Genomic DNA, 164,856 nt, shown 5'->3' with positions numbered 1-164,856 from the left:
AAGTGTTAAATCGGTTATTTTATCTCTTGACAGGTTAAACGTTTCAATTTAAGCTAATAGAGGATGTTAAACGTTTAACAAAACGGAGTTGAAACAAGTATGAGCAAGCCCAAACAAGTCACAATTGTAGAAGTGGCAGCAGCAGCAGGAGTATCCATTGCCACAGTCTCCAATGTGCTGAATCGAGGTGGTATTCGTTCGTCCAAAGAGACGATACGCAAGGTCGAATTGGCTGCTGAGCAATTAGGTTATCGACGGAATACGATGGCAGCGGGGTTAAGCCGCAGCAAAACGTATGAGATCGGTCTCATCTTACCAGGGTTAACGAATTACTATGGACAGCTTGCCGAACATTTGCAGATTGAAGCACATAATGCGGGGTATCACTTATCCGTATTTTCATCAGGGGGATTCGATCCGGATATTGAGCGGAGAAACCTGGAAGTTTTGCTGCAGCGTAGAGTAGACGGATTGATATGTCATGGTTTAGCAATGGGCTTCGAATCTACAAGGTCGATCGTAAACAGCGGTACGCCATTAGTTCTTATCAATGGTTGGAACTGGCCGGAGGATATTGCGTTAGGTGCAGTGAATTTAGGATTTGCCGAGGCTTGCAAACAATCCACTAAATTGTTGGTGGAACGTGGCTGTAGAGCACTTTGCTACGTAGGCAGTAAAGGTTCGAAAGTCATCGACGAACAGCGACGCATGGGTTTCAATGCCGGGACCCAGCAATATGCAAGCGATGTTATTCATGAGATCGTGGACACTACGAAGGATTTGGATATTGAAGCTTTTCTCAAAAGCTTACTGCAGCGCCATGTGGCACCCGTAGGCATCGTTGCTTTTGATGACCATGTAGCCTTACGAATCTTATCGGCAGCAAATAAGCTGCGGATTGAGATTCCAAATCAGCTTCAGATTATTGGAATTAATAACGATTATATAGCTAAACACAGTTATCCGGGTATATCAAGCTGGGACATTCCTTATAGCTATCAAGCCCAAACGGCCATTAACAAGCTGCTACATAAATTTGGCAATAAGGCTGAGTCTGGTGAGGAGCGAGAAATCGAGGTCCCCCTTACTTTTATAGAACGAGAATCAACCAAATCATAGAAAACGGAGTGAATTGATCATGTGGAAACAAGCCATTGAAGATGCTTTGCAAAAAACGAGATTGAATATTGAACGTTTTGGGGATTTATTTCCTCACGTTAGCGAGAATGATGAGTATCACCTGAATCCCAATACAGACTGGACAGACGGCTTTTGGTCGGGTATTTTGTGGCTAGGCTACCAATATAGCGGTGACAAAGCGTTCCAGCAAGCTGCTCAGAAAACAGTTGCAAGTTTTAAACAAAGACTGGAAAACAAAGTAGCACTAGATCACCACGATATTGGCTTCTTATATTCTTTATCTTCTAAAGCGCAATGGATCATTGAGAAAGATGAAGCTGCGAAACAACTTACGCTGCAAGCAGCCGACGTGATGATGAAGCGTTGGAGACCGAAGGGTCAATATATTCAAGCTTGGGGTCCTGAAGGTGACGTAAACAACGGCGGACGCATCATTATCGACTGCATGTTGAATCTGCCACTTCTTTATTGGGCATATGAACAAACAGGCGATGCCAAATACAAAGAAGTTGCCATAATCCACGCCGACTTAAGCCGTCGTTATTTAGTTCGCGGTGATGATTCCTCTTATCATACGTTTTATTTCGATCAAGAAACTGGTGAGCCACTACGTGGTGGAACGCATCAAGGGTATCAAGATGGTTCAACTTGGACTCGCGGCCAAGCCTGGGGGATTTATGGTTTCGCGCTTTCCTATCACTACACGAAAAACCCGCTTTACTTAGAAACAGCCAAACGCTTAGCGCGTTATTTCTTTGAACGTTTGCCGCAGGACGATGTTGTTTACTGGGATTTCAATGCGCCTGTGAATGAAGAAACGAAGCGCGATAGCTCAGCTTCAGCGATTGCCTCAGCGGGTGCTCTGGAAATCTTGGAGCATTTAGCAGAGGATGATCCAGATCGTGCATTCTTGAAAGAGGGTATTCAGCGCTCCATGACAGGTTTAGTTAAATCCTACGCAACCATTGGCAAGCCTGATGCTCAAGGTTTCATTGAGCGAGGTTCATATAGTGTTCGCGGCGGAAATGCGCCTGATGACTTCATGATATGGGGCGATTATTACTACTTGGAAGCGCTGGTTCGTATGGAGAAAGGAATTAAAGGATACTGGTATGAATAATCGCTCGGTAGTAGGCAATGACCGATCTTATTGGATAAATACGATGATTCGTATTGCCGATCCAGTGATTAAGGCATTGGCATCCAAAACGCTGCGCGCAACCATGCCAGTTGAGAATAAAAAAGAAGAACAGCTCCAGTTCTCGCATCTTGAAGCTTTTGCGCGGACACTGATAGGAATGGCTCCATGGTTAGAAAACCCTGCACAGGATCCCGAGGAAGAGAAGCTTCGTCTTCATTATGGCGAGCTAGTCCGAGCTGGTCTGGACGCGGCGACAGATCCGGAGTCGCCTGATTTTTTGAACTTTTCCAAAGGCATGCAGCCGATTGTAGACACGGCATTTCTGGCTAATGCGATCCTAAGAGCCCCTAACACGCTTTGGGATCGTTTGGACAGCCGTGTTCAGGGCAATTTGGTGAAAGCCATGAAGGCAACAAGAACACGCAAACCGGGTTTCAACAACTGGCTCTTGTTCGCAGCTATGACCGAAACGGCGTTAGGTGTAATGGGTGAGGATTGGGATACCATGCGCGTGGACTTTGCCCTTAAGCAGCACGAGCAATGGTACCTTGGTGATGGGATGTACGGTGATGGTCCGCACTATCATGCCGATTATTACAACAGCTTTGTGATTCAGCCCATGTTGGTTGATATCATTGAGCAGGTACATGTGTATTACGAAGACTGGGCGAGAATGCGCGAGAATATTTTGATTAGAGCACAGCGTTATGCGGCCGTGCAGGAACGATCGATTTCACCGGAGGGGACGTTTCCTGTTACTGGTCGGTCGCTTGCTTATCGCTTTGGCGCTTTTCAATCGCTTGCACACAATTCGCTGCGACGTGAACTACCCGATGGTGTTGCGCCAGCTCAAGTAAGATGCGCACTAAGTGCGGTTATTCGCAGGCTGATTGAAGCCCCAGGCACTTTCGATGAGGCCGGTTGGCTTAAGATTGGATTATGCGGACACCAGCCTGAACTTGGCGAAACGTATATTTCCACAGGAAGCCTGTACTTATGTTCAGCCGTTTTCCTTCCTTTAGGATTGCCAGCAGATGACGAATTTTGGCGGGGGGCAGATACCCCTTGGACGTCTCAGAAGGTATGGTCAGGGCAAACGGTTGCCATTGATAAAGCGTTGTAATAGATTGCTTAATAAAAAGCGTACTGTTTCTTAATGAAACAGGCGCTTTTTTCGTGTAAACTTAGAAGGGAAACTAGCATGATCGGATGTCGATTAGCTGTAGGTTTATATTTATCCACAAGCAGCCTGATAGGACGGTTGTGGATAACTTTTAGATATGAGTGGAAAGAAAGTGGAGTGACTCTTTTGAATCAAGATTATCAGTTAACGTTACAGGAAGTGCTGGGACGACCCACTTTCGAGCAAGCCTATATTGCGGCAGGTAAACAGGGATTACAGCGTCTAGTCCGCTGGGTACATATCATTGAGGTGATACAGTTTGAACAACTGCTTCAAGGTGGTGAAATGATCCTTACGACAGGGGCTGCCTTCAAGAGCGATACGGAATTGTTCATGACATATCTGGAGCAGTTGATCAATAAAAACGTGACATGCCTCTGTATCGAAATGGGACACTACTTGAGTTCAGTTCCACAAGAATGGATACATGCGGCGGAATCTTATAATTTCCCGCTCATTATTTTTCCGCAAGCTGTGCGGTTCATTGACATTACGCAGGATATTCATGCGCATATTATCAATCAACACCATAAAGCACTTCAGGATTTGGAGAAAATATCGCGTGAATTCCATCGAATGACGCTTTCTTCACAAGGTGTCTCCCATGTACTGGGGCTTCTGCAAAGCAGTACCAAAGCCCAAGTTATTTATGTACCATTGAATGGACAGCCGAAGTTTATCCCGCATTTGGGAAGCCGGGAGTCTGGACAGTGGCTGGATTTTCTAGAAAGTCGACTGGTCGAAAGCCCGAGCAACGGAAATATAGCGGCTCCTTCCGTGATGGAAGATGAGGGTCAAACCGTTATCGTACAACCCGTTGGGGCTATGGGCAAAACATGGGCGCATATCATCCTGGTGTTCAGCCGAAAGCCGCAGGAATACGAGTATTTAATTCTTGACTCCGCTTCATTGTCTATCGCACAGGATTTGCTGCGCAAACGCTATATCGAGGAGCGTAAATTGTATTCACAGACGCTATGGGTAGATGATCTGCTGCACTTGCGGATACGTGACGAAGAGCAAATAAAAGTATTGATTGGAACTGAATTTAAGCGGCTTAACGAACTACCCTATCACGTCATCTTGATCGAATTTGTGCATGAACAAGCGGAAGGGTATAGCACAGAGGAGGAGGGAGTGGAGTCTTCGGGTATTCATCTTTCACTTGCTGTAAGATCTGTTTTTGAGCAGCATTCCTTTCATCCACTAATTACGTTGAAAAATAATAGACTCGTCGTTGTAGCCTTCGATAAAGCGACGAAAAAACGATCGTCTAAAGAACGCCTTCAGCAGGTTTTCCAATCCATTCAATACCTGAAGGCCGAGGATGAGATCAGGTTAACTATTGGCGTTGGACAAAGCAATCGAAGCTTTATGCAAGCTCACTTAAGCTACCAGGAGGCGCTTCAAGCGATTTCGCTAGCTCCAACACTGCAAGGGAAGGTACAGTTTTTTGATGAGCTTGGCGTATTCCAATTATTATTTCACATTCCAGATAAACAGATTTTACAATCCTTCGTACGTACGTATCTGGGACCGATCATCGATCATGATCAGATGAAAGGCAGCGAGCTCCTGCGCACACTCAAGGTGTACCTCGACACGGATGGCTCTAAACAAATCGCTGCCCAGCAGCTTTTTATCGTCCGACAATCACTTTATTACCGCTTGGAAAAAATAGAAGAACTGCTCGGAGCCGACTACATGCTGCCGGAAAAGCGCTTGGCGCTGCAGGTAGGGATACGGGCTTACCAGCTGTTGAATCCGGAAATGAAAATGTGAAAAGAATTTGTAAACATTTTTTACAATTTGTCTAATGGAACGTCCATGGATCGGTCTTATACTTGGAGACAAGTAAAGATTGATCCATTTTTTATGGGATCGTTAAGAGAGGCTGATGCTAAATGATTATTGGGGTTCCTAAGGAAATAAAAAATAATGAGTTTCGTGTTGGTATGACGCCTAGTTCCGTCCTTTCTTACAAAAAAGCAGGGCATGACATTATAGTCGAAACCTCAGCAGGTCAAAGCATTGGATTCACGGATGAAGATTACACAGGGGCAGGTGCAACCATCGTTGCCTCAGCAGCTGAAGTATGGTCAGCAGATATGGTCGTTAAAGTGAAAGAACCACTCCCTGAAGAGTATGGTTATTTCCACGAGGGTTTGATTTTATACACGTATCTACACCTTGCACCTGAGGCCGAATTGACGCATGCTTTAGCTCACAATAAAGTGACAGCAATCGCTTATGAAACCATTCAATTGGACAATGGCAGCCTTCCACTGCTGACGCCAATGAGTGAAGTGGCTGGACGTATGTCCGTTCAGATCGGTGCACACTTTCTAGAGAAAGCACATGGCGGCAAAGGCATTCTGCTTGGCGGTGTACCCGGAGTTGAACCGGGGAAGGTAGCTGTCATCGGTGGGGGGATAGTGGGTGCGAATGCGGCGAAAATGGCCATCGGGCTTGGTGCGGATGTCAGCATCGTTGATTTGAATCCGGATCGACTACGTCAATTGGATGATCAGTTCCAAGGTCGCGTGAAGACGATTATGTCCAATCCTTACAACATAGCCGAGGTTGTTCGTCGCGCTGATTTGGTCATTGGGGCTGTCCTTATTCCAGGAGCTCGAGCACCGCGTCTAGTTACGGAAGACATGGTCAAAATGATGAGCCCTGGCAGCGTTATCGTTGACGTTGCGATTGATCAAGGCGGATCCATCGAGACGATAGACCGCATTACCACGCATGATCAACCGACTTATGTGAAGCATGGGGTCATTCATTACGCGGTGGCGAACATGCCAGGAGCTGTTGCACGTACGTCCACGCTGGCTCTGACGAATGTGACGACACCTTACGGCTTGCAAATTGCAAGCAAAGGCTATGTGCGTGCTGCTTTGGACAACAAAGCAATTGCAAAGGGCATCAACGTGGTTGCAGGTCATGTTACTTACCAAGCCGTTGCAGAGGCACATGGCTACACTTATACGGATATTTACTCACTTTTGCAATAAATTTTACTAACAAGGAGGACTTTCGCTGCTTTGCGGAGGTCCTTTTTTAGTTATTGGTGAGAGGGACAAGAAGTTCGAGTCAAGTTTAGTTTGGGAACTACAAGCAAACGAATGTGGTGGTTTCATTGTTTAGAGGAACTACGATAAACTACGATCCGCTATTCGTGGAAAAATGCGCTAAAAGTTGAATTCGCGGAACGTGAATGCGGTATTTAATGGGAATTTGAGGTTCCGGAGGAAAACTGGAGAATAGCAGCTCCTCGTTCCGCGAAATCGGGAAATGAGCAGTTTAGAGCAAAATAAGGTCTCTGCGTTCCGCGAGCGCAATGGTAAGAGCGAATACGGACATATAAGCTGCTAATCTATGCTGGCGGGGAACAAGGAGCCGCTATTTAGACGATTATGCTGATACGGGGCTGGTACGCGGAACGGAGGAGTGTTATTTTGGTGTTTTACGGCTTTTAGACTTCGAAAACGGGAGAATAGAGGCTCCTCGTTCCGCGAAATCAGGAAATGATCACTTTCGAGCCAAATAAGGTCCCTACGTTCCGCGAACGCAATGCTAGGAGCAAGTTCGGACATATAAGCTGCTAATCTATGCTAGCGGGGAACAAGGAGCCGCTATTTCGGCGATTATGCCGATACGGGGCTGATACGCGGAACGTAGGAGCGTCATTTTGGTGTTTTATGGCATGTACACCTCAATGAAATAGCGAATCGTTGTCGCTTCTACGTTCCTCTGTGAGGATGACAATCCACTAAATTAGCTAAAGAACCTTCTTTTAGCGAGGATATGGATCAAAAACTTAGCCAATGGTTTTTCACAAAATGTATGAGTGGGTTCATTTTATGGGTAAATAAGGGGATAATAGACGATTAATGTCGTTATTGAGGAGAATTAGTATGAATAGAATCAAATGGATCAATATAGCTGCCATTATTGGAGGCTCTGCCATTATTGCTTTTGGTATCAATTATTTCAATCTTGCAAATGGGCTGGCAGAAGGGGGAATAACCGGCTTGCTCAAATATGTGCTTGGTTGGAATCCGGCATGGACGAATCTACTCATTAATATTCCGCTTATTCTTATTGGTTGGAAAATGCTTGGCCGCATTAGTTTCATTTACACTGTGGTAGGGATGTTATCGGTTTCGCTGTTTTTGTGGTTGTTCGAGAGCTTCTCCATGCCAATGCCGGACCCTCTGTTAGCTTCGTTATACGCGGGAGGGATTGTTGGACTAGGTTTTGGCATTGTGTTCCGTTTCGAAGGGATGACAGAGGGAACAGATATCATTGCACGTCTGATGCAGAAGCATTATGGGATAGGGATCGCGAAGACCATACTAGCGCTAGATTTTGTCATACTGCTGTTATCGTTGATTTATTTGGATCTCACGCGTGCAATGTATACGTTAGTTGCGATTATTGTTGGTGCTAGAGTCATTGATTTTGTGCTGGAGGGTGCCTCCGGCGCACGAGCGGCTTTTATAATAACAGTCAAACCGGATCTAATAGCAAATACGATTATGACGGAATTAAATAGAGGGATTACTTTTCTTGAAGGAAGAGGCGGCTATACGGGTAAACACAGTGAAGTGATTTATTGTATCGTAAGCCGCAAAGAAATCATCAAGCTGAAAACAATTGTACATCGCGCTGATTCATCCGCTTTCGTTACTTTCAGTGATGTGAGGGAAGTGGTTGGGAAAGGGTTCGCTACGCATGATTAATAAACTTCCGACGGAAGTTCATGGGAGAAATGCCTTCCTTGTTGGAGAAACAGAACGAGAAGTACGAGCCATGCTGAAAGCCAACCTCTTCAGCAATTCGAGTCATCGACCATCTGGTTTGGATGAGAAGCTTTTTTGCTTGCTCAATTCGGTATTGAAACAAGTAATCCATCGGCGTAACCCCATACACTTTGAGCATACACTTGGCTAAATAGTTAGGGTGGTAATTCAGCATCTGCTGTAAAAGCGAATTTGTCACTTTTTGCGTATAGTTTTGGCGGATGAAAAGCTCCACTTTCTCCGCGAGATGGAATGCCGTCACATCGGAGGTTGCCGCGAGGTCGCGATCGACTAATTGCATGAATTGTTGGAACACGCTTTGCCGTTTCCAATTGCGCAGCGATCTCGGTTCCTCATCCAATTGGAAAAATTGCTCCAAAATATCCAGTGCTTTTTGGGACAACTTCATAAACTTCGGGATAAATACAGAACACACCTCGCTGTGATTCAAATAAGCCAATTGCTTATGATTATCAATTAGCGAGGCTTGGTTATCCAAGCAATCGCTCATATTGCTGCACTCTTCCCACGCGCCAAATGTTTGGAAATGAATCCAAATAATCTCCGTCTCGGTCTCGCAAGGAATAGTTCCATAATGACTCGCATCTGGCCTTAATATGAAGGCTTCTCCTTTCTGAATCGTCCACTCCGATGTTCCTTCACCCACGTGCAAGGTTCCTTTTGTCACGACCATTAGGTCAAAAACACCGATCTGACTTCTGCTAACATGCTGTTCACCCTCCTGATATTGAAAGCGCCCACAATCAATAAAATAAGGAATGGGAGGGGAGATAAAGTGTAAAATCGGTGAGTTCATCATCGTAATTTGCTCCAATCAAAAGGTTGATATTTTTAAAAATGTGGTTGTAAAACACTATATAAATACTATGGTACACCATGTAGTATATTAATTAAAGCGCTTACGAAAAAGATCATATTTATAAAATAAAGGGGACCCCTACATGGCGAATTTATCAATCTCCAGACCATTCCCATTGAAGAATGTACGCATCACGGATGACTTTTGGTCTGCTTATATTCGATTGGTTCGGAATGTTGTCGTTCCTTATCAGTGGGAAGCGTTAAACGATCGAATTGAAGGAGCAGAACCCAGCCATGCGATGAAAAATTTTAAAATTTCCGCAGGTTTGGAGCAAGGCGAGTTTTACGGAATGGTTTTTCAAGACAGTGATGTAGCGAAATGGTTGGAAGCAGTAAGTTATTTGTTGGAAACAGGTCAAGATCCGGAATTAGAGCGATTGGCCGATGAAGTTATCACGATTATTGCAAAAGCTCAGCATAAGGATGGGTATCTGAATACGTATTTTACACTGAAGGAACCGAATGGCAGATGGACGAATTTGGCCGAATGTCATGAATTGTATTGCGCAGGTCATTTGATTGAAGCTGCCGTTGCTTATTATAAGGCGACAGGAAAGCGGACCATCTTAGATGTGGCTTGTCGATTGGCGGATTGCGTTAATGAAGTGTTCGGACCAGGTGAGGGTCAAATTCATGGTTATGATGGTCATCAAGAAATCGAGCTAGCGCTTGTAAAACTGTATCAAACGACGAACAATGACAACTACCTTCGATTAAGTCTGTATTTTCTGGATGAGCGAGGGAAGGAGCCCAGCTTCTTTGAACAGGAGCTTCATCGTCGGAATGGTCAGGTTCATTTTCCTGATTTGGATATGGTACATGACCGTACCTATAATCAAGCACATTTGCCGGTAAGGCTGCAGCAAACAGCTGAAGGGCACGCCGTTCGAGTCGTGTATATGTGTTCAGGAATGGCAGATGTCGCCGCAGAGACAGGGGATCAAGAGCTGCTTGAAGCGTGTCGAAGGCTGTGGACGAATATTGTAAGCAAAAGGATGTACATCACAGGAGCTATTGGTTCCATGGCACAAGGGGAGTCCTTCACGCTCGACTACGATTTGCCTAATGACACAGCCTATGCTGAAACCTGCGCGTCCATTGGATTAATCTTCTTCGCACAGCGAATGTTGCAAATGGAAGCCAAAAGCGAGTATGCAGATATCATGGAGCAGGCGCTTTATAATACCGTTATCAGTGGAATGTCTCAGGATGGTAAACGCTTCTTTTATGTGAATCCACTTGAAGTATGGCCGGATGCGATACTCAAAAACCATCATATGAGCCATGTAAAGCCTGTTAGACAAGGATGGTTCGGGTGTGCTTGCTGTCCTCCTAACATTGCTCGGCTGCTTGCTTCTTTAGGACAATATATTTATACATCGCAAGGGAACACCGTTTACACCAACTTATACATAGGCAGTCAGATTACGCTGGATATCGAAGGACAACAAGTAAGCATTGATCAACATTCCGAGTTTCCATGGAACGGGAATGTGCGATTCATCATCCAAGTGACTGAAAAAACAACGTTCACGTTAGCTCTGCGAATTCCAAAATGGTGCACAGAGACTAAGCTGACTGTACAAGGAATCCCTGTCCAACTGGATGAACAGGTCCGAGATGGTTATGTCTATATCACCAGAGAATGGCAATCCAATGATAGCGTGGAGTTGAACTTACACATGCAGGTTAGCCGAATGAAAGGCCACCCGCATGTTCGTGAAACGATAGGTAAGGTCGCCTTACAATGTGGTCCGTTGGTTTATTGTTTAGAGGAAACCGATAATGGAGCAGGCTTGCACCAGATTGTGCTGGAACCCCAGGATGAGCATCGGAAGCAATTCGACCATGAGCTGTTGGGCGGGATACAAACGATCTCCGTTCCGGCCAAACGAATCCGTTCTGACGATTGGGAACAAAAGTGGGGCGAACATTTGTATATCGCCAACGCTTCTCATGAATGGGAGACGATAAACGCAACTTTCATCCCTTATTATGCATGGGCGAATCGCGGGCAAGGTGAAATGTCGGTTTGGGTCAAAGAAAAGTAAAAATGGCTTTAACCTGCAAAGGTTTATGGTATATATAGGTAAAGCGAAAATGATAAACGATCATTTGGAGGGGTTAATTTGAAGTCTTTGAGAAAAGGATTAAAAGTGAGCACGGTTACTACATTAGCGTTAGGTTTAATGGTCGGTTGTAGTTCAACGAATACCCCAGCATCCACAGGTACCACTTCACCGGCAGCGAACACTCCGGCAAGTTCGACAGCTGCAGCAGCAACGAAAGCACCGGATGGTGGGGAGAAAGTGACGATTCGATTCACGGATTGGGCGAACAATGAAGAAGCGAAGTCAACACGAGTTAGCTTGGACGCCTTCGAGAAAGCGCATCCTAACATCAAGGTGGATTATCAGAACGTGGCACTCGCAGAATTCGGTGCAAAGCTTAGCGCCATGGCCGCCTCTAAAACACTGCCGGATATCAGTACCATGTTGGAAGCACAAGCGCTCAAATATGCAGAATCTGACATCCTGATGGATTTATCTCCGTACTACAAAGATGGCTCGATAACACCGAAGCTGGAAAGCAACAAGTTCGTTACCCCTGACGGTAAATTGCTAGGATACAGTGTTGCTAACGAAATCATCCTTCTTCACTATAACAAAGCTATGTTCGACGAGGCGAAGCTTCCTTATCCGCCGGCTGAAACGGAAAAAGCTTGGACTTGGGATCAGATGCTGGACGTTGCTAAAAAACTAACAAAAGATAAGGGCGGTAAACACCCTGGCGAAGCAGGCTTTGATGCCAAAAACATTGTGCAATACGGAATCAACGTGTCTCATGGTCAAGACTTCTTCTGGACACCTTTCGCGATTTCCAATGGCGGTGGAGAAGTGAGTCAGGATGGTAAGCAGCTTTTGCTCGATAAACCGGAAACAATAGAAGCGATTCAGAAAATTGCGGATCTCTCTAATGTTGAGCACGTGTCACCGACGGCTGCCCAATCTTCCGGCCTGCCAGGCGATGTTGGTCAATTGCTTCTTTCCAAAAAAGTAGCTATGGTCACTTCCGGACAATGGGAACTGGTCAATATTAATCCGCAGCTAAAAAATGGACTTAAAAATGGTATTGGCGTGCTTCCAATCTTCAAAAAGCCTGCAACAACCAATACAGGAACGCCAATGGTCGTGTATAAGAGCACGAAGCATCCAAAAGAAACGATTGAGCTGTATAAATGGCTCATGGATACGGAGAAAAACATAGCTAACATTGACAGTGGGGTTTGGATGCCGACGGAGATGAGCTGGTACACAGATCCTGAGAAAATCAAAAGATGGACGCAATCACCCGTTCACCCGCCAGAGTATAAAACGGCTGTTATTGATTACGCTTTAAAAGCAACCTATCCTACACCTTGGTTTTTCCTCCCTACTTACAGCCGGATTGGTGATGTATTGAATCCAGGATTGGATCAGGTCTGGTTAGGAACTAAATCAGCGAAGGATGCCATTACAGAAATGATGCCGAAAATTAAGCCAATCTTTGAAAGTGGCAAGGCCAATTAAAGGCTACGCACATAAGCGTTAACAGATAGGCAAACAGCACGCAGGAATAAGGTGTATGAAAAGCACTTGTTCCTGACGTTCTACGATGTAAGTTTTGCCACACATAGGAGGTACAGGTTCATGTCCACAGGTCAGCAGTCCAGTTACAGAAGCCTCAAACGGCAGCAGGTGATTGTCGGATACTTGTGCATACTGCCAGCTATTCTGGGATTATTCATCTTTACGCTCGGTCCTTTGCTCTATAGCTTATATTTAAGCTTTACGGATTGGACCATTCTGAAACCGAAACAATGGGTTGGGCTTGATAACTACCGCCATATTTTCACACAGGACCTCTTTTTCTTCGACTCTCTCAAAGCCACGGCCTATTATGCCATCGGCTCCGTTGTAGCCTCGATCTTGTTTTGCTTTGTAGTCGCGTTGTTTCTCAATCAGAAAATAAGAGGTCGAGCAGCTTTTCGTGCTATTTTCTACTTACCATCGATCATTCCGGTGCTCGCGAGCAGTATCATTTGGTTGTGGCTCTATAATCCCGATTTCGGTATTATCAATCATCTCTTAAGTTTTATTGGTATTGATAAGCTGATGTGGGTCAATAGCCCAGATACGTCTGTACTTTCGATGATTATCATTGCGGTATGGGGATCCGGCAACGTTATTGTGATCTTTCTTGCAGGCCTGCAAGATGTGCCTGCACACTTACTCGAAGCTGTGGAAATCGATGGTGGAGGCTGGTGGCATAAATTACGTTCCGTAACCATTCCACTCATGTCGCCCATCATTTTCTATAACGTCATTCTCGGATTTGTGAATTCGATTACGGCTTTTACACAAGCTTATGCCATGACTCAAGGCGGTCCGGGTAACTCAACTTTATTTTACGCCTTTTACATTTATCGAGAAGCATTCCAACGTCAAAATATGGGCTACGCCTGCGCACTAGCTTGGGTACTATTCATCATTGTTGCATTCTTCACGTACTTGTTATTCCGTTCTTCAGCTGGGTGGGTACATTACGAAGGAGGGAATAAATAATGACCTATCGTTTCAGAGGGAAAATCGTTACGTATGCTGTGCTTTTCCTGCTTTCTCTCATCGTGTTTTTCCCCATGTATTGGATTGTTCGTTCGTCGTTACTCAACCTGCAAGAAATTTTGGAGTTTCCGCCAATCTGGTTTCCAAATGCGTTCCGCATCGATAATTACACCGAGGTCATGGAACGTGTTAATTTCGGTAAGTATTTTGTGAATACGTTCATAGTCATCATACCGGTGTTAGTTGGCGTGGGTCTGACAGCAAGCTTAACGGCTTTTGGATTTGCACGACTTGAATTTCCGCTCAAAAACCTCTGGTTCTCTCTCATCATCATGACGATTTTACTTCCTAGCATTGTCACTTTAGTCCCCACATACATTGGTTGGTCCAAATTGCAGTTAACGAATACCTATTGGCCGTTAATCATTCCTGCTTTTTTCGGCGGCGGTGCTTTTAATATCTTCTTACTGCGACAGTTTCTAATGACGATTCCCAAAGAGCTTGACGAATCAGCCGTTATCGATGGTGCCGGGTATTTTACCATTTACCGCAAAATTATTCTTCCTCTCATTAAACCTGCCATTGTCGTTGTTCTCTTATTCACATTCGTAGGCGTATGGAATGATTTTCTGGGTCAGCTTGTGTATCTGAATGATGCCAATAAATATACGGTGTCACTGGGATTATCCACACTTCGTGGAGCCAACAATACACCGATGAATCTGCTTATGGCGGGAACAGCGATCATGGTCATACCAGCCGTAATTGTCTTCTTGTTTGGACAGCGGTATTTCATTGAGGGAATAGCAACAACAGGCATTAAAGGATAATCGAAGAATAGCCAAATAGAGTGACAGACAACGTAAGGGTCGTTCTGTCTATTCTCTATTGTCTTTATTGTGTGCGCTTTCATTAGCTGGAAAAAAGGGAGGATGAAAGGTCAGGAATTGAATCGTGGAAGGTTTACGGGTCTTAAGTGTGAAAAAAAGCTGTTCCTTTAGGTCAATTAAGACCTAAAGGAACAGCTTTTTGTTTGAATCGAAAGTTTGCTTAGAACGCAGGCACGATAGCGCCTTTATATTTATCTTCAATGAACTTTTTCGTGTCAGCGGAGTTCAGTTCCTTAGCAAGCTTTTGCATCGCTTCGGAATCCTTGTTGTCCGGACGGGAAACGATGATGTTCACATAAGGTGAATTTTTGTCCTCGATGAACAAAGCATCTTTCGTTGGATTTAGATTCGCTTGAAGAGCGTAGTTCGTATTAATAAGAGCCAAATCAAACTCACCGATCGTACGTGGCAGCATAGCAGGGTCTAATTCTTTGATTTGAAGTTTCTTTTTGTTTTCAATGATATCTTTAACCGTACCTTTGATGCCAACGCCGTCTTTCATTTTAATCAAACCGTTTTTCTCCATCAGTGCAAGCGCACGGCCGGCATTAGAAGGGTCGTTAGGAATAGCGACCGAAGCGCCATCTTTCAATTCTGTTGCGGACTTTACCTTTTGGGAATAAGCGCCGAACGGTTCGATGTGAACGCCAACTACTTTAACGAGGTTTTGCTTTTTATCTAGGTTATATTGATCTAGGTAAGGCTGATGTTGGAAAAAGTTAGCGTCCAATTGTTTTTCAAACACTTGTACGTTCGGTTGAACATAATCGTTAAACTCAATAACTTCAAGCTTAACACCTTGTGTTTTCAATTTGTCTTTCAAACTATTCAAAATTTCGGCATGAGGGACTGAAGATGCACCGACTTTAAGTGTAACTTCTTTTGCAGCTGCTGGAGAAGCAGATGCAGCAGGTGCCGAGCTTGCAGGCGTTTCAGTGGGTTTCTGTCCGCATGCTGCAAGAGCAAGCACAACGAATAGAGCCATTAAAGATAGTGTAAGTTTCTTCATGATGAGATACCTCCAAAATAATGTGTTTTATTTGCGGTTAAATTTGGCGACCAAACGGTCTCCTAGCATTTGTAAGAGTTGAACGAATAGAACGAGAATGACGACGGTCACGATCATGATATCAGTACGGAACCGCATGTAGCCGTAGCGAAGCGATAGATCGCCAAGCCCGCCGCCGCCAACTACCCCTGACATGGCGGAGTAGGAGAGCAGGGCAACAGCCGTCACGGTGACAGCTGAGATCAGACCCGGGCGCGCTTCCGGCATCAGGACGCGCCAGACGATTTGCCACGGCGTAGCACCCATTGACTGCGCGGCTTCAATGACGCCGCTGTCGATCTCGCGCAGCGCGGTTTCAACCAGCCGCGCGAGAAACGGCGCGGCTGCGATAACGAGCGGCGGGATCGCGCCCTGTACGCCGATGGTTGTATGCACGATTGCCTTCGTGATCGGAAAAACCGAGATCATCAAAATCACGAAAGGCACAGAGCGCAGGATGTTCACGATCAGCGAGAGCACTCCGTAAAGCGGCAGATTTTGCAGCAGCTGCCCCTTGGAAGTAAGAAATAAAATGATGCCCAATGCCATGCCGATGATGACAGTGAATAAGAGCGACCATCCCAGCATGACGAGTGTATCGCCTGTTGCTTTCGTAATTTCGGACCAGTTAATGTCCCAGGTCATATTCATTGGTTGAGCACCTCCACGTCGATTCCTTCTTGCTCAAGTTTGGCAATCACAGAATCGATTTCTTCTTGGTGTCCGCCTGTTAGTTCAACTATTAATTGACCGTAAGGTACACTTTTCATGGAAGAAATAGTACCCTGAAGGATGGCAAAGGACACATTCGTCGACTTGACGGTTTCGAACAAGATCGGCTCATATGTTTTGGCACCGATGTAGGTAATTCGGATCACCGTTCCTTCCTTTTCTCCCTGTTTCAACATCGGATCCCGATCTGAACTTAGTGCGAAATCCGAAACTTGTCCAACAAATTCCTTCGTAACCGCATGCTGAGGCTTTAGAAATACATCAAGAACTTTCCCGGTTTCAACAATCAAGCCTTTCTCCATAACGGCAACGCGATCACAGATCGCACGAATGACCTGCATTTCATGTGTGATGAGCAGGATCGTTATGCCAAGCTTTCTATTAATATCGAGCAGCAGCGCAAGAATGGCATTTGTTGTCTGAGGATCGAGAGCTGAAGTCGCTTCATCGCAGAGTAGAATATCCGGATGATTGGCCAAAGCTCTTGCAATACCGACACGCTGCTTCTGTCCGCCAGAAAGCTGGTTTGGATACTTATGCGCGTGTTCCTGCAGACCAACTAAATCGAGCAGCTCCTTAATTCGTGCTTGAATCGCCACTTGCCCCATCCCGACTAATTTCAGCGGAAAGGCAATATTTTCGGCAACGGTAGAGGAAGAGAGAAGATTGAAATGTTGGAAAATCATCCCGATTTTGCGGCGTTTCGTTTGCAGCTGGCGAGAATCCAACTTTGTCATTTCTTCACCATCAATGTGAATGCTGCCAGAGGATGGTCGCTCCAGTAGATTTACACAACGCAGTAATGTACTCTTCCCTGCACCGGAGTGTCCGATGATGCCGAATATTTCTCCGCGATCGATATGTAAATGGATCTGCTGGATGGCCGGTACACGTCCCGGTATATCCTCATATACTTTTTGTAAATTTTCGATATGAATCAGGATGAATACCCCCTATTCCATGCAAATATTGGTGATTTTATATTTTGACCAACGGTAGATCATTTTATAAGAAATTGCAAGAGGATGCAACGTCTAAAATATGGAAAACGAATGTTCACTTTGCATTGACGCTCCATTTAATTACATATAAACTGAGGTTAACCGTTTCAATTCATTAAAATAGCGCTTAAATAACGTGAAAACCGTATTTTTTAAGTTTTAAGTTAAGGAGAATGACAAAATTGACAAATTTGCAACAACGCCAAAATGAAATCAAGTCCAGAATTGCCGCAGAGGCATTCAAACAGCCTCTTCAAATCAGCGGATTATTATTTCATCACGATATCCGAGATAATTTCTACTATGCTTCTTATTTATTTGCAGCTTCTCAGGAAGAAACTATCCCATTTGATGGGGATCGTCTACATGCAAAGATCAAGGCGGAGGGCATCCTTCTTCATGTACTGGAACTCCAGGACCAGAACGAAGAGAGTGGAACCTATGGTCATTGGCCCTTACATTTAAGACCTACTCCTCAAGAAGCACCGAAAAATACACTTCCTGTTGAATTGATGGGGAGTCTGATGGTTTATTTCTATCAACGTTATTCAGATAATTTGAGTGAATCCTTGCGAAACTTATTTGCTTTAGCGCTGCTGCATATTTATAGAAGTAACTTTTATCGTAAACCATCTGAGCATTACAACCATCATGAAGCGAAATACACAGCAGCTAAGCTTATTTTCGGACAACTTTATGAGGATACGGTATTGCTTGAGGATGGCTGCCAAAGCTTGCGCAGTACGCTGAATCGGATTACTTCGATAGGCATGTCGGAGTATGGAGGGCTACCTTGGTTCTGGCACTGGATGCAGGCTTTTACGTGCGCTTGGGAGCTTATGAAGGATTCAGAAATCAAAGCCGAGTTAGCTCGTTTATTGGACTACCTCTGGGAGGTTCGCTCGACGTATTATCTGGGAGGGGCATGGGTGGGCCCGCATTCACGGATATGGCCGCATGACATACCAAGGGGCACCAATGTGCTGCATGATTATGTCCAGTTTGGCGATTTCATATTACCGGATCAGATGCCTCGAACCGAATATGCAGGTTTTATTGCCTATGAAGCTTCATCTGAAGTTCAGCGTACAGCCTTACATCGTGAAGCTCCGGTAGAAGTTACTCGCAGAGTTCCCAAACAAGCAGCTCTAGCTGCTAGCGATAACGATGTGCTGCATAGTTATGTATATATCTCAGAAAACTTTGCGCTAGGCGGTATGTGGGAACGCGTACAGGAGTTTGATAATGAACAACATCGCTGGGATGTAGCCCTTCCGTTAGATGCGCTCCAAGGTGTGAATCATTTATATTTTTTTCACCCGGGTCAAGGCTATGCAGAAGGAGATTTACGTCATCAAAGTGAATTTTCAGAAGTACTTTTTCACCAAAATGCATTGATCGCTTCCTATCAAATTCCAGATGGTCAGCCTGAATTCATTAAGGGATGTGTGCCTGTAGGAGAATGGATAGAGGAACCGATAGGATTGTTTGGATTATGTGGTCATGTTTACATGGCTGTTTATGTGCAGCAGTCCTTTGAAAGGGAAGTACGCGAAGATCGATCCGTTGTCACAAGCAAAGGAAGAACGAATTCGGTAGTTATCGAGTGTATCGACCAGAAAATAGCTGAAACCTTTCAAATAAAGGATATACAGCAATTTGCTAATGTGATGAAGCAGAAACAACCGGTTTATAAGCTGTCTAGCGAGGACGATTTGCAAATCACCTATACGACTTTGAAGGATGAAACGATGGTTTTATGCAGTGGCTTACATAGTGACAGGAAGATCATCAGACTTGTGAATGGCGAAGCTGTTGATTTCACTACCTATACGGTCGCTTGAAAATAATAGAAAAGAGGATATGACATGCCATTATTTGATTTTCCATTAGACAAGCTAGTTACTTATGAAGGACGTAATCCCCGCCCTGAAGATTTCGATTCTTATTGGGAGCGGGCAATTGCTGAGATGAAGGCTGTCGATCCCCAAATCGAACTTCGTCCGAGTGAATTTCAAGTGCCTTACGCAGAATGTTTTGATCTCTATTTTACAGGTGTCAAAGGGGCACGTATTTATGCCAAATATGTTCGTCCTAAACACGCAGATAAGCCGCATCCAGCTATCGTTGAATTCCATGGTTACTCTGGAAGCTCCGGCGATTGGTCAGGTAAATTAGCGTATGCCGCTCTAGGCTACTCGTTCTTTTCCATGGATTGCCGTGGTCAAGGCGGTTTATCGGAAGATACGGGTGGCGTAAAGGGAACGACGCTTCGCGGACATATCGTTCGCGGTTTAGATGATCATCCTGATCAATTGCTGTACAGGGATATTTTCTTAGATACGGCTCAACTCGCCGGCATCGCGATGAGCATGCCAGAGGTTGATCCCGAGCGTGTAGGCGCATTGGGTGGCTCTCAAGGGGGCGCCTTGACGATCGCATGTGCTGCACTCGAGCCTCGCATTAAGCGATTAGCGCCAGTTTATCCATTCCTTAGCGATTATAAGCGTGTATGGGAAATGGATTTGGCGAAGGATGCCTATCAAGAACTGAAGGACTTCTTCCGCCGTCATGATCCACAGCACAAACGCGAAGATGAGATATTCACTAAGCTGGGCTATATTGACATTCAGAATCTAGCAAATCGCATCAAAGGTGAAGTACTGATGGCCGTTGGTCTTAGCGACACCGTATGCCCGCCTTCCACGCAGTTTGCTGCTTATAACAAAATCAAGTCGAAAAAGCAGTTTGAGTTGTACCCGGATTATGGTCATGAAGGTTTACCTGGATTCAGCGATAAAACCTTGCAATTTATGTTGGGCCTTTAAAATGAAATGCCTCTCACATCTTCGTGATGGAGGGGCATTTTTTGTTTATTTATTCTGCTGTCGGTACTGGCTGGGAGTGACACCGGTCATTTTTTTAAAAAGCTGGTTAAAAAATTTCATATCCTGATAACCGACACTTGCAGCGACATCGCTGATCTTGTGATTGTTCGCTCGTAATTGCTGACAACAGGCTTCAATTCGCGCGTGCTGCACGTACTCCATGAAGGACATTCCCGTATGCTTTTTAAGCTGGCGATGAAGCTGACGCTCGCTGATCGTCAATCTGGCGGCAGCTTCGGTGAGCGAGATTGGGCTGCTGCAATGCCCGCGAATATGGGCGAGTAGACTATCTAAGTCCTGAAGGCTCGCTTTGGACGCTTCCGGTGTGAAATCCATTTTGGAGCGATACATGTAAACAAGAAGCTGTGCCACACAAGTTTGTAAAATCGTCATAAAGCCGCTGCGATGGGCGTTATATTCGAAATGTAAACGTTCAAAAAGAGGCTGGAATTCCCCATTGCGTTCTTTAAAAGAAAGCCAAGTCGATTGCTCGGTTGCCTGCGTGAATAGGACGTTGAATTCCTCCTTACTTCCATTCAATTGCGAGTGAAATAATTGGTTCAACCATTCCTGGGTGAAAATGCAATTGTAAACCACAAGGTTTTTTTTCTGAGCAATAGATGATGGACGAAACACATGGGAGACGCCAACCGGTATGAAGAAGAGATCTCCTTTGGAAACGGGTAATGAGGTATTGTCAATGTAATGTGCACCGCTGCCCTCAGCTACATAGCTAATTTCAATAAAATCGTGCGTATGCTGCAGCATTTCAAACGATTCGTGAACGCGGTTTACGTAAAGCGGAAGTTCCGGAAGGAAAAATTGATCCCCTGGCGTTTCGATAATGCTTCGTTTAATGGTCATTTCGTTTTACTCCTGTTATGTCAATTAAGACCCTGATGAATGTCGGAATTAACCCTAAAAATGAGTACGCTCTCATCATAAAATAAAGGCATCGAAGTAACAATCATTATTTTAGGTGGAGGCAGCTGAAATGAGACAATTAGAAATCGACTGGCAAGCACAATGGGTTTGGGGTAATGGTGAAGTAAGTCCACGGAATGAGTGGCGGTGTTTTAGAAAGACATTCGATGTGGGTTCTGAAGGCTGGGGAGCAGCAAAAATATCTATAACGGCTGATTCGCGATACGCTTTATATGTAAATGGAACCAAAGTGGGACGAGGTCCTGTTCGCTCATGGCCATTCGAGCAGTCCTATGATACATACGAAATTGGACACTTGCTGCACAAAGGACGACCTAATGTGATTGGGGTCATGGTGCTCCATTTCGGCGTGTCCAATTTCTACTATTTGCGCGGACGCGGCGGTTTGTTAGTGCAAGTGGAGAGTGAGCATGAGGGTCATTCTGTCGTAGAGCTGGTGACGGATGAAAGCTGGAAAGCCTCGCTGCATCTTGGGTATGATAGCCGCTCTGGGCGCATGTCTTGTCAACAAGGCTATGCTGAGCGGATGGATGCGAGCGCTTGGCCAATGGATTGGTATTTGCCAGATTACGATGATTCTGCGTGGGATCAAGCCACTATCGTTGGAGCTGTTGGTATAGAGCCTTGGAGCCGTCTTGTGCCGAGAGATATTCCATTCCTTACGGAGGAACTCGTGTGGCCGGTTCGTATCGAATCCCTCCATCAGGTAAAGCCCGTTGCATGGACTGCCTCGATAGATGTCCGTAATCAAATGGTGCCAGAGAGTGTGAATCATGCGAATCCAGTGGGTTTTGCTGGGTATATGGCAACGGTAGTGAGAACCGAGAAGGTAGTAAAAGCTGTGTTAGGAATCGTACAGCCGAGCACTGTGAAGGGATGCAGCGTGAATGGAGAGTGGCTGGAACCGGAGCGTTATACGGGTGTATTGCCGGAAAGGTATGCCGAGATAGAACTGAAGGCAGGAGACAATCTTATCTTGTTGGAGACGACTGGCGTTGATCATGGCCGAACGCTGCAGTTGGGCATTGATTGCGATGCTTATTTTGAGGTCGTTTCTCCTTTAGGGGAGGCAGGCATCGATACGTCACCATTTATTTCAATTGGTCCATTTACATCTTTTGAATGCATTGATCACCAGGAAAGCAGTGATACTTTGCACCCATATGAAGGATTAGGGTCTTCTTCAGCGGGTGATGATCGAAAGGATGAATTGGATGCGGATGTCTTGCCAGCTTTTAACACGTATGTAGAGATTCGGAGTCTTTCTACTGCTAAGGACCTGAGTCGCTATACGGATTGGATTCGGCCTTTCCCACTGGAATTGGTGAGCAGGGATTCTATCTTTGCACTCAGTGTCTGGAAAAAAGAAGCGCTGGCGCAAGCTGTGCCGTACCCTTTGCAGCAGGCAGTTATCCCAAGTGTGAATCCAGCAATATTGCCGAGATATGAGGGGGCAGATACGGAGTTTATCCTTGATTTTGGCCGTGAGTTATCTGGCTTTATACAATTTGAAGTAGATGCCGCTGAAGGAACCATTCTTGATTTCTATGGCTATGAATATATGCGCGATGGGTGGCGTCAAGACACATTCGATTTAGATAATACACTTCGTTATACGTGTTCGGAAGGGCGTCAATCGTATACCTCTTATGTGCGGAGAGGGTTCCGATATTTGATGGTTACGGTAAGGAATGATGCAAGAGCAGTCAAAATGTATGGCGTACAGGTGCAGCAAAGTAATTATCCCATAGCCGAGATAGGCAAGTTCCAGAGTTCTGATGCGCTTTTGAACGATATATGGCAGATTAGTAAGCACACAACTCGACTTTGTATGGAAGATACGTTCGTTGATTGTCCGGCTTATGAACAGGTTTTCTGGGTTGGGGACAGCCGCAACGAGGCTTTAGTCAATTATTACGTGTTCGGAGCTACGGAAATTGTAGAGCGTTGTTTGCGGTTAGTGCCTGGTTCCAGAACACAAACACCTTTATACGTGGATCAGGTTCCTAGTGCTTGGAGCAGCGTTATTCCGAACTGGACGTTTTTTTGGGCGCTGGCCAGCTGTGAATATTATGAGCATACAGGGGATGAGGTTTTTGCGAGAGACTTATGGCTGCATATTCGTTTTACCCTTGAGCATTATGAACAAAAACTCGATGATCGTGGATTGTTGTTCATAAAAGGCTGGAACTTGCTGGACTGGGCACCGATTGATCAGCCGAATAATGGGGTGGTCACCCACCAGAATATGATTCTGGTCAAAACGCTGCGAAGCGCGGCAGAGTTGGCGAAAGCCGTTGGCGATGTGGGAGAAGCAGCTGAATATGAGGGGAAAGCACTTCGTCTGAGCCAAGCTATTAACAAGCATTTATGGAGTAAGGAACGCAGTGCATACTTGGATTGTATCCATGCGAATGGCCGTGCTTCGACTGTTTTCAGTATGCAGACGCAGGTTATTGCCTACTTGTGTGGTGTCGCTGAGGGCGAACGCGCAGATCAGATGAAGACATATTTGTTTGCTCCGCCAACGGATTTTGTTCAAATCGGCAGTCCGTTTATGTCCTTCTTTTATTATGAGGCTCTCGCGAAAATGGGCCGCATTGGGATTGATCGTATGATCACAGATATGAGGCAGCATTTTGGGCAAATGATTGAATATGATGCCACGACCTGCTGGGAAATGTACCCGAATTTCGCGGAAAATAGAGCGAACCCTGACATGCTTACACGCAGTCACTGTCATGCGTGGTCGGCAGCGCCAGGCTATTTCTTAGGCGCGCATGTGCTTGGTGTCACTCCCGCCGACAAAGGCTGGCGGAAGGTCGTTGTCGCTCCGCAGCCTGCGGATTTGCAGTGGGCGAGGGGGACTGTTCCGCTGCCGCAGGAGGGACGGATCGATGTCGCTTGGCGACTCGAGGAGGACGGACGCGTGATGCGGCTGCAGGTTTGGGCGCCGCGCAGCGTGGATGTGGAGATCTGCATCCCGGAGGGCATGGACGGGATCGTGGAGCGTCACGAGGTGTGAATTGAGAGACGCCGGCTGGTTTGGCCGGCGTCTTTGTTTATGGATTTTATTCTATAGCTACTTAGGGCACTCATGTGGTTTCCAAGATTATTAGGATTTCTTATATGTTTTGGGTTTGTGGGATGAGAACGCGAAGCTAACCCGCTATTTAGCCTGGCTAGTTTTGGATTCTGTCTGAGTAAGGAGGATACATGTATAATCACGTGGTATGAGATTATGTTTTCCGGGTTTGTGACCTCTGGTTTCTGGGAGAATGGTGAAGTTGGAAGTTGTAAGTGATTAAGTTTCCCAGTTTTTTGTCTTCTGGATTATGGAGAAGTGTGTTATTTAGAAGGTAAGTTGTACAACGTGCAACAATTTCCTTGATTTCTTCTGGGAAAGCTGAAGATGTTGTATATTGTGCAACAATTTAGCCTTCTTTCCTGCTATTTAGCTATTTTAGGCTGGAATTGTTGTATGTTTTACAACATTCGCGAGGATATCGTGGATTAACTTGCCTATTGTTGTACAACGTACTACAATTTCCGGATGAGCAAGCGAATGACTATTATAAACAGCTGGGGGGGATAACCTACTTTGCATCAACCCTGACAAACACTCCATTCAAGGACGGTTTAAGCCAGTTTTCTTCTATTGATCATAGTTTTTGATATACATCACTGAAAGGGCCAAAAAAGTCTTCTCAGAGGAGAAAAAACAGCTAAATCCAGCCGAGAAGGCCGAAAAGTACGTGTCAGATCCCAGTGAGAGGTTTAATGGACCAGAATTTGGGCTGAAAGGACCAAAAAAGTCCTCTCATAAGTGAAGAAGTAGCTAAGTCCAGCTGAGAAGGCCGAAAAAGACGTTTCAGATCCTAGTGAGAGGAGTAATGGACCAGAATTTGGGCTGAAAGGACCAAAAAAGTCCTCTCATAAGTGAAGAAGTAACTAAGTCCAGCTGAGAAGGCCGAAAAAGACGTTTCAGATCGCAATGAGAGGTGTAATGAACCAGAATTTGGGATGAAAGACCAAAAAAGTCCTCTCATAAGTGAAGAAGTAGCTAAATCCAGCCGAGAAGGCCGAAAAAGACGTTTCAGATCCCAGTGAGAGGTGTAATGGACCAGAATTTGGGCTGAAAGGACCAAAAAAGTCCTCTCAAACGTGAAGAAGTAGCTAAATCCAACCGAGAAGGCCGAAAAAGACGTTTCAGATCCCAGTGAGAGGTGTAATGGACCAGAATTTGGGATGAAAGGACCAAAAAACTCCTCTCATACGTGAAGAAGTAACTAAATCCAGCCGAGAAGGCCGAAAAAGACATTTCAGATCCGAGTGAGAGGTATAATGGACCAGAATTTGGGATGAAAGGACCAAAAAAGTCCTCTCATAAGTGAAGAAGTAGCTAAATCCAGCCAAGAAGGCCGAAAAAGACGGTTCAGATCATGGATGAGGTGTGTTAACATGCAATTTACGGATGGTAACGCTAGTTTTCAGCGTTACAGCGGTCTAGAGAGAATAATACCTACAATCAAGCTTTTTTCCTCCGGTACACTCGCTCCGGCCGGCCGACAACACCGTAAGACAGGTCGGCGTATAAATCGCCCGAGCTGACTAAGTGCTCGAGGTAGCGGCGGCCGGTGGAGCGGCTGACACCGATTTCTTTGGCGATTTGATCAGCGGTCAAGCCGCCGGATGCGCTAGAAATCGCTTGTACGATTTTTACCAATGTGAGCTTATCAATCCCTTTGGGCAGGAACGAGGTGTCCAAGTTGGTTTCTTTCTTGGAAGTTCCAGACATAAGGCGATCAACATCGCTCTGATTGATCATACCGCTTTGGTTCATCCGACTCAGTTCACGATGGAAATTCAGATAGCGCACTAGCGTTTCTTGAAGCCGATTAAAGACGAGAGGTTTGATAATATAATCAAACGCACCGCTCCGTATAGCGTCACGAATGGCGTCTATTTCTTTGGCAGCAGTGATCATAATGACGTCTGTTTCCCGGTAATGCTGTCGAATAAAGGAAAGCATCTCTAAGCCGTTAGCGCCCGGTAAATAGACATCCAGTAGGACGAGGTTCGGAGTCAGAATTTCCAACTGTTCCTTGGCTTGACCCAGATCCGTGGCGATACCGACAACGTGGAATCCATCTACTTTTTCTATGAATCGTCTGTTAATCTCGGCTATTTTCACATCATCTTCTACAATTAATACTTCAACGGTTTGATTCTGGTGTTCCATGGGGCAGACTCCTTTCCTTGAGATCAGGGATCTTGGGAACCGCAACAGTAAAAATTGTACCGCCTGCGGGGTTTTTATGAAATGTAATATACCCACTCAACTTTCCGACGGCATGCTGGACCAAAGATAGTCCAATGCCGCGGTGTTCACCTTCTTTGGTCGAAAAGCCTTTTTCAAATACGGCCATACTCGTTTCCTCAGGAATTCCAACGCCTCGATCCTCGCATTCGATAATAAGATCCTCACCAAGGTCGGTTAGAAATAATTTCACATACGGCTCCGTCTGATCGCCACCAGCAAGCACTGCTTCCATGGCATTGTCAACTAAGTTACCGATGATGGTGACGAGCATATTTCGATCAATCTTAGCCGGGATGTCGCTGAATGAGCTTTCGTGATCAATTTCGAAAGTAATCTTTAGTTCCTGCGCATGATTAAATTTGCCAATGAGCAGTCCGCCAATCATGGGATCTGGGATTTCTCGCATAATGAACTGTACCCAATTCTGATGTACATCGGCCTCCCGGGAGATAAGTTCAACAGCTTCTTGATAGGATTCGAGTTGGATTAGCCCCGAGATGACGTACAGCTTGTTCGAAAATTCATGCGTTTGTGCGCGTAGCGCTTCTGCAAAGCGTTTGACCTGAGACAGTTCTTCAGCCAACCGATACAGCTCGGATTTACTGCGAAAGCTCGAAACTGCACCGGTTACGCCTAATTTCCGCTCAATAATCGGTACCCGATTCACTATCACTTCATGGTCGCCGATGAGCATTTCATGGTCAAATTCGGCTTTCCCCGAACGAACGACTTCATACAATCTCGTATTCGGTATAACGTCTTCAATTTGTCTTCCAGTAATTTTTGCCGTGACAGGCAGCTGCAGCAGCTGAAGCGCATAGCGGTTCGCCATCGTAATAACTCCCTCACGATTAACCGCGATAATACCTTCTCGTATGGATTCTAGAATCGCCTTTTTTTCGGTATATAATGCGCCGATTTCCTTTGGCTCCAAGCCATGAATGGAACGCCGGACGTTATGGGCGATGAGGACAGAGCCGACAAGTCCGATGACGAGAACGATCAAAGAGATCATTTCGATTCGTGTTTGATACACAGTGGTAATAAGTGCAATGTCCTCTGTCAAGAACCCAACAGATACGATACCGATCACTTGGCCATTGGCGCCAAATACCGGAGCTTTACCGCGAAGTGAGGGCCCTAGAGATCCAATAGCCTTGGAAATAATAGATTGCCCCTCAAGAACGGGACCATTATCTCCACCAACCATTTCTTTGCCTATTCGATCAGGCAGGGGATGTGAATAACGGATACCTTCGCGGTTCCCAACAACGATGTATTCCGCATCTATTTTCTCACGTACCGTCTCCGCAATGGGTTGAATGACGGCTGAGGGGTCATTTAATTGAAAGGCATGCCTTATTTCTGGCATACTAGCCACTGTTTCGGCTACCTTCAAGGCGCGTGTACCAATTTGATCCTCAAGGGCGGAGGTCATCAAGTAATAGAATATGCCGCCTAGACTTAGGATGATGAAGACAAGCAGTGAACAAATAATCAAGATTAACTTGGTTTGCAGCCTCATTCCGAGTTAAAGCCCCCCGTTTTTGCTAGTATTGTATCATAAAGCGCTCTCATTTTGAGGGAAAACGCGTTCAAGCCGTCGTGAACAATATGAACAAAATGCCCAAAACGATGTTATTATAATTAATCTTGTTAAACTTCTCAATTTTCTATTCAGGTGATATTCTGAAAGCGCTTCAAAGAAAGCGGATTCACGCATAACACCAAAAAGTTGGAGGGGTTTCATTTGATAAAAAATGTCTTAGCAGCATCTTTGAAAGTAACATCGATTAGTTTATTAGCAATCTCCTTGGCAGCATGCGGTAATGGGGCAGCTAAACCAACAGACGCAACGGGTGACAAGGCCAAAGAAACAACAGCACCAGCACAAGCAGCATCCAAATATCCAGAAAAAGCGCTGAGTATCATCGCACCATCCGGCGCAGGCGGCGGTTGGGATATGACGGCTCGTACGATTGCCAAAGTATTGTCGGAAACGAAAGCGCTTGATAAACCGATTTCGGTTGAAAATAAACCGGGTGGAGGCGGCGCCGTTTTCATGGCGGAATATGCCACGAAAGATGTGAAAGACAATTACAAATTGTTCGTTAGCTCACCACCGATTCTTATTAACCATCTGAAAAAAGAAGGTAACACGCCATATGGTTATGCGGATACAACACCGCTTGCTCAATTGACAAAGGATTATGGCGCAGTTGCGGTTGCGGCAAACTCGAAATATAAAGATTTAAAATCACTATTGGATGATATGAAAGCGGATCCTACGAAACTGACGGTTGCTGGCGGTTCTGCACCTGGCTCCATGGATCATCTGGTTTCCATTCTTCCTGCCTTTAAATACGGTATCGACCCGAAAAAGGTGAAATACGTATCCTATGATGGCGGCGGGGAAGCGGTAACAGCTTTGCTCGGCGGTAATGCGGATGTGCTTGGTACCGATGCATCTTCCTTGGACCAATATGTGAAAGCTGGCAAGATCAGAGTACTGGCGGTAGCATCTCCACAACGTCTTGGTGGCAGCATGAAAGATGTTCCAACGATGAAAGAGCAAGGTGTTGACGCTGAGTTCTTAATCTGGCGCGGCTTCTTCGGACCTAAGAATATGGATGCGGGTGCGAAAAAGTTCTGGGAAGATACGATCAAGAAAATGGTTGATTCCGATACATGGAAAAAAGAAATGACTGCGAACAACTGGGAAACTGACTATAAAAAAGCGGATGATTTCAAAGCTTTCCTAGGTCAGCAAGAAACGCAATTGAAAGATATGTTGACAGCTTTGGGTATGCAGAAATAAGAGGGCCTTGGGATGCTGGGAAGAAGCGAATATGCCTTCTTCCCATGCACGAAGGGCGGGAGGTTGAGAACAGATGAACACCATGTTTGACCGTTATGCAGGTATCGTTTTTTTCGCTATCGGCACCACATTTGTGATCGGCAGCAGGAGTATTTCAACAAGTGCTTACGGCAGTAATGTAGGCGCTAATATATTCCCAATGATGCTGGGGGCTTTCTTAGCATTAATGAGCATTCGTCTCATTTATGATACGTTCCGCAAGCAGCAAACGAAAAAACATAAAGAAAATTTGGATTACAAAAGATTTGGTATCATCTTCGTTTCAGCAGTTCTTTATGCGTTATTTCTCGAAGATATCGGATTCGTCATCTCCACGTTTCTCTTTTTAATGATTGGGTTCCAAACGATGCAAAAAGGTAGAGTTTGGGTTTCGCTTTTGATCTCAGCTGCATTTTCCTATGGGGTGTATACGCTGTATGTGAATGGATTGGATGGATCTCTTCCTGGATTCCCAACTTGGTTAGGCTTCTAAGAATCGCTTACGCAGTGGGTTTGCTAAAAAGCAAGCTCTAAGGAGGTTATTGAAATGAGCACGATTGATTATGTGCTTCATGGCTTGGGTACTGCAATGCAGTGGCACAATGTCGTGTTTGTTTTTCTAGGCGTATTAATTGGTACAGTGGTAGGTGTCCTACCCGGGATTGGACCCATGAGCGGTGTAGCTCTGTTAATCCCGATTACAGCGACAATGACCGCAGGATTAGGTCCTGAAGAAGCCGCGACGAGCTCCATTATTCTGCTTGCTGGTGTCTATTATGGAGCGATGTACGGAGGTTCGACGACTTCCATCCTGCTGAATACACCGGGGGAATCTTCTTCCGTAGTAACGACCCTAGATGGTTATCAGATGGCAAAACAAGGCAGAGCCGGGGCGGCGCTTGCGATATCGGCGATTGGTTCCTTTGCTGCCGGCATTATTTCTCTAATAGGCCTTATCTTCCTTGCTAGGCCCTTGTCGGCAGTTGCCATCAAGTTTGGTCCTGCTGAATATTTCTCTCTCATGGTTCTCGGCTTACTCGCAATCAGCGGTCTAGCTGGAAAATCCATGGTCAAAGCCTTAATGATGACAGCTTTCGGACTGCTGCTTGCAACGATCGGGATTGATAATGTTTCCGGCGTTGAACGGTTCACATTTAATATTCCGGAGCTCTACCAGGGCTTGGAATTCCTTACTGTGGCTGTAGGTACATTCGCTGTCGGTGAAGTATTCAAGACCATTCTACAGCGTGAAGGAAACGATGGTGAATTGGCTAAAATCAATCGAATCCTACCGACGAAGCAGGATTTGAAAGATAGCGCGGCACCTATCGCTCGAGGCTCAGTTCTTGGATTCTTCATCGGGCTTCTGCCTGGAGCCGGTGCTATTCTTGCCTCATTTTTCGCTTACATTGTAGAAAAGAAAATCAGTAAAAATCCCGAGAAATTCGGGAAGGGTGCCATTGAAGGTGTAGCTTCTCCGGAAGCTGCGAATAATGCGGCGTCAGGCGGTGCCATGATTCCACTTTTGACACTTGGCATTCCTTCATCCGGGACAACTGCTATTCTGATGGGTGCTTTCATTATGTACAATGTGCAACCGGGTCCTTTGTTATTCCAAGATCACCCGCAGCTCGCATGGGGCGTTATTGCCAGTATGTTCGTGGGTAACTTGATGCTGCTTATTCTGAATATGCCGCTCGTCAAAGTGTTTGCCAAAGTCATTGAAACACCAACGAAATATTTGATTCCATTAATTATCGTGTTTTCCGTATTCGGTGTGTACGCAGTTCAATATTCAACGTTTGATTTGCTCCTAATTATGGGCTGCGGTCTTGTCGGGTACTTCTTATCGAAAAACGATTACCCGCTAGCGCCATTAGTACTTGGTCTTATTCTTGGACCGATGCTGGAAAATAACATGCGCAGAGCATTAACCATTTCGAATGGAGATTTCATGATTTTCTTGCAAAAACCTGTTTCCCTCATCTTTTTGATCATTGGTTTCTTATGGTTGACAATTCCATTAATCCTGAAGATGAGAGGTAAAAATGTTCTTGTAAACGAAGAAGCATAAGTTGGACGAAAACCCCTATGATGCTGGGTGGAGCTCTGATACCAATCAGCCTCTACTTTGTGGACTAGGGGTTTCATTTCATGGAGTGAATTCAGTTGGACATACTTTTTCTTATCGTGCTCAATGTCATTGTACCTGTATTTTTATTAATTGGAGCAGGGGCTTTTATGCATCGTGTATTTCATTTTGATATGCATACACTGTCTAAGCTCAATGTGTATTTCTTACTTCCAGCTGTCTCTTTTACGAATATTTATCAAAGTAAGCTGGAGTGGAGTACGCTGCTGCAAATCGTTAGCTTTTTGCTTCTGCAAAGTATCGCTCTTATCGTGCTGAGCAAAGGAACAACAAAACTGGCTAAATTTGATAAAAGCTTGTCTTCTAGCTTCTCAAATAGTGTAGTACTTAGCAATTCGGGTAATTTCGGCTTGCCAGTGTCACAGCTTGTGTTTCAGGGGAACCCGGTCGGTTTATCTGTTCAAATTATTGTTACTATTTATCAAAATCTTCTAACGAATACCTTTGGCTTGGTTAATGCGGTTTCTGCACAAAGCCAAGGGCAGAAGATGCTGCGGGAGCTTTTGAAAAATCCCATGATACATGCATTTGGACTGGGGTTGCTGATGCATATTCTGGCGATTCCAATTCCGGCTTTCATTTGGCATCCTCTCCAGAATGTATCTAACGCCTTCCTTGCGATAGCACTAGTTACGCTAGGTGCACAGAGTGCTTACTTGCAGTTTAAGCGGCTAAGCAGCGCACTTATCTTCAGTCTGCTTGGAAGACTAATTGTCTCCCCGATCCTAGCATTAATTTTCATTTTACTGCTTCATTTAGAAGGTACAACCGCACAAGCACTGTTTATCGCCAGCTCGTTTCCCACGTCAAGGAACAGCGCGGTATTTGCATTAGAATACGGGAATCACCCGGAATACGCAGCTCAAGTGGTACTGCTCTCTACTTTGTTCAGCAGCTTGACTGTTACCTTAGTCGTGTACGTATCGAAACTATTATTTTAGGCATGATGCCCGTAGAAACGAGGAGTTCACTTTGAAAGACACGATTGGTGGCAAAAGCATTATTCTGCGTGTGGAGCTGCAAACAGAAGCGGTTCATTTTGGACAATTAATCACCGTCATTACGGAAAATGGTGGGGATGTTATTGCCATTGACGTTATCCAAACAGGTCCAAATTGGACGGTTCGTGATATTACTGTCACAGCATCCGAACAGGTTCAACTTGAGGCCGTCACAGGCGCCATCAAATTGCTACAGGGTGTAAAGCTTGTTCATGTATCCGATCGCACCTTCCTGCTTCACCTAGGTGGCAAGATCGAGATGAAACCTAAGGTGCCGATTCAGAATAGGGACGATCTGTCTCGCGTTTATACACCCGATGTTGCGCGAGTTTGTATGGCGATTCATGAGAAGCAGGAGAATGCGTACAAGCTTACGATTAAGCGAAATACGGTTGCTGTTGTTTCGGATGGCAGTGCGGTGCTAGGTTTGGGTAATATTGGACCCTACGCAGCTATGCCGGTCATGGAAGGTAAGGCGATGCTGTTCAAGCAGCTCGCGGATGTCGATGCCTTTCCAATCTGCCTAGACACGCAAAATACGGAAGAAATCATTACCACGATTAAGAATTTAGCCCCTGCTTTTGGCGGGATCAATTTAGAGGATATTTCTTCGCCGCGTTGTTTTGAAATTGAGGAAAGGCTGCGCGAAGAGCTTGATATTCCTGTATTCCATGACGACCAGCATGGGACGGCAGTCGTTCTGTATGCGGGGCTCATTAATGCACTGAAAGTCGTTGGGAAATCGATTAACGAAGCAAAGGTTGTCATTTGTGGAATTGGGGCAGCTGGCATAGCTTGTTCCAACATACTACTCGCAGCAGGTGTCAAGGAATTGATCGGAGTTGATCGAGAAGGGGCTTTGGTGAGCAGTACTTCGTATAGCAACCCCATGTGGAACTGGTATGCGGAACGAACCAACCCAAATCGACTTACGGGTTCCTTGCACGAAATCATTGAAGGTGCCGATGTATTTATCGGCTTATCCTCAGGTGGTGTGCTGAAGCGGGTCGATGTTGAACGGATGTCGCCGCATCCAATTGTATTCGTGATGGCGAATCCGACACCGGAGATTCATCCCGATGAAATTGAAGATATTGCAGGCGTAATAGCGACGGGAAGGTCTGATTTCCCAAATCAGATTAATAATGTCCTATGCTTCCCAGGTATATTTCCAGCCGCATTAGATTGCCAGGCTACAACAATTAATGAGGAAATGAAGCTAGCTGCTTCCGCGGCCATCGCCTCAGTTGTAGCTCCGCAAGAATTGAACAAATTGTACATTATTCCAAGTGTTTTCAATCAAGAGGTAGTTAGACGTATTCGAACAGGAGTCATTGAAGCAGCAATAAGAACCGGAGTGGCTCGGAGAATGCCGCGCGAATTCAGGTCAGGGGGAACTATATGAGTGGACTGGACACAAGAGCGATTGTAGAAATCAATCAGTTGGCTAATCAATTTCAATCGAGCATTGTTATCAAAGTGGGCAAACGTTTCATCGATGTCAAAAGTATTCTTGGTCTTAGCATTACGCTTTTCAGCAACGAGGTGTATCACTTAGAAATTCATGGCCCCGACGAAGCTAAGGCTAAGCTTGCCATGGAGCAACTATTTATCAAACATGGGCTTCCGCTAAGCGAAGTTTAATAGGAATATGGGTTGTCATTGAGGGAAACACCTAGTTCAACACCAAGCGAACCACCAATGCACCACCAAATCCAACACTTGGTGAAAACATCAAACGCAACACCAAATGAGGCAATCCAGAACTTGGAGCAAAAAACCTTCAACACCACTTTCTTTTAAAGTGGAGTTGAAGGTTTTTTTTAGTAGATAAGAAAGTAAAAGTTTTATACTTTTGCTTCGCATCTACTTTGACAAACGCGCTCGTCCCTGAAGGACGATGGAGTCGTTTATCCTTGTCCCAATACTTCTGTTCATGACAAGGGATTAGGAAAGCAAGTTGTACAGCGTACAACAATTTCCTGGATTTCTTCATGTTAAACGGATATGTTCAAAATTTACTTTACCTTAAAATGCACAACTGCGCTGTACAGCATTTTACCCGCGTTCGGGTCGAACACAATGTGATGCTGAATCGCGAAGACGTCCAGCAGTAAAGCTTTGTTGTTATCGATTTGCTCGTTGATTTGCCGTTCCAGCGTTTTCATATCATAAGCTTGAAAAAATTCGATTTTATTATCTATGCGATCCAAAATAAAGTCCATGATCTTAATCCTCCCTAAGCTAAATTGTAAAGTTTAGACAACTTCTCTTATTATAACGTCAATATCTGATATAGGAAGTACATAAGAATAGGCGTATACTGTAAGGGGATACATGACCGCATGTTCAGATGGATCGGGAATACCTCATTTGCTAGACAAACTTGTAGTAGGAAGTGATGTCGTTTTGAAGTCTACACGGTTATTGGTTGATTTCTTCAAAGAGAAATGGCCGTTGTACGTTGTAGCCGCATTGTCCATTTCTTTAGGCAACATTGTTCACTCGTATTACCCCAAGCTGCTCGGCATGTTTACAGACCAGCTGCAGCAAGGACTTTTGAACAAAACTCTAATTGTTGACTACAGTCTAAAGCTGCTGATGATTGGCGTTACATTCGGTGTTTTAGCAGCCATTGGTCAGTACATGATCATGCGTAACGGAAGACGCTTCGAGTTTGTTTCAAGAAACCGCTTGTTTAACCATTTCACACAGTTGGGCGCAACATTTTACTCAAAGAACGGCGTTGGTAAGCTGCTTAGTTATGTGATGAATGACGTAACTGTCATTCGAGAATCGATTTCCATGGGGATTAACCACGTGGTAAACTCCGCGATTTTGATCACGGCTGTCATTCTTATGATGCTGTTCAGTTCGATCCCGCTTTATCTAATTCTCATCTGTATATTGCCCTTATTGCTTATTCCTGTTCTAACGGTTCGATTTCAGCCAATTATTAAAAAACATTCTTTACAGGTACAAGAAGCATTAGGCAAAATGACGGAGTCGGCCGAGGAGCAATTCGGAGGCATACGGGTAGCCAAGAAATTTGCGGTGGAACCGATCATGGTTCGCAGGTTCAGCGATACGGTAGATCGGATTCGCGACAACCAATTGAGATTGGTTCGGCTATCTTCCTTATTTGAAGCACTTATTCCGTTTCTGGGCGCAATATCGCTGATCATCGCGATTGCTTTTGGGGGCTATTTGACCATTCAAGGGCGGATTACGATTGGCCATTTCGTTGAATTAACGCTATACATACGGATGATGGTAAACCCTTTACAGCAAATTGGCCGCGTCATTAATGCCATGCAGCGCTCTCGAGCTTCGCTTGAACGAATGAATGAGCTGCTCGATTTGAAATCCGAAATTGTGCAAAAGGAGCTTGCTCAAATATCCGATCTCGATCACGAGGGAATTCGGATTGAACACTTGTCTTTTGCCTATCCAGATGACGAAGACGAAGTGCTTCATGATATAACGTTAACGATTGAACCTGGTAAATCCATTGGCATTATCGGAAAAACAGGCAGTGGTAAATCGACGTTGGTGAAGCTAATGCTTAGAATATACGACCCACCGGAGGGAACGGTATGGATTGGGGATACGGATATTCGCGATGTGACATTAGAAAGCTTGCGAAATCAAATCGCTTATGTTCCGCAAGAGGGGTTCTTGTTTAGTACGACCATCCGCGATAACATCGCCTTTTATAAAAGAGAATCACCCTTAGAACAGGTTGAGCGTGCTGCCAAGAAAGCACAAATCCTCTCCAGCATTACGTCATTTCCGGAAAAGTTTGAGACGAAGCTGGGTGAGCGCGGTGTCACCTTATCAGGAGGGCAGCGTCAACGAACAAGCTTGGCCAGAGGGATCATTAAGGATTCTCCTTTAATGATTCTAGACGATAGTGTAAGCGCTGTAGACTCTGTGACGGAAAGGCACATCATCGATACAATCCGCAAAGAGCGATTGAACAAAACGACCATTTGGATCGCTCATCGGATCTCCGCTCTGAAGCATACGGATGAGATTATCGTGCTTCATGAGGGCAGGATTGTGCAGCGCGGTACGCATGAAGAGCTAATTGCGCAAGAAGGCTTGTACGCCGAGCTTCATGCGATACAAGAGGGAGGTAGCGACGATGCCCAAACAGAGTAACAAAAGCAATGAGGAGCGGCAGAAGACGCGATCTTCCTTTCGTTTTTTATTCGTTTATGCCAAACCCCATAGGTTTACTTTTGCAGCTGTTTTATTTTGCGCGTTACTTGGGATAGCAGCCGATTTGTTTCAGCCTTATCTGGTTAAGATCGCGATTGATGATAATTTGATGATTGGGAAAAATGACTATCGCTCCCTGCTGCTCATTTGCTTGTTCTATGCTGGTCTATCCATCAGTAGTTTATTCTTCAGTTATCTACAGAACAATTTATTGCAGTTTGCCGGCCAAAGCATCGTCGCCAAAATACGCAAGGATTTGTTCGAGCACATTTTTAAACAGTCGATGTCTTATTATGACCGGACGCCAAGCGGCAGCCTGATTACACATGTCTCCAGTGACACAGAAACGCTGAATCAGTTTTTTACTCAGGTTCTTCTTAGTTTGGTACGCGATGGTATGACACTCGTATTCATCATTGTGCTGATGTATCATTTGGACCCACAGCTAACGATGTACAGCATGATCGTGATCCCTATCATTGTGATTATAGCGGTTAGCTTTCGCAGATATATGCGCAAAACCTATCAGCTCTCGAGGACGCAGCTGTCTCAAATGGTTGCTTTTGCCGCTGAGAATTTATCTGGGATGCATCTCATTCAAGCTTTTCATCAAGAGAAGGAACAGATGAATCGCTTCACTGAGCGGAATCTTGGGTATTTTCGTGCGAATTTGAGAGAAATTCGTACCAATGTTTTGTTCAATCGTTCCTTTGATATTTTGGGTAATTTATCGGTAGCCTTTATAACTTGGATTGGCGGTATTGCCGTCTTCGATAAAACGATTGAATTCGGTGTTTTGTATGCTTTTATAACGTATATCCGGCAGTTTTTTCAACCGATTAATAACATTACTCAGCAGTGGAATACCCTTCAATCTACGACGGTGTCTGTAAATCGAATTTGGAATATCTTCACCATTCAACCGGAAGTACAGGATAAGGGAGGCGTGTCCTCACCCTCGTTGTCCGACGTGAAGGGAGACATTCATTTCAACCATGTGCATTTTGGCTATTTGAAAGATACAGCTGTTATTGAGGATCTAGAGCTCCATATTGAACCCGGCGAAATGATCGGTATTGTGGGGACAACTGGCGCTGGTAAAAGCTCGCTGATTAGTCTGCTTTGCCGCTTTTATGATGTGCAGGAGGGAAGTATCCGCATTGATGGCACGGATCTTCGTGATATCCCGCAGGCCGTACTACATCGTATGGTTGGACTCGTACAGCAGGAACCGTACTTATACGCAGGCAGCATTTTGGAGAATGTCCGGATGTTCGATGAAACCATAACGCGTGAGGAAGTGATAGAGGCATGCCAGATGGTTGGGGCAGATATTCTCATTTCACGAATGAAGGATGGTTATGAAACACGCATATCCGAGAGAGGAAGCGGGCTTTCCGCAGGAGAAAGACAGTTGATCTCGTTTGCGCGAATTATCGTATTCCAGCCGAAAGTACTGATTCTAGATGAGGCTACAGCGAATTTGGATTCACAAACGGAGCAGTTGATTCAATCCGCGCTGCAGGTTGTAGCTGAGGGAAGAACGACACTTGTTATCGCGCATCGCATCTCGACCATTATGCATGCCAACCGCATCATTGTGATGAGCCAGGGGAAAATTGTTGAAGAAGGTAATCACGCTCAATTACTTGCGCTCCGTGGCTACTACGAGCAATTATATCTGCATTCACAGGGGAATATGGATGCTGCACAAACCATTTCGTAGCATGAATGCACCGCAACTGAGGGTGTGAAAATAAGCTTTGTCCGACTCCTTATTTGGAAGTCGTGATGAAGCTTGTTTTATTTATATGTGTGATAAAAGTCCTAGAGGGATTCCGCAAGACTCTATCGTATATTGCATAAATAGATTGGTATAACTGTCTCGAAAAGAGACAAATGGGCCTATTTTACCAGTGGTCAGGGAATATGTTAAAAAAGCAATTTAGTTACAATATAATAAATTTACAAACAATAATGGAAAATTGTGTTGTTTTATTTAATTTACTATACTATACTAATGTATAAAATTGTAAAGTTTTGCTGTCGATTATTGTCGAAGATGGGATTTTTCACCTACAACTTTATAATGGCAAACCTATTGAAAAATAGGGACGCAAAGCTAGAGGGACTACATCCAACAAGGATATGTCAGCCAGTTGCATTGTAGCAATTGGTGGAATAGGGCATTTATGCCTGTGTTTCTCCTTTTTTTTGTGATCATTTTCTTCAAGCAATTCTATCGATAGGAGAGAAATTAATGAGAGAGAAAAGACTAACGAATGTACAACAATTATTCCCCAGTGAGGATGGAAACCAACAAACGCGACAAATGGTTTTGCGACTCATTGAACAATTAGTAACAGGAGTGGATGATCTCAAAAACCCGGACGGCGTCAATCTTAAGGGTGAGAAAAACCGAACAGGGACTTTTTATAACAATCTTATTCGAGATAGCTCCATCCCTAATGGCAGCGTCCCTTTAGAGGAAGTTAATACAGAGTTATTGAAATTGCTGCATGATCATCCTTATCATACGAAATATTTTTTGACGAATATTTTGCCGATGGCAAGCATCCCGGGAATTATGGGCATGATCGCGGCGTTTTTGGTGAACGGCAACAATTTATGGGATGTATACGGTCCAGCCGGAGCTGAAGCGGAAGTAAGGGTAATCAGCATGATGTCCAAATTAATAGGCTATGATGCGCTGAAAAGCGGCGGGTATACGACGTGGGGCGGGCAAGGAGCTGTATTCTCAGGACTCCGAATAGCGATCGCCAAATTCGTTCCGGATTCATTACAAAAAGGTGTTCCCGACAACTTGTATGCTTTTTGTTCCGAAGCCGCTCACTACAGCTTGTTTAAATCTATGGAGGCATCCGGCATTGGGAGCGATCGATTGATCAGAGTTCGCACGAATGCTGACAGCTCTATGGATGTGGATGATTTGCTTGTTAAAATGGAAGAAGTGATCGCTCGAGGCGGAATCCCGATTTACATTGTAGCTACGACAGGAACGACGGATGCCATGGGGATTGACGATTTGGAGCAAATCTATGCGGTGTCTGACAAGGTAGCCGTTCATCATGGGTTGCTTAGACCTCATATTCATGCAGACTCTGCTTTAGGTGCATTCTTTGCTTTCTTTAATGACTATGATTTCACCACCAATCCACTCGAATTAAAGAAAGATGTCGCTCAGGCTTTAATTTCTATCCAAAGCAAGATGAAGCATTTGCATTTGGCCGACTCGCTCTGCTTCGATTTTCAAAAGCTAGGGCAAACCCCTTACCTGACAAGCCTATTTCTGGTCAAGGATGCCGCCGATTTAAGGCTCATGGATCTGCATCCGGATGAAACCCCCTATGTCGGACATCGAGGATACGGACAGTATCATACTGGGTATACGTTGGAGTGCTCGCGCATGGCTAGCTCCATCAGTATATACAGCGCTCTGCTTGCATTCGGCATTCAAGGGTATCAGCAATTGCTGGCTCAGTTCGTTGAGGTTAATCTCGCTTTCCGGGAAGCGCTGCGCCAAGAAATTCCTCAAGCTGAAATCGTCAATAACGACAATCCTGGCATCATTACCCTATTTCGTATATACCCAGAAGGCAGTCCGCATTTTCACGATGAAATTTCTGGCAAGTGCACTCTTAAGGAAATTGAGCGGAATAATAAATTTAACGAACGTTTATTCGAAATGCTTGGGAATCATCGCGACCGCATATTCTTTGGCGACACCAAAAAGCATTTGCTTGTTCAAACGAAGGATGCTAATTCTATTGCTCTGTACGCGACAAAGATTTTTGTCATCTCCCCTTATACAGAGACAAAACATGTGCATGAAATCATTCAATATTTGAAGGAAACTGTAGCGCAAGTCTATGAGAAATATTCCGAAACATCGATATTAAGCAGGAGGTAATTGAAAAGTGGCAAAGCATGCTCCAAATAAAATAATAAACTGGTTCAGAGGACAAATCGCGGTGAAGATGACGAGCAGTATCTTACTGCTTCTGCTATTCGTATGCGCAGCCTTCACTGTCTCTTCCTATTTGGCAAGCAAAAGTTTAACAACGAAGCTTGAGGATCAATTCGTTCTAAGATTAACCACAAATATTGAAAATGTTTCGAAATATATGACTTCTATTCCCGAACATGCAGATGAAATTACAGGCAAAGATAAACCGGCCTATACCAAAATTAAACAGCAGTTTGAACAATTTAAAAAGCAAGACTCTCTTGAAAATGTTTATGTTTTACAGAAAGTTCAAAATAAAGATCAAATCGTCATTTTAACTGGCGTTGATGAAGATTTCGGCACCGAGTATCCTTTTACGCCAGAGATGAACAATGCGATCAAGGATGACAAACTAACGATCAGTGAGATTTACAAGGACGAATTTGGTATACATAAATCGGTCTTTGTCCCTCTCAAAAACGCTAAAGGCGAAAACGTCGGAATTGTCGGCATTGATTTAGATGCCTCGGTCGTTCCCAAAACGAAGCAAGAATTGTTATGGACAACCTTAACGATTACCTTAATCGTTATAGTCTTAGGCGGTCTGATAGGCTATTTCATAAGTCGAAGTGTGACGAGACCGGTCATTCAACTAATGCGAGTAACAGAGAAGGTTGCTGCTGGAGATTTGTCTGCACAAGTCTCTATCCAGCGAGTTGATGAGATCGGTAAATTGGCTAATGCTTTTAACGAGATGCGTCAGAGTTTAGATTCCCTGATCCGCCAAATATTTTCTTCATCCAACCTTATTACCAATACAAGCGCGCAATTGTATCAGTCTGCGGACGAATCCAGCTCTAGTGCTGGGCAGGTTGCCGTTTCTATGAACAGCATGAACGAAGGGGTTGCTGAAGTTGTTTCTTCCATTACAGAGAGTACTTCATCCATCGTTGAGATCAATACGGAATTATCAGAGGTAACATCTGAAGTCAAAGAGATGCAGGAAATGGCCCATAAGGTAGGTGCTCAATCTGCAGACGGCCAGCAGCTTGTAGAGAAGACATTACATCAGATGAATGTGATTCAGAAAGAGATGAAGCATTCCCAAGAAGCCGCACAGCAGCTAGGAAACCGCTCGAAGGAAATCGGGGAAATTATTCATATCATCACCGAAATTGCACAACAAACGAACCTACTGGCTCTGAATGCGTCCATTGAAGCGGCACGTGTTGGAGAACAGGGGAAAGGCTTTGCCGTTGTCGCTGGTGAAGTGAAGAAGCTGGCGGAGCAATCCACAAAAGCCGCAAGCTCGATCACCGAGCTCGTTTCCAGTACCCAAAATGACAGCCTACTTGTCATGGAGAGCATTGTTCAAGGAAATCAAGCAGTTGAACAAGGTCAGAGCTGGATTAATGAAACATATGAAAGTTTTAAAGTTATTTTTAACGGTATTTCTGTTTTCTCCAATCGGACAGACCACTTGATCAGTACTTTAGTGAGAGCAGAAAGATCCTTTGAGATCATTTCTAACGCCATGCAGAAAATCTCTGGGATTACAGAGGAACAATCTGCAGGCTACGAGGAAGTAGCGGCGGCGGCTCAAGAGCAAAGTGCTTCCATTCAAGAAATTACTTCAGCTATTCGCCAACTATCTGATATGGCTGTTGTTCTGCAAGGTTCCGTTCAAAATTTTAAGATTACAAATTGAAAATAACGGCTTTGTTCATTTGATTACTTGCCAGCCTAGTGCTGGCTTTTTGTTATTTTAAAGTCGTAGTCATCCATAGGCTAATGATCTGGTACTAGGAATAGATAGTACTTCTCAAACTGCATATCTCTAGTACAATTAGAAGTAAGCGAGAGGAGGAATATCATCATGAAATCCAAATTTGTTACGATTCAACTAGGCTATGTTTTGGGAGCTAGTGCGCTACTAACCGCCATTGTATATTTTTTCGCTACGAATTGGGAGAAATTAAACCGCTGGGAGAAATTCATTCCTGTCTTTGTGCTCATAATGGGCTTTTACGGCTTATCTCTATGGCTTTCTCGCCAAAATGGCAGGCAGTTTCTAAGTAAACTTAGCCTGTTCGCGAGCTGTATATCCTTCGGTGTAGGTGTTGGACTCATTGGGCAAACCTACAATTCTCATGCTGACAGTTACAGCTTGTTCGCCGTATGGTTCATTCCGGCATTTTTACTTGCCCTATTAACTAGATGGCAACCTTACTATGTACTGGCGTATATTTTAGGTCATCTCGCTTATGGGATTTATTTCTTCGGACGTTGGGGAGGGAGCTCAGATGCGGAAATCATCCAAATTATCATCTGGCTCGGAATCGCCATTGCGAATGGCATCTTGTATGTTCTGACCGAGCGGGGGCGATTGCACTCATCTTTTCTCAAATGGATCTCTTTTCAAGTTGGGATGGCAGTTTTGGTCGTGGCTTCAAACTCACAAGCGTACGAAAAGTACGGTGTCTTAATGAACTTACCTCTCGTTCTAGTACTTGCGGCAGCCGTTTACTATACACACAAGACGAGGAACAAAGCTTATCTATTGTTTGCTGGTTTGTGGGTATCCATCACGGTGACAGTCAAATATATCGAGCTTATTATCCAGCATTATAACGAGTTCTTTTTCATTGCTAGCTTGTTGTTTATTATCTTGTTCATCTTTGCGAATGTGAAGTTTATGAACTTTATTCGCTCTTGGAATCCTGCATCCAAGCAGTTGGATCCGGAAAATCGCTCAAATTTAGAAACTTCGGATCAAGCGAAGCCGGATGGAGATTTTACCAAATGGGTCGTTCGTGTCCTCACGGTTTCGGTCATCATTATTGGTTCGCTTCTGGGAAGCTTGACGATCATTGGGATCGTTACAGTTGTACTAGGATTTGATGAACCAGAGAATGTGCTTATAGGTTTTGGTATTGTCACTGTCATTGCGATGATCATAGCGAAAAAACTAAATTCATTAGTACGATACACAATTCTCATTAGTGGATTGCTGCTTGGCGCCGGAGCGGCTGTTTTTACAGAAAATGTTCCTATTCTCTTGGTTTTCCTAGCGCTTACGGTTGCAGCTTTCATCTACATTGCTGGGTTGGTACATCGTATATTCTTCTTTCTTACTGGTGTCATTATTGCTTCCTTCGTACTTTTCAATTGGATAGATAGCGGAATAATTGTGCTTACTGTGCTTACCGCTTTATTATTCGTTATCTTTGCCAGTGGTCAGGTCATAGCCAATGCGGGAGTCAGACAGCCTATTCTTTACAGCAGTTTTCCTTCATTTTTGTTAACTTTATTTGCCTTAACTTTTATGGCGGAGTCATCTTGGTATTATATAGCCAATGTGCTGTTCTTTATCGTCGTTTTTCTCGCTTTAGTCATTAGCAGACAACTGCATATCAAATGGATTTACGCATGGTCAATGGGCTTCTGGATTGCTTTCCTGGTATACAAATATTACGATCTCGCCTGGAAGCTTCTGCACAAATCGATTAGCTTTGCGGTCATCGGGATTTTGGTTCTTGCTTTTACGGTTTGGTATGAAAAAAGACATCGCTTGGAAGTAAGCGAGCAACCAGAGGCTAGCTCTAATTATGCAATGAATCGCTGGATTATTGCTCTGCTAGTTCTGCTGCAAGTCATGGCAATGTCCTTACAAATTGGCAAAAGTGAGTGGCTGCTTGCTCACGGACAGCTGATTAAGCTGCAGCTTGAACCTCTTGATCCACGTTCTCTCATTCAGGGTGATTATGTGCGTTTACGCTATACGATATCTGAGCCGCCTCTATATGCAGATGAAAATCAAGATGCAGATTCTAAGGGGAAAATTACAATCGTTCTCGCTCCGAACCAGGCGACAGGTGTTTACGAGTACCGCCGCGTGTACACCAAAGGTGAAACATTAGCACCGGGAGAGGTTCGCTTGAATGGAAAAAAACTCGGTTACGAGGGTATTGAGTTCGGCATTGAGACTTATTTCATTCCGGAAGGAACAGGCCGTATATATGAAAGGGACGCCAAATTTGCTGAAGTAAAAGTATCTGCTGGCGGAGATGCGATCCTTGTGCGTTTATTGTTACAACCAAGTGTTGTCCAATAAAGATTAATGTGGTAAAATTACCCGATCTTTGCTTAAAAGAAAGGGGTAACTGTTCTCATGTGGCTTATATTTTCAGTACTTGCGGCTGTCAGTTTCGGGCTGCGAGGCATTCTATATCATTGGACCAGCCAGCAATCGCTGAATCGAAATGTGCTGCTATGCGGCACATTTTTTATGGGGGCGCTCGTCAGCATTTGCTGCGCCCTTATTACTCAGCAAGAGTGGACGGTGTCTGCTCTGATTGGTGTTCAGATGGGGTTGTTCTCCTTTGGAGCCAATGCCAGTATGTTCAAAGGCTTTGCGGTAGGCAAAGCCTCGTTAGTTGCTATCCTCACCGGTTTGCCATCGGTCGTTGTGGTTTTTGTCGCATTTCTACTCTGGGATGAACGACTCAATTTATGGCAATTTTTTGCCTTCATTGTGATCGTTGTAGGAATTTTATTCGTTCGTTACTCGAATGATATCACTTTAAAGAACCTGCAAGGAGCCGGATGGGGTGTGCTTGCTTTGTTTCTTTTTGCCGGGAATGATTTGTCTAGCAAATGGACAACCATCGTTTCTGCGCCATTATTTCCAACGCTATTTTTTATGTTTGCGACGGGGACTTGCTGTTTTGGATTATGGTGGTTGAAGGACAGGGCCAAGGATAAAGGAAAGGAAGTTGCGCCAGCCAGTTGGACCGAACGTAGAACCTTCTTGATCGGAATGGTCATCGGGATCACAAATGTCATTGGTATGATCTTCATTATTCATGCGTTCGATCAGGGGAAAACGGGGTTAGTTTCCGCAGTTGTTGCACTTAATGTATTGATAGTTTTATTGTATACACGGTTTGTATTGAGGGATAAATTCTCGAAAATGGAGCAATCCGGCTTAGCTTTAGCGTTCATTGGCATTATGATGATGAAATTAGTTGCATCTTGACAACACATTATTATTGCTGTAATATTCAGTAAATTCTTAATTTCATAAGCAACATTGGTGAACAGGACAGTAATTCTTGTCGGACAGTCGCAGCGAGCCGGAGCAGGTGGGAACCGGTACGAATGTCAAGAGTGAAGCGGGCCTGGGAAATGGTCTTCCGAAGGTACGTTGTAGGAAGATCCGGCATAAGCCGTTATCGTTGGAGTGGTTAAACCAGTGGTTTAACACTTAGAGTGGTACCGCGGGAATGAACAGCTCTCGTCTCTTATTGTAGAGACGGGGGCTTTTTTGCGCTTTTCTGCCAAAAACATTCGCTGTTTCGCATTATCCTATTAGGAGGAATATTCCATGATTCAGCAGCTTCTAACGAATGAAATCAAGCTTCATGTAGATGTTTTATTTCAAGAGTACGGAATTGAACAGCCTGCGACTCTGAAAATCTTGACGGAGCACCCAGCTCATCCTGAGCACGGTGATTACAGCACGAATGTAGCTATGCTTTTAGCAAAAATAGTTCGTAAAGCTCCTTTGCAAATCGCGCAAGAGCTTCAACAGCGCATAGAAAAGAACGGGTGTGTTCAAGGCTTATTTGCCAAAGTGGCTGCGGTGCCGCCGGGGTTTCTGAACTTTTATATAGATTGGGACACCTGGTCTACTGGTCATTATGGTGCTGCACAAGGGCTTGATGACCAAAGAAACAAAACAAAAATATTGATCGAGCATACGTCAATCAACCCCAATAAAGCCGCTCATGTTGGCCATTTGAGAAATTCCTGTATCGGTGATTCGTTGTCACGCATGCTCTCGCAAGCAGGTTATCAGGTGGAGGTGCATAACTATATTGATGATCTGGGGAATCAATTAGCGGATACCGTGGTGGGCATTCTTCATACACAAACAGAAGAGACTTTTAATCGATTTGGCGACTTTTGTTGGGAGACCTACGCGAAGGTGAATCAGGCTTACAAAGTGCAGCCGGAGCTTGTAGAGCAGCGTTCTACCGTTCTTCATGCGCTAGAGAGCGGGCATTCCAATCTTGCATGGATGGGTGCTTTGGTGGCTGAAAGGATTGTTCGCGAGCAGTTGGAAGAAATGAAGCAATTCGGTATTAAATACGATGTGCTGGTTTGGGAAAGCAGTATTGTGAGAGCGGGATTTTGGGATACAACCTTCGAGCTGCTGTGCCAAACAGATATGTTTCATAAGGTGACGGATGGGAAATTAGCAGGCTGCTGGGTATTGAAGAATCTAGAAGAAGGAGCTGCTTCAGTTGGAGAAAGCACGGATTATCAAGGGGATAAAGTGCTCGTTCGTTCCAATGGTATTTTAACGTATACAGCGAAGGATATAGCCTATCATCTATGGAAATTCGGTGTGCTGTCGAATGATTTTGTATATCAAAAATGGGAGGAAGGACTATGGTCCACAGCTTCCCAGGGCAAGAAGAAATCGATAGGGCAAGCGGATGCTGTCATTAATGTCATTGATTATCGTCAGCAATACCCGCAGGAGATGGTAAAGCTAGCTCTAGAAGTGTTGGGCTATGAGCAGCAGGCGAGTCAGCTTAAACACGTGAGCTATGGAGTCGTTTCCTTAAGCCCGGGAACTGCTGCAGGACTGGGTATTGATATTTCGGAGGGCAAAAGCTCCTATGCGATGTCTGGGCGCCAAGGGATTGGAATTAAAGTCGCGGACCTACTAGATCGCATGGAGAGAGTCATTGACGCTAAACGCTCAAGAAAAGCGGGGATTTCCAGCAGATCGATAGCTGCGGCTGCGATCCGTTATTATTTGCTGAAATATCAGCTGCAAACGGAAGTTATTTTTGACCTGGAGCATGCGACGGAAATTACCGGGAACACGGGCGTCTACTTGCTTTATGCCTACACAAGAGCAAACAGTATTTTGGACAAAGCGAAGAAAGATACTCGTCTGTCACGAATGGAGGCAAAGTTCGATGGGACTCTGTTGGAAGAACAGGAATATCAACTTTTGAGGCACGCCGCCTATTGGCCCGAAACACTGGAAACTGCCACAAAACAATTGGCACCTAGCATACTCTGCCATTATGCTTTCGAGCTAGCTTCGCTTTTTAATCATTTCTACAGTGTTTGTCCGGTTTTAAAAGGCAGTGAAGAAAGCATCGCCCATCGCCTTTGGATCACGCAAACATATAAACAAACCATGCATCAGGTACTGGAAGTACTGGGTATGCCGACGCCAAAACGATTGTAACCGGAAAAACACTCGCATTCATCCCCGCTAGAGCAACGATCGGTCAAGGAGGCAATGCCATTTCGATTAATGCTTCGGAAGTCGGGGTTGTCCGCATTCGTCCTTAAAAATGCAACATAAGCTTTCTGATCTTGATCAAATGCGGTACAATAGGGATATTCGTGCCAATTTGAATGATTCAGGAGGCTTTAACCACAATGACAGAAAAAGATATCGACACACAAGCTCCAGTAGATAACGAACAAGACCAAGAACGCGAACAGGCCCAAATCATTATGACTTGGTTTCAGCACATTCAAGAAGTAATGAAAGAACAATTTCCCGAATATGAAGTAGATGGACAAATCGGCAATAATCCGACTTATGGTCCAATGTTTGCCTTCACACTTAAAAATGATGAAAAGTCCACATCATGCGGATTTTTCTTGAATGAAATTATGAGAAACTTCCAAACGAATCCGAATGCAGGGCTGTGGTTATCGTCCTTCTTCGTAGACTTGCTAAGAAGCCCAGAAAATCATCCACTGCCGAATCCTCCTCAATCGGAAGATGAAGCCAAAGAGCTGCTGGATAAACATATTGTTCCTTATTGCGCGGCTACCGTGCGAGAAGAATTCCCTGATCAAAAGATCTATGTTGACTTGGAGCTTCATGAGGAGCATGGTCCAGTCCTAGAGGCTGGCTTCGTAGCTGTTGAAGACGGCAATAATACGTGTGCGCTTCCGCTGCAATATTTAATGACGTTATATTTATTGAATCGTGACCCGGCAGAGCCTTTAATTCAAGCGATGTATCGGTTGTATGAAGAAAATAATTTAGGTCAATAAGGTTGAAAATGAACAGCCAGGAGGGTTTCCTCCTGGCTGTTCATTTTGGTTTGATTTGGTCTGGTTTGGTTTGTACGGGGTTAGGTTATATTTTGATTGATTTAATTTGTTTTTTGTTTAATATGGTTTGATTTAAGGATTTTATAGCGGAATAGTCTTCCTATGAATAGTCTTTTCTGTGTTTGCAACTTAGGAAGTTGTACAGCGTACAACATTCCTACAAACGGAGATAATCCTCATAGCTTCTAATAATCGGAAGTGCAGAGATGGAACCAAACTTCACATATTTCATCGCGTGCGACGTATTAAAAAGCACAATGGAATCGCTCGGACGCAGCCATCCGCTGTCGCAGAGGGCGAGCAGACCTGCCCAAGTTGCCGATCCTTCGGGGGACGAGGAGATGCCCTGCGAGCCTAAAGTGCGAGTGGCCTCGGCAATTTGGCTCTTGGACAGGGCGATGGCTGTGCCGCCGCTTTGTTCCACAATCGACAGGATGAACGCCAAGTCTGGCGGATTCGGTACGCGCATACCTGTCGGACTTGTTTCTACTCCGGCAGCTTGGGCACTTTCAGCTTGGTTGCATGTTATGCCGTCGACAATTGGCTGGCATCCCTCTTCCTGCACGCAAACGAATCTGGGCATGGGACCGTCAATCCAGCGGAGTGCTTTGAGCTCCTGGAAAGCTTTCCACATGCCAATAATACCGGAGCCGCCGCCAGTTGGATAGATGATGACGTCGGGGAATGTCCAACAAAGTTGTTCGGCGAGCTCAAGTCCCATTGTTTTCTTGCCCTCTACACGTCCGGGCTCCTTCAATGTGCCGACGTTTACCCAGCCCTGATCTTGTTTACCCGCTTCAATGATTGCTGCTGCATCATGAATGAAGCCGTCGACGAGGAAGGTAGCAGCTCCATATAACGGACATTCGTCCACGATTAATGGCGGGCAATCCATAGGGATAAAGACAGATGCCTCGATCCCTGCACGCCCTGCATAGGCGGCTAATGCGCCCGCGGCATTTCCATTGGATGGAACGGCCGCTTTCGTCGCTCCCGCTTCCTTGAGTAAGGAAACAGCGACGGAGAAGCCCCTCGACTTAAAGCTCCCCGTAGGGTTCTGCTCTTCTCTCTTGATCCATAGCCTTTTAATAGGCAGCTTCTGTTCCCATTCCTGCATGTGCAAGAGTGGCGTCCAGCCTTCGCCTAGGGTGACGATACAATCAGGGTTACTCACAGGAAGCAATTCTTTATATCTCCACATCGACGGGTAGCGTGTTTGTAAAGCTTCCTTCGTTAATGTTCTCGCTATGTGCTCCAAGTCGTAATCGACCAATAAAGTACCACCGCATTCGCATTTCATTTCTTGATAGCGGAAAGGGAGCCTTGCAGAACATCGTGAGCAATAAAGCCCCAATCGGTTCATCTCCGGGCCTCCTCAAAGTTTTCAAAAGGAAAACTATTATAGTTTTAATTTGAGTTTAGCTATTACAAACTCTTATTTAGACTATTACCAAGAGGCGAAGAAGGAAACGGCTTGTGTCTTTTGATTTATTTTATTTTTCGAACTTATTTTTACGATTCATTTATTGGTATGTTTTTGCGAAATGACTTCATCTTATGGAACATCGACTTATCCTTCAGTTTCAAAAATAGCCCAAGCATAGGAATAAAATTAACCTCAATAATCCAAACATTTCCCTCTTTGTCCAAAGCCATATCAATCCCCATCGTACGCACCCAAGGATAAAAAGGACCTAGTTTCTGAGCGGCTTGTAAAGCAACTTTATCGAGCTGTGAGAGGAGGTCGGCAGCCCGCATCGTTTTGAGCGCCGAATTTTTGAGAGCATGCTCCACGGATACGACCTTGCCGCTGCTCAGGCGAATATTCGTTACGACAAAGCCTTTCCCGGCCACTTTGGCCAGTTTTCCGGTCACTTCCCAAGGAGATTTGAGGCGGCGCTGCACCATCACTCTAAGATCAAAAGGGCGGTCGTTCACTGTGGCAAGCGGAATTCGCTGCTGAATGATGTTGTTCTTGCTTGCTTGCTTTTTGATATAGGCGTTTAATTGGCTTTGTTGTGTAAAAATTTTCTTCGTAGCGCCATCCTGTACCTCATATGTGGAAGGAGCCATCTTTTTGATCCGAATGACACCATTGCCCCCATAGCTCCCAGTCGGTTTAATGATGAGCTCACGGTATTTTTTTATCATGCGCCAGAAAGAGCTCTTTCGCAGCCATGCTGTTTCTGGAAGATTCACATTAAGTTTAGACGATTTCCGCAGCAGCTTATATTTGGTCCATTTGCTTGTGTTTAGTTTAGTCATTGGATTTCATTTCTTGTTTGAGAATAACTAGATCATGTTCTTCAACCCGGAGGAGTTGATTTCGTTCATCAACGAAAACCACTTGAGGTTTGAGGTTGTTAATTTCTGTTTCATTCATAAGTCCCATACTAAGAATAATAACAAGGTCGCCAGGAGCAAAGAGGTGGGCAGGGGGACCATTCAAACCGATCTTGCCGCAGCCTTCCGGCGCAGGTATCGCGTATGTTTTCCATCGGGTGGCGTTTCGCAGGCTTGTGACTTGAACCATTTCATAGGGTAAAATATTCGCTTTGCGCATCAATAAACCATCTATGGTAATGCTTCCCACGTAATCCAAATCGGCCTCCGTTACCGTCGCACGATGGATCTTCCCTTTACACATAAGTCGCTGCATATGCAGTAGCTCCTTTATCATCACATTGGGTATTCATCACAAAGTATGACTAAGGTCAGTCTCCTGGTGTAGGCTAAAGCCTATTTCCAACGAAAAATAGGTTAATGCCACGTTGAATTATGGCTGTGATATACTAATTAAACGGATATATGTAAAACTTGGGTAGTTGGGAGTGAAAAGTTCTGCAGCCTATTCTGGTTATTGAAAATCTACATAAGAAGCATCCAAACGAAGGCCTGACGCCTTTAATGGAGCAAATAAATACGAACGTCTTGCCCAAGGATCGTATTGCGATTCTAGGTCCTTCCGGCCAGGGGAAGAGTACACTGCTTCGGATATTGTCCACCTTAGAAAGCATGGATGGCGGAAGCATATCCTTGCATGGACGACTTGCTGCGAGCTGGGGACCAAGTGAATGGCGGAAGAAGGTCTGCTATGTCCCCCAGCAGCCGGTTATGCTTCCTACTACGGTCGCTGACAACCTAGCTTTGGCGAGTAAACTGCATCAGCGTAATTTCGATAAACCATTAGCGCTTAGCTTGATGGAGCAGGTTGGGCTCGGTGACCTAAATTGGTCTCAGAAGGCGGCAGATTTATCTGGAGGACAGAAGCAGCGGGTTCAACTAGTGCGGTCAATGCTGCTAGGAGCGGATATTCTCTTACTTGATGAAGTGACTTCTGCGCTTGATTCACAGAGCAAGCAGGCAGTAGAAGATACCCTGATGAATTGGCTTGAAGAGCGGGGAGGCGGGCTTATTTGGGTGACGCATGAAATGGAGCAAGCCAAAAGGGTAGGCAATCGATTCTGGTATTTGAATCGTGGATCATTAACTGAATCTGTACCAGAAGAAACAGTTGAATGGACGGATTCATTCTCAATCGATGGGGGGATGGATTCAACGTGTCTACCCTAGCGTTAGGCTTTACATTGACCTTTGTCATGATTACGGTGGCCTTATCTAAATGGCAGAAGCTTGGGCTTGAGAAGGACATTGCCGTGGGAACCATTCGTGGAGCCTTGCAGTTGTTATTCATTGGGTATGTGCTTCATTTTATATTTCAAACGGAGCATTGGGGACTCATCTTTATTATCATTGCGATTATGATTCTGATTGCTACACACAATGCGGGCAAACGCGGAGAAGGATTAAAGGGGATATATTGGAGAATAGCTGCTGCAATTGCTGTAACAGAAACGTTAACAATGTCACTCATGCTTGGTTTACATATTATCAAGCCAACGAGCCAATTCATTATCCCAATAAGCGGTATGACAATTGGTAGTTCGATGATTGTTTGTGGATTGTTTTTAAATCAAATGAATCGTGAGGTGCAATCGTCGCGCGGGGAAATTGAAGCGCTGCTAGCTCTCGGATCTTCGGTTAGACAGGCTATTCAGCAAGCACTGCAGCGCTCTGTGAAGGCCAGCATGATTCCGACAATTGACGGAATGAAAACTGTTGGACTCGTTCAGCTTCCTGGAATGATGACGGGGATGATTATCGCAGGCGCAAATCCTGTGGAGGCGGTTCGGTATCAAATGTTGATTTTGTTTGCCTTCACAGCAGCAGCGGCTATTACAAGTATCATATTGAGCATACTTAGCTATAAATTGTGGTTTACTCGGGAAATGACGTTGAAGTAAAGGGACGGATATTTCCCGGGGAACCGCACAAAACGACATGTTATGAGTACAACAAGAAGCATCCGAGTAAACTTAATCGGATGCTTCTTTGTATCGATTATCGGTTTTAGGGAAATAAAAACGGAGCCTTAGCTCCGTTTCATCCTATTAATTTAAGGCCGCTAATTAATACCAGACTGGCAATAATCGTGCGTAGAATATTGGTCGGTGCCTTGGCAGAGAGCATGCTGCCGATAACGACGCCGGGAATGGAACCGATGAGAAGATTGAGGACAAGTGTATAATTCACATTTCCCATACTTGCGTGCAGAATACCTGCAGTCGTCGCAAGAAAGAAAGCGTGAGCGATGTCAGTTCCTACGAGCTGAGCAGGGATCATACGGAAAAAGTAAAGCATCGCAATGGCATACAGGGAGCCGGATCCAATGGACGTAAGTCCGACAACAAAACCCAGTACAGCACCAATGGTGATGGTTAGTCCTCGTTTCTCCTCTAAAGATTTGAGCTGCCAGCGATTTTCTTTGATCTTATGACCGAAGAAAACTTTAAACAAGGTAGCAAACGCTACCAAAATCAAGACGTAACCAAGAGCATGCTTAATAATGATCTCTTGATTATGAAAGAACGAATTGAATAATTTCAAAAAGATTACGGCTATGATTACACCTGGAATACTACCCATAGCCAGCATTTTGACCAGCTTGAAATCAATCGTTTTCTGCCGCCAATGCTGAATCGTGCCAAAAAGCTTTGTAATCGAATTGTAAAGCAGGTCTGTTCCCACGGCAATTGAAGGATTAACACCAATCAGGATCAAAATGGGGGTGAGCAGCGAAGCTCCACCTACACCAGTCAATCCGACCATAAAACCAACAAATACACCCATAAATAAAACTGTTAAAGTCATGTTGTCATGTCCCCAATCGAATTACCCACTAACCATATTGGATTAATTTTATTACATAGAAAAGCATTATGTAAAGGGAAATTTTAATTTACTTTTAATTGACTTCATCATGCTCTGAACATGCTATTCATTCATTCTGGAATCAGTTACAATATATGGATGTGAAAAAAGTCAGCATTTAGGAAGGGGACATCCATGAAAAATCGAACAACGGTTATGGTGAGTATTGTTTTGGCGGTATTAGTGTCGTCTATCGATACCACGATTGCCAATACCACAATGCCGATTATTGTGAAAGAAATTGGTGGCAATGACCTGTACGCATGGGCATTTACCTCTTATATGGTCCTTTCTACTGTATTAGCTCCATTAGCAGGCAGATTATCTGACCTGTTTGGCCGGAAACGGATCTATGCAGCAGGTATACTTCTGTTTCTATTCGGATCTGTGCTTTGCGGTTTATCCCAGAGTATGCTGCAGCTGATTCTGTTCAGAGCGATTCAAGGGATTGGCGCAGGGGTAATGATGCCTTTTCCAGCCATCATTGCGGGAGATATTTATCCGGTGGAGCAGCGCGGTAAAGTTCAAGCGTATTTCACAGGGATGTGGGGGTTATCTGCGATATTAGCGCCTCTATTGGGTACGTTCTTCGTGACCTACCTGAGCTGGCGGTGGATTTTTTTCGTTAATATACCGGTATGTATCGTTGCACTTCTTGCCTTGCAGCCGTATAAGGAGGTGTATCAACCGAAGAAAGCAGTGGTCGACTATGGCGGAGCTATTTTGTTTGCCTGTGGTATATCCTTATTACTGCTTACAACTGCAGTTGAGCATTATAGCTACGTGTATGGCGCGCTAGGGGGCATATTTATGATGGCTTTCTTTTTATATGAGAGAAGACATCCTGCACCGATCGTTCCGCTAAACCTGCTGCGCAATCGTCCGGTGGCCATTATGATTGCAAGCTCTTTTCTCAGCTGCGCGGCTCTCTTTGGGACATCCAGCTTCATACCTCTCTTCTTACAAAATCAAGGCTACTCGTTGTTTGTCAGCGGTATTGCACTTCTGAGTACATCCATTGGGTGGATGGCCGTAGCTATACCTGGTGGAAAATGGGTACTTCGCTATGGATATAAACGGCTTCTAGTCATAGGTAATATGATACTCGTCATTACAGCTGCCTTATTTTATTTCATACACGAGGCTTCTCCATTTTGGTACACATTTACCGCACTAACGACGCTTGGTCTTGCTTATGGGATAATCTTCACCATTACTACAATCGGTTCACAGCAGCTTGTTGAAGCGCACCAGAAGGGGATTTCCACTTCGCTGCAGCTCTTTGCACGGAACATTGGAACAGCCGTCAGCGTAACTATTATGGGGGCAATCCTAACGAAATCCAGCGTCTTTTATACGGGTATTCACGGCATGTTCGTATTTGGACTTTTGGCAAGCTTACTTTCATTGGCCATGCCGTTTGCTATTCGTTCGGCGTCCAATCTGAAAAGCCAGAAGACGGAGTAACCTCCGCATTCTGGCTTTTCTCATAAAGCATTTGAACTAGCATTTGCATCATGGATAACATAATTCTTTTCAAATAGCTGGGCTGTAAGTGGAACTGAGAATAAGTATCCTTGTATATGTTCACAACCAAATCTTTCTAGAAGAATTAGCTGTTCATGAGTTTCTACACCTACGGCAACAACATTCAAATTTAAATTATGTGACATGGCCATAATAGCTTTAATGATAGAAGATGTAGATATGCTGGTGGAAATGTCTTGAACGATTGATTTATCAATTTTCAAAGTATCGACTGGCGATTTATGTAAATAACTTAAAGAAGAATAACCTGTTCCGAAATCATCTACAGAGATTTTTACTCCCTCTTTCTTTAAAGCAGTAAGCTTTTCCATACAGCTGAGGCTGTTATACATCGATACACTTTCGGTGATTTCGAGTTCTAAGTACTGTGCTTCCAGCTCATTTTGATGGAGAATCTCGAGAATCATGGTCACCAAATCTTCTTGATGAAGCTGGACAGCCGATATATTGACTGCAATTGGAACAGGCTCCATACCCGCATCTTGCCATTTTTTCATTTGTAAGCAGGCTGTTTGTAGTACCCATTTTCCAATTGAAATAATTAGTCTGGATTCTTCTGCAATAGGAATAAATTCCTTCGGCGAGACGCTTCCTAACTCGTGGCTATCCCATTTTAGTAAAGCTTCTACGCCGATTATTTTGCCGGTAGCAATATGACATTTGGGTTGGTACATCAGGTAGAGCTCATTATGTTCTAGGGCTGTCCGGAGGGATTGTTCACATGCGCTTCTCCTCGAATGAATGACACTCATTTCCTGTTCATAAAATTGATAATGGTTTCCACCACGTTCTTTGGCCAGATACATCGCATGATCGGCATTTTTCAGTAAAACCTCCGGATCTTCTCCATCGATAGGATACAAAGAGATGCCAATACTGGTGGAAACAAAAACATTTCGCCCGTCGATTTGGAAAGGATCTTCCAATTGTTGGATGATCTTTTCCGCTTGCTCAGCAGCTGACTGCCGATTTCCGAATGGGTACAAAATCACAAATTCATCGCCACTTAGTCTGGAGACAATGCTTTGTGCAAACAAGCTTTCAGAGAGCAATGCAGAGAACTTTTGCAATACGAGATCTCCTAAGGGATGACCTAAAGTATCATTGATGAGCTTAAACCGATTTACATCAAGGAAGAGTAGAGCTAAGCTCTGATTATGTTGTTTGGCTTTGTTTAACGCATCATGGAAAAGCTGATTGAACTGGTTGCGATTCGGCAAACCTGTCAGAAGATCAAAGTAGGCTAGCTGTTGTATCATATCATCGGACTTCTTTTTTTTAGTCAAATCGCGAAGATAAGCTGTATAGACAAGCTTTCCTTTATACGTAGTGCTCGTAATCGTTAGTTCCGCTGGAAATACACTGCCATCCGATCGAAATGCTTTCAATTGGATTCGCTTCCCGATAATCGTTTCGTCTTTGGCCGTAAACAGCAGATTTAAGAAGGTTGTCTCCTGGCCATCTTTTTCAAAAAGAAAATCGATTAATGTAAGCCCTAAAGCTTCTTTGCGTTCGTATCCAAAAAGGACTTCTGCCGCAGGATTAAACGCAATGATCCTCCCACTTGAATTAAACATCATGATACAATCAATAGCAGACTCTAAGAGGGAAGCTTTGAGTGCTGTTTTGTTAGTAAAGGATATGTAAAGAGCAATTATTGAAATAATGAACGTTAGCAATATGAGGTAAATAGGAAAACTATCCGTTAGGGTATGATGCATGAATCCACCTCATTTCGTATAAATAAAAAAGTCCATCCCGAATGAAAGGATGAACTCCTTGACTCGGTAACCTGTCGTCCATAGCATCCCAATTAGGGATGCCTTAGGTCATGGCTTTGCGTCCCATTGTTTCCAATGGTTTGCTTTTAACGATTCCATATATGTAGTTCAAAAGGCACTAGTTAATGATGTGAAAGGCTTATATACCAGTTAATACGCCTCATTATAAATAGTTAAAAATGACGTGTCTATAGCGGTATTTGCATATAATTAGCGAATTATGTCGAAATCAACTAAAAATAATTAATAATGCTAATTTCTTGATTTTTCTATAGTTCTAGAGATGGATAGGTGAGGTTCAATGAGTAAATTAGGCCAAGTTCGAGGCATTATTTTTGATATGGATAATACACTGCTGAGGTCTAGCATTAATTTCCAAATGATGAAAAAGCAAGTGGCGGACTACCTTACCGAGAATGATCTATTGCCGGTTGGTTTTCCGATTCAAGAGCATACCACATCAACCATGATTGAGTATGTAAAAGCGAATGGGATGCCTGAAGAGTCCTATATAGAAGTGATGAATATGGTTGTTCAACATGAACTAATAGGCATGGAGGGTGCAGGACTGGAATCCCAGGTTTCCGAGCTTCTAAATGTTTTAAAGACGGGCTATGTCCTGGTTATTGTGACTAATAATTCATACAAAGCCGCAGTACGTGCGCTGGAAACGACAGGAATTCATCCATACTTTGATTTGATTATCGGAAGAGAGCAGATGAATGCCATGAAACCATCTCCATCCGGATATTTAACCGCTAAGCAGCATTTTCCACAAATTCTTGAGAGCGAATGGATATCGATCGGTGACTCGTGGATAGACGGCAAAGCATCCATAGATGCAGGAGTTCCCTTTATCAGCTATGGGCCCAGCGGACATCTGATGGAGGAGAAGGGAATCACCCCTGTAGCGCATGTTGACAGCTTGCTTAAGTTGTTAGATTATGTGTAGATAACGAAAAACGAAAGTAGTGAAAAAAGATGTTAATAAATGTGAAATCCCGACTAAAAGAAAATGACATACAAGAACTGCTGAGTTACAGCGTTTTTCCCGATCCAGAGGCGTTGCAACCTGTCATTGAGCGTTATGAAAATGATGCTAATCTATGGTTGTTTGGGTATGAATCCGAAGGTATCTTAGTGGGCATCATTGGCTTTGAGCTCAGTGATAATCAGGAAATGACGATCACTCATCTGGCCGTTGAACCGGAGAGCAGAGGGGTAGGCTTTGGACGAGGGATTATTCTTGAAATTATTGAAGATATGCACCCCGTTCGAATCGTGGCAGAAACGGATGAAGAATCGGTCCAATTTTATCGGAATATTGGGTTCGTCATTCGCAGCCTTGGGGAGAAATATCCTGGTGTAGAGCGTTTTCTATGCACATATGAGGTAGAAGAAGCGGAAGTGGATTAAGAGATTGTTGGGTACGTTACATTAGCGGAACTACGATTTTTTATTTTTGGAAAAAGCCGTTAAAAATTGAAATCGCGGATCGTCGTTCCCCCAAACTATATTAATCTCTTTAAAAAAAGGATCTAGTCGCGATACGTGGCTCAGATCCTTTTTCGTGCTCCGGGCAGCATCGGTAAGATTACTTTTGAGCCTTAGATGAAAGTAAGTGTCATGTTAGGAAGCTTTTCGCATATATTGTGTTAGATTATTAACTTTAAAAAAAGAGTGAAAGCGATTTCGTTTCGTCATTTTAAGTGACAAAATTCACAATGCTGACAAGCTCAGATCCGTTTACTGTCGAATGAGCAAGCAAGTTTCCTAAGAAATAGGAGGGTGCAGAGATGCTGCATATTGTCGTTTGTATCAAGCAGGTACCTGACTCTAGAGAAATTCGCATTGATCCCAAAAATAATACGTTAATTCGCCAAGGTGTCCCAAGTATCGTGAACTTCTATGATATGCATGGGTTGGAAGAGGCGCTCCGTATTAAGGATGAACAGGGTGCGAGGATTACTGTAGTAACAATGGGACCTCCGCCTGCGGAGAAAGGTTTAAAGGAATGCATTTCCCTCGGGGCAGACGATGCTGTGTTGGTGACGGATCGCGGCTTCGCGGGAGCGGACACGCTGGCGACATCGTACGTTGTTGCCCGAACCATCCGTAAAATTGCTGAAACGTGGGGACCGGTGGATATCGTTTTTTGCGGCAAACAAACGCTGGACGGCGACACGGGGCAAGTTGGGCCTGGCGTCGCATGCCGATTGGATTTGGAACAGCTTACTTATGTAAACAAAGTCGCCAGTGTGGATGAAAAGCGGCGAAAAGTTCGTGTGCATCGGCTTTTGGAAGATGGCATTGAAGTCGTTGAGACAAGCATGCCGGTGTTGATCACGGCACTGAAGGAACTGAACAAGGTGAGACGAGCATCGCTGCCTGGTATGATTCGGGCTGCGCGTTATAAGCCGACTGTTTGGACGACAGCTGATTTTCCGGATCTTGAAAAAGCGAAAATCGGGCTAAAAGGCTCACCAACGATCGTAGCCAAAACATGGGTGCCCGAGATAAAAGCGGTTAAAACGCATATGATCGCGTTTGATTCGCCGGAAGCAGCGGCTGCTCAGCTAGCTGATCAGCTCATGTCGAAGGAGATGCAGACTTTGTTAGACTGGTCTTCGTGAAAGTAAAGCATGTGTACGACCTAAAAAACTCAGAATCACCGTTATGGGAATGGAGGAAGTCACAATGTCAAATGAACAATCACCGGACCAGCCTGAAGCGTCGATGCCCGATTGGTCGGCTTATCGGGGGGTATTGATCGTTGTAGAGCAGCGAGATGGAGCTGCGAAGAAGGTCTCCTGGCAGCTGCTAGGCGAAGGCAAGAAGCTGGCCGCGAAGCTTGACGCGCCGCTCATGGCGCTCGTCATCGGCGAGAATGTGGGCCACCTTGCCGATGAAGCCGTGCATTACGGCGCGGACAGGGTTTTCTTATGCGAAGCGCCAGAGCTTCGCACCTACAGGACTCGGCCATACAGCCGAGTCTGCTTGAAGCTGATCGAGGAAGCGAAGCCCGAGATCGTGCTGTTCGGCGCGACAGCGACGGGCCGCGATTTGGCAGGTGCGATAGCGACGCACCTGCCGACGGGGCTGACGGCCGACACGACGCAGCTCGACGTGGAGCCGCCGCCGTCAAGGCTGCTGCTGGCCAGCCGACCGGCTTTTTCCGAGAAGATGATGGCCACCATCCTCTGTAAGCAGTACCGGCCGCAGATGGCGACGGCGCGCGCCGGGGTGTTTCAGGCGCTGCCGAAGGACGCGACGCGCCAAGGTGAAATCATTCGCATCGAGGCGACGATGCGAGAGGAAGAGATTGCCGCGCAGGTGCTCGACTTCCTGCGCGAAACAGGCAAACTCAATCTCGAGGATGCCGAGATTATCGTGGCAGGGGGCCGCGGACTGGGCGGGCCCGATGCTTTCGGGATGCTCGCCGAGCTAGCGGATGCGCTCGGCGGTGTCGTTGGCGCATCGCGTGCCGCGGTCGATGCGGGTTGGATCGGGCATGAGCACCAGGTTGGTCAAACCGGAGCCACGGTCAGGCCGAAGCTATACTTCGCCATCGGCATTTCCGGTGCTGTTCAGCATACCGTAGGTATGAGCCATGCTGACGTCGTCGTTGCGATTAACAAAGACGATAAAGCGCCAATCTTCCAATTCGCTCATTATGGCATTGTTGGCGATATGTTCAAAATTGTTCCTGCCATTACGAATGAGATTAGGCAGCGCCGAACGTTATTTGGCCAACAACTAGCTGGCGCCGCAACCTCCTTGCCACAGGACGAAGCGAAGACAGGGGTTAACGCGGCCCTTGAGAGGAGTGAAGCCAAGTGAACGAGAAATTTGACGCGATTGTTGTTGGCGGTGGTCCGGCGGGCGCAGCAGCAGCTTTGACGATGGCACGTGCAGGATTATCCGTTGTTTTGTTGGAGAGGGGCGAGTTCCCTGGAGCCAAAAACATTTTCGGAGGTGTCCTATACCGTAAGCAAATCGAAGAGCTGGTTCCCGAATTTTGGAAAGAAAAAAACTTTCCCATGGAGCGTTACATTGTGGAGCAGCGCATCTGGATGATGGGCAAAGAATCTATGGTCACCTTCGGGCACCGCAATGAGGCTTACAAAGAGCCTTACAATTGCTTTACTGGACTGCGGGTTAAGTTCGATCAGTGGTTCGCGGACAAAGCCGTTGCTGCTGGGGCCATCCCTATTTACGAAACCGTTGCACTCGATGTGATTCGAGAAGGTAATAAGATCGTCGGTGTTCGTACCGATCGAGATGACGGCGATTTGTACGCCGATGTTGTTGTCATTGCCGATGGCGTGAACTCCTTGCTCGGTAAGGCGATGGGCATTCACAAAGAATGGATGCCGGACGAAGTTTCGTTGGCTGTGAAAGAAGTAATAGCACTACCTAGGGAGAAAATCGAAGACCGATTCGGACTCGAAGGTGACGAAGGCGTTACGATTGAGTTTATGGGCGAGACCTCGCTAGGTATGGCGGGCATGGGTTTTCTATACACGAATAAAGAAACCATTTCACTAGGCGTAGGCGTTATGGTTAATCATTTGCGGGACAAAAAGGTGAAGCCTTATGCGGTTCTCGATGCTGTTAAGCAGCACCCTATGATTCGGAAATTGATTCAAGGGGGAGAAACGAAGGAGTACTCTGGGCACTTGATTCCCGAGGGTGGCTTTCATTCCATACCGCCGTTGTCGGGAGATGGCTGGTGCGTTTGCGGGGATGCCGCGCAATTAATCAACTTTGTGCATCGTGAAGGTACTAACTTAGCGATGACCTCCGGTCGACTGGCCGGTGAGGCGATTGTGGAGGCCAAAGCACAAAGCGACTTTTCTGCTGCTTCACTCAAAGCCTACGACCAAAAGATTCGCGAATCCTTTGTCCATAAAGATTTACAGAAATACAAAGGCATGCATCAATTCCTGAAGGAGCAGGACCCTGAATTACTGTTCGACAAGCTGCCCAGAGCGCTGAATGAAGCGGCTTACAACATGTTCCTCGTGGATGGGATTACCAAAGCGGATAAGCAAAAAATGGCAATGAAGCTCATCAAAAATGCCGCAGGCGGTACGGTAAACCTGATGAAGTTAGGCTACAAAGGATGGAGGGCGATGAACGGATGAGCCAAAGTGACATTTCAGATAAGCTATTTACCATTCGTTATAAATGCGATGATAAGTCGCACCTCGTAATCAAGGATACGCAGACCTGTTTAAATTGTGTAACGAAGGATTGCAATTATTTCTGTCCCTCGGACGTCTATGAATGGGAAAAGAAACTCAAAATTACAACCGTTGCGTTTGAAAATTGTATCGAATGCGGGACCTGCCGAATTGCGTGTCCATCCTATAACATTGATTGGGTCTACCCCAAAGGCGGCTACGGTATGACTTATAAATTTGGCTAAAAATGATGAAAACGAAACGGAGCCAGGGCTATTTCGAGCCTTGGCTCCGTTTTCTATGCATCCCAAAACTACATTCCTCCATATGTAGGTGCTAATCCTCCATAGTTTTGTTCGCGAAGGGATACGATAATAGGAGGTAGGAGGGATATCATGCGAATTACATTTGAACCAACACAAGGACTATTTCATTTACAAAACAAGCAAATGAGCTATGTTATTCAACTAATTAAATCCGCTTACCCAGCCCATGTTTACTGGGGACGCCCCATCCGATCAGGTCAATTGGCTTCGATCCTACAATTTCAGGAGAGATGTTCGTTCTCACCAAATCCTGTTCCCGAAGATCGCAGCATTTCTTTCGATACATTGCCTCAGGAGTACCCGGCATACGGTACAAGCGATTATCGGGAGCCAGCTTATCAAGTTGCTCTTCCTGATGGATCTACAATTTCTGAGCTCATCTATGATAAGCATCGAATTTACCAAGGAAAACCGGTGCTCGAGGGACTTCCTGCGACCTATGTAGAGCAAGATGAAGAAGCGGAAACATTGGAGCTTGAACTTATTGATTCTGTCATTGGCCTTCGGGTCATTCTTACTTATACGATATTTGAGCAGCATTCAGCGATGACTAGATCGGTACGTTTCGTAAATGAAGGATCCGGAGATCTAAAGCTGCTTCGAGCGCTTAGTATGAGCCTTGATTATCAGCACAGCGAGTTTGATCTTCTTCAGCTTTCAGGTAGTTGGGTTAGAGAACGACACATCGAGAGAAGACCCTTAGCGCCTGGAAAATTGACCGTAGAAAGTCGCCGCGGATCGAGTAGTCATCAGCACAATCCTTTTATTGCACTGCTTTCAAAGGACGCCAATGAAGATCATGGGGATGTGTATGGTTTCAGCCTTGTGTATAGTGGTAATTTCGCTGCCCATGCAGAAGTTGAGCCGTATGGGTCAGCGCGTGTATCCATGGGTATTAATCCATTTGATTTTGGCTGGTTGCTTGAGCCGGGACAACATTTTCAAACGCCTGAAGCTGTAATGGTTTATTCAAACGCTGGCCTAGGGGATATGTCAAGAACCTATCACAAGCTTTACCGTACTCGGCTTTGCCGCGGTGAATTCCGTGACCGGACAAGACCTGTGCTCGTGAATAACTGGGAAGCAACCTATTTTCAATTTAATGCGGATAAAATAGAAAGTATCGCCAGCGCCGGCAAAGAGCTTGGCGTCGAGTTATTCGTTCTTGACGATGGCTGGTTCGGCAAAAGAGACAGCGATAACAGCTCTTTGGGAGACTGGGTCGTTGATAAAGCGAAACTGCCAGGTGGCCTGGAGGACCTCGTCTCCAGAGTCAATGGGATGGGACTAGAGTTTGGACTGTGGTTTGAACCAGAAATGGTTTCTCCAGACAGTGACTTATATCGCAAACACCCAGACTGGTGCCTTCATGTACCGAACCGTAGACGTACAGAAGGTCGTCAGCAATTAATATTGGACTTTTCACGTGCAGATGTTTGTGTTGCGATCACGAAAATGATCAGTGATATCCTAAGCAGCGCGCCGATCACGTACGTCAAATGGGACATGAACCGTAATATGACCGAAATTGGTTCCGCTGCACTGCCTCCGGAAAGACAACGAGAAACCGCTCATCGCTATATTCTTGGTCTGTACCGTGTTCTTGGAACATTGACGACCAAGTTCCCGCATATTTTATTCGAGAGCTGCTCCGGTGGAGGTGGCAGGTTTGATCCAGGCATGCTGTATTATATGCCGCAAACGTGGACAAGCGATAACACGGACGCTATCTCTCGTTTGAAAATTCAGTATGGGACGAGCATCGTTTATCCTGTGAGTTCAATGGGAGCGCACGTATCTGCTGTACCAAATCACCAAGTTCACCGTGAGACATCGTTGGAAATGCGCGGCGATGTTGCGATGTCCGGCAATTTTGGTTACGAACTCGACCTAACCAAGTTTAGCGACGAGGAAAAAGAAATCGTCAAAAAGCAAATTGCGGATTATAAACATATTCGGCCGCTCGTCCAATTCGGCGACATGTACCGCTTACTCAGTCCATTCGAAGGCAACGAAACGGCTTGGATGATCGTTTCTGAAGACAAGACTCAAGCTTTGGTCGCGTACTTCCGAGTGCTCGCCGACCCCAATGCGCCTCTCAAAACGCTGCGGCTCAAAGGACTCAACCCATCCTTCGATTACCAAATTGCAGGCTTGCAAGGTGAGTACCCCGGCGATCATCTTCTCTACGCCGGACTGCCAGTCTCTGGTCTCCGTGGAGACTTCCAAAGTAAAATCTGGCTGCTCGAATACAAGCCATTATAAACAGTTCAAAAAACACTGACTTCATCACTGAGGTCAGCGTTTTTTTGTTTCACGGACCGCTCTCAGCCGTTGATTCTTAGTTATTAAGCAGAATTGTAGATATCACAGAATGACTTAGTTGATAAAGTAGAAGAGGGTGAAACACCACATTGAGCTTTCTATTTTGAGAGTTTAGCTGGCTTCATATTTGTTTAGGTTTACGATATGATAAGGATATACATAGTTTCTATTTTTTTAACACGAAGGGAGATTCATTCGATATGCTGCAGCGACCTGATAGTGAGGAATACTCACCGTATTTTACTGGTTATATTAGTCAAGTTCCGGAAGGCGACTATCTATCCTTTTTACACAGCCAATTAGACGCTGTTGTCGCTTTGTTTTCGCCGATTAGTGATGAGCAAGGGCTTTATCGATATGAGCCGGGGAAGTGGAGCTTGAAGGAAGTTTTGGGGCATATGACGGATACGGAGCGGATTATGAGTTATCGGATGCTGCGTATTGCTCGTGGAGATACAACGAATTTACCAGGATTTGATCAGGATTTATTTATCGACAATGCTTCTTTCGACGAATTGTCGATGGAGGATTTGATAAACGACTTTCAAGCCGCACGTCAAGCCACGTTTTCTCTGCTGAAAACAATTTCAGAAGAAGCCTGGTCGCGTAAAGGGATTGCTAATACCAATGAAATCTCTGCACGCGCGCTTGCCTATGTGATAGCCGGTCATGCTCAGCATCATCTTGTCGTCATCCAACAAAAATACAATGACTAAAAAAAAACGAGAAGTCCTGAGGACTTCTCGTTTTTTTTAGTAAAGGGATAATGCAAGGGAGTCGCGCTCATTAAAGGAATGGAGAATCGCTTCACAACCTACGATCTCAATACTAATGATAGAGTCCAAGCATTTCTTAATCGTTGCTCTTCCTTTGGTCACTTTAGCTTCGAGTGCGGATTTCAATAAATTGAATTTCTTTTTATTTTTCTCATCTGAGTAGACTGGCACGGGTTTGTTGTGAATTGTAATAAACATTTTCATCATTTTTCACCATCCTAGGAATTGGATATAAGATTAGCATATATGAATATTATTAAATTAACCTTAAAATAGTTTTACAATTTTGAAACAAAACCAAATATTTCTATGTATTTCTACTTCTCATAAGAATATACGTATGAGAGAGAAGAATTGTTTCATTCTTAGATCGCATTTCTTGAAATATTTGTGAATTCGATGATTTTAATTTTGCTGAGCGTTTTGGCGAAAAAGCTTGGGGGATGTCCCAAATCTATGTTTAAATGCTCGATGAAAGTAGGGGTAGCTGCCAAACCCGCAGCTTAGAGCGATTTGCTCCAGGGACATTGAACTATCATGCATGCGTTCCACGGCACTGGCTAGGCGCACTTCAAGCGCATATTGGATCATGGTTTTGCCGAAGCATTCTTTGAACAAATGAACCGCGCGGGAAACGCTGAGCCCAACATGGTTGGCAACATCATCTACTTTAAAAGTAGCAGTAGCTTGTGCTTCAATGAACCTTTTCATACGTGTTCCGGTAAATGGACGCCCTTGTAAAGAGACGGTTTCCGTTGCTGCACGTTCAACATATAGGCAAAGGGCTTGCAGCAAATAGCCACTAAGCTCGTGGTTTTCTTCTTCCATTCTTCGCTTCTCGAGAATAAGCTGCCGCCATAGCGAAATTAAGCGAGCATCTAAGTCGATGCGCGTACAAGTCTGTTTTAGGCTGCGTTTCCACCACGCATCGATCCAAGCGCCTTTACAGAATACATAATAGTCGCCACTGGCGATTTTACTGCTAGGTTGATCCAACTGGTGTTCGATACGAAGTTCATAAGGCTCGCCTGGTTGAAAAAGGAGTAAATGACCAGCTTCCACTCGCTGCATACAGCCATCCACTAAAACCTCGGAAGTACCTTCTGTTTGTAAACGGAAAAGATAAGAATTGAGTCCTGATTTGGTACTCACATTAAACGGTTCCATATGAAAAGAATAGCCGCAGGTTAAGACCTCAGTTTCCATTGTATTCACCTTTCATAGCCAAATAAGAGATGTTTTGATTATATCGTGAATGGTCATATAAGGCTATGATCCATTATACTAATTCTATCGTGAATTATTTATCAAAATATGGATAATAAGAAAAGAGGAGAACAAATGGGACGTTTAGGAATTGGTCTGCAATTGTATACATTAAGAGATGATATGGAGAAAGATCTGGAAGGCACACTTCGTCATGTAGCGAAGTTAGGATATGAAGGTGTAGAATTTGCGGGTTATTATGGTAAGCCTGCTGCTGAACTCAAACAGCTGCTAGATGAGCTAGGTTTGAAAGCATTCGGCAGTCACGTGAGTTTAGAGAGATTTCGTAATGATCTGCAAGGGGAACTTGACTACCTGAAAACAATCGGTGCTAAGTATGCAATCTGCCCGTATGTGGGTGCTGAAGAACGCGATTCAGCAGAACAATGGAAAGCGCTGATTGCTGAATGCCAAGCGATTGCCGTAGAAACGAATAAACAAGGATTGCAATTCCTTTACCACAATCATGATTTCGAATTTCATCATAAAGTGGATAACGAGTTCGTCTTTGATGCCATGTTTGCCAAAACAGGTGAAGATGCAATTAACGTAGAGATGGACGTTTGTTGGGTTCAATTCGCTGGTCAAGACCCACTTGCCTACATAGCGAAATATGCGGGCCGACTACCGCTGCTTCATTTCAAAGATTTCACGAAAGATGCAGAAGGTAAATTAGTAACATTAGAGCTGGGCTTAGGCGATGTTCCTTTGGAAAAAGTGATCAAAGCGGCCGAGCAAGCAGGCGTGGAATGGCTTGTTGTTGAGCAGGATCACTGCCAGAAGCCACCACTTACAAGTGTTGAGAACAGCTTGAACTGGGTAAAAGAGCATTACACAAATGTTCATAACTAACAATTAAAAGGAGCATTAATAAACATGAGTAAAATTAAAGTAGCCGTAGTAGGTTGCGGTTCTATAGCTAAACATAGACATATCCCGGAATATTCTTGGAATTCGAATGTTGAACTCGTTGCTTTTGTCGATCCTGTTCTGGAGAGAGCGGAACACTATGCAAAGCTGCACGGTGGCAAGGCATACAGCAGCTATACCGAAATGTTGAAGCAGGAGAAAGTGGATGCAGTTAGTGTATGTACACCGAACTTTCTTCATGCTGAAGTATCCATTGCCGCTGCAAATGCAGGCGCTCATGTTCTGGTGGAGAAGCCAATGGCTTCAACAGCAGAAGAAGCTGAGGCAATGATTGAAGCAGCAAAGAAAAATGGCGTGTTTTTAATGGTCGGTCACAACCAACGCCTGATGCCTCCACATGTCAAAGCCAAAGAAATTTTGAATTCCGGCAAATTGGGTAAAGTTCTGACATTCCGTACATCTTTCGGACATCCAGGTCCGGAAGGATGGAGTGTGGACGGACGAGAAAGCTGGTTCTTCCGCAAAGAAGAAGCAACAATGGGCGCGATGGGCGATCTTGGCGTACACAAGTCAGATTTAATTCGCTGGTTGCTTGCTGATGAGGTTGCACAAGTAGCTGCTTTCGTCGGTACCCTTCATAAAGAAGGTACAGATGTTGACGATAACGCAACTTGTTTGATTCGCATGAAAAGCGGCGCGACTGGCTCACTAGTTGCTAGCTGGACTTATTATAAAGGTCAAGACAACTCAACCGTGTTATGGTGTGAGAATGGTGTTATCAAAATCGATACCGATCCGAACGACCAAGTCATCGTTGAGCTTCGTGATGGTACGGTTGAACGTTATAAAGTCGGACAAATCGCTACGAACGAGAAACAAACGCATAGTGGTGTCATTGACGAGTTCATTACGAGCATTCTGGAAGGCCAAAAGCCGCGTATTTCCGGCGAAGAGGGGCTTCGCTCCTTGCAAGTCATCCTTGCAGCCTTCGAATCCGAAGCAACTGGAAAAATCATCTCCCTGTAATAGGTCATTCTATATTGAAAAGCTCATCCATTCGTGGATTGAGCTTTTTTTATTAGAAAAGACCCCTTTTTCTCAAATTAGAGAAAAGGGGTCTAGTCGTCCAACTAAGCTTAACGCCCGCCTATTTCGATAGGCAAGGTGTTTGATTTACCAACGATGGTTTCCTTAGAATCTTTCACATTCACTTGAATGTCCCAGATTCCAGCTTTGAGTAAATGACCTTCGACCTTAGCAGTCAGTGTATGTTCATCTTGCCACGTGCTTGGAAGGGCTTTGCCATTTAAAGTAACGTAGCCAAGGGCAGGGATATTGCTTCCTCTCACCGTTAGGGTTACACTTGAACGTCCAGATAGATCCTGCGTATCTGATTCGACTTTATCAAGGGTGATCGGTCCAAATCCGAGCATATACTTGGAATCTATAATGGGAATTTTATAATCCTTGTAAGCATGTCGATCACCGAAAATGATATCATACTGCAAAGTCTCGTAATCCTTAAGGTCCTGTTCGTTAATATGCATTGCCTCATAATGATCCTTCGGTGGGATGACAGGGATCTTTTTTGAAAGTTGACTTAAATAATCGGTATAATAGCTGCCTTGCTGTTTGGATAATTCAATAAGATAAGGGCCTAAGAAAGAAGGGCTAATATTTAATGTATCTTTGCGCCCTTGGTCAAAATTGTTCCAAACGACGAGCGGAACGCTGTACATCTTTTTCAGGAAATCGGGATCGTCTTTGCCGCTAATATACTTAGTGTCAATGTAAGTGGCATAATCATCACCCAGGGCTGGTAAGTGGTCTCCCCAGAAAGCGATAATCGTTGGTTCACCCTTTTTCTCGTAGTACTCAACTAATTCCTTCAACATTTTATCTGAGGCATTAATGCCTTGGGCAAGCGTTTCAAGCATACCTTGAGAAGAAGGAGACATATTGCCAGTAACATCGATTGTATTTTTTGGGAACTTACCTGGGAAAAAGTGAAAATGGTTTTCCATCGTGTTAGCAAATACGAAATCGGGTCCATCGCTTTGGTCAGTCGCATGAATAATATTGGCAGCAACTTCGCTGTCTGCGATATAAGGACCAGAATAGTTAGGCTTAAAGTATTCGATTGGAATATACTTGGAGAACCCAAAGTACTTATATATTTTATTACTGTTGAAATACCAGTTGTAGAAAGGACTTATCGCCGTTGATGTGTAGCCTTGTCTGGCGTAAATACTTGCCAAAGAATCTACTTCATTCGTAAGGAATTGATTGTAGGCGATAGAGCCTTGCGGTAGGAAACGCATGGAGTTACCTGTCAAAACCTCAAACTCGACATTGGCTGTACCCCCGCCATATTGCGGTGAAAGCATCGTACCGCTTGTCCCCGTCTGCTGCAGCTTATGGAAGAATGGAATCGGATCACGGCTGAATTCCACACCTTTGATAACGGTTGGATCCCAGAAAGCCTCACTTAACACGACAATAACGTTTGGTTTTACAGGGTTGTTAGGATCCCCAGCTTTAATCGGCTTAGGTGTATTACTAACAATAGCTTCAACAGCTTTATCATCGTAGCCTTCACGTTTATCGGTAAACATCGACTTGGTATTTAGAAACGTTGCTAATGCATAGCCGTTCGTTTTGGTATTCTCAACTTGGTTCCATACGGATGCGTGGATACCGCACCATTTCTGAATCGGAAGGGGGAGATCCGTGTAAACCGCAGACAACATAACAACCGCAATTACGGCAAGGATCCCACGTTCTTTTAGTGCAACCTTTTTCGAGAATAAGGTCGTGCGGTATAACAAGAAATAACTGGCCACCAGGAACAAAAGAATGATTATCAAAATTTTGAAGCTTAAAATATTCGAGATATATTTCACCATATCCGAGGCTTCGCCGGCCAAAACGATATCCCAGGGTGTCAAAGGGACACCTAATATTTTCAGCTTTACACCACTGATGAGGGCCAAGGTAAGAAGTATACCTGAAATGACCCAATAAGCAATTCTAGTTCGGCCAATCATGGCGATGAACAATAATAGCAAGCTGATGACGATCCATTCATTGAATAGCAGTTCAAGCAGATGCTTATAACTCCAAGTAATCATTTCTATATAGTTCCCGCGGCTCAAAATTTCCATGATCAATACAGGAATTAAGGCAATTAATAATAGTGGCAATCGTTGCCTGGTCAGAAGCAATAAGCGGCTAATGTGCTGGTTCATATGTGTCTCCTATGACTTTCAAATTAAGAAATTGTAAATGGCAACAGCCATCATTATACCACGGCCGACGGTAATATTCGATGGTATTATATCTAACTTTTTTTATAATAAAGTATCAAAAGAAAGGCTTAATAGGCAGGAAAAAGATGGTTTTGTCGAGAAATGTAAGTATAGAAGATAGAGAAATGGAGGGGAAGGCATGGCGGAGGAACAAGTTCAATATGTGAAAAAAGCGACAATGCAAATGCAGCATCGAAGAATGACCAAAAGAGCTTTACTTCGACGCAGCGTGTTTTTATTTTTAGGTGCGGTGCTAATGTCAATTGGATTGGAAATTTTCTTAGTCCCTAACAGAATTATTGACGGGGGCATCACGGGGATATCCATCATTTTATCTTATCTAACCAATTTTCAAGTCGGGATATTTTTGACCTTATTAAATCTTCCATTCCTGTTTATCGGATATAAACTAATAGGAAAAACGTTTGCATTATCAACGCTTTTCGCAATCCTGGTAATGTCCACAGGAACGTATCTGCTGCACCCCGTGAAAGAGCTAACCAATGATCCTTTGCTTGCAGCTGTATTCGGCGGCATTATTCTCGGTATTGGGGTAGGAATGGTGATTCGTTTCGGGGGTTCACTCGATGGTACAGAAATTGTTGCGATTCTCGTTTCCAAAAAGATACCGTTCTCTGTAGGCGAGATTGTGATGTTTTTCAACCTATTCATTCTAGGCAGCGCAGGGTTTGTATACAGTTGGGATCGTGCGATGTATTCCCTAATAGCTTATTTTATTGCTTATAAAATGATTGACGTGACCATTGAAGGGTTTGATGAGTCGAAGTCCGTGTGGATCATCAGTGATAGCTTCAGACAAATCGGTGAAGCGATTCTCGACCGCTTAGGGCGCGGTGTCACTTATCTGGAAGGGGAAGGCGGCTTCACGGGAGATAACAAAAAGGTCATCTTCTGTGTAATTACGCGGCTGGAGGAAGCGAAGTTGAAATCCATCGTGGATGAGCTCGATCCTGCAGCGTTTCTCGCAGTTGGCAATATCCACGATGTCAAGGGAGGACGTTTCAAGAAGCGGGACATCCATTAGTCCCCTTTGCTGTCTCCGTCCGTTTTATTTCCTCGTTCAAACAAACCCAAGTCTCTGATTTTCTGTGCAGCATCTTTGCTGCTCGGACTACCTAGTTTCTTTAAGATATGACCCACATGGATTTTGACGGTTCGCAAGGATATGAAAAAGCGGTTTGCAATTTCCGTTTGCGTATGTCCTTGATCAATCATCTCAAGTACCTGAAGCTCTGTAGGCGTAATTAGATCGCTGACTTCTTTGACTTTGAATTGGTGTTCTAACCGTTTGAGCCTGCGGAATTCCTCCCTCATCTGTTCAGCTACTGCCGCGTTAATCGAAGATTGGCGTGCATGTACGGCTCGAATAATGGTGGGAAGCTCTTCGAATCGAGATTTGATCTGGTAGTCAATAGCGCCGGCTTGAAAGGAACGGAAGATGAAATCTTTTTCCTCCATCGAAGTAAGCATAATTACTTTTACTCCCCAAGATAAGAGCGCTTGTTCAGCAAGTCCAATGCCCGCTGGCTCGTCTTGCAGCATGATATCCATAAGAACGATTTCTGCTTCTGGTTCCGCATTAGCAAATAGTTCCCTTGCTTCTTCTGCAGTTGATACGGTGGCCACGACTTTCAAATCTGGCTGACGATTCAAATAGGCTTTAAGGCCGCGAAGCCAATCAAGGTCATCCTCAACAATCAAAATCCGAATTGGTTCCAAGTAAGAATCCCCCTTATTTCTTTAGTCGGTTGCCAGGGAAGGTTAGAAACACACTTGTTCCTTTCCCCAGCGAACTGCTTAATTCCAAGGCCCCTCCATGTTTCTTCATAACACTATAGCAGTAGGCGAGTCCGAGTCCAAAGTTGCTATGACTGCCGCTTTTGGTCGTATAAAACGGTTCTAATACTTGCTTTAGTACGGATTTCTCCATGCCTATTCCGCTATCTCTTATTTCCAAAATAATGTTCTTTTTAGCATGAAACGCTTTAATTGTAAGCTCGCCGCCTTTGGGCATAGCTTCTACCGCATTCATGAGTACATTAGTTAACGTTTCAGCAATTTGCATGGGATCTAATTCAAGAATTAGGTTCTCAGGGATGCTTTGGTTCACCTGAATTTTACTTAGGTAAGGTCCAAGAGGAAGAAAAACTTCATTAATAAGCTCCGACAAATCGACTGAAGATACTCGAAGAGGAAGCTCTTGTGTTTGTTCGTGTACTCGGCTAATCATGTCACGGATATGCATGGAAGCCCCCATAACGACATCGATGTCCTGCTTAAGTTCTGGTTGATTCGTTTCCTCGGCATGTTGCTTCATTTTTTCGAAGAACAAACGCATTTTCCCGACATCATTTTTAATCGAATGGTTTAAAATCGCGGTTCCCGATGTGATGGCGCGGAGCGTCGAGTCCAGCTTGCGACGTTCGATGAGCAGACGCATTCCGAGAAAACCGTATTTGAAAAAGGTGAACACGAAAAAAGGCACAACGAAAGCAAGAATCCATACGTGATAGACCCACATACGGTAAAAACCGAAGCTTGGCATAACGTAATTAAGTATGCCTACACAAAGGATAGGCGGAAGGAGGGCTAAGCAGGTGAACAAATGCGTTCGCTTCATAGCCGGGAGCCGTTCTGTTTTGATTACAATGAGTACAGCACCAATGAAAATATAAGGAACAGCCCAGAAGGCTACGATGGGAAAGGTAATGGGCATTTCCTCGGTATAACCGGGTGTGAACAGTATGCAGGCAATTGGAGGAATGAGTAGTCCTACTGGCAGCCACGTTTGAATAGCTGGTTTCTGCCAGTATGCGTTATATCTCAAAGAAAGCATGGCAAATGAATATGGCAAGCCATAGTAAGATATCAGTGAGCTAATGCCCATGACACGATAAAGTAGAGCACTAATGGATGGGTTGGGTACTGTTTGCTGGATATAGGGGATAAAGGTTTCAGACAAAACGGCAGCAAGGGCGCCGAAGCCACCGGTAAAAGCAATAGCGCTCATCCAGCGCATCGTACTGGATCGTGGATCAACCATGACAAGCCCCAACGCGATGATCCAGAGTGCAAATAGAACAAAAAGCATGTTTCCTCCGTCAAATGAATCAGATGTTTCTTCTATTGTGGCATGGAGCCAACATTTGCACAAGAGCATCCTTTCCTTCGTAAGTTGGCAGGAAATAGGCGATTTGTTCTCGAATAAGTGGTTTAGAAGGGAGTGGAACCTTATCGAGGTAAAGAAGCGAAAGTCTTTATCCATTCTGACGATTGTGGGTAAAGTACTATTAACCCTCGTTTTCATTGTTGTGATTACCGTGCTATTATCAGTTGCTGCTGCGGTTGTAGCGATTCTAAGGCATCCTGCTCATGATATTAGTATGGCAGGAGTTGCTGGGGATCCATTCTTTATAAAGTCAGCCTTGTGGGCGCAAATTATCGGTTTTATTAGCGGGGTTGTTCTTTCGTATGCCATTTTCGAAAGACGTAAAGGCTGGACACTTGGACTTCAAACTCACTTGCTTGGCAGAAGATTCGGTGAAGGCTTCGCTGCAGGCGCTTTACTTATTACAATCAGCAGTGCAGGGATATGGCTGCTGGGTGGGATTAAGATCGTGTCGTTTCAATGGACTGGAACGCTCGGGCTCGAGCTGACGTGGGGCTTTTTACTCTTCGTAGGAGTTGCTATTAATGAAGAGTTATTCGCACGCGGCTATTTACAAGGACTGGTGAAGGAAAGGTTCGGCACCATTTCTGGTATTACGGTTTCGACGGTTGTATTTGCCTTTTTGCATACATTTAATCCAGGTATGTGGAGTTCGCCGCTTCCAATCATGAATTTACTACTTGCAGGCCTATTATTTGCCTTAAGTCGAGAGTACTCGGGCGGGTTGTGGATGCCGATAGGAATGCACTTATCTTGGAATTTTTTTCAGGGCTGTATCCTCGGATTTGAAGTATCTGGTACACCGATGCCGTCGCTCATTAAGACCGAGATACAGGGAGCTTCGCTTATTTCTGGAGCGGATTTTGGGGCTGAAGGCAGCTTGGTCACCACCATTATCCTTGTACTAGGAATTGCGTTGATATCTACTTACTATCAAAAACGTGCTAGGCAAATGCAAATGAATTAAGCAACGCATAAGAAAACAAGAACGTTATGCTAATGCTTAAGAAGAGAGTATTTCTAATGCAAAACACTAAGGAGGATTCATCATGAGTCAGTACGAGATTATCAACAGCGAGTGGGACGGGGAGTCGACCCTTCGCCTAGTCGACCATCATGCCCAGGCCGAGGCCGAAATCATCCCGGCCGTCGGATTGCATCTGTTCCGCTTCGATGTGCGGAACCATGCCTACATTGCGAAGCCAGCCAGCTTGGCTGAGCTTCGCGTCAATTCTTCGCGCTACGGCGTACCCATTCTGTTCCCGCCGGGGCGTGTCAAGCTTGCGGCCTTCTTCTTCGAAGGCCGCGAGTACAGGCTCCCCGTGAATCGGGAGCCGGACCACGCCCACGGCGAGCTGCGCGAGCGGCCGTGGAAGGTCGTAGCCAGCGGCGCGGATGCCGCTGGCGGGGCGTATGTCTCCGCGGAGTTCGACTTCGCGGAGCATCCGGACATGCTGGCGTATTATCCACACGCCGCATGCTTTCGCTTCACGTACCGTCTGAAGGACGGTACGCTGTCGCTCAGCGGTGAAATCGCCAACCGTAGCGGCCAGACGATGCCGCTATCTCTTGGCTTTCACCCGTACTTCGCGTTCGCGAAAGGCGAAGCCAGCCGCGTGCGGGTCGTGATCCCTGCGGCGGCGGAGTGGCCGCTCAGCACGGATGGCTTCGCGGCGGCGGAGCCCGCGTCTTCGCCGCTCACTGCGGCGCTGCAGCAAGGCACGCTCGTTACGGAGCTGCCGAATTACCCAGGCGGCTCGCAGATGCTCAGCATCGAGCCGGGCACGCAAACTTGCGAGCTTCACTATGAAGCTCGGGGGACTAAGCTCGTGTACGACATGGGAGACAAGTTTCCCATTCATGTGCTATTCACAGCGCCGTGGGCGGAAGCTGTGTCGCTTGAACCATATACAAGTATCATGAACGTGTTCAACGAGCCCTTTTCACCAGAAATTTCAGGTGCCCAAGGCTTAGCAGCGGGAGAGTCATTCAAATTCAATTGGTCTATCCATATTGAACCATTGCAGTAACACTCAAAAAGAGTCAAGGGAAGGCGCATCAGCCTTCATACTTGACTCTTTTACTTTTCCATTTCATGATGCCTCACCAAGGTTCATAGCTCATACCAACAGATGAATAACCAGTGTAACTGTGCCGGTGTTGCTCCGTAATAAGTCCTTCAATTTGCTTAGATTTGACCAGCGCACCTCCACGCGAGGTGTTGTAAGCGTTCAGTTCAATAGTGCCATCAAGTAAATGAAAGTGAGTTCCATCCTGGAGTGCAATGGCAGGCCCTGTCGTACCATAATAGGCATGATAATGGCCATATCGGATGCCGGAAATGCCTGAGTATTGATGTACGTGATTGTCGTAAGCTGTACCGTTTACATTAAACGAATATAGTCGTAATAAATGATGATGGTTTAATTCTTCTGAAGTTATTATTTCAAAGAAATGAACATGAGCAGGCGGTATACGTGGGTGCATGAAAAACCCCCTCGGCTACAGGATATGCTTCATCCTATTCGAGGGGGGCTAGAGTCATGACTAGGGGAGCGGATAAAGGTTAGATTGGCCGATCTTCATCTTTTTATCATCATGAATACGCACTTCGACTTGATGAGATTTTCCTGCCTCTAAAGGTGGGTTATCCGACAGATCGACATAAAGCGTATCATCACCATCAAAATTGGATTTAAACGCTACGCCATCAATATAAACATTACAAGAAGAATAAAAGGGCTTACCAACAACCTGAAGTTTGTTTTCACTTCGATTCACTTTTGTTATAACGGGATCACCGTACCCCAAAGTATATCCAGGTTGTACAATCGAGTTTTTAATGCCCTTGGCTTCGTACCCATAACGGCCTCCGAATAAGTTGTCGTATTGAAGTTTCATGTAGCCAGAGAGATCACTTTCTTTGATTTGATACTTGTCCCACATCTCATTTGGAGGAATGACAGGAATTTTTTGCGACAATGTGTAGAGATAGTCTGTGTAGTAACTACCTTGAACACCAGCCATTTGAAGAACCTTAGGTCCTAAAAAGGAAGGGCTCATTTTAAGATCCGTTTTTTCTTGATCTGCAGCCAGGAAATTGTTCCAAATCAAGAAAGGCGTGTAATGTGTCTTCGTATACAAATCTGGATCATCAGGAAGGACATATTTAGCATCGCGGTAAACCTTATAGTTTTCCTCGAAAAAAGGTAAATGATCCCCGAAAAAGAGAATGATCGTTGGCTCGGATTTTTTTGAGTAATAGTCCACTAGGGACTGAAGCGCTTTGTCAGTACCCGAGATACCCTGTGCATATGTCTCCAAAATACCTTTGGATTCAGGTGTAATATCTCCTTTCACTTCAATCGTGTTTTTGATGAACTTACCTGGTTTGAAGGGATGATGATTCTCCATCGTGTTCGCGAAAATGAAATCAGGCCCCTTGCTTTTCTCCGTTTCCTCAATAATCTTCTTTACAACAGCTCGGTCCGCATAGTTCGGGCCTTCAAAATCATTCGGGAAAAACTCACTTGCTATGAAACGTGAAAACCCAAAATGCTTATACACCTTTCTGCTATCGAAGAAATAGCTGAAGAACGGATTAATTGAGGTGGCGGTATAACCCTGCCTCGTTGTTATACTTGCTAAAGAGTCAACACCATGATTCATATATTCAATGTAAGGCAATATTTTATCCGGTGATTTCCCAAAGAATCGCATGGAATTACCCGATAAGACTTCAAATTCAACATTTGCGGTGCTACCTCCGAATTGTGGAGATAACATCCAACCGCTGGTATACGATTTCTGAAGTTGATGTAAATTCGGGATAGGATCTCGACTAAACGAGATATTTTTCATAATCGTTGGATCCCAGAAAGATTCTCCAAGCACCACAATGATGTTTGGTTTTTTATCACTTGCTGGTTTTTTCTCTGGAATCTGCTCCAGAATGGATGTGATTGCTTTTTTACTGTATCCCTCTGGTTTTGCGACTTTCAGAAAACCTAACATCTGTACAGAGGAATATAAGTATCCATTCTCCTCGTAGGTGATCGTTTGATCCCAAGGCACCGTATAAATGCCATATAAATTCATGAAAGGAATCGGCTTGTCCGTATAAAGACTAGTCGCCATGATGATAGCAATAACAGCATAAATACTACGTTCAATCCATGTGAATTGGATTCGTCGATGCAGGAAAACCAAATGAAATAATAAAGCAATTATCACGAGGAAGATCACAACTGTACCCATTATTCTAAAATTAAGATACCCTTGCAAAAATGCCTTGTACTCAACAATTTGATTATTAAATACAAGATCCCATGGATAATAAGGCGCTCCAATGGCTTTTAATTTACTACCGCTAATTGCACCTAGAGGAAGCAATATTGCACAAAGCATCCAAAAGGATAATCGGCTTCGACCCGTTAATGCAATAAGGAACAAATATATAGTACCAACAACAAAGTATGCAAGAACCATCGAAAGTGGGTGAGACATGACCCATTTATGAAGTTCTTCATAGGAGCCTCTTTCTAAGTATTCAACCATGCCCATCAGTAGAAAAGGTAATACAATAATCAAAATGCGAGAGGGTACATGCTTAAGTGTTTGAAGTAAATTAGTCATTCGTTGAACTCCTGTTCTATATAAGCCATTTCCATTCGTCCATTATCTTATATTATCGGAAAAGATGAAAGATAGCCCTTGACAGTCCTAACTATAACATTTAATATTACAGTTAATTGTTATGAAAAATATTACAGTTAGTTGATTGTAATTGTTTTTTCCAGTCAATATAAGAAACTCTTATGATAAGATGGCTGGAGACATAGATTATGGAGGTGGAAACCATGCAGCATGTTGCTACAGCAACAGACATGACACAAGAGAAGGTTTTAGATGCCAAGAAGGCTGTGCCATGGATTATTTTTCTTATTTTTTTCGCGGTGTTGAATGAAACGGTTTTTAACGTTTCCACGCCAGCAATCGCCAAGCAATACGCGATTACCCCGACAGGTGTGAGTTGGGTACTCACCACATTTATTATTTTCTTTGGGATAGGATCGGTTATTTATGGCCGTTTATCCGATATTTTCAGCTTGAAAAAGCTAATTGTTGCAGGAATCGTCATCTATAGCGTAGGTTCCGCTCTGGGCTTTCTTCTTCAAGCTTGGTATCCAGCCGTCATTTTTGCCCGCGCGGTTCAAGGTGCAGGCGCATCGGCTATTCCGGCATTAATCATGGTCGTGGTGGCACGATACTTTTCTCCTTCGGATCGGGGGAAAATATTCGGAATTTTAACATCTACCGTATCATTTGCTATTGCAGTTGGCCCCGTTGTTGGCGGATTTGTCTCATCAACCTTGCATTGGACATATCTATTTATCATTCCACTATTTACACTGATTTCAATTCCTTTCTTCAGACAGATATTACCTGAGGAGAAGCGCAAAGAAGGCAGTGTCGACATTCTTGGTGCGGTCCTCGTTGCTTTTTCAGTGGCGGGTATCACGGTATATTTATCATTCCCTCATTGGTACTATTTGGCCGCGAGTGTGGTCTTATTCATTTGGTTCGTTGCTCATATTCGCCGAGCTAAAGAGCCTTTTATCGAGCCTGCCTTGTTCCGTAACAAGCTGCTGCGTGGCGGTTTGATCGTTGGTTTTCTCATTTTCTGTACAGTGATGGGTATTATGTTTGTAATTCCTTTGATGCTGGCGACAGTAAATGACTTGAGTACGAGTATGATCGGTCTCATCTTGTTCCCTGGTGCTATTTGTGCTGTTGTGTTCGGAACAATAGGCGGTAATTTGGCAGACAAGAAGGGAAATAACTTCGTTGTGTACATTGGAATGGGGCTTTTGTTTGTAAGTCTCGCGGCCATTGCTCTCACGGTAGGTCATTCCCCTTGGCTCATTTCAGCAGCATTGCTTCCTACCTATGTTGGTTTTTCCTTTATTCAGACTGCTTTAGCTAACCGCGTATCCTTGACGCTGGAAGTGCATGAGACGGGTGTAGGGATGGGATTGTTTAACCTCATTTCGTTTATCTCAGGCGCGGTAGGAACGGCACTTGTTGCCAAACTGTTAGATGGCGGCATGATGGAAGTTTACAAGAATCCGATTTTGAATACGATAAAAGCAGTACCGTATAGCAATCTTCTTCTTATTTTTGCAGCTGTAGTGATTATTAGTGCATTATTTTACAAGCAAATATTTGGGAAAAAACTATACACAGCTTAATCCATTCGTGTAATAAAATAAAAAACCGACTTTTTCTCAATAATGAGAGAGTCGGTTTTGTTTGCTTTAAGCCTCTTCTTCTTTCTGCTCCTCACTGATTTGCTGTAGGGCTTGCAGGAAGGTGGCTGAAGGCTGAGCGCCAGTAAGTGCATATTTACGATTGATTACGAAAAAGGGAACCCCCGAAACACCAGCTTGTCTGGCAAAATCAAGATCATCCTCGACCTGCTCTAACCCTTCCTTTGCACTTAAACGAGTGGAGGTCTGTTCACGATTCATGCCAATTTTCTCAGCAAAATCAAGCAAAACATCCACATTACCAATATCTTTTCCATCTTCAAAGTAAGCTTTAAACAAATCGTCAACAAGATCTTTTTTATGATCTTCCGGTGCGATAGCGATGAGCTGATGGGCCTTTAATGTATTTGGCATCTTCTCAACTTTGGAGAAATCGAAATGTAATCCCGATCCTTGACCAGCCTGCGTAACCTGCTGCAGCATGCCGCTCAGCTTCGCCTCGTCCGCTCGTACCTTTTGAAGCATAACATCACGGAAAGGTGATCCCTCAGTAGGTGTTGAAGGGTCGAGCTGGTAAGCACGATAGTGGACTTCAACAGGCTCCGATGTAAAATTGGCTAACGCATCAGTCAAATTCTTTTTGCCGATACGGCACCATGGACAAACAATATCTTGAAATATTTCAATAATCATAATTAGACTCCTTTGATAAAAAAATAGTAACTATATTTTTATTATAGCATACTAATTCATTTGTCTGAAACGCTCGGGTGTGAGTCCGACATGCTTGCGAAAACTCGCGACAAAGTGGCTTGTATCTCGAAAACCTACCTGCTCAGCCACATCCTTGACAGTCTGATGCTGCTGTTTCAATAGCATCTCTTTGGATTTGCGAAGACGCATCATAATTAAATAGGAATAAGGGGATAGCCCAAAGGCATGTTGAAACAGTGTATTCATGTGTCTAGGCGTAATTTCTAAGATGCCAGCCATTTCTTCAAGTCCTATATCAGGGTTATCGTAGTGACTTTCAAGCCAAATTATTAACGGTTGCAGCTGGACCATCTGATTGCGAATAGAGGCGCGGTTATTGATTTGTCCATGCTTTTTTAGCTGAATTAGAAAGTGATATAAATCCGCAGAGGCTTCGTACCCCGAATATTCGAGGGCTGCATCCATATTGGCTAAAATTCGTCCTATTTCCACTTGCAGCGGACCTTCCTCATCCCAACGAAAAATAGCAGACTCCATTAAATCAAATGAACGAAGAATGGCATCAGCACAAGTCCCTCCGAATGTGACATATTGCGTGCACCATTGTTCAGTTACTGCCCAATAAGAATGTGGTACACCCGGAAGCAGCAATACCCCAGAACCTTTTGTTAAGCGGAATTTTTTCCCGTCCATAGTGAATTCCCCTTCACCTGAATAAGTTTGCAGCCAATGATAACTAGGAAAACCCTCAGGTCTTAATAACTTTTCTTGATCCTCATGGTGACCAATGCTTTCAATAAATAATGGAAACGGTTGCGAAGTTGAAGGCATTAATTCATATCTTTTATGCATTTATCACGATCCTGTTCCATTTTATTATATAAAGGTGTAAGAATATTATATTTTAAGCCTGATAATAATCCAATACAATGTACTTATTCTTATACTAATAAAAATTAAAAGAGGTGCAAAACTTGATAAACCAGAAACTTCCTAAAATTTGGTATGGCGGAGACTACAACCCAGAACAATGGGACAAAGAGATAATGAATGAAGATCTACGGATGTTTAAACTTTCAGGGATTGATGTTGCGACCTTAAATGTTTTTTCGTGGGCGCTCTCACAGCCGAATGAAGGTACCTACGACTTTGCATGGCTGGATGAAATTATCGACCGTCTTTATGAGAATGGAACCTACGTATGTCTAGCAACAAGTACAGGTGCTCATCCTGCATGGATGGCACGTAAATATCCGGATGTTCTGCGAGTTGATTTTGAGGGGCGTAAACGTAAATTCGGAGGACGACATAATTCATGTCCAAACAGTCCGACCTATCGAAAATATTCGGAACGCATAGCAGAAAAGCTTGCTGAACGCTACAAAGATCACCCTGCCGTACTAATCTGGCATGTTTCTAATGAATACGGTGGCTATTGTTACTGCAATCATTGCGCGGACGGCTTCCGAAATTGGCTCCAAGAGCGTTATACAACACTCGAGACATTGAATAAAGTGTGGAATACAGGTTTCTGGGGTCATACCTTCTATGAATGGGAAGAAATCGTTCCACCAAATGCCCTTTCCGAAGAATGGGGAGTGGATAATACCAACTTCCAAGGAATCTCGCTCGATTACCGCCGTTTTATGTCGGATAGTTTACTTGACTGTTATAAACTAGAATATAACGCCATCAAAAAACATACACCTGACCTACCCGTAACAACGAATTTAATGGGACTTTATAAAGAATTAGACTATTTCAAATGGGCTAAGCATTTAGATGTTGTCTCATGGGATAATTATCCTTCCCTAAATACACCTATTAGTCTGACCGCCATGACACATGACCTGATGCGCGGTTTGAAGCAAGGACAGCCATTCATGCTTATGGAACAAACTCCTAGCCAACAGAACTGGCAGCCCTATAATTCACTTAAACGTCCCGGTGTTATGAAGCTTTGGAGCTATCAGGCAGTGGCTCATGGTGCGGATACTGTGTTGTTTTTCCAGCTTCGACGATCAGTAGGTGCATGCGAAAAATATCACGGAGCTGTCATCGAGCACGTTGGACATGAACATACACGAGTGTTCCGCGAATGCGCGGAGCTCGGGTCTGAACTGCAAAAACTCTCCGACAGCCTTCTGGATACTAGAATCAAAGCTCGGGTCGCTATCGTTTTCGATTGGGAGAATCGCTGGGCCATAGAACTGTCCAGTGGCCCAACCGTTGCCCTCAAATATGTGGATGAAGTCCACAAATATTATGACGCCCTATTTCAGCAAAATATTCAAGCCGATCTAATAGGTACAGACACAGATCTATCAGACTATGATATCGTTATTGCGCCTGTGCTTTACATGGTGAAAAAAGGCTACGCGAAGCGGGTGGAGGACTTCGTCCGTTCAGGAGGAACCTTCCTGACGACATTCTTTAGCGGAATAGTAAATGAGAACGATATCGTCTCACTTGGCGGCTACCCTGGTGAATTGCGTGAGGTACTCGGAATATGGGCAGAAGAAATCGATGCGCTTTTCCCTGACCAAAGCAACCAAATCGTGCTAACAGAACCATGGGGGGCACTCAGCGGTGAGTACAAATGTGGACTTCTATGTGACTTAATCCATTCAGAAGGAGCCGAGATAAAAGCGGTCTATGGCAGCGATTTCTATCAAGGAATGCCAGCACTAACCGTAAATAAATTCGGGGCAGGTCATGCTTGGTATGTAGCAACTAGTCCTGAGCCATCCTTTTTGCAGGGTTTTCTAGCGAATTTGTGCAAAGAAAAAGGCATAACAGCACCAATTCCTCCAGTCCCTGGTGTTGAAATTTCACAAAGAACCAATGAGAATGAAACATATCTGTTTATCCTAAATCACAATGATCAACCCGTTAACGTAGATTTAGGAACCTTAAATGGAACGGATTTAATAGCAGGTCAACCAGTAACCAATACCGTTACACTTTCAGCAAAAGGTACTCTCATTCTATCAATAAGTTGATGATATTCTTCTAAAAAGTTTCGGGAAATAACCTCAGTCTCAAGACAGAGGTTATTTTCATTTATGAAATTTTATTTATAGCTGCAATGCAACATCGATCTCGGCATAGATGCGACCAATTTTAGTAAAATCACCTTGAAAGGGCAGAATAGCCAAATGGCAATAAATTATATATGTAGCTTTGGTACTTTCAGCTACTGTGAGGAATAGTCAGCCCAGGCTACTCGTCAACAAAACGTAAATTCTGTGGTATCTACAATGAGTGAAAATGGAACAACTTAAACGAAAAACTAATAGCTAAGAACCAACAGGCAACAAGTAACAAGTAACAAGTAACAACCAAAAGCCAAGCCAAAAGCCAAAAGCCAAAAGCACCAGCCACCAACCAATAACACCCAATACCACCAAGCACCAAGCACAAAGCACAAAGCAGCACAAAGCACCAAGCACAAGCCAACAAGCACCAACAACAAACACCAAGCACAAGTACCAAGCACCAAGCACAAAGCACCAAGCACCAAGCACCAAGCACCAACAGCAAGCACCAACAGCAAGCACCAAGTACCAAGCACCAACCACCAACCAACAACCAACAACCAACAACCAACAACCAACAACCAACAACCAACAACCAACAACCAACCAATACCAATCAATAACTAATAATCATAACCAATAACCATAACCAATAACCATAACAAATAGCCAACAACCAATAATAACCAACCACCAACAATAACTGATAATCAGATCTGATATCTGATTACAATTTCAAATTTAAAGTAATTCCTCCAATATCTATCCAACTACACCAACTTCAGCCGAATCAACCAACTCAACAGTGGGGTTAACATTACTACCGTTACTATTAAAACAACCTGAATTAACAGATTGCCTGTGTTTTCAGAGCTGCCGGTGTTACCTCAGTTTCGAGTGCTGCCAGAGTACTAGTGTTAGCAAAGTTATCAAAGCTAGTAGAATTATTTGAGTTATCGGGGCTATGAGCTACCAGAATTACAGAGTTTATTAAATTGCATTTGTATATGTCTCAGAATTTCATTTCTACCAATTAATATTGCTAGCTCAAATAGCCAGAAAGCAACGTTTTGTAGATATAACAGAATTCAACTCTTTAAAATGTGAGTTCTTTTAATAAAAGAACTTCACAAAGGAACGTTTGTTTGGAATAATGAAAATAAGAACAAATGTTCGAAAATGGAGGAGAGGTGAGGATATGGAACTACAATTTACCGATGTCCAAACTCTTACGTTTCTAACAGAAGAGGAATGTGAGAATTTCTTAATGAAGATGCGCTGGTCTAATGGGTTTTGTTGTCCTCGCTGTGATTGTAATGAAGCTTTTAGAATCCGTACACGGAGATTATTAGAGTGCAAGGAATGCAGAATGCAGGTCTCTATAACTGCTGGGACGATTATGCATAAATCCAAGCTCTCATTACTCCATTGGTTCCGTGCCATCCAACTGCTATTGCAAGAAGACAAAGAGTATACGGCGAGTTCTTTATCACATATCCTTGAAATTAATTATAGAAGCGCTCAATTGATGCTTCAGAAAATTCATTATGCAAATTTGGTTAAAGAAAATAGGCTTAATTTGTTTCAGAAAGTAAGAGAATCAGCCTCTGATACTCCATCAGACAATGATCAGGATCAGGAATCTAATGAAGAAACGCTTCAAACCGATTTAAACCAAAACTCCACTAACGAGTGGAATCTGCGCTCATACTTAGAATCCAAAATTAATAGACTCAATTCCAAATTGACTATACGGAGTAGTTTGCCTAAGAATCACCAAAGATATTTGAATAACAAAAATAGATCGGGGTTTACGTTTATTAATTGGATCAAGACGTTTACATCGATCTATTTATATCCTACTTTTCTTAAGTGTTTTCAACTCTCAGCTTAGCACGAAGGCTTGAATTGACTCTGTCCTTTTTTTCAGGCATGATGGATGTGCAGCATATTTTGAAAAAACAATGGAGTAGGGAGAGAGGCTCAGTTGAAAAAGACTTTACAAGTACCTATTCATTTCTATCGGAAGTTTATTTCTCCGTTGAAGCCGCCTACTTGCCGATTCTATCCCACTTGTTCGCAATATGCATTAGAAGCAATTGAAGTTCACGGTGCGTTGAAGGGATCATGGTTAACGGTGAAACGAATTTGTAAATGCCATCCTTTTCATCCGGGTGGTGTTGATCATGTGCCGGCACGAGCGGAAAATTTATCTCATAACGATCAGTCTGCTTGACAGGCAGCTCATTTTTTCGATATATTTGCCTTAAGTTGTATATATATGGTTTCGATGAACGGATAAGTACAAACAGATACCTATAAACAGAGAGCCGGGTTAGGTGAAAGCCGGTATAGGAGTAGGTTTGGAATATGGTCCCGGAGAATAGGCCTTCGAGCTACCTAGTTTGCATTTGTGAAGCAAATGTCAAAATGGGAGTAAGCTAGCCTCGTGTCCCAGCGTTAATGGGCAAGTCGTAATCGACTTACTGAGCCCCGAGCTTGTGAAAGGCGGGGGAACCTGGGTGGTACCGCGTGAGTTCAACTCTCGTCCCAAGATGGATGAGGGTTTTTTGTGTTTTCTACTATTTGCTAGGAGGAACGAATGATGTCAACGCAAGCGAAAACATTTTACATTACAACACCAATTTATTACCCGAGTGATAAGCTGCATATTGGTCACGCTTATTCTACCGTAGCCGGTGACGCTATGGCACGTTACAAGCGACTGCGCGGCTTTGATGTCAGGTATTTAACGGGTACGGACGAACATGGTCAGAAGATTGAGCGTAAGGCCCAGGAGAAAGGGACGACGCCTCAGCAATTTGTGGATCATATTGTTTCAGGAATCAAAGAGCTTTGGGCGAAGCTGGATATTTCATATGATGATTTTATTCGAACAACCGAAGATCGTCATAAAGATGCTGTTGGTAAGATTTTTCAACGATTACTGGATCAAGGGGATATCTATTTAGGCGAGTATGAGGGCTGGTACTGTATTCCGGATGAATCTTTTTTCCCGGAAAGCAAGCTGGTAGATGGGAAATGTCCAGATTGTGGGCGACCTGTAGAGAAAATGAAGGAGCAAACTTATTTCTTCCGGATGAGTAAGTACGCCGATCGCTTGGTGCAGTATTACGAAGATAATCCAGATTTTATCCACCCAGAATCTCGTAAAAATGAAATGCTGAATAACTTCATTAAACCAGGTCTTGAGGATTTGGCTGTATCCAGAACGACGTTTGACTGGGGAATCAAAGTTCCAGGGGATCCGAAGCATGTCATTTATGTCTGGATCGATGCGCTTTCCAACTACATTACTGCACTTGGCTATGGTTCTGAAGATGAAAGTAACTTCAAGAAATATTGGCCTGCGGATGTTCATTTAATGAGTAAAGAGATTGTTCGATTCCATACGATTTATTGGCCGATTATGTTGATGGCGCTTGAATTACCTTTGCCGAAAAAGGTGTTTGCGCACGGCTGGCTGCTCATGAAGGACGGCAAAATGTCGAAGTCCAAAGGGAATGTTGTAGATCCGGTTACGTTGATCGACCGTTATGGATTAGATGCGCTGCGTTACTATCTCATGCGTGAAGTGCCTTTTGGGGCGGATGGAACATTTACGCCGGAAAGTTTTGTTGAGCGAGTCAATCATGACCTCGCCAATGATCTCGGGAATCTATTGAACCGTACGATCGTGATGATCGATAAGTACTTTGCAGGAAAGATTCCCGCATATGTTGCGGGGGCTACCGAATTTGACGAAAGTCTCTTGGAGACTGTTCGTTCTACGGTAGCGAAGTACGAGGAAGCAATGGAAAAGATGGAATTTTCCATTGCGCTTTCCGCTGTGTGGCAGCTTATCAGCCGCACGAATAAATATATCGACGAGACGCAGCCTTGGTCGATGGTGAAGGATGAAGCCAAGCGCGAGACACTTGGCTCCGTAATGTATGTGCTGGCAGAATCCCAGCGCATTTCATCTGTGTTATTGCGTCCGTTTTTGACCAAGACGCCGCAACTGATTTGGCAGCAGCTGGGCTTAGCTGCCGAGGACCTGCCACGTTTGACGGCGTGGGAGAGCGTGCAAACCTTCGGGCATCTCCCTGCTGGCACAAAGGTGCAGAAGGGAGAGCCTATGTTCCCTCGACTGGACGTGGAGGCAGAAGTCGCCTACATCGTCGAGGCCATGGGAGGCGGCGCTGCATCTAGCGCCGACGAAGCGACAGCGGCTGCACCTGCAGTTGCTGCCAGCACAGTGCCCGCGCCAGAGGCTAAGGAAGAAATCGCGATTGACGATTTCGCCAAGGTGGAGCTGCGCGTAGCTCAGGTGTTATCGGCGGAGCCTGTGAAAGGCGCCGATAAGCTTCTCAAGCTTCAGCTCGACCTCGGATACGAGCAGCGCCAGGTTGTATCAGGCATCGCGAAGTTTTACTCGCCCGAAGAGCTTGCTGGACGCAAAGTGATTTGCGTCACGAATTTAAAGCCCGTCAAGCTGCGCGGCGAGCTGTCACAAGGTATGATTCTCGCTGCTTCACATGGCGACCAGCTCACTCTTGCTACAGTCCCTGATTCGATGCCTAATGGAGCAATTGTGAAATAATAGGAGCCAAAACGAACAAACACCTCATCCCTTATTTATCCGGTATGGGGTGTTTGTGTTAGTATGGGTGTTTTTAATGTGAGTGGGGCATGATAAAGGAAACTAACCACGGAGTGAGGCATATGAATGTTCGGTTTCTTGTGAAATTAATGGGTATAACAGGAATGGTTATTCTTATATCGGCTTGTTCGATTTTCGGTGGCGACTCAAGTAAGAAAAAGGAGGATGCCAAAAAGGATCAATCGAAATCTAAAACACAGAGTACGAAGGGGAAAGAAAGTGTTATTGATCAAGAGTTGAAGAAGCAATACGAGATTTATAATGAGATTCTTCAATACAAGATTGAACAGGATACCAAGCTTATTAAACAATCAGAAGAACGTTATAAGAAATTAAAAGAGGAAAGTGATAAACCATCTGATTCTAAGGGAAGTGGGGATACAAGTAAAAAAGATTCAGGTGGGTCGAAGGAGGGAGATTCAGGTAGTTCGAACAAGACGGGGGGTGGTGGAGGTCAATCGAAATAACAAAAGCAAACCAATAACTTGCAACAGATAGGGCCATGCTGTGAATTTGACAGCTGGCTTTTTTGTTTTTTGCGCTTCGATGTATTGACTTCAATTAAGGGGACTCGTATAATCAATTCGTTAATAAAAATTATTACGATTTAGAAAATGGGTGGGTTGATTATGATGATAAGAAATAAGAGAGTTCTTTACATAGTCTTGTTGGCTATTTTAACTGTTGTCATGGCTGGTTGTGGAAGTATTGCTAGTTCTAAAGCTAAGATGGTTCAAGGCAAAGTCAATGTGGTGACCAGTTTTTATCCCCTTTATGAATTTACTCGCAATATTGGCGGGGAGTATGTGAATGCGATCAATTTGGTTCCAGCTGGCGTAGAACCGCATGACTGGTCGCCAAAGAGCAGAGACATCAAAAATATGACACAAGCCCAAATTTTTGTGTATCAAGGAGCAGGATTTGAAGGTTGGGTAGAGGACTTCCTCGGTAGTTTGTCAGCAGACTCGACTTTAAAGGTTGTTGAGGCCAGTAAAGGGGCAGATTTAATAAAAACGACGGAAAATAAAGAGGAATATGATCCTCATGCTTGGTTAAGCCCGTTAAACGCTGTGAAAATGGCTTATAATATTAAAATAGCTCTGATTGAAGCGGATCCTGCTCACAAGGATGTTTTTGAGCAAAATTATACGAAATATGCTGCGAAATTGACCGATTTGGATGCGCGGTACAAAAAGGAAATTGCTGGTACTTCGAAGAAAGAAATTGCGGTTTCTCATCATGCTTTTGCTTATTTATGTAGGGATTATGGTTTAACACAAATGTCCATAATGGGATTATCACCGGATGCGGAGCCGACGGCTCAGGATTTGAAGAAAATGAATGAGTTTTTGAAAGAACATGGTTTGAAATATATTTTCTTTGAAGAACTGGTATCAGATAAATTAGCCAAAACGTTAGCTAAAGATGCTAAAGTGGACACAATGGTACTTAACCCGATTGAGGGATTAACGGATGAACAGATGAAGTCAGGCAAAGATTATATCTCGATCATGGACGAAAATTTGAAAAACTTAGTAATTGCCTTACAATAAGGTAAGAGTAATTCCATTCTTTATGAGTCAGGAGTAAGAAGATGGAGAATAACAGTAAAAACTTTTGCCATCGAAGCATAGTATCTATTGATAACCTTTCATTCTCTTATGATAATAAGAAAGTGATAGATAAACTTCATTTCGATGTTCTTGAACGTGATTTTGTGGGTGTCATCGGTTCCAATGGTGCTGGGAAAACCACACTGCTTAAAATGCTTGTCGGTCTGTTGAAACCAACAGTTGGGGAGATCAGGCTGTTTGATCGCCCGCTGAGCCAATTCAAAGATTGGGAACGTATCGGTTATGTACCTCAAAAAAATGCGTTCAACCCCTTATTCCCAGCTACAGTAAGGGAAATTGTTTTATCTGGCATGTACAGCAAGAAGCGGGTTTATCGCCGGTTGACCAAAGCCGACCTTCAAAAGGCCGAAGACGCGATGCTTGCAATGCGCATCGAGGATTTGGCTGACCGACGTATTGGTCAGCTATCGGGCGGACAACAGCAGCGTGCTTTCCTTGCACGCGCTATCGTAAACAACCCTGAGCTGCTCATTCTCGATGAGCCGACGGTTGGCATTGATGCTGAAACGCAGGTCGGATTTTTTCGAATGATCCGACACATGCACCAGCATCATCATATGACCTTCATCATGGTATCCCATGATATGGACATGATGCAGTCATACCTAGGTACAGAGCCGCAGAAGGTAAGTGGCGGCATTAAGTTTTATGTAAAGCATACCCATGATCCGGAGGATTGCCGTGAGACGAATTTGACACACTCAATCGGCCAGATTCGTGAGATGATCGGAGTTCAATAAAGAGGAGAGACTTTGTTCTCCGAACAAAGATCCCTATATTAGGAGCGGGCATTTTGGACATATTTACGGAATACTTTTTTCAACGTGCATTAATTGGTGGCATTCTGATTGGGCTTACAGCGCCTTTAATGGGCGTTTTTCTTGTCCTTCGACGGTTATCCATGATTGGAGATACTCTTGCGCATGTTTCAATTGCAGGTGTTGCTCTTGGATTTCTCATTAACGTGTATCCTTTGGGGGTTGGCCTCGTGTTCGCTTTGCTTGCATCGTTTGCCATTGAACGTTTGCGCAAAGCCTACAAGACTTATGCTGAGCTTTCCATAGCCATTATTATGTCAGGCGGGGTTGCACTGGCGACTCTACTTTTTACCATTGGCAAAGGCTTTAATATGAACGTCATGAGTTATTTGTTCGGCAGTATTTACACATTGGATTCAACCGATTTGTGGGTTGTTTTTGGTGTTTGTGTACTCGTAGTCGGCGTAATCGCGGCCCATTTCAAAGAGTTCTTTCTTATGTTCTTTGATGAAGATGCTGCGAGTGTAAGTGGACTTCCGCTTAAATATTATAATATGATGATTACAATGCTAACGGCTCTTGTGATATCAGTCGCTATCAAAATTGTCGGAGCACTGCTAGTGTCCTCGTTATTAACGATACCAGTAGCGTGCAGCTTATTGATCGCTCGGAGCTTTAAGCACTCCGTCTTTTTAGCGATACTTTTTTCTGAAATTGCAGTTGTCATTGGTCTTGTCGTTGCCGGTGTATGGGATCTTGCTCCGGGTGGAACGGTTGTACTCACTCTTATAGCAATACTGATCGGGATCATTTTGAAAAGAGGATTGAGGATTTAATATGGATTCTGTTAATTTGTGGATTGCTTTATGGGCGGGAATTGCTTCCTTCATATCACCTTGTTGTTTGCCCTTATATCCTTCTTATCTTTCCTACATAACGGGAATATCAGTTAGTGAATTGAAATCTGGGGAATCATCTTCGGCAGTTCGGCGTCAAACGATGCTTCATACGTTAAGTTTTATCGTAGGGTTTTCAATCATATTTTATGCGTTAGGCTTAACAGCGGGCTTCCTAGGCAATTTTTTCATTGATTATCGTGATTTGCTTCGACAAATAGCAGCTTTATTAATTTTCATCATGGGATTGTTCCTGCTCGGCATTTTTCAACCTCAATGGTTAATGAAGGAACGTAAATTCAATATCAAATTTCGTCCTGCCGGGTATATTGGTTCCGTTCTTGTTGGAATGGGATTTGCTGCAGGGTGGTCCCCTTGTGTTGGACCGATTCTGTCCGCCATCCTTGCACTCGCTACGACGGAACCTGGTACATGGTTTCAATTAACGACTGCCTATTCGCTTGGCTTTGCGATTCCATTTTTTGTACTATCTTTTTTTATTGGATCTACGAAATGGATATTGCGCTATTCAAACCTGATTATGAAAATAGGAGGGGGCTTGATGATCGTCATTGCGGTTCTGCTCTATACAGGCAAAATGACGCAAATCACGCTTTGGTTAAACTCTATAACCCCCGATTGGTTAAAGTTCTAGTTACGTGAAATATTCGATCTTCGCATCAGGGAATTTATCAAAGATTTGCTCTGTGATAAATTCCCTTAGTGCGTTTGCTTGTTCATCATTGTAGACGTATTTCCCTTTCCCGTATTTTCCCCATTTGTACTTTCGTTTTTCTTCGTCCATTTCTAGGTTAAATCTTTCGTCGCATCAACAGGGAGTTCTTTATAAAGACGTTCAAGCAAAGTACTATAGCCTTCTTCCCATCCTTCATGCCAAATGATTGGTGCATAATAAAGCCAAGTGGATAACCTGCACGGGCTACTTTACCTGCGGCTTCGATTCGTTCATGAAACTTGGAAGTGCCAGGTTCGAAGTTTTTAATGACATAGTCTGCATTCACACTAAAACGAAACCGGGTATGTTTGTTGTGCTTGGCATGGGTCTGGAGAGCAATTCAGTAGACTTGATAAGCTCCTTTCACTCATATCTGTTCGATTCTTTGTTGTACATTAGTGTGCCATCGTCATAACTTGATGAACCATGGGATATTTGACCGCATCTGGGTTGATGCATTATGATAGTTAAGCAGTAGGCAGGAAATAAAGGAAAAGCAGGGGGAAATAAAGCAATGGCAACGCCAAGCATGGAAGACTATTTGGAGAGAATATATAAGCTTATTGACGAGAAAGGTTACGCTCGTGTCTCCGACATTGCTGAAGGGCTTGAGGTGCACCCCTCTTCTGTAACTAAAATGATTCAAAAACTGGATAAAGATAATTACTTGATCTATGAAAAATATCGCGGACTCATGTTAACTCCCAAAGGGAAGAAGATGGGGAAGCGTTTAGTGGAGCGTCATCAACTTCTAGAAAATTTCTTAACGACTATTGGTGTCCAAGAGGACAATATATATAAGGATGTAGAAGGAATTGAGCATCATTTAAGCTGGGATTCCATTACTTGTATTGAAACGTTATTAGAATATTTTCGAAGAGAACCGAATCGGATGGATGATCTAATGAATGTTCGTAAAGATTTAGAAGCTGAAAGCTAGGCAGGGACCGCTATTTGCGGTGCACTGTCTTTTTTTTGGGTATATAAACATACTGCCTCCGCATACATAACAATGGAAGCCCTATAGTCGATATACTAGGAGGGGTGTCGATTTGAAGATCAACGGAGTGTTTGAAGGCGGAGGCGTAAAGGGGATCGCACTGGCTGGTGGTGTAAGCGCGGCGATGAAGCAGGGGCATGTCTTCAATGAAGTCGCAGGTACAAGCTCAGGGGCTATCGTAGCGGCTCTTTTGGCCGCGGGTTATACCGGAGAAGACATGAAGGAAATGATCCTGAGAGCACCTTTCAGGTCGTTTATGCAGCGTTCACCTATTTTTAATACGAAAATTATTGGTCCGGCCGCGAGGCTGTTCATCAAAAAAGGCTTGTACTCCGGAGCAGCGTTAGAGGATTGGGTAAGTCAACAATTGGCAGTCAAAGGAATCCGTACATTTGGTGACTTGAGACATAATCAGCTGCGCGTTATTGCATCCGATATTACGCAAGGTAAGCTTTTGATTTTACCTGATGATATTGCGCAATATGGGATCGATCCACGCAAATTCTCTATCGCCAAAGCTGTTCGAATGAGCACAAGCATTCCGTATTTCTTCGATCCCGTCATGATTCGGCGCAAAATAAAAAGCTCTGCAAAGGCAGCGCCTTTCGCAGAGCAATTTTATTATATTGTAGATGGTGGCTTGTTAAGCAACTATCCACTTTGGGTGTTCGACCAGGAAACGGATCGTGAGGATATCATTCCTGTTATTGGTTTCCAATTAGTCGGTAAAAGCGATATGCCCACTCGTAAAATTAAAGGACCGATAACCATGCTGGAAGCGTTATTTGGAACGATGCTGAGCGCTCATGATGAGCGTTACATCGAGCAAAAGAACCGGTTCCGTACGGTCAAAATACCTACGTTAGGTGTGGGAAATACGCAGTTTAACTTATCAAAGGAACTCAGTATGTCGTTATACGAATCGGGCTTTAAAGCTTCCAATGACTACTTCAACAATTGGTCCGCTGAAACATATGAACAGAATTACGAGAAGTTAGTATTGCGGCGCCAATAACGCTAAGTGTATTAATGATATTTGGGTAAATCATCCGAATCAGAATCTTTACTTCCGTTAATAACACGGAACTTGGCGTTTTTCCTTTTCCCTTTGGCTGGCCCCCGACCAATCGAAGGTTTTCTCCAACGAGAAGGTGGAAATTTGTAAAGAAGAAAAATAATCCCTAACACGAGAATAGGAATGAATAAAGTTCGCAAACTTACCAGCAAACCAATCGCAATCAAAATCGCAATAGCGACCTCGATCGGGGAAAATTTTCTTCTCATGCCCGTCCCTCCAAAATTCGTTGTTCTGCTTCCCGCATACGGTTGAAAGAAGCAATCGACACCTCAACTTGACTGTCTTCAGGCTCCTTGGTCGTAAGCAGTTGAAGCCATAGTCCAGGATAACCTAAGTAACGAAGCACAGGAACTTCACGAAGCGAATTGGTGAATCGTAACACCTCGTAAGAAACACCGATGACTACTGGCAGCAATATTAAACGCTGCACGATGCGTTCGACATATCCGTCATAGTGAAGGAATGAGTAAATGACGACTCCAATCAATACAGTGAAAACGATGAAGCTGCTGCCACAACGATAATGAAGCGTGTTGAATTTCTGTACGTTACTTACCGTAAGCTCTACGCCTGCCTCATAAGCACTAATGACCTTGTGCTCAGCGCCATGATATTGAAACAATCTGCGGATCATAGGTGTCAAAGATATGAAATAAATATATCCGACAAGTAAAATAATCTTAATAACACCTTCTATAAGATTATGAAGAAATTGATTGCTAAATACATTTTGAAACAAAAACTGTTCAATGACAGCTGGAACCAGCGTGAATACGAATTTCCCGAATAGAAATGAAATCACACCTACAACTGCTACGCCAAGAATCATCGAAATATTAGAAAAGAAACCTGGTTTTTCTTCTTTCTTGGCACTGTTAGCATCCTCGCCTTCTTGTTCAGCGAAGGATTCAGCTGAGAAATTCAGATGCTGCGCGCCTTTAGCGCTTGATTCAATGATTCCCACAATACCGCGTATAAACGGAATTTTCTTGAGTGTTTGGACCCAAGGGATCACTTTCTTCGGTACTTCTAAGTAATCAAGGGAACCGTCTTTTTTGCGCACAGCGGTTACATGCACATTTTTTCCTGCGAACATGACGCCTTCAATGACGGCCTGTCCTCCGTATATACTGTTTTGTTCTGCCACAAGATCCACCTTCTTATCTTTCTCAAATTCAGTTATTTGTACTTTCTTATTGTAACGGATTCGTAGATTGAATGCTACCGATAGCGGTAGAACATACTATTCTTACCTAAGGAAAGACAAGCAACATGTGTAGAGAAAGGAAGACAATGGATGACAAGTGATAAAAAGGAAGAAAAAATCCTGACGAATCGTTGGGTATTTGCCCTTTACATCGGTTTTTTCGCAGGATTCATATGGGGAGCAATCAAAATTGTTGAGTATTATTTAAAGTTCACCAAGATTGTAATCGGTTTTCTTGTGGAGCCATTTTTCAAACATGATTTTTTGCATACTTGGCAGGGGACGCTCGTTGGTTGGGGCTTCTTCACCCTCTTTTCAATCATTGCTGCGTACATCTATATGGTCACGATGTGGAAGCTTCAGGGGCCATGGTGGGGGCTAGGGTATGGTGTTCTATGGTGGGCAGTTATATATTTACTCATTGGTCCCTTATTGGGGATGACCTATTGGATTCAGGATCTAGATTTAGATACTGTTCTTAGTGATTTTTGTTTATTCCTGTTATGGGGGATGTTTATTGGTTATTCGATTTCTATTGAATACACGGATGCAAGAACAAGACAACCTATACACAAGACATGAAAGTTATGGTAAAATAACAAGGTTAAATAGGCTTGTAGAGCCCATTTTTCAATGAAAAAATGCTTGGGAGTGATTTCCTGTTGAAAAAGGTTCTAGTCATTAATGGTCCGAACTTAAATATGCTCGGCGTACGTGAACCTGGCGTGTATGGAACGGTTTCGCTTTCAACGATTATTCAAGGTTTGAATGAATTAGCTGAGACGCTGTCGATCGAGCTTGAGAGCTTTCAATCGAATCATGAAGGCGATATTATTGATAAAATTCATGAAGCGTTCGGCACAAAAGATGGTATTGTGATCAACCCAGGAGCATTCACGCATTATAGTTATGCCATTCGCGATGCACTTTCCACGGTACAGTTGCCAACTGTAGAAGTTCACATTTCGAATATTCATAAGCGTGAGGAGTTTCGTCATCATTCGGTTACTGCGCCTGTCGTTATCGGTCAAATCTGTGGATTCGGTGCACAAAGCTATGAACTTGGTTTAAGAGCATTACTACCCCATATGCTAGGATAAACGACTCTGTCGTCCCTAAGGGACGTAAGAAAGATTGGTGATCGCAATGCAGGAAAAACGCATTGAACGTCTTCGCAAGGTTATGCAACAGCAAGATTTACCGGCAATACTTATCACGAACGCATACAACCGTACATATGTATCTGGTTTCACTGGGTCTTCTGGCTATGTCCTTATAACGTTAGATCGTGCTTTGCTGTTAACTGATTTTCGTTATATGACGCAAGCTCCTCAGCAAGCTAAGCTATTTGAAGTTGTTGAGCATAAAGCTAAAGCAATCGAAACCGTGAAAGAACTTTTACAGCAGCAAGGGATCACGAAGCTTGGCTTCGAGCAAGTGGATGTATCCTACGGCGATTTCCTAAGCTACCAAGATGGATTAGCGGGTATCGAATTGGTGCCTACATCGCGCATTGTTGAGTTGATTCGAATGGTTAAAGATGAGGCGGAATTACAGATTATGCAAGAAGCCGCCGATCTAGCTGATCAAACTTTCTCACACATTCTGTCTTTCATCAAGCCAGGTGTGCAGGAGAAGGACATCGCTCTTGAGATTGAGATGTTTATCCGCAAAAATGGAGGGACTTCTACATCGTTTGAAACGATTGTAGCCTCTGGAGAACGATCTGCGCTTCCTCATGGCAAAGCAAGTGATCGCGTGCTACAAATAAACGAATTTGTCAAATTGGATTTTGGAGCGTATTATAAAGGGTATTGCTCAGATATCACTAGAACGGTTATGCTAGGTAAGCCGACAGACAAACATAAAGAAATTTATGACATTGTACTGGAAGCCCAATTAAACTGTTTAGCCAATCTCAAACCAGGTATCACTGGCCGAGAGGGCGATGCTTTTGCACGTGATGTTATCGTAAAGCATGGCTATGGCGATTACTTCGGTCACGGTACCGGACATGGTTTAGGCATGGAGGTACATGAAAATCCACGCTTGTCGAAAACCGAGGATATGATTTTAACACCTGGTATGGTGGTTACGGTTGAACCTGGTATTTATCTCCCCAACTTTGGCGGAGTTCGAATTGAGGATGACGCAGTAATTACTGACACCGGCATTAAAATACTTACACATTCTACCAAAGATTTTCTTATTATTGACTAGCGGAGGGATTCACAAGTGATATCAGTTAACGATTTCAAAACAGGTCTTACGATTGTAGTTGAGCACGATATTTTCACCGTTCTAGATTTCCAACACGTTAAACCAGGTAAAGGCGCTGCATTCGTGCGTTCCAAACTTAAGAATCTACGTAACGGCAATACCGTTGAACGTACATTCCGTGCTGGCGAGAACGTTGGACGAGCGCACATCGAAAACCGTGAAATGCAATACTTGTACGCAGCTGGCGACGAGTACACATTCATGGATACAGAGACGTTTGATCAGATTTCCCTTTCCCATGAACAATTGAAATGGGAATTGAACTTTCTGAAAGAAAACATGAACATCAAAATCATGAGCTATCAAGGTGAAATTCTTGGGATTAACCTTCCGAAGAGCGTTGACTTGAAAGTTATCGAAACCGATGCAAGCGTTAAAGGAAACACAGCTCAAGGTGCTTTGAAAAATGCGAAAGTGGAAACAGGTCTTAATGTGATGGTGCCACTTTTCATCAACGAAGGCGATATTCTTTCCGTTGATACAGATGATGGAAAATACCTTTCACGCGCGAGCAACTAATGACTAAAGCCTTTCAGACTCTTTGGAGTCCAAAAGGCTTTTTTTCATTTCACGTGGATTTCTTACCACAGCAAGGTGTTTTTATGCTATAATATTGAATTGTTATGCACTAGTATGCGTTGGGAGTGGGTCAGCTTTGTCTCTTATAGTGATGAAATTTGGCGGAAGCTCTGTCGGTGATGCAGAGCGAATGAAGCGTGTTGCAAAAAGAATCGTAGAGCGAAAACAAGCAGGACACAGCTGCGTTGTTGTCGTTTCGGCGATGGGAGATACAACGGATGATTTGATCGACCTGTCTAAGCAAATTTACGATGGAGCTCCTCCGGCTCGTGAAATGGATATGCTATTAACGACAGGAGAGCAGGTATCGGTAGCTCTCTTATCGATGGCGATACATAATTTGGGTGAGCAGGCGGTTTCTTATACCGGTTGGCAAAGTGGTATTTATACGGAACCGGTTCATGCTAAGGCAAGAATTACGGATATTCAGCCACACCGTGTACTGAAAGCTCTAGAACAAGGCAATGTCGTCATTGTAGCCGGCTTCCAAGGGATGACTGAAGCAGGTGAGATTACCACACTAGGTCGCGGCGGGTCGGATACAACGGCAGTTGCGCTTGCTGCTGCAATTAAAGCAGATCTATGTGAGATTTATACTGATGTAGATGGTATCTACTCCACAGATCCGCGCATAGTGAAAGTAGCGAGAAAGCTAAATGAAATTTCCTATGATGAGATGCTGGAGCTTGCTAATTTAGGGGCTGCTGTTCTGCATCCGAGAGCTGTAGAATATGCCAAAAATTATAACGTTACCTTAGTGGTGCGTTCCAGCTTTACTTACAATGAAGGTACCAACGTGAAGGAGGAAGCAGTGATGGAGCAAGGAATCGTCGTTCGAGGCATCGCTTACGATAAGAATGTGGCAAGAATTAGTATTCTAGGTGTACCTGAGAAACCGGGACAGCTGGCGAAAGTATTTATCGCACTTGCCGAAGAGCAAATTGATGTCGACATCATCGTACAAAGCGGTGTGATCAGCGGTTCGGCTGATTTCTCTTTCACAACGACCCTAGCTGATCGCGAAAAAGCATTGACCGTCATTGAAAAAATTCGCGGTGACATCGGATACCGAGAAGTTACTTCGGAAGTGAACCTTGTGAAGGTGTCCATTGTTGGCGCTGGTATGGTAAGTACACCAGGCGTTGCTGCAACAATGTTCAAAGTGATTTCAGATCTTGGCATCTCTATTTCGTTAGTTAGTACGTCCGAGATTAAAATGTCATGTGTCGTTGACAACACGAACCTAACCGAAGTTATCCGTGCTCTGCACACAGCGTATGGCTTGGACACTACGGAGCATGCGTTTGTTGGTGGGCCAGAAGATCGTAGATAGTCGGATTTTCAATGCATTTTATCCGAAATAAAATAAGCTAGCTTTAATAAAAAAGCCGTTATTCCGGCTGCCATTAAAGGGCCAACCGGAATGCCGCGCATAAATATAATGCCAAATATAGAACCAATCACAAGACCCACAATTAATTGTGGGTCTATTTTTAGCAGTTCCAACCCTTTTCCATTCATATAAGTAGCAATAGCTCCGCCAAGTAGTGCGATGATACCTGGCCAAGTGGTGAATACCGATAGGATATCCTTCATAGAAATGCGCTCGCTGGCAAAGGGGACCAGTACCCCAATCGTCAAGAACAGCAACCCGAGTTCTAATCCTCTACGCTCCATTGTAGGGAAATAACGATCTAAACCAATAAGTTTAATCGCAAGTAAAATGCAAGCCGCGGTCGTAATGATTGGTGATCGTCCTATGAGTCCAATAATAATGAGAATAACTAAGAGCAAATCGCCATTCATAATGTCAAAACCCCTCGTCCTCATAACTTCAATCTTAGTTTATGAGAAGGGCTTGTATTTAGAACGAAGGCGTGTCTGTCAATGTTGCATCAGTACCATCTGATCTCGTTCCAGTATGGGAACTTGATCTGTGGTATTCGCTTTGGCGCACAAAACCAAATCAGCCTGGAAACCAGACTTATTCATTTTCTTTCCATTACTGGAGGCTAATATTGTCTCGAACAACGTATCTTTTGATTGCAAATAACATCCCCGCATCGCCATGCCGAAGTCATTGACTGCCATATTTTTGTCACCGAGCAGAATCGATAGTTCCTCAAGAATAAGACCTGCGCAAAGTCCATCTTCCAATGAGAAAACATCTTGGGTTCCTGCACACAAAATAACGGTGTCCCGTTTGAAATCGACCGCGGTCCTCGCACAGGCTCTGCTATTTAATAGGGCTCCCGCTAGTACGTGATCGGCTTTCATCGCTTTCTGAATGCCTCTTGTTCCATTCGTGGTTGTGAGAATAATTCGCTTGCCTTGGACGGCTGCTTTCGTGTATTCCAGTGGCGAATTGCCGAAATCGAAACCAGGAATCTTTTTGCAAAAACGCTCGCCTCCAAGCAAGTCACCCTCACGAAATAACTCTTTGGCTTTCAGAACTGTTTCCACAGGAACAATGGCTTTGCAACCGTTAATCAGTGCGGTGATGATCGTGCTAGTTGCACGTAAAACATCAACGACAATGACGGTTTTATGAAGAAATTCGTCACTTCTAGCTTCGCCGATGTTGGCGACAACCTCGATATGCATCTTTTAATCCTTTCTGGTACCTAAAGACAACGTATCGGAACGGAGTCCTCTCCGTAACGCTTCCAACGCCATCAACTCATCCGGTGAAATATTACCCAAGTGGATGTCTGGGCCTAGCATACTAATTAAATGCACCTGCTGACTTTTGAGCGGTGCTTCCCATAAGAGCTGCTGCCCAGGAATTGCGGAAAGTACTCTTTGCAGTTCGTCGTCTTTACATTTTCCGTTATTATCAAAAATCCCAACGCCCATGCCCGATTCCCGAGCTTCTATGGTAACCAATTTTGCCCCGAGTTCCGTGTCGATTAAGACTGTGTCAATTAATTCCTCCAATTCAATGGAGGATCCCCAGCCTTTCTTGCCATATTCGGTAATGACCTCGAAACCCTCCTCCAATCCTCTGGCAATAAGCTCATTCCTGAGTCTGCGCTCCATCTCAATCGTCCCGTCGGAAATTTCAACGCCATTAAAACCAAGTGCGATAAGCATGTCAAAAAAAGAGCTTACTGCATTCTGTCTGATGGCGACCTCCAGAAAGGTACCACCCGGGTAAATGCAGATGCCGTTTTCTTTTGCTGAGTTAATCTTACTTTTAAGTACGTTTAGCGGATAAAGCGGCGAGGTACCGAAGCCAATTTTGATCATATCCAGATGGCTGCTAGACGTGCTGAGCAGATCTTGAAAAGCGTTCAAGCCTAATCCTTTATCCATCACCATCGTTTTGCCCAGCGTTCTTGGTTTAGCCTGCCTTTGTCCTGTGGGGTCGGCTAGAACGGGGTTCCATTTCAAATGAGAGGTCACTTCCATCGGTAATTCTCCTCACTGTCCTTTGAAGGTTCAATTCTGTGTTCAGCATATGCATCTTCACAAATGGTGGTGCCCAGCATGCCTAAAATCAGACGAGCTTGCATAAGGTAGGGTAAAAAGCTTTGACCCTATCCTTTGCGTTCTGTCGAATTAACGGTCGCTCCGCGAATTTATAAAAACCTCCAGGACTCCATTGTAAAGCTGTTCCTTTTATTGGATTGAGTTGGTAGGAACAGCTTTACAAAAGTCGCTCTTCCGGCCTTTTATAAATCCGCTCCGCTAAATATTCGACGACACATAAAGCTCAAACATTTTTACGAGGAGGAGTAGAAAGAAATGAACAAAATTGTCCTAACGATGGCATCGCTGAGGATGATGTCGGGGAGCATTGAGATTATCGCAGCCATTGTGATGCTGAGGCTGGCGACGGTGGAGAAAGCGCTGCTGGTGAACTCAGGGCTGGCTCTAGTAGGTCCTCTAGTACTTCTAGCAACAACGACGATTGGATTAGTAGGAATAGCAGAGAAACTATCAATTGGCAAAATGCTCTGGGTGATTGCGGGAGTAAGTTGTCTCTTTATTGGTATTTTAAAAAAGTAATCGGTCATATTTCTTTCTATTAAGCATAGAAATGAGTATAGAAGACTGGACAACTTGGAGGGATGTCTCCCTATGCTCGATTCGATTGTGCACTTACTACCTCAAACTTTCCGGTTTCTCTTAGCCGGACTGCCGCCGGACGTACAAGCTAGTGTTGAAGAAATAAGGGTGAGAGAGTCACGGCCCCTAGAGATTAGTTGGGGTGATCGTTATACCTTTGTGGGTGAACGGGGGGAGATGGTGACTCAGGAAACGAAGGCATACAAGCCAACACGTCAGGATTGTCTTACGTTGCTAGAGATGCTCACGAATCATTCCTTGTATACCTTCGAAGAAGAGCTGCGTAGAGGCTATATCACGATTGCTGGAGGTCATCGAGTAGGACTAGCTGGGCGAACCGTTTTGGATCAAGGACATGTCAAGCAAATACGTGATGTGAGTTCTTTCAACATAAGGATTGCCCGCGAGATACAAGGTGTCGGCCAAGAGGTGTTACCACAGCTATTCGATCCTTTGCTGAGAAGCATCCATCATACGCTGATCATTTCGCCTCCACAGCATGGGAAAACCACGCTCATACGTGATCTGGCTAGATTGATTAGCCGGGGTGAATGGGGGGTGAATAACGTATCGACGGCTGGTAAGAAAGTGGGTGTCGTGGATGAACGATCAGAACTGGCTGCTTGTGTCAAAGGAGTGCCTAGATTCGATCTTGGGCCACGAACTGACGTAATGGATGGTTGCCCGAAGGCGGAAGGCATGATGATGATGATTCGGTCGTTATCACCGGATGTCCTGATTGTGGATGAGATTGGGCGTCCAGAAGATGCAATCGCCATCCATGAGGCAGTTCATACCGGGATTCGCGTCGTAGCCACTGCGCATGGTGCGGATTATGAGGATGTACGCAGGAGGCCGGTTCTGAAGCAGCTGTTGGATGAGGGTGTATTCACAAGGTATGTCATCCTGCATAGAAGAAAAGGTGAACTAGCAACGCACCGCGTCTTGGATTGTCAGGGCAAGCCTTTGGAACTCTATCCTGTGCGTAAAGGGTGATGTAGATGCTGAAATTTGTCGGAGGGGTTCTTATTATTGGTGCTGCTACATTATTTGGTTTCCTAAAGGCTGCTCACTATATAAGGCGTCCCAAGCAAATCCGTGGCCTTATCAGTGCGTTAGGGAGAATGGAGACGGAAATCATGTACGCACTCACACCGCTGCCTGAAGCATTCGCCTCACTCAGCAAGCAGGTCGCAGAACCGCTTTCTTCCTTATTTCGAATAACTTCAGAGCGTTTATTGAAGAGTGACGGTAAATCAACTCGTGAGATTTGGCAATGGAGTGTCAATGATGTATGGACAAGAACTTCGATGAAGCAAGCGGAACAAGAAGTGGTGCTGCAGCTCGGAGCCGTTCTCGGACTCACAGATCGAAGTGATCAAATCAAACATTTACGGCTTGCTATTAGCCAACTTCAAACGGAAGAAACCGAGTCTAGGGAAGAGCAGAGGCGCTACGAGAAAATGTGGAAAAGCCTCGGTGTCTTAATCGGAGCATTGATCGTGATATTGATGTATTAAGGGTAGCAAGGGATACTTGGCCGTACAAGTGAGTTCCTTGTCAACAGAGTGAGGTGCCTGGAATGAACGTAGATGTGAATGCCATTTTCCAGATCGCCGGCATCGGCATCATCATCGCGATGATCCATTCGGTGCTCAAGCAGATGGGCAAAGAGGATATGGCACACTGGGTCACGGTCATTGGCTTCGTGGTCGTGCTCTTTATGGTCGTCAGTATGCTCGATCATTTATTTAAAGAAATCAAAACGATCTTCCTATTCCAATGAGGTGGGCCTGATGGAAATCATCCAGATCGTAGGTTTAGGACTCATCGTTACGATATTAACGCTCATCATCAAAGAGCAGAAGCCAATGTTCGCCTTTTTGCTGGCAGCATTTACGGGCATCATGATTTTCTTGTTCCTGATCGGTAAAATTTCCTCTGTCATCCAGGTGCTCGAGGATTTAGCTCAAAAGTCAAGTATCAATATGGTTTTTCTCAAAACGATTCTGAAAATCATTGGTGTTGCTTACATCGCTGAATTCGGTGCTCAAATCGTGCGAGATGCCGGCCAAGAATCCATTGCTTCCAAGATCGAGCTTTCCGGGAAAGTGCTCATTATGGTGATGGCTATTCCGATCATAACCGTCATCATTGAGACCGTCGTTAAACTGCTCCCTGCTTAGGATGATCCATGAGGAGTGACCTATATGAATCTACTTTATTCGCACCAGAAGCTGAACAACCGATGGATTATTTTATTCATAATGACAATGGGCTTATGGCTTGGATTGACGGGCACTATGGCAGCTGAATCGCCTACGGATGTCATTATCAAGGAGCAGGCCAACCATCTGAATACGGAACCTGTTGAGCAATATTGGGATAAGCTCATGAAGGATTACGGCGGTTACTTCCCTGAAAGTAAGACGCCAACCTTCATGGAATTGCTCCTTGGGACCAAAGGCATTAGCATGAAGAGCATTTTCAAAGGGTTGCTAAGCTATGTATTCCACGAAATCATCATTAATGGAAAGCTGCTTGCTTCGATCGTTATTCTGACAATCTTCAGTATGATTCTAGAAACGTTGCAAAGCTCATTTGAAAGAAACACGGTCAGCAAGCTTGGTTATTCAATTATCTATATGGTTTTGATCATTATAGCAATCAACAGCTTCAGCGTAGCAATCGGTTATGCCAAAACGGCTATTTCTTCCATGATTCAATTCATGATTGCCATTGTTCCTTTGCTCTTAACTCTTTTGGCCTCAATGGGAAATGTCACTTCTGTGGCGATTTTACATCCTCTGATTGTATTCATGATCCATTCAGTTGGCACAGCGATATATGTATTTATATTCCCTTTGTTGTTCTTTTCGGCTGTTCTGCACATCGTAAGCTCCCTAAGTGAGAAATACAAAGTCACCCAGCTGGCGAACCTGCTGCGAACAATAAGTTTAAGTATGCTGGGAGTATTCGTCACGGTTTTCCTCGGCGTTATATCGATTCAAGGAACTGCGGGAGCGGTTAGAGATGGTGTTGCGATTCGAACGGCAAAATACATTACCGGAAACTTTGTCCCCGTTGTGGGCCGCTTATTCTCGGATGCAACTGAGACAGTGATTGGGGCATCGCTGCTTGTGAAAAATGCAATTGGACTCGTTGGGGTTGTCATTCTAATCTTGTTGTGTGCGTTTCCGGCTATCAAAATTTTAACGCTAGCTTTCATCTATAACTTATCCGCAGCGATCATGCAGCCCTTGGGAGATAGTCCGATTATCGCTTGCTTGCAAACGATAGGTAAGAGCTTAATTTATGTGTTTGCGGCACTGGCAGCCGTCAGCCTAATGTTCTTTTTAGCTCTAACGATCATGATTACGATCAGTAATGTCTCCGTGATGATGCGGTGAAAGGAGGCAGCTATGGATTGGTTAGCGGGATGGCTAAAAAGCGTCATTATGGTCATTATGTTGGGTACATTTGTTGATCTACTACTTCCCAGTAATACGATGCAGCGATATGTCAAAACAGTTATGAGTTTATTCATCTTACTTACGCTGTTATCTCCAGTACTTCAATTGTTTCAGAAGGATTGGGACATTGATCAATTGATCGGTCAAGCGGAGCAGCGGCAAAACGATAAAACAATGCTTGCGAGCAGCGGCGGTGGCAATCCATTTATGAAATCGCTCGATGTGATTACGAAGGATGCCCAAAAGCTTCAAGAAGCAGGACAAAAACAATCACAGCAAATGATTCAAACACAGCTGGCTGAGTTAATGAAAGAGGATTTACAGAAGCAAACAGAGCTGATCATCCAAGACGTTCAGGTGCTGGCGCAAATCGACAATAACGGGAAACCCGCTATAACGAAAGTCAGGGTAACCCTTGATGATATAGAAACGACGAAACAGGTACAATCAACGTCAGCCTCCAAAAGCATAGCAGTCATGGAGCCAGTCAAGCCAATGGATCCGATACGGATCGAACCAACCACGAAGCTGCAGGGAAGTAACCCAAGCGACAAAGAAGCAGCTGCTCTGCCTAAGTTATCGTCACGAATGGAGCAAGAGGTTGACCATCTCAAGCAAAAAATCGTGCGTGATTGGATCGTGGAGCCTGCACAGATTGATATTCAATTGAAACAACGGAATGGAAGGATTGCGAGGTGATAGGGTGGGAACATTGCTGCAATGGATGGAGCACAAATTCGGCGGAGGTCCGGGAGGACCCAAACGCAAGAACACTCTCTTGTGGGTCGTTATGATTGGACTCTTGGGAGCTGCGCTGATGATTATGAATGCATTTATGACTGTAAAAGATGTTGATCCCATCAATGCGGGCAGAGCCTCTCCACAACCTAGCAAAGAAACATTTCTCAACAGTGCATCCAAAGAAAATTCTACCTTTCACGATTATGAAGCGGCCTATCAAACACAATTGAAGGAGATTTTACAAAAAATTGTTGGCGTAGGCGATGTTGAAGTGCTCGTTACAATTGAGTCGACGGAAGAAATGACAGTCGACAAAAATTACAATGACAATCAGCAAATGACGACAGAACGCGACAATGGTGGAGCGACACGGAATATATCCCAGGTAACGCGGAGTGGTGAAGTGGTTGTCTATCAAGTTTCCGGTGACCAGAAACCGCTTGTGCTCAAATACATTAAACCGAAAATCAGAGGCGTAATCGTTGTCGCCAAAGGCGCCGAGAATCTCACAGTGAAAAAAATGATTACAGAAGCTGTAGAGCGAGGACTTGATGTGCAAGCGAGCAGGATCTCTATTTTACCCCGCAAAACAGGGGGATGAATGTATTATAGTAAATCAAAATTGAGGAGGAATTTCAATGAATGCGAAAAGACAAACAATTTGGCTCGTATCTATGCTTAGTTTAATGGTGGTGCTTTCCGCCTATTATCTGTTCACAGAGGATGTCAATAAGCTCGATTTAGCCACAACGGAAACGATCAATAAAACACAAGAAGTGAAGATTGATATGAGTCAGGTTGACCCTGCGAATGCTGCGAAAACAGATGTGAAAGCGACAACTGGCGGAGATGCAAAAGTCGACACGAAAGCTGTAACACCGCAAAATTCAACAAAAACAGACGCGAAAACCGATGTTAAAACCGATGCTAAAACAACAACGACGCAAGATGCTTCCAAAGCGACTAAACCAAATACGGCCAAAACGGATGATCAAGTTCTGAAGATCGTTGAAGAGCAAGCGAGAACAACATCAGCTAGCGATTATTTCACCAATGAGCAAATGAAACAAAGAGATTATTTCAGCAAAACATCCTCTGATTTAATGGAAATCATTATCGATTCTAAGAAGACACCTGAAGCTGTAGCCAAAGCGACAAATGACTTAGCAAAACTGACAGATATTCAAGATAAAGTAGAAAATTTACAAGATGTGCTTATGAAAGACTTCCCGCAAGCCATCATTAATCAAGATGGAAACAAGTGGAAAGTGACAGTTCAAAGCGATAAATTGGAGAAAAGCCAAGGTGTAACAATCGTTGATATGGTGATGAAAGAGCTTGGTACTGGTCCGGAAAATATTAAGATTCAATATGTTCGTCCTTAGTAAAAAGAGGTGAGATTAGCCTGCCCAAGATGGCAATGGAAAGGGTCCGGACAAACTGGACTCTTTCCATTTCTTGCGTTTATGGGTATAATACATACGTTGCGGCTATGAAACCGCATTTTTTACTGGTTCACCAACCTTGAAGGAGTGACATGAATGTTCAAATTGAGTGAAATCAAAGAGTTGATCAAACTCGTCGATCAATCCTCTTTACAAGAGCTTGAAATCGAAAATGAAGGTGCACGCCTTTCTATTCGCAAGCCGAATAAAACGGAGTCTGTCTATGTAACGGCCCCCGTTCAACACACGTATGCTCCGATCGGTCAAGCAAACATTGCTAACACAGCACCTGCTGCCGCTCTCGAAGCTTCTATCCCTGCGACTAATGGACATGTTAAGCAAGAGGACTCATCTTTACATAAGATAGTTTCACCGATGGTAGGAACTTTCTATCAATCTGCTTCTCCTGGCTCTGCTCCTTTCGTAAGTGTTGGCTCCAAAGTAGGCGACAAAAACGTTGTCTGTATTGTGGAAGCTATGAAATTGATGAATGAAATCGAAGCTGAAATTAAAGGTGAAATCGTTGAAGTGCTCGTAGATAACGGTCAGCTTGTTGAGTACGGACAGCCTTTATTTTTAGTTAGACCAGAGTAAGCGATTAGTAAGCTTCTGCTTATGATGCAGTTTTGCTTGAGCAAAACTCAGTACACGCTTATGATGCAAGTTTTCCTAACGGAAAACTCTTAGGAGGAAAAATAATGAAATTTCATAAAATCCTAATAGCGAACCGCGGAGAAATTGCTGTTCGTATTATCCGAGCTTGTCGTGAGCTTGGCATTTATACAGTGGCTGTTTATTCGGAAGCTGATCGTGATGCGCTTCATGTGCGTCTAGCCGACGAAGCCTATTGTATTGGGCCGACTGCCTCCAAGGACAGCTATTTAAACTTCACGAACTTGATGAGTGTTGCTACGCTAACAGAATGTGATGCGATCCATCCAGGATACGGCTTCTTAGCTGAAAATGCGGACTTCGCAGAAATTTGCGAGAGCTGTAATATTACATTTATCGGTCCATCCCCAGATGCGATAAGCCGAATGGGTGATAAAGCGGTTGCCAAGCAAACGATGAAAGAAGCGAGAGTACCGATCATTCCTGGTTCAGACGGTTTGGTTGAGAACATTGACGACGCAATCGTTATTGCTAGAGATATCGGTTACCCGATCATCATTAAAGCGACAGCAGGCGGCGGCGGTAAAGGTATACGTATTGCCGAGAACGAGGAAACACTCGTACAGCAGATTACGGCTGCGCAGCAAGAAGCACAAAATGCTTTTGGCAACGCAGGTATATATTTGGAGAAATACTTGACAGGCATGAAGCATGTTGAGATTCAAATTATAGCGGATAAACACGGTAATGTTGTTCACTTAGGTGAGCGTGATTGTTCCGTACAGCGTCGTAGACAGAAGCTTGTTGAAGAAGCTCCTTGTCCAATTCTAACAGCTGAAACACGCACAGCGATGGGGCAAGCGGCCGTTCGTGCAGCGAAAGCCGTTAATTATTCCGGTGCAGGAACACTTGAGTTCCTACTCGGTCCTGATGGTAACTTCTACTTCATGGAAATGAACACGAGAATCCAGGTTGAGCATCCCGTAACCGAAATGATTACAGGAATTGATATCATTCAAGAGATGATTCGTGTAGCAGAAGGTAATCCATTATCTTTTGCACAAGAGGACGTCCGCATCAATGGATGGGCTATCGAGTGTCGTGTGAATGCGGAAGATCCGAATCGGAACTTCATGCCGTCAGCGGGTCAAGTGAAGTTTTACTTGCCGCCAGGTGGTTTTGGCGTACGTGTCGACAGCGCGGTATATCCGGGCTATACAATCCCGCCACATTATGATTCCATGATCGCTAAGCTTATTGTTTGGGGAAATACGCGAGAAGAAGCGATTGCCCGCATGAAAAGAGCGCTCACCGAGTTTGCGGTGGATGGTGTGAACACGACGATTCCATTCCATTTGAAACTGCTTGAGCACAAGAAATTTATCAAGGGTGACCATGATATTAAGTTCTTGGAAGAGCATGATGTCAATGATCCAGAATCTTAGACAAACATTTGTCATATTTTTGGCGAAATGGTATAGTAATAAATTAAGATGGCTTATCCAAACCATGGATCAAGCAAGGAAATGCTTATGAAGAAAGTTTGTTTCACAAACTCAGATTATGCTTACGAAGCCAGTTTTACTGGCGCAAAACTCTAAGGAGGTGCCACAATGAGCACAATCGCTCCGGATTACGTCAAAACAGACATGGGCAGCATCCAAATTGCCCCCGAGGTTATCGAAATCATTGCCGGTTTGGCAACGGTGGAAGTGCAAGGAGTAGCGGGGATGAGTGGCGGATTAGCTGGCGGCATTGCTGAATTGCTTGGACGGAAGAATTTGTCCAAAGGCGTAAAGGTAGAAGTCGGACAACGTGAAGCAGCCATTGACGTCTCCATCATTATTGAATATGGCAATCGAATTCCGGAAGTTGCAAGCGACATTCAACAAAATGTGAAGCAGGCAATTGAATCGATGACAGGCTTAAACGTTGTTGAAGTCAACGTTCATATTCATGATGTTCATTTTAAACTGGCAGATAAACCGGTTGAAGAAGAAACAGCAGCTGCCCATCGGGTGAAATAGGCGGAACTGCTGAATCCATATGGATCAATTGAAACCCCCTACAGGTTGCAGGGGGTTTCCTCTAACTATAGGAAGGGGACAAGCTTACGTGGGTAAAATTGTGGACAGGCTCTTGCTACTTCTCTATAGCCTAATTATTCTAATTGCTTCTATCGTTGTTTTGTTCACAGCTTCGAGCTGGATCCCGTTAGAACAAGCAGGTCAAGTGTTAAGTCATTTTTATTTCGAAAAAAGCTTTGCGTACCCAGCGATTATCATCAGCTTGATCATGCTGTTGATCTCAGTTCGTTTCCTCATTTTAACGCTGCGTCGCGGTCGTTCTCAAGCGCCATCCATCGACCAACGAACGGATTTCGGAGATATTCGAATCTCGATTGAAACGGTTGAGAATTTATCTTTGAAAGCCGCTGGTCGTACCAAAGGTGCCAAAGATTTACGTGCCCGTGTAAGGGTGAATCAATCAGGTCTAGAAATTACGATCAGAACCATTGTGGATGGGGAAAGTTCGATTCCAGAACTTACTGAAGAGATGCAAAGTACTGTGAAAAGTTACATTGAAGATATTACTGGCATTCCTGTAGCTTCCGTAACCGTATTCGTAGCGAACATCGTGCAATCAGCCCCAACTTTTAAAAGCCGAGTCGAATAGAGGTGAACCCACTCATGTGGAATGAGCTGTGGGAGTCCCATAGGGGCAAAGTGATCGGAGTGGCAGCAGGCGTTTTCTTCGGCTTCATTTATTTATTTTTTGGTTTTTGGGATATGTTGATCTTTGGATTCATTGTTCTGCTCGGCTTTTATGTAGGGAACAAACTGGATCGGAAAGAAAGTTTCGTCATTCTTGAAGACATTTGGCGCTATCTCACGCAAAAATGGAGAATGTTTCGCTAAAATCCCTGGTTCTACCATGGATTTTTTTGTTTGGATTCATTCCAATATGACGTATACTAGTAAAAAGAGTTTTTTAGTTGATAAGAAAGTATAAGTTTTATACTGTAGCTTCGCATCAACCTTGACAAACGCGCTCGTCCCTGAAAGACGACGGAGTCGTTTATCCTTGGGACGAATTACATCCATGATTGCTTAAGAAGTCAGTTTTCTGGCGAAAACTTTTAGGAGGACCACAATGAAACGCAGAGTTGCACGAGAAATTGCCGTACAAAGCCTTTACCAAATCCAGATGAATGAGGCTACACCTCAGGAAGCTGTCCAAATTGCGATTCATGAAGCAGAGCATGATAATGAAACAGAGTTGAATTTTTCCGGAGACAAAATTGACCCTCTATACATTATTGAACTCGTTGAGGGTACATACAGTAACAAAGTTAGAATTGATGAACTGCTTGAAGAGTACTTAAAGGGATGGGCAATGGACAGGCTCTCACGGATTGATCGTGAAGTGTTGCGTTTGGCTGTTTATGAAATGCTGTACAGAGATGATGTTCCACCTAAAGTTGTCGTCAATGAGGCGATTGATTTGGCGAAGCATTATGGCACGGAGGAGTCAGGTAAGTTCGTTAACGGTGTACTTGGTAAAATGATTAAAGAAGTTGAAGATTTAAAGGGCAAAGTAACACCGTCCTAATTAATATCGATAATTCAACCATTTATATATAGCCATTACGTTTTTCACAAAACTCTTAGGGGGAAATAACATGTCTGCACAAGTTATTAATGGGAAAGAACTCGTGAGTTCCATCCGTGAGGAGATCAGGTCGGATGCGGCCGCGCTTACTGCGCAAGGCAACCAGCCTGGTCTTGTCGTTGTTATTGTGGGAGAAGATGCGGCTTCACAGGTATATGTAAGAAACAAAGCGAAAGCTTGCGATGATGTAGGGATTTATTCCGAAGTACATCGTTTGCCGGAAAATACAACGCAACAAGAGTTAATTGCACTTATTCATAAAATTAATAGCGATAGCCGAATTAACGGCATTCTAGTTCAATCACCACTGCCTAAGCATATCAATGAAGAGGCAGTTGTTGATGAAATTGATCCGCTTAAGGACGTAGATTGTTTCCACCCCGTTAATGTCGGTAACTTGATGATTGGCAAAGATGGTATGAAGCCATGTACACCGCATGGTGTTATTGAAATTCTAAAACGCACAGGAGTCGAAATAGCTGGTAAGCACGCTGTTGTTGTAGGAAGAAGCAACATCGTAGGCAAACCAATGGCTTTGCTGCTTCTGCGCGAGCATGCAACGGTATCTGTTGTTCACTCTCGTACTCCGAATATGGAGGAAATCACGAAACAAGCGGATATTCTTGTTGTTGCTGTTGGTAAAGCGCATTTGATTAAAGCTCATCACGTGAAGCCTGGTGCTGTCGTTATCGATGTGGGGATGAATCGCCCTGCTGACGGCAAACTGACAGGGGATGTTGATTTCGAAGCGGTTAAAGAGGTTGCAAGTAGCATCACACCCGTACCAGGTTGCGTAGGTCCAATGACCATTACCATGCTGCTTCGCAACACGGTTGATGCAGCGGGCCGTGCAGCTAAAGCGAATGTGAGCGTTTAATAAGGAGTATGGCGAGAAACGAGACGAAGATCTTATCTGTCAAGGACTTGAACCGGTATATTAAACTCATGCTAGAGGGCGATTCCCGTCTGCAGGATGTTTGGGTTCGTGGGGAAATCTCTAATTTCACTCACCATTCCAGCGGTCATATGTATTTTACGATGAAAGATGCGGATGGCAGGCTAAAAAGCATCATGTTTGCTTCTCATAACCAGAAGCTCGGTTTTATACCGAAAGAGGGAACGAAAGTGATCGCTCGCGGTAATATTTCCGTATATGAAAGAGACGGAGCGTATCAGTTCTATGTGACTGCGATGCAGCCAGATGGCATTGGCAGTTTGTATATGGCCTTCGAGCAGCTCAAGAAGAAGCTCGAAGGGGAAGGACTGTTCGCGGCGGAGCGCAAGAAACCGATTCCTCGGTTTCCGCGCGCGATCGGCGTGATTACGTCTCCGACAGGAGCCGCTGTGCGTGATGTCATCATCACGCTGCAGCGCCGCTACCCGTCGGTCCAGATTCTTCTGTACCCGGTACTGGTACAGGGAGCGCAAGCAGGCCCTTCGATCGTCAAGGCGATCGAAGTAATGAACCGGCTCGGAGAAGCCGACGTGCTCATCTTGGGCCGCGGCGGCGGCTCGCTCGAGGAGCTCTGGGCATTCAACGAGGAAGCCGTTGCGCGGGCTATCGCAGCCTCCGCGATTCCCGTTATCTCGGCCGTCGGCCACGAGACGGACTTCACGATCGCAGACTTCGTCGCCGATCTGAGAGCGCCGACGCCTACGGCGGCGGCTGAGCTCGCGGTGCCGAACCACCTCGAGCTGAAGCAGCAGCTGTCGCAGCAAGCGCAGCGGCTGCACTACGGGCTGCTCCAGCAGCTGCGCCGCAAGCAGGAACGGCTGGAGCGCGCGAAGCGCTCCCCGTTCCTAACGAACCCCCGCAGGCAGCTGCTGATGCAGCCTGTGGAGCGACTCGACCGGCTGGCGGAGCAGCTTAGGTTTCGCATGCGCCAGCGTCTAACGCTGCTGGCGGAACGGCGATTGAAGCTGGAGCGCCGCTTATCCAGCTTCAATCCCAAAGAGCAGGCCGTGTCCGCAAGGCGGCGCTTGGATACTTCCAAGCGGCAGATGCTCACGGCCATGCAGACCCTCCTGCGTACGAAGAAGCAGGAGTGGCAGTCTGGCGTCCGTCATTTGGACGCCCTCAGCCCGTTGAAGGTCATGCAGCGGGGCTACAGCTTGGCGTACGACGAACAAGAGCAGGAGCTCATTCGTTCAGTCTCCCAAGTGAAGGTAGGAGATTTCGTTAAGATTCGTCTCAAAGACGGAAGGTTGAATTGTCAGGTATCGGGGATGGAGGAGAACAAAGATGTCAACGAGTGAAACGGAAGTTAGCTTTGAACTGGCCATTGAACAGTTGGAGCGCATAGTTGCCCAATTGGAAAGCGGAGATGTGCCTTTGGAGAAAGCCATTGAGCTGTATCAGGAAGGCGTTCGGCTCTCCCATTTGTGCGGTGTAAAGCTTGAACAAGTGGAGAAGAAAATTGAGATGCTGGTTGAAGGTGAATCGGGCACTGTGAGCAGGAAGCCTTTCCAACCTGTCTTAGAAGATAAGGGGAATTAGGTTGAATAAGACGTCTACCATTCATGAATATATAGCTTCCCATGCAGACATGGTTGAAGCGGCTTTAATCCAAGCGCTGCCTGCAGCCTGGGACGTTCCTGGATCTCTGCGTGAGTCCATGCACTACTCCCTAATGGCTGGAGGCAAGCGCTTGCGCCCCATTCTGGTGCTAGCAGCAGCAGAAGTACTAGGGGGTTCCCTAGAAGCAGCAATGCCTGTTGCTTTGGCCATTGAGATGGTTCATACATACTCTCTGGTTCATGACGATTTGCCAGCTATGGATAATGATGATTATCGCCGAGGCAAGCTGACGAATCATAAGGTATACGGTGAAGCCATGGCCATTTTAGCTGGCGATGCATTGCTGACTCAAGCATTCTTCAGCATTACACAGGCCCATAAAGGCCACGGAATTCCAGCAGAACGTGTGTTAGCCATTACAGAAGAACTTGCCATTTATGCAGGCGCGAGAGGGATGGTTGGCGGTCAAGCTGCTGATATGCTCGGGGAGCAAGGCATTACCAAGCTTGAAGAATTAGCTTTCATTCATACGCATAAGACGAGTGATCTCATTGTTTTCTCCTTACGTGCTGGCGGTCATATTGCTGGCGCAACGGTTGCGCAACTTCGTGCACTTAGCGAATTCGGGAATGCGATTGGTCTTGCTTTTCAAATTCAGGATGATATTTTGGATATTATCGGTGATGAGAAGAAGTTAGGTAAGCCTGTGAAGAGCGATGAGAAACAGCAGAAGGTAACTTATCCCTTTTTTATCGGGATCGAAGCTTCGGAACAGAAGGTCAAGGATTTAACGATTCAAGCCAAAGAAGCACTGCTTCGTGCACAGATTGCGCACCCTGAGAGGCTTCTCCAACTGGCGGATTACTTAATGCAGAGGGATCATTAATCCTTTATTGCGTGCATTATTGCCCTTGTGTTTTTGTCTTTTTACACGAAATACCCAATTTATGATATAATAGTGAAATCGATCTCAGTATTTTCACATTGAAAGTGAGGAAACAAGCGTGCTGCTCGAACAAATCAATCGGCCTGAGGACTTGAAGCGTTTATCCTTGACGGAGCTTGAGACATTGGCTGGTGAAATCCGTCAATTTCTGATTGAGAAGCTGTCCGTTACAGGTGGACACTTGTCCTCCAATTTAGGTGTGGTTGAGCTCACCATTGCTTTACATACCTTGTTCCACAGCCCGTATGATAAATTTATTTTTGATGTGGGTCATCAAGCTTACGTACACAAAATTTTAACCGGTCGCAAAGATAAATTCGATACCCTACGCAAGTACAAGGGACTTTGTGGATTCGTGAAACGTTCTGAAAGCGAACATGATGTCTGGGAAGCCGGGCATAGCAGTACTTCGCTGTCAGCCGCAATGGGAATGGCGATGGCTCGTGATCTAAAAGGTGAACATAATAAAGTTGTTGCTGTTATTGGTGATGGGGCGATTACCGGTGGTATGGCTTTAGAAGCAATGAACCACATTGGTCATGAGAAGAAAAATATTATGGTCATTCTGAATGACAATGAAATGTCGATTGCGCCCAATGTCGGGGCTATTCATAATTATTTGAGCAAAATTCGTTCGGATCGTCATTATCTAAAGGCCAAAGAAGAAGTTGAACATTTACTTAAGAAAATTCCTGCCATCGGCGGCACCTTGGCCAAAACCGCGGAAAAGCTGAAGGACAGTCTGAAATATTTTGTGTTAAATGGTGTTTGGTTTGAGGAATTAGGGTTCACGTACATTGGGCCTGTAGACGGTCATAATTTGCCGGTATTGCTCGATACGCTTAAACAGGCCGAGAAAGTCAACGGTCCTGTGCTTGTTCATGTCGTAACGACCAAAGGTAAAGGGTATACGCCAGCCGAACAGGATTCGCACAGTTGGCATGGTCCAGGACCTTACAAGATCGAATCAGGTCAAGTGCTTAAATCCGTAGGTCCTCCTATGTATACAGAAATTTTTGGGAATACGTTAATCGAGCTTGCTGAGAAGGACTCCAGAATTGTGGCAGTTACTCCTGCTATGCCTGGAGGCTCTGGGTTATTGAAGTTCGCAAAGCAGTTCCCCAACCGCATGATTGACGTCGGGATTGCGGAGCAGCATGCGGCAACACTTTGTGCAGGACTTGCGAGTGAAGGCTTGAAACCCGTATTTGCGGTATATTCCACTTTTCTACAGAGAGCTTACGACCAAGTCGTCCACGACATTTGCCGTCCGAAGCTGAACGTAACGTTTGCTATTGACCGTGCGGGGTTTGTAGGTCCAGATGGCGAGACCCATCATGGTGCATACGACATTTCATTTCTACGGACACTTCCGAACATGGTGCTTATGATGCCGAAAGACGAACGCGAGTTAAGAGATATGATGCAGACTGCCCTTGAGTACAATGATGGACCTATCGCATACCGCTATCCTAGAAATAGCGGAACGGGAGCGAGCATTGTTGAAGCGCCAAAAGCGATTCCAATTGGTACGTGGGAGACATTGCGCGACGGAGATTATGCTGCTGTACTTGCTGTTGGACCGATGGTGCAAGTTGCCGAAGAGGCAGCCGAACAATTAGCTAAGGAAGGCATCAACCTTCGCGTTGTTAATGCAAGATTCATTAAACCGCTTGATGAAGCCTACTTACTCCAGCTAGCGAGTGAGTCTATTCCCATCATCACGATGGAAGAAGGTTCTATCCAAGGTGGACTTGGCAGCAGTGTGGTAGAATTCTACGCAGCCAAAAGTGTCGTTGGCTTACACGTGCAAATCATGGGTATCCCGGATTACTTCGTTGAGCATGGAAGCGTGAAGGAACAACGTGAAGAGGTTGGACTTACTACACAAAACTTAGTCACTGAAGTGAAGAAGCTAGTTCCACGTAAACGACAACGAGCTTAGGCTATGGATGATAAGAATAGGAGTAATACAAACACAATGTCATCGGATAAAGAACGATTAGATCTATTGCTTCTTGAGCAAGGCTATTTCGAAAGCAGAGAAAAGGCAAAGGCCGCCATTATGGCAGGCCTTGTTTTTGCTGATGAAGAACCTGTAGATAAAGCGGGTATGAAGATCAGCCGGAAGGCAGTATTGAAAGTGAAAGGTGCGCTTCATCCTTATGTGAGTAGAGGCGGCCTTAAGTTAGAAAAAGCATTGAAACAATTTGATATCGATTTAAATGGAGCAGTTATGCTTGATATCGGAGCCTCGACAGGCGGATTTACAGACTGTGCTCTGCAAAATGGCGCTTCCTCTGTGTACGCTGTCGATGTTGGCTATAATCAATTGGACTGGTCGCTTCGTAATGATGAGCGTGTTCATGTTATGGAGAGAACGAATTTTCGCTATACGAAAATGGAGGATTTGAACGGACCACGGCCTACATTTGCAAGCATTGATGTTTCTTTCATTTCGCTGCGTATTATTTTACCGCCACTGAAAGAGATCTTGTTAGATCAGGGGCGAGTGGTTGCCCTCATTAAACCTCAGTTTGAGGCAGGTAGAGAGAAAGTTGGCAAATCCGGTGTTGTTCGCGACCCTGATGTGCATGTGGACGTGCTGACCACTGTGTTAACTTTTGCAGAAGAGTTGGGCTTTCGCTTGAAAGGACTGACATACTCACCAATCACAGGAGGGGAAGGGAATATTGAATTTCTTGCCTATTGGTCAAGTGATACAGCTGAGGATACCTCTCTTGCTGACACTTCTTCGCTGAAAGATTTGATTGCAGGGACGGTCAAAGAAGCACAGAAATTGCATGGTAAATAAACTCATCTTTGAGAACGCCTTTTTGCGGCCCAGAGATGGGTTTTTTCAGTAGCTAGGAAAGTATCAGTTATATAATACTTTTGCTTTGTATCTACCTTGACAAATGCACTCGTCCCTAAAGGACGATGGAGTCGTTTAACCTTGCTTCATAAAAAAGGATTTTACGGGTAAATCCGCGAATACTATGGCGAGGTGAAGGACATGGAACAAGGCGATGTTAAAGTCATTTTGTTAATCCTGATCATAGTTGTAGGCATTATCTTTTGGCGATTCCAAAGGTGGCTAGACGGGCCGAATAAGAAGCGAAGAAGGATTCCTAGACACTCAGAAATACCACAGGATGAAGTCGTGGAGCTGCTTGAAGGAGCTGGCTTCGATGTGCTTGCCGGTAAAACCAAAATTCCCATCACCATGATGATCAACGAAAGAGAACAGCTGGAAAGCCGGTTATTCATCGACTATTTTGCCCAGAAAGAAGAACGAATTTACCTCGTGAAAGTAGCGAAGGAACGTAAACCGCTAGAAATGACAGGTAGCGCAGTTCGCGATATGCTGCTAGCCTATAGTCTGATATATCCAGAAGCTGACGGCGTGCTTTATGTCGATATGGCTCAAAACAAAATTAAAAAAATCACATTTCATATAGAGGTGTAAGGATGAAAGGTCAAAGGCATGTAAAAATCAGAGAGATTATTACGAACCACGAGATTGAGACGCAAGATGAATTGGTGGAGACTCTTCGGGCTGCTGGCTTTCATGTTACACAAGCGACAGTCTCACGCGATATCAAAGAGCTTCATCTGATTAAGGTTCCCTTGGATGATGGCAGATATAAGTATTCCATGCCAGCCGATCAGAGATTTAATCCGATGCAAAGACTGCGTAGAGCTTTGAGTGATCATTTTGTTAGCATTGACCATACCGACAATCTTGTCGTGATGAAATGTTTGCCAGGTACAGCCAACACGATTTGCGCACTTATTGATAATCTAGAGTGGAACGATGTTATGGGGACGATTTGCGGAGATGATACCATTCTTGTGATTTGCCGCGGCAAAGAGAACAGCCTAACTTTTGTGAATGATGTCATGTCATTACTATCTTAATTTCAGGAGGAGCACATGCTTACAGAACTTTCGATTCGGAATTTGGCTGTTATTGAACATGTACATATTCGTTTCAAAGCTGGTTTTCATGTCCTAACAGGAGAAACAGGCGCTGGTAAATCGATCATTATCGATGCTTTAACACTCATTGTTGGCGGTAGAGGCTCTTCGGAGTTGGTACGTTACGGTGCTGACAAAGCAGAGATAGAAGCTATGTTTGAATTGCCATCCACGCATCCGGTTTGGCATACGCTTACAGAACTCGGTATAAGTGCAGATGCCAGTGAGCATTTGCTTATTCGTAGAGAAATCACCGCAACGGGTAAAAGCTCCAGCCGAATTAATGGTCAACTTGTCAACTTGACAATGCTTCGCAAAACGGGAGAGTGGCTGGTTAATATTCATGGTCAGCATGAGCATCAATCCCTGCTGAATGTAGATGAACATATTCATTCTCTTGATTTATTCGGTGATTCTGAAGTTGAGGCTGCGAAAAAAAACTATCAAGCTAGCTATGATCAATATATGAAACTGCAAAAAGAGCTGCGAGAGCTTCAAGAAACAAGTAAACAGGCGCTTCAAATGCTAGATTTATATCGTTTTCAAATCGATGAAATTTCGGCTGCAAAACTCAAAATGGGGGAAGATGAGACCTTAATCGAAGAGAAGCGAAAACTGGCTAACGCGGAAAAATTGTTTCAAAGCTCTTCCGAGGCTTATGATTTCCTTTATGCGACTAACCGTGGCTTAGATGCAGCCGGAAAGGCAGTTTCTAGACTGCAGGATATCGTTCAACTTGATCCAACGAAGCTAAGTCCTCTTCTCGAGCAGGCGCAATCCGCTTATTATCAGATGGAAGATGCTGCTTATCAACTGCGTGATTATCGAGATGGCATCGAGTTTAATCCTTCACGTTTAGATTTTATTGAACAAAGATTAGATATGATCACGTCTCTTCGACGAAAATATGGAGAGAATATTAAAGAAATACTTGGTTATTTGGATAAAATTAAAAGTGAAGTTGATACCATTGAAAATAAAGATGAGCATATTCGTAAATTAGAGGACAAGCTTGCGGTTGAAGAAAAGCAGTTAGGCGTCGCGGCTTTGGATCTTTCCAATCTGCGTAAAGGAATTGCTGAACAGCTTGCGGGTCAAATTGAGCATGAACTTCGTGATTTGCAGATGGAACGCACGCAGTTCCGTGTACAAGTGGAACAAATACTTGACGAACGTGGGATTCTTGTTGAAGGAAACAAAGTACGGTACTCACGGCAAGGAATCGATCAAATTGAGTTTCTCATGGCACCCAATCCTGGAGAGCCTTTACGCGGCCTTAGTAAAATTGCTTCTGGCGGGGAGCTCTCTCGTATTATGCTCGCGATGAAAACCATATTTGCTCGTATTGATCAAATTCCTGTACTTGTTTTCGATGAAGTAGATACAGGTGTAAGTGGCCGCGCGGCGCAAGCTATTGCAGAAAAAATTTCCGCTTTGTCGACAAACTGCCAAGTTTTCTCGATTACGCATTTACCTCAAGTGGCTAGTTTCGCAGATGTTCATTTCTATATTCGGAAAGAAGTGGATCAAGAACGAACGTTTACACGTGTTCAAGATATGCCTGATTCTGGACGAATTGAGGAATTAGCGAGAATGCTTGGCGGTGTAGAAGTGACGGAAACCACCCTGCATCATGCAGGGGAAATGCTTGCCATGGCAAGAAATAAGAAAGCAAGGGCATGAAAGTATAGATAGTCAGCATTTTCAGTTATAAAACGGGGAGAGTGGGGTTAACTTAAAGGTACGCATTTGACGACGACAATCGTCAGGGCTCAAGGAAGTGTGAAGGAGCGTGAAGATATTGCAATCCAGCAAAAGAAAAAGATTGTTCGGACTCCTGCTCGTCTTCTTCGTTTGTATGGTAAGTTTGTCTCCGCCTTTTCAAAGCTTTGCCTCCTTCCCTCAGGAACTTCGCTTATTCAGCGGTCAGGGGAAGCAGCTCCAATTAACAATGCCGGTCAACGCCCAAGTCACGGTAAAAGATACGGATATTGTAAAGGTAAACGGCAATGCCAAGCACTCATTTCAAGTTAATTTGAAAGAACCCATTTCTTTGCAATCCGATCACTCTGGGCAAACAGAAATGAAGCTCAAGCTGTTCGGTGCAATCCCCATCAAGACCGTTAAGGTCAATGTAGTGCCGGATTTGAAAGTCATCCCAGGTGGTCAAACGATCGGTGTGAAAATTAAGTCTGCCGGTATTTTGGTCGTAGGTCATCATTTAGTAACTGTTGCCCAAGACCAAAAAGTTTCACCTGGTGAAGAAGCGAAAATTCAAGTAGGTGATTTAATTACTAAGATCAATGGCAAAGATTCCAAGGATGTTAGTAAAGTTGCTGATCTTGTAGCCAAATCCGGAGAAAGCAAAACACCGCTGGAGCTAAAAATCCTTCGTAACAATGAAGAGATTGTTGTGAAGCTGCAGCCAGTCTATGACGTTGTAGATAAGTCCTACCGCTTAGGTCTGTACATTCGTGATTCAGCTGCGGGTGTTGGTACTCTAACCTTCTACGCACCAGATCAAGGCGTGTACGGGGCACTGGGACATGTTATCACGGATATGGATACCCAAACGCCAATCATCGTTGGTGACGGCGATATTGTGTACTCTAATGTAACCTCTATTTCTAAGAGCCACAATGGAGATCCCGGTGAGAAACATGCTACCTTGTACAAAGATAGTAAAGTCATTGGTAATATCGAAAGAAACACGGCATTCGGTATTTTTGGAAAAATGTATGCTGCTCCTGACCATAGTTTGGATAAAGAAGCCATACCTGTTGCTTTCGCTGAAGAAGTGAAAGAAGGACCTGCCCAAATTTATACGGTCGTGGAAGGACAGAAGGTCGAGAAATTTGACATTCAAGTTGTCCACGTATCCAAACAAGACATTCCAGGAACAAAGGGTATGGTGATTAAAATCACGGATCCACGGTTGTTAGATAAAACAGGCGGTATTGTTCAAGGAATGAGTGGCAGCCCTATTATTCAGAATGGCAAGTTAATCGGAGCCGTTACACACGTATTTGTGAATGATCCTACAAGTGGTTACGGTTGTTTCATAGAATGGATGCTTCAGGACTCAGGTATTATCCTTAGACCTTCTTCAGGAGCCTCTTACAAAGAATCAAAGGCGAGCTAGAAGCCTTTGATTCTTTATTTTATTTTAACCTCATTCTACAAGGGGAAACACGGTTTTATGTGAATTTGTCGAAAAATGTTGGAAACAGAAGATAAATATATTATTATATAAGAAAGTGAAATAAAAGAAAAGAAAAATAATATTCGACAGAAGGAATTTAAGTTGAGGTGTCGAATACCTTTACTTAAGAGAGAAACACCAACTTGTATGAGTAGCTAAAGGAGGATTTTAAGTTGCAAAAAATTCAAGTGTTACTAGCAGATGACAATCGTGAGTTTACCCATTTATTATCAGAGTTCATTGGTGAGCAAGAGGATATGGAAATTGTAGGAGTGGCGTACAACGGTAACGAAGTTCTTCGTTTTCTTGAACAACAACGTGATTTGCCGGATGTACTCATTTTAGATATTATTAGGCCTCACTTGGATGGTCTGGGTGTACTTGAGAAAATGCGTGAGATGAATCTTCCCACACAACCGAAAATCATCATGCTAACCGCTTTTGGGCAAGAAAATATCACTCAAAAAGCTGTGCAACTTGGAGCCTCTTACTACATTCTCAAGCCTTTTGACATGGATACGCTAACAAACCGTATTCGCCAGCTTGTTGGTAACAATCAAGCATCCGCAACGACTTCGACATCACGTGCAAATATTGTACATATGCCTAAAGGTAAAAACTTAGATGCTAATATCACCAGCATCATACATGAAATCGGCGTTCCTGCACATATTAAAGGATATCAATATCTTCGCGAAGCGATTACGATGGTTTACAACAATATCGAAATCCTTGGTGCGATCACCAAAACTTTGTACCCAGCTATTGCTGAGAAGTACAAGACTACACCTAGCCGCGTTGAGCGCGCCATCCGTCATGCGATTGAAGTCGCTTGGACGCGCGGCAACATTGATTCCATTTCGTTTATCTTCGGATATACGATTAATATCTCGAAATCTAAGCCGACGAATAGCGAATTTATCGCAATGGTAGCAGATAAGCTTCGCATCGAGCATAAGGTTTCTTGAGAGGGTTAGAATCTTTGGGATGTCTCGGAGGTCATCAGAATGAAATATGAGCTCGGTCGCTGCCTACTTAGTGAGCGATTACTTGAATCCAACATGACTGCCTCTGAACTCGCTCGAACTTTACTTTACAAGCCAGAGCGGATTACCGACTTTGTTGAAAACAAAAGAATCATGCCGCTTAAGTCTGCTATATCTATCGCTGACACCCTGGGGTGTGATGTGAATGATTTGTATGAATTGGTCACGATCGAGTCCAACGTTTTGAATTGATGGCTGCAATACTATATATTATAAAGAGGGCGCTCTTATCTAGAGCGTTCTTTTTTATGTTTATTAATAACTTAAAATGAACAATTCTTTGATATAATTGACCACAGAAAGACTACCTATGCTGATAGGTAGCCCTTCTGTATTTGGATTCTAAATTACCAAACAAAAGCACTAGTGATGATAACCAGTAAAATGAACAGTACCAAGATTGCTGCTGAAGAAGTATAACCTACGCCAGTTCCACAACTCATCCGAATCAACCTCCAACTGAAAGTGGTTTGTGTTTCGAGATAGCTTATGACTATTTTTGAGGAATGTTTGGGCGAATCGACTGATTGTGCTATTGTCCCTATTCTTGAAAAAAATCGAGACTTTCTAGACGATTAAGGAGCATTGCCCATGCTAATCATACAATCATAGACCCCATTAATTTAGTTATCTAGACGAAGGAATCAGGGTTGTTAATCAAATCTTGGAACCATACGATGAGGTTTTACGTTAATACATCTAGTCGTAAAAGACTATCCCAATATCTTTAAACATGGAGGCAAAGAAGTTGTTACTTATATTGACGAGTATAGTAGTTGGAATTGTGTGCGTTATTGTTCTTTTTATGAATGTTTATCCTGTTTTTGGACGGAGACCATCGAAGGAGAAGGCTCAGGCATTCTCTCGATCCTCTCAATATTTGAATGGGAAATTCGAAAACCCTGTTCCTACCATGATGAATATGGGCTTCATGAATACCGTGGGGATCTTGCTTGATTTTGCGAAAAGCAGTCCTAATCGACGTCCAAAGAAGCAATTTGCGATGGGAACCCCCAATTTGATCAAGGATCAGGAAACGAAAGTGACTTGGTTTGGTCATTCGGCTTCTTTACTTACAATTGATGGAAAAGCCCTATTATTAGATCCCATGCTCGGAAAAGCGCCTTCGCCGTTTCCATGGTTCGGGAAGGGAAGATATAGCGGGGGATTGCCTTTTGAGATTGCGCAGCTGCCAGTGATTGATGCTGTTATTCTGTCACACGACCATTATGATCATTTGGATTATGGAACGATAATGAAAATAAAGCATAAAGTGAACAAGTTTTTTGTCCCGCTTGGGGTAAGCGGTCATCTGATCAGATGGGGTGTGCAGCCTGAGAAGATCGAAGAGTATGACTGGTGGGATGAGTTTACGTTTGAAGGATTAACGTTGGCCTGTACGCCGGCTACACACTTTTCGGGGAGAAGCATGACGGATCGCGCTGCAACCTTATGGTGCTCGTGGGTGATCAAAGGAAAGCAGTCCAGCATTTTCTTCAGTGGTGATAGTGGGTATTCCTCTCATTTCAAAGAAATTGGGCTTAAATATGGTCCGTTCGATCTTACTCTGATGGAGTGCGGTCAATACGATGATCGCTGGTCTGATATTCATATGATGCCGGAAGAAACGGTTCAAGCCCATATGGATGTGAAAGGGAAGCTGATGATACCGATACATTGGGGAGCATTCACGCTGGCCTTACATGACTGGACAGATCCAGTAGAGCGTGCTACAAGGGCAGCACATGCTAACAAAGTGTCAATTGTCACACCGAAAATAGGGCAAACTGTTATTGTGAATGCCGCGGATCACCCAATAGAAACTTGGTGGAAGTAGAGGGGCCATGCCAACTATACGACAGGAGTTACTTATTCATGCACCTATCGAGGTGTGTTTTGATTTGGCAAGGAGTATTGATATCCATGCGGAATCAACCTCCCATACGAAGGAAAAAGCGATAGCAGGCAGGACACACGGTTTGATTGAGTGTGGAGAAACAGTGACTTGGGAAGCTTACCATTTTGGTATTAAGCAGCAATTGACTGCCCAGATTACTGAGATGGCTAAGCCGCATTACTTTGTAGATGAAATGGTAAGAGGGGCGTTCAAGCGATTTCATCATACACATGAATTTGTAACTGTAGAACAAGGCACCTTGATGGTGGATACGTTTGATTACACCTCACCTTTCGGAGGATTGGGGAAGCTTGTCGATCACTTGTTTTTAGCCAAATATATGACTCAATTTCTTGAAAAGCGCAATTACTACGTGAAGAAGATTGCCGAAGAGACAGCAAACTCTTCAAGGTCTGCAAGGTAAGAACTGGATACTAAGGCGGCCACATGGTATTATGGATAAGGCTGGTAGATCGAAGTGATCAGGAGAGAAGAAGAATCTATGGTTGAACAAAAAAGTGAACGAAAATTTCATTTTCTGGGTGTACTGCTAGGTGTAGCGGTTGATAACTTGGGGACTTTGATATCGACTGCGTTAATTGGCGGTATATATTTTGCTAATCGCCCGGTGGATGAGCAGGATGTAAGTGTTATATATTCGAATGTAGGCCTATTACTTTTGCTATTGGTAGTTGGTTTGTTCTGGTCGTTTCTTGGCGGATACATCGCCGCTAAGGTTGCGAAGCGTGCCGAATATTTCAATGCGGCCATTATTGGTGTCATCGGCGCTGCAATCGGATTTGATTCCATGTTAACCAATCATAGTATTCCGTTATGGTATGAGTTGATTGGCTTTGTCGTCATCGTACCGGTATCACTATTAGGCGGATTCGTGGCCTTGAAGCGGAAAAAAGCGCCATTAAAATGAATGTTGGATCGTAAAAAAGAGACTCGGTGATGTCGATCACCGGGTCTCTTGGCGTTATTAGCATATTTAACTAGTTGTAGTTGGCATATGGGCGAGCATGGTTGCCTTCACTTTGTCGATCGTTTCTTGTAAATTCATATTCTCAAAAACATGCTCACAATCCTTCCGGTAGGAGACTTCCTCTATGTAGTGATTCATGTAGTGGTCAATGACGTCAGTAGGTGTATTTCGAGCAAGCATGCGTTCCATGATCGTTTGTTTGTTGACATAGATGAACAAGCGGATAGCCCTTTCTCCAAATGTATACTTGAAACGATTAGCTGCATAACGATTCACAATGACATAGATAAGTCCGTCTTTGCGAAGCGCTTCATCGATGTCCGCTTTCTTAATCCCATAGAAATTCCCGTCAATTTCAACAGTTTGAAAAAATTCACCTGCAATGTCACAATCGATGAACACTTTGCGTGAGATGAAATTATAATCCTTCCCGTTGATTTCTTTGGGTCTAGGTGTTCGAGTTGTGTAGGAGACGACAGATGAGAAACCAAGCTCTTTGGCAATGTGATGGGCAATTGTTTTACGACCAGAACCGCTAGTGCCAGTAAAGACAAACACCAATCCATTCGTTTCATGACTGCTCATATCAATTCCTCCTTCATATAATGAAAGCGATATCTTGATAGATTTATTATAGTACGAAAATTCTGAAAATTAAAGAAATACTTTCTCGTTTTGATAGGAATCAAAGAGTTGAAATACGCTATAATAGATAGCATCACTTCGTTTAAATGGAAAGGAAGCTAACTATGCCTAAATATGCGAATTTGAGTGCGGAAGCAACGGAATTTTTACGTCAAAGAACGGGAAGCAGTCACTTAGAGTGCTATACCTATATTGACCCGGATCGTGGAGAGGATAGTTTTTTTGTCGTTAAAACGATCAATAAGGTCATTCAAGTTTCTTTTGCCGAAATGACCTATGATCCTAGTAGTTATCAGAGTTTGATGGAAGGACTCTACCGAGCCATCTATGAATAAATACGTGACAACCCTATCGATAGATGGTAGGATGATCGTAATTGCATATCAAAGGAATTAGGTGCCATATATCCATTCGGTGTATGGTTAAAAGGGAAGACCGGTGAAATACCGGCACGGACCCGCCACTGTAATAATCGCCGTTCATTAAGGTAACTCCTTGCAAAATACCACTGGGTAACAACCTGGGAAGGTGCAAGGGGATGATTAAGTCAGGAGACCTGCCTAGTTCAACAACACAATAACCCCTACGAGGAATTAGGGAGTGTTAGAGAGCGGTTACTTCTGGTTTTGTTAACTGTCGTAATTTACCAAGCATTTCTAACATGACTTATGTTAGGGATGCTTTTTTTGTTTGTGTAATAACGGAAAGGGTGATTCAAATTGTCGGGAAAATTGCTCATTATCGGCTTTGGGCCGGGGAGTTTTGAACATATTACGAAGCGTGCACGGGAAGCGATTGGGGAAAGCGAAGTTATTATCGGATATAACACGTATGTGGATCTTATAGCAGGTCTGTTAACCGAACAGCAAGTGGTTCGAACAGGTATGACGGAAGAAGTGAGTCGCGCACAAGAGGCTGTGCGGCAAGCCAAGCAAGGAAAGAAAGTTGCCGTTATTTCCAGTGGAGATGCCGGTGTGTATGGGATGGCCGGTCTTGTCTATGAGGTATTGATGGAACAAGGCTGGACGCGTGAGGATGGGGTCCAAGTGGAAGTGATTCCTGGCATTTCAGCTGTTCATTCGGCTGGTTCTCTGTTAGGAGCGCCTATTATGCATGATTCTTGCACAATTAGCTTAAGTGATCATCTTACGCCGTGGGAGCTGATTGCGAAGCGGGTTGAGGCAGCGGGAATGGCTGATTTCGTGATTGCCCTCTATAACCCGCGAAGCGGTCGACGGACCAGGCAGATTGTTGAGACTCAGCGCATTCTGCTTAAGTATCGTTCTCCTTTAACGCCAGTTGGGATTGTCAAAAGTGCGTATCGAGATCGTCAACATGTTGTTGTGACGACACTGGCTGATATGCTGAATCATGATATTGGCATGTTAACGACAATTATTATTGGCAATTCCGCAACCAAGTTGTATGACGGTCTCATGATTACACCACGCGGTTATCAGCGGAAATACACATTAGGGGCTGAAACACAGCCGCTTAAGCCGCATCAAAGGTTGAAATCCGAGGCAGAGCCCTGGGCTTTGGAGCAATTAGATGAGCAGGATTGGGATGAATCCATGGAGGAGTTTGATGAAGAAGATGAACTCATGGATGACGAGGTTACTGAAATCAAAGAACCTTCTCAGCTGAAGTCAACACCGAATTTGTCACCAAGTAACTCCTTACAGCTTGCAATGGAAGCTTTGCAGCTAGTATCAGTATCCAAAGGGAATGAAGAGGTGCCATTTGAATTTGATGAGAAGCTGACTGCGACCCAATCTATCTTTGAGTTTGCAGTAAGCCCAGGTATCGCGAATAAAAAGTTAACAGCAGCCCAACTTTGTGCGTTAGGCGAGATTGTTGGAGATCGTGGAGATATTGAATACTCACCGCATCATCAACTGATTGTTCGTGTGCAAACCAATAACCCAAAACAGATTACATCCGAACTAAGTGCACTTGGTTTATTATTATCACCGATTGGTGATGTTGCCCAGATCAAAGCATGCGACTTTTGCAATTTAGAAAAAGGTGAATCTATTCCTTATGCGGAAGCAATCCATCATCGAATTGGCAATCTAGAAGTACCTAAAGAGTTGAAAATTGGGTTCAACGGGTGTGGCATGGCTTGTTATGGGGCTGTTCAGCAAGATATCGGCATTGTCTACCGCAAAGAGAAATTCGATCTTTTTCTTGGCGGAAAAACAGTAGGACGAAATGCACATGCGGCTCAACCTGTTGCAGAAGGAATTGACCCAGCAGAGCTTGTCGATTTAGTTGGCAGAATCGTGGAACGTTACCAAAAAGAAGGACATCCGAACGAACGGTTTCATAAATTTTTCAAGCGTGTCAAAGAAATTGAAGGCTACCGCCATCAAGAAATGGTAGGTTTCGTTATCGAAAATGCCATTTGCGGCGATTAGAATTAGGGGGAAATAAAAGATGAATGCTGTTTTATTTGTGGGTCATGGGAGTCGGGAAGAAGGCGGGAATGAGGAAGTACGCCTTTTTGTTTCAGAAATTGCGAGTAAGATGAAAGAGCAAATAGTGGAGACCTGTTTCCTAGAGTTTGTTCAACCAACGATCATGCAAGGAATTGATCGCTGTGTAGAATTAGGGGCTACCCATATTGTGGTCATTCCGATTATCTTATTTGCGGCTGGGCATGCAAAAATTCATATCCCGTCTGCTATTGATGATGCGAAATTAAAATATCCATTGTTGAAATTTACATACGGTAGACCAATTGGGGTTCATGAACAAATTCTTGATATTTTATCCTCCAGGGTAGAAGATCTCGGAGTTCAAGTGAAAGAGGACTTAGGTGAAACAGCCTTACTTATTGTTGGGCGTGGAAGCAGTGATGCAGATGCGAATAGCGATTTGTTTAAAATCTCACGATTATTTTGGGAGAAGCTTCAGGTGAAATGGGTAGAAACAGCCTTTATCGGAGTTACAGCACCTCTGATGGATGCTGGGATTGAGCGCTGTTTGCTGCTCGGCGCGAAGAAGGTAATCATCTTGCCATATTTCCTGTTCACAGGCGTTTTGATTGGGCGCATGGAACAAATGGTTCAAGGGTATCGGGAGACATATCCAGATAAACAATTCCAGATGGCTCCATATTTCGGCTTCCATCCGATGCTTCAAGAGATTCTGATTGGACGCGCGCAGGAAGCGCTTCAAGATGAAGTGAAGATGAACTGCGACATGTGTCAATATCGTCTAGAGGCGATGAAGCATATCGATCATCATCACCATCATGATCATGACGATCATCACCATCACGACCACGACCACGATCATGACCACGATCATCACGCCCATGATCATGACCATGCTCATTCAAGAGGTGACAAACGATGATTCTCGTTCTTGCAGGTACGAGTGATGCTAGGGAGTTGGCGTTAGGAATTCGCGCAGCAGGTTATGCTGTGCTCACAACGGTTGTAACCGAAAGTGCAGCGAAGAGCATGGATGCGGAAGGGCTTGCGGTACTCACAGGTCGCTTAACAGCGGAAGATATGAATCAGCTAATTCAAGATAAAGGCTTACGCGTGGTCGTTGATGCGACCCATCCTTTTGCTGAGGAAGCGTCGAAGAATGCGATGGCGGCTGCTAAATTGGCGGCTGTTCCTTATGTACGTTTCGAACGTCAAAGCTTGTCCATTGAACAAAGTGCACTTGTTACGACGGTTGATGATTATAAACAAGCTGCAGAATTAGCAGCTGAGAAGCGTGGCAGCATTATGCTGACAACCGGCAGCAAAACGTTGAAGATTTTTGCTGATCGTCTAATTGGGCTTCCCGATACGAGGCTCATTGCGCGGATGCTTCCGCGCCAAGATAATATGGAGAAATGCGAAGAACTGGGCATTGAGCAGAAAAATATTGTGGCTATGCAGGGCCCTTTTTCCAAAGAGTTAAATAAAGCTCTATATGACCATTACAAAGTTACTTTGATGATAACGAAAGAAAGCGGGAAAGTCGGAGCCGTGGATGAGAAGCTTGAAGCAGCGCTGGAAATGGGTATTCCGAGTATTGTGATAGGTAGACCTGAACTTGAATATGGGACGCTCTATTCTGACTTTCAAGGTGTTATACAATTTATAAACGATAGTATTCATAAGGAGGGCTAAATAAATGGATTTTCATACGGATTTTAAGCCATTAACGGTACAACCGCAAGAAATTGAAGAGAAAAGCTTTGAGATGATTACAGAGGAATTAGGCGATCATACGTTTACTCCGGAACAATACCCAGTTGTACAGCGTGTAATTCATGCATCAGCGGATTTTGAATTAGGACGCAGTCTTGTCTTTCATCCGAGAGCCATCGAAGCGGGGATTGCTGCCATTCGAGCTGGCAAAATCGTTGTGGCCGACGTTCAGATGGTACAAGTCGGCATTAGTAAGCCGCGTATTGAGCAATTCGGCGGCGATGTGAGAGTGTATATCTCGGATAAGGATGTCATGGAGGAAGCCAAGCGTCTGAACACGACACGGGCGATTATTTCCATTCGCAAAGCGATTAAGGAAGCGGATGGAGCTATTTATGCCATCGGGAATGCACCGACAGCCCTGCTGGAGCTGATTCGCCTCGTCAAAGAAGGAATCGCGAAGCCAGGGCTCATCGTCGGTGTGCCTGTTGGATTCGTTTCCGCAGCGGAATCGAAGGATGAACTGGCCAAGCTGGACATTCCGTTCATCACGAACATTGGCCGTAAGGGCGGCAGTCCCGTTGCCGTTGCAGCAGTCAACGCGCTGTCGATTATGGCGGCGCGTAAGGAGTAGCGCCTATGGAGGAAGTACCGGGCAAGCCCATGCGCCACGGATATACCACCGGCTCCTGCGCCACCGCAGGAGCCAAAGCAGCACTAGTGGCGCTCATCGAGCAAGCGCCGCAATCGCACGTGCACATCCGTATCCCCATCGGGGAGACGGTTGAATTTGCCCTGCACAGCTGCGCGTTCACGGAGCTGTGGGGCGAAGCCGCCCTCATCAAGGACGGCGGCGATGATCCTGATGCGACGCACGGTGCGGAGATCATCGTGCGCGTAAGCTTCCGTGCCGAGCCTGGCGTCGGCATCGATGGCGGCATTGGCGTTGGGCGCGTGACGAAGCCCGGCCTGCCGGTCGAGATCGGTCAAGCAGCGATTAACCCGGTCCCGCGGAAGATGATCCGCGAAACCGTGCAGGAAGTGCTTGACCATTACGAGATCGTGCACGGTGTAGACGTGCTCGTATCTGTGCCCGCCGGCGAAGAAATCGCCAAGAAGACGCTGAATGGGCGTCTTGGCATCCTCGGCGGCATCTCGATTCTCGGCACCCGCGGCACGGTGGTGCCATTTTCGAGTGCGGCCTACAAGGCCAGTGTCGCACAAGCGATTCGCGTTGCCGTGAAATGTGGCTGCAAGCATCTGGTGCTCTCGACTGGCGGCCGGACGGAAATATTCGGGATTAACATGTATCCCGAGCTTCCGGAGGAAGCTTTTATCGAGATGGGCGATTTTGTCGGATTTGCTCTGATACAAGCCCAAAGACAAGGCATCCGTAAGGTGACGTTGGTCGGCATGATGGGCAAGTTCTCAAAGGTGGCACAAGGTGTGATGATGGTGCATTCGAAGAGCGCTCCGGTTGATTTTGGGTTTCTTGCGCAGGTCGCGATCGAATCGGAAGCGTCCGATGCACTTATTGAAGAAATCAGAGGTGCCAACACAGCTTCACAGGTTGGAGATTTAATGGCTTCTACGGGGAATTTGCGTTATTTTGAGCGGTTATGCGAGCGCTGCAACTTAGCTGGACTAGAAGAGGTTGCGAGAGACGGGTTTGATTTCATAGAAACAGCGATCATTTCAATGAAAGCCGAACTCTTAGGGAAATCGGCGATGGTGAAGCGGAGCGAGAATGGAGAGATGGCATACGAATGAGTAGAAATGTGAAAGTGATTGGTGTTGGCGATAACGGACAAGGGAGCCTGCTCCCTTTGTATATCAAATGGATTAATGAAAGTGAAGTACTTGTAGGCGGAGAGCGGAATCTTGCCTTTTTTCCTGAATATAAAGGCGAGAAAATCGTCATAAAAGGCAGTTTGCCAGAGCTCATGAGTAAACTTCAGAAAGAAGAACGTTCCATTGTCATTTTGGCTTCGGGCGACCCGCTCTTTTATGGGATTGGCGGTTATGTTGAGAAGAAGCTGGAAGGTGTACAAATTTACCCGGCTGTTAGCTCGATTCAACTGGCTTTTGCCCGGATGGGGGAAAGCTGGCACGATGCTTATATCACAAGCGTTCATGGACGGAGCATCAAAGGCTTGGCGCAGCGAATAGATGGGAAAGACAAAGTGGCCCTGCTCACGGATGAAACGAATTCACCGAGTGCGATTGCGGCTTATTTGCTTTCTTTTGGCATGACCGAATATCGTGCCTTTGTGGCAGAGAATTTGGACGGAGCCGAAGAACGCTGTGGTTGGTACGATTTGGACCAGCTGGTCACGGCAACATTTTCACCACTCAATGTGGTTATTTTGAAAAAACAAGTCCCAGGGCCTGTTTGGCCGCTTGGCATTGAAGATGATCAGTTCGCCCAACGCAAACCGGATAAAGGGCTAATAACGAAAAAAGAAATTCGTGTATTAAGCATCAGTCAATTAGCTCTACAAGTGGATAGTGTTGTATGGGATATTGGAACTTGTACAGGCTCCATAGCCATTGAGGCGGCACGTATAGCTCGTGAAGGCGCCGTATTTGCCATCGAGAAAAACGAAGATGATCTCCAAAATTGCCTGGAAAACAGCGCCAAGTTTCGTGTTGATCTTACAGCCGTGCATGGCAGAGCGCCAAAGGGTCTCGATGTATTCGCTGATCCGGATGCCATCTTTATTGGCGGAAGCGGTGGAGAGATGCAAGAGCTGCTCGAAATATGTGCAGCTAGACTGAAGCCGAATGGCAGGATTGTGTTGAATGCAGCGACGATAGAGACGTTATACGAGGCCGATAAAACGTTTGAGAAGGTTGGTTTCTCTACGCAGATATCGCTAGTACAAGTATCGCGCAGCAAGCCTATCCTTCATATGAAACGATTCGACGCACTGAATCCGATCTACATCATTACAGCGCAGCGCAAGCAGACAGATATGGAAGGAGAAAAAGGCGATGAGTAATATAGGCACACTGTATGGTTTGGGTGTTGGCCCAGGCGATCCGGAATTAATTACGGTTAAGGCTTTTCGATTGTTAAAAGAATGTCCAGTCATCGCTTACCCAAGAAAGAAGCGTGGAGCCAAGAGCTATGCGCTAGCGATTACGGAGCTATACGTGAATACGGAGCAAAAAGAGATGATGGGGCTCACTTTTCCAATGACAAGGGATAAAGATGCGCTTGAAATGCAGTGGACGAAGACAGTTGAAAGTGTTTGGGCACATTTGGTGCAGGGAAAAGATGTTGCTTTCGTGACAGAGGGCGACCCGATGATTTATAGCACCTACATTCACTTGATGCGGCTTATGAACGAACGTCATCCTGAAGTAAAGGCTGTCTCCATCCCTGGGATTTCTTCGATTAACGCGTCTGCTTCACGTTTGGGCATCCCCTTAGCGGATGGTGATGAGCAAATTGCCATTGTCCCGGCTATGGACGACTACGACAAGATGCGCAAGGCCATCGAAGAACATGATTGTGTCGTGTTCATCAAGGTCGCCAAAGTGATTGATTTGATGCTATCCGTACTTCGCGATCTCGGATTTGTGAATAAGGCATCCGTTTTAACGAAAGTCACTTCCTCGGAGGAAGAAATTTGGCGTAATGTGGAAGAACTGCAAGGACGAGAATTGGAATATTTAACCTTGATGGTGGTGAGAAAATAGATGAAACTCTATATAATTGGCGCGGGACCGGGAGATCCGGATTTGATCACAGTGAAAGGCTTAAAGCTTCTTCAGCAAGCAGATGTTGTGATGTATACAGACTCGCTTGTGAATGAAGAGTTGATCGCTAAGGCGAAGCCTGAAGCAGAAGTTCTGAAAAGCTCCGGCATGGAGTTGGTAGAAATGGTTGGCATCATCGTCGACCGCCTTAAACAGGGGAAGATGGTCGTGCGCGTGCATACCGGAGATCCGGCTATGTTCGGTGCAACGATGGAACAAATCGCTCTGCTGCGTAAAGAAAACATTGGCTATGAAATTATTCCAGGTGTAAGCTCCGTTTTCGCTTCAGCCGCGGCTGTTGGCGCAGAGCTCACGATTCCAGATCTTACCCAAACGGTTATTCTAACTCGAGCGGAAGGTCGTACGCCAGTGCCGGAGCTTGAGAAATTGCGCGACCTTGCTGCACATCATTGTACAATCGCTTTGTTCCTGAGTGCTACTTTAATCAAGAAAGTAGTTAGCGAGTTTATTGAGGCAGGGTGGAGCGAGGAGACACCTGTTGCGGTCGTTCAGCGTGCTACGTGGCCGGATCAGCTAATTGTTCGTACAACGGTAGGAAAGCTGGAAGAGGATATGCGGAGCCATGGTATTCGTTCGCATGCGATGATTTTGGCAGGCTGGGCGCTGGATCCGGAAATTCACGGCAAAGAGGAGTATCGCTCCAAATTATACGATAAATCATTTACACACCGTTTCCGCAGAGGTGTTAAGCCATGACGATTAGTCTTGAAGAGGGAGTCATTCCTGTTATACGACAACAAAATGACTATGCGATCGTAGCAATTACGAAGCATGGTGTCGAGATTGCACGTAAGCTGAATGAGCAAATGAGCGGTACGGATGTCTATTACATGAGCAAATTCGTCAAAGGTGATGAAGAGCAGCGCTCGATACAAATGTTTGAGGGCAGTGTTCGTTTATTATTTCCTGCATTATTTCCCGCATACCAAGGACTTATTATCATCATTTCCCTAGGAGCTGTTGTTCGTATGATTGCTCCATTACTGAAAGATAAGAAGAAAGATCCTGGTGTTGTTGTTATTGATGATAATGGGGAGCATGTCATCAGCGTGCTTTCTGGGCATTTGGGTGGCGCAAACGAGCTAACTCATGAGGTTGCAGCTGCTATTCATGCAAGGGCTGTGATTACTACGGCATCGGATGTTCAGAAAACAATTCCTGTCGATCTCTTCGGCCGTCGTTTCGGTTGGGTTTGGGAATCGGCAGATAAACTGACCCCGGTCAGCGCTGCTGTCGTTAATGAAGAGCGAATTGCTGTTATTCAGGAATCGGGTGAACCGAATTGGTGGACACATGAGCGACCTATACCCGCCAATATTAGGCGGTTCACATCGATTTCGGAAGGTCGAGCAAGCGAGCCGAATGCTGTCCTGCTCATCACTCATCGTCTACTGGGGCTAGAGGAGGAAAGCATTCTAACTAACGGAGTGCTGTACAGGCCGAAAGTTATTATTCTAGGAATAGGCTGTAACCGCGGAACTTCAGCAGATGAAATTGAACAAGTCATACAATTAACACTTGAAGAGCTATCATTTTCCATACGAAGCGTGAAAGCAGTCTGTACGATCGATTTGAAGAAGGACGAAGTAGGCTTGCTCGAGGTTACTCGTAATCATGGCTGGGAGTTCATCACCTATACACCTGAAGAGTTGAACACCGTGACCGTCGAGGCACCTTCCGAGACTGTGTATCAGTTTACAGGAGCGTATGCGGTAAGTGAGCCGGCTGTTAAGCTTTACACCGGCCAAGATAAACTAGCATTAGTTAAGAAAAAATCAGGAAATGTCACAATTTCTGTGGGATTACTGGACTTTACTGGTTCTGCTTCATTCGAACGAGGTGGCTTGTGATGGATCGGCGGATTGTCATTGCAGGCACAGGCAGTGGTGTAGGGAAGACTACCTTGACCATCGGTATGATGGCTGCTTTACAGAAACGAGGAATTACGGTTCAGGGATTTAAGTGTGGTCCCGATTATATTGATCCAACCTATCATTCGGCAGTTACGGGAAGGCCTTCACGCAACTTGGATTCATGGATGACTGGGCGTGACGCGGTGAAGGAAATATTTGAGCGAGGAAGTCAAGCTTCAGATATTTCGATTATCGAAGGTGTTATGGGGATGTTTGATGGCAAAAACCCAATGACGGACGAAGGCAGTACCGCGGATATAGGACGCATTCTAGGTGCTCCGATCGTGTTAATTGTCAACATTGCCAGTATGGCAAGAAGCGCCGCTGCGATCGTGAAAGGCTTTCAGGAGTTTGGTCATGGCGATAACATTGTAGGTGTCATTGCCAATCGAGCAGGCAGCGAAGGGCATTATAAGATGGTTAAGCAAGCTATCGAGCAGGAATGCGGTGTTCCTGTACTTGGGTTTCTGCCTCGCGACGTGAACATTGAACTTCCTGAAAGACACTTAGGTCTGGTTCCATCGATTGAGCGAGGCGAGCTCCAAACTTTTTTTGAGCTTTTGGCTGACAAAGTGACGGCACATATAGATTTGGATCTTTTGTTGGATTTAGCCGCAGCTGAGCCAATAGATTGTAAATCCGTTTTGTTTACAAGCGATGATCAACTTGAGGCACCTAAACGGGTTAAAATCGCGATCGCCAAAGATGCCGCATTCCACTTTTATTATCCGGAGAATCTGGAACTGTTAGAGGCAGGAGGTGCGGAATGTGTATTCTTTTCACCACTTGCGGGTGAAGAGGTTCCTCCTGATGCTGATGGACTTTACATTGGTGGAGGGTTCCCCGAGGAATTCGCTGAACGATTAGCTGCCGAAGAAGGGGTTAAGGCGTCTGTCCGCAGCCGAATTGAGGAAGGAATTCCGACACTCGCTGAATGCGGTGGATTTATGTTCCTCACGGAACAAATTGTAGATACGACAGGAAATGAATTTCCAATGGTTGGCATGATCCCCGGAAAAGTCAACATGCAGACGAAGTTAGCAGCTTTAGGTTACCGCGAGGCTTCTGGTGTAGAGGGAAACTTTTTGCTGCCCTTAGGTGAAGAGGCTCGCGGCCATGAATTTCATTATTCAACGTTTCAAGCTAAAGAGGGTGCAGATGTGAAAGCTGCCTTTCAATCGAAGGGTAGGCTTGGAACCAAAGCAGATGGGTATCTCACCGGGAATCTTGTTGCCGGCTATACACATTTGCATTTCGCATCTAATCCGAACATGGTGAAAGAATGGATTCATGCGTGTAAGCAGTATCAGCAAAGTCGTAAATAACAATGAAACCCCTTAGCTAGTTAGCTAGGGGGTTTCGACATGCCATTATTTTATGAATGTAAGAGCTTGATCCGCAATTGAATATTTGTAACGGTCAAGACAGTTGCAAAGGTAATCTTTGCGACAGATCGGGCAAGGTTCTTTCATCAATCTATTCAAATCAGTCACTTTGCCGATACCGGTTTCGGAATCTCTTTCGAAGAAAAGACGGCATTTATTGCGGTCTTTCAGTGAGACAACGACTTCGAAAAGACCATTTTTTTTGTTATCACTAACTATTGTTGCATCTACTACCTGCGGATCGTATGCCATGGTAATTCCTCCTAAGAGTTTTGCTTTAGCAAAACTTTCTACGTAAGCTTAAGCATAAACTAGCATTTTCGTATAGGGATCTTTGACCTGCGATCAAAGTCTCACCTCGTTGTTTAGCTTGTGCGCATTAGTATATTATATAAATAAAAAAGATTTAATTCAATAGGAGGGCCAACACTCGTGATTATGGACTATTGTGAGCAGGAAATGACCGAAGGGAAGGTACAGCTGCACATCGGCCTTCAATTTGAAGATGAGCCAGATTCCTTATATGTAGCGGAGTTAGAGGTAGGAGATAACGGAGTTGTACGGGAGTGGAAGCTGTTCTTTAACGGGTTTGACTGTAACTATACCTTTCGTCCTGCGGAAAGAGAAGCGTTAGTCCGTTATGCAGCCGAACAAGGAATCACGATCCATGAGCTTAATGAAGCATGAAAAAAGGAATCGTCACCATGCGAATGGTTCAAATTCCTTGATTTGTGTTTATCATTTTGTTTAGTTAGTAATTGTTTCAATGTAGGCGTCGTTTTGGTTACTGGGTTGACTCCATGCCAATGCAGTCGATGAATAGCAGGATCGAGCTTGCCTTCGCGTAAACTTCGTTGTCGATTTTTTTGTGCTTGAGTTCGTGACATTAGGATTCCTCTTTTCCTCTTATAAATTTGATTGTCATTCAAGTTAATTTTAAAGAATCATTTGGCCAGGAGCAATGGAAAGTTTTCTTATAACTTATAAATTCAACTCAATTTGGAAAAGGGTGATAGCTTTGCGTATTCAAATTCAACTAGCCGTGTCAGGCGAATTGGTTAAGCAGGATGTACTTGAAATAGCGGAATATAAACTTGGTGAAATGACGGATGAAGAAATCGAAAGTGCGATTGAAATAAAAATCCGCACATGGGTAGATCGCATGGTGCAAGTTGAATGGGAAGTTCTTGAATAACGAAGCATGAACTTTGATTGAATAGAGCTCCGAAAAGGGTGAATCCCCTTCGGAGCTCTTTGTGTGCAATTTTATGTATGTTTAGTGAATGATGTTGCCCACTCCTGTCTTTTGCAAGGCGTGCTCCCAGCTAGGGTAGTAATACAGGGCGTTTTTCATAAGGTCAGGATGCAGCTTCTTCACATTTTTTTTGGCTAGCGACTCCCCGGTGTTGTGAAGCTGTACAATGTGGCCTAACACTTCGTCTGCGCTCATGTTTAGCTCCATGGATGTTTCATCTCCTTTCGATAAGAATATAACCCAATACTTGCCATTGGATGGGTAAAATATACATAGAATATAGTGGCAAAGGGCAAAATAAGTGGGCCAAGAGACGAAAGGAAAGTCGGTGTCTATCATGAATTGGCCCTCGTTGTCATTGTTTTCTTCGAAGCCGCTGCCGCTCTGCAAAGGGAAGATTAGCGTAGGGGCGATTACGAAAGTATTGCTGCGTGATTTGCCGCCAGGCCGAATCGTTGTTCTTCAGCACCGTGACTTGGATGAAGTCATTGCACAGGAACTCATCGACCGTAAAGTCAAAGCGATCATTAATTGCCACCAAACGATGAGTGGCACATATCCGACCCAAGGACCCCTGTTGCTGCTGCAGCAGCATATACCGATTTGGGAAGTGGAGTCGTCGGCGTTCGAAGTTTTTGAATCGAATAAGGAAATTGCGATTTATGAGGATACGATCATCGTCGAAGATCAGCATATCTCCTGTACCGCATTTACACGTGAGAATTGGATAAGCTTGCAGCAGCTTGCGAATGATCAATCGTCAAGGCTATTAGAGCAATTTATTGATAATACGTTAACCTATGCAATTCGGGAGAAGCGAGCTCTTATGGAGCCACTGCCCTCATTACCCCTAAGGGTGAATTGCGAGGGTAAGCATGTGTTGGTTGTTTCCAGAAGGAAGGGGTATAAGAAGGATTTACTTGCCGCAAAAGCTTTTATCTCAATGGTCAATCCGATTCTGATTGGGGTGGATGGGGGAGCCGACGCACTGCTGGAGTGCGGTTATCAGCCGCATCTTATTGTAGGCGATATGGACAGTGTGACGGATCAAGCACTTTCGTGCGGCGCGGAGCTAATTGTCCATGCTTACCCGAATGGAACGGCACCGGGAATGGCTAGATTGACTACATTAGGGTTATTCGCGCACGTACTGCCTTGCTTCGGAACCAGTGAGGATGCGGCGCTCTTACTTGCCTTTGAGCAGCGGGGGGAGTGGCTTGTTACGGTTGGTGCACATACCCACATGATTGATTTTCTGGAAAAAGGAAGGGAAGGCATGGGAAGCACACTTCTTGTTCGGATGAAGGTAGGGGCGCGTTTGGTCGATATCAAAAGTGTAGGCGCCCTGTATAAGCAGCCCTATCTATGGACGAAAGAGGCAGGTACCACTGTTCTTCTTTCACTTTTCTTTATTGCTCTAGGGCTTTTTCAGCTTCACTGGATTTTGAAACGAGTTACTCACGTTGTTTGGAAGCTTGGAGGTGAAGGATGAATCCATATCTATCCATCATTATTCCAGCTTGGAATGAGGCAAGCACGATTCCGTGTACACTTCAACATCTGTTGAATCAGTCGGACTTCATTAGAGGGGCGGGGATGAGCTTCGAAATTATTGTGGTCGACGATGGCAGCGTCGATAATACCTACGAGGCTGCTTGGCCTTGGGTGGACAAGCTGGTCAAGCATGATCGCCGCCGCGGCAAAGGAGCAGCGATGCAATCAGGTGTCGCCAAGGCACGCGGCGACCTGCTGCTCTTCCTTGACGCCGACCTGCAGGATACGGCCGGAGAGGCGCTCGTCCTCATCGAGCCGCTGCTGCGGCGCGAAGCGGATATGGCGATAGCGAAGCTGCCGCCGTCTACCGCCAAAGCAGGCTTCGGCTTGGTCAAGGGTATGGCCCGCCGCGGTATTCACCGGCTCAGCGGCTATAAGACCGAAGCTCCCTTGTCCGGACAACGCGCAGTGCGCGCTGATCGGCTGCGGGAGCTTGGAGGGTTCGCGCACGGCTTCGGCGTGGAAGTCGCGCTAACGATCGATGCGGTGCGGCATGGCCTGCGCATCGTGGAGCTGGACGTGCCCATCACGCACCGTGAAACGGGGCGGGATTGGCACGGATGCGTGCACCGCGGCAAGCAGTTCGCCGAGGTCGGTTTGACGCTGCTGACTCGCTGGAAGGGGAGGAAGCAGGTATGGTTATCATCGGATCGATCCTCGATCTGATTGTGCTTGGAGCGGCAGGGTGGTGGATGCTGCCACACGTAAGGCGCTTTTTGGAGGCCCATGGGCAGGTGGGCCCGAACTATCTTGGTCACCCCATCCCTCGCGGGATGGGGGTCGTTCTTTGGTTGCTCTTATGGCTTCAGGAGCTGGTTCTTCAAGGTGCTGTAAGGTTAGAATCTTCAGGCTTGATGGGCGAAAATTCATTGCTGAAAGAGATTAGTTCCCTTGAAGTGAATAATCGAGTATTCACTTTTACCGCTACATTCATTTTTTTATTAGGTTGGACAGATGATTTAATAGGCAGTAAAGCCGTAAAAGGTCTAAAGGGTCACTTCCAATATTGGATGGAGTCAAAGACTTTATCGATGGGAGCCGTTAAGGCGTTAGGCACATTAACAATTGCTGCATGGCTTGTTGTAGCGGTCGGAAACGATCAAACCCCCATCTGGCAGATGGGGGTTGAGCTAATACTGCTGATACTCATGACAAATACCTTGAATTTGCTTGACGTTCGTCCAGGTCGTTCATTAAAAGCATTTTTGGGTAGTTCTTGTGTGGTATTGTTCGTGGGCTTGTATTTTTTGGACTTGGAAACGAGTGTGTTTTTTCCAATGATCCCGGTATGCATGGGTGGATTGATTCTTTATAGCCTTGATATTCGAGGACTAGGGATGCTTGGTGATGCCGGATCGAATCTACTTGGTTTTACATTAGGTTATGGAATCATCATGATCTTGCCTTGGGAAGCACAATGTGTGATTGTTGCTGTAATCGGCTTCCTTCATAAACAAGCGGAGGTGAGTTCCATTACGCAAATGATTGAAAAGAACCGATTTCTTCATTGGTTAGATCGTTTAGGCCGGACTTGAAAGTTCGGTCTATTTGCGGCGGTTTGGTTTAAATCTTGGTGCTACATAATTTCGTTTACGATCACGGAAAAAAGTCCATCCCCCAATAAAAGCAACACCTAGAAGAAACAAAATAAGCCCAAGGATAAATTTTCCCCACAGGATATGACCATCCGTATCGAATTGAGCGAAAAAGGCGTCCTTCATGGCAAGGAATCCATAGGTCGCTGTCAAACCGGGAATAACGAGAAGAAGAATAGCAATAAATCGATAAAATGGTGCTCTCATAGCTGCTCCTTACTTTGCATGATACATGTTTTTCTATCATCATACTCTGAATCTGTTAGTGTGTCTAATTCACAAATAAGACTATGATTTGATAACCAAAAAAGGGTAATATAATAGAGAGAAGTGTATACATATGAGGTAGTAATCGTTTAATAGGGAGGAAATACATAATGAGTGAACATAGATATGACGTCGTAGTTCTTGGTGGTGGTATTGGAGGTTATACCGCGGCTATACGGGCTGCGCAATTAGGGAAAACGGTGGCTGTCGTGGAAAGGGACAAGCTTGGAGGCACTTGTTTACATCAAGGCTGTATTCCAAGTAAATCTCTCCTTCGAAGTGCTGAAGTATACGCAACAATGAAGAAAAGTGAGGATTATGGCATTTCTGCTGAGTCCATTGAAGTGAAGTTTGATAGTGTGCTTAACCGTAAGCAACGTATTGTTGATCAGCTGCATCAAGGACTGCAATTCCTGATGAAGAAAAATAAAATCACGGTCCATTACGGCAATGGTCGCATAATTGGACCTTCTATCTTTTCACCACGCAGCGGTGCTGTTTCTGTAGAGAAGGAAGACGGGGATATCGAAACGCTTCTATCGAGTAATTTGATCATTGCTACAGGCTCCCGACCGCGTAATTTACCAGGATTAGAGATCGATGGTACCCATATTTTAACGAGTGAAGACGCTTTGCGTATGGAGAACCTTCCTAAGTCAATCATTATTGTCGGTGGCGGTGTGATCGGTGTAGAATGGGCTTCGATGCTGAGCGATTTCGGTGTAGCGGTTACCATAGTTGAGCTGGATAAACGATTAGTTAGCTTAGAAGATGCGGATATTTCCAAAGAGCTGGAGCGATTGTTTAAGAAACGCGGCATTAACTTGGTTACTGGTGCAAAAGTGCTTCCTGATTCGGTGAAGGTGACGGAAGGCAGTGTTACTTTACAAGCGGACAAGCAAGGTGAGATCGTTGAATTAACGGCAGATAAGGTGCTTGTATCTGTTGGGCGCGTAGCCAATGTTGAGGGAATCGGGCTTGAAAATACAGATATTAAAATAGATAAAGGTAGCATTCGTGTGAATCGGTTCATGCAAACGACAGAATCACATATCTATGCGGTTGGCGACGTGATTGGAGGGCTCATGCTGGCTCATATGGCCGGTCATGAAGGGATTTTGGCAGCTGAACACCTGGCGGGTCAAACTCCGCATGAGCTGCAAGCGCATCTCGTTTCAAAATGTACGTATACAAGACCGGAAATAGCTAGTGTTGGTTGGACCGAACAACAGGCTGTAGACCAAGGACACAAAGTGAAAATTGGCAAATTTAGCTTCAAAGGGATTGGAAAAGCACTTGTATATGGAGATACAGATGGCTTCGTAAAGGTTATCGCAGATAGTGAAACGAATGACATTCTGGGTGTACACATGATTGGACCGCATGTGACGAACAGCATATCCGAAGCGGCGCTTGCCCAGGTACTGAATGCGACGCCTTGGGAAGTGGGGCAAACCATTCATCCACACCCAACTTTGTCAGAAGCATTAGGAGAAGCGATGTTGGCCGTCGATGGGATTGCAATTAGCGGATAAAAATTGTAATCATAAACATTTGCGTTTATAATAAGCATATAGAGTCAAGTACTAGGACCAGGTAATAAATTTATGTGGTACCTAAAATTTCTAAAGGAGGCAACCTCCATGTCTATTGGTCAACTATATAAACATAGAAGTTTAGGTTTGTCTGACGACGAAGCCGTTCGTATGTATACAGTCATGAGTCTTGCTGCTAAATATGATGAGCGAGCTTTCATGCTTCAACGCGCAGGTAAAATACCTTTTCACGTATCTGGAATGGGACAATATGCCGGTCAGGTAGGGATGGCTTTTGCGATGAAAGCGCAAAAAGATTATTTCTTGCCCTATTATCGTGACTATGCGTTTGTACTATCTGTAGGTATGACTGTGAGGGATTTAATGCTTGCGGTTTTTTGCAAAGCAGAAGACGTCAACAGTGGTGGAAGGCAAATGGCTGGTCACTTTGGCGATAAGAAAAATCATATAGTCACAGGGTCGTCCCCTGTTACGACCCAAGTGCCGCATGCTGCTGGTATCGCGCTTGCTGCCAAAATGAAAAAGCAAGACTTCGTCACATTTGTTTCCTTCGGCGAAGGCTCAAGCAATCAAGGTGATTTCCACGAAGGCTGTAATTTCGCGGGTGTACATAAACTGCCTGTTATTTTCGTTTGTGAAAATAATCAATACGCGATTTCCGTTCCTCTTCATAAACAAGTGGCAGGGAAAATCGCTGATCGTGCGCTGGGATATGGGTTCCCAGGTATTCAAGTAGATGGCAGTGATGTATTAGAAATGTATCGGGTGACGAAGGAAGCAAGAGAAAGAGCAGCTCGTGGCGAAGGTCCAACGCTCATCGAAATGATTTCCTATCGACTCATGCCTCATTCAACATCGGATGATGACATGCTGTACCGGACGAAAGAAGAAGTAGAACAGAACCGTCAAAAAGACGGCATCCTTAAGTTCAAAGAATATTTAATGGAATGCGGACTATGGAGTGAAGATCAAGATCGTGACCTTCAGGAACGGCAAAAGCAAGAGATTAATGAAGCTACAAAGTATGCGGATCTCGCGCCTTATCCGAAACCGGAAGATACGCTCCTTCATGTTTACGCGGAAGGAGATGACCAATAAATTATGGCTGTAATTACATATTTGGAAGCAATCCGTTCTGCCATGCAGGAGGAAATGCAGCAGGATGATAACGTCTTCGTACTCGGTGAAGATGTTGGTAAAGGTGGTGTCTTGAACACGACCAAAGGGCTGCGTGATTTGTTTGGTGAGGAGCGTGTACTAGACACGCCGCTCGCGGAGTCTGCCATCGTAGGTGTGGCTATTGGTGCGGCGATGTATGGGATGAAACCGATCGCCGAAATTCAGTTTGCTGATTTCATCTTCCCAGCAACGAATCAAATTCTTAGCGAAGCGGCTAAGATTCGTTATCGTTCTAATAATGACTGGACATGCCCGATTGTTATTCGTGCTCCATACGGTGCGACCGGAGCAGGTGCCTTATACCATTCCCAATGTCCGGAATCTGTTTTCTTTGGCACGCCGGGTGTTAAGATCGTAGCGCCTTCGAATCCATATGATGCTAAGGGGCTGTTGAAGGCAGCAATCCGAGATGCTGATCCTGTGTTATTCTTCGAGCACAAGAAGTGCTATCTGGCACTATCTGCGGACGTACCAGATGACGATTATATCGTGCCGATCGGCAAGGCCGACATCAAACGCCAGGGCACAGACATTACAGTTATCGCCTACGGCATGGTTGTAAATTATGCCTTACAAGCAGCTGAAGAGCTTGCGAAGGAAGGCATTTCGGCACACGTACTTGACCTGCGCTCCCTACAGCCACTTGACAAAGAGGCTATTTTGGAGGCCGCTAGGAAAACAGGCAAAGTGCTCATCGCTCATGAAGACAACAAAACAGGCGGTGTTGGTGCTGAAGTGTCGGCGATTATCGCCGAAGAAATGTTGTTCGAGCTTGATGCGCCAATAGCGAGACTTTGCGGCCCTGACGTTCCGGCAGTGGGCAGTAACCCACCGATGGAGAAATTTTTCCTGCTCAATGCAGATAAACTGAAGGATGCTATGCACCAGCTTGCTATGTTCTAATTTCTCACATCTAAATTCCTTATATTGATCATTTCCTGAACTTAGGAGGTACACCCATGAACCAAACCAACAGCCGACTAACCGAGGTAACGGTCCCGCATCTAGCGGAGAGTCTCGTTTCGGCTACAATAGGCAAATGGCTCAAGAAGCCTGGCGATTATATTGAACAATACGATGTGCTTTGTGAGCTTTTCACAGAGAAAGTGAATACGGAAATGCCTTCACCAATTGAAGGTACACTTGTAAAAATTATTGTCGGCGATGGCGAGACAGCTGCTGTTGGCGAAGCCATTTGTTTGATTGAAGAGCCGGGTGCAGCTTTGGCGAACGGAGCATCAACCGCAGGAGCTGCAGCTGCTAGTCATGCTGGAGCCGCGCTGGCGGAAGACTCAGACCAAAGCATGCGTGGTCGTTATTCTCCAGCTGTGCACAGACTTGCGCAAGACAATAGTGTAGATTTGTCTCGTGTTGCAGGGACGGGGCTTGGCGGAAGAATTACGCGTAAGGACGTTGAGCAATTCATCGCCTCCGGTGGAGCGAATGCAGCTCCTGCCGCAGTGCAAACGAATCAACCGGCAGCTGCAGTTGCTCCTCAAACCGCTGCACAAGCAGATTCGCAGCAGGCTCACCAGCCTGTTCGCAGCTCTGGCATCCATCTGTCCGCTAATCCGCAAACACCGTTGATTGAAGCGGAAGGTCATTCATTAGATGCTCGCAATGAGCATTTCATTGACGTTACACCAATGCGCAATGCCATTGCTTCAAAAATGCGCCAGAGTGTAACAGAAATTCCGCATGCTTGGACAATGATTGAGGTCGATGTAACGAATCTTGTTGTTCTGCGGAATAAAGTGAAAGACGAGTTTATGCGCCGAGAAGGCATTAACTTAACGTACTTGGCATTCATGCTGAAGGCGGTCGTCAATGCCATTAAGGATTACCCGATCATCAACTCCGTCTGGGCCGTAGATAAAATTATCGTGAAACGCGATATTAACATTTCGTTATCTGTAGGAACGGAAGATTCAGTCTTGACGCCAGTTATCAAAAAAGCGGATCAAAAAAATATAGCAGGATTAGCCAGAGAAATTGATGAATTGACGAAGAAAACACGCGCGGGGAAATTATCGCTGAATGATATGGTTGGCGGCACATTTACTGTAAATAATACAGGCTCCTTCGGTTCGATTCTGTCTTACCCGATCATCAACTACCCACAAGCAGCTATTGTGACCTTCGAATCGATTGTGAAGAAGCCTGTCGTTATTCAAGATATGATTGCGGTTCGTTCGATGGTTAACCTTTGTTTGTCCCTGGATCACCGTATTCTTGATGGTGTCATCTGTGGCAGGTTCTTACAAAGAGTGAAAGAAAATTTAGAAAGCTATAACGCAGATACAAAGATTTATTAAACTATGAATCAAAAAATAATCCCGCAGTAAACAATATGCTTGATAGCAGCATCGTGAGCAGCATAACGTAAATCACGATTTTAAACCAACGCTTATTCTGTAACAATGAAGATTCACTCCTTTTTCGTGAAAAAGCTTGTACGGTTTTATTGTAACTCATAGAGTGTATCGGAGGAAAGTACATGATTCAGCAAAATCGTTTGGTGGAAGAGTTCATCTCCCTTGTGCAAGTAGACAGCGAGACCCGATTTGAGCAAGAGATTTGTGTCGTTCTTAAAGAAAAGTTCAGTCGTTTAGGATTGCATGTCGTGGAAGATAATTCGATGGCGAAAAGCGGTCACGGATCAGGGAATTTGATCTGTACACTTGAAGCAACGGACAGCAACGCAGCAATTCCGACTATTTTCTTCACTTCTCATATGGATACGGTAGCTCCTGGGAAAGGTATCAAGCCGCAAATTGGCGATGATGGCTATATCCGCAGCGATGGAACGACGATTCTTGGCAGCGATGATAAAGCGGGTATCGCGGCGATGATCGAAGGCATTCAAGTGTTAAAAGAGCAAAACATCCCACATGGCCGCATTCAATTCGTTATTACGGCAGGGGAAGAGAGCGGTCTGAAAGGCGCCCGTGCCATGGATCGCAGCGTTATGGAAGCTGAGTTCGGCTTTGCACTTGATTCTAACGGCGCCATTGGCGATATCGCAACAGCAGCGCCTGGACGTGCAGAAATTGAAATTATTTTCCACGGAAAGTCAGCTCATGCCGGCGTTAATCCTGAAGATGGCATCAGTGCCATCCAAGTTGCGAGTAAAGCAGTTTCACGTATGTCGCTCGGTCGAATTGACAGCGAAACTACTGCGAATATTGGCAGTTTCTCAGGCGTAGGTCCATTGAACGTAGTATGCGATAAAGTGAAAATGGAAGCGGAAGCACGCAGTATCGTTCAGCATAAGCTGGAAGCGCAAATCGCCGCGATGAAAGAGGCTTGTGAATCAGCTGCAGCTGATGCTGGCACCACGTGCCAGTTTAACGCGGATATTGTGTATGCCTCCTATATGCATGATGACTCTGCTCCGATTGTACAATTGACCGCTAGAGCACTAACAACATTGGGATTGACAGCTCGAACATTCCACTCCGGTGGCGGCAGTGATGCGAATATCTTCAACGGAATGGGCATACCAACGGTTAATCTCGCTGTTGGTTATCATGAAATCCATACAACAAAAGAACATATTGCCATTAGTGATTTAGTCAAAACGGCTGAATTACTCGTTGCTCTCGTGAAGGAAGCTGCGAAAGTTTAATTCAACATTTTCTAGCGAACCGATTAGTCTGTGCCAATTTTCTTGGCAGGGCTGGTCGGTTTTTTTATTCACTCACCCAATATAGTGGGGTAAAACGAAAACAATTCACATATGCTTCGAGTAAGACACGTCCAGGAAGGGGAAACTGGCTTGATGATGCGGGATGAGGGTACGGTTTCGGATATTATTTCAGTCAGAGAGGGACTACAGATTGTCACTGTATGGATGCGGAGCGGTGAGCTTGAGCGTGCTGTACACTACACGGATACATTGCCTTTGTTAACTCCTGGGGACGTGGTTGACTTAAATGTAACAGCCATGAAGCTGAGGTTAGGTTCAGGGGGATTTCATATCGTAATATCAATTCGTGACCGAAAATCGGATCACCATTCAGCATCTAAACCTTCAAATGGACACATAATGAAGCTCAAATATACCCCGATGCAGCGAAGTGTGTTCGCTATTGAAGAGCTTGCCAGCTCGTTTCATTCTGTGTTTCAAGGTGACATGAATCTAGAGGGGATGCCCGTCTTACTGGGAGAATTGCACAGTATGCTGCCTGTCGTGATGTGCTGGCTCAGATATCGGCATTCACAAAGAAAAACATCTGATCGTGCTTTGGAGGTGGCCTATATCATGACTGATGGGGGGGCTCTTCCACTTGCATGGAGTGAGCATGTGGCCATACTTGAGAATATGGAATGGCTTAAAACCACGATTACTTATGGTCAAGCCTACGGAGGTAAGGTGGAGGCGGTTAATAAATTTAGCGCATTAGTTGCAGCAAAGCATGTAGCCAAAGCAAATATCAGCATTGTAACCATGGGGCCAGGCATCGTGGGAACGAATACCCGATACGGATTTTCAGGTCTTGAGGTTGGTGAGCTCGTAAATGCTGTATACGCACTTGGTGGGATTCCAGTGGTCATTCCGAGAATTTCTTTTGCTGATTCGAGGATTCGGCATCAGGGCATTAGTCATCATACGCTTACTGCGCTGCAGCTGGCAGCGAGATGTCCGGCTGTAGTGCCTCTCCCACTTTTGGAAGCGAAAGAAAGTGCTGTTGTACAGAAACAAGCGCAGCATCTGCAGCTGCACCGAATTGTAGTCATGCCGAGCCCATCTATTGCAGAAATCGCTGAAGCTTTTTCCATGTATCCACAACCTATTACCTCGATGGGAAGGGGATTATCGCAGGACCCGGCTTATTTCCAAGCGATTTGTGCGGCTGCGGATTGTGCAAGCCAGTTACATATTCCATTAGAGTAATGGTATTTCCACCTTGCTGCAGCATGAGCTGCAATTGACGTTTGATTTCCCAGGCCTTCCCTACAAGTCGAATTTGACGGTCAGTTACATAGCTCTTCATATCCATTTTCCTCATTTCAGGTAAAATTTTGATATAATGAACGATATGCGTGAATGGGACAAGTTAGACCAACTTTAACAAGGATGAGGTGTTCGTATGACATTACACAAAAAATTCGAAGAAATAACCATTAAGACCGAACCAATTTTCAAAGGTAAAATCATTTCGCTGCAGGTGGATCATGTTCGACTACCTAATGGGGAAACCGCAACACGTGAAATCGTAAAGCACCCTGGCGCTGTGGCTGTTATTCCTTTGCTAGGGGATAAAATGATCGTTGTGGAACAATATCGAAAACCGCTTGAGAAAAGTCAGGTCGAGATCCCAGCTGGCAAACTGGATGCAGGAGAAGAGCCGCTTAAGGCAGCCTTGCGCGAATTAGAGGAAGAAACGGGCTTTCGGACTGAAAATATCAAGCTGATCAGTTCCTTCTATACTTCTCCAGGCTTTGCGGATGAAATCATTCATCTCTATATCGCAGAAGATTTAGTGAAGGGTGATGCGAATCCGGATGAGGATGAATTCCTGGAATGCGAAGCGATTACTTTGGAACAAGCTCAGCAGTACATACGTGAAGGTCGAATTAGCGATGCGAAGACGATTATGGCTGTTTACGCCTGGCAGCTATACCTTTTAACAGGTCAAATCTAAATGAATGCTTATTATGTTGATCTCCATATTCACATAGGTCGATCGGAGAAGGGACAAGCGGTGAAGATCAGCGCTGCGAATGACCTGACATTCCTCAATATTGCGCAGGAAGCTGCCGTCAGAAAAGGAATGGAGATTATCGGTATTATCGATTGTCACTCGCCTTCTGTACAGGATGACATCATGACGTACTTGGATCGGGGTGAGATGGTGGAACTGGAGGGCGGCGGCATCCGCTATCAAGACACGACGATTATGCTGGGCAGTGAAATAGAGGTGCGCGATCCAGGCATGGGCCCGGCCCATTTGCTTGCCTATATGCCTAATCTTACGGTGATGCAGGGGTTCACTCAATGGATGAAGGGTCACATGAAAAATGTGGAGCTAAGCTCTCAACGCATTTATGTACCTGCTCGCGTACTTCAAGATGAGGTGCTCGGCAGGGGTGGCATCCTTATACCTGCGCATATTTTCACTCCGCACAAAAGTGTGTACGGAAGTGCGTCTTCTAAGATGGAGCACCTTCTTGATCTTAAAGGCATCTCTGCTGTTGAGCTTGGACTAAGTGCTGATTCCGATATGGCTGGTTTAATTTCGGAGCTTGATCCATTCACATTCGTCACGAACTCAGATGCGCACTCTCTTGGTAAAATTGGACGTGAGTATAACGAGATGAGGCTGGCAGCCCCTACATATGAGGAGCTCGTTAAAGCGCTGCATCGTCAAGAGGAACGCGGTATAATTGCCAACTACGGCCTTAATCCTCGTCTTGGTAAATATCACCGAACTTATTGCAGCTTATGCGAATCCGTTCTGGATGAAAGTGAAACGACCGTCGAGCGCTGTGCCGACTGTGGCAGCAATAAAATCGTCAGAGGAGTCATGGATCGGATTCTGAACTTAGCGGACCGTGAAATGGCTTACCTCCCGCCTTATCGACCTCCGTATCATTTTCAAGTTCCACTAGAATTTATCCCAGGTCTAGGGCCTAAAAAGCTTGATCAACTGCTTCGCCGCTTCGGAACGGAAATGAATGTCCTGCATCGCACCACACCAGATGAGCTTGCAAGTGAAATTGGTGAAGAAATTGCTTCTTATATTGTAAAAGCGCGAGAAGGCACCTTAAAGCTTGAAGTTGGTGGCGGGGGGAGATACGGCAAAGTTAAAAATCGTTCATAGTTTCCAGCACTCGCTCATAAGCTTGTCTTTGTAGAGGTTGACACAAGGAAGGAGCTGCGAGATGAATAGGAACCTAACGATGAAACAATATATGAAGGATAATTTGCCGCTATTTATATTCGTCTCCGTACTTTTCATCATAGGGGTCGTGTTCGGCGCCGTGATGGTGAATGCACTTTCTTTGGAACAAAAACAAGAAATGACTCGTCATTTGGGTAGTTTCTTTCATGAAATTAATGAAGGCGCTGAGTTTGACAGCCGGCAATCGTTCGTTCAAGCTTTCGGCATGCATATGAAGTGGATTTTGTTGATATGGCTCTTTGGTTTGTCTGTTGTTGGGCTGCCTTTGATTCTCGTTTTGGACTTTCTCAAAGGTGTGTTAATTGGGTTTACGGTTGGGTATCTTGTCGGCCAAATGTCTTGGAAGGGTATGTTATTTGCACTTGTTTCCGTTGCGCCTCAGAATCTGATTGTTATTCCGGCTATCCTATTCTGCAGTGTAGCGGCTATGGCGTTCTCCATCTATATGATCAAAAATCGCTTTATGAGCCGTAATGGAAACATATACCAGCCCTTTATGCGTTATACAACGCTTACTCTCCTGATGGGTGTTTTCCTTCTTGGAGCAGCGCTTTGGGAAGGATATATGTCGCAATTGATGATGAGATGGGTAACTCCTATGCTTGTTGGTCTATATGGATAACAGATCCACTTATGTTTCTGTTTGACTTTGTCAGTCAGCTCCCCCTATAATAAAAAGAGTGGCTAAAACTGGGCTTGGATGCCCACCTTTCTGAGGGGGAGGCATATGGAAGCAAGGATCGAGAAGATTAAGCAGCAATTGCAATCCCAAGGGTACAAACTAACCCCTCAACGGGAAGCGACAGTACGCGTACTTTTAGAGAATGAACAAGATCATTTAAGTGCTGAAGATGTGTTTATGCTTGTGAAGGACAAGGCCCCAGAGATCGGACTGGCGACAGTTTACCGAACTTTAGAGCTGCTGAGTGAGCTGCATGTCTTGGAGAAAATGAATTTTGGCGACGGTGTCGCTCGTTACGACTTACGTGACGACAGTACACGTCATCATCACCATCACTTAATCTGCGTGCAATGCGGGTCCGTGGATGAAATTATGGAAGATTGGCTCGGACCTTTGGAAGAACGGTTAGAGCAAGATTTTCATTTTCAAGTGCTAGATCATCGACTTGATTTTCAAGGTATATGCTATCGCTGTAACGATCGAGGAAAACCGGACTCATTGGACAAATCTAAAATAACAGTTTCTGAATGAAGCTGTTTATACAATGAAAATGCCTGTATGATCACCTTGTGCATACAGGCATTTTTGTGTTCTTTTCATATACTAAGAATAAGAAAGTCGGAGATTTACTCACATAATTAGCTCAGAAGCATGGCACATTATGTTTAGTGACAATAAGGAAGAAGGTAGCAAATATGACTCAACAACCAATTGTAGTCGGGGTTCCTAAAGAAATCAAAAACAATGAAAACAGAGTGGCTTTAACGCCTGGGGGAGCGGGTATGCTCTTATCGGCAGGACATCAAGTGCTTGTTGAATCTGGAGCTGGTGTTGGCAGCGGCTTCGGGGATGAGGACTATGCTCGAGAAGGCGCTGTTATTGTCGCGGATGCAGCTGAGGTATGGGCGCTCAGTGATATGATCATGAAAGTCAAGGAACCATTACCTGCGGAGTATGGTTATTTCCGGGAGGGGCAGATGCTGTTCACTTATTTGCATTTGGCTGCAGCAGGAGATTTGGCTGAACATTTGCTTAGTAAGAAAGTGACAGGGATTGCCTACGAAACGATTCAGCTTCCGAATGGCTCACTTCCGCTTTTGACACCGATGAGTGAAGTCGCGGGCCGGATGTCGGTACAAATCGGCGCCCACTTTTTGGAAAAGTTCTATGGGGGACGGGGCATTTTATTGGGTGGCGTACCCGGTGTGCCGCCAGCCGATGTAATCATTTTGGGCGGAGGCATCGTAGGAACGAATGCGGCCAAAATGGCGCTAGGTCTTGGAGCTAATGTTGTCATTATTGAACGGAGTGCAGATCGGATGAGAGCTCTGGATGATATATTCGGGGGAAGACTGCGAACATTGATGTCCAATCCTCATAATATTGCGAGTGCTGTACAGAAAGCGGATTTATTAATTGGTGCTGTTCTTATCCCTGGAGCTAGAGCTCCAAGATTAGTAACGGAAGCTATGGTTCAAAGCATGAAGCCAGGCGCTGTAATTGTGGATGTTGCCGTGGACCAAGGTGGATCGATTGAAACGATTGACCGTGTGACAACGCACAGCAATCCCACCTACGAGAAACATGGTGTACTTCATTATGCTGTTGCCAATATGCCTGGTGCCGTTCCGAGAACTTCAACACTGGGGTTAACCAATGTGACGATACCTTATGCAATGGAGCTTGCCAATAAAGGTTTTACTGAGGCCGTAGCAGCTAATTACGCATTACAATTAGGTGTGAATACGTACAAGGGGAGCGTAACGCATCCAGCAGTGGCTGAAGCTCTGGGCATGCCGTATGTGAAGCTGTCCGATCTGTCATAATCAGAGACCAAGCCTCATATCCTGATCATAAAAAGGGGATAGAAATGAGGACTGGTTATGATATTTTCATATCGAAAACTCGTTGTTCGCTTGCGCTTTATTTTACTATTTATGACTTTGACTGTGATTCTATATCAAGTTATGCTTGTACTAACGGGTTGGATTGAACCTGTGAACAAGTACAGAACACCAACGGGAAAGTCTGTTAAGGTGTTTGGCCAACACGAGCATGCTTCGGTTTCGGATACAGGTAAAATGAGTGACCGTTTACGTTTATTTTATTGGTATGGGGAATAAAGAAAGCGTAAAAAAGAGGATTTCTCACTGGAATCGTTGAATGCTATTCGGTATGAAGATATGGCATGATACGAAGGAGTATATCGGCATGATGACGAATGACCTGCAATCCTTCATCCGATTTTTGTCAGTTGAACGGGGACTATCGCGGAATACGTTGGAATCCTATGAGAGAGACTTACAGCAATTTGTTGAATATCTACAGCAGCAAGGCATCACAGCTTGGAGAGATTCAGGCAAAGCTCACATTACAGGATACTTATCACAGTTGAAAATGCTCGGACGAGCATCAGCAACCTTGTCTCGCAATATGGTTTCCATTCGAGCACTTTATCAATATTTAGTGAAAGAACGCGTAATGGATTCAGATCCAAGTATTTATGTGGATGCCCCCAAGTTGGAAAAAAAGCTTCCTAAAGTGCTGTCGATTGGAGAGGTAGAGAAGCTCCTCGAAGCACCACAGCCTGAGCTTGTAAGCGGCGCGCGTGATAAGGCTATGCTGGAATTGCTCTATGCGACAGGGATTCGAGTATCAGAGCTCATATCTCTGAATGTAACGGACATCAATTTGCAGATGGGTTTCATCCGTTGTATGGGGAAAGCGGATAAAGAACGTAATATTCCTATAAGTTCAATCGCCATTCGGTGTTTAACGACTTATATACATAATTATCGGATGAAGTTGTTAAAAAAAACGGCGGATGAAGAAGCCTTATTTATCGGTCATTTGGGAACCAGGATGACAAGGCAAGGGTTTTGGAAGATTTTGAAAAAATATGCAAATGAGATGAATATCGCGAATGAGATCACACCTCATGCCTTGAGGCATTCCTTCGCTGCCCATTTAATTGAAAATGGTGCAGATTTGAGATCTGTTCAAGAAATGCTAGGACATTCCGATATTTCCTCGACACAAATGTATGTTCAAGTTACCAAGCTCAAAATGAAAGACGTTTACAACCTTGCACACCCAAGAGCGAAATTATAACCTCACAGCGGCATTTCCCCTAGGGGGAAGCTGCTGTTTTGCATTCATAGGGTGGAAGTGAGATAATCGAGGGTGGATGACATTAGGAATTGATTTGGAGGGACAAGAGTGCGCTTTGAACGTATATGTTTAATTGTATTGGATAGCGTAGGCATCGGCGAATTACCGGATGCCAAGCAGTTTGGCGACAGTGGCGCTCACACACTAGGACATATTGCAGAGAAAGTAAACGGATTTGCACTCCCTAATTTACAACGAATGGGACTAGGGAGCATAGCTGATATTAAAGGGATTCCTGCAACAGATTCACCAGAAGGCTATTATGGAAAAATGGCTGAGGTGTCTGTTGGGAAAGACACGATGACTGGACACTGGGAATTGATGGGGCTCCGAATCACTACACCATTTAATGTATTCCCCGATGGATTTCCCGAAAAATTGATTTCTCAATTCGAGCAGGAGACTGGACGTAAGGTCATTGGAAATAAGCCGGCCTCAGGCACTGAAATTTTAGATGAGCTCGGAGAAGAGCAGATGAAAACAGGGGCTTGGATCGTTTATACATCTGCTGATAGCGTATTTCAATTAGCTGCGCATGAAGACATCATTCCGCTAGAAGAGCTGTACCGGGCATGCAAGATTGCCAGAAGGTTGACCATGCAGGATGAGTTTGCTGTTGGCAGAGTAATTGCAAGACCGTACCTCGGGGAGCCGGGTGCTTTCAAACGTACTCCGAATCGCCATGATTATGCCGTGAAGCCGCCAGCGCCTACGGTCATGAATCATTTGAAGGATGCTGGATTTGATGTGATTGCGATTGGGAAAATCAATGATATTTTTGATGGTGAAGGTGTTACAAAAGCCACATCAACAAAAAGTAATTTAGATGGTATTCAGAAGACAATAGAGGTACTAGGCTCCTCGTTCAAAGGACTGGCTTTTACGAATCTTGTGGATTTTGACTCGCTATTTGGGCATCGCCGTGATCCTGAGGGCTATGGAAGATCTCTGGAGGAATTTGATGCTTATGTGCCTCAGCTCAAAGCGGGTCTAGGACCGAAGGATCTATTAATCCTTACTGCGGACCATGGCAATGATCCTGTGCATCCGGGTACTGACCATACGCGCGAATACGTTCCTATTTTGCTATACAGCCCAAGCTTCCAGTTACCTGCTTCGCTTGGTGTCCGCGGAACCTTCTCTGATCTGGGAGCAACCATCGCAGATAATTTCGGCGTGAGTGCAACCGATCAAGGCGAGAGCTTCTTACATCTTTTAAAATAAATAATCACGAAATATTCAGTTTATGTGAACCGAAATCGCTTAGGAGGAATCTATCCATGTCCGATACGTCCATGATTCAAAAGATTCAAGAAGCAGCTGCCTTTATTAGCAAGGAAACGAATATTAAACCCCAAATTGGACTGATTCTAGGTTCAGGACTTGGCGTTCTTGCTGATCTTATTGAGCAGCCTATCGTTGTAGACTACTCGAGAATCCCTCATTTCCCGGTGTCTACTGTGGAAGGGCATGCCGGCGAATTGGTCGTTGGTACTATTCAAGGCAAGCAAGTGCTTGTAATGAAAGGTCGCTTTCATGCTTATGAGGGCTATGGCGCGGAAACAGTTTCTTTTCCAGTAAGAGTTATGAAAGAACTAGGTCTAGAAACATTGATTGTGACGAATGCAGCTGGTGGAATTAATGAATCCTATCAGGTTGGCGATCTAATGGTCATAAGTGATCATCTGAATTTGACATACCGCAATCCGCTTATCGGACCGAATGACTCTGCTTTAGGTGTTCGTTTTCCGGATATGTCTGAAGCTTACAGCAAACGTCTGCGTAAATTAGCGCACGAAGTGGCGGCTTCACAGAACTTCCACTTACAAGAAGGCGTCTATGTTGGACTCCTCGGTCCTAACTATGAAACTCCTGCTGAGATTCGCATGTTCCGCACACTTGGTGGTGATTCCGTTGGTATGTCGACGGTACCTGAAGTGATTGTAGCACGTCATGCAGGAATCGAAGTGCTTGGTTTCTCCTGTATTTCGAATATGGCATCAGGTATTTTGGACCAGCCTCTCTCTCATGCAGAAGTCATGGAAACGACGGAGAAAGTAAAGCCTAAGTTTTTGAAATTAGTATTAGGCATTATTGAAGCACTTTAACTAGAAGAGGTGAAGAAAATGGAATTGACTTACATAGAGAAAATCAAAGAAGCAGCGAGCTTTATTGAGCAGCGTTTAGGCAGTGTTAAGCCTGTTATTGGATTAGTTTTGGGTTCAGGCTTGGGAGATATGGCTAATCAGGTTGAGCAGCCCATAGCCATCGATTACAGCGAGGTTCCTCACTTTCCCGTTTCAACCGTTGAAGGTCATGAAGGTCGTTTTGTTGTTGGTACACTAGAAGGTAAGCAAGTCATCGTTATGCAGGGACGTTTTCATTATTATGAAGGTTACGATATGAAAAAGGTTGTATTTCCTGTTTACGTCATGAAAGCAATTGGCGTTCAGACAGTTGTGATGACGAACGCGGCAGGCGGCATGAATCGAGCTTTCAAAGCTGGAGATCTTATGGTTATTAGCGACCATTTGAACATGACAGGCGATAATCCGCTTATCGGGCCTAACCATTCGGATCTCGGTGTTCGTTTCCCAGACATGTCGGAAGCGTACAACCGCGAATACCGCAAGCTGGCTCTTGAGTTGGCACAAACGGTCGTAGGAGAAGATGGCGTGCCGCTGAAGCTGCAGGAGGGGGTCTATGCAGGGATTACAGGACCAACCTACTGTACGCCAGCTGAACTTACGATGTTAGCTCGAATTGGTGGCGACGCGATTGGTATGTCCACCGTGGGTGAAGTTATTGCAGCACGGCATGCAGGTCTTAAGGTACTAGGGATTTCGTGCATTACCGATATGGCGATAGGCGAAGAACTGGAACCATTGACGCATGAGCAGGTTGTGGCTGTAGCCAATCGGACGAAACCGAAGTTCATCGCTCTTGTTAAGGCCTTTGTTCGCGAGGTTCGTCTGTGATAAATTGTCTATATTTTTTATGAACTTTTAATGAAAATAAGCTTCTGGAGACCTATGAATTCGGCGGAAGTCATGCTAATATATAGTTAATTAGAACTATATTAGAGGGTTTCGTAGATACGGATACCCATTCCATAACAAGGATGTGATGGAGCATGTCAGTCCAACAATTAATGGTCGCTAACTGTCCTAGATGCGGGAAAGTGTTCCAGAGGAATTTGCGAAACCAATGTTCAGATTGCAGCCGAAGTATGGATTCCATGCTCACGAGCAGTCTTGAATTTCTACGTAAAAATCATCGCTCAACAAATATGCAATTCAGCGAAGCTACAGGTGTTTCACAAGAGCAGATGCATACTTGGATCAAAGAGGGAAAGCTGCTGCTTTCGGATTATCCGAATTTGAACTATCCCTGTGCTTCATGCTCGAAACCGATTCGTGGGCAAAAGCTGTGCTCGGATTGCACGTACCGAATTAATCGGGATATTAGAGAACTGAAAGAGAAAGACCGATCTTTTCAGCCGCTTCTCAGAGAAAAACAAACAGTATCGACTGGCGGTTTCCAAATACGTGAAAGACTTAGTGGTGTGTAATTTATAACAAAATGGGCAATAGTAATGGTGATATCCCCCGATAAGGGGGATGTTTTTACGAAAGGCTCAGTCACAATTTTGTCACAAAATATTCAAGGATTTGCCACTGACCATGTATGGGATTGTCTGAAGATGTTAGGTAGAATAGATGAAGTGAACACATTATGAGGGGGATATGCATGCAAAAGTGGATTTTCTTTGTGTTATTTATACTTGCGGGCGCATTGGGGCTGGGAGTCCTCTTTCAAGATATTTCTGACCGCCAAGTGGCTAAGGAAGCAGAGGCTGCCGCTGGCAAAAGTCAACAGCTTAAAATTGCAGCTTCTAACTGGCAGTTCGATTCTGCGGATTATACGGTTAAAAGCGGTGAGCCTACGAAAGTTTCCTTGTCCTTAAAAGAAGGCGTTCATGCGATTGAAATTCAAGGGTTGGATATTAAGCTTGATAAAGAAAACCCGTCGAAACAAGTAACTTTTGACAAACCAGGTACATATGAAATTATTTGTGTCCTTCCTTGTGGTGAAGGTCATGCCAAAATGAAATCCAAATTAGTTGTTTCTTAACCAATAATGGTAGTATCAAAGGGGGCTCTAGCAGCTCCCTTTTTTCGATTTTGAAGAGTATGCATACGATGCAAGTTTTCTAACGAAAACGCTTAGGTAATCTTAAGGAGGAATGCACATGAGAATGGTTGATTTAATCCATAAGAAACGTTCTGGTGAAGTGCTTAGCGAACAAGAAATTACGTATATCGTTAGCGGATATACACGTGGAGACATTCCGGATTATCAAATGTCAGCATTATTGATGGCTATTTTCTTCAATGGGATGACAAGTGAAGAGATCTCTGCACTCACGTTAGCCATGGCAGGCTCAGGAGAAATGATCGATTTATCGGAGATTGCTGGGATTAAAGTGGATAAACACTCAACGGGTGGAGTTGGGGACAAAATAAGCCTAATCGTTGGACCTATAGTGGCTTCGCTTGGAATTCCTGTTGCCAAAATGTCTGGCAGAGGATTAGGACATACGGGTGGTACGGTAGATAAGCTGGAGTCGATTCCAGGCTTTCAGATTGAATTGTCTAAAGAAGATTTTATTCATGCGGTAAATACAAATAAAATTGCCATCGTTGGCCAGAGTGGTAACTTAGCTCCTGCGGACAAGAAGATGTATGCACTTCGTGACGTAACAGCAACGGTAGATTCAATTCCCTTAATCGCTAGTTCAATTATGAGCAAGAAGATTGCTTCCGGAGCTGATGCCATCGTGTTGGACGTGAAAATCGGTTCAGGCGCTTTCATGAAAACAGTGGACGATGCAAGAGCCTTGGCTCGTACGATGGTCGATATCGGAACGCAATTGAAGCGGAATACGATTGCCATGATTACGGACATGGAACAGCCGCTCGGACGTGAAATCGGGAATGCAAATGAGATACGTGAATCCATTGAAGTTCTCCGCGGTACCGGTGATAAGGAGTTAACTGAGGTAGCGATCTCGGTTGCTGCCTACATGTCGCTGCTGGGGAAAGTGTTTGAGAGCTTCGAGGAGGCTCAGGTGGCTGTCCGCGATATTGTCTTGAACGGTAAGGCCTTAGAGACATTCAAACGCTTCATAGCAAGCCAGGGCGGCGATCCGAACGTGGTAGACCAACCAGAGCTCCTTCCGACGGCAGCTTATCATTTCGAAGTGCTCGCTGCGAAAGATGGCTTTATCAATCAGATCAATGCGGAACAAATCGGTATTGCCGCGATGCTGCTTGGTGCTGGTCGTGCCAAGAAGGAAGATCAGATTGATTATGCAGTTGGTCTTACTTTGAATAAGAAAATCGGTGACGAGGTTCAGGTTGGCGAATCCATTTGTACCATTCATGCGAATCAACAGGATGTAAAGGCAGTTGAAACCATGATTCAAGGAGCTTATCGCATTGAGAATAGCAAGCCTGCTCCCGTTCAATTAATTTATGATGTCGTCGTTTAATGCCAAATGATTGCCTAAGCACTTTCCACAGGGGAAGTGCCTTTTTTATTTTCTTCCTGTTGGAATATTTTGTGCGGAAATCGTCAAGACTGATTAGCAGTCATTCAAGCTGCAAGTGTCAGGCTTTCACTTCATACATCACAGGAGGGGTACAATTGCTATGCGAAAAAAAGGGCTAATAAGTTTAATCTGTTTACAGCTATGTTTGATGCTGCTCTTACCGGCCGCGTATGCGGAAGAAAAGAAGGCGCCTTCGGTCGATTTGACACCGAATGCACTGTCCGCAGTGTTAATGGATGCAGACACGGGCACGGTCATTGCCGAAAAGAATAAGGATGCAAAGCTTCCTCCGGCCAGTATTACGAAAATAATGACGATGCTGCTCATTATGGAAGCTGTCGACAAAGGCAACATTAAAATGGATGAGAAGGTCAAGGTTAGTGAATATGCGGCTTCCATGGGTGGATCGCAAATTTTCCTTGAGCCTGGCGAAGAGATGACGGTTGAGGAAATGCTGAAGGGGATTGCCATGGCTTCCGGCAACGATGCATCTGTGGCGATGGCCGAGAAAATCGCTGGCTCGGAAGAGAATTTTGTGCAAATGATGAACGAGCGTGCACAGCAGTTAGGTATGAATAACACCCATTTTTCAAACTGCAACGGACTGCCCGTAGCCAATCATTATACAACAGCGAATGATATTGCCGTCATGTCGAGAGAACTGCTCAAGCATGAGGGGATTACTAAATTTACAGGAGCTTATCAAGACTATCTACGAAAAGAAACGGCATCTCCATTCTGGCTCGTGAATACGAACAAGTTGGTGCGCTTCTACAGCGGTGCAGATGGTTTGAAAACAGGTTACACAAGCGAAGCGAAATTCTGCTTATCTGCAACGGCCAAACGGGAAAATTTACGCGTCGTTGCCGTGGTGCTTGGTGAACCGAATACAAAAACACGAAATGCTGAAGTAACGAAGCTGTTTGATTACGCTTTTGCGCAATTTACG

162 protein-coding genes, 1 pseudogene, 3 riboswitches and 1 other annotated feature (1 of these 167 running past the window's edge) are annotated in these 164,856 nt (G+C 44.7%); of the genes and pseudogenes, 126 read left to right on the top strand and 37 right to left on the bottom strand.

The genetic code is table 11. From position 1 onward, the window contains the following. The first annotated feature begins 99 nt into the window (after positions 1-99). From GC102_RS28705 to GC102_RS28680, 6 genes are all read left to right on the top strand, one after another. Positions 100-1,119: a LacI family DNA-binding transcriptional regulator gene (locus GC102_RS28705; RefSeq protein WP_171692526.1), complete on the top strand. Its 1,020-nt coding sequence runs from the start codon at positions 100-102 to the stop codon at positions 1,117-1,119. Between the two features lie 19 nt (positions 1,120-1,138). Next, positions 1,139-2,260, top strand: a complete 1,122-nt coding sequence (locus GC102_RS28700) for a glycoside hydrolase family 88 protein (RefSeq protein WP_171692525.1) — start codon at positions 1,139-1,141, stop codon at positions 2,258-2,260. Next, positions 2,253-3,404, top strand: a complete 1,152-nt coding sequence (locus GC102_RS28695) for a DUF2264 domain-containing protein (RefSeq protein ID WP_171692524.1) — start codon at positions 2,253-2,255, stop codon at positions 3,402-3,404. Before GC102_RS28700 ends, GC102_RS28695 begins: the two co-directional genes overlap by 8 nt. A 186-nt stretch (positions 3,405-3,590) precedes the next feature. Beyond that, positions 3,591-5,246 carry a PucR family transcriptional regulator gene (locus tag GC102_RS28690; RefSeq protein WP_246321159.1) on the top strand — a complete coding sequence of 552 codons (1,656 nt, stop codon included), beginning with the start codon at positions 3,591-3,593 and terminating at the stop codon, positions 5,244-5,246. Positions 5,247-5,368: 122 nt separating this feature from the next. Further along, on the top strand, positions 5,369-6,484 hold the full coding sequence (ald, locus tag GC102_RS28685; RefSeq protein WP_171692522.1) for an alanine dehydrogenase: 1,116 nt from the start codon (positions 5,369-5,371) through the stop codon (positions 6,482-6,484). A 903-nt stretch (positions 6,485-7,387) separates the two neighbouring features. Then, the gene (locus tag GC102_RS28680) at positions 7,388-8,215 is read left to right on the top strand and encodes a YitT family protein (RefSeq protein WP_171692521.1); all 828 of its coding nucleotides are present in this window, start codon (positions 7,388-7,390) and stop codon (positions 8,213-8,215) included. Here GC102_RS28680 and GC102_RS28675 read toward each other — a convergent pair. Then, positions 8,202-9,095, bottom strand: a complete 894-nt coding sequence (locus GC102_RS28675) for an AraC family transcriptional regulator (protein WP_246321158.1) — start codon at positions 9,093-9,095, stop codon at positions 8,202-8,204. The two genes, GC102_RS28680 and GC102_RS28675, sit on opposite strands and share 14 nt — an antisense overlap. A 142-nt stretch (positions 9,096-9,237) precedes the next feature. On the opposite strand from GC102_RS28675, the gene GC102_RS28670 reads away from it, so the two are divergent. The 4 genes from GC102_RS28670 to GC102_RS28655 all read left to right on the top strand — a co-directional run bounded on the left by GC102_RS28670 (position 9,238) and on the right by GC102_RS28655 (position 14,591). Beyond that, positions 9,238-11,208, top strand: coding sequence for a glycoside hydrolase family 127 protein (locus GC102_RS28670; RefSeq protein ID WP_171692520.1), 1,971 nt, complete (start codon positions 9,238-9,240; stop codon positions 11,206-11,208). Between the two features lie 78 nt (positions 11,209-11,286). Continuing rightward, a complete protein-coding gene (locus GC102_RS28665; protein WP_171692519.1) occupies positions 11,287-12,726 on the top strand; it encodes an ABC transporter substrate-binding protein in 1,440 nt (479 codons plus the stop codon). A gap of 120 nt (positions 12,727-12,846) precedes the next feature. Then, positions 12,847-13,761: a carbohydrate ABC transporter permease gene (locus tag GC102_RS28660; RefSeq protein WP_171692518.1), complete on the top strand. Its 915-nt coding sequence runs from the start codon at positions 12,847-12,849 to the stop codon at positions 13,759-13,761. Continuing rightward, the gene (locus tag GC102_RS28655; protein WP_171692517.1) at positions 13,761-14,591 is read left to right on the top strand and encodes a carbohydrate ABC transporter permease; all 831 of its coding nucleotides are present in this window, start codon (positions 13,761-13,763) and stop codon (positions 14,589-14,591) included. Before GC102_RS28660 ends, GC102_RS28655 begins: the two co-directional genes overlap by 1 nt. 220 nt (positions 14,592-14,811) lie before the next feature. Here the strand turns inward: GC102_RS28655 and GC102_RS28650 are convergent, their stop codons facing one another. The 3 genes from GC102_RS28650 to GC102_RS28640 are packed head-to-tail and all read right to left on the bottom strand — an operon-like array spanning position 14,812 to position 17,372. Further along, complete coding sequence (locus GC102_RS28650) at positions 14,812-15,660, bottom strand: MetQ/NlpA family ABC transporter substrate-binding protein (RefSeq protein WP_171692516.1); 849 nt, start codon at positions 15,658-15,660, stop codon at positions 14,812-14,814. 27 nt (positions 15,661-15,687) lie between these two features. Next, entirely contained in the window at positions 15,688-16,350 is a 663-nt protein-coding gene (locus GC102_RS28645; RefSeq protein WP_373462617.1) for a methionine ABC transporter permease, read from the bottom strand. Continuing rightward, the gene (locus GC102_RS28640) at positions 16,347-17,372 is read right to left on the bottom strand and encodes a methionine ABC transporter ATP-binding protein (RefSeq protein ID WP_171692551.1); all 1,026 of its coding nucleotides are present in this window, start codon (positions 17,370-17,372) and stop codon (positions 16,347-16,349) included. Before GC102_RS28640 ends, GC102_RS28645 begins: the two co-directional genes overlap by 4 nt. A gap of 242 nt (positions 17,373-17,614) precedes the next feature. On the opposite strand from GC102_RS28640, the gene GC102_RS28635 reads away from it, so the two are divergent. Together GC102_RS28635 and GC102_RS28630 are read left to right on the top strand one after the other, a co-directional pair. Then, positions 17,615-19,276: a hypothetical protein gene (locus GC102_RS28635; protein ID WP_171692515.1), complete on the top strand. Its 1,662-nt coding sequence runs from the start codon at positions 17,615-17,617 to the stop codon at positions 19,274-19,276. Between the two features lie 24 nt (positions 19,277-19,300). Further along, complete coding sequence (locus tag GC102_RS28630) at positions 19,301-20,260, top strand: alpha/beta fold hydrolase (RefSeq protein WP_171692514.1); 960 nt, start codon at positions 19,301-19,303, stop codon at positions 20,258-20,260. 45 nt (positions 20,261-20,305) lie between these two features. On the opposite strand, the gene GC102_RS28625 is transcribed toward GC102_RS28630, so the two are convergent. Continuing rightward, positions 20,306-21,184 (bottom strand): helix-turn-helix domain-containing protein, encoded by an 879-nt coding sequence (locus GC102_RS28625; RefSeq protein ID WP_171692513.1) that lies wholly within the window; start codon positions 21,182-21,184, stop codon positions 20,306-20,308. A 130-nt stretch (positions 21,185-21,314) separates the two neighbouring features. On the opposite strand from GC102_RS28625, the gene GC102_RS28620 reads away from it, so the two are divergent. Further along, positions 21,315-24,290, top strand: coding sequence for a family 78 glycoside hydrolase catalytic domain (locus tag GC102_RS28620; RefSeq protein ID WP_171692512.1), 2,976 nt, complete (start codon positions 21,315-21,317; stop codon positions 24,288-24,290). A gap of 1,503 nt (positions 24,291-25,793) precedes the next feature. On the opposite strand, the gene GC102_RS28615 is transcribed toward GC102_RS28620, so the two are convergent. Next, complete coding sequence (locus tag GC102_RS28615) at positions 25,794-26,507, bottom strand: DUF977 family protein (RefSeq protein WP_171692511.1); 714 nt, start codon at positions 26,505-26,507, stop codon at positions 25,794-25,796. After that, on the bottom strand, positions 26,482-28,113 hold the full coding sequence (locus GC102_RS28610; RefSeq protein WP_171692510.1) for an ATP-binding protein: 1,632 nt from the start codon (positions 28,111-28,113) through the stop codon (positions 26,482-26,484). Before GC102_RS28610 ends, GC102_RS28615 begins: the two co-directional genes overlap by 26 nt. A 225-nt stretch (positions 28,114-28,338) precedes the next feature. Between GC102_RS28610 and GC102_RS28605 the strand changes: the two genes are divergently transcribed. The 6 genes from GC102_RS28605 (at position 28,339) to GC102_RS28580 (ending at position 34,242) form a co-directional block, all read left to right on the top strand. Continuing rightward, positions 28,339-29,406: a Bug family tripartite tricarboxylate transporter substrate binding protein gene (locus GC102_RS28605; RefSeq protein ID WP_171692509.1), complete on the top strand. Its 1,068-nt coding sequence runs from the start codon at positions 28,339-28,341 to the stop codon at positions 29,404-29,406. Positions 29,407-29,479: 73 nt separating this feature from the next. Beyond that, positions 29,480-29,938: a tripartite tricarboxylate transporter TctB family protein gene (locus GC102_RS28600; RefSeq protein WP_171692508.1), complete on the top strand. Its 459-nt coding sequence runs from the start codon at positions 29,480-29,482 to the stop codon at positions 29,936-29,938. A gap of 54 nt (positions 29,939-29,992) precedes the next feature. Beyond that, the gene (locus GC102_RS28595; protein WP_171646214.1) at positions 29,993-31,519 is read left to right on the top strand and encodes a tripartite tricarboxylate transporter permease; all 1,527 of its coding nucleotides are present in this window, start codon (positions 29,993-29,995) and stop codon (positions 31,517-31,519) included. 95 nt (positions 31,520-31,614) lie between these two features. Further along, on the top strand, positions 31,615-32,538 hold the full coding sequence (locus tag GC102_RS28590) for an AEC family transporter (protein WP_171692507.1): 924 nt from the start codon (positions 31,615-31,617) through the stop codon (positions 32,536-32,538). A gap of 31 nt (positions 32,539-32,569) precedes the next feature. Next, entirely contained in the window at positions 32,570-34,003 is a 1,434-nt protein-coding gene (locus GC102_RS28585) for an NAD-dependent malic enzyme (protein ID WP_171692506.1), read from the top strand. After that, complete coding sequence (locus GC102_RS28580) at positions 34,000-34,242, top strand: HPr family phosphocarrier protein (RefSeq protein ID WP_171646211.1); 243 nt, start codon at positions 34,000-34,002, stop codon at positions 34,240-34,242. Before GC102_RS28585 ends, GC102_RS28580 begins: the two co-directional genes overlap by 4 nt. Positions 34,243-34,616: 374 nt before the next feature. On the opposite strand, the gene GC102_RS28575 is transcribed toward GC102_RS28580, so the two are convergent. Beyond that, positions 34,617-34,823 (bottom strand): YrzA family protein, encoded by a 207-nt coding sequence (locus tag GC102_RS28575; protein ID WP_047673864.1) that lies wholly within the window; start codon positions 34,821-34,823, stop codon positions 34,617-34,619. Positions 34,824-35,007: 184 nt separating this feature from the next. Between GC102_RS28575 and GC102_RS28570 the strand changes: the two genes are divergently transcribed. The 8 genes from GC102_RS28570 (at position 35,008) to GC102_RS28535 (ending at position 48,889) form a co-directional block, all read left to right on the top strand. After that, on the top strand, positions 35,008-36,762 hold the full coding sequence (locus tag GC102_RS28570) for an ABC transporter ATP-binding protein (protein WP_171692550.1): 1,755 nt from the start codon (positions 35,008-35,010) through the stop codon (positions 36,760-36,762). Beyond that, a complete protein-coding gene (locus tag GC102_RS28565; RefSeq protein WP_171692505.1) occupies positions 36,746-38,548 on the top strand; it encodes an ABC transporter ATP-binding protein in 1,803 nt (600 codons plus the stop codon). The genes GC102_RS28570 and GC102_RS28565 overlap by 17 nt, the downstream gene beginning before the upstream one ends. Positions 38,549-38,903: 355 nt before the next feature. Next, a riboswitch (cyclic di-GMP riboswitch) is annotated at positions 38,904-38,989 on the top strand. A gap of 93 nt (positions 38,990-39,082) precedes the next feature. Next, positions 39,083-40,753 carry a pyridoxal phosphate-dependent decarboxylase family protein gene (locus GC102_RS28560; RefSeq protein WP_171692504.1) on the top strand — a complete coding sequence of 557 codons (1,671 nt, stop codon included), beginning with the start codon at positions 39,083-39,085 and terminating at the stop codon, positions 40,751-40,753. 7 nt (positions 40,754-40,760) lie between these two features. Next, positions 40,761-42,497 (top strand): methyl-accepting chemotaxis protein, encoded by a 1,737-nt coding sequence (locus GC102_RS39705; protein ID WP_171692503.1) that lies wholly within the window; start codon positions 40,761-40,763, stop codon positions 42,495-42,497. A gap of 168 nt (positions 42,498-42,665) precedes the next feature. Beyond that, positions 42,666-44,903 (top strand): GDYXXLXY domain-containing protein, encoded by a 2,238-nt coding sequence (locus GC102_RS28550; protein WP_171692502.1) that lies wholly within the window; start codon positions 42,666-42,668, stop codon positions 44,901-44,903. Between the two features lie 57 nt (positions 44,904-44,960). Next, positions 44,961-45,827, top strand: a complete 867-nt coding sequence (locus tag GC102_RS28545; protein ID WP_171692501.1) for an EamA family transporter — start codon at positions 44,961-44,963, stop codon at positions 45,825-45,827. A gap of 48 nt (positions 45,828-45,875) precedes the next feature. After that, positions 45,876-46,096, top strand: a binding site (T-box leader). 79 nt (positions 46,097-46,175) lie between these two features. Continuing rightward, positions 46,176-48,062 carry an arginine--tRNA ligase gene (locus GC102_RS28540; RefSeq protein WP_171692500.1) on the top strand — a complete coding sequence of 629 codons (1,887 nt, stop codon included), beginning with the start codon at positions 46,176-46,178 and terminating at the stop codon, positions 48,060-48,062. A gap of 197 nt (positions 48,063-48,259) precedes the next feature. Then, positions 48,260-48,889: a hypothetical protein gene (locus tag GC102_RS28535; protein ID WP_057306470.1), complete on the top strand. Its 630-nt coding sequence runs from the start codon at positions 48,260-48,262 to the stop codon at positions 48,887-48,889. Positions 48,890-49,106: 217 nt separating this feature from the next. On the opposite strand, the gene GC102_RS28530 is transcribed toward GC102_RS28535, so the two are convergent. The 3 genes from GC102_RS28530 to panD all read right to left on the bottom strand — a co-directional run bounded on the left by GC102_RS28530 (position 49,107) and on the right by panD (position 51,608). After that, a complete protein-coding gene (locus GC102_RS28530; protein ID WP_171692499.1) occupies positions 49,107-50,312 on the bottom strand; it encodes a threonine synthase in 1,206 nt (401 codons plus the stop codon). Between the two features lie 149 nt (positions 50,313-50,461). Further along, complete coding sequence (locus GC102_RS28525) at positions 50,462-51,214, bottom strand: YheC/YheD family protein (RefSeq protein WP_171692498.1); 753 nt, start codon at positions 51,212-51,214, stop codon at positions 50,462-50,464. Further along, on the bottom strand, positions 51,207-51,608 hold the full coding sequence (gene panD / locus GC102_RS28520; protein WP_171692497.1) for an aspartate 1-decarboxylase: 402 nt from the start codon (positions 51,606-51,608) through the stop codon (positions 51,207-51,209). Before panD ends, GC102_RS28525 begins: the two co-directional genes overlap by 8 nt. Positions 51,609-51,856: 248 nt before the next feature. Here panD and GC102_RS28515 point away from each other — a divergent pair, with 248 nt between their 5' ends. Together GC102_RS28515 and GC102_RS28510 are read left to right on the top strand one after the other, a co-directional pair. Beyond that, positions 51,857-52,522 (top strand): ABC transporter ATP-binding protein, encoded by a 666-nt coding sequence (locus tag GC102_RS28515; RefSeq protein ID WP_171692496.1) that lies wholly within the window; start codon positions 51,857-51,859, stop codon positions 52,520-52,522. Continuing rightward, positions 52,510-53,253 (top strand): ABC transporter permease, encoded by a 744-nt coding sequence (locus GC102_RS28510; protein WP_171692495.1) that lies wholly within the window; start codon positions 52,510-52,512, stop codon positions 53,251-53,253. Before GC102_RS28515 ends, GC102_RS28510 begins: the two co-directional genes overlap by 13 nt. Positions 53,254-53,392: 139 nt before the next feature. Here GC102_RS28510 and GC102_RS28505 read toward each other — a convergent pair whose 3' ends face one another. Then, entirely contained in the window at positions 53,393-54,160 is a 768-nt protein-coding gene (locus tag GC102_RS28505) for a sulfite exporter TauE/SafE family protein (RefSeq protein ID WP_171692494.1), read from the bottom strand. 195 nt (positions 54,161-54,355) lie between these two features. Between GC102_RS28505 and GC102_RS28500 the strand changes: the two genes are divergently transcribed. Then, entirely contained in the window at positions 54,356-55,687 is a 1,332-nt protein-coding gene (locus GC102_RS28500; RefSeq protein WP_171692493.1) for an MFS transporter, read from the top strand. Positions 55,688-55,707: 20 nt separating this feature from the next. Here the strand turns inward: GC102_RS28500 and GC102_RS28495 are convergent, their stop codons facing one another. Then, positions 55,708-57,489 carry a putative bifunctional diguanylate cyclase/phosphodiesterase gene (locus GC102_RS28495; protein WP_171692492.1) on the bottom strand — a complete coding sequence of 594 codons (1,782 nt, stop codon included), beginning with the start codon at positions 57,487-57,489 and terminating at the stop codon, positions 55,708-55,710. 62 nt (positions 57,490-57,551) lie between these two features. Further along, positions 57,552-57,644: riboswitch (cyclic di-GMP riboswitch) on the bottom strand. Positions 57,645-57,850: 206 nt separating this feature from the next. Between GC102_RS28495 and GC102_RS28490 the strand changes: the two genes are divergently transcribed. The 8 genes from GC102_RS28490 to GC102_RS28455 all read left to right on the top strand — a co-directional run bounded on the left by GC102_RS28490 (position 57,851) and on the right by GC102_RS28455 (position 66,102). Continuing rightward, on the top strand, positions 57,851-58,501 hold the full coding sequence (locus tag GC102_RS28490; RefSeq protein WP_171692491.1) for an HAD family hydrolase: 651 nt from the start codon (positions 57,851-57,853) through the stop codon (positions 58,499-58,501). A 41-nt stretch (positions 58,502-58,542) separates the two neighbouring features. After that, positions 58,543-58,965, top strand: coding sequence for a GNAT family N-acetyltransferase (locus GC102_RS28485; protein WP_312883394.1), 423 nt, complete (start codon positions 58,543-58,545; stop codon positions 58,963-58,965). 380 nt (positions 58,966-59,345) lie between these two features. Beyond that, positions 59,346-60,182 (top strand): electron transfer flavoprotein subunit beta/FixA family protein, encoded by an 837-nt coding sequence (locus GC102_RS28480; RefSeq protein WP_171692489.1) that lies wholly within the window; start codon positions 59,346-59,348, stop codon positions 60,180-60,182. 64 nt (positions 60,183-60,246) lie between these two features. Beyond that, positions 60,247-61,389, top strand: coding sequence for an electron transfer flavoprotein subunit alpha/FixB family protein (locus tag GC102_RS28475; RefSeq protein ID WP_171692488.1), 1,143 nt, complete (start codon positions 60,247-60,249; stop codon positions 61,387-61,389). Continuing rightward, positions 61,386-62,696, top strand: coding sequence for an FAD-dependent oxidoreductase (locus tag GC102_RS28470; RefSeq protein WP_171692487.1), 1,311 nt, complete (start codon positions 61,386-61,388; stop codon positions 62,694-62,696). The genes GC102_RS28475 and GC102_RS28470 overlap by 4 nt, the downstream gene beginning before the upstream one ends. After that, a complete protein-coding gene (locus GC102_RS28465; protein ID WP_036634482.1) occupies positions 62,693-62,980 on the top strand; it encodes a ferredoxin family protein in 288 nt (95 codons plus the stop codon). Before GC102_RS28470 ends, GC102_RS28465 begins: the two co-directional genes overlap by 4 nt. Before the next feature lie 150 nt (positions 62,981-63,130). Continuing rightward, positions 63,131-65,326: an alpha-galactosidase gene (locus tag GC102_RS28460; RefSeq protein ID WP_171692486.1), complete on the top strand. Its 2,196-nt coding sequence runs from the start codon at positions 63,131-63,133 to the stop codon at positions 65,324-65,326. A gap of 260 nt (positions 65,327-65,586) precedes the next feature. Further along, the gene (locus tag GC102_RS28455) at positions 65,587-66,102 is read left to right on the top strand and encodes a DinB family protein (RefSeq protein ID WP_171692485.1); all 516 of its coding nucleotides are present in this window, start codon (positions 65,587-65,589) and stop codon (positions 66,100-66,102) included. Positions 66,103-66,138: 36 nt separating this feature from the next. On the opposite strand, the gene GC102_RS28450 is transcribed toward GC102_RS28455, so the two are convergent. Continuing rightward, positions 66,139-66,366, bottom strand: coding sequence for a hypothetical protein (locus GC102_RS28450; RefSeq protein WP_029198041.1), 228 nt, complete (start codon positions 66,364-66,366; stop codon positions 66,139-66,141). A gap of 201 nt (positions 66,367-66,567) precedes the next feature. After that, entirely contained in the window at positions 66,568-67,368 is an 801-nt protein-coding gene (locus GC102_RS28445; RefSeq protein WP_171692484.1) for an AraC family transcriptional regulator, read from the bottom strand. A gap of 135 nt (positions 67,369-67,503) precedes the next feature. On the opposite strand from GC102_RS28445, the gene GC102_RS28440 reads away from it, so the two are divergent. Beyond that, positions 67,504-68,280 (top strand): sugar phosphate isomerase/epimerase family protein, encoded by a 777-nt coding sequence (locus GC102_RS28440; RefSeq protein ID WP_171692483.1) that lies wholly within the window; start codon positions 67,504-67,506, stop codon positions 68,278-68,280. A gap of 24 nt (positions 68,281-68,304) precedes the next feature. Then, positions 68,305-69,324, top strand: coding sequence for a Gfo/Idh/MocA family protein (locus tag GC102_RS28435; RefSeq protein WP_171692482.1), 1,020 nt, complete (start codon positions 68,305-68,307; stop codon positions 69,322-69,324). A 110-nt stretch (positions 69,325-69,434) separates the two neighbouring features. Here the strand turns inward: GC102_RS28435 and GC102_RS28430 are convergent, their stop codons facing one another. Further along, on the bottom strand, positions 69,435-71,546 hold the full coding sequence (locus GC102_RS28430; RefSeq protein WP_171692481.1) for an LTA synthase family protein: 2,112 nt from the start codon (positions 71,544-71,546) through the stop codon (positions 69,435-69,437). Positions 71,547-71,790: 244 nt separating this feature from the next. Between GC102_RS28430 and GC102_RS28425 the strand changes: the two genes are divergently transcribed. Then, positions 71,791-72,651, top strand: coding sequence for a YitT family protein (locus GC102_RS28425; protein ID WP_376769417.1), 861 nt, complete (start codon positions 71,791-71,793; stop codon positions 72,649-72,651). Here the strand turns inward: GC102_RS28425 and GC102_RS28420 are convergent. Both GC102_RS28420 and GC102_RS28415 read right to left on the bottom strand, forming a co-directional pair. Next, the gene (locus GC102_RS28420; RefSeq protein ID WP_171692480.1) at positions 72,648-73,346 is read right to left on the bottom strand and encodes a response regulator transcription factor; all 699 of its coding nucleotides are present in this window, start codon (positions 73,344-73,346) and stop codon (positions 72,648-72,650) included. The genes GC102_RS28425 and GC102_RS28420 overlap by 4 nt on opposite strands. Positions 73,347-73,359: 13 nt before the next feature. Beyond that, positions 73,360-74,718 carry a sensor histidine kinase gene (locus GC102_RS28415; protein WP_171692479.1) on the bottom strand — a complete coding sequence of 453 codons (1,359 nt, stop codon included), beginning with the start codon at positions 74,716-74,718 and terminating at the stop codon, positions 73,360-73,362. 55 nt (positions 74,719-74,773) lie between these two features. On the opposite strand from GC102_RS28415, the gene GC102_RS28410 reads away from it, so the two are divergent. After that, a complete protein-coding gene (locus tag GC102_RS28410; protein WP_171692478.1) occupies positions 74,774-75,763 on the top strand; it encodes a CPBP family intramembrane glutamic endopeptidase in 990 nt (329 codons plus the stop codon). Positions 75,764-75,845: 82 nt separating this feature from the next. Beyond that, positions 75,846-76,826, top strand: coding sequence for an aldose 1-epimerase (locus tag GC102_RS28405; protein ID WP_171692477.1), 981 nt, complete (start codon positions 75,846-75,848; stop codon positions 76,824-76,826). Between the two features lie 73 nt (positions 76,827-76,899). Here the strand turns inward: GC102_RS28405 and GC102_RS28400 are convergent, their stop codons facing one another. Both GC102_RS28400 and GC102_RS28395 read right to left on the bottom strand, forming a co-directional pair. Beyond that, positions 76,900-77,283: a YmaF family protein gene (locus GC102_RS28400; protein ID WP_171692476.1), complete on the bottom strand. Its 384-nt coding sequence runs from the start codon at positions 77,281-77,283 to the stop codon at positions 76,900-76,902. A gap of 60 nt (positions 77,284-77,343) precedes the next feature. Further along, positions 77,344-79,431 carry an LTA synthase family protein gene (locus GC102_RS28395; protein ID WP_171692475.1) on the bottom strand — a complete coding sequence of 696 codons (2,088 nt, stop codon included), beginning with the start codon at positions 79,429-79,431 and terminating at the stop codon, positions 77,344-77,346. A gap of 224 nt (positions 79,432-79,655) precedes the next feature. Here GC102_RS28395 and GC102_RS28390 point away from each other — a divergent pair, with 224 nt between their 5' ends. Beyond that, positions 79,656-81,047, top strand: a complete 1,392-nt coding sequence (locus GC102_RS28390; protein ID WP_246321157.1) for an MFS transporter — start codon at positions 79,656-79,658, stop codon at positions 81,045-81,047. 66 nt (positions 81,048-81,113) lie between these two features. Here the strand turns inward: GC102_RS28390 and GC102_RS28385 are convergent, their stop codons facing one another. Together GC102_RS28385 and GC102_RS28380 are read right to left on the bottom strand one after the other, a co-directional pair. Further along, positions 81,114-81,758 carry a DsbA family oxidoreductase gene (locus GC102_RS28385; protein ID WP_171692474.1) on the bottom strand — a complete coding sequence of 215 codons (645 nt, stop codon included), beginning with the start codon at positions 81,756-81,758 and terminating at the stop codon, positions 81,114-81,116. A gap of 51 nt (positions 81,759-81,809) precedes the next feature. Further along, positions 81,810-82,610 (bottom strand): AraC family transcriptional regulator, encoded by an 801-nt coding sequence (locus tag GC102_RS28380; RefSeq protein ID WP_246321166.1) that lies wholly within the window; start codon positions 82,608-82,610, stop codon positions 81,810-81,812. A gap of 143 nt (positions 82,611-82,753) precedes the next feature. Here GC102_RS28380 and GC102_RS28375 point away from each other — a divergent pair, with 143 nt between their 5' ends. Further along, positions 82,754-84,781 (top strand): beta-galactosidase, encoded by a 2,028-nt coding sequence (locus tag GC102_RS28375; protein ID WP_171692472.1) that lies wholly within the window; start codon positions 82,754-82,756, stop codon positions 84,779-84,781. A 297-nt stretch (positions 84,782-85,078) separates the two neighbouring features. On the opposite strand, the gene GC102_RS28370 is transcribed toward GC102_RS28375, so the two are convergent. Further along, positions 85,079-85,402: a hypothetical protein gene (locus GC102_RS28370; protein ID WP_216628188.1), complete on the bottom strand. Its 324-nt coding sequence runs from the start codon at positions 85,400-85,402 to the stop codon at positions 85,079-85,081. Between the two features lie 568 nt (positions 85,403-85,970). On the opposite strand from GC102_RS28370, the gene GC102_RS40750 reads away from it, so the two are divergent. The 8 genes from GC102_RS40750 (at position 85,971) to GC102_RS28330 (ending at position 93,423) form a co-directional block, all read left to right on the top strand. After that, on the top strand, positions 85,971-86,711 hold the full coding sequence (locus GC102_RS40750) for a transposase (protein ID WP_376769415.1): 741 nt from the start codon (positions 85,971-85,973) through the stop codon (positions 86,709-86,711). Between the two features lie 93 nt (positions 86,712-86,804). Continuing rightward, positions 86,805-87,053 (top strand): membrane protein insertion efficiency factor YidD, encoded by a 249-nt coding sequence (gene yidD / locus GC102_RS28360; RefSeq protein WP_171692470.1) that lies wholly within the window; start codon positions 86,805-86,807, stop codon positions 87,051-87,053. Between the two features lie 369 nt (positions 87,054-87,422). Next, positions 87,423-89,420 (top strand): methionine--tRNA ligase, encoded by a 1,998-nt coding sequence (metG, locus tag GC102_RS28355; RefSeq protein ID WP_171692548.1) that lies wholly within the window; start codon positions 87,423-87,425, stop codon positions 89,418-89,420. Positions 89,421-89,542: 122 nt separating this feature from the next. Further along, positions 89,543-89,947 carry a hypothetical protein gene (locus tag GC102_RS28350; protein ID WP_171692469.1) on the top strand — a complete coding sequence of 135 codons (405 nt, stop codon included), beginning with the start codon at positions 89,543-89,545 and terminating at the stop codon, positions 89,945-89,947. Between the two features lie 162 nt (positions 89,948-90,109). After that, the gene (locus tag GC102_RS28345) at positions 90,110-91,033 is read left to right on the top strand and encodes a metal ABC transporter substrate-binding protein (protein WP_171692468.1); all 924 of its coding nucleotides are present in this window, start codon (positions 90,110-90,112) and stop codon (positions 91,031-91,033) included. Between the two features lie 41 nt (positions 91,034-91,074). Further along, positions 91,075-91,854, top strand: a complete 780-nt coding sequence (locus GC102_RS28340) for a metal ABC transporter ATP-binding protein (RefSeq protein WP_171692467.1) — start codon at positions 91,075-91,077, stop codon at positions 91,852-91,854. 53 nt (positions 91,855-91,907) lie between these two features. Further along, the gene (locus tag GC102_RS28335) at positions 91,908-92,708 is read left to right on the top strand and encodes a metal ABC transporter permease (RefSeq protein ID WP_171643515.1); all 801 of its coding nucleotides are present in this window, start codon (positions 91,908-91,910) and stop codon (positions 92,706-92,708) included. Between the two features lies 1 nt (position 92,709). Further along, positions 92,710-93,423: a cytochrome c biogenesis CcdA family protein gene (locus GC102_RS28330; protein WP_171692466.1), complete on the top strand. Its 714-nt coding sequence runs from the start codon at positions 92,710-92,712 to the stop codon at positions 93,421-93,423. On the opposite strand, the pseudogene GC102_RS28325 reads toward GC102_RS28330, so the two are convergent. Beyond that, a pseudogene (locus tag GC102_RS28325) lies at positions 93,424-93,826 on the bottom strand (spore photoproduct lyase family protein); the annotation flags it as partial. Positions 93,827-94,018: 192 nt separating this feature from the next. Here GC102_RS28325 and mntR point away from each other — a divergent pair. Together mntR and GC102_RS28315 are read left to right on the top strand one after the other, a co-directional pair. Beyond that, positions 94,019-94,444 carry a transcriptional regulator MntR gene (gene mntR, locus GC102_RS28320; protein WP_047673922.1) on the top strand — a complete coding sequence of 142 codons (426 nt, stop codon included), beginning with the start codon at positions 94,019-94,021 and terminating at the stop codon, positions 94,442-94,444. A 112-nt stretch (positions 94,445-94,556) separates the two neighbouring features. After that, entirely contained in the window at positions 94,557-95,519 is a 963-nt protein-coding gene (locus GC102_RS28315) for a patatin-like phospholipase family protein (protein WP_171692465.1), read from the top strand. An 11-nt stretch (positions 95,520-95,530) separates the two neighbouring features. On the opposite strand, the gene GC102_RS28310 is transcribed toward GC102_RS28315, so the two are convergent. Both GC102_RS28310 and GC102_RS28305 read right to left on the bottom strand, forming a co-directional pair. Then, entirely contained in the window at positions 95,531-95,788 is a 258-nt protein-coding gene (locus GC102_RS28310; protein ID WP_171643512.1) for a hypothetical protein, read from the bottom strand. Further along, a complete protein-coding gene (locus GC102_RS28305) occupies positions 95,785-96,678 on the bottom strand; it encodes a DUF1385 domain-containing protein (protein ID WP_171692547.1) in 894 nt (297 codons plus the stop codon). Before GC102_RS28305 ends, GC102_RS28310 begins: the two co-directional genes overlap by 4 nt. Before the next feature lie 201 nt (positions 96,679-96,879). Here GC102_RS28305 and GC102_RS28300 point away from each other — a divergent pair, with 201 nt between their 5' ends. The 5 genes from GC102_RS28300 (at position 96,880) to GC102_RS28280 (ending at position 100,981) form a co-directional block, all read left to right on the top strand. Continuing rightward, positions 96,880-97,371 carry a YqhR family membrane protein gene (locus GC102_RS28300; RefSeq protein WP_171692464.1) on the top strand — a complete coding sequence of 164 codons (492 nt, stop codon included), beginning with the start codon at positions 96,880-96,882 and terminating at the stop codon, positions 97,369-97,371. A gap of 80 nt (positions 97,372-97,451) precedes the next feature. Next, positions 97,452-97,889: a type II 3-dehydroquinate dehydratase gene (aroQ, locus tag GC102_RS28295; protein ID WP_171643510.1), complete on the top strand. Its 438-nt coding sequence runs from the start codon at positions 97,452-97,454 to the stop codon at positions 97,887-97,889. Between the two features lie 46 nt (positions 97,890-97,935). Further along, positions 97,936-99,009 carry a M24 family metallopeptidase gene (locus tag GC102_RS28290; RefSeq protein ID WP_171692463.1) on the top strand — a complete coding sequence of 358 codons (1,074 nt, stop codon included), beginning with the start codon at positions 97,936-97,938 and terminating at the stop codon, positions 99,007-99,009. Between the two features lie 15 nt (positions 99,010-99,024). Beyond that, positions 99,025-99,588, top strand: a complete 564-nt coding sequence (efp, locus tag GC102_RS28285; RefSeq protein WP_171692462.1) for an elongation factor P — start codon at positions 99,025-99,027, stop codon at positions 99,586-99,588. Positions 99,589-99,724: 136 nt separating this feature from the next. Then, on the top strand, positions 99,725-100,981 hold the full coding sequence (locus GC102_RS28280; RefSeq protein ID WP_171692461.1) for an aspartate kinase: 1,257 nt from the start codon (positions 99,725-99,727) through the stop codon (positions 100,979-100,981). Positions 100,982-100,989: 8 nt separating this feature from the next. Here GC102_RS28280 and GC102_RS28275 read toward each other — a convergent pair whose 3' ends face one another. The 3 genes from GC102_RS28275 to comA all read right to left on the bottom strand — a co-directional run bounded on the left by GC102_RS28275 (position 100,990) and on the right by comA (position 103,059). Then, complete coding sequence (locus tag GC102_RS28275; protein WP_171643506.1) at positions 100,990-101,454, bottom strand: DUF441 domain-containing protein; 465 nt, start codon at positions 101,452-101,454, stop codon at positions 100,990-100,992. A 78-nt stretch (positions 101,455-101,532) separates the two neighbouring features. Continuing rightward, positions 101,533-102,252, bottom strand: coding sequence for a 2-phosphosulfolactate phosphatase (locus tag GC102_RS28270; RefSeq protein ID WP_171692460.1), 720 nt, complete (start codon positions 102,250-102,252; stop codon positions 101,533-101,535). Positions 102,253-102,255: 3 nt separating this feature from the next. After that, positions 102,256-103,059 (bottom strand): phosphosulfolactate synthase, encoded by an 804-nt coding sequence (gene comA, locus GC102_RS28265; RefSeq protein ID WP_171692459.1) that lies wholly within the window; start codon positions 103,057-103,059, stop codon positions 102,256-102,258. Between the two features lie 336 nt (positions 103,060-103,395). Here comA and GC102_RS28260 point away from each other — a divergent pair, with 336 nt between their 5' ends. From GC102_RS28260 to GC102_RS28130, 27 genes are all read left to right on the top strand, one after another. After that, positions 103,396-103,659, top strand: a complete 264-nt coding sequence (locus GC102_RS28260; protein ID WP_171692458.1) for a YqhV family protein — start codon at positions 103,396-103,398, stop codon at positions 103,657-103,659. A 72-nt stretch (positions 103,660-103,731) separates the two neighbouring features. Further along, positions 103,732-104,715 (top strand): stage III sporulation protein AA, encoded by a 984-nt coding sequence (gene spoIIIAA / locus GC102_RS28255; RefSeq protein ID WP_171692457.1) that lies wholly within the window; start codon positions 103,732-103,734, stop codon positions 104,713-104,715. Positions 104,716-104,720: 5 nt separating this feature from the next. Continuing rightward, positions 104,721-105,239, top strand: coding sequence for a stage III sporulation protein SpoIIIAB (gene spoIIIAB, locus GC102_RS28250; RefSeq protein ID WP_171692456.1), 519 nt, complete (start codon positions 104,721-104,723; stop codon positions 105,237-105,239). 62 nt (positions 105,240-105,301) lie between these two features. Then, a complete protein-coding gene (gene spoIIIAC, locus GC102_RS28245) occupies positions 105,302-105,505 on the top strand; it encodes a stage III sporulation protein AC (RefSeq protein WP_029197158.1) in 204 nt (67 codons plus the stop codon). A 10-nt stretch (positions 105,506-105,515) separates the two neighbouring features. Beyond that, the gene (gene spoIIIAD / locus GC102_RS28240; protein ID WP_057306424.1) at positions 105,516-105,905 is read left to right on the top strand and encodes a stage III sporulation protein AD; all 390 of its coding nucleotides are present in this window, start codon (positions 105,516-105,518) and stop codon (positions 105,903-105,905) included. A gap of 24 nt (positions 105,906-105,929) precedes the next feature. Further along, complete coding sequence (gene spoIIIAE, locus GC102_RS28235; RefSeq protein ID WP_171692455.1) at positions 105,930-107,129, top strand: stage III sporulation protein AE; 1,200 nt, start codon at positions 105,930-105,932, stop codon at positions 107,127-107,129. 12 nt (positions 107,130-107,141) lie between these two features. Further along, positions 107,142-107,891: a stage III sporulation protein AF gene (spoIIIAF, locus tag GC102_RS28230; RefSeq protein ID WP_171692454.1), complete on the top strand. Its 750-nt coding sequence runs from the start codon at positions 107,142-107,144 to the stop codon at positions 107,889-107,891. 4 nt (positions 107,892-107,895) lie between these two features. Further along, entirely contained in the window at positions 107,896-108,534 is a 639-nt protein-coding gene (spoIIIAG, locus tag GC102_RS28225) for a stage III sporulation protein AG (protein WP_171643495.1), read from the top strand. A gap of 37 nt (positions 108,535-108,571) precedes the next feature. After that, positions 108,572-109,318, top strand: coding sequence for a SpoIIIAH-like family protein (locus GC102_RS28220; protein WP_171692453.1), 747 nt, complete (start codon positions 108,572-108,574; stop codon positions 109,316-109,318). 156 nt (positions 109,319-109,474) lie between these two features. Continuing rightward, on the top strand, positions 109,475-109,972 hold the full coding sequence (accB, locus tag GC102_RS28215; RefSeq protein WP_171692452.1) for an acetyl-CoA carboxylase biotin carboxyl carrier protein: 498 nt from the start codon (positions 109,475-109,477) through the stop codon (positions 109,970-109,972). Between the two features lie 104 nt (positions 109,973-110,076). Continuing rightward, positions 110,077-111,435: an acetyl-CoA carboxylase biotin carboxylase subunit gene (gene accC / locus GC102_RS28210; protein WP_171643490.1), complete on the top strand. Its 1,359-nt coding sequence runs from the start codon at positions 110,077-110,079 to the stop codon at positions 111,433-111,435. Between the two features lie 168 nt (positions 111,436-111,603). Then, the gene (locus GC102_RS28205) at positions 111,604-112,017 is read left to right on the top strand and encodes an Asp23/Gls24 family envelope stress response protein (protein ID WP_171643488.1); all 414 of its coding nucleotides are present in this window, start codon (positions 111,604-111,606) and stop codon (positions 112,015-112,017) included. An 88-nt stretch (positions 112,018-112,105) separates the two neighbouring features. After that, entirely contained in the window at positions 112,106-112,666 is a 561-nt protein-coding gene (gene amaP, locus GC102_RS28200; protein ID WP_171692451.1) for an alkaline shock response membrane anchor protein AmaP, read from the top strand. Positions 112,667-112,680: 14 nt separating this feature from the next. After that, complete coding sequence (locus tag GC102_RS28195) at positions 112,681-112,908, top strand: DUF2273 domain-containing protein (protein WP_171643485.1); 228 nt, start codon at positions 112,681-112,683, stop codon at positions 112,906-112,908. A 235-nt stretch (positions 112,909-113,143) separates the two neighbouring features. Then, complete coding sequence (gene nusB, locus GC102_RS28190) at positions 113,144-113,602, top strand: transcription antitermination factor NusB (protein ID WP_047673943.1); 459 nt, start codon at positions 113,144-113,146, stop codon at positions 113,600-113,602. A gap of 70 nt (positions 113,603-113,672) precedes the next feature. After that, a complete protein-coding gene (gene folD / locus GC102_RS28185; protein ID WP_171692450.1) occupies positions 113,673-114,539 on the top strand; it encodes a bifunctional methylenetetrahydrofolate dehydrogenase/methenyltetrahydrofolate cyclohydrolase FolD in 867 nt (288 codons plus the stop codon). A gap of 8 nt (positions 114,540-114,547) precedes the next feature. Further along, on the top strand, positions 114,548-115,918 hold the full coding sequence (xseA, locus tag GC102_RS28180; protein ID WP_171692449.1) for an exodeoxyribonuclease VII large subunit: 1,371 nt from the start codon (positions 114,548-114,550) through the stop codon (positions 115,916-115,918). Next, a complete protein-coding gene (gene xseB / locus GC102_RS28175) occupies positions 115,905-116,159 on the top strand; it encodes an exodeoxyribonuclease VII small subunit (protein ID WP_057306412.1) in 255 nt (84 codons plus the stop codon). The genes xseA and xseB overlap by 14 nt, the downstream gene beginning before the upstream one ends. Positions 116,160-116,208: 49 nt before the next feature. Beyond that, the gene (locus tag GC102_RS28170; protein ID WP_171692545.1) at positions 116,209-117,066 is read left to right on the top strand and encodes a polyprenyl synthetase family protein; all 858 of its coding nucleotides are present in this window, start codon (positions 116,209-116,211) and stop codon (positions 117,064-117,066) included. A gap of 118 nt (positions 117,067-117,184) precedes the next feature. After that, positions 117,185-119,071 carry a 1-deoxy-D-xylulose-5-phosphate synthase gene (gene dxs / locus GC102_RS28165; RefSeq protein ID WP_171692448.1) on the top strand — a complete coding sequence of 629 codons (1,887 nt, stop codon included), beginning with the start codon at positions 117,185-117,187 and terminating at the stop codon, positions 119,069-119,071. Between the two features lie 36 nt (positions 119,072-119,107). Beyond that, a complete protein-coding gene (locus GC102_RS28160) occupies positions 119,108-119,941 on the top strand; it encodes a TlyA family RNA methyltransferase (RefSeq protein WP_171643481.1) in 834 nt (277 codons plus the stop codon). Between the two features lie 201 nt (positions 119,942-120,142). Next, a complete protein-coding gene (locus GC102_RS28155) occupies positions 120,143-120,595 on the top strand; it encodes a hypothetical protein (protein ID WP_171692447.1) in 453 nt (150 codons plus the stop codon). A gap of 2 nt (positions 120,596-120,597) precedes the next feature. Next, positions 120,598-121,047 carry a transcriptional regulator AhrC/ArgR gene (gene ahrC / locus GC102_RS28150; RefSeq protein WP_171643479.1) on the top strand — a complete coding sequence of 150 codons (450 nt, stop codon included), beginning with the start codon at positions 120,598-120,600 and terminating at the stop codon, positions 121,045-121,047. Between the two features lie 15 nt (positions 121,048-121,062). Continuing rightward, positions 121,063-122,790: a DNA repair protein RecN gene (gene recN / locus GC102_RS28145; protein WP_171692446.1), complete on the top strand. Its 1,728-nt coding sequence runs from the start codon at positions 121,063-121,065 to the stop codon at positions 122,788-122,790. A gap of 118 nt (positions 122,791-122,908) precedes the next feature. Next, a complete protein-coding gene (gene spoIVB / locus GC102_RS28140) occupies positions 122,909-124,249 on the top strand; it encodes a SpoIVB peptidase (RefSeq protein WP_171643477.1) in 1,341 nt (446 codons plus the stop codon). A gap of 233 nt (positions 124,250-124,482) precedes the next feature. Continuing rightward, positions 124,483-125,277 carry a sporulation transcription factor Spo0A gene (spo0A, locus tag GC102_RS28135; protein WP_171692445.1) on the top strand — a complete coding sequence of 265 codons (795 nt, stop codon included), beginning with the start codon at positions 124,483-124,485 and terminating at the stop codon, positions 125,275-125,277. 39 nt (positions 125,278-125,316) lie between these two features. Continuing rightward, the gene (locus GC102_RS28130) at positions 125,317-125,547 is read left to right on the top strand and encodes a helix-turn-helix domain-containing protein (protein ID WP_171643474.1); all 231 of its coding nucleotides are present in this window, start codon (positions 125,317-125,319) and stop codon (positions 125,545-125,547) included. A 155-nt stretch (positions 125,548-125,702) separates the two neighbouring features. Here the strand turns inward: GC102_RS28130 and GC102_RS28125 are convergent, their stop codons facing one another. Then, positions 125,703-125,798, bottom strand: a complete 96-nt coding sequence (locus GC102_RS28125) for a YjcZ family sporulation protein (protein WP_082615175.1) — start codon at positions 125,796-125,798, stop codon at positions 125,703-125,705. Between the two features lie 437 nt (positions 125,799-126,235). Between GC102_RS28125 and GC102_RS28120 the strand changes: the two genes are divergently transcribed. The 3 genes from GC102_RS28120 to GC102_RS28110 all read left to right on the top strand — a co-directional run bounded on the left by GC102_RS28120 (position 126,236) and on the right by GC102_RS28110 (position 128,180). After that, the gene (locus GC102_RS28120) at positions 126,236-127,192 is read left to right on the top strand and encodes an MBL fold metallo-hydrolase (RefSeq protein WP_376769416.1); all 957 of its coding nucleotides are present in this window, start codon (positions 126,236-126,238) and stop codon (positions 127,190-127,192) included. A gap of 7 nt (positions 127,193-127,199) precedes the next feature. After that, positions 127,200-127,676, top strand: coding sequence for an SRPBCC family protein (locus GC102_RS28115; RefSeq protein ID WP_171692443.1), 477 nt, complete (start codon positions 127,200-127,202; stop codon positions 127,674-127,676). Between the two features lie 78 nt (positions 127,677-127,754). Beyond that, the gene (locus tag GC102_RS28110) at positions 127,755-128,180 is read left to right on the top strand and encodes a hypothetical protein (RefSeq protein WP_171692442.1); all 426 of its coding nucleotides are present in this window, start codon (positions 127,755-127,757) and stop codon (positions 128,178-128,180) included. 66 nt (positions 128,181-128,246) lie between these two features. Here the strand turns inward: GC102_RS28110 and GC102_RS28105 are convergent, their stop codons facing one another. After that, the gene (locus GC102_RS28105; protein ID WP_171692441.1) at positions 128,247-128,825 is read right to left on the bottom strand and encodes a guanylate kinase; all 579 of its coding nucleotides are present in this window, start codon (positions 128,823-128,825) and stop codon (positions 128,247-128,249) included. Positions 128,826-128,989: 164 nt separating this feature from the next. On the opposite strand from GC102_RS28105, the gene GC102_RS28100 reads away from it, so the two are divergent. From GC102_RS28100 to GC102_RS28050, 11 genes are all read left to right on the top strand, one after another. Then, positions 128,990-129,220, top strand: a complete 231-nt coding sequence (locus GC102_RS28100; RefSeq protein WP_171692440.1) for a hypothetical protein — start codon at positions 128,990-128,992, stop codon at positions 129,218-129,220. Positions 129,221-129,262: 42 nt separating this feature from the next. Next, a riboswitch (cobalamin riboswitch) is annotated at positions 129,263-129,463 on the top strand. Positions 129,464-129,604: 141 nt separating this feature from the next. After that, complete coding sequence (gene cobJ / locus GC102_RS28095) at positions 129,605-131,305, top strand: precorrin-3B C(17)-methyltransferase (protein ID WP_171692439.1); 1,701 nt, start codon at positions 129,605-129,607, stop codon at positions 131,303-131,305. Positions 131,306-131,324: 19 nt separating this feature from the next. After that, the gene (locus GC102_RS28090; RefSeq protein ID WP_171692438.1) at positions 131,325-132,248 is read left to right on the top strand and encodes a sirohydrochlorin chelatase; all 924 of its coding nucleotides are present in this window, start codon (positions 131,325-131,327) and stop codon (positions 132,246-132,248) included. After that, complete coding sequence (gene cobK / locus GC102_RS28085) at positions 132,245-133,021, top strand: precorrin-6A reductase (RefSeq protein WP_171692437.1); 777 nt, start codon at positions 132,245-132,247, stop codon at positions 133,019-133,021. Before GC102_RS28090 ends, cobK begins: the two co-directional genes overlap by 4 nt. A gap of 4 nt (positions 133,022-133,025) precedes the next feature. After that, on the top strand, positions 133,026-133,676 hold the full coding sequence (locus tag GC102_RS28080; protein WP_171692436.1) for a precorrin-8X methylmutase: 651 nt from the start codon (positions 133,026-133,028) through the stop codon (positions 133,674-133,676). 5 nt (positions 133,677-133,681) lie between these two features. Continuing rightward, positions 133,682-134,812 (top strand): cobalt-precorrin-5B (C(1))-methyltransferase, encoded by a 1,131-nt coding sequence (locus tag GC102_RS28075; protein ID WP_171692435.1) that lies wholly within the window; start codon positions 133,682-133,684, stop codon positions 134,810-134,812. Then, on the top strand, positions 134,809-136,044 hold the full coding sequence (gene cbiE / locus GC102_RS28070; protein WP_171692434.1) for a precorrin-6y C5,15-methyltransferase (decarboxylating) subunit CbiE: 1,236 nt from the start codon (positions 134,809-134,811) through the stop codon (positions 136,042-136,044). Before GC102_RS28075 ends, cbiE begins: the two co-directional genes overlap by 4 nt. Beyond that, entirely contained in the window at positions 136,037-136,747 is a 711-nt protein-coding gene (cobI, locus tag GC102_RS28065) for a precorrin-2 C(20)-methyltransferase (protein WP_171692433.1), read from the top strand. The genes cbiE and cobI overlap by 8 nt, the downstream gene beginning before the upstream one ends. Continuing rightward, a complete protein-coding gene (gene cobM, locus GC102_RS28060; RefSeq protein ID WP_171692432.1) occupies positions 136,748-137,524 on the top strand; it encodes a precorrin-4 C(11)-methyltransferase in 777 nt (258 codons plus the stop codon). It begins immediately after the preceding gene. Further along, on the top strand, positions 137,521-138,678 hold the full coding sequence (locus GC102_RS28055; RefSeq protein ID WP_171692431.1) for a cobalt-precorrin 5A hydrolase: 1,158 nt from the start codon (positions 137,521-137,523) through the stop codon (positions 138,676-138,678). Before cobM ends, GC102_RS28055 begins: the two co-directional genes overlap by 4 nt. After that, entirely contained in the window at positions 138,678-140,066 is a 1,389-nt protein-coding gene (locus tag GC102_RS28050) for a cobyrinic acid a,c-diamide synthase CobB (RefSeq protein ID WP_171692430.1), read from the top strand. Before GC102_RS28055 ends, GC102_RS28050 begins: the two co-directional genes overlap by 1 nt. Before the next feature lie 45 nt (positions 140,067-140,111). Here the strand turns inward: GC102_RS28050 and GC102_RS28045 are convergent, their stop codons facing one another. Then, positions 140,112-140,378 (bottom strand): hypothetical protein, encoded by a 267-nt coding sequence (locus GC102_RS28045; RefSeq protein ID WP_029192924.1) that lies wholly within the window; start codon positions 140,376-140,378, stop codon positions 140,112-140,114. A gap of 180 nt (positions 140,379-140,558) precedes the next feature. On the opposite strand from GC102_RS28045, the gene GC102_RS28040 reads away from it, so the two are divergent. Beyond that, on the top strand, positions 140,559-140,813 hold the full coding sequence (locus tag GC102_RS28040) for a hypothetical protein (protein WP_171692429.1): 255 nt from the start codon (positions 140,559-140,561) through the stop codon (positions 140,811-140,813). Here the strand turns inward: GC102_RS28040 and brfA are convergent. Continuing rightward, positions 140,765-141,013, bottom strand: coding sequence for a ribosome rescue factor BrfA (brfA, locus tag GC102_RS40970; protein ID WP_512698996.1), 249 nt, complete (start codon positions 141,011-141,013; stop codon positions 140,765-140,767). The two genes, GC102_RS28040 and brfA, sit on opposite strands and share 49 nt — an antisense overlap. Before the next feature lie 122 nt (positions 141,014-141,135). Here brfA and GC102_RS28035 point away from each other — a divergent pair, with 122 nt between their 5' ends. Further along, the gene (locus GC102_RS28035) at positions 141,136-141,321 is read left to right on the top strand and encodes a hypothetical protein (protein ID WP_312880084.1); all 186 of its coding nucleotides are present in this window, start codon (positions 141,136-141,138) and stop codon (positions 141,319-141,321) included. A gap of 81 nt (positions 141,322-141,402) precedes the next feature. Here GC102_RS28035 and GC102_RS28030 read toward each other — a convergent pair whose 3' ends face one another. Then, positions 141,403-141,588, bottom strand: coding sequence for a hypothetical protein (locus tag GC102_RS28030; protein ID WP_171643455.1), 186 nt, complete (start codon positions 141,586-141,588; stop codon positions 141,403-141,405). Positions 141,589-141,718: 130 nt separating this feature from the next. On the opposite strand from GC102_RS28030, the gene steA reads away from it, so the two are divergent. From steA to GC102_RS28015, 3 genes are read left to right on the top strand one after another with little or no spacing between them, the layout of a single operon-like run. Beyond that, positions 141,719-142,873 (top strand): putative cytokinetic ring protein SteA, encoded by a 1,155-nt coding sequence (gene steA, locus GC102_RS28025; protein WP_171692428.1) that lies wholly within the window; start codon positions 141,719-141,721, stop codon positions 142,871-142,873. After that, complete coding sequence (locus GC102_RS28020) at positions 142,870-143,601, top strand: glycosyltransferase family 2 protein (RefSeq protein WP_171692427.1); 732 nt, start codon at positions 142,870-142,872, stop codon at positions 143,599-143,601. The genes steA and GC102_RS28020 overlap by 4 nt, the downstream gene beginning before the upstream one ends. Next, complete coding sequence (locus GC102_RS28015; RefSeq protein WP_171692426.1) at positions 143,571-144,470, top strand: hypothetical protein; 900 nt, start codon at positions 143,571-143,573, stop codon at positions 144,468-144,470. The genes GC102_RS28020 and GC102_RS28015 overlap by 31 nt, the downstream gene beginning before the upstream one ends. A 9-nt stretch (positions 144,471-144,479) precedes the next feature. On the opposite strand, the gene GC102_RS28010 is transcribed toward GC102_RS28015, so the two are convergent. Next, complete coding sequence (locus GC102_RS28010) at positions 144,480-144,737, bottom strand: DUF2627 domain-containing protein (RefSeq protein WP_029192929.1); 258 nt, start codon at positions 144,735-144,737, stop codon at positions 144,480-144,482. A 170-nt stretch (positions 144,738-144,907) separates the two neighbouring features. On the opposite strand from GC102_RS28010, the gene lpdA reads away from it, so the two are divergent. The 4 genes from lpdA to GC102_RS27990 all read left to right on the top strand — a co-directional run bounded on the left by lpdA (position 144,908) and on the right by GC102_RS27990 (position 149,847). Continuing rightward, positions 144,908-146,332, top strand: coding sequence for a dihydrolipoyl dehydrogenase (gene lpdA, locus GC102_RS28005; RefSeq protein WP_171692425.1), 1,425 nt, complete (start codon positions 144,908-144,910; stop codon positions 146,330-146,332). A 108-nt stretch (positions 146,333-146,440) separates the two neighbouring features. Next, positions 146,441-147,451, top strand: coding sequence for a thiamine pyrophosphate-dependent dehydrogenase E1 component subunit alpha (locus tag GC102_RS28000; protein WP_171643450.1), 1,011 nt, complete (start codon positions 146,441-146,443; stop codon positions 147,449-147,451). A gap of 3 nt (positions 147,452-147,454) precedes the next feature. Then, on the top strand, positions 147,455-148,435 hold the full coding sequence (locus GC102_RS27995) for an alpha-ketoacid dehydrogenase subunit beta (RefSeq protein ID WP_057306382.1): 981 nt from the start codon (positions 147,455-147,457) through the stop codon (positions 148,433-148,435). A 56-nt stretch (positions 148,436-148,491) separates the two neighbouring features. Then, the gene (locus GC102_RS27990; protein WP_171692424.1) at positions 148,492-149,847 is read left to right on the top strand and encodes a dihydrolipoamide acetyltransferase family protein; all 1,356 of its coding nucleotides are present in this window, start codon (positions 148,492-148,494) and stop codon (positions 149,845-149,847) included. Between the two features lies 1 nt (position 149,848). Here GC102_RS27990 and prli42 read toward each other — a convergent pair whose 3' ends face one another. Continuing rightward, complete coding sequence (gene prli42, locus GC102_RS27985) at positions 149,849-149,953, bottom strand: stressosome-associated protein Prli42 (RefSeq protein WP_246321154.1); 105 nt, start codon at positions 149,951-149,953, stop codon at positions 149,849-149,851. A 76-nt stretch (positions 149,954-150,029) separates the two neighbouring features. Between prli42 and GC102_RS27980 the strand changes: the two genes are divergently transcribed. Next, a complete protein-coding gene (locus tag GC102_RS27980) occupies positions 150,030-151,160 on the top strand; it encodes a M20/M25/M40 family metallo-hydrolase (RefSeq protein ID WP_171692422.1) in 1,131 nt (376 codons plus the stop codon). 153 nt (positions 151,161-151,313) lie between these two features. Continuing rightward, on the top strand, positions 151,314-152,429 hold the full coding sequence (locus GC102_RS27975; RefSeq protein ID WP_171692421.1) for a DUF3866 family protein: 1,116 nt from the start codon (positions 151,314-151,316) through the stop codon (positions 152,427-152,429). On the opposite strand, the gene mciZ is transcribed toward GC102_RS27975, so the two are convergent. After that, complete coding sequence (mciZ, locus tag GC102_RS40745; RefSeq protein WP_376769414.1) at positions 152,329-152,535, bottom strand: Z-ring formation inhibitor MciZ; 207 nt, start codon at positions 152,533-152,535, stop codon at positions 152,329-152,331. The two genes, GC102_RS27975 and mciZ, sit on opposite strands and share 101 nt — an antisense overlap. Before the next feature lie 90 nt (positions 152,536-152,625). Between mciZ and GC102_RS27970 the strand changes: the two genes are divergently transcribed. The 14 genes from GC102_RS27970 to GC102_RS27905 all read left to right on the top strand — a co-directional run. Next, a complete protein-coding gene (locus tag GC102_RS27970) occupies positions 152,626-153,180 on the top strand; it encodes an NUDIX hydrolase (protein ID WP_171692420.1) in 555 nt (184 codons plus the stop codon). Next, the gene (locus tag GC102_RS27965; RefSeq protein ID WP_171692419.1) at positions 153,181-154,359 is read left to right on the top strand and encodes an endonuclease Q family protein; all 1,179 of its coding nucleotides are present in this window, start codon (positions 153,181-153,183) and stop codon (positions 154,357-154,359) included. Between the two features lie 61 nt (positions 154,360-154,420). Next, the gene (spoIIM, locus tag GC102_RS27960; RefSeq protein WP_171692418.1) at positions 154,421-155,062 is read left to right on the top strand and encodes a stage II sporulation protein M; all 642 of its coding nucleotides are present in this window, start codon (positions 154,421-154,423) and stop codon (positions 155,060-155,062) included. Between the two features lie 105 nt (positions 155,063-155,167). Continuing rightward, positions 155,168-155,653 carry a ferric iron uptake transcriptional regulator gene (gene fur, locus GC102_RS27955; protein WP_029192940.1) on the top strand — a complete coding sequence of 162 codons (486 nt, stop codon included), beginning with the start codon at positions 155,168-155,170 and terminating at the stop codon, positions 155,651-155,653. Between the two features lie 179 nt (positions 155,654-155,832). Further along, entirely contained in the window at positions 155,833-156,948 is a 1,116-nt protein-coding gene (gene ald, locus GC102_RS27950) for an alanine dehydrogenase (protein ID WP_171692544.1), read from the top strand. Between the two features lie 57 nt (positions 156,949-157,005). Beyond that, a complete protein-coding gene (locus tag GC102_RS27945; RefSeq protein ID WP_171692417.1) occupies positions 157,006-157,245 on the top strand; it encodes a DUF4227 family protein in 240 nt (79 codons plus the stop codon). A gap of 91 nt (positions 157,246-157,336) precedes the next feature. Further along, entirely contained in the window at positions 157,337-158,233 is an 897-nt protein-coding gene (gene xerD, locus GC102_RS27940; RefSeq protein WP_171692543.1) for a site-specific tyrosine recombinase XerD, read from the top strand. A gap of 108 nt (positions 158,234-158,341) precedes the next feature. After that, entirely contained in the window at positions 158,342-159,517 is a 1,176-nt protein-coding gene (deoB, locus tag GC102_RS27935) for a phosphopentomutase (protein WP_171692416.1), read from the top strand. 56 nt (positions 159,518-159,573) lie between these two features. Next, entirely contained in the window at positions 159,574-160,401 is an 828-nt protein-coding gene (locus GC102_RS27930; RefSeq protein ID WP_171692415.1) for a purine-nucleoside phosphorylase, read from the top strand. Positions 160,402-160,419: 18 nt separating this feature from the next. Further along, positions 160,420-161,271 carry a purine-nucleoside phosphorylase gene (locus tag GC102_RS27925; protein ID WP_171692414.1) on the top strand — a complete coding sequence of 284 codons (852 nt, stop codon included), beginning with the start codon at positions 160,420-160,422 and terminating at the stop codon, positions 161,269-161,271. A gap of 155 nt (positions 161,272-161,426) precedes the next feature. Then, on the top strand, positions 161,427-161,864 hold the full coding sequence (locus tag GC102_RS27920; protein WP_171692413.1) for a flagellar protein: 438 nt from the start codon (positions 161,427-161,429) through the stop codon (positions 161,862-161,864). A gap of 179 nt (positions 161,865-162,043) precedes the next feature. Continuing rightward, positions 162,044-162,427, top strand: coding sequence for a cupredoxin domain-containing protein (locus tag GC102_RS27915; protein ID WP_171692412.1), 384 nt, complete (start codon positions 162,044-162,046; stop codon positions 162,425-162,427). A gap of 118 nt (positions 162,428-162,545) precedes the next feature. After that, positions 162,546-163,847, top strand: a complete 1,302-nt coding sequence (locus GC102_RS27910; protein WP_171692411.1) for a pyrimidine-nucleoside phosphorylase — start codon at positions 162,546-162,548, stop codon at positions 163,845-163,847. Positions 163,848-164,007: 160 nt separating this feature from the next. Beyond that, a protein-coding gene (locus tag GC102_RS27905) for a D-alanyl-D-alanine carboxypeptidase family protein (protein ID WP_171692410.1) crosses the window boundary here: on the top strand, positions 164,008-164,856 show its 5' portion. Its footprint extends 327 nt past the window's final position; only the first 849 of its 1,176 coding nucleotides appear in the window; its start codon is at positions 164,008-164,010; the stop codon falls past the right edge of the window.

Origin of the sequence: Paenibacillus germinis (assembly GCF_013141785.1) — a bacterium.
Classification (GTDB): Bacteria; Bacillota; Bacilli; order Paenibacillales; family NBRC-103111; genus Paenibacillus_E; species Paenibacillus_E phytorum.
This window is presented reverse-complemented; position numbering and strand designations above follow the sequence as displayed.

Excerpts from the sequence above, each read along its gene's own strand:
- xerD (WP_171692543.1), top strand. The coding sequence starts at position 157,337 with ATGACGAATGACCTGCAATCCTTCATCCGATTTTTGTCAGTTGAACGG.
- GC102_RS28695 (WP_171692524.1), top strand. The coding sequence starts at position 2,253 with ATGAATAATCGCTCGGTAGTAGGCAATGACCGATCTTATTGGATAAAT.
- GC102_RS27965 (WP_171692419.1), top strand. The coding sequence starts at position 153,181 with ATGAATGCTTATTATGTTGATCTCCATATTCACATAGGTCGATCGGAG.
- GC102_RS28565 (WP_171692505.1), top strand. The coding sequence starts at position 36,746 with ATGCCCAAACAGAGTAACAAAAGCAATGAGGAGCGGCAGAAGACGCGA.
- GC102_RS28615 (WP_171692511.1), bottom strand. The coding sequence starts at position 26,507 with ATGGAACACCAGAATCAAACCGTTGAAGTATTAATTGTAGAAGATGAT.
- GC102_RS28560 (WP_171692504.1), top strand. The coding sequence starts at position 39,083 with ATGAGAGAGAAAAGACTAACGAATGTACAACAATTATTCCCCAGTGAG.
- GC102_RS28630 (WP_171692514.1), top strand. The coding sequence starts at position 19,301 with ATGCCATTATTTGATTTTCCATTAGACAAGCTAGTTACTTATGAAGGA.
- GC102_RS28015 (WP_171692426.1), top strand. The coding sequence starts at position 143,571 with ATGGTTATCATCGGATCGATCCTCGATCTGATTGTGCTTGGAGCGGCA.
- GC102_RS28680 (WP_171692521.1), top strand. The coding sequence starts at position 7,388 with ATGAATAGAATCAAATGGATCAATATAGCTGCCATTATTGGAGGCTCT.
- GC102_RS28650 (WP_171692516.1), bottom strand. The coding sequence starts at position 15,660 with ATGAAGAAACTTACACTATCTTTAATGGCTCTATTCGTTGTGCTTGCT.
- spoIIIAD (WP_057306424.1), top strand. The coding sequence starts at position 105,516 with ATGGAAATCATCCAGATCGTAGGTTTAGGACTCATCGTTACGATATTA.
- GC102_RS28505 (WP_171692494.1), bottom strand. The coding sequence starts at position 54,160 with ATGACTTTAACAGTTTTATTTATGGGTGTATTTGTTGGTTTTATGGTC.
- GC102_RS28170 (WP_171692545.1), top strand. The coding sequence starts at position 116,209 with ATGGTTGAAGCGGCTTTAATCCAAGCGCTGCCTGCAGCCTGGGACGTT.
- GC102_RS28290 (WP_171692463.1), top strand. The coding sequence starts at position 97,936 with ATGCAGGAAAAACGCATTGAACGTCTTCGCAAGGTTATGCAACAGCAA.
- GC102_RS28430 (WP_171692481.1), bottom strand. The coding sequence starts at position 71,546 with ATGAACCAGCACATTAGCCGCTTATTGCTTCTGACCAGGCAACGATTG.
- cobM (WP_171692432.1), top strand. The coding sequence starts at position 136,748 with ATGAAACTCTATATAATTGGCGCGGGACCGGGAGATCCGGATTTGATC.
- metG (WP_171692548.1), top strand. The coding sequence starts at position 87,423 with ATGTCAACGCAAGCGAAAACATTTTACATTACAACACCAATTTATTAC.
- GC102_RS28345 (WP_171692468.1), top strand. The coding sequence starts at position 90,110 with ATGATGATAAGAAATAAGAGAGTTCTTTACATAGTCTTGTTGGCTATT.
- GC102_RS28705 (WP_171692526.1), top strand. The coding sequence starts at position 100 with ATGAGCAAGCCCAAACAAGTCACAATTGTAGAAGTGGCAGCAGCAGCA.
- GC102_RS28385 (WP_171692474.1), bottom strand. The coding sequence starts at position 81,758 with ATGATTATTGAAATATTTCAAGATATTGTTTGTCCATGGTGCCGTATC.
- GC102_RS28195 (WP_171643485.1), top strand. The coding sequence starts at position 112,681 with ATGTGGAATGAGCTGTGGGAGTCCCATAGGGGCAAAGTGATCGGAGTG.
- GC102_RS27995 (WP_057306382.1), top strand. The coding sequence starts at position 147,455 with ATGGCTGTAATTACATATTTGGAAGCAATCCGTTCTGCCATGCAGGAG.
- cbiE (WP_171692434.1), top strand. The coding sequence starts at position 134,809 with ATGAGTAGAAATGTGAAAGTGATTGGTGTTGGCGATAACGGACAAGGG.
- cobK (WP_171692437.1), top strand. The coding sequence starts at position 132,245 with ATGATTCTCGTTCTTGCAGGTACGAGTGATGCTAGGGAGTTGGCGTTA.
- ald (WP_171692522.1), top strand. The coding sequence starts at position 5,369 with ATGATTATTGGGGTTCCTAAGGAAATAAAAAATAATGAGTTTCGTGTT.
- GC102_RS27915 (WP_171692412.1), top strand. The coding sequence starts at position 162,044 with ATGCAAAAGTGGATTTTCTTTGTGTTATTTATACTTGCGGGCGCATTG.
- GC102_RS28450 (WP_029198041.1), bottom strand. The coding sequence starts at position 66,366 with ATGAAAATGTTTATTACAATTCACAACAAACCCGTGCCAGTCTACTCA.
- GC102_RS28300 (WP_171692464.1), top strand. The coding sequence starts at position 96,880 with ATGACAAGTGATAAAAAGGAAGAAAAAATCCTGACGAATCGTTGGGTA.
- panD (WP_171692497.1), bottom strand. The coding sequence starts at position 51,608 with ATGCAGCGACTTATGTGTAAAGGGAAGATCCATCGTGCGACGGTAACG.
- GC102_RS28670 (WP_171692520.1), top strand. The coding sequence starts at position 9,238 with ATGGCGAATTTATCAATCTCCAGACCATTCCCATTGAAGAATGTACGC.
- GC102_RS28440 (WP_171692483.1), top strand. The coding sequence starts at position 67,504 with ATGGGACGTTTAGGAATTGGTCTGCAATTGTATACATTAAGAGATGAT.
- GC102_RS28205 (WP_171643488.1), top strand. The coding sequence starts at position 111,604 with ATGAGCACAATCGCTCCGGATTACGTCAAAACAGACATGGGCAGCATC.
- GC102_RS28675 (WP_246321158.1), bottom strand. The coding sequence starts at position 9,095 with ATGATGAACTCACCGATTTTACACTTTATCTCCCCTCCCATTCCTTAT.
- GC102_RS27975 (WP_171692421.1), top strand. The coding sequence starts at position 151,314 with ATGATGCGGGATGAGGGTACGGTTTCGGATATTATTTCAGTCAGAGAG.
- GC102_RS28115 (WP_171692443.1), top strand. The coding sequence starts at position 127,200 with ATGCCAACTATACGACAGGAGTTACTTATTCATGCACCTATCGAGGTG.
- GC102_RS28645 (WP_373462617.1), bottom strand. The coding sequence starts at position 16,350 with ATGAATATGACCTGGGACATTAACTGGTCCGAAATTACGAAAGCAACA.
- GC102_RS28160 (WP_171643481.1), top strand. The coding sequence starts at position 119,108 with ATGTCATCGGATAAAGAACGATTAGATCTATTGCTTCTTGAGCAAGGC.
- GC102_RS28425 (WP_376769417.1), top strand. The coding sequence starts at position 71,791 with ATGCAGCATCGAAGAATGACCAAAAGAGCTTTACTTCGACGCAGCGTG.
- GC102_RS28525 (WP_171692498.1), bottom strand. The coding sequence starts at position 51,214 with ATGACTAAACTAAACACAAGCAAATGGACCAAATATAAGCTGCTGCGG.
- GC102_RS28540 (WP_171692500.1), top strand. The coding sequence starts at position 46,176 with ATGATTCAGCAGCTTCTAACGAATGAAATCAAGCTTCATGTAGATGTT.
- accC (WP_171643490.1), top strand. The coding sequence starts at position 110,077 with ATGAAATTTCATAAAATCCTAATAGCGAACCGCGGAGAAATTGCTGTT.
- GC102_RS28260 (WP_171692458.1), top strand. The coding sequence starts at position 103,396 with ATGAACAAAATTGTCCTAACGATGGCATCGCTGAGGATGATGTCGGGG.
- spoIIIAA (WP_171692457.1), top strand. The coding sequence starts at position 103,732 with ATGCTCGATTCGATTGTGCACTTACTACCTCAAACTTTCCGGTTTCTC.
- GC102_RS28655 (WP_171692517.1), top strand. The coding sequence starts at position 13,761 with ATGACCTATCGTTTCAGAGGGAAAATCGTTACGTATGCTGTGCTTTTC.
- GC102_RS27970 (WP_171692420.1), top strand. The coding sequence starts at position 152,626 with ATGACATTACACAAAAAATTCGAAGAAATAACCATTAAGACCGAACCA.
- GC102_RS28340 (WP_171692467.1), top strand. The coding sequence starts at position 91,075 with ATGGAGAATAACAGTAAAAACTTTTGCCATCGAAGCATAGTATCTATT.
- GC102_RS28270 (WP_171692460.1), bottom strand. The coding sequence starts at position 102,252 with ATGCATATCGAGGTTGTCGCCAACATCGGCGAAGCTAGAAGTGACGAA.
- GC102_RS28405 (WP_171692477.1), top strand. The coding sequence starts at position 75,846 with ATGAGTCAGTACGAGATTATCAACAGCGAGTGGGACGGGGAGTCGACC.
- GC102_RS28305 (WP_171692547.1), bottom strand. The coding sequence starts at position 96,678 with ATGTTCGCAGGAAAAAATGTGCATGTAACCGCTGTGCGCAAAAAAGAC.
- GC102_RS28580 (WP_171646211.1), top strand. The coding sequence starts at position 34,000 with ATGAGTGGACTGGACACAAGAGCGATTGTAGAAATCAATCAGTTGGCT.
- GC102_RS28050 (WP_171692430.1), top strand. The coding sequence starts at position 138,678 with ATGGATCGGCGGATTGTCATTGCAGGCACAGGCAGTGGTGTAGGGAAG.
- GC102_RS28530 (WP_171692499.1), bottom strand. The coding sequence starts at position 50,312 with ATGAACCGATTGGGGCTTTATTGCTCACGATGTTCTGCAAGGCTCCCT.
- mciZ (WP_376769414.1), bottom strand. The coding sequence starts at position 152,535 with ATGGATATGAAGAGCTATGTAACTGACCGTCAAATTCGACTTGTAGGG.
- GC102_RS28330 (WP_171692466.1), top strand. The coding sequence starts at position 92,710 with ATGGATTCTGTTAATTTGTGGATTGCTTTATGGGCGGGAATTGCTTCC.
- GC102_RS28415 (WP_171692479.1), bottom strand. The coding sequence starts at position 74,718 with ATGCTTTTTGTTCTATTTGCACTCTGGATCATCGCGTTGGGGCTTGTC.
- GC102_RS27910 (WP_171692411.1), top strand. The coding sequence starts at position 162,546 with ATGAGAATGGTTGATTTAATCCATAAGAAACGTTCTGGTGAAGTGCTT.
- mntR (WP_047673922.1), top strand. The coding sequence starts at position 94,019 with ATGGCAACGCCAAGCATGGAAGACTATTTGGAGAGAATATATAAGCTT.
- GC102_RS28575 (WP_047673864.1), bottom strand. The coding sequence starts at position 34,823 with ATGGACTTTATTTTGGATCGCATAGATAATAAAATCGAATTTTTTCAA.
- folD (WP_171692450.1), top strand. The coding sequence starts at position 113,673 with ATGTCTGCACAAGTTATTAATGGGAAAGAACTCGTGAGTTCCATCCGT.
- GC102_RS28310 (WP_171643512.1), bottom strand. The coding sequence starts at position 95,788 with ATGAGAAGAAAATTTTCCCCGATCGAGGTCGCTATTGCGATTTTGATT.
- spoIIIAE (WP_171692455.1), top strand. The coding sequence starts at position 105,930 with ATGAATCTACTTTATTCGCACCAGAAGCTGAACAACCGATGGATTATT.
- comA (WP_171692459.1), bottom strand. The coding sequence starts at position 103,059 with ATGGAAGTGACCTCTCATTTGAAATGGAACCCCGTTCTAGCCGACCCC.
- GC102_RS28155 (WP_171692447.1), top strand. The coding sequence starts at position 120,143 with ATGGAACAAGGCGATGTTAAAGTCATTTTGTTAATCCTGATCATAGTT.
- GC102_RS28490 (WP_171692491.1), top strand. The coding sequence starts at position 57,851 with ATGAGTAAATTAGGCCAAGTTCGAGGCATTATTTTTGATATGGATAAT.
- GC102_RS28610 (WP_171692510.1), bottom strand. The coding sequence starts at position 28,113 with ATGAGGCTGCAAACCAAGTTAATCTTGATTATTTGTTCACTGCTTGTC.
- GC102_RS28020 (WP_171692427.1), top strand. The coding sequence starts at position 142,870 with ATGAATCCATATCTATCCATCATTATTCCAGCTTGGAATGAGGCAAGC.
- GC102_RS28600 (WP_171692508.1), top strand. The coding sequence starts at position 29,480 with ATGAACACCATGTTTGACCGTTATGCAGGTATCGTTTTTTTCGCTATC.
- GC102_RS28550 (WP_171692502.1), top strand. The coding sequence starts at position 42,666 with ATGAAATCCAAATTTGTTACGATTCAACTAGGCTATGTTTTGGGAGCT.
- GC102_RS28390 (WP_246321157.1), top strand. The coding sequence starts at position 79,656 with ATGCAGCATGTTGCTACAGCAACAGACATGACACAAGAGAAGGTTTTA.
- GC102_RS28460 (WP_171692486.1), top strand. The coding sequence starts at position 63,131 with ATGCGAATTACATTTGAACCAACACAAGGACTATTTCATTTACAAAAC.
- GC102_RS28480 (WP_171692489.1), top strand. The coding sequence starts at position 59,346 with ATGCTGCATATTGTCGTTTGTATCAAGCAGGTACCTGACTCTAGAGAA.
- GC102_RS28500 (WP_171692493.1), top strand. The coding sequence starts at position 54,356 with ATGAAAAATCGAACAACGGTTATGGTGAGTATTGTTTTGGCGGTATTA.
- GC102_RS28620 (WP_171692512.1), top strand. The coding sequence starts at position 21,315 with ATGAGACAATTAGAAATCGACTGGCAAGCACAATGGGTTTGGGGTAAT.
- xseB (WP_057306412.1), top strand. The coding sequence starts at position 115,905 with ATGTCAACGAGTGAAACGGAAGTTAGCTTTGAACTGGCCATTGAACAG.
- nusB (WP_047673943.1), top strand. The coding sequence starts at position 113,144 with ATGAAACGCAGAGTTGCACGAGAAATTGCCGTACAAAGCCTTTACCAA.
- GC102_RS28125 (WP_082615175.1), bottom strand. The coding sequence starts at position 125,798 with ATGAGTTGTGGAACTGGCGTAGGTTATACTTCTTCAGCAGCAATCTTG.
- GC102_RS27920 (WP_171692413.1), top strand. The coding sequence starts at position 161,427 with ATGTCAGTCCAACAATTAATGGTCGCTAACTGTCCTAGATGCGGGAAA.
- GC102_RS28130 (WP_171643474.1), top strand. The coding sequence starts at position 125,317 with ATGAAATATGAGCTCGGTCGCTGCCTACTTAGTGAGCGATTACTTGAA.
- GC102_RS28495 (WP_171692492.1), bottom strand. The coding sequence starts at position 57,489 with ATGCATCATACCCTAACGGATAGTTTTCCTATTTACCTCATATTGCTA.
- GC102_RS28010 (WP_029192929.1), bottom strand. The coding sequence starts at position 144,737 with ATGAGAGCACCATTTTATCGATTTATTGCTATTCTTCTTCTCGTTATT.
- fur (WP_029192940.1), top strand. The coding sequence starts at position 155,168 with ATGGAAGCAAGGATCGAGAAGATTAAGCAGCAATTGCAATCCCAAGGG.
- GC102_RS28545 (WP_171692501.1), top strand. The coding sequence starts at position 44,961 with ATGTGGCTTATATTTTCAGTACTTGCGGCTGTCAGTTTCGGGCTGCGA.
- GC102_RS27925 (WP_171692414.1), top strand. The coding sequence starts at position 160,420 with ATGGAATTGACTTACATAGAGAAAATCAAAGAAGCAGCGAGCTTTATT.
- accB (WP_171692452.1), top strand. The coding sequence starts at position 109,475 with ATGTTCAAATTGAGTGAAATCAAAGAGTTGATCAAACTCGTCGATCAA.
- GC102_RS28475 (WP_171692488.1), top strand. The coding sequence starts at position 60,247 with ATGTCAAATGAACAATCACCGGACCAGCCTGAAGCGTCGATGCCCGAT.
- GC102_RS28465 (WP_036634482.1), top strand. The coding sequence starts at position 62,693 with ATGAGCCAAAGTGACATTTCAGATAAGCTATTTACCATTCGTTATAAA.
- GC102_RS28445 (WP_171692484.1), bottom strand. The coding sequence starts at position 67,368 with ATGGAAACTGAGGTCTTAACCTGCGGCTATTCTTTTCATATGGAACCG.
- GC102_RS28435 (WP_171692482.1), top strand. The coding sequence starts at position 68,305 with ATGAGTAAAATTAAAGTAGCCGTAGTAGGTTGCGGTTCTATAGCTAAA.
- GC102_RS28220 (WP_171692453.1), top strand. The coding sequence starts at position 108,572 with ATGAATGCGAAAAGACAAACAATTTGGCTCGTATCTATGCTTAGTTTA.
- GC102_RS28275 (WP_171643506.1), bottom strand. The coding sequence starts at position 101,454 with ATGAATGGCGATTTGCTCTTAGTTATTCTCATTATTATTGGACTCATA.
- cobI (WP_171692433.1), top strand. The coding sequence starts at position 136,037 with ATGAGTAATATAGGCACACTGTATGGTTTGGGTGTTGGCCCAGGCGAT.
- xseA (WP_171692449.1), top strand. The coding sequence starts at position 114,548 with ATGGCGAGAAACGAGACGAAGATCTTATCTGTCAAGGACTTGAACCGG.
- ahrC (WP_171643479.1), top strand. The coding sequence starts at position 120,598 with ATGAAAGGTCAAAGGCATGTAAAAATCAGAGAGATTATTACGAACCAC.
- GC102_RS28625 (WP_171692513.1), bottom strand. The coding sequence starts at position 21,184 with ATGACCATTAAACGAAGCATTATCGAAACGCCAGGGGATCAATTTTTC.
- spoIIIAF (WP_171692454.1), top strand. The coding sequence starts at position 107,142 with ATGGATTGGTTAGCGGGATGGCTAAAAAGCGTCATTATGGTCATTATG.
- spoIIIAB (WP_171692456.1), top strand. The coding sequence starts at position 104,721 with ATGCTGAAATTTGTCGGAGGGGTTCTTATTATTGGTGCTGCTACATTA.
- GC102_RS27930 (WP_171692415.1), top strand. The coding sequence starts at position 159,574 with ATGTCCGATACGTCCATGATTCAAAAGATTCAAGAAGCAGCTGCCTTT.
- recN (WP_171692446.1), top strand. The coding sequence starts at position 121,063 with ATGCTTACAGAACTTTCGATTCGGAATTTGGCTGTTATTGAACATGTA.
- GC102_RS27945 (WP_171692417.1), top strand. The coding sequence starts at position 157,006 with ATGATATTTTCATATCGAAAACTCGTTGTTCGCTTGCGCTTTATTTTA.
- GC102_RS28380 (WP_246321166.1), bottom strand. The coding sequence starts at position 82,610 with ATGCCTTCAACTTCGCAACCGTTTCCATTATTTATTGAAAGCATTGGT.
- GC102_RS28110 (WP_171692442.1), top strand. The coding sequence starts at position 127,755 with ATGGTTGAACAAAAAAGTGAACGAAAATTTCATTTTCTGGGTGTACTG.
- GC102_RS28100 (WP_171692440.1), top strand. The coding sequence starts at position 128,990 with ATGCCTAAATATGCGAATTTGAGTGCGGAAGCAACGGAATTTTTACGT.
- spoIIM (WP_171692418.1), top strand. The coding sequence starts at position 154,421 with ATGAATAGGAACCTAACGATGAAACAATATATGAAGGATAATTTGCCG.
- GC102_RS27990 (WP_171692424.1), top strand. The coding sequence starts at position 148,492 with ATGAACCAAACCAACAGCCGACTAACCGAGGTAACGGTCCCGCATCTA.
- GC102_RS28535 (WP_057306470.1), top strand. The coding sequence starts at position 48,260 with ATGACAGAAAAAGATATCGACACACAAGCTCCAGTAGATAACGAACAA.
- GC102_RS28055 (WP_171692431.1), top strand. The coding sequence starts at position 137,521 with ATGACGATTAGTCTTGAAGAGGGAGTCATTCCTGTTATACGACAACAA.
- GC102_RS28660 (WP_171692518.1), top strand. The coding sequence starts at position 12,847 with ATGTCCACAGGTCAGCAGTCCAGTTACAGAAGCCTCAAACGGCAGCAG.
- GC102_RS28000 (WP_171643450.1), top strand. The coding sequence starts at position 146,441 with ATGTCTATTGGTCAACTATATAAACATAGAAGTTTAGGTTTGTCTGAC.
- GC102_RS28700 (WP_171692525.1), top strand. The coding sequence starts at position 1,139 with ATGTGGAAACAAGCCATTGAAGATGCTTTGCAAAAAACGAGATTGAAT.
- GC102_RS28400 (WP_171692476.1), bottom strand. The coding sequence starts at position 77,283 with ATGCACCCACGTATACCGCCTGCTCATGTTCATTTCTTTGAAATAATA.
- GC102_RS28030 (WP_171643455.1), bottom strand. The coding sequence starts at position 141,588 with ATGGAGCTAAACATGAGCGCAGACGAAGTGTTAGGCCACATTGTACAG.
- GC102_RS28075 (WP_171692435.1), top strand. The coding sequence starts at position 133,682 with ATGGAGGAAGTACCGGGCAAGCCCATGCGCCACGGATATACCACCGGC.
- GC102_RS28105 (WP_171692441.1), bottom strand. The coding sequence starts at position 128,825 with ATGAGCAGTCATGAAACGAATGGATTGGTGTTTGTCTTTACTGGCACT.
- spoIIIAC (WP_029197158.1), top strand. The coding sequence starts at position 105,302 with ATGAACGTAGATGTGAATGCCATTTTCCAGATCGCCGGCATCGGCATC.
- GC102_RS27980 (WP_171692422.1), top strand. The coding sequence starts at position 150,030 with ATGATTCAGCAAAATCGTTTGGTGGAAGAGTTCATCTCCCTTGTGCAA.
- GC102_RS28350 (WP_171692469.1), top strand. The coding sequence starts at position 89,543 with ATGAATGTTCGGTTTCTTGTGAAATTAATGGGTATAACAGGAATGGTT.
- GC102_RS28090 (WP_171692438.1), top strand. The coding sequence starts at position 131,325 with ATGAATGCTGTTTTATTTGTGGGTCATGGGAGTCGGGAAGAAGGCGGG.
- brfA (WP_512698996.1), bottom strand. The coding sequence starts at position 141,013 with ATGTCACGAACTCAAGCACAAAAAAATCGACAACGAAGTTTACGCGAA.
- GC102_RS28395 (WP_171692475.1), bottom strand. The coding sequence starts at position 79,431 with ATGACTAATTTACTTCAAACACTTAAGCATGTACCCTCTCGCATTTTG.
- GC102_RS28080 (WP_171692436.1), top strand. The coding sequence starts at position 133,026 with ATGGATTTTCATACGGATTTTAAGCCATTAACGGTACAACCGCAAGAA.
- steA (WP_171692428.1), top strand. The coding sequence starts at position 141,719 with ATGAATTGGCCCTCGTTGTCATTGTTTTCTTCGAAGCCGCTGCCGCTC.
- GC102_RS28515 (WP_171692496.1), top strand. The coding sequence starts at position 51,857 with ATGGAGCAAATAAATACGAACGTCTTGCCCAAGGATCGTATTGCGATT.
- lpdA (WP_171692425.1), top strand. The coding sequence starts at position 144,908 with ATGAGTGAACATAGATATGACGTCGTAGTTCTTGGTGGTGGTATTGGA.
- GC102_RS28595 (WP_171646214.1), top strand. The coding sequence starts at position 29,993 with ATGAGCACGATTGATTATGTGCTTCATGGCTTGGGTACTGCAATGCAG.
- GC102_RS28455 (WP_171692485.1), top strand. The coding sequence starts at position 65,587 with ATGCTGCAGCGACCTGATAGTGAGGAATACTCACCGTATTTTACTGGT.
- GC102_RS28045 (WP_029192924.1), bottom strand. The coding sequence starts at position 140,378 with ATGGCATACGATCCGCAGGTAGTAGATGCAACAATAGTTAGTGATAAC.
- GC102_RS40750 (WP_376769415.1), top strand. The coding sequence starts at position 85,971 with ATGAAAATAAGAACAAATGTTCGAAAATGGAGGAGAGGTGAGGATATG.